The organism is Caballeronia sp. KNU42 (assembly GCF_053760385.1).
The window spans coordinates 1716678-1945035 of the sequence record NZ_CM132389.1; the positions used below are offsets into that span (position 1 = coordinate 1716678).

Genomic DNA, 228358 nt, shown 5'->3' on the forward strand with positions numbered 1-228358 from the left:
GGCAGGAAGATAACAAGTGGGGGCTCAAAGGCGGAGAAGACTTGGGCGGCGGCATGAAGGCGGTTTTTGCGCTCGAAAATGGCTTCGTGATCAACAACGGCACACTGGACCAGAACGGCCGCGAATTCGGGCGACAAGCTTATGTGGGCTTGTCGAGCGAGACGTTGGGTACGCTAACCGTCGGACGTCAAGACGATCCGACCGTCGACCTTGTGCAGCCCATCACCGCAGACGGCTATGGGTCGGCGTTTTCAACGCCAGGCGACGCGGACAACAACGATAACTCGCTGTGGGTCAACAACGCGGTGAAATATCTCAGCCCAAGCTATGCGGGCTTCCAGTATGAGTTGCTCTACGGGTTCGGTGGCGTGCCTGGCAGCGCGACATCGGGTCAGACCTATTCAGCCGCGGTCTCTTTTACCAACGGCGGCTTCAGTGCTGCTGGCGGCTACTTCTTCGCAAAAAACGATAGCAGCGGCGGGGCAGGCTCGTCCGATCCGATCGCCGATAATTCGGTGACGCCATTGAGTGGCGGGACTGCCTTTGTGGGCTCGCGCCAGATCGTGCAGGCAGGGGTGCAATACGTACTAGGCGACTTCACCGCCAACGCCCGATACAGCAACGCCCAGTTCAAGCCGTATCACGATTTCGGGGCATTCAATCGCACTGAGACGTTCAATATCGGAGCGGCATCGCTAGGCTGGCAGGCAACGCCCGCGCTATTGCTTGCGGCCGGCTACACGTATACGCGATCAAGTGGGAATGCTTCCGCCACCTATAACTCGGCGGCGGCCACGGCCCAGTACGGGCTATCCAAACGAACGAACTTTTACGCAACCGTGGGCTATACGCACGCGAGCGGTACCTCGTTTTCTACCGATGGCTCAACGCTCGTGCCCGCCGGAGGCGCGGTCGCCGACCTTGCGCCGGCCGCTGGGATATCGACTCAGGTGGCGGTGATGCTCGGCATTGTCCATAAATTCTAAGTAAGTATTTCGATTGTTTTTTCTGCGGTCGCCTAAAAACCGCGCGATTGATGCGCAGTTAACAACGGAAGCGGGTGATTCCCGGGCTAAACCTACTTGCATACCCAGTTGCTTATGTATATTGTCGACAGTTAGCAGCTTAGCGTTTACAGTGCAAGCAACAGGACGGTTGTTAAGCGGATGCGTGGTATAGGCGAAGCAAAGGAACCGAAGAGCAAACAGCTCGTGGCAGAGTCGGCTGAAATAGTAGGTGTACTAATAAAAATTAAATCGATAGAAACTTATCAATATTGACGGAGATACCATGCGACGCCTCGTGATTCCCAGTCTTGCCTTGGCCGCGTTGAGCGGAGTTTCGACTAGTTACGCTCAAAACAGCGTTACGCTTTACGGCGAAATAGATAACGCGTTTGCTTATTACAACAATGTGGGTGGCCATTCACTGTTCGCCATGCAAGGCGCGGACCTGACGGCTAACCAATGGGGGATCAAGGGTAAAGAGGATCTGGGAGGGGGGTACTCGGCAATCTTCAACCTGGAGAATGGCTTCGATATCAACACCGGCACGCTGCGCCAGGGTGGTCGTGAGTTCGGCAAGAACGCATGGGTTGGGCTCGCGTCGAAGTCCCTCGGCACGATAACCATGGGTCGTCAACTGGACCCCACGGTCGACCTGGTGCAACCTATCACGGCTGACGCATACGGTCCGGCGTTCACCACACCGGGCGATGCAGACAACAACGACAACACGTTCCGGATCGACAATTCGATCAAGTACACGAGTCCGATATATGGCGGTTTGCAATACGAATTGATGTATGCGCTGGGGGGCGTAGCGGGCAGCATCTCGTCGCAAGACACGATTTCCGGTGCCGCAGCGTACACGCGCGGACCATTAAGCGTCGCGGCAGGTTATATCTTTGCGAAGAATGACGGAGCGGCCGGGGTGGGGACGGCCGACCTGACCCATAACAATTCGGTCACGCCACTGTTTGGCAGCGTCTCATTCGTCGGCTCGCGCCAGATTGCCCACGTTGCGGCGCAGTACGTAATAGGGCCCTTTACCGCCAACATTCGTTACAGCAACGCGCAATGGAAACCTTATATCAAACTAGCGGCGTTCAATCGGACGGAAACTTTCAATACTGGCGGGACGTCGCTCCAGTACCTGGTTACGCCGGCACTCGCACTCAATGCGGGGTATGTCTATACGAGATCAACCGGTGCGTCATCGGCCACTTATCATACGATTGCTGCCAGCACTGAATACTTCTTGTCGAAGCGCACCACGCTGTACGCTATCAGCGCGTACTCGCATGCACGAGGCACGACCTTTAACGCAGCCGGCACCGGTATTGTGTCTGCGGCCGGTTCGATCGGTGACCTCGAGTCGAGTTCGAGTACGCCCAGTCAGGTCGCTGTCATTCTGGGCATTACCACCAAGTTCTGAAAGCACATGATCGTCGCGGGCCTCGGCGCTGCGCGTGGCAAGCGGTCCATAGAGAACCCGCTCACGCTTTTTGGGGGGCGATCTTTCGCCCTTATAAGCGGCGCAACGGGTTCGTCGTACTCAAGGTCGTCGCGGCAGGCCGGAGCAAAGTTGCGTCCGAGCCTCAAAGTCTTCCGCCGCACGATCGGTTTTTTTATAAATTTACTTGACACCTAAACTATCGAGGCCTAAATTAAAACTGACTCTTCAGCCTGGAGCGCACTATGCGCATCGTTTGTATTGGTGGTGGTCCCGCGGGTCTGTACTTTGGCTTGCTGATGAAGAAGCAGAATCCCGCTCACGACGTGACGGTGGTGGAGCGAAATCGTCCCTATGACACCTTCGGCTGGGGCGTGGTTTTCTCCGACCAGACGCTCGGCAACCTGCGTCGTGCGGACGAGGCGAGTGCGGCGGCCATTCTCGATGCGTTCAATCACTGGGACGACATCGACATCCACATCAACGGCCGCACGCAGCGTTCGTCCGGACACGGTTTCTGCGGCATTGGCCGCAAGCGCCTGTTGAATATCCTCCAGGAGCGAGCCGAAGCGCTCGGCGTGAAGCTGGTGTTCGAAACACAGGTCACAAGCGACGAAACCTACGACGCCGACCTCATCATCGCTTGCGATGGCGCCAACAGCGTCGTGCGCACCAAGTACTCAGCCACCTACAAGCCTGACATCGACCTGCGCGATTGCCGCTTCGTCTGGCTCGGCACGGACAAGCTCTTCGACGCCTTCACCTTCGCGTTCGAGAAGACCGAATTCGGCTGGTTCCAGGCGCATGCGTATCGCTTCGACGACCACATGTCCACGTTTATCGTAGAGGCGCCTGAGCGGGTCTGGCGTGCAGTCGGTCTGGATGAAATGAGCAAGGAGGACGGCATCGCATTTTGCGAGCGGCTCTTCGCCAAGTATCTCGACGGCCACGCGCTCAAGTCGAACGCACAGCATTTACGCGGCTCCTCGCAATGGATCCGCTTCCCGCGCATCGTGAACGAAACGTGGGTGCATAACCGCGCGAATAGCGATGGCAGCGTGACGCCTGTCGTCCTGATGGGCGATGCCGCGCACACGGCGCACTTCTCGATTGGCTCCGGCACCAAGCTCGCGCTTGAAGATGCGATCGAACTGACGAACAGCATCGCGGCGCATCCGGGCGATCTGCAGGCCGCGCTCGATCACTACACGCAAGTACGCAGTGTCGATGTCCTGCGCATCCAGAACGCCGCCCGCAACTCCACCGAGTGGTTCGAAAACGTGGACCGTTACGCGTCTTTCGAGCCTGAGCAATTCGCGTATTCGTTGCTCACGCGCTCGCAACGTATCTCCCATGAAAACCTCCGTTCACGCGACGCCGCGTATCTCGCCGAATTTGAAAACTGGATCGCGCAGCGTTCGGGACTTGATATAGACAGCAGCAAGCGTTCCGTCCCGCCGATGTTCACCCCATTCACCGTGCGAGGCGTGACGCTGAAGAACCGCGTGGTGGTGTCTCCCATGGCCCAGTACTCGGCTGTCGATGGCGTCGCGGGTGACTACCACCTGATGCATCTCGGCGCCCGCGCCGTGGGCGGTGCTGCACTCGTGATGACGGAGATGACCTGTGTCTCCCCCGAAGGCCGCATCACGCCCGGTTGCCCGGGTCTCTACAACACCACGCAACGTGACGCGTGGCGACGCATTGTCGACTTCGTGCATCGTCAGAGCGACGCAAAGATTGGCATCCAGTTGGGTCATGCGGGCCCGAAGGCATCGACGCGGGTAAGTTGGGAAGGAATAGACAAGCCGCTTGAAGAGGGCAACTGGCCGATCGTATCCGCGTCGCGGCAGCAGTACTTGAAAGGCATCAGTCAATGGTCGCGCGCAGCAACAACGGACGATCTCCTCGAGATCAAGGCGCAGTTTGTACGTTCGACCGAGCTTGCCGCGGACGCCGGTTTCGATTGGCTCGAACTGCATTGCGCGCATGGTTACCTGCTGTCCGGTTTTCTCTCGCCGCTCACGAATCAACGCGACGATGAATACGGCGGTTCGTCCGCCAACCGTCTGCGTTTTCCGATCGAAGTGTTCACCGCAATCCGCGCGGTGTGGCCCAAGGACAAGCCTATTTCCGTGCGCATCTCGGCGCACGATTGGGTTGACGGCGGCATCACGCCCGACGACGCCGTGCTGATCGCGCGTGCGTTCAAGCAAGCCGGTGCGGACATGATCGACGTATCGTCGGGACAGGTGAGCAAGGAAGAGAAGCCGGTTTATGGCCGCATGTTCCAGACGCCTTTCTCGGATCGGGTACGCAATGAAGCGGGCATTGCGACCATCGCGGTCGGCGCGATCTCGGAAGCGGACCACGTGAACAGCATCATTGCAGCGGGGCGTGCCGACCTGTGCGCTGTAGCGCGTCCGCATCTTGCGAATCCGTCGTGGACGCTCGATCAAGCCGCGAAGATTGGCTATGCCGATATCACCTGGCCGAAGCAATACTTCGCCGCGAAGTCACAGCTCGAGCGAGGCTATGAACGTGAGCGCGCGCAGCGTGCGGAGGGCGAGGCATGAACACGAGCACTTATCCGCTCGAAGGCCAGCACGCAGTGGTCACTGGTGGCGGCAGCGGTATTGGTGCCGCCATCGCGCATGCGCTGGTGACGGTGGGCGCTCAGGTCACGTTGATGGGCCGCGATGCCGCGCGGCTCGCGTATCAGGCCGATATCCTGAGCGAAACCGGAACCGTGCATGTGCAGAGCGTCGACGTTACATCCGCCGATTCTGTCGCTGCTGCGTTTGCTGCTGCGCGAGAGAACGGGTTCATCGACATCCTCGTCAATAACGCGGGGCAGGCCGAAGCCGCGCCGTTTGCGAAGACCGATCTGGCGCTGTGGAAACGGATGCTCGACGTGAATCTGACGGGCGTGTTCCTCTGCACGCAAGAGGTGTTGCCAGCAATGGTCGAGCGCCGCAGCGGGCGCATTGTCAACGTTGCGAGCACGGCGGGACAAGTAGGTTACGCCTACGTGGCCGCGTATTGCGCAGCGAAGCATGGCGTGATCGGCATGACGCGTTCGCTCGCGTTGGAAGTCGCCACGCGTGGCGTCACCGTCAACGCCGTGTGTCCCGGTTATACCGAAACCGGTCTGCTTGATCAGTCGATCGAAAAGATCGTCGCACAGACCGGACGCAGCGAGGAAGAGGCACGCGAAGCACTGCTGCGATCGAATCCGCAACGTCGCTTCGTGACACCGGATGAGGTCGCCAGTTCCGCGTTATGGCTGTGCTTGCCGGAGTCGCGATCGATCACCGGCCAGACCATTTCTATTTCAGGTGGAGAAGTAATGTGAACAAGCCCGCTGCCCGCACGGTTAAAACTACCGCGCCCGAGAAAGCCAAGGCCGCCGGCAACGTCGTCGACCTTGAGATGAGCACGGGCGTCGACAGTCACATGGGACTGCGCTTGTGGCTGCGCATGCTCACCACGACCAACATGGTGCAGGCCGAGTTGCGAAAGCGCCTGCGCGCCGAATTCGACACCACGCTGCCGCGCTTCGACCTGATGGCGCAACTCGAGCGCCATCCCGAAGGCCTGAAGATGAACGAGCTGTCGCGACGCCTGATGGTCACCGGAGGCAACGTGACGGGTCTCACGGACCAGTTGGAGAAGGAAGGTTTTGTCGTGCGCGATACCGATCCCAACGACCGCCGTTCGTTTGCCGTGCGCCTCACCGCGCATGGCCGCGAGTCGTTCGATCGCATGGCGCGTGCGCATGAACAATGGGTCGTCGAATTGTTCGGCGGATTACCGCTGGCTGACAAGGCGCGCATGCATCAGAAACTGGGCAAGTTGAAGCAGCACTTGCGCGAGCGTACGGAATAGATACGGAGACAGTCGATGAACGACAACACCACCGCGCTTTTTGCCGGCAACCGCACGACCCTTGGCGACTATCGCGCGAAGCACTTTGGATGGATGGTGGAGCAGGGCGTTGGCACGATCACCCTTGACCGGCCCGAGCGCAAGAATCCGCTGACGTTCGAATCGTATGCGGAGTTGCGCGACCTATTTCGCCAGCTCGCGTATGCCACCGATGTAAAAAGCATCGTGATCCACGGCGCCGCCGGCAACTTCTGTTCCGGTGGCGACGTGCACGACATCATCGCGCCGCTCGTCGACTTGCCCATGCCGGAGTTGCTCATGTTCACGCGCATGACGGGAGACCTCGTCAAGGCGATGCGCCATTGCCCGCAGCCGATTGTTGCAGCCGTCGATGGCATCTGCGCCGGCGCCGGAGCGATCCTGGCGATGGCGTCGGATATGAGGCTAGGCACCGTGCGAAGCAAGCTCGCGTTTCTCTTCACCCGTGTTGGACTGGCAGGTTGCGACATGGGCGCATGCGCGATCCTGCCGCGCATCATTGGTCAGGGAAGGGCGGCCGAACTGCTTTTTACCGGACGCTCCGCCAGTGGCGACGAAGGTTTCGCGTGGGGCTTCTATAACCGCCTGTGCGAGCCTGACGATGTCCTGCGCGAAGCGCAATCGCTTGCCTCTGATCTCGCGTCAGGGCCAACCTTCGCCCATGGCATCACAAAGAAGATGCTCCATCAGGAGTGGAGCATGAGCATAGACGAAGCCATTGAATCCGAAGCGCAGGCGCAGGCGATCTGCATGGCGACCAATGATTTCGGCCGCGCGTATCGCGCATTCGCCGCGAAGACGCGGCCCGTGTTCGAGGGAGATTGAGTTGGCCCATCCTCAAACAACTTCCGATGCTTTCCACGATGCCCTCGCATGGCCGTTCTTCGAAGAGCGGCATCGCGAACTCGGTGTGCGTATCGACGCGTGGGCAGCAGAACACCTGGGCGATACGCATGCGACCCATGCGAACGTCGATTCAATCTGTCGCCGTCTTGTACGTGAACTCGGCGCGGCCGGATGGTTGCGCTATGGCATAGGCGGCACGGCTTATGGCGGGCACGGCGACACCATCGATACGCGCGCCGTTTGCCTGCTGCGCGAAACGCTTGCCCGCCACAGCGGTCTTGCCGACTTCGCGCTTGCGATGCAGGGACTCGGATCGGGCGCAATTTCACTTGGCGGCAACGAAGCGCAAAAGCAGCGTTATCTGCCGCGTGTGGCGAGCGGCGAGGCCATCGCGGCGTTTGCGCTGACCGAACCCGATGCAGGCTCGGACGTCGCGGCACTCGCGCTCAGCGCGCGCGAAGATGGCGATGCTTATGTACTCAATGGCGAGAAGACCTGGATCTCGAACGGCGGCATCGCGGACTTTTACGTGGTGTTCGCCCGTACCGGCGAGGCGGCGGGGGCGCGTGGCATCAGCGCGTTTATCGTCGATGCGGACACGCCGGGATTGCGCATTGCCGAACGGCTCGATGTGATCGCGCCGCATCCGCTGGCGCGCCTTTCTTTCGAAAACGCACCCGTGCCACGTACTGCTTTACTGGGAAATCGTGGCGAAGGTTTCAAGCTTGCCATGCGTACGCTCGATATCTTTCGAACGTCGGTCGCAGCGGCATCGCTTGGCTTTGCGCGGCGAGCGATGAGCGAAGGGATCGAGCGTGCTGCGTCACGCAAGATGTTCGGGCAGACGCTGGGCGACTTCCAACTGACGCAAGCCAAACTCGCGCAAATGGCGCTCACCATCGACAGCTCCGCGTTGCTTGTTTATCGAGCCGCCTGGTTACGCGATCAGGGCAAGTCGGTCACGCGTGAAGCTGCATTGGCGAAGTGGCATGCGAGCGAGGGCGCTCAGCAAGTGATTGATGCCGCCGTGCAATTGTGGGGCGGCAGCGGCGTGCAAAGCGGTGCAGTGGTCGAGCAACTGTATCGCGAGATTCGTGCACTGCGCATCTATGAAGGCGCGACCGAAGTGCAGCAGTTGATTGTCGGGCGCGATCTGCTCAAGGCTCACGCCGCGAGGAACGCATGATGGAATCATCGCCCCGTTTTGAACGGCCGGTACGCATTCGTTTTTCGCATTGTGATCCCGCGGGTATCGTATTTTTTCCGCAGTATCTCGTGATGACCAACGCGCTGGTAGAGGACTGGTTCAACGAAGCACTCGGTATCGACTACGCCGCGATGATCGGCAAGCGTCGCGTCGGCTTGCCGATCGTGAAGCTCGATTGCACATTTTCAAAGCCGAGCCAGATGGGCGACACGCTCGTGTTGTCGCTGACGCTGGAACGTATAGGCGCTCGTTCGGTTGGCATCGTGATTGACGCGCAGTCGCAGGGCGAAACGCGCTTTCTCGCACGGCAGGTGCTCGTGACAACCTCGCTCGAATCCGGGGTGTCGATCGAGATTCCCGATGACATCCGCGTGGCGCTGACGCGCTTTAATCGCGCGGCGCTTGCACAACTAAAGGAGACTCTATCGTGAAAAATGCATTACTCCCGGCTGGCTGGGTCAAGCCACGCGGATACGCGAACGGTGTCGCCGCGCGCGGCACGCAGGTTTTCATAGCAGGACAGATTGGCTGGGACGCGCAAGGCCACTTCCATAGCAGCGACTTCGCGGCGCAAGCGCGTCAGGCTCTGTCGAACATCGTCGCCGTGCTCGATGCTGCAGGAGGGCGTCCGGAGCATCTCGTGCGCTTGACCTGGTACGTGACCGACAAGCGTGAGTACGTCGCCGCACTGAGGGACGTGGGCGGCGCGTTTCGGGAACTGATCGGCAACTACGACATTGCAATGAGCGCCGTGCAGGTGGTCGCGCTCATTGAAGACGAAGCCAAGGTGGAGATCGAAGCCACCGCCATTATTCCGGATTGACACCTGTCGTTCATCCCGTTGCTTATTTTCGTTGCTCCCGGAGCTCACCATGGAACCTTCGGCTCACGTCGATACGTTTTCCCGCGACAACCTGCCGCCGCCCGGCGAGTGGCCGCAGTTTCTGCTCGACAACCCCGACGTCTCCTATCCCGCGCGCCTGAATTGCGCGGTGGAATTGCTCGACCGGACAATCGATGACCATCAGGGGCGCGGGCAGGGTGCAAAACCCGCGATCTGGTCCGACGTCGATGGTGCGCCGCATGCGACCACGTACAGCGAATTGCGTACGCGAGTGAACCAGGTAGCACATGTGCTGACCGGGGTGATGGGACTGGTGCCGGGCAACCGCATCTTGCTGCGTGGGCCGAACACGTTGCACATGGCAATCGCATGGCTCGCGTCCTTGAAGGCGGGTCTCGTGGTGGTGCCGACCATGCCGCTTTTGCGGGCAAAAGAACTGAAGCAGATCATCGACAAGGCTCAAGTGTCGGCGGCGCTATGCGACGCGCGATTGATCGATGAACTGGCGCAATGCGGCGACCCCGCCAGCGCATACTTTTGCGAAAGCCTGCTGCAAACAAGGCTCTTTCATGACGATGGTCCCGATTCCGTCGATACGATCGCCTTGCTTCAGCCTGCCGAATACACGGCGGTGGACACCGCTGCCGACGACGTCTGCCTGATCGCATTCACCAGCGGCACGACAGGAATGCCGAAGGGTTGCATGCATTTTCATCGCGACGTAGTTGCAATGTGCGACCTGTTTCCGCGCCACATCCTCAAGCCCACCGCCGACGATATATTCTGCGGCACGCCTCCGCTAGCGTTCACCTTCGGGCTGGGCGGCTTGCTGTGTTTTCCGTTGCGTGCGGGGGCATCGACGGTATTGATCGAGAAGTTGACGCCGGAGACGCTGCTGCAAGTGGTCGAGCGTTTTCGCGCCACCATCATGTTCACGGCGCCGACGTTCTATCGGCAAATGGCGGGCATTGCTTCGCGCTTCGATTTATCGAGTCTTGGAAAGAGCGTCTCGGCCGGCGAAGCGTTGCCGGATGCCACACGCAAGCTCTGGCGGCAGGCCACGGGTTTGCAAATGATCGATGGCATTGGCAGCACCGAAATGATCCACATCTTTGTGTCGAGCGCCGAAGGACAGGCGCGCGACCGGGCGATCGGGCGCGCGGTGCCGGGCTACGTGGTGCAGGCCGTGGACGACAACATGCAGAGCGTTCCCTTTGGCGAGATCGGCATGCTCGCGGTCAAAGGGCCGACAGGGTGCCGCTATCTGAGCGATCCGCGCCAGCGTAGTTTTGTCCGTGACGGATGGAACCTTCCGGGCGATTCGGTTTGTATCGATGCCGATGGTTACGTCTTTTATCAGTCCCGTGCTGACGACATGATCATCTCGGCCGGCTATAACATTTCCGGCCCGGAAGTTGAAAGCGCGCTGCTGCTGCATGAAGCGGTTGCGGAGTGCGGGGTGGTCAGCGTGGCCGACGATGAGCGCGGGCAAATTGCCAAGGCGTTCGTTGTTCTGAGTGCGGGATTTGTCGCGAGCGACGCGCTGGTGGTCCAGCTACAAACCTTCGTGAAGGAACAGATCGCACCGTACAAGTATCCGCGCGCGATTGAATTTATCGATGCCTTGCCTCGCACCGAGACGGGCAAGCTGAAGCGGTTTGCGTTGCGGGCGTCAGCGGCGTCTTGATGTGAGGCGGGTAGGGTTTGGTGGGGCGGGGAGGGGCGTAAGTCCGAGATTTTGTCAGCAGGGGGTGAACAAAATACAGGCTGTGGTTTTTGTCCGCCCAGCTTCAGAGCATCGGCCAATCTTGCGCGCCCTCGTGCACTCGCATGGATTACGACAAGGCTTGCAGCCGCCAGGGCGAACCGTGTTCCCTGTACCAGCGGGCGCGTCCCTCCCAGGTGAACAGTCTGTCCTTGCACAGGCCATCTTCAAGCGCCTCCATGTACATGATGGTTGAGACATAGGAACGCCAAATGCGGATTTTTGACAGAGCTATAGCTCCTGCAAGATAGAGCCACACAAACACCACCACGGTCACCGGATACCACCAGACCGGTTCCCTCTCCCACCAGCCCCGCAAGGCGATGAGCGTGAGCAGAACCGCACACGCGTTACTCAGCAGCAGCCACTTCGTGACATGGGTTTTCATGTAGACCTTGCGCCACCTTTCACGCGACTGCACGCGCGACTCAAGCTGGGCAAAATGGCGTATGTATTTCGGCATATAGCTCCCTTTAATCATCCAATCCAGCCCATCACATAGTCCGCTATCGATTCCGCTGCCGACGCCACTAGCCGCAGATTACGCAGAAGAAATAGCGCCACCATCACCGCCGCAATGATGCATGTGATAACAGTGTCAGACGTGCTCCAGCCCTTCGGCGGAAGCAGCATGGTGACCATCCATACTGACGCGCACACGCCGAATTCAGGAGCCAGCATCGAGTTGTAGTCATATTCCTTCTTCCACGGCACCGCGACGCGCGCCGGTTCTTTCGCCACCACATTCAACGCGATGCCCTGCTCATGAGGCAGCGCGACGAACTGTGCCCCCTGGCCGAAATGCGCCATCTTCGCGGCCAGTGCCTGAAGCATCCATCGCACCACGGGTGCCTGCGGACCTATCGCCGGATCGATCGGATGTTCTTCCGCCTTCAGGTCTGTCTCCCTTACCGCCCCCAGGGTCGCGTGTTGTGCAAGCCCCTTGAGCCGGCTGTGCCAGAAGTGATGGATACGCCCGGTCGGCACCTGTTCGGCCTGGAGCAGCAAGGCAAGCAATGTGTCCACCTGGTCAGCCTCCCCGGTAATCTGGCGCAGCAGCCACGCTTGGCGCTTCAGCTCCGGCTGCTCGTACATCAGTGCGGGCGAACCCAGCAGCAACGCCACCGCCGCTTCCGATTCCGTTTGCACAGCGTCCGGGCCGCCCTTGTGCAGGTGCCATGCGAGCACGAGGCGGTACTTTGGGGTCCTGTCCTCCGCATACCAGCCGTGGCGTGCGGCATCTGCCTCGAACCACGTATCCGCAAACCCAACATCCCTGCTGTTATCCAGCCACCGCACAACAGGCTTGCCCGGTAGCTCAAGCTTGCTCCACATCGCCAAAACCTCGCTGGATAGTTCCGCGCTATCGCACTGCATCACAATGTCGAAGGACCCGGTCTTGGCGGCCTGCGCAAGCCTTGTTGCCAGCGGCGTCAGCAGCGCTTCCAGCAGCCCGTGCAGACGTGTTGCGTCATCCCCTGCCTCGATGTTTCCCAGCGCCATCACCTTGCCGGGGTTCTCGGGCGGGCTGCCTTCAAGTTTCAGCATGCGCTCGGCAAGGTCCGGCTCAGGCGTGAGCATCACGCTGTCGAGCACCGCCACGCCTGTACGGCTTTGCTGCTGCCAGCGGGTGATCTCTATCCAGCGCTCCTTGTTATGGGCTGCGGCGTGCGTCGCCCAGATGTCATAGGTCACCAGATACATCAAGCAGGCGAGTGCTATCCAGCAGAAAAACGGAATGGCAACTGCGTCATGGATGAACCTGTCCCAGTCGATGGAACCCTTCGGCAGGCCAGGCACAACCAAAGCAAGCGCGAAGCACTGGACAATCATATACAGCAGGAGAAAGAACCAGACGGGCAGCGGTTCCACCGCCTCCTGTTCGGACGAAAACTGCGGGTTCCATTGAAAACTCATCAGCGTATCTCACCCTCAACCTTCGTAAGTCCAGTCGCGCTGCGAGGCGATCAGCCGGGGCGGCGGTGTACACCTGCAGCGGCAAAGATCGTTTTCCAGTGCGGGCAGTTTGCCGTCGATGGCGTTCGCTTCGTCGCGCAACCCGCTTGCCTCAATGCACCCTACGGTGCCGCACACGGGACACTGCACACGCGCGCCGATGTAGCTCATACCGCGCTCACCGACGCCCGTATTCTCAATGGCGTCAAGCACGCTCCCGCCTACGGTGGTCCGATCAAGACGAAGAATGCACGCACGCTCCGTCATGTCAGGCTCCTATCCATTCCCAATCGGCGTTACCTTGCCCCTGAACCGGCGGCATCTGCTGTCCCCGACGCAGGGCGACTACGCGTGATAGGTCATACCGGTAGTCCGAAGACGCGTAACCTGGACTGGTGCCGATGCGCGCGACCCAGCGTCCGCTACGAGGGCACTCAGTGCCGGGTTTGCAGAATTGCTGAGTGCCGTCGATGACGTCGAGTGACCACTGCTTGACGGGTGTTGGTGCGCTCGCTTCCCATACCCACTGGACCGGGCCGTCAAGGTTAATGTCAACGGCAGACTCCATGGGCATGCGCACGTTTTCGGTGGTCGCAACGTCGCCCGCTTTGAGGGGCTTCAAGTTCAGGCCGCGATAGCCGCCGCTTGTGCGCACGGCTCGATACAGGCCGTCCTCGGCGAACGTCGCACCGGGATTCACCGGCCAGTACGACATGTCTGCGCGGTGTTGCGCTTCCCACTGCTCGCGCTCTTCGGGCGTTGAAGGGTAATCGTGGTCGAACGTGATACGGGTGGGATTCTTGTAGTCTGAATGAAAATCAACATAGAGCAGACTGGACTGAATTCCGGTCACCTTCATGCTCATGAATGCACCCGCATATAAATCGTAAGTCCCAGCGGAAAACTTATCGATTTTGTTCGTTTTCATCTTCACGACCGTAGCGCTGTGGGGGGCAAGATTAACCTCGCCATCAGGAAACTGTGCAGGATCGACCAGAGTCTGACCGACAAGCCCAAGGCCGAACTTTGCTCCCATTCCGCTCTTCGTATCACTGACACCCAGGCTATCCCTGCCCATTCTGGTGTCCCACCTATCCGGCGTCTTGAAGTTGATCGGGTAGTCGCCACTATTCGTGAATCTGACGGCCACCAGAAATCCGTCCTTGGCACGATCAATTGAAATGAGTGAAACATCAAGTTTCACAAGCTTTCGCCCTTCCTGAACACCTGAATTTGTAAGTGTGTCCACGAGGTCAGCAATCTTTACTACAACATCACGATTAAAATCCCTCACGTAGCTGCTTCGCATCTCTCCGCCGCACTCCGCGATGTAAAGATCGGGAAGCGTCACGTCGCTTTTGGGGTCCTTTGGAGAGCACAACAACTCTGCAAGTTGCTTTGCGGATTCCAGGTTCTGGTTTGCTAGCCTTAGCTTATATATTCCAACTCCGCTTATATTCCGATTGTTAGCTGAATCACCAATCTGAACCTGCAGAACATCCCCGGAAACCGATACTGAATTGTTCCCGTATTTATTGATGCTGCCATCCGCTGCCCCATTTGTCGTGAAGCTAAATTTCATCGTCTGATTCTCCTGGTTCACAGCCTCATCAGCATGAACATTGTTTCCAAGTGCGAAGCACAGCAGGGCCGCTCGACCCGAAAATTTGACCCATAGGCTACGCGTCATAGCCGACCCTCCACAATTTATTTGTCGCGAGCGAAAACTGGCGTCGCACATATTCAAGGTAATAAGGCTTGATGCTGGCTGTACTACGGCCCGGCTGCAGTGGCCCATTAGCACCGTCACCCATCACATTGCCACCGTAACCCCAGCCTTTGGAATCGGACGCAGTATTCGTTGAATGTCCTTGCCAGAACAGGGTTCCTGCTTTTGCATCGACCAGTGAAAAATCGATCTGCTCGTTCTTGATATATGATTCGTGAAGCCAACCGCCCTGGTTATAGTATTCATCAGGGAAGTTGAAATAATGGCCGCATTCATGGGCTTCCACATTTGCATCTGGATAGTCGAGGATTTTTTGATTATCTTGATATTTATGCCTCTCTCCCCAAGACCCTGTGTCCGCCCGAAGCACGAGCGGAAACAGCTTCAGCGTTACGTGCGGGTTGAATCCGGCAATCGGCGATCCCTTGATCGACACGCGAAGGTCAACCTTGAAATTGACCTTCACCCGGCATCCGCATGCCGCACCCTTTGAGCAACCGTCCAGGATCAGCTTGTAGCTGCCCTGATTCAGTACCGCCTCGATACGGCTGATTAACGCCCTGACATCAAAATTTGACCCGACCGCATCGCGGTGGTCCATTTTTACACCCTGTCTCACCATTCCTGGCGTCATACTCGAATGAGCGGAAAACTCGTATGGAACCGACGCCTCGTCAGCAGACACCGTTGTATCACGAACGCCTTTTAGATCGACGGGAAACAGGTCCATCGGAATCAGCATGGCGCGAACTGTGCAAGTAATCGCCTTGCCCTGTTCGCTGTATGCAAATTCGAACGTCGAATCCCGTGAGCCACCACCCCTATATTGACCTTTGGTTACCGGATCTATCCAATTGGTCCGGTCGTTCAGCATGCCCCAATACGATGTGGATTCAATATGCTCCGTTACATCTGCCTTCACGTCCGAAATTTTCCAATCACAGGGAACCGCGTTTGCCAACTTGATGGGATCGGGCGCAACGTAACTTTGCGTCTTATCGTCAGGGCTGTTCAACGTCACCTTGGCCCTCGGCACCTTCGAATCCACATTCGACGGCTGTCCATCGAACGGCGAGAAATCGCTCATCTTTCCCCCACCAGCCGCAGGAGAGGGTGCAGGCACTACCGCCCCCGTATTTACCACGGGAGCCGGTGCCAGTGCGGGCGCGAGCTGCTGAACGAAATTCGCATTCTTACGCCACACCTCGCAATCCGTCGTGAACGGTACGAACTTCGGCGCGAACGCCGCGCCGCTCAGGTCCATCTGCGCGGGACCCACCTTCTTCAACCCGTTTGTCCTGAACAGGACGCCTCCCCGCGTGCCCGCTTCGATAGCATCCGGTGTCAAGCGCAAATACGAACCGCCCACGTTCAGCACGATCTCCTTCGGAGATTTCACGTGCACCACACCCTCCACCGTCTCGACCGTCATATCCTCCTGCGACGCGAGTTGCATTGACCCGCGCTGCGCCTGCACGGCAACCGGACCCGCCGCTGCGATCAAGCTCATGCCCTTCTGCGAGAACACCGACACGAACTCGCGCGCCGCCACGGTGAAGCGCTTGAGCGTGCTGAAGTGCACGCCCTTCTTCGCCGTCGCGATGATCGACCCATCGGCGGCGAGCTGCACGCCATCGCCCGACACCACACCGACCGGCCCCGGTGCAGTAACCAGCGCACCAGGCTGCTTCAGCTGGTCCAGGGCGTCGTTGATCGCTTTCTGCGCGCCGGTATCGGCTGGCGATGCCTTGGAGGCTTCAGCGGACTGTGCCAGTGTCTGGGCAAGCGCCAGCATGTCCTTGAGCTGCGCGATGGTCTCCTGCATGTCGAGTTGATGTCCGCGAGCGCCCTGACGGTTGTAGGCCGTCACCATCGCACCCGCGCCGCCCCGGACAATCGCCTGCGTATCGGTGCGTAGCTCCGCACCGTGGCCGCGCTCGTTCTGGCTACGGTCCACGCTATGCCCGAGGTTCAGCTGGCTCTTGCTATGCTCGGTCGCGAGCTTGATGTGCTCACGGCCATGACCGTCCTCCATCTGGAGGGTGTTGTTGGAGCGGGTGTGCAGCGTGTTGCGCGTGCCCCAGGGGTAGGTTGAAGTAACCGGGTCGGTATGCTGTGCGGTATGCAGCACCTGGCTGATGAACGGAAGGTCCGGGCAACCCCACAGAAAGCCCACGGTCACGATGGTCCCCTCAACCAGACCGAAATGGAAACCGGTCTGGCCCGCACCCGCGAATGGCTTCGCGAGTCGCATCGGGCAGCTTTGCAGCCCTGGCGTACGCTTGTCCTGATCCGCATGGACGTTCACGATATAGCAGCCCTGCTCATTCAGATACGGAGCTTTGTAGTTACCGGGTGACGCGATCGTGCCGGTGATGACCCCTTCGATCCTGGGCCACGTGGATTCAAGCAGAGGCAGCCGATACTGCCGGGGGAACTGGAGTTGCAGGGTGGACGGAATCGCGGTGAATTCGGCGTGATAGGGGCTCTTCCGCGATGCGCTGCATTTCACCCGAACAGCAAGCATCCCATACTTGGCGTCGGGCAGTTCCCGATTCGAGAGCTTTAGAATGCAACCCGGCGCAAGGTCCAGTACGGTGCAAGTGCCTTCATACACCACTTGCGCGGCTAAAGCCGCTTCCTGCCGCAGCAACGCTTCTTCCTCCGCGTCACTCTGGTTCAGGTCCGGCGTGCCCCACGTATACGCCTCGCCATAGGTGGTGCGATCTTCCCTGATCGCACTGACCGCTTCAATCGGTTCGGAGAGCCGATTCTCGGTGCTGAACGTGCGCACCTTATAGCTCGCCGGCAGAGTGGTCGCGGTCATTTTGAGCGAATTGACCGACTCGGCGCCCGAGCTTTCCAGGCCGCTGTACTCGCGATAAGGCACCTCCAGGCGAAGGTCCCGGCGATAGTGCGTGAAGTCATCCCCAAACCGCACGTTCTCGCAATGCTCGCCTTCCTCGCAGACGAACCAGATGCCGGAGCGGCGGCATAGCCGCGTGATGAAGCTCAGGTCGTCCTCATTCCACTGCATCACGAAATCACGTTTGCGATACGTTCGATAGAGGTTGAACTCGAAGCTGGCCCGTATCCTGTCGAATTCGTGTTCGCCCAGGATCTGCCCGATGATTTCCGGAAAACTCTGGCTAAGGAAGAACCGGCACTTCGGCACGTTACACAGCAACGACAGGCGAGACTCCAGCACAACCTCATAGGTGCTTTCATCGCGATTGCTGCCGAGATGGCTGAAGAACGTGAGCACTCCCTGCACTCGTCGTTCGGGCTCGGGCGCGGCCATCGTGAGCAGATTGAACGGCGTCTGAATCACGAGCGTCGCGGGCCGGTTCAGGTAGTCGATGTGCGACAAGTCCGCCTGCGGATGCGTGAAACGAATGACATAACGGGAAGATTCGCCGATAGCCCGCTCGCCCTCGAATTCAATGATGTCGGCCAAGTCGGCGCTGCGAGTTTGTGGCATATCGAGGCGATAGTGCCAATGCTTGTAAACTACTTTTTGATCCAAGTCCCCTCCTGCTAGATAACAAGATTTCCACGCAGAACGGTAACGAATTTCGGAGCCGAATGAAATGGAGCAAACTCGAAAACAACGTCATATTTTGTCGTTTTTATACGTTGTCCGAATAATAAAAATTAACTGACTACGGCTTAAAAACAGGGATTACAGCGTGCACCTTGAACCGAGCATGCGGCTGATAGGCACGGCACGTCCGGTATCGTAGGCTGGATTCTCATCTCAAAAACGTGATTTTTTCTCAAGGCACTTGCTGTGTTTTCTATGAACACGCGGGGGACCGCGCAACCCGAACGGGAAACAAAACCGCACAAGGCGGGCAAGGAAGCCGACCACAAAGGGGTATAGATGGGTGATGGCTTGCGTGTGATGTCGGAGATGGTAAACAGCATGCCGGTTCAATGTGTGCATCACGCACGCGAGGGCGACATAAGACAACTCCGAAAGGCCGTACATGACCGCAAAAAAGGGGCGGCCGAAGCCGTCCTGTGAAAGACAAAACCACCTACCCCTTTGCGGGCTCGGAGATCAACGCCTCTCCAAGAGTCGCCCAGGGTATTAGGCCTCCATTTTCCGTCGTTCGAACCTCCTATGTTGATCTGAATGCTTGGCGCTGAATTCGTTGGTCTGCGAACATATTTCCGGCGAAAAATCAAATCGGTCAATTCGTCAGTTTTACATTTCGGTCGTTCGTAGCGCACTGATTAGTCTTGCCGATGACATTGCGTTACACCACGCTATTTATTTTTGATTTTTTATTGACGACTTTCCGGCTATTTTAGATTTATGATTAGTTCTCGCCGTATTTTCTTACGGCGAGTAGAAAAACGCGACCAGACGGTTTCGCGAGAATAAACCCCTTGTAAAGCGTAACGTGCAAAGGGCAGATGACTTATGCGTTCTAAATCTGTATTAACCGCAAACAATAAACTCGGCCGCTCAACGCAAGCGTCCATTTTTCGATGCGAACGCTCTTTAATGCCCGCGCCCGGCACAATCAAGCGATAAACCCGTGTGAATCCCGGCCAAGGGGATTTTATTGCCGTGCATTCTGCCTCCACGCCAGTCGACCATTTGGGAGACCCTTATTCATGTTAAAACAACTCACTCATGCTTTCTTTGCTGCCGCCGTGCTGATCGCGGCCATTGCGCCAGAGTGTCAGGCGCAATACACGACCGACTGGATTGCGAACACCTATGGAACGAATTCCACCTACGTTGGTAATGGTGCTCGTTCCATATGGGTCGCGCCCGAGGGAATTATCTATACGGCTTCACTGTGGGACGAAAATGAAGGCGGCGTCGCCATATACGGCAACCGCCAGAACATGGGTTCCATCGGAATTCATAACGAATTCCAGGGCAGCGCCATTACGGGCAATGCAACTTCAATCTTTGCAGCATTGCAATATGACAGGACTAATGGCAGTGGCTGGGTGGGGCGATATAACCGAACCACTAAAACACGCGATCTCTCCATTTCCGTCAGCGCGACAACGACCCAGAAGCGTGGTGACGTGATTACCGGACTCGCGACATCAGGCTCTCTCCTTTATGCGAGCGACTTCCCCGGAAATCGCGTCCGGGTCTTCACCACCGACGGCGTCTGGCAGAGCGATATCAACGTAGCCGCTCCAGGGGCGCTCGCGTTGGACAGCGCCGGCAATGTCTGGGTCGCGCAAGAGAGCGCCGGCACGGTTGTGGAATTCAGTCCGGCAGGCGCGGCTTTGAACACGATCCAGATGCCGGCCACGTCCCGCCCGAGCGCGCTGTATTTCGACGCAACGGCTGGACAGCTTTTGGTCGGCGACGAGGGGCCCGACATGAACATCAAGATCTACCAGACCGCCGGCGTTTCAACTGCGCCAACCCAGGTCGGCACGTTCGGCATCCAGGGCGGATATCTCGACACAACGAGTGGCGTCAAAGGCCAGGTCGGGGACAAGCGCTTCACCCGCGTGGCGGGCATTGGAAAGGACGCCGCGGGCACCCTGTATGTCCTCAACAACCCGTGGGGCGGAACCTGGGACCTGGGCCGCAACGGCAATACCGACATCCACGCCTACAGCAGCTCGGGCACCTTGCAATGGACGCTTCAGGCACTCAACTTTGAAGGCAACGGCGCACCGGACCCCGGGACAGACGGCGCAAACTTCTACGGAGGTTTCAACGTCTACACGGGCACCGCGGGCGGAACGTTCGTGGCGAACACCGTCGATCCGATCGACTATCCGTCCGATCCACGTATCAACATCAATGACACCCAGCGCGGCCAGCACTTCGCGCAAATCGCCACCGTCGGCGCGAACCGGATCATGGTGGCAGCCGGCCAGAATCCAGGGATCTTTTACTTCTTCCACTTCAACGCGGCCAATGGCTACATCGCCATACCCGACGCTTCGCTGCCTGGCGCGGCGTTCAATGCCACTGCGCTGATCACGGGAGGATTCTGTCTCGACAGCAATGGCAACGTCTGGGCCGGCCCCGACCGGACGAATCGCATCTACTACTATCCGCTGACCGGATTCGATGCCAACGGCAAGCCGAGCTGGGGAGCAGGTGTTGCGTATGCCACGCCGAGAACCATCCTGCCATTAACGCGGATCATCTACCTGCCGGAGAGCGACACCATGATCCTCGCTCAAGGCATAGTCGGGAGCACGGACTGGACGTCGATAGGAACAAGGGTCGAGGTCTATCACGGCTGGCTTGCGGGAAACCAGAGCTCGCCGAATCCGGTGATCAACCTCACCAGCGCGAATCCAAAATCGCTCACGGCCGCCGGCAATTACCTGTTCGTCGGATACGTCAACACCGTGCCCAACATCGACGCCTTCAATCTCACTACGGGCAGCTTTGACACTACATTCATCAATAGCAGTCCCGCTAGCGTGGACGTAGGCAACAATGTTGATTCGATGTACGGCCTGAGGTCATACCTGCGATCGACCGGTGAGTACGTGGTCACGAAGGACAACTACAACCAGTCCAGCATCATTGTTTATCGATGGACGCCGGGGTCATAGCGTCAGGCGGGAGTGATCGTCAAGAGCGCCGAGCGTCGATAGTTAGCCCTACGAATTTGCTTCACCCGCATTGCGACAGAAAAACCGGCGCCGCAATGTCCTGGGCGCTTGCACGACCTCGGCCACCTCGCGCCACCACCGCTGACCGCGGTGCGGCGCGGCCAGATCCAGCCGTTCTCCCATGCGTGGCGTTGCGAGCGGAATGCCATGCGCACCGGCGAGCCCCATCACGCGCTCGAACGGCTCCTGCCAGCGATGCATCGCCAGGTCGAAGGTGCCGTTGTGGATCGGCATCAGCCACTGGCCGCGCAGGTCGAGGTGGGCCTGCACGGTTTCATCGGGCTGCATGTGCACGTACGGCCATTGGGCGTCGTAGGCGCCCGTTTCGAGCAGCGTTATATCGAACGGACCGAGCCGTTCGCCAATCGTCTTGAAGCCGTCGAAGTAGCCTGTGTCGCCGCTGAAGAAGACGCGCAAATCGCCGTCGACGATGACCCACGAGGCCCACAAGGTGCTGTTGCCATCGAAGAGACTGCGGCCGGAAAAATGCTGCGAAGGTGTTGCCGTGAACGCAAGACCGTCGATCTCCACGCCCTGCCACCAGTCGAACTGACGAACCTTCGACGCGTCGATACCCCATTCGATCAGCCGGTCGCCCACGCCTAGCGGCGTCAGGAACACGCTCGTGGAATCCGCAAGCGCAAGCACCGTCTCGCGGTCCAGGTGGTCGTAGTGGTCATGGGACAGAATCACGCCGCGCAGCGGCGGCAAGTCGGCGAGCGCAATGGGCGGTGCATGAAAGCGTTTGGGGCCAAACCGCCGGAACGGCGATGCCCGTTCAGCGAAGACCGGGTCGGTCAGCCAGAACTGACCGCGCAGTTTAATCAGCATGGTTGAATGACCGAGGCGAAACAAGCTTTGGTCAGGCGCTGCGTCGAGTTGTTCGCGCGTCAGCGCATCGACGGGCAAGGGGCTTGCAGGCACGGTGCCGGCCGGTTTATGCAGCAGGATATTCCAAACTATGCTCAGGGTCTTGCCGATTCCTTCCACGGGACGAGGCTTGACATTACGGAAGCGCTCGCCGTCGTGCTGGGTTGAGGAGTCGAACGATTCGCGACCGCGTTGCGCTGCGGTCAGCCCCAAAGCACGGCGGATAGAACCGGTGAACGATGTCATGGTGTGGCGTCCCGATACGGAAAGTAGACTGTGCAGTGTAGTTTATCCTATAAAAAAGTAAACTGCCTGGTGTAAAATTTGTCGATGAACGCTACTGCCAATCTCACTGCGAACCTAGCCTCAAACCCGCTCCGCCTGACCGATCGCAAGCGCGCTGCGGTGATCGCTGCGGCTATCGAAGAATTTCTCGCGGCGGGTTTCGACGCAACCAGCATGGACCGCATCGCAGCCCGCGCGGGGGTATCGAAGCGCACGGTCTACAACCATTTTCCAAGCAAGGAAGCGCTGTTCGCCGCCATCCTGCGGCAGTTGTGGGACTCGAGTGATTCGGGAGAGGCGCCCGCTTATTCCGGCTCTGAGCCGTTGCGCGCGCAGTTGCTCCAGTTGCTGTTGAAAAAACTGAGTCTTCTGAACAACGAAGCGTTCCTGTCGCTCGCGCGCGTGGCGATCGCGGCAGGCATCCATTCGCCGGAGCGCGCACGCGACATGGTGGCCCGCATGGGCGAGCGTGAAGAGGACCTGACTGTGTGGATACGCGCTGCCGCCGCCGATGGCCGGCTCAAGACATCGGACCCTGTGTTCGCCTCGCAGCAATTGCAGGCTCTCGTCAAGGCGTTTGCTTTCTGGCCGCAGGTGACAATGGGGCAGCGGCCCCTCGGCAAGGCTGAACAAAAGCAAGTAGCTGAATCCGCCGCCGATATGTTTCTTGCACGCTACGCATAATCGGTGCACGACGCGCATGACGCGCATGACGCTTGCGGTTTCATCGGATTGAACGCAGGGCCAACGTGCCTCGTAATCTCCAGTTACAGCACCTTTGCGATAGCCCGATCGGGTTCACGCAAGTGACACCGCATTTCACTATCGTGGTGACGCTCACTCCTATTGTGGAGTGAGCCCTGTTGCAGATACCGGAGACTTCCATGAGCGATCAACACGAAGTTCATCACCATCATCACGAAGCAGCCAAGCACCTTGATTCGGCCGCCAAGCATCATCGCGAAGCAGCCAAGCACGCCGAAGCCGGCGATCACGAGAGTGCGAGCCACCATGCCCACCTGGCGCATGGTCATGGGCTGCACGCGGGCGAGCACGCTGAACATGCGGCCAAGAAAGCAGCGCACTTGCACAGCGGCCACTGATTGATTTAGTTTGACCCGGTTGTTTCGGACAACGCACAAAGTTCCAGTGTGTTGTCCGGATGCCGGCACTTTTCTTGCGATGGACGGTGCGTAAGTGGTGCAGTGATCCCGCAGCGAAGGCGGCACACGACAACGAACCGGGTTGCCGCGCCCGCTGGAAGATTCCGCTTGAACGGCGCTTACTTGATCGATTGGACCTGCGCCTGGCTCAGTTCCCACGTATGCGGCGGGAGCGGAATGAAGTGCACGGTATCGAGGTATGCCTCATTGGTCTCGGACGGCACGATCGACCAAAGCAGGAACCTGCGCAACGCCGCCGCGGTCGTGGCGTCAGGCTGTTTTGTGGAAACGACGGCGTACTCGTAATTGACGAGCGGGTAAGCGCCCGATGCCGGCGCGAACACAAGGCTCAGACGTTCGTCAGCCGGTGTGCGCGGACCGAGCGAAGCAGCGCCCGCCGTGATCGTGTCTTTGCTCGGCGTGACAAACTCGCCTGCTCCATTCTTGAGGGCGGCGGTGCCCAGATGCGCGGCCGCCAGCTTGTCAGTAAAACTGACGCCGACATAACCGATCGAGTAGGGCGTCGCCTGCAGCGCCTGCACCATGCCGGCGTTTCCCGTTGCGGTCGTACTGCCGGACACAGCAGGCCATGAGATGGACGTGCCGTATCCCTGGCTGCTTTCCCAACTGGGCGTCGAGAACGACAGGAACTGGGTGAACACGAAGGTGTCTCCAGAGCCTTCGGCGCGATGGATCGGCACGATCGGATTATGCGGCAACGCCACGCCCCGGTTGAGCGCGGCGATCTGCGGCGCATCCCAGTTGCGAATCTCGCCGCTATAGATGGCGGCGAGCACGGGCCCGTCCAGCTTGAGGTGCGTCGCGTTGAGGCCGGGCAGGTTGTAGTTGACCGTCTGCGCGGCAATCGCCAGCGGGATGTTGATGATCTGCGGGTGTTGCCGCATCTCGGCATCGGACATATAGGCGTCGGATGCGCCGATGTGAACCTTGGCCGCCAGCACCTGCTGGATACCGGCCTCGGAGCCGGTCTCGCCCACCGTAATGTGGACGCCGGGATGCGACTTCGTGTACTCGGCCACCCAGGTCGTGAAGAGCGGATACATCAAGGTCGAGCCGGTTTCGGTCAATGTAAGGTCCTGCGCATCGGCCACTGCGCTCGCCATCAGGCAGAACGCAGCCATGCACAGCGGCAGGGCGGCGAACCGGTGCGGGCGCAACCGCCGTGCCGGGTTTTTATAGAGCTTGGTCATGCAGGTCTCCGTCGCGATACTGGAACCAACTCTTGCAAATGGAAGTTCATGGCGGTGCGTGAACGCGCGCTTATTTTCCAATGTCGTCAAGGCTCACGCCGTTTGTCTCGATGCGAAACATCCACGTCACCACGGCGCCGAGAATCGATGTGGCCACGAGAATGTAGAGAAGCGGACCGGTGCCGATGCCCGTCAGCAGAATGGGGAAAAGAAATGCGGTCGCGACCGCGCCGATCTTGCCGACGGCTGCCGCGAACCCGGCGCCGGTGCCGCGAATGGCGGTCGGAAACACTTCGCCTGCCAGCAGGTAGGTCTGTGCGTTCGGACCCAGGTTGGTCATGAAATTGAAGAGCATGAAGCCGGCGAAAATCACCACGGTCTTGGTCGAGCCTTCAAAACCATCGGAGAACGAAGCAATCAGCAAGCCTGCCGCGCAGCCGATGAAGCCGACCACTTGCAGCCAGATCCGTCCGACCCGGTCCGCGAGGATGACCGCGAAAATGATGCCGACGATCAGCAGCATGGTGATGAGGGCGGAGCCTTTGGCTGCGAGTATGTCGTTCAGTATCAGGTCGCTGACGCTGCGGACATGATCGGGCTTGCTGCCGAACGCCGCTGCGAGAATGGTCGGCGTGAAGATGCCGATGCCGTACGTGCCGAGATCCTGCAGGAACCACGGTACCGAAGCCAGGATCGTGGCTCGCAGGTTGCGCCGCGCGAACAGCGCAAAAAAGCTCTGCTTGCCGCCGTGACCGGAGGCGGCCATATCCATTTCGCGCGACAACGCAATGTTCGTCGGGTACTGCGGGCTGCGCACCAGCAAGCGCTGCGCAGCGGCTTCCGCCCGGTCGACCGCGCCGCGAATATGCAGCCAGCTCGGGCTTTCGGTGATATAGAAGCGGCCGATGGTCACCGCCAGCGCCGGGATGATCGCCGTGCCGTACATCCAGCGCCATGAGTCGAGGGTGGGGATGGTCGAGAGCACGAGGAAGCCCACCGCCGTACCGCCGAGCGCGCCCAACGCCTGGAAGCCGAACGCGGCCAGCACGAGCTTGCCCCGGCTGCTGCTCGGGATGCTTTCGGAGATGATCATGTGCGCGGTCGGGTAGTCGCAGCCGAGCGCCACGCCGAGTCCGAACAGGCAGATCACGAGCGAGGTGAAGTTGGTGCAAAGAACGAGCAGCATCAGGAACGCCACGAAAATGATCATCTCCACGATGAACATCCGCTTACGCCCGAAGTAGTCGGACATGCCGCCGAGACCTACCGCGCCGACCAGGATGCCCATCAGGCTCGCGGCGCTGATGAAGCCGTTCTGTGCCGCACTGATGCCGAACTCGCGGGAGATCAGCGGGAGCGCCACGCCCGTCATGAAAACGACGAATCCTTCGAAGAACTTTCCCGCTGCGGCCAGCGCCCAGATGCGCCATTGCATCCCGGTCATGGGCACCGACGCGAGATGTGTTCCATCGGGCCACATCGGGTGCTCGTCGATGTACTGCTGGACCGATTTCACACCGTTGCTCTGTAACCTCTCGGACTCTGCCACATCATGCATAACTCGCTCCTGGGGCAATTGCGGCTATTGCGATGGCGATCAGACGCTGGAGAGCAGTTCCCCGCGAGCGTCCTCGCCGCGTCGAGCGTGCCTTCTTGCGGCGCGCGGATCTGGTTATTGCTGGCTGATGCAACACGTCTCGTTCTATTGTCGAAGCGGATCTTTCGCCGAGAATGTGCGATGCCAGATTTCCATCGTGACGGGGGCAGGTGTCGTGCGGATGACAAGAGCAGGTCGAAGGGCTGCTAAGGTTTGTAAGCTTGGGGCCCGTGAGTAGGGAAGGTCTATGTATTCGCGGCTTCGTCGTCGATGAGAGCGTGCGTGGTCCGCGTGCCGCTTTAAATACGCGCTATTTATCGGCTTAATCTATTTGTATGGATTCCCCGCAAGTCATCTTTTTGAGGGGCGTAGCGGCGCTTTCAGGTTGTAAGTTATCCAAAGCGTTTCGTTTTAACGGAGCAGCGTTGCCAGCCACGATTCCTGGCGTAGCAACGCGAGCGCGTGTTACCGGTTCCAGCAATCACCCAGCCGGGGCCGATTCATTCGCCGACGCCTGCGGATCACGATCCGCAAGGTCCTCCAGCATGGAAGCCGATGGAACAAAGAACAGGCCACCAGTGACCGCGCGGCTGTAGTCGAGAAGCCGGTCGTAGTTGCCGGGAGGGCGTCCGACAAACATGTTCTCCAGCATCTGCTCGATTGGCTCGGGCGAACTCGCATAGCCTATAAAGTAGGTTCCAAACTCGCCCGCGCCCGGGCGGCCGAATGCCATGTTGTGACGCAGGATTTTCACTTCCTGACCGTCCTTTTCGATCGTCGTCAGCGAGCTGTGCGAAGACGACGGCTTGATTCCGTCTGCAAGCTCAACATCGGATAATTTCTTGCGGCCGATAATGCGTTCCTGCGCCTCGACTGGAAGTGCGTCCCAGCCAGCCATGTCGTGCAGGTACTTCTGCACCATCACATAACTGCCGCCCGAAAATGCCGGATCCTGATCGCTGATCAGGGCGAACTCGACCGCCTCGCGGCCCCTCGGGTTTTCGGTGCCGTCGACAAAGCCCACCATGTCGCGCAGGTCGAAATAGCGGAAGCCATGGACTTCATCGACGACAGAAACCGCGTCGCCCATGCGCTCCATCAATAAAGCGGCAAGTTCAAAGCAGAGATCCATATGGTCCGCGCGGATGTGCAGCAGGAGGTCCCCGGGCGTGCCAATCGCGCGGCGTGCGCCCTCGCCAAACTCGCGGAACGCATGCAGGTTCGCGGGGCGTGGCGCGCCGAAAAGCGTATCCCAACCGTCAGAGCTGAACCCGCACACGCACGAGAGGTTGGCCGGAGGCGCGCGCGTGCCCACTGCACGAACCAGGCCGGCGACGTCAGCGCATAACGCGCGCACCGTGCTTGCGCTATCGGGACCGGCTTTGAGCGTGGCGACCATGAAGATCGCGCTGCGGGAGATGGAATCGCAAACAGCTTGAGGCTCTGGAATGTCGGTAGGCATCGGATGAATATTCTCGATTGGTCAGAGAGTCTGGCGACCGGCGGCGCGCTTTATCGATGCCAGGACTCCGTTGCGGGATGTTTTGACAAGGTTAGTCAATTCCGGGGATCGGCGCGAGCTTTCGCCGGACAAAGACAGGCATGCGATGCTTTCCCAAATGATCGAGAGGGCAATGTACGAGGTAAGATCATCCCGTTAAAATAGTGACGTTATCCAGGTATACCTCCTGACAGGTTGGACATGCCCTACGCGAACCAGAACGAGAGTGCGAGCGCGAACGACAACCGCCTCGGCAATTATCTGAAGAACAGGCGCACGAAGCTCGACCCCGCGAGCTTTGGCTTTTCCGGCAGCCGGCGGCGCACGGCGGGGCTTCGCCGGGAAGAGGTGGCGCAGCGCGCCAATATCAGTGCGGCTTGGTACACGTGGCTGGAGCAGGGGCGCGGCGGCAATCCGTCGGCCGACGTGCTGGACCGAATAGCCAAGGCACTGATGCTGACGGAGGTCGAGCGCGAACACGTGTTCCTGCTTGGCCTCGGGCATCCGCCCGAAGTCCGCTATCGCGGCGGTGACGCGATCACACCGCGGCTGCAGCGCCTGCTCGAGGCGTTGCCGTATAGCCCGGCGATTGTCAGGACGGCGACGTGGGACGTGGTTGCGTGGAACCGCGCGGCTGCGGCCGTGCTCACCGACTACGGCTCTTTGCCGCCCGAACAACGAAACATCCTGCGCATGATCTTCTGCGATCCCCGCGTCCGTGCTGCGCAGTTCGATTGGGCAAGCGTGGCCCGTTTCGTGGTGAGCGCCTTCCGGATCGATGCCGCACGCGCTGGCGCCGACGCCGAAGTGGCGCCGCTCGTCGATGAACTGTGCCGGTCAAGTCCCGAGTTCGCCGCCATGTGGCGGGACAATGAGGTGCAGACCTACGGCGACGGGGTCAAGCATCTGCGCCATCCCGTGCTCGGGCCGATCTCGCTGGAATACTCTTCCTTCGCGGTCGATGGGCGGCCGGATCTGCAGATGGTTGTCTACAACCCGGCGACACCGGCCGATCAGGAGCGGATTACGTCTCTGATCGAGGCGACACGGGCAAACGCTTCGTATCCGGCTGCTTAAGACTGAAATCATCTCTTGCCGGCCCGTTGCGCTGCAAGGTCGCGAGAAACGCCTTGAGTTCATCCGGCGGACCTATCGCGGCCCTGTGTCCTGAAGCGCCGACGACTTGCGCTCAAGCTTGGAAAGCGCACGCACGGCGCCGATGAGGGCAACTCCGTAATCGGTGCCGCGTGCTCTACCGCTTGGGGCCTTTCATAATTTCGGACTCCATCGCGGCAGTGCGCTCCTCGCTCGCCTCGATGGCATCCATCTCTTCTTCCACGGAACCCATTGCGCGCTCGGCGGCTGCTTTCGTCTCGTCTGCCGAGGCGTCGAATTCGTCGTCTTCGTCACCCGGGGGTTGTAGCATGTCCTTGAGCATCGCGCTTAGCTCCGACGTGTCCCAAGGCAGGCCGCGCTGCTTCTGCAATTTAATGTAGTGCCTCACTTCCGCATCCTGCTCCGGGGTGAGGGGCAACCCGCGAAAAGTGGTATCAGGATCAAGGTCTGTCATGGCTTTCTCCGGCGTGCGCTTGCCTCGTTAGTGTAGCGCCGTTACGGATCCGTGATGCTGCGATGCCGTGAAAGGGGTATTTCCGACGTTGACGATTCGATGTGGGACGCGCATTCACGACAGGCTTAGCCGACCCTGAGCAGGTCCTCTTTTTTTGAAAGCGGACGGTCAGCTTGGCAAGCCGCAGGCATGTAATTCAAGAATTGAAGAGTTGCCCCACGATGGACAAGAAGCCGCCACGTATCTCACTCTTGTTCTCGCGGAACCAGACCATCGCGACCGACGTTGCTGCTTTGGACTCGCCGTCCGGATCTCCTGCAGGAGCGAGGAGTACCGCGCCGGCTGGAAGCGCCGCCGCGGGAAATCCGGCGGCCTTTTCCATGAAGGTAACAAAATGGCCGGGACCCAGCTCCCTCTTCCGGTCGTTCCATGATGTCAGGTAACTTACCTTTTCCACGCCGAAATCGAGCACGAAAGCAGGGTTACGGAAGTCCTTGAAGCGGTACGTCAGCCAGTTTTCGAAGACCCGCTTGATGAGCTGGCCATGGTAGAAGTAGACGAACTCTTCATACTGCAGGTTCCACAATCGAATGAACAGCTTCTTTGCCGTTATTGCTTCGGCAGCCCACTTCGGATCGGGCGCGCCGACGAATGGTGCAAGCCGCTGACGCTCTGATAGATCGTAGAGCTCAATGAAGATCTCTCCGTAGGTTTTGTGACAGGTATTGAGCAGGTTGATTCTGGCGGCTTGCCAGTTTCTTAACCCAACCAGCATGGTGATCATCGCAGCGATGAGGGCGATAACCAACGCAGCTATTGCGAACGTATATTTCGCCCCCACCGCCACATCTCCAGCAGTTGCGGGAACCGACTCCACATCGACGTGCAATGGCTGATCCAGGTTTATCCGGCTTCCAGGCTGTAGCGACACCGAAAACGAATACGATGACGGCCCGCCAGGGGCTACGGCGGTGGCTGTCGCGGAGCCCGGCGCAACCGGCGACGAACTGGGTTGATTGGCTTGCGCGTTCGTGGTTGCTTGATTGATCGGCGCCGAGGAAGCTGCCGCATCTGGCGCGGCTGAAGCTGGAGTCTGCGCCGAGATTGGAGTAAATGGTACGGCCAGCGTGAAAGCCATCACAGCAAGGCCCGAGATTAGGCGAGCTATTCGTGTCTGCACGATCGGATCTCCCGTCTATCGGCGTGCCTTCAGCCGAGCGCCACAATTATAGGAGGACGCCGCGATGACAACGAAGGTATACAACCGCGTTTCCGTCTGGAAGCGAACGTTTCTCGAGCAGGAGCGACAGGCTCGCAGTCTTGAGGAAGGACGCGCAACCATGGAACGGGCAATCGACTTGCTCTTCGAGCTTGCGCATCTGCTGACTGATCGCACTGTGAGTCACGTGCAATTCCGCAGCAGCTTGCGTCCGCCGCATAAGCCAGTGATCGCCCACAGGCCCATACCTGTCAGCCGAATGCGGTCAATCACCGTATATCATCAAGCCCCGTACGAAAGTAACAGCCAAGGAGAAAGCTTTGGAAGAAAGTCGTCTTCGCTTATATGCCGACGCTCAGTTTGCGAGCCCCTACGCCATGTCGGTTTTCGTGGCTCTTCACGAAAAGAAATTGCCGTTTGATCTGTCGACTGTGGATCTTGGCGGTCATGCGAATCGCGAAGCAAGCTACGCTGCCAAGTCGTTGACGCAGCGCGTACCCACGCTGACGCATGGAGATTTCAGTTTGTCGGAGTCTTCGGCAATAACCGAATATCTCGACGATGCATTCCCGCAGACAATCGTATATCCACACGATTACCGTCTTCGAGCGAGAGCACGTCAGGTGCAGGCGTGGCTCCGTAGCGACCTGATGCCTATCCGACAGGAGCGCCCGACGGAGGTTGTGTTCTACGGATGTCGCGGAGCACCACTCACCCCTGCAGCAAGCATGGCGGCGCAGAAGTTGTTTTCAGCGGCTACGGCTTTGCTTTCGGCTGATACAGCGGATCTATTTGGAACGTGGTGCATCGCCGACACTGATCTGGCGTTAATGCTAAATCGCCTCATCCTGAATGGCGATCCGGTACCGGGCAAGTTGGTCGATTACGCCACGCGTCAGTGGGAGAGACCCTCCGTGCAGCGATGGATTGAATTGAACCGTCCTCCGCTTTGAACGAGGTCGGCGTTATGAACCAAAGCGAAATTTGCTGATATCTCGCGAGCTGACAAGCAAAGCTCTGCTTTGGCCGCAAACGACCACTAGACCGAGATCGCTTTGAGTTCGTCGGCAAGATAGGCAACAAATGCGCGGGCGGCCGGCCGGGCGGCCCGAGCGGCGGGATAAACAGCGTTGGCTTCGATTGGCTCGACCGCCCAGTCCGGCAACAAGGCGATGAGCCGGCCATCCGACAGCTCGGCACGGCACCCCCAGAACCCTGTTGCCAGAATCCCGAGACCGGCAACGGCCGCAGCCGTGGTCCCTTCGTTCAGGGAGATAGTCAGGCGTCCCTTTCCGTGGGCCATAGTCTTGTGTCCATCCTTCTCGAAGCTCCATCCTCGCACTCCGGCGCCCGATGGCGTCATGATGAAGGTATGTTCCGCGAGATCGTCCGGCTCGATTGGCGTTCCCCTGCTGGCCAGATAGTCCGGTGAGGCGACCAGCATGCGGGGGCAGCGCCCAAGCATCGTGGCGGTGGCATTCGAGTCCTTCAATAGTCCGAAGCGAAACGCCACATCCACGCCTTCGATGATCAGATCCTGCCGCTCGTCGGCCATTCGCAATTCAACGTGCAAAGCCGGATGTGCGCTCATGAACCGTCCTAATCTCGGGATAACCTCGCGGACCCCGAAACTGGTCGACAGGGCAATGCGTAGATGGCCTCGCAGCTCCGCGGTTCCTCGCGCAGCGTGATCCGCTTCATTCAGCGCGGAGAGTATGGCTTCAACACGGGCGAGGTAGTCGGTACCCGCTTCCGTCAGCGTGACGGCTCGCGTGCTTCTCACGAATAGCGCAGCGCCGACTTCCTCCTCAAGTTCCGAAATGCGCCGCGATGCCGACGGTTGGCTTAAGCCCAATTCCCGGCCGGCTTTAGTGAAGCTCGATGTGTAGGCAACCCGTACGAACAGCTGAAGGGTCGATAGTTTGTCATTCATTCGCGCGGAGAATAACTGAAAGTCATCCGGGCATTCTACCGCTATTAGCGTGAATGAATCACTATTCGATTCACACGAGGATGAGGCGGTAAAACCGACTAGGCATCGAAATTAATTCTTGAAGCAAGCCCGTCAGTGCAAGGCCGATTTCGGGGCAAGGCCGCTCTCACGGAAGCAGAGAAAGTCGTCCGCGCGACGACGGCCAGACCGTTGCGATATGTCGCTACACAAAGCGGTATGGCGAGTATCGCAGTTGATTTGCCAATTCGTTCTCGCTACGCAAGATTGTTTGTCCGGCACGGGTATTCGAAAGCTAGCGCAACGCGCCCACATTAAGGTCTTTCGGAGCCGCCGGTTCAATCGGCGTCAAGCCAAACAACACCATTTTTCTGGAGTTAAGCATGAGCACGTCACAAAAGGTTGTCGTCGTTACCGGCGCATCGCAAGGCATTGGTGCCGACGTCGTCAAGGCATTTCGCAAACTCGATTACCGCGTCGTTGCGACGGCACGTTCGATCAAACCATCGGAAGATCCGAACATCCTGACGGTCGCCGGTGATATTGGGGATCCCGCAACCGCTCAACGCGTCATCTCCGAAGGCGTTGCAAAGTTCGGCCGGATCGACACGCTGGTGAACAACGCCGGCATTTACATTGGCAAGCCTTTCACGGAAAACACACGGGAAGACTACGCCGCAGTGATGAATGTGAATATGGCCGGCTTCTATTACATTACGCAGCTCGCCATCGCTGAAATGGAGAAGCAGGCGGGCGGCCACGTGGTGAGTGTGACTGCGAGCGTCGTGGACCAGGCGATCAGCGGTGTGTATTCGGTACTGGCCGCGCTGACGAAGGGCGGTCTGAACGCGGCAACGAAGTCACTGGCGATTGAGTACGCCAAGAAAGGGATTCGCGTGAATGCCGTTGCGCCGGGGGTCATCAAGACGCCCATGCACCCCGCGGAATATCACGACATGCTCGATGCCTTGCATCCGCTGGGAAGCATGGGCGAGATGAGCGATATCACCAACGCGATTCTGTTCCTGGATTCGGCGCCGTTCATTACGGGAGAAATCCTGCACGTCGACGGCGGCCAAAGCGCCGGCCGCTAAGCACCGGGAGTTTCGGGCGCCGCTGACGCTCAGTAGGGCGGTTGCCAACAGATGGCCAGTTACGCACACCAGGCGATGGACAACGGGATGACCCTGGCGCAACTGGCGTTCTGCTTAGGCTGGCCCAGTGCCGCTACGGCACGCCCAATCCTGAGAGATGCCTTTGAGAAGCGGCTCAAATGAGCGCTTCGCAGCGACTCGCAAGAGCTGGATTCTGCGACGTTTACGCGGTTCCAGTAAGATCACCGCAAAGTCGAAGCATGCTTATTCGGCTAGCTTCCTGCGATCCTGCATTTGCTCTTCTCCGGTTGATGTATCCATGAAAAAGATTGGCTTTCTTTCTTTTGGCCACTGGGCCAATTCTCCGCATTCGCGGGCACGCTCGGCGGCAGATGTGCTTCTGCAATCCATCGACCTGGCGGTCGCCGCCGAAGAACTCGGCGCAGATGGAGCGTTCTTCCGCGTCCATCATTTCGCTCAACAATTGGCATCACCTTTTCCATTGCTTGCAGCGGTTGGCGCAAAAACCAGCAGGATCGAAATTGGCACGGGTGTTATCGACATGCGTTACGAGAATCCGCTCTACATGGCGGAAGACGCGGGCGCAGCCGATCTGATTGCCGGTGGACGATTGCAACTCGGCATTAGCCGAGGCTCGGGCGAACAGGTCATCGATGGATGGCGATACTTCGGCTACGCACCTGGCGAGGGCGAAACGCATGCCGATCTGGCGCGCCACCACACGGAAGTCTTTTATGAGGTGCTGCGCGGCAAAGGCTTTGCGCAGCCGAATGCAAGGCCCATGTTTGCGAATCCGCCTGGCCTGCTGCGGGTCGAACCGCATTCTGAAGGCCTTCGCGATCGCATCTGGTGGGGTTCGGGTTCCGACGCAACTGCGGTTTGGGCGGCAAAGATGGGCATGAATCTCCAGACCTCGACATTGAAGAACGACGAAACGGGCCGTCCCCTTCATGTCCAGCAAGCAGAGCAGATCCGCGCATACCGTGAGGCCTGGAAAGAGGCGGGACATACACGACAGCCGCGCGTGTCGGTCAGCCGGAGCATCTTCGCGCTCATGAACGATCAGGACCGGATGTATTTTGGGCGAGACACTCAGAGCCGGGACTCGGTCGGATTTCTGGACGACGATGTCCAAAAGATCTTCGGACGCAACTACGCCGCGGAACCTGAAGTGCTCATCGCGGAGCTGGCAAAGGACGAGGCGATCGCATCGGCCGATACCCTGCTGCTCACCGTGCCCAACCAACTGGGCGTTGAATACTGCGCGCACGTAATCGAATCGATACTCACGCATGTCGCCCCGGGGCTTGGTTGGCGCTAGAACACAACACCTTTTGAAGGGCCGGCAAATGGCTGGGAATCTTGCTCAAATGTGCTATTCGACGCGACGATGAGTGAGCTTAGCAATCAACCTATTCTGCTGGTTTTTCGGTAGGGTGTTTGGGAATGATCCCGATGATGATGATTGGCAACGCGCGGCGGATGTTTTAACGCCAGAACAAGTCGGTACGCGAGATAGCGCGTCCAACAAGCCTGTCGCGCAACACTGTTGCTAAGTATGTGGAGATTGAAGTTCAGGATGGCGAAGTATTGGTGGCGCTCGCCGGACCCTGGATTCTGATTCAATTGGGTTGGATTTCTAGTTGGAACATCCAGCAAGAAGTCCGGGTTTCAATACCGGCGCTCTTACGCGAACTAGATGAAACCATCTGCCGGTTACGCCGGCCTTGCCTTGGCAGTCGGCCACGTCTCCCAACCGCGATCTTCCACGCCGAGAACTTTTGCCACCTGTTCTCGCAATCTGTTTAAGTCGTCGGCGAAAGTTTCGCGGGTTTGACCCATCGCTAGAAAGATTTGTTGCAGAGTCACGCAGTCCCAAGAATTTCCGGTACTAAGTTCCAGGATGACTGAGCTACCGGTCCACCGAGCTCGAACCCATCGGAAAGACGAGGTATCGTAAGATTTGGATCGGACGCATCTGTCGAATACGCGGGATTCAAGTCGAATGACCTTGGGATTTGCGGCGATAACCCAAACGCGTTCCGAGCATAGAATAAATGCGAAGGAAAGGATTGTCGCAAACACGAGTGGATACGCATTCAGTGAAGCGAACCAATTTCGATGGACGCCGTTGAAGATCACGGCCAAGCAAATAGCGCACAACATGAGTTTTGGCATCACTTGTCCCCGAGTGGCCGGGAACGTGATCTGTGTGGGTGCCTTTGTCGCCGTCGGATTCATGAGGCAGGAACGTCTTTTCTAATGGTCACGAAATACTATCGGAAGGTTCAGGTACCTTCTTCACCTGCGTTGCTAAAGGTGTCGGTGACACGGTTTTATATATCGGTCGCGGGTAACGGTTGCGGTGGGGCGCCGCGGCGAGACCGCTTTGACTAAGATCATGGTTCCCCTGCAACATCTTGATCTAACGGCCGCTTTTGGGAAAACTGAAGGATAGCAACGGGTCTTCCTGCGTCGACCGCGCCAACAAGCGAAGTTGGCCCGCGCCTTCACGCGTGCATTCAAATGTCGGCTCCGCACCAGACAGCAGACCTTCTACTGATTTGCCTGAAAGACTGAGACTCATGCGTTGCGCCGATCAACTACGGTGCAACCGATCCAGACTCATGCTCGCCAGTAGCCATGTAGCCTTGCCGTTCACGGCGGTGTTGGATCGGTGAGATACCACGTGCCGACTTGAATGCGCGGCTGAAAGAGAATTCCGACCCATAGCCAACGCGCACCGCGATTTCACCAAGGCGAAGCTCGGTTTCCTCCAGCAACTGTGCAGCAATGCCCATGCGCCAACGCGTCAGATACTGATGAGGCGGCTCGCCCACCAAGGCGCAAAAATTGCGGGCGAATGCAGCACGCGATAACGTGGCTTCTTTGGCAAGTTCCGTCAGCGTCCAAGCACGTTCGGGTGATTCGTGTATCCGCGCAAGGACCCTCGTCATTTGCGGCGATCGCAAGGCCGAAAACCAATCATTATCTGCAGGGGAAGCAACATCCGCCCATTCGCGCATCAAGTAGACGAACATCGAAGAAAGCAGATTCCGCACTACGATCTGGTTGCCAAAGTTCGGTGTCTCAACTTCATTACGTAGCATGCGCAGTGTATCGCTCAGTGGGGAACGTCCGGGTTCCATCCCGGCGCGGAGCAGTACAGCCTGCGGAAGCGCCCGCAATGCGGGGAGCGCCAAATGCTGATCCAGGTTGAACTGGCCGCAGATGAGCGTGGTGGCTTTGGGATCAGGGTCAACGACACCATCGTGCCTGGCCAGAAACGTATCGAGTGCAATGGTCTTGCCTCGCTTCGAATGCACAACTTCATGCGCACTGCCACGCGGGAATAGGACCAATTCACCTGCGCGTAACTCTATGACTTCCGTGCCAGATTGACGAACGAAAGCATGACCTTCCGCCGCGAAATGGAACACCACGGCATCGCGAGATTTCACCGCGAATCCCCACGGCCCAGCCACGCGCGTCCGTACCAGCACAAGGCCATCAGCGCGGACCGCTTTCAACCACCCGTTCAATGCTTCCATGGTTTCATCATATCCGAATGAGACGAATCGACATGTATTCTGGATGAATTGCTATTGATCGTCTACATCGGAGCGACTTTAATGGAAGAGAGGCAACCTCCAAAGGCGAGACCATGAACAGAGAACAGATTCAAGCCGCAATCGATACCATTTACGCACGCGTTTTCAACAAGGGCGAGTCCGAACTGCTACCGGGCCTGGTTGCTGGTCCGTATATTCAGCACAACCCAATGTTTCCGGATGGCACCGATTTCATCTCCGGCTATATAAAGCAGGTCGGCAAGGTGCCGTGCGAGGTCAAGCGCATTGCGATCGACGGTGACCTCGCTTTCATTCACGTGCGCTATCTGGACTGGGGCGGCAAGGAAACTGCGGGCGTCGACATCTTCCGTTTCGATGCCGATGGAAAGATCGTCGAGCACTGGGATGTTTTGCAGCCGGTGCCGGAGACGGCCAACAACACGAATACGATGTTCTGAGCGCTTGGCGAAAGATGGGATCGAATGAAGAGAGTGCCCGCTTCACAACAACATCGGATGCAAGGACCTGACATGACTGAACCGCCGGGCATGGAGAGTGTGGAATTCATCGAAATCGATGGCTTGAAGATCCGCTTCCGACGCAACCGGGGTGGCACCGGAATCCCCTTGGTGCTGACGAGTCCCTGGCCGGAAAGTTTGTATGCCTATGATCGAATCTGGTCGAGCTTCGGTACCGAAGCTTCTCTTATCTCAGTCGACCTTCCAGGTTTTGGGCAATCGGAAGGCAGGCCGGAATTGATGTCACCCCGAACAATGGGGGCGTTCATTCCGAAGATGCTCACTGCGCTCGGCCTCGACCGTGTCCATGCCATTGGGCCCGACGTTGGTACCTCCGCGCTTCTCTTCGCGGCCTACGCCCGCTCCGACTTGTTCGAAAGCCTGGTAGTCGGAAGCGGTGCCACCGACGCCGCGCTCACGGCAGGGGCATTGAAGGACTTGATCGACGCTCCATCGACAGTCCCCTTCGAAGCAAATGGCGGGGAGATCGCCATCGGCGCCATCGAACAGTTGATGCGGATCAATCCGGGCCAACAGGTGCTCGACGACTATCGAGCGTCTTCGGCCGGACGGCGTTTCGCCGAGGCGATGGCTTACGTGCGTGCCTATGCTGTCGATCTTCCGACCCTGCAGGCCGTGCTTCCCAGCATTCGCACCCCCACTTTGAGCATTTGGGGAACGCATGATCCGCTCGTGCCCCCTGAAAACGCCAGGATCCTCGACCGGGCCTTGCCAAGAACGCGCTCACTGATGCTCGAAAGCGGCCATTTCGTGTGGGAGGACAACTCGAAAGAGTACGCGACAGCGATTCTGGAATGGGTTCGAGGCGGCTATAAAACTGCTTGATGCTGGTCCAGTACCGGGATGTAGTCTGTCAGTTAAAGCACCATGTCAGGGCCTTGACGCATTCCAACGCAGTGAATTCGGCTCAGCCGGAGGCGGCCAACACGTTGACCGACGCTTGAGCGGCCGCTGTACATTCGAAACACGCCGCACGGGTCGCAACATGGGGATCGGCAGCAAAGGGGAGAGTGCTGCCGATAGCCGGCTCGGCAGTTTCAGGCGGCGTATGCCGATTGCATCGGGCGGCAACCGGCCACTTTCAGCCATTCGACAACGTCGACTAGATTGCCGACAATGCGCCGTGCCTCTGCGATCACGTCTGTTGCACAGTGTAAGCCGATATATATTCGGGGCGCGCAAATGAAAAGTGCCGTGTCCGCTAAGAGCTATTTCCTTCTCTTAATAAACATACGGGCGGCGGATATTATCAACGCTATTGCTAGGCATGAACTTATGACCGAAAAAAACACCTTGATATTACCTACACGATCAAATAATTCCGGATCATTAGCGCGATTGAAAGTATTGTGATTTGTGCTAATGTAGCCTCGATTTAAATCAACATGATGAAAATATAAATTCCACCCAGAAGCCACGATTAGAAGCACCGCAATCTTTATTCGTGTCGCAATATTATTCATGGGAATTTATATCTCATAATTCTTTAAAATACTACTCTCATAAAACATCAAAAAAATGTCTTCGTTCCTCACTTAGTTTCCGAAGCGCTGCCCTCGGGACGAAAGTCGTTCACGCTCGTCGACAACGTTTTCAACCCATTCCAGATTTTAGGTTTGATAAATTTAAAATAAAATCCGGTCGCCGAGACCAAGCTCGCGCGGAGATAAATTGCGATGATCGACACAGGGGCAAGATGATTCGATCTCCCGTAGAACAGAATTGCCACGAGCGTAAGTGTGTTACCTGAAAAAACATCGAAATACGCGAATTTCGTAATTTTATTCATATGCCCCAACACGGAAACCACTCTAAATATGATTTAACGGCTGTGTTTAAAGAAACTTTACACAAATAGATCTTGGAACTGTTGGCATGCGTGGCTGCCGCGACAGCTAAGGTCGGTTATGTAGAAGGTAAACCGTCTCTTGTGGGTCGGGTGCCGTCGATCGTCACCAGGCAGTCGTCAGCCATTTTGAGACGTCCTGCACTACCTCTTAGATCGTCGGCAACCGACAGATCCGACGAAATTCCCGGCGCTTGCCGGCTAAGATACCGACGCCAAGCTTCAAGAGCCCGGCAAACGAGACGCACTTGGGTGTTGCCGGAAGCCGCACAATCGATTATAAAAGTGGAATCCCGGTCACAAGCTGGGAGAACACTTTTCACATGTCCACCTTCGGAGGATGCTATGTCACCGTTAAACGTAACGATGTTCTGACCGGCACAACAGAGCCGCCTTCTACCGATTACTCCCGCCTTACGCGTTTGCGCCCTTGCACGCAGCGTTATCCAGTTTCTCTCCCCAATACCTTTTGGCCTTCACGCTTTTCTGCCGCCAGTCTATCTCGCGGGATCTCTTCGCTCGCGCCTGATCTTGTCCCCGCTGACGAGTTAGCTCTATCGCACTACGTTCCAAGGCGTTCGGCCATACGGGTGCCAGAAAAACCACAACTCGAAGGCATCGAAAAGCGTTGGTGTTTGTATTGGGACGAAAAGCGCACATACGCGTTCGATCGCACCGCGAAGCGAGACGCCGTGTATTCGATCGACACCCCGCCGCCCACCGTGTCGGGTTCCCTCCATGTCGGCCACGTGTTCAGCTACACGCATGCTGACGTCATCGCTCGGTTCCAGCGCATGCTGGGTAAGACGGTTTTCTATCCAATGGGCTGGGACGACAACGGACTGCCAACCGAACGACGAGTGGAGAACTATTACGGCGTCGTCTGTGATCTCGATGCCGCCTATGATCCAGACTATTGCACGCCCAATGTTGTGCCGTCCCAGCGATCGTCGTTTGCTCGCGTTAGTCGGCGCAATTTCATTGAACTGTGTCATCGTCTGACGGGGCTCGATGAGATCGCCTTCCGCGATCTTTTCACCCGCTTGGGGCTTTCGGTCGATTGGAGTCTGACCTACGCGACCATTGACGAACGCGCTCAACGCGCAAGTCAGCGCGCGCTGCTGCGAAACCTGCAACGCGGCGAACTCTATCGTCAACTGGCGCCTTGTCTCTGGGACGTCACGTTCCAGACGGCCGTGGCCCAAGCTGAGCTGGAGGATCGCGAGATCGGCGGCGCCTTTCATGATCTTCGCTTTGCAGACGACGATGGCAACGGCGTGGTGGTGTCCACGACGCGGCCGGAATTGCTGCCGGCTTGTGTCGCGCTGGTCGCACACCCCGAGGACGAGCGCTTTCGCCATCTGATCGGCAGGTCGGTCCGTTGCCCATTGTTTGATATGGACGTGCCGGTCAGAACGCACCTGCTCGCCGATCCGGCGAAAGGCACCGGCCTCGCGATGACTTGTACCTTCGGCGACCTGACCGATGTGATCTGGTGGCGTGAACTCGAGCTTCCAACCCGCGCGATTATCGGTAGGGACGGTCGTTTGCTGCGTGATGTGCCGGAGTGGATTCTGTCGCAGGAAGCGCGTGCCTCGTACCTGCAGATTGCGGGATGGCCGGTTGCAGAAGCGCGTCGGCGGATAGTCGAGGCGTTGAAGGCGAGTAACCGCTTGATCGGAACGCCGCGGCCGATCAAACACACCGTTAAGTTCTTCGAGAAAGGTGACCGTCCACTCGAAATCATCGCGACGCGGCAGTGGTATCTGCGCAATGGCGGACGTGATTTGACACTTCGTGAGGACCTCTTGGAGCGTGGCAATGAGCTCCGCTGGTCTCCCAGCTTCATGGGCAGCCGCTACGCGAACTGGGTCGGCGGTTTGAATGGAGACTGGCTCATCAGCCGCCAGAGAGTTTTCGGCGTGCCGATTCCGTTGTGGTATGCGCTCGATTCGCAAGGACAGCCTGATTTCGGTGTGCCGATCTGCCCGGACGAGTCGTCATTGCCGATCGATCCTCAGTCGCACATTCCAGGCGGTTACAGTGAACATCAAAGAGGGCAAGCCGGCGGATTTATTGGTGAAGCCGACATCATGGATACGTGGGCGACGAGTTCCCTCACGCCACAGATCGCAGCCGGTTGGGAGGAAGCGGACGGATGCTTCGACCAGGTGTTTCCGATGGACCTGCGGCCGCAAGCGCACGACATCATCCGGACGTGGCTATTTTCAACGGTCGTCAGGTCGCACCTTGAATCGAAGCAGTTGCCATGCAAGCATGCAATGTTGTCAGGCTGGATCCTCGATCCCGATCGGAAAAAGATGTCAAAGTCGAAAGGCAACGTGGTGACGCCAATCGCGCTGCTCGATAAATACGGCTCTGATGGTGTTCGTTACTGGGCTGCGTTGGGGCGCCCTGGGATGGATACCGCGTTCGACGAAACGCAAATGAAGAACGGGCGGCGGCTGGCGATGAAGCTGTTGAACGTGTCGAAGTTTGCGCTCGGCTTCGCTCATCAATCCGGCGTGAACGTGACCGAAGCACTGGACCGGGCGATGATTTCGCGGCTTGCGAAAGTCGTGAACCTTGCCACGAATGCACTTGCCTCGCTCGACTACAGCAAAGCACTCGAACAGACAGAAGCCTTCTTCTGGTGGTATTGCGACGACTACGTTGAACTCGTGAAAGGTCGCGCGCACGGTACCGGGGCGGCTGCGGCGTCAGCTCATTGCGCGTTGACTGAATCTTTATCAGTGATCCAGCGCCTGTTCGCGCCGTTCTTGCCGTTCGCCGCTGAGGAGACTTGGTCGTGGTGGCAAGAAGCGTCGGTTCATCGTGCTCCGTGGCCAGATGCGTTTCTGCTCGACGTTTTCGCGGGGCCGGACGCGATCGCCGACACCACGAACGTTGTCTCCGACGTCTTGCGCGAGATTCGACGATTCAAATCAGAAGCGAAGGTGTCGATGAAAGCGGTCGTGGACCGTGTCATCGTCAGCGATTCTGTGGATCGGCTGGCGATTTTGCGGTCGGCGGAACGCGATTTGTGTGACGCGGGACAGGTCAGGCGGTTCGATACAGTCTTCGCGGAGAGTTTTGGTGTCAGTGTAACGCTCGCCTAGAAAGCACGGGTCAGGAGACGAGTTTGCGTTTCCTGACCGGGCTGCGACAAAGACGAGCATTCGCAAAATTAATCTACACGTCGCTGCCGCGCTGAAGCTCGGAGAAGGAAGCCGTCCAAGTAGTCGCGGTGGCAACCTCGCTGTGAGTGCTAGGGCAATGGCGACCGGCTTGTATCGGCCGCGACGGGCACGGACCGGCCACGAACGGCCATTCGACACAGACCACCATATCGGTAACAATCTCCGTGCAGCTTTGTTCTCGGTGCATAGTCACGGCGACCGAACTAATAGTCATTGCCCCGTAGAGCAAGTATGAACAGCTCATTGCTGAAGCCGCCGTTTGACCGAGGCGCTAGATCGTTGCCAATTGCGCAACCCCAATGCCGGGCTTTTGGTGCTTGGCATGTATTAAACCCAGGAAACTTTCGCGACATGACCTCCGTCGACGTTATGCACATCTTCGAGGCGCTTATCGCCCTAGCGCTCATCGGCTTAGGAGGCTGCGGCCTTATGCAGAACAAAATTTCTGCCAAGCTGGAGAAAAACTACCCGGCAGAAAGTGCGCGCCTTAGTGATGCTGCTGTCCGTGTAGGCGGTAGGTTCAACTACGCTTCGACTATCTGGCTCGTCACTGGTGACTATAAGTCGCTGAACGATCCACAAATTGATAGCTGGGCGCGGGTAGCAAGAGCGGCACTATTTGTTGGTGCTTTAGCTGCTGTGGTGTTCTTCATGCTGCTCGCGCATGGGCAATATCGCGCTCACTCAATGTGAGTGAATACTCGTCGCCACGCTAACCATCTATATAGGGTCGACGAGCGCCGGACTACGATCGATGACTGGCAGGGTTGAATTACGGCACGGGTATTTGCCGGCGTTCGGCCATCTTCAGACATTCGACGCCGCTGCACAAATCCCCGACAGTTGGGAGGTCACGTCAAGAAACCTTTTCGAACCGTTACAGCTCCAGTAACTTTGCGTGGTTTATGCGGAGCGGGCCGTCAGGAGACAAAATTAAAGAAAGTACTCTCGTTACCGATATAACATAGATAAATCATGTTACTAAAATTAGAATCAGGAGTAGGTTCACATGAGTCGGTCCGGACGTTATTGGAAGCGCTTCTTCGATATCGCAGCACCATCATTCGTCGCGGTCTACTTTTACCTAATGATTTCGGCATCCCATAACAGCCGCCGCGGGCTTGTACTAAGCGCGCACGACTGGAGAACAAAATTCCTCTTATGCGCAACTATCCCAGTTGCTTTATCCATAGTCTGGATCGTTGTGATGTTTTCGCGGAGGCGCCGCACGTCAACGGCGGCCAAGAATGATCGACGGTAGCTGACAGACACAAACCGGCCACAATCGATCATTCGACATAGACGGTTGAATTCGCGACAATCGCTGTGTGTTCCATGCTCAATTACAAAAAAACTTCCTGAACATGTCGAATTCTGAAAGTCTGCAAGGTTCGCCTCGAATTAGAGCCTGGTTTTCTGGTGTTCACTTCTTCGTTTGGTTTGCGTTCGTCACGAGCTTCTATATCAGCGACGAGCTTGACCGGGTTTTCAGGCTGTGGATTTTGGTGATTCCGTTGGTGGCAATCCCTGCGTTGATAGCCATAACAACATCTCTAATCGGACTTATCGCGAACATCTGGGCTCGCAGGTGGGAAAGGCTGGTTTCTGTCATCGTAGCGCCCGTATTTACAGTTGGGCTTCTTGCAGCGTCGATCCACTACCAGATAAATACCGACTGGATTCGATTTCAAGTCACGCAAGCTTATTACATGAGTCTGGCTCGCCAGTTGCCAGGGCCTTCGCCTCGGTACCATGAATGGTCCTGGGGGGACACCGGTGGCGCGGCCACTGCAAATATCTTTTATAACCTTGTCTACGATGAAACCGATAAGCCGCTTGACCGCCCTACCAAGCCAGGACAAGAGGCTGCGACATTTTCAGCGCGCTCGTACGGGAATCATTTCTTTCTGGTGACGGAACTGTTCCAATGACCCCTGTGGAGGCGCTGATGTATCCGCGCCCTTCGAAGTCTGGAACTCCTTCGGTCGACGAGGGTGTCACCTGACGACTTCTGGCCAGACGGCTTCGCCGTAAGTATTCTGCGGGCATTGCCTAGTCAACGATTGGCATTCAAAGGTCCGTTTCCGAAAGCTGTGACGGGCTGCGCCGGGTCGACTTTCGCTGGCCGCAGTCGGCCGCTCAGGTCGTGAGCACGGAAAATGCCCACAGGCGATTTTCGCTCGTCTGGCCCGATATACTTGGAATCACGTTCGAATTAGAAGGCGTGTTCCGACTTCACAATGGCGAGGCCGTTGAGTATTGTTCGACCACGATGCGCAGATGAAATATGGAGAGCAAATCGTAATGAAAAAAACCAGGCTCACGCTAATCATGTTCTCAGCGATCATCTATGCTCTCTCTATAAGCCAGCAAGCCTATTGCTTCTCTACCCACTCCGGCCCAGCTATTTGCGAGGAGGCATTAGGGGTACTTGGGTTTGGAATGTTAGGGTTTTTCCAAGCAGAGTTCGATTGGCTCGCAAACCCGCTTTTGTGGCTTGCTTGGTTCTTCCTCTTCGCAGGGAACGACATCTTCGCTCTACGCTTAGTTTTCTTGGCTACGGTCGTAGGCAATATTTTTTGGATTCAGGGGATAAGTGAGTCGGAAGGAGGCGCGATCTTCCGACCTGTTATTTCGGTCGGATTTGGGTACTGGCTCTGGTTGGCATCTATGCTTCTAACTGCCGTCAGTGCTATTTATTGTAAGGTCCGTCGCCGTTATCTAAGCATGCGACAATAGATCGTGCATAGCGTCAGTCAGTCCAACATTGCGATAACCGATCCTCGAATTCACCGCTTAACGGCGCATTTTGCGTGTGAATAGAGCCGGGCCTATGAATTAATTCGATGGATCAACGTCGAAATGCACCGACCGTGTTGAGGCTAGATGCGGTCATTTTAAACCATTCGAAATAATCATCTGACTTGCTGACAATGTAGCGTCCATTCGTCACGGATCGCGCTTGTTCAAGCGGATCAGCCTTATTATTTGAATAACAAACGCTATCGCGTAAACTATTGCAACCGTCATCAGAGCCTTGAGCGCTACTGACGAAGAACGGTTGAAGAAATATAAAATAATTAAGGTAGCTAATGCCAATAAGACACTTGTCCCAAAGCCGACAAATCTTGCTCTTGTCTTTGTTATCATCCAAGGCATTCTATATTTGACTGTCATGCCGCTCCGGTATTCGGGCCATTCTTCCGTGTACGTTCCGGTCTTTCGTCCTTGGAACGCATTTCATACATGATTGTATTAACGGCCGACAACACACTTTCTTTATCATTTTTCGCGTTGGGTCGGCAGGAAAACGTCTGAGCATCAAGTTTGATAGTCCACAGTTCGGCCCGAGTCGCACGCGTGCACCTCCACGATTCGAACGTCCGCTGCCTGGAAAGGCGGTCGTCTCTAATGGGTCGACTTCGGCCCGACACCAAGGCCGATGAACAACGGCCGACTCCGCTTAATCAGCGGCAGACGGGGCCCAGCACCCGTCAATCACCATCTTGTTCTGGCCCCGCAGCCGAAACGCCCGTCGCGCCAATACCCGCCTCGCTTTGCCGCCGCTGGTCGCTCAAAGCGCAATCAGTTCTTCACCCTTGCGCCCAGAAAAGAGGCAGCCCAGCCCCTCCGGTCGGCTATCATGCGAATCCTCTTCGAAGTAGCTCCTTATGATTTCCGTCCGTAATGTCACGCTGCGCCGTGGCGTCAATGTCGTACTCGACAACGCATCCGTCACCTTCACCCCCGGCGAAAAGATTGGCCTTGTCGGCCGCAATGGCGCCGGCAAGTCATCCTTCTTCGGCCTTCTCAACGGCACGCTGCACGAAGACAGCGGCGAGTTCTCGATTCCCGCCGCATGGAAAATGGGCCAGGTCGCGCAGGATATGCCGGAGACCGAGCAGAGCGCGACCGACTTCGTCGTCGACGGTGACACCGGACTGCTGGCCGCGCAGGCCGAAGTAGCCGCCGCTGAGGCCAGCGACGACGGCATGCGCATGGCGCACGCCTACATGGCCCTGCACGACGCTGGTGCACATGATGCCCCCGCACGCGCCCAGGCGCTGATCCTGGGCCTTGGCTTCAGTGATGCGCAGCTTGACCAGCCGGTCAACAGTTTCTCCGGCGGCTGGCGCATGCGGCTGCAGCTGGCGCGCGCGCTCATGTGCCCGTCCGACTTGCTGTTACTCGACGAACCGACCAATCACCTCGACCTCGACGCACTGGTCTGGCTGGAAGCGTGGCTCAAGCGCTATCAGGGAACTATGGTAGTGATCAGCCACGATCGCGAATTCCTCGACGGAGTGACGCAGGTGACGGTTCACGTCGACAACGCCAAGCTTGTGCGTTACGGCGGCAACTACAGCAAGTTCGAAGAGATGCGCGCTGAGCAACTGCTGTTGCAGCAGGCCTCGATGGCCAAGCAGGCGGACAAGATCGCCCACTTGCAGAAATTCATCGACCGTTTCAAGGCCACGGCCTCGAAGGCGAAGCAGGCGCAGAGCCGGGTCAAGGCGCTCGAACGCATGGAGAAGATCGCCCCCGTGCTTGCCGACGCAGAGTTCAACTTCGAGTTCAAGGAGCCGCTCAACGTCCCGAACCCGCTGCTGTCGATGCTGGACGCGAGCTTCGGCTACCCGGCGCCGGCCGACGCACCGCCGGGCACGCCGCCGACGGTCATCGTGCGGGGCATCAGCCGATCCGTGCTGGCCGGGCAGCGCATCGGCATTCTCGGCGCCAACGGCCAGGGCAAGTCCACTCTGGTGAAGACGGTGGCGCACGAGCTGGCGCCGATTGCCGGCGAAATCAGCGAAGGCAAAGGCCTGAACATCGGCTACTTCGCACAGCAGGAACTCGACGTGCTGCGCCCTCTCGACACGCCGATGGAACACATGATCCGCCTCGCCAAGAACACGCCGCCGAACATGCGAGCGCCCGGCCAGAGTGGCACCGAACAATCGCTTCGCACCTTCCTCGGCACCTTCAACTTCAGTGGTGACATGGTCCATCAGAAGGTCGGCACGATGAGCGGCGGCGAAAAAGCGCGGCTCGTGTTGTGCATGATCGTGTGGCAGCGTCCCAACCTGCTGCTGCTCGACGAGCCTACCAACCACCTCGACCTGTCCACACGCGAAGCGCTAGGCATGGCGCTCAACGAATTCGAAGGCACAGTCTTGCTGGTCAGTCACGACCGGTCCCTGCTGCGCGCGGTATGCGACGAGTTCTGGCTCGTCACCAAGGGTGGCGTCGAGCCCTTCGACGGCGATCTGGACGATTACCAGCAGTTCCTGCGCGACGAAGCCCGTCGCATGCGCGAGCAGGCTGTCGGGGAGCAGAAGGCCATCGCCTGAGTTGAGCCCCCTGGCAGTTCCGGTTTGGAAGCTGCCATCTATACACGGTCGACTTCTGCTCGACGCGGACAGATCAATGGCGGCACACTCCGCAAGCTCAATGAAAAGGGTCGCGGTGAGCTTCACCGCGAAGCAAGCGTGTCCGTTTTTAGTACCGCAGCCAAGGTCCCGGATCTGCCTCGCGTCTCACGGCACCATTTGCATGTCGCCCGAAGCTTGCGGCGGCAATTTGATCGATAGAACCTTGAACTCCCCACTGGTTGGCTCGGACCCGGCATGTGCCGTTCCCTTGGGGATAATGATCAGGTCCCCGGGGTGAATCTGGCGCTGCTCGTCTCCCAGCCAGAAAGTGCCACTTCCCGAGATCACATACTGGATTTCGTCGGAGCCCATATGCGTATGCTTCGGCACGTTGCCTGTCTGCACCGCAACGGTTCCGTTAGGTGTCACTACCAGGCCCTTCGAACGCAAGGTCCCCATGTTCGGAACCTGTGCGCCAAGATCGGCATCGGTCAGCGCCATCAGGTCTATGATTTGCGCTGTGAGCTTGCCATTTGGCATCTGGGCTTGAGCGGGCGTGCTCAGGTGAGACACAAACAGACCGGCAACAAAGGCAGCGGGAATAGCCGCAAGATAGATGTGGCGATGCATGTTCTGTTCCATTTCGGTTGAGCCGGCGATTGATGGGCAGCGCAACGGCACCCATGGGATGCTGAGTCACCGATCGATTGTCACATCACAAACCGGCGCTTCGTAACCGGGACAACACCTGAGTGCGCAGCGGTGAACAGAACGTCCAACGGAGATGGTCTCCACGGGAAGGCGAGTCTGTGGATGGCTTCTCGCGTCCTTCCGAACCTGGTTTATTGTGGCTGCGGCATCCGGTACAAAAAGCCACGCGCACAGCAGACCGCCGATGCTCATCGGCGCGATGACGCAAGCCACTGGCGAAGAGCCCATCGGGCAATGGGTTGATCATCCGGCGACATGCTTCGAAGTCTTGTTCCGAGAGCACGACGATCCGCTGGCGTCACGAAGTCTGCCTTCGTGCGCCGGGCGGATTGCAGCGAAGCTTGAATCAGCGATCGACGCGTTTTTGCAGATGCGCCGGGTAACGATCGCCCACCACGGTGATCTGCTGCAGCGCTGCTTCAATCGCGGCCAAATCACCAGCCGACAGTTCGACAGCGGCCGCGCCGACGTTCTCTTCCAGCCGGTGCAGTTTGGTCGTGCCCGGGATAGGCGCTATCCACGGCTTCTGCGCGAGAAGCCACGCAATCGCGATCTGCGCCCGCGTCGCGCCACGGCCGTCGGCAATCCGGCCGAGCACATCGACCAGTCCGGCGTTGGCCTTGCGGTTTTCCTCGGAGAAACGCGGCACGACATTGCGGAAGTCCGTCTTGTCGAACGTGGTGTTCTGGTCGATAGCGCCAGTCAGGAAGCCCTTGCCGAGCGGGCTGAACGGCACAAAGCCAATGCCTAGTTCCTCGAGTGTCGGCAGCACGGTGGTTTCCGGCTCGCGCCACCACAGCGAATACTCGCTCTGTAATGCCGCTACCGGCTGCACGGTATGAGCGCGACGGATCGACTGTGCGCTCGCCTCTGACATGCCGAAGTGCTTGACCTTGCCTTCCAGGATCAGGTCCTTGACAGTGCCTGCTACATCTTCAACCGGCACGTTCGGATCGACGCGATGCTGATAGAACAGGTCGATACGATCGGTCTTCAGACGCTTCAGCGAGGCCTCGGCGACGGCACGGATGCGTTCAGGGCGGCTGTCGAGCGGGTTCTTCGAGTCGCCGTCCTGGAAGCCGAATTTGGTGGCGATCACGACCTGATCGCGAAATGGCGCGAGTGCCTCGCCGACCAGTTCCTCGTTGATGAACGGGCCGTAGCATTCGGCGGTATCGAAGAATGTGACACCGTGCTCGAAGGCCGCCCGGATCAGTTTGATGCCATCCGACTTTTCAGCGGCCGGCCCATAGCCGAAGCTCAAGCCCATGCATCCAAGACCGATTGCCGACACTTCAAGACCGCTGTTTCCCAGTTTGCGTTTTTGCATGGTGTTTCTCCTTTCAGAATGCCGCGAGCCGCCGTTCGATAGACACGACGCGATAGGCACGAAGCTTAGGCTGTTGTGTGAGACTCAACAATCCGGCCAGACTTGCACGGGCTGTTGAGGAAAATTCATCTATGTCACGTGCAGGTCTATCGGTTGAGGCGGCGCTCGCCGGGATCGGCATTGCGTCGGTGGCGCTAAATTTACCGGCTCCGTGAGCACCCGACTAGACTGTAGAATCGGCAAACTCATATGAGCGAGATTCATGAATGGCCCGCGAAAACCTCAACGACTTGCTGGCTTTCGTCGCCGTGGCGCGCGAGCAGAGCTTTACTAGGGCGGCGGCCAGGCTTGGCGTATCGCAATCGGCGCTGAGCCATACCATCCGTGGTCTCGAGTCGAGGTTAGGGCTGCGGCTCCTGACACGGACGACGCGCAGCGTCTCGCCCACGCCTGCGGGCGAGCGACTGCTTGCGACCGTGGGGCCGCGGTTTGACGAGATCGATGAGGAACTGGCTGCGTTGAGCGAACTTCGGGATAAACCCGCGGGCACCATTCGCATCACGACGGACGAACATGCTGCGGCAACCATACTTCAGCCAAAACTGGTTGAACTGCTGCTCGACTATCCGGATATCGAGGTCGAGATCATCGTTGACTTCGGGTTGACGGATATTGTCGCGCAACGGTATGACGTTGGCGTTCGTCTCGGCGATCAGGTGGCGAAGGACATGATCGCTGTGCGCATTGCACCCGACATGCGCATGGCGGTCGTCGGTGCGCCTGCCTACTTTGCAAAACGAAAGCGGCCGAAAACGCCTCATGACCTGACAGGACATAATTGCATCAATCTGCGGCTGCCAACCTATGGTGGTCTGTACGCCTGGGAGTTTAAAAAGGCAGGGCACGAAGTGAAGGTGCGCGTGGACGGTCAGTGGATTTTCAACGGAACGAACCAGATGCTCAATGCTGCGCTTGCCGGCGGCGGCCTTGCGTACATTCCGGAAGAGCTCTCGCAACCCTATGTTGCCGATGGTCGGCTCAAGCCGGTTCTCAAGGACTGGTGCCCGGTCTTTCCGGGCTATCACCTGTATTACCCGAGCCGTCGCCAGTCCTCACGAGCGCTGGCTGTGTTAATCGAAGCGTTGCGCTATAGGGCGTCTTAGCATGACGATGTGAACGGCTGGTGGCGCATTTCAGCTAAAAGGACAGGACAATTGCCATGAACAAGATCGACCTCTCCAATGTCTATCGAGGCTACATTGCTTGCCTGAACAAGCAGGACTGGCAGCAGTTGGGACAGTTCGTTCACGACGACGTGTACTACAACGATCAGCGGATCGGCTTATCAGGTTATCGCGCAATGCTGGAGAGGGACTTCAGTGAAATTCCAGACCTCTATTTCAACATTCATCTGCTGATTTCCGACCCTCCTTGCGTTGCCAGCCGGCTAGACTTCGTGTGTACACCGAAGGGAAAATTCCTTGGCCTGCCGGTCAACGGCAAGAAAGTTTCCTTTACCGAGAATGTGTTCTATCAGTTTCAGGAGGGAAAGATCGAACACGTATGGTCGGTGATAGACAAGGCGGCGATTGAAGCTCAGCTTTAGTGGTACAAATATCGAGCAGCCCATAACGAAGTCGTGCACCGGAAAGCGATACAGGCAACACGGTTCGCAATCACAGCGTCCAGGAACAATGCGCATTCCACCACTAAAAGCGATCATCGCATTCGAGAGTGTCGCCCGGACAAAAAGCGTCAATCGGGCGGCTGATGAACTAGGGTTGACACCCTCGGCGGTCAGCCATCAGATCTCCAACCTCGAATCCGTGGTCGGAAGGCCCTTGTTCACGAGGCTTGGCCGCGGGCTCGTCATGACGCCCACCGGTCAGCAATATCTGGCGGAGGTCACCGGATCGCTCGCCGACCTGAGCCGCGCGACGGAGCGCGCATCGAGCCAGACGGGCGTCGAGATTCTTCGCATCCACTCAAGTCCAAGCTTCGGGCTGATGTGGCTCCTGCCACGGCTGGCGTCGTTCCAGGAAGCAAATGGCGACATTCAGTTGAATCTGGCGTGCTCGTACGAGGATGTGTCGTTCACCTCTGGCTACTATGACCTCGATGTACGGCATGGCTACGCGCATTGGACCGATGGGGAGATTAAAACGCTTCGCAATGAATTCATCGCGCCTCTGGCATCGCCGGAATACCTGAGAAAATTTCCGGTGCATACCCCCGACGACCTGCTCGAGCGGCGCCTGATTTTCTCGGAGACTCCACTTGTGCAGTGGAAGCAATGGTTCGGCAAGTTCGGCGTCGCCGGGTCCCGGCAGGCATTCGACTTTTCCTTCGATCGCTCATACATGTCCCTTGAGGCCGCCGCTTTGGGACACGGCATTGCGCTCGAAAGCACGATGCTCGCATCCGTCCATCTCGGCAAAGGCTCACTCGTACCTGTTTTCGATCGCAGCTTTGCGGCGGAGGTCGATGCGCATCATATGGTTTACCCAACCCAGAACGCGGATTTGCCGCGCGTGGCTAAATTCCTGGCCTGGGTCGAGCATGAGATCAGCCGTGGCGCGGCGCAGCGCTAGGGCGAGCCGCCGTCCGGCGTCATGCCAGACAGCTGAATTCCGACACCTGAAAATTTTTCAGCAATAGCTGAGCCGGACTGCATTGATCGAGATGGTTGAAGCGCTGACACTGCGTCTACCAACTAACACGATCAATGGAGACAAACATGTTGCTCGACAGCAAAGTAGTCATCGTAACCGGCGCAGCTTCGCCGCGTGGCATCGGCCGTGCGACCGCAAAATCACTTGCGGCACAGGGCGCGCGAGTGGTGATCCTGGACCTTCGCAAGGAGGACGCCGAGAGCGCCGCGCGTGACCTCGGCGAAGAACACCTTGGTCTCGCCTGCGACGTGACCGACAAGGATGCATGCTTCGCCGCAGCCAAGGCGGTCATCGAAAAATACGGGCGTGTCGATGGCTTGATCAACAACGCGGGCATTACCCAGCCGTTGAAGACAATGGACATTCAAGCGGCCAATTTCGATGCGGTCATCGACGTGAATCTGCGCGGTACGCTCTACATGTCGCAAGCGGTCATCCCGCAGATGAGGGAGCAAAAGAGCGGCAGCATTGTCTGCATGTCGTCGGTGTCCGCGCAACGCGGCGGCGGCATCTTCGGCGGTCCTCACTACAGCGCCGCCAAAGCCGGCGTGCTCGGTCTCGCTCGTGCGATGGCTCGTGAACTCGGCGCCGACAACATCCGCGTCAACTCGATCACGCCGGGGTTGATTCAAACCGATATCACCGGTGACAAGCTCACGACCGAGATGCGCGCCGACATCATCAAGGGCATTCCGCTCGGCCGGCTTGGCGATGCAGCCGACGTCGCGAACGCATGCCTGTTCCTCTCGTGCGATCTGTCGGCGTACCTCACCGGCATCACGCTCGACGTCAACGGCGGCATGTTGATTCACTAAGACGGACATCCGCCGCGATCGCGGCAGATGAGTCAATGCACCCGGCGGAAAACCCCGGGGCGATAGGGCCGCAAATAGCGCTAAAAACGCTGACTCCGGCCGACAGGAGACAACCCATGAAAGCGAAGTCCACTGCGCCGTCAGTGACGGGCGAGCTTGCGTCGTTCGTCAACTCGGCGAGCTTTGAATCAAACACGTATGCGAAAGTCGGACGGCGATTAATACCGTTCCTGATGCTGTGCTATCTGGGCGCTTATCTCGACCGCGTCAACGTGGGCTTTGCGAAACTGCAAATGCTCAATGACCTGCGATTCAGCGAAACTGTGTATGGCTTCGGCGCCGGCATTTTCTTTCTCGGCTATTTCCTCTTCGAGATACCGAGCAATCTCATGTTGCATAAAGTGGGCGCACGAAACTGGCTCGCTCGCATCATGCTGACGTGGGCGGTTATTTCTGCCAGCTTCGTCTTCGTCAAGTCGCCTACGACGTTCTATATTCTCCGCTTTCTACTGGGTGTGGCGGAGGCAGGGTTCGCGCCAGGCGTCATCCTGTATCTGACTTACTGGTTTCCTGCGGCGCGGCGCGCAAAGGCACTGTCCCTGTTCTTCATGGCGATTCCGCTTGCGGGTATTGTCGGCGGTCCGTTGTCCGGCTACATCCTGCATGCATTCCAGGGTGTAAATGGACTAGCCGGGTGGAAGTGGCTGTTCATGCTCGAAGCGCTGCCTTCGTTGCTCCTTGGCATCGCCATCCTGCTCTACCTCGACAACGGCATTGCGGCCGCCAAGTGGCTCACCGCAGAAGAGAAGGCGCTCCTTGCGCGCAACGTGGCGAACGACAACGCCCACAAGATCGCTCATGTATCCGTCCGGTCTTTCATCGGCGACCGTCGCCTGTGGTTGATGGCTGCCATCTACTTCTGCGTGGTGCTCGGTCAATACGGCCTGACGTTCTGGCTGCCGACGATCATCCGCAAGTCGGGCGTCGCGGACCCGCTGTGGGTAGGTATCTTCACGGCCATCCCGTACCTCTGCGCGATCATTGCGTTGCCGCTGGTGGGCGCAAGTGCCGACCGCCATCGTGAGCGGCGCCTGCATCTTGCGATCCCGATGCTCGTATCGGCGGCAGGCTTCGCCACGCTTCCGATGCTGGGTGGAGTCGGCGCGTCGCTGGTGTGCGTCAGTGTGGCCGCCGCCGGCATTCTCGCTTCATCGTCGCAGTTCTGGTCACTGCCGACTGCGCTCCTTGGGGGCATGTCGGCTGCGGCTGGTATCGCGGCGGTGAACTGTTTCGCCAATCTTGCGGGCTTCTTCTCGCCGGCCATTGTCGGCTGGTTGAACGACCTGACCGGCAAGTCGACGGCGGGGCTCATCTTTATCTCCGTCGCTATCGTCATTGGCGCCGGGCTTGTTTTCCTCGTGCCAGCCAAGAGTGTCAATCGCTGACACCGTCCGCTGCAAAGACTCACTTTTTAAATCAAGGAGACACCATGAACGGTCCTTCATCAGATGCGGTGACGCTCGCCGAGCGCGCCTATCGGATTCGCAGAAACGCCTTGCTGATGGGCGAAGTGCAGGGGCAGGGCTACATCGGCCAGGCACTCGACATCGCCGATGTACTCGCGGTTGCCTACTTCGGCGCGATGCGCTACCAACCCGATAACCCCGAATGGGAAGGCCGCGATCGCTTCCTCCTGTCCAACGGCCACTATGCGATAGCGCTCTACGCGGCGCTGTTCGAAGCCGGTTTCCTGCCACCGGAAGAACTGGAGACCTATGGCAGCGACGACAGCCGCTTGCCGATGTCCGGTATGGCGAGCTACACGCCCGGCATGGAGATGTCCGGCGGCTCGCTCGGCCACGGACTCACGATCGCGGTCGGCCGCTGCCTTGGACTGAAGCGCAAGGGCTCGGACGCCTTCGTCTACACGCTCTTCTCCGACGGCGAACTCGATGAAGGCGCGATCTGGGAAGGCCTGATGTCGGCGGCTCACTGGAAGCTCGACAACCTGATCGCCATGGTCGACGTCAACAACCAGCAAGCCGACGGTCCCTCGACGCAGATCATGGCGTTCGAGCCGCTCGTCGAAAAGCTTGAAGCATTTGGCTGGTTCACGCAGCGCGTGGACGGCAACGACATCGATGCCGTGAAAGCAGCCTTCGATGCCGCACGCAGTCATCCGTTGGCGCAGCCGCGAATCATCGTATGCGATACGCGCATGGGCTGCGGTGTGCCGTTCCTCGAAGAACGGGAAAAGAACCATTTCATCCGCGTCGATGCCCACGAGTGGCAACTGGCGCTTGCGGCACTCGAAGCCGGGAGGCAAGCATGAGCAATACGACCACCACCACGACCAAGCCGCGTCTGAAGACCTCGGCAATGATCGCCTCTATCGCGAGCGAAGGACAAGTCACGCGCTCCGCGCCGTTCGGTCATGCGCTGGCGCAGCTGGCTCGCGAAAAGAACAACGTGATCGGCATGACTGCGGACCTTGGCAAATACACCGACCTGCACATCTTCGGAAAGGAATTCCCCGAGCGCTACTATCAGATGGGCATGGCCGAGCAACTGCTGATGGGCGCGGCAGCGGGTCTCGCGCATGAAGGTGCCCAGCCGTTCGTGACTACATACGCCGTGTTCGCGACCCGTCGTGCATATGACTTCATGCACCAGGCCATCGCCGAAGACAACCTCGATGTGAAGATCATCTGCGCACTGCCGGGCTTAACTACCGGCTATGGCCCCAGCCACCAGGCGGCAGAAGATCTTGCGCTCATGCGCGCCATGCCGAACATGACGGTCATCGATCCATGCGACGCGCTCGATACCGAACAGATGGTGCCTGCGATCGCCGCGCATAACGGCCCGGTCTATGCGCGCCTGCTGCGCGGCAATGTTCCGGCCGTGCTCGACGAATACGACTACCAGTTCGAGCTTGGCAAGGCCAAACTGCTGCGCGACGGCGCCGAGGTGCTGATCATCTCGTCGGGCATCATGACCATGCGCGCGCTGGAGGTCGCGAAGGCGCTGCAAGCGGATAACGTTGGCGTTGGCGTGCTGCACGTGCCGACCATCAAGCCACTCGACACCGAGACCATCCTGCGCGAAGCGCGGCGCACGGGCCGCATGGTCGTGGTCGCCGAGAATCATTCGGTGATCGGCGGTCTTGGCGAAGCGGTCGCGACCACGTTGCTCACGGCTGGCGTTACGCCGATGTATCGTCAGATCGCATTGCCCGATGAGTTTCTTGCGGCCGGCGCGCTGCCGACCTTGCATGACCGGTATGGCATCTCGACCAGCGTGATGGCCGACACCATCAAAGGCTGGCTTGGCTGACTGAAGAGGATAACAAGAGGATTTGGCTGAGGGAATACAGCCGGTTGAAGACCTGAGAGGCGAACGGTGCGTTGGTTAAATTCGACGCACCGTCAGCTGTGACATGCCCTGTTCCCCGATACATCATGAGCCTGACAATCGCTTGACGGTCAGCGCGGATCAACATTCATCGCACTTATTTTTCGCGTATGCTGCTTTCGAGCGACCTTAAATGGTGGATCGACACGGGAGATCGGAAATGGCTGAGCGTCGGGAAGTTGCTGGCATCAAGCGATACGACAGTCCTGCAGGTGGATGGGGCGCGTTGAACGCCACGGCGAAAGCGGTCAGGCAGCAAATGGACGCCACTGTCGCGCCACTGACTTTGCTGCGCACGAACCAGCCCGATGGTTTCGATTGCCCCGGCTGCGCATGGCCGGACAAAGAGCACAGATCGACCTTCCAGTTCTGCGAAAACGGTGCGAAAGCCGTGACATGGGAAGCCACCAAAAAGCGAGTGACGCCCGAATTTTTTGCGGCGCACACGGTGACGTCGCTGCTCGGCTGGTCCGATCACCAGCTGGAAGACGAGGGGCGCCTGACTCACCCGATGGCATATGACCATGCCACGGATACCTATGCCCCGATCACGTGGGAGGCGGCGTTCTCACGAATTGGGCAGGTGTTGCGTTCGCTGCCGGATCCCGACATGGCTGAGTTCTACACATCGGGCCGGGCATCGAACGAAGCCGCGTTTCTCTATCAACTTTTTGCGCGCGAATTCGGTACGAACAATTTTCCCGACTGTTCGAACATGTGCCACGAGGCGACCAGCGTCGGCTTGCCTCAGTCGATCGGAATCGGGAAAGGAACGGTGTCGCTCGACGATTTCGAGCACTGCGAATTGCTCATCGCGATGGGACACAATCCCGGCACAAACCATCCGCGAATGATGGGAACGCTGCACGAAATCGCTCGCCGCGGCGTGCCGATCATCGTGTTCAATCCGTTGCGGGAACGGGCGCTAGAGAGATTCGCCGATCCCCAGAGCGCGATGGAGATGGTGACGTTCGGCTCGACCGACATTGCGTCTTCGTACTATCAGGTCAGGGTGGGCGGCGACGCCGCCGCGTTGAAGGGCATTCAGAAAGCCATCATCGCCCTCGACGACGCCGCCGGAGCAGACGGGTCGGTCATCGATCACGAATTTATCAACAAGCATACAAATGGCTACGATGCAGTCGTCGCGGATATCAAGGCGACGGAGTGGGAGGGTATCGAGGCAATGAGCGGCCTGCCACGCGATGCGCTGGAGGCGGTCGCGAAGGCATACATCAAGTCGAACGCGACCATTGTCACCTACGGCATGGGCATTACCCAGCACAACAAGGGCACGTCGAACGTCCAGCAGATTGCCAATCTGCTCTTCTTGCGCGGCAACTTCGGGAAACCGGGCGCAGGGATCTGCCCTCTGCGTGGCCATTCGAATGTTCAGGGTAATCGAACGGTTGGCATCACGGAGAAACCGTCCAAGGACATGCTCGAGCGCATGGAGCGCACTTACGGATTCGTGCCCCCGAAGGCGCATGGCCACGACGCCGTGCGTGCGATTCGAGCTATGGCGGATGGAAAATCGAAAGTGCTGATGTGTCTGGGCGGCAATTTTTCGGTGGCGCTTCCGGATTCCGGCGCCTCGTTTGCGGCAATGCGCAAACTCGATCTGGCGGTACACATCAATACGAAACTGAACCGCAACCATCTTCTGGTCGGCAAGGAGTCGATCGTGCTGCCGTGCCTGGGCCGCACCGAACTGGACGAGCAATCCGGCGGCGTGCAGTCGGTGACGGTCGAGGATTCGATGTCGATGGTTCACGCGTCACGGGGCAAGCTTCCGCCTGCGTCCGAGCACCTGCGCTCCGAGCCTGCGATCGTCGCCGGTATCGCGCAAGCGACGCTGACGAGCAGCACGGTACCGTGGCTGAAGTTGATCGACGATTACGACCTGATTCGGGACGGGATCGAATCGGTATTCCCTGATTTTGCGGCGTTCAACGAGCGTATCCGTCAGCCTGGCGGATTCCGGCTCCCGCTGCCGCCAACGGAGCGCGTGTGGCCGACAGTGTCCGGCAAGGCGGAATTCATACCGTTTGCCGGGCTGAACGAAGGGCCGGAGCACATGTCCGGCGACATCCTTACGCTCACGACGCTGCGCAGCCACGATCAATACAACACGACGATCTACGGTCTGGACGACCGCTATCGCGGTGTGTTCGGGCGTCGTGACGTCATTTTCATGAACGAAGACGACATGGCCCTGCACAATCTGGAGCATGGCGATCTGGTCGACGTGGAAACGGCGCTGGCCTACGACCGTACGTTCCGGCTTTCGGGGTTCACCGTGATCGCATACAAGATCGCCCGAGGTGCAATTGGTGCGTACTACCCCGAAGCGAACGTGCTGGTCCCGCTCGAATACATCGACGAAGAAAGCGGCACGCCTTCATATAAGTCCGTGCCGGTCCGGATTTTCCGGTCACCCCGCAGCGAGGTCACGGGATAGGATGCGGTGGCCTGCGGGGAACATGTCATAGACCGGCTAATCCTGCGGGCCTCGCTGGACGTTCAGGTTGGTATCGAAGAACTTTAGCGCGGCATTGCCGATGTATCCGTGCAGGCTGGTCCGGTCCACGCCCGGGGCATCGATACACGCTTCCGGCCACGTGTCCCTTCCGTCCTGATCGCATTCGTTGGCGAAGATTTCATGATCGACCAAGCCAGGCATCACATCCAGTTGCGCATGGGGCGCGTACTTGGCCGCGAATTCGGCATTCTCTTTCGGCGGCGCCTGCGTGTCCCTCGCGCCAACAATGATGTAAGCGGGCAGCTTCAGTTGGGCCACCCCTTCCTCGTCCATTCCGAAACCCGGCAAGTCACCCGGCGCCATCGCGAACACGGCCTTCACGCGGCTGTCGGATACGTTGAGCGCCGGTTTGGCATCGAGCGGCAGCTCCTTGCGCAGTGACGCCGGCACCAGCTCGTTGTTCTTCCAGGCGCGTTGGTAGGCGAGGTACTTGTCCGGGTTCACCTTTGCGCCGCCGATCCAGAGTGCGGTGAAGCCTCCCTGTGAATGGCCAGCCACGCCAATCCGATCCGGATCGATATGCGGTCCCCAGGCTTTATCGTTCAGGAGGAACGTGATGTCCTTGCTGATGTCGACAGGGCGTTGCCAGAGCTTGCTCCTCGTGTACATGATCGTTGCGTCGTAAGTGTTCGCGCGGTAGTGATAGAGCGTAGCCACGATATATCCGCGCGCCGCCATGAACTCGGCAAACCAGGCGTAATAGAGTCCGTTGCTGCCATGACCGTGCGAGAACATGATGAGCGGACGTTTTATATTGTCCGAGACGACCCGCGCGTTCTTGTAGAGATGGAGGTTGGTGAAGAAAACCATGCGTGCCGGCACGTCGGTTTTGCTAAGGATAGCTGGGTAAAACAGAGTGAGCGCCAGGTGCCGGTTACCCTGTGCTGTATCCACATATTCGAGCTGTTTCATCCCGACCGCATACAAAGTTTCAGGCTGTATGGTTTGCGCGGACGTCATCGCCGGCCACGTGGCCGCGCAGCAGGAGAGGAGCGCCATTGCAGGACGGATCAATCCACGTTTCATCAGCAGAGCAAGGTTCATTTTTGCGTTCTCCCGACAAGCAGGTTGACTTGCGTTGTACTTGAACTCTGCTGGTTTATCGGCGGGAACCGGCTAGTCCAGGCAGGACTGCCAGTCTGCGCCGAATTCGCGCTACTCGTAAGCCCTTGGCGGCAACGCAGGCGGCGCGAACCTCCAGTCGATTATTCCTCGTTGTTTTCACCCGAGGATTGACTGATGATCGATAACGGCGAGCCGGACTATGTCGATTTCATTCGCGATCGTTCCAACGGCTTTTTGTCTGTCAAGTTGCCCGTCAAGGGCGCTACGGAACTCCCGGTCAAAATCCACTGGCCTTCAATTGTTCGTCAAATCCTTCCAGTCAATTCGTTTTGCGGTGCTTTATCGCGGCCGAGGAGATGTCTACATTGCACCAACGCAAATCGATTGGCCGCAGAAACAGCCAGTCATTGTCCACGGTAGCCAATCTCTTCAAGGAAACGATCATGAGCAAGCTCACAGGTAAGGTGGCCGTCGTCACAGGCGCGTCCAAGGGTATTGGAGCCGCAATCGCCAAGGCGCTCGCGGCAGAAGGCGCTTCGGTAGTCGTCAACTATGCGAGCAGCAAGGCGGGCGCCGATGCGGTAGTCGCAGCAATTACAGCGGCCGATGGCCGGGCGGTTGCCGTCGGCGGCGATGTGTCGAAGGCAGCGGACGCGAAAGGCATTGTCGATGCGGCCATCGAAACGTTCGGACGGCTCGACATCCTGGTCAACAACTCCGGGGTCTACGAATTCTCGCCGATCGAAGAGATCACCGAAGAACACTTCCACAAACAGTTCAACATCAACGTACTAGGCGTGCTGCTTACCACGCAGGCGGCCGTGGGTCATCTGGGCGAGGGCGGCAGCATCATCAATGTCAGTTCGGTCGTCAGCAGCATTACGCCGCCGGCAAGTGCCGTCTACAGCGGCACGAAAGGCGCAGTCGATGCGATTACCGGCGTGCTGGCGCGCGAACTGGGCCCCCGGAAAATCCGCGTGAACTCGATTAATCCCGGCGTCGTGGTGACCGAGGGTACCCAGAGCGCGGGGATAATCGGGTCCGATCTTGACGCGTGGGCCTTAGCCCAGACTCCGCTCGGCCGGCTGGGTCAGCCGGATGACATCGCGTCGATCGCGGTGTTTCTTGCCTCGGACGACTCACGCTGGATGACGGGCGAACACGTTGTCGCGAGCGGCGGCATGCGCTGATCTTTGGACAGATGATTGTGCCTGGCGCGGACTCGATGTGGTCCCGTCGGGCATAAACCCGGTCTAGCGACGGCCGCTGCGGCCCCATACGTAGCGCACCCAGCGTTGCCATCGGCTCTTCGGCGGGGCGACGGCGCTACGTGTTGCATGCTCGTTGCGGTCGCGCTCGACGCTCTTCTGAACCTGTTCATGGATCTGGCGTAAGGTCAGGCCGCCAGGACCCTTCAGTTTGTCGGGATCGGGATTGTCTGTCATGAGAGTGGCGCGTTCTGAATGAATTGAGTTGATGTTGATACGGATGTGCCGTCGCGGCAAGCAGCGTATCCCCCGGCGCACGGTCTGGAACATTGCATACGAATGCCGAAGCACGCAAGAATCGGTGCCGCGCTTTGATGTAGTCCGTCTTCGAATCTGCAGCACTGGCACAATCGAGGGGACCTTCGATCCACCTGGAATCTCGATGCCTGATGCTGTCCCGGCTGTCCCGCCGTCATCGTCTTCGCCGCCTTCGCCTTCGCGGGCCATAGGCCCCCTGTTTGCGCTGTTTCCCTTCCTGCGCCCCTATGCCGGGCGGTGGGCGCTTGCGTTCCTGGCGCTCGTGACATCGGCGGGGGCTACGCTTGCGTTGCCGGTGGCGTTCAAATACCTCATCGATCGTGGTTTCGCCAGCGGCGACCGGGCACACATCGATCGTTATTTCCTCGCACTCTTCTTCGTTTCGCTGATACTGGCCGGCGCCACCGCGCTGCGCTTCTACCTCGTATCCTGGCTGGGCGAGCGGGTCACCGCTGACCTGCGGCGTGCGGTCTACGACCACGTGCTGGAGATGAGCCCGCAGTTCTTCGAGACTACGCAGACCGGAGAGGTGCTGTCGCGGCTCACCGCCGACACCACGCTGATCCAGACGGTGGTCGGCACCAGCCTGTCGTTGGGATTGCGCAACTTCTTCCTGCTTACTGGCGGCGTGGCGATGCTGGCGGTGACCAGTCCGGTGCTATCGGCTTACATTATCGCTACGCTGGTAGTGGTGGTCGCGCCGATCGTGATCTTTGGGCGGCGCGTGCGGCGCCTTTCGCGCGCGAGCCAGGACAAGGTAGCGAACGCGAGCGCGGTGGCGGGCGAAGTGCTCAATGCCATGCCGACCGTGCAGTCATACACGCAGGAGCCCTTTGAGGCGCGGCGTTTCGGCGGCGCGGTAGAGCTGGCTTTTGAAACCGCGCTCACGCGCATCCGGGCGCGCGCGTGGTTGACCGCCGTGGTCATCGTGCTGGTGTTCACTGCCATCGTGTTCGTGCTCTGGCTTGGGGCGCAGGCGGTGCTGGCCGGGCGAATGACTGCCGGCCAGTTGTCCCAGTTCATCCTCTATGCGGTGTTCACGGCGGGCGCTGTGGGAGCGGTCGCCGAGGTGTGGGGCGACCTGCAGCGGGCCGCCGGCGCCACCGAGCGGTTGCTGCAATTGCTGTCGGCGCGCTCGCCGGTGGTGGAGGCTGAAACGACCGTGCCGTTGCCCACGCGCGGTGAGGGCATCCGCTTCGATAACGTCAGCTTCTCGTATCCGTCCCGCCCGGGTGTCGCAGCGCTTTCCAACCTTTCACTCGATGTTCGCTCGGGTGAACATGTCGCGTTGGTCGGACCGTCCGGGGCCGGCAAGACCACCTTGTTCCAGCTGCTGCTGCGTTTTTATGATCCGCAGGCCGGCGTCATCCTGATCAACAGCGTGCCCACGCGGCAGGTGCCGCTTGTCGAGTTGCGCAGGGAGATCGGGGTAGTGCTGCAGGAATCGGTGATCTTCTCCGGCAGCGTGCTCGACAACATCCGCTATGGCGCGCCCGAAGCCACGCTCGCGCAGGTGCAGCGAGCTGCGGACATGGCTGCAGCGGCGGGCTTTATCGAAGAGCTGCCGCAAGGTTACGACACGTTCCTGGGCGAGCGCGGTGTGCGGCTGTCCGGCGGACAGCGGCAGCGCATTGCGATCGCCCGCGCGATCCTGAAGAATCCGCCTATCCTGCTGCTGGACGAAGCCACCAGCGCGCTCGATGCAGCAAGCGAGCGGCTTGTGCAAAAGGCGCTGGACAATGCCGCGCAGAACCGCACTACGCTTGTCATTGCGCATCGCCTGGCTACGGTGCAGCAAGCGGACCGCATTGTCGTAATGGAACACGGCCGCATTGTTGCGCAAGGCCGTCACGCCGAGCTTCTGCTGAGCTCGCCGCTCTATGCGCAGCTTGCTGCCCTGCAGTTCGGCGAGCAACAGGGGCAGACGGGGCAGACGGGGCAGACTGGCGCTGTGCGTGATCGTGTCGACTCTGCGTGAAGAAGCGGACCTTCGCTCTACGGCCGCTAATGGCTTCTCATGGTTCTCAGACTGAGCGTCGCCGCGCTTCGGATCGAACGGAACATCCGTGGTTCATGGCTTCGTGATCGCGTCCTGGTTCCGGAACGCCGCCTCCCCGGCGTCCGACACCTCGACCCACTTCTTGTCGGGCGCTGCGTCTGCGACGTAGCTGTCGTGCCAGTTCCACCACTTGTAGGTCGGGGTCTGAGGGTATCCCTCGGGCGAGTCCTCCCAGGCCTCCTGCCGACCCAGCGGCGTGATGTCGAGATAGTTCCAGGTGCCCCCCATCTGCTCGTCGCCGCGGTTGTTGATGAAGTAGGTGCGGAACACGCGGTCGCTGGCTGCGTCGCGATAAAACACATTCGTGCCGTGCCACTCGTCCACGCCGAAGTCGGCGTCGAAGCTGTCCGTGAGGGTGAACCACGGGATCTCCCAGCCCATCTGCGCCTTCAGCCGCGCGATGTCCGCCTGAGGCGCACGCGAGAGGAAGACGAGGGTAGTGTCACGGGCGTTCAGGTGGGCGAGGTGAGCGACCTGATCGGCCACCATGGAGCAGCCCCGGCAGGCGTGCTCGGGCCAGCCGAACACGCCCGGCTCGAAGAAGGCACGGTAGACAATCAGCTGGCGCCGGCCGTCGAACAGGTCGGGCAGACTGGCTTTGCCCGCAGGCCCCTCGAACGAATACGCCTTCTCTACAGCCATCCACGGCATGCGTCGACGCTCGGCGGCTAGCGCGTCACGGGCGCGGGTGTGGGCCTTTTCCTTCACGAGCAAATGCTCGTGGGCCTCCTCCCACGCCTGCGACGACACGACCGGTGGTGTGTGCATGGCAGGCTGCCCGTCTTCCCGTCCGTTCTCGGATGATGATGTCATGGCTTTTGCAATCTCCTGGTTAGGACAAGTTCCCGCGCCTCTTGACTGTGAAGCGCGACTCCATTCGCTGCTCATTGCTCGTTATTCGTTATTGGCTGTGAGTTAGTTTGGCACCGGAAATCGAACCTTGGGAGTAACAAGTGCGGCGGTATTCCGATCGAAATGCCGACTACAGCCGCGACGCGTGGGCTGGAAGCGGGGGATTGCCGGCGCGTTGAACCGTGCGATCGTCTGAGACGCTATCGCGTGTAGACTGCTCCGGCCGCGACTACTGCCATGAACCATGGACACTCAACTGTTGATAATTTGCGCGCTCACGTTTGTTATTCACGTGATCGCGACGCTGGCATACGCGGTTCGGATCGCGGGCGTCCGCACTCGACGGATCGCCGTATCGTTTGCGCTTTTCGGTATCATCGCGCTCGTTTCGCGCACGGCAAATTCCTTTCAAGGCCCGTTCCTCGCAAAGCGCGTTGAAGAAAACCTGGCTCACCACGTTCAGCAGGGCATGCTTGCCGATTTCCGGCTTTTCCTCCTCGCGGCAACCTTGGCCACGGTGATAGGGGCGCTCCTCATTCCCACGTTTCAGCGCTACTTCAGCCGCGCGGTGATTCACTTTCAGATACATCGATCCCTTCCTCGCCTCGCGTTGCACGCCTTTAGCCGAGGGGGCATTTCTTATATTCGCGGGGGCGCTCGTCTTCCGTCGCGGGCTAATGTCACCCAATTGGCGACGGGCGCCGGTGTGTCCTGGAAGGTCATTGCCTTGAATGTTTTCGCCATGGCGCTCTGGACCGTGGGTGTCTTTGCTTCGTTGTACGCCGGTTATCTAAAACCCGAGCTACGCGTGACCTGCGCGAATCTGTCCTCGGTGATCAACGGGTTCGCGACCATTGTCCTGACGGTCATCATCGATCCGCAAATATCGGTCATGACCGATGACATCATAGAAGGTCGAGTCACGGAGAATCGGTTCCGCCGGGCCATTACGACGTTGATCGGCGCTCGCGTCGCAGGCACTGTTTTGGCGCAGGCGATGCTGATTCCAGCGGCACTGTTGATCGTTCGCGTGGCGGAAGCTATATGAGCCGGGGGTGGTCAGTTGGAGGCGCGACTGTTGTAATGGTAAGCAGAGGTGGGCCACAAACGGCCGGTCGGCACGCGAGCTTGGATCGCTGACAATTACGTTGCCAGCATGCAGACGGAGAGGGGCCTATGCCTCCAATGCGGCTAAATTAATAAAAACAAAAGGCCAAGGATCCCCGCATTGATCGCAACCCCCGCGGTGACAAAGCAGAAGCCATCTATTGCGGCGATTTCGGCGCGCGGTGTAGTGCGGATCATTGCCCTGATCGCAGCGACAACGACGCCGGTACAGGCCCCAAGCATGCACATCCAGTAACCAGCCCAGCCCATCATTGCATTGCCCCAGACATGCGTGAGGAGAGCGAATGTTCCATAGGCAACGGCTACGCCACCAAGCAACCCAAGCGGCGGCTTGAACAGAAGCGCGACGCATAATGCGAAAACCTGGGGCATCCACCATACCGCGAGATTGCCCCAAAAATACGCATCGCCCGCGGTGCAGTGCACGTCGATAGACACCATGTAAATCAACGCAAGCCCGAGGAAACCAACACCTGACACATGTTTCATGGATTTTTGGCCGGGTACGTAGGTCTTGATACAGGCCGGCGACGGTGCACGGCATCCCCAAAAAAATTCGCATATGTTGAGCGTCCGTTTTCGCCAAATCCGAAAACCGGTCCACTAAGCGTCGGGCAGCCAACTTGTATCGTCGGTTCGTGGTGAGTGCATCGTTCGTTGACGATCGATCCGGGGTGGCCATCGGCACAGAACGTAATTCGTCGCTAGCCGTCACGTCGCAGCGCGCCGCAATTTCGCTCTTCTGAGGACGACAATGCTGAATCTCCGAAAACGCCGTGAGCAGCGAGCGTGAATGACAAAGTGATGCTGCCCATCCACAACCAATATCCGATACCAAGTGATGAAACCCGTTCTAGGCGTAGTCCTGCCTCAGACGTATCAACCCCCTGAAAAAGAAAGGCGTTGCCGACGATTAAGGCGCCAATGCAGTACCCGAAGGCAATCCGATCGGATGACTTGCTTCGCTGAAGCAACGAGCCCCACGCCAGGATAATCAACAGATTTGCAAACCAGCTTACTTGTACGCCATCAATCAAGCCTGCAAAGCCGAGCAGCAGTATTCCCCCTCCCGCCCAGCAAGTGTTGCGGCCATAGCAAAACCCGGTAAAGGGAAGCGACGCAAGGTACAAAGCGACCAATGCTCCCACCAGCTTTTTCCGCTCTTTCAACATTTCGTCTCATTCCAGGTAAGAAGGTCGCTACCTCCGGCCATTTGCCAGAACACGCCCAGCGCTTATTCACTCGACCCTTGCACGTGGCGTTCTCCTTCGCTTCAGCAATTGGCTTTCAGGAATTGGCGTAGTTCGAAAATCGCGTTAGAGAGCCTGGAGGCAGCTTGCGATGTCAAAGCAACGAAAGCAAAGGATTGAGTTTCACGGGCGCATTGGATACCCTCCACAGTATTAAAAATTGATACTTCGGGCTATGACAGAGATCGACCAGCTGCTGGCAGAAATCAAGCGCGAATTGCGCGCGCAGCATCTGACGTATCGCGATGTCGCACAACAACTGGGCATTTCGGAGCCTTCAGTGAAGCGCATATTTGCCAGTGGCGCATTTACGCTGGAACGTCTCGCACAGGTCGCTGCAATTCTCAACCTGAGCATCGTCGAATTGGCGCAGGCAGCAAATGCGGCCATTGTGCGTCCCGCACAGCTCACTGCGGCCCAGGAGCGCGAGCTTGTCTCCGAAGCAAAGCTGCTGCTGGTCGCCGTGTGTGCGATCAATCACTGGAGCATGGCTGATATCACGCGCGTATATCGACTGACCGACGCGGAGTGTGTTGATCGGTTGTTACAACTGGATCGCCTGAAGCTGATCGTGTTGCTGCCGGGTAATCGCATTCGCCTGAATGTCGACCGCAATTTCGACTGGCTGCCGAATGGTCCGATCCGCCGTTTCTTCCGCGATCACGGTGAACAAGAATTCCTTGCTGACGGCTTTCGTGGCCCGCGCGAAATGCACGTGTTCCATCAAGGCATGCTGACGCGTGCGGCGTCCGAGGAATTGCATCGGCAACTCGAGCGTCTGCGCCAGCAGTTCGCCGTGCTGCACGATGAGAGTCTCGCGCGTCCGTTGAGCGAGCGTCATGGCACGGGATTGCTGCTCGCGGTACGGGAATGGGAACCTGATATCTTCGTCGAGCTGCGCCGGAAGTGACGTCCGGCGGGCGTTCAGGCCGGGGCCTAAAAGCACGACGGAGCGTTCTCCGTTGGACCCTCGGTACAATAAAATCCGTTCTTGTTGAACCCAACAGCGCAACCGCTCAGAGACATGATCAAACACGTAACTACCGTTATTTTTATGAACACGTATTCACCTGTGGTTGGGATTGGATCGGATGTGGCGATTTTCGTGTGGTTTAGCGGTACAGCACAGCGAACTTTCGACAAGTATCGATTGCCGATGCTAAGGGGATCGTTCTGACGAACGATGCCGCGCGAATGCCTGCTTTGTGCTGGCGTGACCCTCGCTTGAGGGTAGGGTGCCGCGAACTGCGTATGGGCAAGGGCCGGCCACGAGTTGGCGTTCGCAATGACATATGGGCCGTCGGTCAAACGGCGGCAATACTCGGTTAGCTGCCATTCGTTGCGCGACCGTGCAACGAATGGCAGTGGGTCGAAAGCATGCATTGGGAGCAGTCTAAGTTTGGTTGAACCTATCCAGACTCTCGACGACGGTGCGCGCATCGGTCCGAATCGCGCACGTCGATTGTCGTCTTCCTTCGAGCCGAGCACCTCCCGGCAGCATGCACATCAACGGATGGCCGATCAGCGATACGCGCTCGATCTTCGGGTTGTCGACCACGCTGCTGCTTGGGTCGATTCCGAGTTGCTGCTTCGTTGCATGCAGCGAACGATGATCGCCGCGGATGCTGCTCAAGTTTGCCGATCTCATGCCGATAAAGAGTATGCATTTCCATTCGAAAAAACGATTTCATCAATTGGAACACTCAAATGCAGAGACGACTGCTGTCGATTCTTATCGTGAGCGCAAGCACGGGTTTCTTCGGCGGGTGCGCCGCCACGTTGCAGACCCAAGACAATGTGCCGTCGGGTGAAAGGACCTCAGTAGCTAGCATCGTCATTCCACCTGCTTCGACCCATACAGTTATTCTGCGTATGAACGGATCAAAGGTAGCCACGGCCTCGTCCGACTGGCCGCAGGTGCAGACAGAATGGCGGGAAGCCATGCAAGGTGCATCAAACCCGGAAGGACTTAACTTCATCGATGAAACCGCTGGAATAGCATCCCGGAGCGGCGCCGGCACAGTCGTGGATGTCTATGTTGACGACTACCACTTCGTCTCTCAAGGTGCACGGATCGCATTTGGAATCATGACAGGCAATGCTTTCATGCAAGCCAAGGTGACTTTCCGCGATCTGCAGACTGACCAGGTATTCGGGGAGCGCTCCTACAACACCAAGTCTTCGGCATGGCAGGGCATCTTCGCACCGACTTCCGACAGGCAGACCCGTGCCATCGTGGCTGATGTCGTGAAGCAGATTAATCCGCGTTAGCGCATCCCACAGATCTTTCCGTACGAAGTTGAAGTTCGTCACAGCCAACGCGAACTACAGCGAACAGACGAGCGACCGCCGTACTCGAATACTCGCCGATCACTTGGCGCGACGAGCGTCCGTTGCACTTTGGAAGCGGTCGCGAAGGTGTAAGCAATTCAACGGCAGTTCTGGCTCGAATCGTGACGTTCACGCCAAAAGATCGCTCGCCCTACAAAAAAACCGCGCTGATTACTCAGCGCGGTTTTTCCACAAGCCTCGAGAGAACCGCGTACTTCGCAGTTATTGCGCTTGAATCTTTCTCGGCTTCGGCGGCGTCTCCACTTTGCTGTACTGGAATTCGGGTGTGTCTTTGAGCGCCTCCTTCGTTGCACCTGCCAGATAGAAGTTGCCATTGCGGATGTCGAGCGAGGCAATGGGTACTGCGACGTCGTGCGTAGCGACGCCAAGGAAGCCGCCGGTGGAGATCACGGCCGCCGATACTGTCGTATCCGGTGAAATCACCAGATCGAGGATCGAACCGATTTTCTCGTTCTTGTCGTTGTAGACCGCTTTCCCGAGGATGCTCTTTTTAGCGCTCCATCCCTGCAGCAATGCTTGCGACTGTTGGACCGTCACGGACAACGGCTGGGTGCCGGCCACTTGTGCTTGCGCGCCCATACTTGCCGCGCCAAGCAGGGTTGCAATCGTCACGCTCTGCCAGATTTTCATATCGATTTCTCATTTCACCAGGGTGTCTGGAATGCGCAAGTTTCAGGCCTGCTCGCCAGGTTGCGTCCTTCCGTTCCGTCAAAGCACCGTAGTTGCTGAGGCATAGGTCGCTGACAGCGGTCAAAAGATCCATAGCCGAGGATGCCTGTAACACGATGTTTTCGCTCGCGGCGAGGCATATCATTGCGTTCGTCAATGCCAGTTCTGACAAAGGCGAGGTATGCGTCTTAACGGAAAGGGTGAACCGGAGCTTGAACGCAGGCGATGACCGGTGCTTCCTCCGACGTGCACCTTTAACCACCGATTGCGACCACACCATCCAATGCAAGCACAACTCAGAATTGCCAGACCTGTCAGCGATCTCCCCCGCTCAGAGAGCATGTATTGCGTGGCTCTAAACCTGATCGTGCTGGCACGATTTCAAGATCACCAGGGCTTCGATGGGGTGATGCTAGGGCGTGCTGGAATGGACTATCACTTCGAGTTCACCCAGTTTCGCGAACACCTGGTATCGCCAACTCCGACGCCCGAGGATTTGCTGGTGTTCTACGTTCCGGATCGGGAAGCCTGGCAGTCGACGTGTGAGCGCATGATCGAGAACGGATTCGTTAGCGTGACGTCGTTCAATCCTTATTGGGACATATCGGGTCGAACATTCCAGGATCTCGATGGCTACCGGATCGTTTTGCAAAATGCCCCGTGGTCCTCCTGACGAGGCGTAGTGTAGTGGGGTCCCGCTTGATGTTTTGCTACCCGCCGCTTGACTCAGGCTTCAGAACTCGAAAATAGGGAGAACATCTTGGCCGCAAAAATTCTCATGGTTCTTAGTGCGAGCATTATGTTTGCGCTCGGAGTGATCCACCTCGTCTATACGTTCTGGGGGGCAAAGCTCACGCCCCGTGACCCAGCGCTGCAAATCAGCATGAGCCAGATTTCGCCTGTCATTACGAGAGAAACAACAATGTGGCGGGCCTGGGTGGGCTTCAATGTCAGCCACAGCATGGGGGCCATGTTGTTCGGTCTGGTTTTCGGTTTTCTCGCATTGGCTCACGGCGAGCTGCTCTTTCGGTCACCGTTCCTGCTCGTTGTGGGGCTATCGATGCTTGCTGGTTTTGTTGTGCTCGGCAAGGTTTATTGGTTCAGTGCGCCTTTCATGGGCGTCAGCATTTCCTTGGCCTGCTATGTCGCCAGCATTGCGCTGTCGCGGGCCTGACAATAAGCGCCCGCTCGTCCGGGTGAGATGAAAGAGAAAGCTTAGGACAACCGCACGAAGGTGGCGGACAACCAGTAGAGAACCATCGCCGGCGCGATCGACGCTGGCAATGTCAGTACCCACGCCATCAAAAAGATTGCGTCCGGTATTCGACTGCAATCCCGAACCATTGACGGCCACGGTGCCCGTGACATCCGACGGCAGCACACGCTTCGTCGCGACCGGCAAGCCAACCATATCGGCTACACCGATGCTCAGCGTCGCGTATTCGGGTCGTCCCTAATGCCTCCGAGCATGCAATCACACTCCCCTGTAAGGGGGATGTTGCGCAGCGCTTCGCCCGGACACCATGGCTTACACACAAGACATCGAACAGCAGCGTTAGCAGCCTGCAGCAGCGATCGGCTGTCGCGCAATGGTCGGTCGAGCACGCCAATAATAATTAAGTATTCCTATAAACGATACACCTGACAACCTTCAAGGATGAGACATGACAACCGCATCGAACCACGTTGCAACGCACAAACTCGGCCCTCTAGGCGCCGAGCCTGAGTTGTCGGAGATGGGCCAGATGGTCCAGCAGACGGTCCATCGCTTTGCGGAGGAGGTCATGCGCCCCGTCGGCGTCAAACTCGATCGCATGACGCCGGAGGAGGCCATCGCGCCAGGGTCGCCTTATTGGGAGGCCCGAAAAAAATATGTCGAACTGGGGTTTGGCGTCGACGGGCTTCTCGAGCTCGAACCCGCCGAACGGGCCCAGACCATGTGCATCCTGTTCGAGGAGCTCGGCTGGGGCGACTCCGGACTCGCCATTTCGTACGGCGCCGGGTTGCTCCCGGCGCTGATGAGCACGGTGTTGGGCAACCCGTTTTGCCGGGCGCTTGCGCCAGATTCGAAGCTTGGCTGCTGGGCCATCACGGAACCCGATCACGGCTCCGACATGCTGGACGCGAACGGCATGATCCTGCACCCGCAGGGAACTTACGGCCGGCCCAACTGCATTGCCACGCTGCGCGGCGACGACGTGATCATCAATGGGCAGAAGTCGGCATGGGTGTCGAACGGCATCGTGGCGGATGTCTGCATTCTTTACTGCGCGGCTGACAGTGGCGCCGGCGTGGAGACGAAGCGCGGGGCCGTGATCATCGTGCCGATGGACGCCGAAGGCGTATCGCGTGGCAAGCCGCTCGACAAGGTAGGACAGCGCGCCCTCAACCAGGGGGAGATCTTCTTTGAGAACGTCAAGCTTTCCAAAGATCACATCCTCGCGGGCCCGGATCAATACCTCGATGCCGTCTACGCCATTCACACGTTCGCCAACGCGATCATGGGCGCGGTTTTCACCGGCGCAGCACGAGCAGCCTTCGAACACGCGCTGGCCTACGCGCATGAACGCAAGCAGGGCGGCTTGCCGATCATCCGTCATCAGTCGGTGGCGTCCCGGCTCTTCCACATGTTCAGGAAGGTGGAAGCGGCCCGTGCCCTGGCGCGCCGGGTCGTGCACTACAACTTCTCGTCGCCGAATCCATCGCTGCATGCAGCAATGACGTCCAAGATCACCGCGACCCAAACCGCATTCGAAGTTGCCAACGACGCGCTTCAGATCTTTTGCGGCAACGGACTTACGCGCGAGTATCCGATCGAAAAAATCTGGCGTGACGCGCGGGCGTCCCTGATCGAGGACGGCTGCAACGAAGTCCTCGCGATCAAGGGCGGCTACTACCTGATCGACCCCGATCTGCTTTGAATCGCGCCAACTGGCAAAACAATCCGACAAGTAACCTCAAGGAGATGACGAATGGCAACGACATACGAAGTGGTGCTCTATGGAGCGAGTGGCTACACAGGCAAGCTCACGGCGTGGAAACTCGCCGAGCGGGGGATTTCGTTCATCGCCGCGGGGCGCAACAAGGAGCGGCTGCAAGAGGAGATGTCCAAGGTGCCGGAACTTGCCGGACACGACTACCAGTGCGTCGCGGTCGAGCACGAAACGAACGCGCTAACTGAACTTTTCAAAGGCAAGAAGGCGGTCATCAACATCGTCGGGCCGTTCATGCAACTCGGCCGCCCTGTGGTCGAGGCCAGCCTTGCGGCGGGTTGCCACTATATCGACACGACGGGTGAAACCGACTGGATGTCCTTGTTGAAGCGCACGTATGGCAAGGCGTTTGCCGCAAAAGATCTGGCGCTGTGTCCCGGCAATTCCTACATGTGGACCGAAGGCAATCTGGCGGCAGAGATCGCGCTTGAGACCCCGGGCATTGACACGCTCGACGTGATCTACCTCGGGGACTCGGAAGTCAGCGTCGCGTCCACGATGTCGTTTCTGCGGATGTGTACGCAGCCGCAGTTCTTCCTGCGCAATAAAGAGCTCGTGCAATGGCCCTGGGCCACGCCGTATCAGGTTCATGTGCCCGGTGAACATGTGCTGCTGAACGCGCTGCCCTGGGGCGGCGGTGGCGAACCGATCTGGTACGAGGGCGATCCGCGTGTGCGCAATTGCCAGACGCTGGTGTCGTTCAGAAACCAGGAGCGTTTCAACGCAGTCGTCGGCTTGCTGAAGAAGTTCGAGGAAGAGTGCCGGCATCTCGATCCGGCCAAGCAGGAAGAGATCACCAACGAATGGGGCAAGGCCGTCACGCAAACCGAGCCCGCCCGCGAGAATCCCGACGTCAACCGTTGCACGCTGTCATGTCAAGGACGAGGAAACGTGAATTCCGTCAGCGTGATTCTGCGCGGCAATTCACCCTACGCGCAAACCGGCGTGCTGGGTGCGGAAGCGGTCCGTCGAATCCTGCGAGGACAGCTGCATGCGGTCGGCTTCGTCTCGCCGGCGCAGGCGTTTGGCGCACGCAATCTCCTCGCTGCTCAGGCTGAAGAAGGCTACCTGAGCTACGAAGTGAAGAGCGTTTGAACGGGTGTGGACCGGAACGCGCGACGTTGCATCGTCGCGCAGCCAATGAGCGAGGGAGAGGCGATCATGAGCAAGGAAGTGTACGTCGCGGGCATCGGCATGACGCCCTTTGGCAAACATCTCGACACCAGCGTGAAGCAGATGACGTGCAAGGCGGTGGAGGAAGCGCTCGCCGATGCCGGTTGCGACAAAGAGCAACTGCAGGGCGCGTTCTTCGGCAACTCGACGCAGGGGCACATGGACGGCCAGCACATGATCCGCGGCGAGCTTGCCTTGCGGGCAATGGGCGTGCACGGCTTGCCGGTGATCAACGTCGAGAACGCGTGCGCGAGCGCGAGTACGGCGTTTCATCTGGCGGTGAACTACGTGAAGGCGGGCGCGGCTGACATCGTGCTCGCCGTGGGCGCTGAAAAGATGTTCTCGACGGACAAGGCGCGTACGTTCAGCGCGTTCGACGGTGCGTGGGACGTGCACGATACCGAGAACGGCAAGCGCAGGTTGCTCGACATGGGCAAGGGTATTGAGCTGCCCGAAGGAAGCGTGTCGGACAAGCCGTATAGCGTGTTCATGGATATCTATGCGTCGATGGGACGCCTGCACATGCGGGAGTTCGGCACGACTCAACGGCAGATTGCCGCGGTGTCCTCCAAGAATCACGGGCACTCGGTACACAATCCGCTCGCCCAGTATCGGCGGGCCTACTCCGTGGAGGAAGTACTCGGCGCGCCTCCCATCACCTATCCGCTGACGCTGCCGATGTGCTCGCCGATCAGCGACGGCGCGGCCGCCGCGATCGTATGCAGCGAAGCGGGTCTGGAACTGCTCAAAGGCCGGCGTTCACGGGCGATTCGCGTGCTGGCTTCGGTGCTCCAGACTGGCAGCGACCGGCCTGCTGCTGCGTTCGAGCAGCACCTGGTCCGGCTTGGCTCCATCAAGGCCTATGAACAGGCTGGCGTGGCGCCGCAGGACGTTTCAGTAGCCGAAGTACACGATGCAACCGCGATCGGCGAAATCATCCAGTCTGAAGTGCTCGGGCTGTGCGAACAGGGCATGGGAGGCGTGGCCGCGGAGCGGGGCGACACCTCGATCGGCGGGCGGATTCCGATCAATCCATCGGGTGGCCTGGAATCGAAAGGGCATCCAATCGGCGCGACAGGGCTGGGGCAGCTCTTTGAACTCGTTACCCAGCTACGCGGTGAAGCAGGACCGCGCCAGGTCGCGGGCGCGCGTATCGCGCTTGCCGAGAACGGCGGCGGTCTGTGCGGCGTGGAAGAAGCCGTGGCCAGCATCACGATTCTCGGACGTTAGCGTCGACACCGTTGCGCTCGGCAGCGATTCGGCATGAACACGACATCCAATACCATCAGGAGACACAGTGCCATGAGCACCAGACCAGACACCATCCTGGCCGCGCTGATTGCCAATCGCGTCGACACCATGCCGGATCGGGACGTACTCACGATCGAGGGGGCCGGCGTGCGGCCCGACGAGGTGCGCACCTACCGGCAACTCTGGGAAAACGGCCAGCGTCTCGCTCAAGTGCTGATCGATCGGGGCCTGCGTCCCGGAGAGCACTTCGCGTTGCTGATGGCCAACCATGCCGAGTTCATCGAAGCCATGGTGGCGGCATCGATCTCCGGGACGGTATTCGTGCCGATCGATCCGCGCACCAAGGGCGACAAGCTCGCCTATATGCTCGATAACGCGCAGTGCAGGGGCGTGATCGCCGCCGACTACGCGCTCGACAATCTCGCCGCCGTGCGTGGAACCCTTACGCAACTGTCGTGGGTGATCGGGCTTGAAACGGACGAAGGCGCGAGGCCGCTCTCTGACTTTCCCGATGTCCTGTCTTACCGTGCGTCACTGCCGGAGCAGGTACCCGAGTTGCCCATCCTGACTCGCGACCCCGAAAGCGCGATGCAGCTGATCTTCACGTCCGGCACGACCGGCGATCCGAAAGGCATCGTCATGACGCATCTGCGCTACTGCGCCACGTCCGCCGTGGTGCCGGCGATGTTCGGCTATGCAGCCGGCGATCGGCCCTATTCAGGGCTGTCGCTGACCCACGCCAATGCTCAGGTCATTACGCTTGGTGCGTCGCTCGCCACCGGAATGCGGGCCGTGCTGTCGCGCCGCTTCACGAAGTCCCGGCTGTGGGACATCACGCGCAAATACCAGTGCACCACCTTCACGCTGCTCGGCGGGATGACGACGGCGATCTACAGCGAGCCGGCCAAGCGGGACGACTCGGACAACCCCGTGCGCTTCGTGATATCCGCGGGGATGCCCGCGGCGATCTGGACCGAGTTCGAGCAGCGCTTCAACGTGCGGATCGTCGAGTTCTACGGCGCGGCGGAGGGCGGACTCACGGTCAAGCCCGTCGGGGTCGGTCCAGTCGGCAGTATCGGCAAGCCGGTGCCTACGCTCAGGCATCGAATAGTCGATGACGACGGCCGCGACTGCGCACCTGGGCTGCCTGGCGAACTGCTCTTCCGGCCGGCGGACGGATCGCCGTTCAAGATCGAATATTTTGGCAATCCGGAAGCCTCAGCGAAGAAAAGCAAGGACGGCTGGCTGCATATGGGCGACGTTGTGCGCGAAGACGAGAACGGCTGGCTCTTCTTTGAATACCGGAAAGGAGGCGGGATCCGGCATAACGGTGAATTTATCAATCCAGCGCCAATCGAGAAGGTGATTGCCGAGTCGGGCGCAGTCGAGGACGTCTATGTGTACGGCGTCAAGGCGTCATCCGGTGCGCCGGGCGAGAAGGATGTGGTCGCAGCCGTAGTGCCGAAGGCTGCGTCCGGCTTCGACCCGCAGATGGTGTTCCGCCTCTGCCGCGCGAAGCTTGAAGCGAGTTCGGTGATCTCCTTCCTGCAAGTCGTGCCAGAGATTCCCAAGACCGCCTCGGAAAAGCCACTGGAGCGCTATCTCCTCGACATGTTCGAACAGCGGCGCGACAGCGTTTTCACCGAGATTTCATGACGGTTCCCGCGAGGGAATCGACCAGGTGCTTGCGCATTAAAGCGAAGTCGCGATTTTAGGTCTATTCTGCATTACCGTGGGCGTCGGGGTTCCTGCAGACCTGCAAGCGAGGGGGTGTATTCGACTACAACAAACATGTCATACCAGGTGGCCGCTGCGCCTCCTGATATGCCTGGTCAGGGAGCATTCCATGTTCCGGAAGGTCATGGTAGTGTTCGATGGTCTGCGCGAATGACAACGAGAGCTAGAGCTGGCAATTGAGTGGGAGGTCCAAGTTTGACTCGTCCCTGACAACGCTATCTATCAACGTATCAACGCAGCGGGGGCATGGACAGAAAGGAGAACGAAAGAATAGTCCGCCTGGGAGACAACATGAAATATCAATTGAGCGCGCTCGTCCTGCTCGCAGCCGGCACGGCTGCATCGGCACAGTCTAGCGTGACGATCTATGGCCGTATGGACGGCGGTATCGAGTACATCAATCACATCTCCAACGGCACGGGGGGCAACTTGAGCCGCTGGAACGCCGAAGGGGGGGACTGGGGCACGAGCATGCTCGGCTTCAAGGGGACCGAGGACCTGGGCGGCGGCACCAGCGCGCTGTTCGACCTCGAAACCGCGCTGCAGATCATGAACGGCACCACAGGCGGCGGCCTCATGTTCTCGCGCCGCGCGTACGTCGGCTTGAAGAATGACACGTGGGGCCAGTTGCAGGCAGGCCGCAATCTCTTCATCGACAGCGACGGCGTGTGGGCATACGATCCGTTCGTGCAGCAGGCGGTCTCGTCGGCCTCGCTCGTGCGCGGGCGCAACTGGCAGCAGACAAGCAACAACGTCGAATATCACAGCCCGGTCTGGCATGGCGTCGACGTGCAGGGGCAGTACGCGTTCGGCAACCAGACAAACGGCTTCAACAATGGCGCCCAAGGCCAGTTCGGCCGCTCGGACGGCATCATGCTGAGCTATCACTCGACGCTCTTCGAGCTGCGTGGCATCTACGACGAGCTGCGCGATTCGAATGGCCGCCTCTCCAACATCTTCACGGCCTCGCGCGAGTACTTCGTGGGCGCGAACGTGCCCGTGCAGAAGTTCAAGTTCCAGGCGGCGTACACGCACCTGGCAGCGCCTGATTCACCCGCGGGCGTGGCCGACAGCGCCGATTACTACTGGCTCGGCACCACGTATCAGGCTACACCGCACTGGGCCGTGACGGCGGCGGGATTCTACATTCGCGTGGGCGACGGCGGCGGCGACGTCTCGCATGATCCGGGCAGCCACGCCATGCTCTACGCGCTCGGGACGACCTACAACCTGAGCGCGCGCACGTTCCTGTACGGCACCGTCGCGTACGTGAACAACAGCAAGAACGGCACGTTTTCGGTGTTCGCGACGCCGCGCGACTCGAGCTCGCCAACGAGCCCGATAGCCGGCGAATCGCAGACCGGTGCGTACGTCGGAGTGATGCACTTGTTCTGACGTGACCAGTTTCCCCGCATTCCAGGCATGCCCGTGCTGCGGGCGCCGCGCGACAGGCGGTGCAAGCAACATCTTCCAAGGAAGGTTGAGGTCATCATGTCAAGACAATCGGCATCCCCGGGTTTCATCGGCGTCATCACACTGCTGTTCACCGCGCTAACCGGCCTGTACCTGCTGATAGGCGGCGCATGGCTGCTCTCGCTCGGCGGCTCGGCGTATTACGTCGTGACCGGCGTCGTGCTGCTCGGCGTGTCCTGGCTGCTGTACCGTCGTAATCCGGCGGCGCTCGTGCTCTACGCGCTCGTGCTCGTCGGCACGGCGATCTGGGCGTTGTGGGAGTCGGGTCCCGACTTCTGGGCGCTCGCGCCGCGCTCCGGTGTGCTCGTCATCTTCGGCGTGTGGCTGCTGCTGGTGAGCTGGCGTCTCGACGCGCCGCGCAAGCTCGGGGTGACGTCGCTCATCGGCGCGCTCGTGATCTGGGCGGTCGTGCTGGTCTACGCGGGCTTCAATGATCCGCAAACGATCAACGGCGCGCTGAGCGTTGCGGCCGGAGCGCCCGCGGCGAACTCCGAGGGTATCGATCCTGCCGACTGGCCCGCCTATGGCCGCACCCAGGAAGGCACACGCTATTCGCCGCTGCAGCAGATCACGCCGGAAAACGCGAAGAACCTGCAGGTGGCCTGGACCTTCCGCACGGGCGACATGAAAGGCCCGAACGATCCGGTAGAGCTCACCAATGAAGTCACGCCGATCAAGATCGGCGACCTGCTTTACCTGTGCTCGCCGCACCAGATCCTGTTCGCGCTCGATGCCAAGACGGGCGAGCAGAAGTGGAAGTTCGATCCGAAACTGCAAGCCGATCCGTCGTTCCAGCACGTGACTTGCCGCGGCGTGTCGTATGTCGATCTCTCGGCGAGCACCGCAACAGCCGTGGCCGCCGCGCCCGCGAGCGACGCTGCTTCGGCAGCGACGGTGGCATCGTCCGCCAACAGCGCCTGCACGCGCCGCATCTACCTGCCGGTCAACGACGGCCACCTCTACGCGCTCGACGCGCTGACGGGCCAACGTTGCGAGGGCTTCGGCAACAAGGGCGACCTCGACCTTCAACATGCCCAACCGATCACAACGCCGGGCATGTACGAGCCTACCTCGCCGTCGATCATCACCAGCAAGGTGATCGTCGTGGCGGGCGCAGTGGAGGACAACTTCTCGAACCGCGAGCCCTCGGGTGTCATCCGCGGCTTCGACGTGCGCACGGGCGAATTGCTCTGGGCGTTCGATCCGGGCGCGAAGGACCCGAATCACATTCCGGGCCCGGGCGAACACTACACGTGGAATTCGCCCAACTCGTGGGCGCCCGCCGCCTATGACGCGAAACTCGACATTGTCTATCTGCCGATGGGTGTAAAGACGCCGGATATCTGGGGCGGCGACCGCACGCCGGAGATGGAGCAATACGCCACCGGGTTGCTCGCACTCAACGCCTCGACCGGCAAGCTCGCCTGGTTCTACCAGAGCGTGCACCACGATCTGTGGGACATGGACCAGCCGTCGCAGCCCACGATCGCCGACATCACCGGCAAGGATGGCAAGACCGTGCCGGTCGTGTACGCGCCGGCCAAGACCGGCAACCTGTTCGTGCTCGACCGCCGCACCGGCGTGCCGGTCGTGCCGGCGCCCGAAACGCCCGTGCCGCAGGGCGCGGCGCCCGGTGACCACGTTGCGCCGACACAGCCGTTCTCACAGCTCACGTATCGTCCGTCGAAGAACCTGACCGACGCCGACATGTGGGGCGCGACGATGTTCGACCAGCTTGTGTGCCGCGTGATGTTCCACCAGCTGCGCTACGAGGGCACGTTCACGCCGCCGTCGCTACAGGGCACGCTCGTGTTCCCGGGCAACCTGGGCGTGTTTGAGTGGGGCGGTCTTGCCGTCGACACCGACCGCCAGATTGCGGTTGCGAACCCGATCGGCTTGCCGTTCGTCTCGCGTCTGATTCCGCGTGGCCCGGGCAACCCGTTGCAGCCGGTGCCGGGCGCCAAGGGCAGCGGCACGGAGTCAGGCATCCAGCCGCAATACGGCGTGCCGTACGGAGTGACGATCAACGCGTTCCTCTCGCCGCTGGGCTTGCCGTGCAAGCAACCGGCATGGGGTTACATCTCGGCGATTGATCTCAAGACCAATGAGATTGTGTGGAAGAAGCGCATTGGCACCGTGCGCGACAGTTCGCCGATTCCGCTGCCGTTCAAGATGGGCATGCCGATGCTGGGCGGTCCGATTGTCACTGCGGGCGGTGTCGTGTTCATTGGCGCGACGGCGGACAACTACATCCGCGCGTTCGATGTGAACAATGGCAAGCAGCTCTGGCAGGACCGCCTGCCCGCAGGGGGGCAGGCCACGCCGATGAGCTATTCGATCAACGGCCGTCAGTACGTCGTGATCGCGGCGGGCGGCCACGGCTCGTTCGGCACGAAGCTCGGCGACTATGTCATTGCCTATGCTTTGCCGCAGCAGTAGGGGGTACGCGTGCCGTCAGATCATCGGCACGCGTGCGCCTCTGGGAAAGCTCGCCCGCTCAGCGGCCTTCTTCCTGCAGCGTCAGCTTGCTCGTCACCGAGGTGACACCTTGAACCTTGCCGGCTGCAGCCTGGGCAATTTGATCCTGGTTCTCACTCTGGATGAATCCCGCCAGCGTGACCTGGCCCGTCTTGGTCATCGCGAAGACTACGATGTCTGTGTTCTCCAGACCTTTGGTTTTATTGAGCGCTAGCCTGATCCGCTTCGCGAGGGCCCGATTCGCTGCACGATCGGCTTTTTTCGACGAGGGCGCTTGATCTGATGCCGCGGCGTTGGTAGCCGAGTCTGATGCCGAAGTTTGCGCATAACTAACGGAAGAAAGCAGGGCCGTCGCTGCGAGGACAATCACCAGATTTTTCAAGTACATGTATTCACCTGTCGTTGAAAGGTTAATCGAAGTTTTTAAAAGAATGCTATAGATCTCATCTTTGGCGATTCAATCTCCTTGGGTGAGGGACTTATAGCGTTCTACCCGACTTCGATGTTAGCTGGCAAGATATCTGAGCGCTATTACATGAAACTGCATCGCGCTTCTGTTTGATGCGTGATGTCTCACTCGAATGATGTAGTTGCCGTGGGAAGGGGAGAGCGCACCAGTTTGCGGCGCCCGATGAATCTTAACGACCGGCGCTCTGGCCACCGTCAACGTGCAGGATTTCTCCCGTGATGAACGGTGCGGAATCAAGGAACAGAATCGCGTCGGCTATATCGCGCGTCTCGCCCATGCGCCCGAGCGGATGGAAAGCGCCCAGCGCTTCATGAGTTTGCGGCGCGTGCATCGGTGTCTTGATGATCCCCGGCGCCACGGCATTCACGCGAATACCTTTCCTTGCGTACTCAATCGCCAGCGACTTCGTGGCGGCGTTCAGACCACCCTTCGTCAGGGCTGCCAGTACCGAATACCCGCCGCTGATCGCATTGTCGGCGGTGCTGGAGGTCACGCTAACCACGTGGCCGCTCGAATGCCTTTCCATGTCGGCAATGGCAAGTTGCGTGACGTAAAAGAAACCCGCCATATTCACATTCGTCACCGCGGCGTAGTCTTCGGCCGTGTGTTCGGTGAAAGGCTTGCCGATGTATATGCCGGCGTTGTTCACCAGCGTATCGATCCGGCCAAATCGCGCTAGACCTTCGGAGACGACACGCCGCGCGGTAGCAGGGTCCCCAATGTCACCCGCTACCGTGAGAATGTTCGGATCTTCCGATGGCTTGATCGAACGTGAGGTAGCCACTACGCGGTAATCGAGCTTGCGAAACGCTCTGACAACCTCGGCGCCGATACCTTGCGATGCGCCGGTAACGATGACGACCTTTTGTGACGTGCTCATGCTTTACTCCGGAATTTTCTATTTGGCTTGGACGGCGATCAAGGCAAATCCAGACGCGTTGAATCGGGTTTCACATCAACCCGCGATCAACCTTTTTTAGCTTGCGCCAGCCACTGGTCGAGACTGACGCGGCCGATCCGCGCGTCGCCGAGCGGCACGAGTGAATGTTCTTCGACACGGCCGCCGTAGTACTGCGCGTCGCGATCCGTCACTACCGGCCGCGCGTCGCCTACCGATTTCAGATAACGCGTGACGATATCCGCGAAGGGCGCGCGGTCCGGTCCCGCGATGTCGACCCTGCCGTTCAGCGGCGCGGCGAGCGCGGTCTGCGCGAGGATCGCCGCGACATCGTCTACGGCGATTGGCTGAAACAGTCCTTCGCCGATACGCACCGTGCCGTCGACCGCGCTGAAATCCGCGATACCGCCAATGAACTCCATGAACTGGGTCGCGCGTACGATCGTGTACGGCACGCCCGCCGCTTCGATCACCTCTTCCTGCGCGACCTTGGCAACGAAATACGCATTCTCCGGCGTGCGGTCGCAGCCGACGATGGATAGCGCAACGTGATGGCGCACCCCTGCGGCCACTTCGGCCTTGCCGAGGTTACGCGCCGAGGTGCGGAAGAAGTCGAGCACCGCTTGCGGCTCCCAGGACGGCGCGTTGGTCGCATCCACTACGACGTCCGCGCCCGCGAGCGCGTTGCTCAGGCCCTCGCCGGTAACGGTGTTCACGCCGCTACGCGGCGACGCGGCGATCGCCTCATGACCCGCCTCGTTGAGCAGCGTGACGACCCGCGACCCGATCAGGCCGGAACCTCCAATTACGATGATCTTCATGACAGATTCTCCAGACGATAGTGAGTGAGCGCGCGGGGCGAACGGTGGCTGCTGTGTCGCGTGAAATTGTTCGACGCCGTCGCATCGCGTGAGGCTAGTGTGGAAGAATCATGTTCTATCGAAAAGTGACAAGAACAGTCGATCTGACTAGTCCAAGTTGTTCCGCTCCTCTTGCCCGCGAGACCGTCATGACCGTGCCGACGCCCGCCTTGACCATCGAAATAGATCGGCGGCAGCAGTTGCCGATCTATCTGCAGATCTGCGAGCGTTTCAAGACTGCGATCGCCGCGGGGCATCTGCGTCCCGGCGAGCGCGTACCCGCGCTGCGCAGCCTCGCCACGCAGTTGAACACGGCGCGCGGCACGGTCGAACTGGCCTATACGATCCTCGTCGACGAGGGCTACCTGCAGATGCGCGGCGCGGCGGGCACGTTCGTCTCACCGTCGCTGCCGGCATCGGTGATGCGCTCGCCGCGTGCGCCAGGGGTTCAGGAGGCGAGCGGTAGCCAGAGCACCGATGGAACTGGCGCGCGGGAGACGCCAGGCGAATCGTGTGGAGCTCAACCGGCGCTGCGCCAGTTGGCCGTCGCCGTCGCCATGAGCGGCGCGCCGCGGCCGTTGCAACCAGGGATGCCCGCGCTCGACGCGTTTCCGGCCAAGGTGTGGAACAGGCTCGTTTCTCATCGCGCCCGCAGCGGCGGACGTGAGATGTTCGCGTACCCGGATCCGGCCGGCTACCGGCCGTTGCGGGAACATATCGCCACCTATCTCGGGCTGTCGCGCGGCGTGACCTGCCGGCCGGAACAGGTGTTCGTCACTGGCGGATACCGCGCGACGCTCGAACTCGTGTTGCGCAGTCTCGCCCGTCCGAACGATCGCGTGTGGTACGAGGATCCCGGCTATCTGCTCGCGCGCGGTTTTCTGGCTGAGACTGGCGTGCAGCTCGTGCCGGTGCCAGTGGACCGCGAAGGGATCGACGTGGAGCGCGGCATGCTGGTGGATGCCCAGGCGCGCTTTGCACTGGTCACGCCGTCGCATCAGAGCCCGCTCGGGCACACGTTGTCGCTCGCAAGACGGGTGGCGCTGCTGGAGTGGGCCGAGAAAGCGTCCAGCTGGATCATCGAGGACGACTACGACAGCGAGTTCCGTTATCTGGGCCGGCCATTGCCGGCTTTGAAGAGCCTCGACCGGCGCGATCGCGTGATCTATTGCGGCACGTTCAGCAAGGTGCTGTTTCCCGGTTTGAGGCTCGCGTATGCGGTGGTGCCGGAGCGGGCCGTCGAGCGCGTCGGGCGCGTGGCGCACAGCATGAACGCCGGATCGCCGACGCTATTGCAGGCGGCCGTGGCGGATTTCATTGAACAGGGGCATTTTGCGCGGCATCTGAAGCGGATGCGTGCGTTGTACGGCGAGCGGCGCATGCTGATCGTGCACGCGCTCGAGCGGGCGTTTGGCGAAAGACTGATCGTCGATTTGCCGCCAGGCGGAATCCAGTTCGCGGTGCAGTTCACCGAAGGCCCCGATGGTCCGGTCGACGACGTCGCCGTCGCCTCGCGCGCCCACGAGGCGGGGCTCGCGGTGCTGCCGCTTTCGATCTGGTACGCGAACAGCCGCGCGCGGCGCACGCCGCGAGGCCTCGTCATGGGCTTTGCCAACATTGCCGATGCGGATGAAGCAGGCCGTCTCGCGCGGACGTTGCGCGCGTGTCTGGACATCTGATGAAGCGAGGAGTGTCGATCGTGATGCCCGCCACGGCGATCCATGCGGCGATCAGATTCTCGCGTGCACCGGCGACAAGGCACTCGCTGCAGCCCGTAGCTCGGCCAGCAGCGCATCGCCCGGCCATGAAGGGCGCACCTCGCTTCGCTCGGCTTCCCGCACGAGCTCGCATAACCGTTCGTTCACCGGCGCCGTTTGCCCGAGGCGCTGAGCGAGGCGCACGACCTCGCCGTTGATCCAGTCGATTTCCGTGGCGCGTCCCATTGCCAGGTCGTCGGACATCGACGAGCGCGCGAGCGGATCGATCGTCAGCATGGTGCGGCCCAGCCGTTCGAACAACGCATCGGGTACGCCGAGAACATGCGGTATCCAGGAGGTGGGAAGCGGCGTGACTTTGGCTGGCCGAATGCCCGCCCGCTTCAGGAGCGCGAGCGCTTCCTTCTGCGCCATGGCAAGGCAGAGCCGGTAGGCGCGTTGCGAGAGCTCTTCCTTCAAAGGCCGGTTCGCCAGCGCGTTAATGGCGTTGTTGAGATTGAGCAACAGCTTCGCCCACTGCACCGGCAACATGTCGACGTGCTGGTGCAAAGGCAGACCCGCTTGTTTGAACGCGTCGATGAAGGGCTGCATGGCCGGCGTATGCCGGATCTCCAGCTCGCCCGCTGAACCCTGGTGAAATCCGCCGGGCCCGCGTTCGACGACATTGAACGGCACCATCCCCTCCAGCACTATGTGATGCGGCAGGGCGGCGCGCAGAACGTCTGCATTGCCAATGCCGTTCTGGAAGCTCACGACGATCGTGCCCGGCCGAAGCACAGCCGCCAGTTCTGCCGCGGCCGTGGGTGTTGCAGCAGACTTCACGGTGACGAGCACGAGGTCGGCTGCGGCGGCGCTGGCGGCGTCCGTCGACACGTCGATGTGCTCCGGCGGCACATGCCAGCGGCTATCGTCGTGCCGCGAGAGCGTGATGCCTTGGCGGCGCAACTGGTCGGCCACCCGTGCGCGCCCAATGAAAGTGACGTCGTTGCCGCCCGCAAGAAGCCGTCCGCCGACATAGCAGCCAATCGAGCCGGCGCCGTAGATAAAGATCTTTGCCATACAGGTTCTCAGTGACCTACCCACACATCCGCGATGCGTTGAATCGGCAAACGCGGTCCGTGACGCTTACGCCGTTCGCCCAGCGCTAGTCAGCATAGCCAGGGTTGCGGCGGTCCAGCCGACGCAGCAGCCCGGGCCACACCAGCTTGCCGGGAGAGCCGCTCGTCACCGCGCGAATCTGCTCCTTGATGCCGGCGAGAATCGGCTGAGGGATGGGCGTGAGCTTTGCACCACCCGACTGGGCGCGTACCTGAATCATGCAGGACGCTTCAAAGAAGTACATGGCGACGAAGGCGTCTGCCGCCGTAGCGCCGACCGTCAACAGGCCGTGGTTGCGCAGCATCAGATAATTGTTGCTGCCAAGGTCCTGAACGAGGCGAGGCTTCTCGCCTTCGTTGAGCGCAATGCCCTCGTAATCGTGATAGCCGAGCGACGCCAGCACACCCAGTGACTGCTGCGAAAGCGGCAGCAACCCCGCCTCCTGCGCCGACACGGCAACGCCGTTGATCGAGTGAGTGTGCATCACGCAATGAGCGTCATCGCGGGCCGTGTGCACGGCGCTGTGGATGTTGAAGCCGGCTGGATTGACGTCGTACGGCGACTCGGAAACCTTGCGGCCATGGAGGTCGATCTTGACCAGCGACGACGCGGTGATTTCCTCGAACATCATGCCGTACGGGTTGATCAGGAAATGGTGCTCCGGGCCAGGCGCGCGCGCCGAGATGTGGGTAAACACCAGGTCATCCCATCCGAACAGCGCAGTGAGACGGTACGCGGCCGCGAGATTGACTCGCGCTTCCCATTCGGCAGGTGATACGTCGTTTTTCAGGCTGAGATCAGATGAGGCCACGTCGACACTCCTTGTTCGATAATTCAAGCGATGGAATAACCCGGGACAGCGCCCTGCGAATTCGCGCATTTGCTCGCGGCGGCGTCACGAGCCGGTCAGATGCGAGTCCCCATGATGTTCGCGAACCTGCCTAAAATCTGTCAGATACACGACAAGTCGACACGCCAATGGAATCCAGCCAGCACCGCTACCGGTCACAGCTCGAAACGACCTCATGGTTCCGGGGCCTGCCCGTCGAGTTGCAGGACTATCTGATCGGTCATGCCAACCTGCTCACACTGGAAAAGGGCCAATCCTTGTATCGGCGCGACGAACTGTCCGATGGCCTGTACGCGGTACTCGGCGGAGCACTTGCTATCGGCACCGTTGGTGCCGAGGGGAAAGAGGCGTTGCTCGCGGTGCTCGGACCGACTGCATGGATAGGGGAAATCTCGCTGTTCGATGGGCTGCCGCGTCCGAACGACGCCACTGCCGTCAGCAGGACGCTTTTGCTGCACGTGCCCGAGTCCGCGCTGCGAAGCCTGCTTGACTCGACGCCCCTCTATTGGCGCGATTTTGCGCTGCTGATGGCGCAAAGACTGCGGGTTTTATTCGAAAACTCCGAGGCGGTTGCGCTGTTGCCCGCGGCGCAGCGCGTGGCGAGCCGGCTGCTGGTGATCGCCGGCGGTTATGGCGGACTCAACGCCACGCAGAACAGGATAAGGCTGTCGCAAGACAGCCTTGCTTCAATGGTGTCGTTGTCGCGGCAAACCACTAACCAGTTGCTCAGGAACCTCGAAAATCAACGGATAGTGAGCCTGAAATCCGGGGAGATCGCCATCCTGGATTTCGATCGATTGCGTGCGGCCAGTCTTGGCGATCCTAGTCCGTAAGTTCGCATTCGATAACAAAGCAACGACACAGGTCAGCTCGATTCAGGGCTTGTGTCTCCACGCTCCAGCAAAACCTCCGTTACTCCCTCGGAAAACCGCCTGGGCTGACCTTCGATGAGCAGCCGTTCCGCGTTTGACGCATCCCGCTCTATATCGGGTAGTCCATGAGCCATGAGCGCGCGTGCGCAGCCGATCCAGTCGGGGTTCACGGGCCCTGTCGGCTCGTTGACCGAGGCCCAGGACAATGTACCGAGCACGTCGTCGCCGAAGCCTTGTATCTCACGCCAGCTGGCTCCGCTAGCGAGCAGGAAGTCCGTCAGCTGCGCGTCGCCACGAAAGACCGCGTGGTTCAGCGCTGACGCGTCCCAGTCTCCCCCACGCGCGGCTATCGGCCAGCCGAGTTCGACCATGACCTTCACCGCGGCGCTGGATCCCCATGCCGCGGCGTCGGGCAGCAACCGGAAGCGCTCCTCCGGCAGCGAGCCTGGCAATTCAGGATGCCGTGCCTGAATGCGGCGCGCCTCGATCGCGTCAGCGCGGGCGCACGCCGCCACGAAGTTGTCTTCCGCGCTTAGATTTTCCGCCACGCCATAGGTGCGCAAGAGCTCCACGACCTCCGTCAGACCGACCTGCGTCGCCAGCCGATAAGCACTGACGCCCGCAGCCGTCCGCCCCGTGGGATCGGCGCCGGCCGCAAGCAATGCGGCGATATGCCGAGGCGACCTGCTCACCGCGATCGCGCGCAGCAGCGGAGGCCCCCAGGTATTCGTGGGTCCTTCTCCAGCCGGTTCGTTGGCGTCGCCGCCATGAGCCAGCAGCAGTTCGAGCGCGGCCGGGTCGGACATGTCAAGCGCTCGCCGCAACGCATTCGTGCCGGCAACGCGCGCGCCGTACCGAAGCAACAGGCGCGAGCAGTCGGGGTTTTCCAGCGAGTGATAGAGCGATTCACCGTCATTGGGGTCTGCGCCGGCTTTCAGAAGCATTTCGGTGAGCGCCGGATCGCGGATAACGCCAGCCGCACCGTAAAGGGCGGACAGCGGACCCATTTCGTCGGGTGCTGCAAGAGATGCCGGTGGGAAGCGATTGCCAATATGTTGGTTGGGATCGGCGCCGGCCTGAAGAAGATGCTGCGCACATTCGCGTAGCCGTCCAATGAACTCCGGCAGTTGTCCCAGGTGCGAGTGGGTCACCGCGACAAGCGGCGGGAGCTTCAGCATTCCCCCCGCGCGATGGGTCCAATCCGCATCGGCTGTGATTGCCCGTGACACCACGTCGAGATGCCCCGCCGCGCAGGCAGCGTAAGCGTCCGTTGCGAGAAGGCCGGGATGTTCCTGGAGGAGCTGAACCGCGACACGTGGCCGTGCCGCGTCATAGGTGCCGGTGACATCGCCGCCATAGACCATCCCAAGCCAGCGGCGCGTGAGCCCCGCGAGATCGTGATGCGCGAAGGCGCTTGTCTCAACGTAAAGGGCGAGATCCGCCCAGGAGGAAAAGCCATACTCGCGCGCGATACAGGAATGCGCATCGTGCAGTCGAAGTTCAAGCGCTGTGACTTCACTCTCTGAGTGGTGCGCGGCGGCGGGAAGGTGATGAACGAAGCGGGCAATCGCTGTTGCGTCGCCGTTGCGGTAGAGACGCAACAACTCCTTCGCCTGCTTCTTCAGATGGTCGAGATTGGCCTTGGGGGGCAGCTTTTTCATGACGGATCCTCGTGCGCTTGATGGCCGAAGGTCCGCAATACCGCCAGCACAAAGGATGGTGTGATTTCTGACGCGCTGCTTACAGGTGGGTTCAACCCTTTCCGCGGACCCGGAAGCGGCCTGCACCGCTAATCCGGATGCTAGGCGATCACATCCGACTTCGTCAACCTGAATGCGATCGGTTTGGAGAGGGGACGGCGGCTTGACCGCGAACCCCCAGGAAAGTACTGCATTGAGCGCCTCATTAACGCGAGGCGTAAGTCGATTCCCAGCCGCCGCCAAGCGCCTTGCACAGAGTGATGAGATTCGCGGCGGCGGTCGCCTTGCTTTGTTCCAGGTTGCTCTGGCCGTCGAGCAATTGCTTCTGCACGTTCAGCACGTCGATATAGTCAACCGCCCCGGCCTTGTAGCGCTGCTGCGCGACCGACAGTGCGCGCTGGTTCAGCGCAACCACTTCGGTCAACCGATCGCGGCGGCGCTGCTCGGCATCGTAGACGACAAGTGCATCGTCCACGTCGCGCCAGGCGTCGAGCACCGTGTGTTTGTAGACGATCGCGGCCTCCTGTTGTTGCGCTTCGCGCAGGTGCAGCGTCCCCTTGAGGCGTCCGCCTTCAAAGATCGGCATGGTAATCGACGGTCCGACAACAAACTGTCCCGACGCCCAGTTCGCGAGGCTCGAGAGCTGAAGCGTCTGGAAACCCGCGCTGCCATTGAGCGAAATGCGCGGATAAAAGTCTGCTTTCGCCATGCCGATCGACGCCGTGGCCGCGTGCAACTGCGCTTCCGCTCGCCTTATATCAGGTCTGCGTTGCACGAGCTCCGACGGAAAGCCGACAGGCACCTGGGCAGGCAGCTCGGGCACGTCATGCGGCTCGTCGAGCATTGGCCTGAGCGCGCCCGGCTCCTCGGCGAGCAATACGCCAATCGCGTTGATCGTGGTCTCGCATCGCGATTCGAGCGTCGGAAGCAGGCTTTCGATCGACTCCGCCTGTGCGGATGCGTTGGCCACGTCCAGATCCGTCGTCACGCCTTCATGCACCCGTACCTGCGTGAGCTTCGTGGTATTGCGGGCAAGCTCAAGGTTTTGTTTCGCTATCCGAAGCAACGACTGTGTGTCGCGCAACTCGATATAGTCGCGCGCGAGTTCGGCGCGGGCAGACAACAACACCGCGTTCCGGTCTTCGAAAGAAGCATCCGCCAGGGCGGATGCGGCTTCTACACCGCGTCGATTCCGGCCCCAGATATCGAGTTCCCACGATGCATCGAAGCCTGCCTGATAGAGGTTGTAAGCCGGCGAACCCTTGGAGCCCGGCAACGGCGCCACACCCAGCGGCGTGGCGCCCGAAGCGGATTGCGACTGGGTTTCGGTTGGGCTGACCCCGAGCAACGACAGGATGCCGTTCGGGCTTCCACGCTCGCGGTCGTACGACGCAGCGCCGTCCAGCGTGGGATATTCCGCCGCGCCTGCCACGCGCTGTTCGGCCCGGCTTTGCCGAAGGCGTGCCGATGCCGCGGCCACATCGAGGTTCGCATCGGCCAGTTGCTGTTCGAGCGCGTTCAACGTGGGGTCGTTAAACAGCGTCCACCAATCCGGATTGAAGCCAGCTTCCACGGCTTTGCTGGGTGCTTGCGCAGCTTGGGTGCGATCAAACACTTGCGGCGGCGCGGAAGTTGTTGGCGCTTCGAAATTCGGTCCCACGGTGCAGCCCGCTATCACGAGGCACGCCAATATCTCCAACACCAACGTGCAGAAGGAAAAGTCTTTCGCGTTCATTTTGCATCTCCCCCTTCGGCCGGCTTGTCGCCATGCTGACCGACAACCACTTCTGTTTCCACAGACAGCCCCACGCTCAACGCGGCCGCCGCTTCCTGACCGCGGTCAATGGTGATCTTGACCGGTACGCGCTGGACGACCTTCGTGAAGTTGCCCGTCGCGTTGTCGGGTGCGATAGGCGCAAAGCTCACGCCGGTTGCCGGAGCGAGACTATCTACGCGTCCGCGAATCACCGTGCCAGGGAAGCTGTCGACCTTGATCCGCACGGTTTCTCCCGGCCGCATGCGGGTGATCTGGTTTTCCTGGAAGTTCGCGACGATATAGGCATCGGAAAGCGGCACGATCGCGAGAACCGGCGCACCGGGCGTCACGAATGCGCCAACCCGTGCGGAACGTCGACCAACCTTGCCGTCGATCGGCGCGTGAATTTCCGTGTAGGACAGGTTGAGCTTCGCCTGCTCGAGCGCTGCCTCGACGCGTGCGACCGCGCCGGCCGCCTTATCGCGCTGGGTGTTCAATACGCCCAGGTTCTGCTCGGTCGACGCCAGCGCGGCCTGGTCGTGCGCCTGCTGCGCGAGTAACTCGGCGAGCGTGCTGGACGCGTGCTGCTGCTCCTGAGCCGTTCCTGCCCCGGCGTCCGAGAGATTCTGGTAGCGCGCGGCGTTGGCCCGCGCGAACTGGATCGACGCATCGTCGGACTTGAGCGTCGCGCGCGCCTGCTCGACGAGCGAGGGCTGCCGCGCGATCTCGGCATCGTAGTTCGCAACCGATGCCTTTGCCGCGGTGACGTCCGCTTCCGCACTCATCAATGCAGCCTTGAAGTCACGGTCATCAATACGCAGCAGCAGTTGCCCGGCTTTGACGGACTGGTTGTCATCGACGAATACATCGGATATCTGGCCGGCAACCCGCGGCGCCACGAGGGTGAAATCGGCCTCCACATAGGCATCGTTCGTGGATTCGCTATTCGAGTGGCCCAAGAGGCCCGAGCACGCCAATGCCCCAACGCCGACTGCGACAACCAAAGCGGCAACACGAATGATCTTGAGGGGAGATTGAGTAGCGGATGACATGATTACCGTCCCTTGGTGGGAAGAGGAGCCGGGGTGCACCACGGCGGATAAATACGCACGGGCAACACCGGCACGAGGAAAAGAACAGCGATGGCAACACCTGCCATAACGCAGTAGAGATCAGCCGAGGTCAGTACGACTGCCTGCTCGTGGATCCGGTGCGCAAGTTCGCCGAGACCATGAGCCGCGTTGATGCTTTGACTCGTCACCAGCGCGTGATTACCCAGGTGATCGACAAGCATGTTCGAATGAAGACGTTCGCGATCGGTGCCCAAGCCTTCGATAAGACCCGTCGCCAAGGCCGCGGAAAATGTCTTGATCGAGTTGAACATGGCTGAAGCGAACGGACCGTCTGTCGGGGCCAGGCCCGTCGTCACGCCCATCAGGATTCCCAGGATCACCATCGGTTGCGCGATGATCTGTATGGACTGAAGCCAGTAGAAGTTGTTGCGGATCCACTCGGACGTGATGAAGCTCCCCATCAGGCAGGTGCTGGTCATGAGGCACAATCCAATCGCCATGACCCACCGGTGGTCGACCCGCCGCAGGTTCAGAAGGGCAGCCGTCAGAGGCAGCGCGATCAATAGAGGGATTGCCACCAGCAAGGACAAAGGCGCGGTCTGCAGCGGCCGGTAGCCATGAACCCTGGCGAGATACTGGCCAGGTATTGCCGCCACGCCAACCAGCAGAATGACCGCGCCCACGAGTGTCATCAGTCCGTGCGTAAAGTTTCTGCGCGACAGCAACTGCAGCTTGAAAAAGGGCAGCGGGTGAAACCACTCGTTGGCGAGGAATGTCGCCAGCAGCAGCGTCCCGCCAATAAACATCAAGCGAATGAAATCGGAATTGAGCCAGTCGAGACGGTCCCCTTGCAGAAGACCGGTCACGAGCATGGCCACAGCCGGGAAGCCTGTCAGGAAGCCGGTCCAGTTGAAGGCCTTGAGCCGTTCGAGTTTCAGCGGATCGGGCGGGAGCCCCTGCTGGATCGCCACGCAGCATGCGACGCCAAGCGGCACGATTTGCCAGAAGGCCATTTGCCAACCGACATACTCGGTCCACAAAGCGGCGAGCGGTGTACCGAGCGCCGGCCCAAAGGTTGCTGTGAGCGCGTAGCCGGCGAGCCCGTACAGCTTCACTTTGGGCGGCAGATAACGCAACGCCACGATGATCAGCATGGGGGGCAGGCATCCGCCGGCAATTCCCTGCAAGACGCGCAGCACGTAGAGCGTAAGCAGGTTCGGTGCGAAGGGGCAAAGGATGCCGAAGAGCATTGTCGCGATCACGGCGCCGATCGTGAACCGCTTGAGCGTGAACGTGATCCCGAACCATGGAGCAAACACCATCGTCGCCACGTTGGCCGCTTCGAACAAAGCGGTCAGCCAGGTTCCATCGTCATGTCCAATTGAGAACGCGCCCTGGATGTCCGCCAATGACACTGCGGTGACCTGTTCGTTGAGAATGGCCAGGAGAGACGCAAGCAACATCCCGACGAGGCCCACGGCAAGGCGAAGCGAAAGCCTGGGTTGTGCGGGCGGCGGCGCCGCAAGAGCCTTTGTCCCCGGCACTGAAACGGATGGCGGCGGCTGTGCGACGCCCGGCGTGTCCGTTTCAGTGATCAAAGGGTTGCCTGTACTCATGGAACTCCCGTTGTTATTCTGGTTAGATAGGGTATCTAAATAGTTTCAGCCGGAGCTCACACGACAAACGTCAATCGAAGTTCCTCCAGCACCTATGACGCAACGCGACCGGTCATGCCTTCGCTTGCACCTCTTTAAAGTATTGCGGTGCTTCACGGCGATCGAACATGCCGTACTCCCGGATAATGCGGATATTGCGCAGGCGTGAGCGCTCCGAGCTCGCCGCATCGCGTTCGAATGCTTCAACTGCAGCCTGGTCGCGCCACGTCACCACCGCGATCACGACCCCCGGCGTCACCAGGTGATCGAAGACGTCCCAGGACACGAGGCCAGGCGCGCTGGTATCCACCCCAAGCGCTGACGCCACCGCTGCGGCGCCTGCCTGCTTGACCCACTCCGTCGAGAACTCCCCATCATGCAGCGACACGGCTGTCCCTTGACCCGTCTCGGTGACATCCAGGCGTTGCTCACGCAACACCTGTCCGGCGGGCAGATGGGTATCGCTGACGGTCTGGCCAATGCGCAAGCGATAGTCGGAAAACACCCGGTCACGCGCAGCTTGCATGATCTTGTGGTGCGTCTCCTGGCTGCGCCAGCGGATAAGCGACTTCTCGTCACGCCAGCTCGACAGGGAAAGAAGCCAGCCGTCACGTGTGAGACTTGCATAGCGATTGTTGTCGATAAACCCGTCGATTTTCTCGAGCTCAGGACGCAGCATCTTGGCCATGCCGAGATAGGCATCGAACTGTTCAGGGATGGGATGGACTTCAAGCATTGCGGTAAACATGGGCGCCTCTCTCGTGTTGGTTGGGCTTTACAACGTGCTGTAATTGTCCGAGATAGGCCCGTTGACAGGCGTCCAAGGTGGTCGGGTATTAGGCCAAAGAGTGGATGAATCTTGCCAACCGTGGCACCAACGTCCCGATAACCATCACGGTCTGAAAGAGTCCTTTGCAAGCCGATAAGGCAAACTCTACTGATGCGAAATAATATGAAGGGCCGCTTTCTTGTCATGTCGAAAGCGTTGAGCCCTTGGAGATTTAATGTCCTCTTCGAGTGTTCCCATGGCGCGAATCGTCACCATGCGGATCACAACGCATAAAATCACGGCATATGAACGCGGGGACCCCGGGGAAACGAAATGGACAAATTGCGTGAGATGGAGATTTTTGTAGCCATCGTCGACCGAGGCAGCTTTACTGGCGCGGCCGACAAAGTTGGCATGTCGTCAGCCGCCGTCTCGCGGGCGGTCAGTTCGCTGGAAGCGCGCCTCGGCACACCGCTGCTTGCCCGGACCACCCGATCGGTTCGTCCGACCGACGCAGGCATGACCTACCTCGAAGCCTGCAGGACGGTGCTGGACGCCATCACGGATGCGGAAGCGAACATCGCGGCGGATCAGCTCAATCCCGTCGGTACGTTGACCATTTCCGCGCCGGTCCTGTTTGGCCAGCGATACGTGGCTCCCCTGGTCAACGCCTTCGCGCTGCGCTACCCGGATGTCAGCATCAATGCGGTGTATGCCGATCGGACCACGCGGCTTCTGGAAGAAGGGGTCGATATCGCCATCCGGGTCGGCCACCTTGGAGACTCCTCCACATTCGCCATTCCATTGGGTTTTGTGCGGCGTCGGACGTACGCGGCTCCGTCGTACCTCGCCGAGCATGGGGAACCCCTTCACCCCAGGGATTTGGCCAGTCACCACTGTGTGTCCTTCACGGGGGTCTCGCCGCCGCTTGAATGGGTGTTCAACGAGAACGGTGCTAGGTTGCCTGTCAGGCTTCGGCCGCGGATGATTGTCGACCTGGGTCCCGCAGCCGTTCTCGCCGCCGTCGATGGTGTGGGGATAACGCAGTTTCTGTCGTATCAGGCGGCGCCCGAAGTGGACGATGGCAGACTCCAGGCCATCCTTACCTCATTCGAGCCCGAGTCCGTGCCGGTGAGCCTGCTACATGTAGAACGCCGAAGCACGAGCGGCAAGATTCGCGCTTTCGTCGAATTCGTTACCGAGACATTACGCAAAAACGCGCACCTTCAGGGCGTGGACGCTAAAGCAATGCGAACTTCCCGATAGGCGGCCACCAGCGAAGCGAGATCGAACGCCCGGTTCAGTCCGCTTGGATTGGGCAGGACCCACGCGCGTGCGCCGCCGAACGGCTCGGCTTGCAAACCCCAAGCGATATTGCGCGTGCCGGAGATTGCCGAGAGCGCCATCTTTCCAAGGAAGGCAATGTTGCGTGGTGAGTAGTGCTCGATCTTCTGCCGGAATTCATCGCCAGCCAATGCAATCTCCGAGCGCGACAGTTCAGCGGCTTGCGCCGTGGGTCGCGGCACGACCGTCGTGAGACCGCAGCCGTATTGAAGAATCATGCGGTCTTCTTCGGGACGAATCTGTTCGGGAGTAAAGCCCGCCAGATGCATGACCCGCCAGAACCGGTTGCCTCTGCCCTCGAAGTGATGACCTGTCGCTGCCGCACGCATACCGGGATTGATTCCGCAGAATATCAGCGACAAGCCCGGTTCAAGCAGATCGGGAAGGGACGGTGGGGAAACGACGTCACTCATGGCAACCGCCTTGCACGGGACCGAAGTAAGTCCCTCAAGCCCCAACTCCAGCCGACAGACCACCCAGTCCTTGAAAAGAGACTTGCTTGCCGGCGCTGTTGGCCGCCCATGGCTGCTTGCCTGCCTCGCCGCGGAATCGTTGCCGATATTGTTTGGGTGTTACGTCCAGCCGTCGCGAGAAAGTCGTGCGCATATGCGTGGCGCTGCGGAAGCCGCATTTAAATGCCACGGTCTTTAGCGGCGCATCCGTGTCTTCGAGCAGCTTCCTCGCGCTGTCGACCCTAACCTGCTCGACAAACACGGACGGTGTCACCTTTGCATACTTCGCAAATAATCTCGAGAAGGTGCGTCGGCTCACTGCTACCGCGCCCGCGAGCTGTTCGATCGATAGTGCATCGGTTATATGCTCGGTCACATAACGATGCACTTTGCGGATAACCGGATCTTCTTCCTTCCCTGACCCAACATACGGGCTGTACTGCGACTGGCCGCCTTCCCGCTGGATATAGACCACAAGACGCTTTGCGACATGCACCGCCAACTCGTGTCCCCAGTCTTCGGCGACGAGCGACAGGCACAGATCGATGCCAGCCGTCACACCCGCCGAGGTAAAGAGGCGTCCATCACGAACGAAGATCTTGTCGGGCTGCACACGCGCCTGCGGAAATTCGCGGGCGAGGCGGGCAGCGTTCGCCCAGTGAGTGGTCACTTCCTTGCCGTCAAGCAGCCCCGCATGGGCAAGCACGAATGCCCCATTGCAAACCGAGCCGAAGCGGGTCGCGCCTTTGGCCTGATTTTGCAGCCACGTCAGAAAGTCGCTTGATAGTTGAGCGTCGGGCAACTCCGGCCCTCCTGCAACCAGTATGAGGTCCCATTGCGTATCGAGATCCGCATACCCGAACGGAACGGAAAGACCCATCCCGTTCGAACACGTCACAGTGCCGGCCCGAAGTCCCACAAGGGAGACTTTATATTTCTGATGCTCGGGAAGCATCGTGTTTGCTTCAGCGAACACGTCGAGGGGGCCCGCAACATCGAGCGCCTGCACACCATCGAACATGACAATGGCGACTTTCATACCGTGACCTTCTTGGAGTAGGTAAGCCCGTTTTGGATACGGGTGATTCGGTCGGCTTCACCCAAACGACTGGACCCAAGCGACCAACCTGTATTCACGAGCGATACGCGAGGTTACCGCAATAGCCCGAAAACGGTGATGGGCTAACCGGTAAGAGTCTTTTGCGTGCGGGTAACAAGACTGGACTGGAGCGGTGCGCGACGGACATTGACTTTCTCCACGCAGCGCAACCAAACGTATGACGTTATCGCAGCGGCGCCGTTGGCCTGAATCTCACGTTGATTGGCCCGTCATGACGGCATCCACATATTTCCTCCCCCATGTCGGCTGACTACACTTGAGTTTCCATGGATGCGGCCACGGCCGCCTCTTCAAACGTCCCGCACTTCGTTGATGCGGGGCGCTCGTAGGCAGCAATTTGAGGAGCAACGGCGCATGCATGTTGCGATGATGCTGTACGCAGGATTCCGGTTACTCGAAGTGACAGGGCCGATGGACGTTTTCCACGAAGCGAACCGTCTATGCGGTGCAAAGCTTTACGAGCAGCATCTGGTGGGGCCGTTGCCGGGACCCGTGCTGTGCTCGAACGGAGTAGCGGTGGGCACGACGCAATCCCTGCTGAATCTGGACACTTCATTCGACATTGTCGTCGTGCCAGGTTCGCCGGTCACTAGCCAGGGGCGTGAGCATCGCGAACTGGTGGACTGGCTTGGCGATGCCGGACGCAGCGTGCGAAGGCTCGCATCGGTGTCCAACGGCGCTTTTTTAATCGCGCGCTCCGGCCTTGCCGACCATCGCGCGTTGACCACGCATTGGCGCGATGCGCAACGCCTCTCCACCGAGTATCCCCTGGTCAACGTCATGCGCAATCAAAGGTACGTGAAGGATGGCAACCTGTACTCGTCGTGCGGGGTAAGCGACGGTATGCAGGTGGCCCTGGCCCTGGTCAGGGAAGACCTTGGCGAAGAGTTTGCGAGAAGCATTAAGAAGTCGTTGTTAAGGCAGCCTGGGTAAGCGCAACGCCAAGCCTGCCAGCCGCTGAATCCCGACCCGTGGCCCAGATGTAGCCAATTTTGGCGCAGGCACGACCATCAGAAGAGACTGCGCCGGTTCAATCGTTGGCAGAATGAAGGTGTCCTTTCTCACCATTCTTGCAGAAGCAAAAGCACCTCACGAGCGTGCTGGATGGAAGAGGCCCGGTGCGGAGAACCCGTCTGAGCAACTGTCCATGAGCTGATGTCGAACATACGCTGTTCCTGAGTTGGAAGGGAAATCATCCTTTGATCCTGGCCGCTGTTCTTTTCAGCGCCGATCTGCCCTTGAGCCAACCATGAGCCGATCATGACCCGAAATCCGATCATTGCTTCACCACCCGAGCTGAGCCCAACGAACCCGGGCGAAACGCTGTCGGGCGCCGACATCATCCTGCGCGTACTCGCCGAGCAAGGCGTCGACACGGTGTTTGGATACAGCGGCGGCGCGATCCTGCCGACCTACGACGCCGTGTTTCGCTATAACGAAATGAACGCGGCGCACGCCGAGCGTCAAATCAAGTTTGTCGTACCCGCCAATGAACAGGCCGCGGGGTTCATGGCCGCCGGCTATGCACGCGCCAGCGGAAAAGTCGGCGTCTTCATGGTCACATCAGGCCCGGGCGCGACCAACGCGCTTACGCCGATCGCCGACTGTTATGGCGATTCGATCCCCGTCGTCCTCATCTGCGGGCAGGTGCCGCGTGCCGCGATCGGCAGCGATGCATTCCAGGAAGCGCCCGTCTTCAACATCATGTCGGCGTGCGCGAAGCACGTCTTTCTCGTAACCGACCCCACGAAGCTCGAACAAACGCTGCGAGCCGCATTTGAAATTGCCCGCAGCGGCCGGCCGGGCCCGGTCGTCGTGGACGTGCCAAAAGATATCCAGAACTGGACCGGTCCCTATCATGGGCAAGGGACGCTGCATTTTCGCGGCTACTCCGATCGTCTGCGGATGGTGGCGAAAAGCGCGCGTCTTGACGCAGAGAAGGCCGACGCCTTCTTCAATCTTTTGCGGCAGAGCAAGCGGCCGCTGCTCTACGTTGGCGGCGGCGTGATCACGGCCCGCGCGACTGCCGAGCTGCGCGAGTTTTCCGAGCGCAACGCCATTCCGATCGTGACGACGCTCATGGGTCTTGGCGCCATCCCGGCGAAACATGAACTGTGTCTTGGCATGCTCGGCATGCATGGCGCCGCCTGCGCTAACTACGCGGTTGAAGACTGCGACTTCCTCATCGCGGTGGGCGCCCGATTCGACGACCGGGTTGCCGGTGGCCGCCCTGAATCATTCGCTCGCGGCGCTCGCCATGTCGCTCATATCGATATAGACGAGGCGGAGATCAACAAGGTCAAGCGCGTACAGTGGAGTCACGTCGGAGATGCAAAGGATGCCTTATTGTCGTTGATAGAGCACAGTCCATCGACGCAGCCACCGTCGGACTGGATCGAACACGTGATGGAGCTGAAGCGGACGTTCGGGATGAACTACGACCGAAACAGTGCTGCGATCCAGCCGCAGTGGGTTATCGAAAAGCTTAGTGAAATCACTGGCGGACGAGCAATCATTACGACGGGTGTGGGTCAGCATCAGATGTGGGCTGCGCAGTTCTTCGAATTTGTCGAACCTCGAAGCTTCCTGACCTCTGGAAGTATGGGCACGATGGGTTTTGGGCTCCCAGCGGCGATCGGCGCGCAACTGGCGCGGCCAGACGCCCTTGTGGTCGATATCGACGGTGACGGCAGCATTCGGATGAATATGGGCGAACTGGAGACGGCAAGCACATATGGCGTCCCTGTCAAGGTATTGCTGCTCAACAATCGCGGTGACGGAATGATCCGGCAGTGGCAGCGTCTCTTCTATGAAGGGCGTATGTTTACCAGCGACAAGGCGCTGCATCGCAAGGACTTTGTGATGGCGGCACAGGCGGACGGCTTTGAATTCGCCCGTCGCGTTCAGGCTATAGACGAGCTTGAGGACACGTTGAGGGAGTTCGTGGCGTTCGACGGTCCCGCCTTCCTAGAGGTGATGATCGACTACAACGCTAACGTATTCCCGATGGTGGGCCCGGGCCAAAGCTACGCGAACATGATCACGGGTCCCTTTATCCCGTCTCGAACCGTGCAGGAAGCGGAGTCTCAAGGCGCAGGACGTAAAAGTGCTGCGGATATGTTCTAGGGAAGTTGAATTCCAGCGTGGCAAAGCGTGACACGATGAAGGGGCGGCGCGATACGCATTGTGCGTTTCGTAGCCGGCCGGAGCGTGTTTGTTCAGCTCATATCGTGGTGCTTGTTGAAAATGGCTGACGAGAATTTAATCTATAAGGCGCTCGCAAACCCGTTCCGGCGGGAGATCTTGAAGTGGTTAAAGACGCCGAGCGAATTCTTTGCGCGAGGATGTATCGATCTGGGTTGCGGGGTGCCATCAAATGCAATCCACGCGCGCAGCGGGTTGTCTCAATCGACCGTGTCAGCGCACGTCGCGGCATTGATCGAGGCGGGACTGCTTGTTTCGACCCGCGTTGGTCAGTGGATGTTTCTATCGCGCAATGAAGCCGTTATCCGGGACTTTGCGGCAGGGATCAGGTTGCATCTGTAGCCGCTGTTTGATCGACCGAAGCGTCGGTCATTATCAAGCGTTATTGAATGGAGAAATGAAAATGAAATTCTCAGTGAAAAATGAAATCCGCTCAGCCGATATTCCGGCGATCGAGCTTGCAATGAAGAGCGTCGACGGCGATGCGAAGGTTAGCGTCGACGTCGACACGAAGACGGTGAGTGTGGATTCGTGGCTAATGCCCGAAGAATTTTTCGTCGCTTTCGATGACGAAAACTATGACGTGGTCATTGTGGAAGCCTAGTCAGCACTAAACCGACCTCGTCATACATGAAGTCCTGGAAATTTTGACGTGATGGCCAGAAAGCAGCGAAAAATGTCCCAGAACCATCGCAGCTAGCGCATCAGCGAAAGCCCGCAAAACATAAACTATTCTTACCGGTGGTCAAAAGATTGCCGGTCCTGGTGGGCACAGGGACCTGGTGACATGAGTTGCGGGGTCTTGCACAAGTTGACGCGGACTGGATGGCAGTGAGTCTTGCCTTCTTTCGCAGTGGGATTTTGTCTTCGTGTACCTGTGGACGCACTGGGTTGACCAGGGCAGCAATGAGTGCTGCCTTGAGTAACTTCGCGGCAGTTACCGGGCATGTGCCCGACTGAGGACAGAGTCATCATGATGATGCGAAATCGGAATACCTCCTTCCTGTTTGGAGGCAATGCTCCTTATGTCGAGGAGCAATATGAGGCATACCTTGCCGACCCGGCCACGGTGCCGCAAGAATGGCGTGACTATTTCGACGCGTTGCAGGAGGGGCCGGCGGTTGATGGCTCAGATGCAGGCGATGTCGCGCATGCGCCGGTTGTGTCTCGTTTTGTGGAGTTGGCGAAGCATGTGCGAACGGGAGGGCGCTCAGAGAACGAGGTACTGAGTTTCGCCCGCAAGCAAGTCGCCGTGCAGGCCTTGATTTCGGCCTATCGGCTGGTCGGCACCCGCAATGCTCAACTGGATCCGCTGCGCTGGACCGCGCCGGTCCCCGTGCCTGAATTGAATCCGAGCTACTACGATCTGTCCCACGCGGACATGAACACGAAGTTCAGCATGTCGGACACTTATTTCTCTGACGAAGACGCGACACTCGGCGATCTGGTGCGGGCGCTGAGAGAGACCTATTGTGGGAAGCTGGGTGCAGAGTTCTTGCATCTGACTGACCCGGATCAGCGTCGGTGGTGGCAGATGCGTCTCGAGTCTTCGCGCTCAAAAGCTAGCCTCGATACCGGTGACAAGCTGCATATCCTCGAACGGCTGACGGCTGCCGAGGGCCTTGAAAAATACCTGCATACTCGTTACGTCGGCCAGAAGCGCTTTTCGCTCGAGGGTGGTGAGTCGCTGATCGCGCTGCTTGACGAGCTGGTTGCCTATGGCGCCACGAAGGGAGTCAAGAGCTCGATTCTCGGCATGGCACACCGGGGACGCCTGAACGTCCTCGTCAATATCGTCGGTAAGCCGCCGGCTGCGTTGTTCGACGAGTTCGACGGGAAAACCGCCAATCTTCTTCCGGCGGGTGACGTCAAATATCACAAGGGCTTTACCGGCTTGCTCCCGACGGCAAGCGGCCCGGCAGAGGTGACGCTCGCGTTTAATCCATCGCACCTGGAAATTGTTAATCCGGTTGTGCAGGGCATTGCTCGCGCACGGGCCGAAGTCCTGGGACAAGGTGCGGGCGCAGTCCTGCCTGTGGAGATCCATGGGGACGCCGCGATTTCGGGGCAGGGCATTGTCATGGAGACGATGAACCTTTCGAATACCCGGGGTTACGGCACGGGCGGCACGGTGCATGTGGTTGTCAATAACCAGGTCGGTTTCACTACGTCCCACCCTGAAGATGTCCGGTCGTCGTTCTATACCACCGACATCGCCAAGATGATCGAGGCGCCGGTCCTGCACGTGAACGGTGACGACCCCGAGGCAGTTGTTGCGGCAACGCGCCTGGCAATCGATTTCCGTGCAACGTTCAAGAAGAGTGTGGTTATCGATCTGGTTTGCTTCCGCCGCCACGGTCACCAGGAACAGGACACGCCGACCATCACGCAGCCGTTGATGTATCGCTCCATTGCCGGTCACCCCGGTGTCCGCACCCTCTATGCAAAGAAGCTTGTGGACGAGCGGGTCATGACGGCGGAAGACGTGGAGAAGCTTGTCCATGACTATCGTGAACATCTTGACGCTGCGCAAAGCGAAGGTTCAAATCCGGTCGACACAAAAAGCGAAGAGGTGAGCTGGCCGCAACTGCTCGATGGAAATGCCGACCGTATCCTCTATACGGCGCCCTTGCCAGACCTTGTTCAAAAACTCGCACTAAAGATTACAAGCATTCCTGAACAGTACTCGCTGCATCCGCTCGTTGGAAAGGTCGTGAGCGCCCGTCGCGAGATGGCGGAAGGTAAGCGGCCGCTGGACTGGGGCATGGGCGAGCATCTGGCCTTCGCCTCTCTTCTCTCCGCCGGTATTGACGTGCGCTTGAGCGGGCAAGACAGTGAGCGCGGCACGTTCAGCCATCGTCATGCGGTGCTTCACGATCAGAAACGGTCGAGTCGGGGAGAGGGTACGTATGTGCCGCTGCACAACGTGTCGGAATCCCAGGGAAAATTTTCGGTGACCAACTCGGTTCTGTCGGAGGCAGCGGTTCTCGCCTTCGAGTACGGGTACTCGATTGTCCGGCAAAATTCGCTCGTCTTGTGGGAAGCGCAGTTCGGCGACTTCGCGAACGGGGCGCAGGTTGTCATCGACAATTTCCTGTCTGCAGGCGCTGCAAAGTGGGGGCAGCATAGTGGCGTCACCATGTTGCTTCCGCACGGTCAGGAGGGGGAAGGTCCTGAACACGCGTCCGCGCGTCTTGAGCGCTATCTGCAACTGTGCGCGCAGGAAAATATGCGGGTTTGTCAGCCCACTACGCCGGCTCAGATTTTCCACCTGTTGCGGATGCAGGCGGTGCTTCAGGATCGCGTTCCACTGATTGTGATGACGCCCAAGTCGCTTCTGCGCCATCCGGAGGCTGTCAGCAGTCTTGAGGATCTTGCACACGGGAGATTCAACGAGATTCTTGCCGAGTCGCCTGCGAAGGAGGCAGCGGCCAAGGTCGACCGGGTCATCCTGTGTTCAGGCAAGGTGTATTTCGAACTTCTGGAGCGTCGGCGTCAGGCCGGAAAGGACAATATCGCGTTGATCCGCGTTGAACAGTTGTATCCGTTCCCCGCGAAGCAGATCAGTTCGGAGCTTGCGCGCTATCCGAACCTGAAGAGTGTCGTCTGGTGCCAGGAAGAGTCAAAGAACCAGGGCTCGTGGAATTTCGTCATGGAACAGCTGCTGGATATTGTGAAGGCGCCTGCGGCGTTGCGCTATGTCGGACCAGAGGCCACTGCATCGACCGCACCGGGCTACAAGTCGATGCACGTTGCGCGTCAGGAAAAGTACTTGCGTGCGGCTATTGAGGAGTAAGGAGACAGCAAGGGCGAATCGGAGAGAATGTCGCTGATTCGCTTTTGTTGGCAGGTTCAATGGCGCAGCCGGCTGAGTGTGCGCGTCCCAAACTTTGGGTCAGCATGTTTTCAAGCAGCGGCTTAAGGACTTAATGATTCGACGAATGACAATATCGTGACCAGAGATGCGTAGCGGGTCGGCCGCACTCCCGTGGTGCTGCCGGTTCTGTTGTCACCAAAAAAATCGTACTGTGGCATGTACTTAGTCAGGAACGCCATGTATTGTCGATTACTCCAATCGACAGCAATTCTTGCATGGGACAGGAGTAAGCGCTAAAGCGCCAACGCCAGCCGACACGCTAATTCTGGCCGACAGCTGAAGCGCCAACTCCGGTCCACAGCGGAGTCCATTGTGGATCTCACCGGATATGAGTTGGAGTCGCTGCACGATGACGGCGACTTCTCACTATATCGCGCTCGCACACCTGGCCATCGCAGCCATCCCAGCCATCCCGTCTCGGTGCTCGCGCTGGTCGCCACCCGCATGGGCTCGCCAAGCATCACACGGCTCGAGCACGAATACGGTTTGGCGCCGTTGCTCCATTCAAGCTGGGCAGCCCAGCCCCTCGCGCTCTGCCGCCGCAGAGAGCCGCCCATGCTCGTTCTCGACGACGATGGCGGCGAGCCCCTGCACCGCTCACTCGGCCGTCCGCTGGAGCTTCCGCGCTTCTTGCGCATTGCCGTCAATCTGGCGAAGGTGGTCGGCCACGTTCATCGATGCGGTCTCGTTCACAAAGACATCAAGCCGGCAAATGTGCTCGTCGACGGCAACGGCAACGTGCGGCTCACCGGCTTCGGCATCGCCTCGCAACTGCCGCACGAACATCAGCCGCCCGCGCCGCCGGAGATCGTTGCCGGCACCTTCGCGTATATGGCGCCCGAACAGACGGGCCGCATGAACCGCTCGATCGATACGCGCAGCGATCTCTACTCGCTCGGCGTCACCCTGTACGAGATGCTCACCGGGTCGCTGCCGTTCACGGCGTCGGATGCGATGGAATGGATTCATTGCCACATCGCTCGCCGGCCGACACCGCCAGGCGAGCGCGTCGACGGTATTCCACCGACGGTCGAGGCCATCGTCCTGAAGCTGCTCGCCAAGGCCGCTGAAGACCGCTACCAGACCGCGGCGGGTGTCGAGGCTGACCTCCGGTCGTGCCTTATTGCATGGGAGGCGCAGCGCCGCATCGAGCCGTTCCCGCTGGGCAGGCACGACGCGTCCGACCGGTTGCTGATCCCTGAGAAATTGTACGGACGCGGGGCACAGATCGAAGCGCTTGTTACAGCATTCGATCGTGTCGTCGCGAACGGGGCGGTCGAACTGGTGCTGATCTCGGGCTACCCGGGCATTGGCAAGTCGTCGGTCGTCAGCGAATTGCACCGCGTGCTGGTGCCGCCACGCGGCCTGTTCGCGTCCGGCAAGTTCGACCAGTACAAACGTGACATCCCCTATGTGCCATTTGCGCAGGCCTTCCAGACGCTCGTACGTAACCTGCTGAGCAAGAGCGATGCGGAGGTCGAGACGTGGCGGCACGCGCTGATGGAGGCGCTCGGGCCCAATGGTCAGCTGATTGTGAACCTGATCCCTGAGCTGGCGCTTATCATCGGCGAGCAGCCGGGCGCGCCCGCGCTGCCGCCGCAAGATGCGCAGAATCGCTTCCAGATAGTATTTCGACGCTTTCTCAGCGTGTTTGCGCGAGCCGAGCATCCGCTCGCGCTGTTTATCGACGATCTGCAATGGGTCGATACGGCGACGCTCGACTTGCTCGCCCACCTCGTCACGCATCCGGACGTGAAGCACGTCCTGCTGGTCGGCGCCTACCGGGACAACGAGGTGGATGCGTCGCACCCATTCGCGCGTACGCTCGAGTCGATCGGCCACGCCGCAGGGCGGGTGCAGCAGATAGAGCTCGCGCCGCTCACGCCGGACAACGTCACGCAACTTGTGGCCGATTCGCTGCACTGCGACAGCGCGACGGCCGGCCCGCTCGCGCAACTGGTGCACGAGAAGACGGGCGGCAATCCATTCTTCACGATCCAGTTCCTGACGACGCTCGCCGATGAAGACCTGCTGACATTCGACCCACGCGCCGCGCTGTGGTGCTGGGATCTGCCGCGCATTCGTGCGAAGGGCTTCACCGAAAACGTCGCCGACCTGATGGCGGCGAAGCTGGGTCGCTTGCCCCCTCTGACGCGCGACGCGTTGGGGCAACTGGCGTGCCTCGGCAACGTCGCCGAAGTCACCGCGCTGGCGTGGGTTCAGGGCGGATCTGACGAGTCGATGCACGCGAACCTGTGGGAAGCCGTGCGGACGGGCCTCGTTTTTCGCGAGGCCAACGCGTATGAATTCGCACACGATCGCGTGCAGGAGGCCGCTTATGCGCTGATCCCCGCTAACGAGCGCGCGGCTGCTCATCTGCGAATCGGCAGGGCGCTGGTGTCGCGGACCCCGCCGGAAGCGCTTGAAGATGCCATCTTCGACATCGTCAACCATCTCAATCGCGGCGCGGCGCTGATCGTGACGGAGGCGGAGCGCGAGCAGGCCGTGGCGCTGAATCTCATTGCAGGCACTCGCGCGATGAGTTCGACGGCCTACGCGGCCGCTCTCAGCTATCTCGCACAGGGCGTCACACTGCTGTCACCCGATGCGTGGACGCAGCGCTACGACAGCACGTTCGAGCTCTATCTCGCGTTCTCGGAGTGCGAATACCTGGCCGGCGATTTCGCGAAAGCCGACGCGCTGGCCGACATGATGCTTGCCAGGGCGCGTTCGAATCTCGATCGCGCCAAGGTCTTCAGCTTGCGGATCGAGTTGTATCAACTCGCCGGAAGATACGACGAGAGCTTCTCGGTTGCGCTCACTGCGCTGCGCGATTTCGACATTATTTTTCCTGAGACCGATGAGGACATCCGGGCGGCTGTCAATGACGGACTGCGCGACGTTCGCGTCAATCAGGCCGAGCGTCCTGTTAGCGAACTGGTCGACGCGCCGGTCGCGACGGATCCCGTGATCCTTGCGGTCGTCAATCTTCTTCTTCAGGCGATGAACTGCGCCTTTGCCGCGCGGCCCGCGTATTACCCGCTCATCACCATGAAGGCGGTCAACCTTTCCTTGCAGCACGGCAATACCGGCAACTCCAGTTTTGCCTACGGCAATTACGCGTTGATGCTGGTCTCCCTGATAGGCGATATCCCCACCGCGGTGCAATTTTCAGAGATGTCGATCAGGCTGAACGAGCGATTTGGCAATCGGCGCCTGAATGGAAAGCTGCTTCACCTGTACGGCGCCCATGTGAATTTCTGGCGCTGCCACATTGCGGCCAATCTGCCGGTCCTTGAACGGGCGACCGCTGCGTGCCTGGAAGTGGGCGACCTCGTTTTTGCAGGCAACGTTGCATTCAACGCGGTCTGGCAGGCGATCGAGAAAGGGGCCGCTCTCGAGGACGTGCAGACGCTATCGGAAAAGTACGCCGCGCTCGCACGCGAGAGCCATAACGACGCGGTCTTCGAGTTGATCCGGGTCGAACGGCAATTCGTTATCAGTCTGCGGGGCAAGACGACCGAAACGTTGAAGCTGAACGACGATACCTTCGACGAAGCAGCCAGCTTCGATGCAATCATCAGATCAAATTTCGGCTGTGCCATTGGCGTTTATCGCATCATCAAGGTCATGCTTGCCTTCCTGGATGGCCGCTATGCCGACGCGTTGAAGGCTGCGGACCGGGCGGAGGAAGTCCTCAGTTCTGTCATGGCGCTGTCAATTGAAGCGACCTATCACTTCTTTCATGTGCTCACCCTGACTGCTCTTTATCCGGAGGCATCCGGAGAACAGCAGCAAGCCTACCGGCGCATTCTTGAAGCGAAACTCAGGAAGTTCGACATGTGGGCCGAGCATTGCCCGGAGAATTATCAGAACCGCTGCGCGCTTGTCAGAGCGGAGATCGCGCGTCTGGAGGGCCGCGATCTCGACGCCATGCGCCTGTACGAAGAGGCAGTCCACTCAGCGCATGAAAATGGCTTTCTGCACCAGGAAGGTATCGCCAACGAACTTGCGGGCCGCTTCTATCTGGGCAACGGTCTCAGAACAAGCGCCGATGCTTATTTACGCAACGCGCGTCATTGCTTTGCCTGTTGGGGCGCGGACGGCAAGGTCGCGCAACTCGACGCTCAATTTCCCCGCCTCGCCAACCAGGACGGTGGCAAGGCCATGTCGACACTCAGCTTCGATTGGCGGCAGTTCGACGCCGCGACGCTGCTCAAGGCGTCTCAGGCCCTTTCCAGCGAGATCGAATTGAACGGCCTGATCGAGCGCCTGATGACAATAGCGCTGCAGACCGCAGGCGCCGACAGGGGCCTGCTAGTCGTGCTGCAGCAGCCGGATGGTTACCGGATTGAGGCAGAGGCGCGCATCAATGGAAACGGGATCGAGTTGAACCGGGAGCCGCCGGCCAATTCAGCCGCCCCTGCCGCCGTTTTGCGTTACGTGATCCACACGCAAAAAAGCGTCATCATCGACGATGCCTTGATACCCAATATGTTTTCCCAGGACAGCTACCTGGCAAGCGGGGCGACTCGATCCCTGTTCTGCCTGCCTCTTGTCAGGCAGGGCAAACTCAGCGGCCTGCTGTATCTCGAGAACACGGCCACTTCGCATGTCTTTACCGCGCGCCGCTCCGCGCTGCTCGATTTGCTGGCTTCACAGGCGGCCATTTCGCTTGAGAATACCCGTCTCTATGCGGATCTTCAGGAGCGCGAGGCGAGGGTGCGGCGTCTGGTGGATTCCAACATCATCGGGATTCACATTTGGGATTTTGAAGGTAACGTCGTAGAAGCCAACGATGCTTTTTTGCGGATCGTGGATTACAGCCGGGAAGATCTGGTCTCCGGGCGTATCCGGTGGCCCGATCTGACTCCGCCTGACTGGCTCGAGCGCGACGAACTGGCGAAGGCCGAATTGAAGGCCACCGGCAGCGCCAAACCCTTCGAGAAGGAATACTTGCGCAAGGATGGCCGCCGGGTGCCTGTGCTGATCGGGCCGGCGGCGTTCGGCGACCGTGCGGGCCAGGGCGTGGCTTTTATTCTCGACCTGAGCGACCAGAAGCGGGCGCAACAGGAAGTGCGCGACGGCGAGCGACGCTACCTCAAGCTCCAGACGGAACTGGCGCATTCAAATCGCGTGGCGACGATGGGGCAGTTATCGGCATCGATTGCCCATGAAGTAAAGCAGCCTATTACTGCATCGATTACTTACGCCAGTGCGGCGTTGCGCTGGCTGGCGGCCCACCCGCCCAATCTCGATGAAGTGCGTCAGGCGCTCAACCGGATCGTTGCCGATAGCGGCCGGGCGAACAACATTGTTGACCGGACCCGCGCTTTCTTTAAAAAGGAACCGCAGCGAAAAGATGGGCTCGATATCAACGAAACGATTCTCGAGTTGATCGCCTTCATGCGAAGTGAAGCCGGCAAGCACGAAGTCGAGCTTGCCGTCGAACTGGTTGATGGATTGCCGCAGATCCAGGGCGACCGGGTACAACTGCAGCAAGTGATCCTCAACCTGATGATCAACGCTTTCGAAGCGATGAGCGCCACTGACGCTGGCGAGCGAACGCTTTTGATTCGAACCGGCAAGACCGGCGCCAATGAAGTCTGCGTTACTGTGCAGGATTCTGGACCCGGCCTTGACGCTGATCATCTGGAAGGTGTTTTTGAAGCATTCTTTACGACCAAACCCAACGGGCTGGGGATGGGCCTGCCGATTTGCCGCTCGATCGTGGAGAGTCACAGAGGACGCTTATGGGTGAGCTCGAACGCGCCCAGGGGCGCCACGTTTCAGTTCACGTTGCCGGGACAGGGTGGTGTGTCGCAACCGGGTCACGATTAGAGGTCGATGGGGGATGGGGTTCGTTCGCACTTGGTCGGGGGGGCGTGGTTGGGGTTGGGGCCGGGTTGCCAGGTTCTGGGGTTAGTGGTCGGGGTTGATGCCGGGTTGCCAGGTTCTAGGGTTAGCGGTCGGAGTCAATGCCGGGTTGCTGCTTTCAAGGTTAGCGGCCTGCTTAGGTTAGCTAATTTCTTTATCACTATTAGCCACTGCGCGTGGCGGCGCGTCATTTCTTTGTCCAAAGCGACAAAGAAACGAAGCAAAGAAAGCGCTTTCAAAACGCGGGCTCATAAGTTGACCTAGCGTGCAGTTTTCGAGTTTTTGGCACCCCAAAAGCACGGTGCTCGCAAGAGCGACGGATGTTTGAACCCCTCCTTCTCGCGAATCCTGACACGAACACGCTTCGCCCCGTACGCTCTCGGGCAAGCACCCTTGCCAAGAAAACCCGCACGGCCCCACGCGTATTTACCGCTTCACGTCTTCATGGGTTAGCTGCTTGGTCGGCACGATCAGCGCGGTTATTTTTGTCGGTAGGGCCTCATCTATCCGAGCGCTTTATTTCGAGGTGGGTTGGCGACGTGGTTCGTCGTGCGTACAAATTCGGTGGATGGTTGTTCGCGGATAGCGCGGGGTGCCACTTTGGCAGGTTCAGTCACTGGTGGCGAAGCGTGTGGGTATCCGTGTTCGGAGAAGGAGGGTTTCACACACCGGTGGTTCTGGCGAGCACCGTGCTTTTGGGGTGCCAAAAACGTGGAGGCTGCACGCTAAGTCAACTTATGAGCCCTCGTTTTGAAAGCGCTTTCTTTGCTTCGTTTCTTTGTCGCTTTGGACAAAGAAATGACGCGCCGCCACGCGCAGTGGCTAATAGTGATAAAGAGATTAGCAAACCTAAGCAGACCACCGACCTTGAAAGCAGCAACCCGGTAATGACTCAGACCGCTAACGCAGAAGCCTGGCAACCCGGCAATGACCAAGACCGCTAACGCAAGAACCTGGCACCCCGGCATAACCCCGACCACCAACCCCAGAAGCTAACAACCCGGCCCCAACCCAACCACCCCCCGACCGAGTGCGAACGATCCAACCCCTCACGACATTAGTGCGAGGTCTTCATCGTGGTTCTTAGGTTGCGAAACCCTGACCACATCATGAACACCCGGCCGCCCCGGCGCCCTGAAAAACTCAGCACAGAAATCGACGAACATCCTGAGCCTCGCCGGAAGCAATTCCCGGTGCGAATAGAACAGACATATTTCAACACCGCTGTCCGATGTCGTGCATTCCGGCAGGACGTGCACGAGCTGCCCCATGTCGATATCTTCGCGAACCATGGTTTCAGGCAACGTGGCAATGCCGGTCCCGGTCAGCGCCGCGGCCCGCAGCAGTACTTCGTTACCGTCCATTGACGACATAGGAGACACGCTCACCCTCCGGCCATCCTCACGCAGCTCAATAAAATCCGCGTTCTTCTTCCTCGACTCCGGGTCGATCAGCAGGAAGTGACTGGCGAGCTGCGAAGCGGTTTCCGGCGTGCCGTATTGCAACAGGTAAGTGGGCGACGCAACAAGAATGCGCGGCGACCTCGACAGCGTCCGGCGAATCACCGCCGATTGCTCCACGAGATGAGGCGGAAGAATCGCTATATCGAAGCGGCCGTCATACAGATTCGCGGCGCCATCCTGAACGGAAACCACGAGACTCACATCGGGCGCAATGGCGTGATAGCCGCGCACCAATCGGGAGAACGTTTCGCTTACCAGCATCGGGTGCACGACAAGCCGCAGCCTGCCGCCGTTGACCTCATGCTCGCGCGAGATACGACGGTTTGCTTCATCGAGCTCTTCAAGCAACCGGCAGCAAATCAGATAGTACGGTTGTGCCGCTTCTGTCAAAGAGACGGACCTTGTTGTCCTGAGCAAGACCCTCGTCTGGATGCACCCTTCGAGCTTGGCGATCGCTTTCGATATCGACCCGGTGGTCACATTCAAGGATTCGGCGGCCTTGCTGAAACTTTGATACCGCGCGGCTGCAACGAATGCGCGCAACATGTAAAGCTGATCCATCTCGCACCTCACAGGGAAATTCACGAAGGGAGTATCCAGCCGCTCAGAACTGTCAAAGATGACGAAATCTCAAGGGCCCGTCTGCGCGTGTCACCGAAGTTGCAGGCTCGCTTGCGGCTTGTACGCTGTCTGAGGCGTTGCCTAATGAGCTGAGAGTCGTGCAATGTTCGGCCGAGGATTGAAGCGTAAGCGCGAACGTCCCGCGGTTCTATCGTGCGATGTGATGTGATGCGTTGTGCCGTCGCATGTTTGTCTAATACGTTCGGATGCTTTAAACCAGGCGGCGCGTCAGGCGGCGCCCCGACGGCCCTTCGGTTAGCTTACTTGCGCAGTATTTCGTCAATCATCGCGAGCAGCCGCGCGTCGTCCACGGGCTTGGGGAAAAAACCGGCGGCGCCGCCAACGGTGGCTCGCTCGAGAAGCTCCTGCGTCGCGTAGGCAGTGATGAAAATGACGGGAACGGGTCGTCTCCAAAGCTTGATCGACTCGAGCAGCGCAAAGCCGTCCATGCCCGGCATGTGGATATCGGCGACAACAAGCTTCAGTTTCGACCGCTGCGCATCCCCTAGAAGATGATTGGCAGACGCATAGGCAATGACCTTCCAGTCTGCCGAACGAAGCAGACTGGATGCCGCCATGCGGACGGATTCGTCGTCGTCCACTACCCCGATAACAGCAGAAGAGCGCTTTGATCTCATCTCGAGCCCGTAGGCCAGCCAAAGAAGGATTCGGAAAAATCGAATCTTCCACGCAAATTACAGGCCTGCGAACGAAGCGACAATAAGACCTTCGCATGGTTTTAGCGACAGTTCGTATTAGGAGCGTTAGCCGTGATCAATCCCGCTGGAGCGGGTGGCCACGGCGCAGCGACTGCAGGCGCGTCTACCGGGCGCCCTGGTGCATGGGCTGCACCTGCTGCAACTTCCTGACGACATCAGGCACCGAGCGTGCATTTAGCTTGTGCATGGCTTGCGCGCGATGGATCTTGACCGTCACCTCGCTAAGACACAGGCGGTCTGCGATCTGCTTGTTCAACAGCCCATCGGCGACCAGGCGGATGACCTCCCGCTCGCGCGCTGTCAGCAAATCGTAGGTTTGACGGATACCGGCGACAATCTTTTCCTGATGCTTCAATTCGCTATCCCTTTTAAGGGCCGCGGCGATCGTATCGATAAGATCCTGATCCTTGAACGGCTTTGTCATGAAATCGAAAGCACCCGCCTTCATGGCCTTGACGGACATTTCGATGTCGCCGTGTCCCGTCAGGAATATGACAGGGAATCGAACACTTTCCTTAAATGGGTCCTGCTGCAGGGTCAGGCCGCTCCTGCCCCGTAGCCGAACGTCAAGAATGAGGCAACTAGGCACGTCCGGCATGTCCGTCGCTAGAAAATCGTCAGCTGATTCGAATGCCCGCACTTGAATTCCGACTGACATGAGCAGGGAGCTCAGGGAGCCTCGAATAGACTCGTCGTCGTCGACCACATAAACGATCGAGTCTGGCAATGATTCACTTCCCGCCTCAACGTTGTCGTGTGTCATCGCTCCATCTTCGGAAAGTTTATTGCGGCAAACCGACGCCGATACCTCCCGTATGGTAAGCAATGCACGCGCTTATCGCTACCTATTGCGCAACGTCATGCGTATTTGCCTTCGCGCCTTCCTGACCGGACGACTACGCAAGGACGCTGTTTCCTCCGATGAATCGAGCAAGGAACGAAGCATTCAAAGCGGAAGCATTCAAAGCGGCTTCGCTGCGGCTATCGCTGAAGCAAGAATCATGGCGCCGGCGTTCACCGGTGCAGGATTAGAGTGGCGCGGATGATAGATCCGGTCACCCCGGTTTATCTTCGCCCCGCTCATCGCGCAGACGCCGGAAACCTTTGCGTTTGCGCCCATCCATATCTGGGCGGCATAGGAACAGCTCGTCGAATCCCGCCAGGCAATCGTGATAGTCGAGGAGCTTGTCCGCTCAACGAGACTGACCACGCGATGCAGTGAAGCGCTGGTCGTGCGCGCGTCGTCGTGGCCAACGGGCGCCCCGCGTCTCGCCCTGAGCGACGTCTTATGGCAGATGTTCGGAAGCGGTGATCCGCGAGACAGGAGTCGTATCGTCTGGATCCATGGATTGGTTTGACTGGCAAGCATTGTTCAGACTCCTGATGAAAAGTGGCGTCTCATTTTCGCGGCCAACGTTCCAGGGCTCGCGCGAACACGTGTGGTGCGCAGAGCAACTGCACCGTCGCTCCTTCGATTCGGGGCGCACAGTTGCCGTGTTGCGGTAAGGTAATCAATCCCGCGCTTCTTTTCTAGTCGTCCGAGCGGATACGCGATTCATCTTATCGTCCGCCCGCGTCATACCTTGGGATAGGCATGTCCTGAATACTCAATGTGCATGCGACGAACGAGATGGCATTGATGACGCAATGCGTCCCTTCCGGCCACGCAACTGCGGACGCATCCGGACGCGATGCATCTGCCCTACATTGGTATGAGCTTCTCAACCGAAGAGCGGTTGCGTGGCATCCCTTGCATGGTGGGTCTTCCGGCAGGGGTGTCACCGGATTCAATAGCCCGTGAGCGGTGCGGCGCGCCGTTCGCGGGGACACTGCTTAAATCCGCGGATCGAAATCGAACTCGAGTCTGATGCCGCCAGGTTCGTACACCATCGTGTGCCGCTTGGGTCCTTCCCCCAGATTCTCCGGCGCGAACTCGGCCACCACGCCGGGCCATCCTGAGACACGCGCAAAGACATCGTTGAGCGCCTCTTCACTGTCTACGCGTAACGCGAGGTGGTGCAGGCCGACATTGGTCTTGCGATCGAACGCAACCAGCTTGTCCTGATTCGTCACCTGCCAGAGCGTCAGCACGACGTGACCATCGGACACAAAGGCCGCGGGGTAGGCGGGACGCTCGCCCACCAGGTTCCAGCCAAGGCACTCTATGAAGAAGTTCCGCGTGTCGTCCAGGTTGTGAACCGCCAGCCCGATATGGTCGATTCCGCTCGTCAGAGGTTTGCCATCCATTGTCATTTTCTCCGTTTATGACTAAACGATGTAACTAAACGATCTAACCAAACGAAGGCGCTGCGGACCACGGTCTGGCGAACGTCCCTGTTTCAAGCTTGCTGCTTGCGATATTCGTCAGCCGATAGACCACCGCAGCCCCCGGTTTCGACGCCTGGTTCGCGCTCCTTGATCGTAGATGACGAAACGGCCGTCGTCCAGCGCCGGCGTCCCGCCATGTGGTCCGGTGCGTGGCATCGCATCGTCGCGCTTAGTGCCCGGCGCTCTGGCCGCCGTCGACGTGCAGGATTTCACCGGTGACGAACGCGGCGGATTCCAGATACACGATCGCGTTGACGATGTCGCTCATCTCGCCCATATGACCCATCGGATGAAGCGCACCGAGTGCCGCATGGGTTTCCACCGCGTGCATCGGCGACTTGATGATGCCCGGGGAGACTGCGTTGGCGCGAATGCCGCGTTTGGCGTATTCGATCGCGAGGGACCGGGTCGCCGCGTTCAGGCCGCCCTTGGTGAGCGAGGCGAGTACCGAGGGCACGCCGTCGATCGCATGATCGACCAGGGTGGTGCTGATGCTGACGACGTGGCCGCTGGAATGCTTCTCCATCTCTGCTATGGCGAGCTGCGTGATATAGAAGAAGCCGTTCATGTTCACGCCCATGACCGTTGCATAGTCTTCCGCGGTGTAGCTGGTAAAAGGCTTCGCGACGAAGATGCCGGCGTTGTTGACGAGCGTATCGATACGGCCGAAGTGCTTCACGGCTTCGCTGATCACGCGGCGGGCGGTGTCGGGGTCGGCAATGTCGCCGGCCACGGTGACGATGTCGGGGTCCTCCGACGTCTTGATGCTGCGCGCGGTGGCGACGACGCGATAGTCGAGCTTGCGGAAAGCCTTGACGACTTCCGCGCCAATGCCCTGCGACGCGCCGGTAACGACAATGACCTTGTGTGAGGTACTCATGGTAATCCTCCAAATCAATTGAGTGGGTTCTGTTGGCGAGTGCTATCCGCGCAAAAGAAGCCTCGGCCGCTGGCGGGGCAGATGCGGCGAAATGTGTGGCGTGAATTACTTGCCCGGTTGATTGACTTCGCCGGTGTACCGGTCGAGATGAATTTCCACATCAGGCTTTTTCTGCAGCCCAAGTTCCATCAGTTTCTTGATGTCCCGCTGTGCCGCCGGACGTTGTACGGAAGTGATGAAAGCGTCCCACTGTGGCCCAATCTCGCTATCGGGCGGCAGAGTGGCGATGTTCACAAAATGCTTGATCTCCCCAATGGTTTGCTTGTCGAAGGACGCGATGCGCCGCGCCAGCGTGTCGACAAACTTATCGAGTTCGGCATCCGGAAGCGAGCGGTTCACATAGCCATATCGTTCGGCAAGTTCGCCGTTGATATCGCTGCCGCTTAGCAGGACTTCGAGCGCACGGCCTCGTCCCATCAGGCGAGGAAGACGGGCCATCGGTCCGCCGCCGGGATCGAATCCGGCACCTACTTCAAACTGGGAGAGCACGGCTTTTTCGCGGCTGGCAAAGCGCATGTCGGATGCAAGGGACAACTCACTGCCAACGCCCGTGGCCCGGCCCCGGATCGACACGATCGACACCACGGGAGCGCGGCTCAGGCGCGTCAGCATATCGGGCACGGGCGGCATACCTGTCGGACCGGGCGGCATGCGCGTGGTGGCTTCCAGAGGCGGCACGAAATCATAGTGGGTCAGGAAAAAGCCGGGTACCGCGCTGTCGAACACCACGACCTTCAGTTCGGGATCGTTCTCCATCTGGGTGATCACGCTGTTCAACTGCGGGATGGATTCAGGACCAAAGATATTGAATGGCGGATGGTCGATAGTCACGCGCCAGTATTCAGGAGTCACACGGGTGATCCTGAATTCCTGCTTTGCACCCGCTTCGGGCTGGACAGCTTGATTTGCAGTGGCGCCTGCCTGATCGTTTTGCGCAATCGCACTGCCGTTGAAAAACAGTGACCCTGCGATCAGCGCCGTCATCCATGCCGTCATCCACGCTTTCATCCACGCTTTCATCCATTCAACCAGTTTCATACTTGCCTCCTTCTTGAGGCCAAAGACATGCGCGGAACAAATAACGAAAGGCATGCCCGGTCTACACGAATCAGTGTAGGCACCCACTCGGCAGATACCAATGAGGATCGCTGCATCGGTCAATCAAGAATCAGGAAACCATATTGAGCGATGCGAAGTAATGCCGGGTGAGTCAATCGACGACTTTTGTCGTTACCTGGCGTCTCGCATCGGATTTGTTCGCGGCCGACACAAGTGTTGTTCTAACTTGGCCGTTTACCCGGAAGGCAAGCTTCCGCAGAATTCAATACAAGGACTGCGAACTGCGGTTTGCAGTCGGTCGAGGCTCTAACGATGTGAGGTTTGCCAACAGGCTGCCTCTACAGACGGCTCAATTGGACAATAGTGAAAGTGTTTGCCCAGGATATTGCGTTGCTGCCGCACTCATCGCTCCGCCTAATCGGTTCACTTAATCATACTAATTGCCAACAGGAGCTTGTATGCCTGACGATATCCTTCCCCAAACCCCATCGCGTCGGCGCTTTATCGGCGTGGCGGCGGCAGCCGTTGTTGCGGGCTCGCTGAGTCGGCTCGCTTTCGCGGACACGAATCAATCCATCGCTGAAGTCGCCCATTCGGGCGGCGGCGACAAGACCGCCATTCGTCCGCTTCACGTGCATGCGCCGGAATCTCAACTCATCGACTTGAAAAGGCGGGTCAAGGCGACCCGCTGGCCTGAGCGAGAAACGGTGACTGATGCGTCGCAAGGCGTGCAGCTTGCGACCATGCAGAAGCTCGCGGCGTATTGGGCGAGCAGCTATGACTGGCGCAAAGTGGAGGCGAGGCTGAACGCTCTGCCGCAATTCATCACCGAAATCGATGGCCTCGATATTCATTTCATCCACGTTCGCTCGAAAGACGCCAACGCGTTGCCGGTGATCGTCACGCACGGGTGGCCCGGCTCGATCATCGAGCAGTTGAAGATCATCGGTCCGTTGACCAATCCGACGGCCCATGGCAATGCGGCATCGGACGCTTTCGATATCGTGATTCCGTCCCTCCCGGGCTACGGGTTCTCGGGCAAACCGACAGCGACCGGCTGGGATCCTCAGCGAATCGCACGCGCCTGGGTGGTGCTGATGAAGCGCCTCGGATACACGCGATATGTTGCGCAAGGCGGCGATTGGGGAAATGCCGTGACGGAGCAGATGGCCCTGCTGGCGCCGCCCGACCTGCTCGGCATTCACACCAACATGCCGGCCACCGTGCCGGACAATATCGCAGAGGCACTCAAGCAGGGCGAGCCGGCGCCGGCAGGCCTTTCACCCGACGAAAAGCACGCGTTCGATCAGCTCGACTTTTTCTACAAGCATGGCCTCGGCTACGCGCAGGAGATGACCGCCCGGCCGCAGACGCTGTATGGAATTGAGGACTCACCTGTTGGCCTGGCCGCGTGGATGCTCGACCACGATGCCGCCAGCCAGGCGCTAATCGCACGCGTGTTCGACGGTCAGTCGGAGGGGCTTACGCGAGACGACGTTCTGGACAACGTGACACTCTATTGGCTTACGAACACGGGGGTTTCTTCGGCTCGTTTGTATTGGGAAAACAAGCTTAACTTCTTTGCGCCCAAGCACGTTGCAATTCCCGTTGCCGTCAGCGTCTTTCCGGATGAAATCTACGCTGCGCCGCAAAGCTGGACAGAGAAGGCGTATCCCAAGCTGATTCACTACAACCGCCTTCCTAAAGGCGGACACTTTGCGGCTTGGGAGCAGCCGCAAGCTTTCTCTGAAGAGCTTCGCGTGAGCTTCCGCACGCTGCGCTGAACGCAAAGCCACGCAAGGATGCGGGCGACGCTGTTCCGGGTCGCCCGCGGGGTCAAGGCTGCCGGGTAATTACGGTCACTCAATATCAGCAGTTCGACCACTTGCGCAAATCGCTTGAAAAGAAGAGCTTCAATATCCCGATGCCAACAGGTAATTGAGCGGCAAAGCGACTGGTGCGATCATCAATGGGCCTGAAGTTGCAACGTCGAGGTCATCGCATTGCATGTACCATCCAGGGTGGGGCGGAGTGAGCCGTGAGTCTTCACAACGTCCGTAGGTGTGCCTTCATCGCCAACACGGGGCGCTTGCCGCGTATCAACGAGGCAGATGCCCCGGGGGGCTCGAGAACTGGAAAGTCAGTTGGGTCAACCGTCACAACACCTGAGGGGATCACGATGCAACGCAGAAATTTCATACGTGCCACCGCCGGCGCCTTCGCTGCTACCGGTCTTTCGTTGTCGGTGCTGACGCCCACGGACAGTCAGGCGGCAACGAACGCGGCGAAGCGGCGATCGATTGACGCGAAGGTGCAGGGCACAATTTCGCGACTCTATTCGATCGTGAAGGGTTCGCGGGAGCTTGTCGCGAAGGCGAACGGCGTGCTGGTGTTTCCCTCCGTGCTTCAGGCCGGCTTCGTCGTTGGTGGTCAATATGGCGAAGGTGCGTTGCGGGTCGGCGGGAGGTCGGTTGGTTACTACAGTACGGTGTCCGGATCCTTTGGCTTTCAGGCAGGCGCCCAGTCGAAGGCGGTAATCTTCCTGTTCATGACACGCGATGCGCTAGCCAGCTTCCGTAACTCACAGGGCTGGTCTGCCGGAGGGGAAGGCTCGGTCGCGCTTGTGAAGGTCGGCGCGAATGGGGCGATCGACACGACCACGGCAACCGCGCCGGTCGAAGTGATCGTCCTGACCAATGCGGGTCTCATGGGTGACGTCTCGCTCTCGGGTACCAAGGTGTCGCGCCTGAATATCTGATGAGCGGGTTGATCGTCGCGGTCATAGGGACGCCTGTGGCCGCGACGTGCACGCGGGCCTCATGGCCCGCTCCGGAGTGGAACTAGGCCTGCAGGAGCTTGAGCAGCGCCCTGGCAGTCGGGCCGGATGAGGCCGGGTTCTGGCCGGTGATCAGCCGCCCGTCCGTAATGGTGAGCACAGCCCAGTTCTCCACCTTTTCGAAGTGGCCGCCCAGACGTTTAAGCTCATCCTCGACAAGGAACGGCATGACCTTGGTCAGGCCCACCGCTTCTTCCTCATCATTGGTAAAGCTGGTGACGCGCTTTCCCTTGACGAGGGGCTGTCCCTCGTAGGTCGCCTTCAGCAGTACACAAGGGCCATGACAGACGGCGGCGACCGGCTTGCCGGCATTGTAGAAATCCTCGATCAAGGAGATCGATTTCTTGTCATTGGTCAGGTCCCACATCGGACCATGGCCACCGGCATAGAAGATCGTGTCGTAATCGTCTGCCTTGATGTCGGCGAGCTTGACGCTATTGGCCAGCACCTTCTGGGTCGCGGCGTCCTTCTTGAAGCGTTCCATGGTGTCGGTCTGGTTATCCGGATCGTCGCTCTTGGGATCGATCGGTGGCTGGCCGCCCTTGGGCGAGGCCACTGTGACGTCTGAGCCGGCGTCCGTGAACGCATAGTAGGGGGCCGTGAACTCTTCAAGCCAGAAGCCGGTCGGCTTGCCGGTATCTCCAAGCACGTTGTGCGAAGTCAAAACCAACAGGATTTTCATTGCGAGTCTCCGTTCATTGAGGCGCATGCCTGAACGCGGCATCGCCGGGGGAATTCCCGAAGTGGAAGTCATTGGTCAGATCAGATTGTCACCATCCTCACCTTGCAGGGAAATTAGCCCGCGCGGGTTGGTGCACGGGAGCGCCGGTCGCCATGACGAGGACGTTGTCATCAGGGTCTTGTCACCGCCGACACGGAGCTCCTATTTGACGCCCGCGCCCGGGTCGCGCGCCATCTGTCGATGGTATGGCCGGACCATGCGATGGTATGAATGGACTCGGCCACCCGTCCTGAACGCCTCGGACGAAGCCATTGCAGGCATGGCTCTCGCATGACAGGTACGTTGCCGTGTTCCTGCTGGAATCAATATGCGAACCTCCCAACTGAATTTCGGCGTCAATGCAGACCGTCCTGCCTGGCATAGGTCGACTCCCACCCGCCGCCGAGCACTTTGCATAGCGTGATCAGGTTGGCGGCTGCGTCGGCCTTGCTTTGCTCAAGGTTGCTTTGCGCGTCGAGCAACTGTTTCTGCACATTAAGTACGTCAAGAAAGTCGACCGCGCCTGCCTTGTACCGCTTCTCCGCAATCGACAGCGCATTCTGGTTCAGGCTCACGACCTTTTTCAGACGGTCGCGGCGGCGCTGTTCAGCGTCGTAGACAACAAGCGCATCGTCCACCTCTCGCCACGCATCGAGTACGGTGCGTTTGTAGACAATCGCGGCCTCCTGCTGTTGTGCCTCGCGCAAGTGAAGCGTTCCCGTGAGGCGTCCGCCTTCGAAGATCGGCAGCGAGATTGACGGTCCCAAGACATACTGGCCCGATGCCCACGTAGCGAGATTCGACAGTTGCAGGCTCTGGAACCCGGCGCTGCCGTTCAGCGATATGCGCGGGTAGAAGTCGGCCTTCGCCATGCCAATGGACGCCGTGGCCGCGTGCAGTTGCGCCTCTGCTTTGCGGATGTCGGGGCGGCGTTGCACCAGTTCCGAGGGAAGCCCGATGGGCACCTGTTCAGGCAGTGCGGGAACATCACGAGGCTCGGCGAGCATCTCTTCCAATGCATGAGGTTCCTTCGCCAGCAGCAGGCCGATCGCATTGATCGTGGTCTCGGAGCGCGATTCGAGTGTCGGGATCAGGCTCTCGATTGTCTCAGCCAGAGCCGAGGCGTTATCCACGTCCAGATTCGTCACCACGCCTTCCTGTACCCGCTTTTCCGTGAGCTTGGTTGCGTTGCGGGCGATTTCCAGGTTCTGTCTTGCGATCTGAAGCAACGCTTGCGTGTCACGCAACTGAACGTAGTCGCGCGCGAGTTCAGCGCGGGCCGACAGTAGCACCGCATTACGGTCCTCGTATGAGGCATCGGACAAGGCGGTTGCGGCTTCGACACCGCGACGGGCGCCACCCCAGATGTCGATTTCCCAGGATGCATCGAAACCGAACTGATACAGGTTGTAAGGCGGCGAACCCTTGGAGCCCGGCAACGGCGCCACGCCAAGCCCCGTGTTGCCCGCCGCCGACTGCTGCGTTTGGAGCGGGGGGACGCCAAGCAACGAAAGGATGCCGTTCGGACTTCCGCGCTCGCGGTTGTAGGACGCGTCGCCGTTCAGCCTCGGATATTCCGCGGCGCCGGCAATCCGTTGCTCCGCCCGGCTTTGCCGCAGACGGGCCGACGCCGCCGCGACGTCGAGGTTCGCATCGGTCAGTTGTTGTTCCAGCGAGTCCAGTGTCGGGTCATTGAACAGCGTCCACCATTCGGGACTTAATTCGGATTCCACAGCTTTGCTGGGCGCTTGCGCAGCCTGAGTGCGGTTAAACACGTCAGGCGTACTTGTCTGCGGACGTTCGAAGTCCGGGCCGACCAGGCAGCCGTTAAGCGCGAGGCACAGCGACACCGCGAGCGCCGGCGTGCGGATGGAGAATTCGCTCGCGTTCATTTCGCGTCTGCTCCTGCGACCCGCGTGTCGGCGCTCTTGCCAACGGCGACCTCTGTTTCGACCGACAACCCCACGCTCAACCTCGACGCAGCCTCTTGTCCCCCGTCGATCGTGATCTTGACAGGCACGCGCTGGACGACCTTGGTGAAGTTGCCCGTTGCGTTGTCGGGCTCGATAGGCGAGAAACTCAAGCCTGTAGCAGGGGCAAGACTATCGACATGTCCTTTGATTACGACGCCCGGGAACGTGTCGACCGTGATCCGTACGGTCTGTCCCGGGCGCATGTTGGTGAGCTGGTTTTCCTGAAAGTTGGCGACCACATAAGCTTCGGCAAGCGGGACGATCGCGAGCAGTGGCGTGCCAGTTGTAACGAATGCGCCGACCCGCACCGAGCGTCGTCCGACCTTGCCGTCGACCGGCGCGGGAATCTGCGTGTAGGACAGGTTGAGCTTTGCCTGATCGAGCACCGCCTCGGCCCGTGCAAGCGCGCCGGCCGCCTTGTTGCGCTCGGTATTCAATACCGCCAGGTTCTGTTCAGTCGTGCTCAGCGCGGCCCGATCGTGGGCCTGCTGCGCGAGCAGTTGGGCAAGCGTGCTGGACGATTGCTGCTGCTCCTGAGCCGTGCCTGCCCCGGATTCCGAGAGATTCTGATACCGCGATGCGTTTTGCCGCGCAAACGCGATCGACGCCTCGTCGGACTTGAGCGTCGCGCGCGCCTGGTCTACGAGCGAAGGCTGGCGCGCGATCTCGGCCTCGTAGTTCGCAACCGACGCCTTTTCCGCAGTCACGTCCGCTTCCGCGCTCATCAATGCGGCCTTGAAGTCACGGTCATCGATGCGCACCAGCAATTGCCCGGCTTTCACCTGCCGGTTGTCCTCCACGAGCACCTCTGAAATCTGACCGGCGATACGGGGCGCCACCAGCGTGAAATCCGCCACTACGTAAGCGTCGTTGGTGGTCTCGCTAGTCGCGTGAGACAGCAGCCTTATACAAGCCCATATCGCGATCACAAGGATGACCACATACGCGACAAGACGAATTGTCTTCGGAGAGGGTCGAGTGACAGGTGACATATATATCGTCGCTTAGCGGGGAGGGGGCGGCGTAGTGCACCAGGGCGGATAAATACGCACGGGTAGCACTGGAATGACGAGCAGAAAAGCGATGGCGACGCCGGCCATCACGCGATAGAGATCCGCTGACGTCAAAACTTCGGCCTGCTCATGAATGCGGTGCGCGAGTGCGCCCAGGCCATGAGTTGCATCGATGCTTTGGCCGGCAATTAACGCCTTGTTGCCCAGCCGGTCCACCAGCATGCTCGAATGATAGTGCTCGCGCGCAGTCCCCACTCCTTCGATAAGACCGTTTGCCACGGCCGCCGCAAACGTCTTGAGCGAGTTGACCATGGCCGAAGCAAATGGACCCTCGGTCGGGGCCAGGCCCGTCGTGATGCCCATCAGGATCGCCATGATCAGCATGGGTTGCGCGACAATCTGTATTGATTGAAGCCAGTAAAAGTCCTCGCGAATCCACTCGGAGGTCACGAAACTTCCCATGAAGAACGTGACGGCCATCAGGCCAAGTCCAATGGCCATGACCCAGCGGTGGTCGATTTGCCGCAGATTCAGGAGAGCGGCAGCCGCAGGCAGCGAAAGCAACAGGGGAATTGCTACCAGTAAAGACAGCGGCGTGGTTTGCAGCGGCCGGTAACCGTGAATATGCGCGAGATATTGGCCGGGTATGGCGGCGACGCTGACCAGCAGGAAAGCCGCGCCTCCCAGTGTCATGAGCCCGTGCGCGAAGTTTCTGCGGGCGAACAGTTGCAGCTTGAAGAATGGCAGCGGATGAAACCACTCATTGATCAGGAATGCTACAAACAATAGCGTACCGCCACAAAACATCGCGGAGATAAACGTGGAATTCAGCCAGTCGAGGCGGTCCCCCTGCAGGAGGCCAATGACGAGCATGGCGATGGCGGGGTATCCCAGCAGGAGTCCGAGCCAGTTGAATGATTGAAAGCGTTCGAGTTTGAGGGGGTCCGCGGGAAGCCCCTTGTAGATCGCCACACAGCTCAATAAACCAAGCGGCACGATTTGCCAGAACGTCATTCGCCAACTGACATATTCCGTCCATAAGGCTGCAAGGGGCGTGCCCAGCGACGGCCCGAACGTCGCAGTGAGCGCATATCCGGCGAGGCCGTATAACTTGATTTTTGGGGGAAGATATCTCAGCGCCACGATGATCAGCATCGGTGGCAAACACCCGTTGGCAACGCCCTGCAGCCCACGCAACACGTAGAACGTCTGGAGGTTCGGCGCCAGGGGACAAAGCAATCCAAGCAGCATCAGGGCGAACACGGCGCCGATCGTAAACCGCTTCAGCGTGAACGTTATCCCGAACCACGGAGCGAATGCCATCGTCGCTGCGTTCGTCGCCTCGTAGATGGTGGTGACCCAGGTGCCGTCGTCACCGCCAATGGAGAGCGCGCCGCGAATGTCCGCCAGCGCCGCTGCGGTGACCTGTTCATTCAATATGGCCAGTAGCGACGCCAGCAGCATTCCGACCAGGCCGACAGCAATGCGAAGCGGGAGTTCGGGTTGCTGGGCAGTTTGCTGTACAGGCGTTTCGGTCTCGCGCGCAGGAACCTGCGCCGCCGATCCGGCCGCCTGCGGTTCTGGTGTTCCGGTCGTGGGTAGGTTGGCGGCGGTCATGATTGATCTAATTCTAGGAGACGGGTTCGCGTTCTTGCAGCCAATAGAATTCGCGTATCAGTTCATTCCATTCACAAATCTGGACAATGCCACCGTAGCTGCCGGGCACGGCGGAACCACCTGGAAATGATCCTTTTCCATTTGCTCAACAGAACGTATTTCAGCGCGGCGCAACGGCGTGAACAGCCGGGTTTCTTTCGGTATCCTTGCGGGATTCGCGGGCAATGAGTCATCGCGCGTGGCCCGAAAACGCACCGTGTCGGCTTGATAAAGGCGTGTGGGCGGCGTGCTCATTCTCCGCTCATTCTTGCGGCTCACACTGCATGCATCCGATACAGCGAACCGCTTGCATCGCATGACAGGAGAGCAAAAATGAAAGCCATCCGTTACTTGGTCGTCGCCGCCGCGCTCGGGTGCGGCTTCGTGAGCTGCGCACAGGCGCATGTGTCCATAGGCATCGGTTTTTCGGCGCCCGTGTATCCGGTCATGCCGGTCGTGCCCGTGATCGCGCCTGCCCCTGTGTATGTTGCGCCGCCGCCCGTGTACTACGCGCCGCCTCCAGTCGTGGCCGGTTACTACGGCCGTCCTTATGGATACGGCTATGGTTACGCGCGGCCCTACGGCTGCGTAAATTGCGGATACGCCTACTGGTCGCGTTGATGTGCGGGCGCGTCGATGGCTCAGTGCGTTATGCGTATTTTCATCAGCGCGGTGACGGGCGACGGTCTGCGGCGGCGGTCCGTTTGCCGGATGAAGCCGTTTATCAAAGCGGCGAGCGCTTTGGGATACTGATACATCATTGCGTGTCCCGCCGACGCCGCCACCTCTAGCCGCGCCCCTGCGATCAACCCCCCAAGCGCGAGGACTACGTCCCCCGCGCCGCGCAGGATCAGCGTGTCGGCCTGCACGGCCTTGAGTGCGACTCCCATCGACCAGCCAACGACTGTCACGTCGGGGCGGGCGTTTTCGGCGGGGAACCGGACATCGCGGGCAAGGGCGGATGCTGAGAGCAGCGCCAACGCACACGCAATCGGAACGACGACAGCCTGCAAATGCCTCATGTAACACTCCTGATGGTGTGTGAATTCAGCATCGCACGATAAAAGCACCGGGAAGACCCCCTCGTCCCGTGCAAAAAAACGCTGAAATCCTGCCGATAAGCGTAGTCGACCCGACCCGATATTCGGTACTCTTGCATGCAACGCGCTCGCACGCTCGAGCCCGCCTCGCGCTTCTGCCCACCTGGAAATGGATGGACACCTTGATCCACGAAATGACCAAGACGGTTTTGCTGATTGTCGCGGCGTTGTTCCCGATCATCAACCCGCCGGCGGCCGCGTTCATCATCCTCAGTCTCACGCCGCACGCGACGCAGGCCGAGCGCGCGGACCTGGCGCGGCGCATAGCGGTGAACAGCTTCGTGATCCTGCTGGCGTCGCTTTCGGTGGGGGCGTACTTGCTGTCGTTCCTCGGGATCTCGATTCCGGTGCTGCGCGTGGCGGGCGGGCTCATCATCGCCATGGCGGGCTGGAACCTGCTCCAATCTTCCGACGATGAATCCGACGACGAGGCCGGCGAAGAAGCGCAACGCGAGCCGGTGTCTCATCGGCATGGTTCCCTGCGATTGAAGGCGTTTTATCCGCTGACGCTGCCGGTGACCGTCGGTCCCGGGTCGATCTCGGTGGCCATCGCGCTGGGCACCGGCACGCCCCGCAGCGGCCTGGAGCCGGTTCATTTCATTGGCGTGGGCGTGGCGCTCGCGCTGCTGTGCATCACCATTTACCTGTGCGTGCGCTTCGTGGCTAACGTCCAGCAACTGCTCGGGCCGGCTGGCACGCAGATTGCCATGCGGCTTTTCGCATTTGCGATCTTCTGCATCGGCATCCAGATCCTGTGGCTCGGACTATCTGAACTGCTCAATTCATTGCATCCGCACTGAAGCACGCGGACGCTGCAAAAGGACCGTCGCGCGCCGGTGAACCTGTGTGGCGAGCGCGATCAGGATCGCGAAGACCGCGACGGTGAGGGCGGCGCTGGCAATGGCAAGCGAAATGTCGAACAGCGCGTGAAGCGTGGCGATCATGATGGTTTCCCTAATCCTGTTTTGTAGACGTGTCGTGCACGCCGTATCAATGAACAGGATTCTGATGATGCAGAATGAGGAGAAAATGAGCGGGGCCGTCGTTCGGGGTCGTTGTTTTGCGGCTGGCTCAGAAGCCGACCGTGGCGCCGAGCAGCAGCCAGGGCAGCATTTCGTCATACGTAGCAGGGCGTTCACCGGACAGCGGCAGCCCGTCTTCTTCGTTGAGGACGCGGTGGTCCATGCGCGAGGCAGCCTGCTCGCTGTTGCCGGTGCTCGAATGCTTGCTGAAGAGTTGGAACATGAGTCGTCTCCCGTGGGGGCCCGTAGCGCTTTGCCCGGGTCCTGCGCATGTTCACAGGCGAGAATGAGCAGAAAATGAGCGCGCGGACAGTCCCGCGCCGCGCTTAGGTCTTTGAGCCAGAACCGGTAATCGACGATGAACCCATCGCTTTTGCACGCTTTGCGCCGCCATTTCATGAGGCCTTCGCTGCGCAACAATCTCATCGTTGCGCTGGCTGTGCTGGTCAGCGTCGTCGCCGTTGCGCAGAGCCTCAGTACTTATCAGCTCTGCCGCACCGGCATGAGCGCGCTGCTCGACTTGCGCCTGGAGCAGGTCGCCTTGCGCATGCGCGGCGATCTCGCCGATGCAATTCCCAGCGCGCCCGCGCGCGGCTCGCAACCGGCGCGCGATATCGTGATCACCATCCGCAAGCCCGGCACCGATGTCCCGCTACGCTCCACCGAGCCGTCGCTGTCGCTGCCGGAAAGCGCCCCGGCGGGATTCTCATCGGAGATGGTTGCCGGCGAACGCTGGCGCATCTACACGCTGCGCCAGGACGAGAGCGTGATCCAGGTGGCCCAGCGTTCGTCGGTGCGCGACGAGCTCGTGCGCGAAGCCGCGCTCACCACGCTCTGGCCCACGCTGATCCTGTTACCTCTGGTGCTCTTTGCTGTCGTCGTGATCGTGCATCGCACGCTGCGGCGGCTGACGCCGCTCGGGCAGGCAGCGCAATCCATCGATGCCGCGCATCTGCAACCACTGCCCGTTACAGGCGTGCCGGGTGAGGTGCTGCCGTTCGTGGAATCGATCAACCGCATGATCGCGCGGCTTGCCCAGGTGATCGAATCCGAGCGCAAGTTCATTGCCGACGCCGCCCACGAACTGCGCACGCCGCTCACCGCGCTCCAGTTGCAGGCGGACAACCTGCAGCCGCATATCGTGGCCGGCAACCAGGAGCGGTTTCAGGAATTGCGCAGCGGGATCACGCGCAGCGGCATGCTGATCGGGCAGTTGCTGCGGCTTGCGCGCGCGGACGCGCCGCTGGGCGCCGCGATTGAGCCTGCCGATGTTTCTCCCATCGTGGTCGATGCCGTCTCCGGCGTGCTGCCAATTGCGGCGGCGCGGGGTATCGATATTGGCGCGGAGTCCATGCTGACCAACAAGGTCGCGGCTTCGGGCGCGGATGTCGCCATTGCGGTCAAGAATCTCGTGAGCAATGCGGTGCGATACACGCCGGATGGAGGCACGATCGACCTGCGCATGCGCCGCGAGGCGAACGCCCTCTGGATCGAGGTGACCGATACCGGTCCGGGCATTGCGGAGGAGTCGCTGCCGCGTGTCTTCGACCGGTTTTTTCGCGCGAACCTGGACACGCATGCGGATGTGGAGGGCACCGGCCTCGGCCTGTCCATCGTGAAAGCGATCACGGCAAAATATGGCGGCGAGGCGGTCATCCAGAACCGCCGGGACGGCCGCTCAGGGATTGTCGCGGCCGTCAGTTTTCCGCTGGCTGGCGTGTGAGAATAGTGGCAAAGGCGTCGGCAAGGAGAGAGATATGAGAGTCCTGCTGGTCGAAGACGATCTCCAGATCGGGCAAAGCCTGATGCGTGCACTGAAGGACGCGGACTACGCGGTGGACTGGGTGCGCGACGGCCTGGCCGGACGCGAGGCCATGAGCGCCGCCGAGTACACCGTCGTGCTGCTCGACATCGGCTTGCCGGGCATGTCGGGCATCGACCTGCTGCGCGCCGCGCGCGCGGGGGGCAATCCGGTCCCGGTGCTGATCCTGACCGCGGTCGATGATCTCGATACCCGCATCGAAGGCCTCGATATCGGCGCAGACGATTACCTGCTCAAGCCCTTCGAGGTCGGCGAGCTGCTCGCCCGTATTCGCGCGGTGCTGCGGCGCAAGGCGGGCTACGCCGTATCCCGCCTGGGCGATGACACCCTGAGCCTGAATCTCGACCAGCGCACGCTGACGTTCGGCGACAAGGCCGGCGCCTTGTCCGCACGCGAATTCGCGTTGATGCACGCGCTGCTCGAACATCCGGGAACGATCTTCTCGCGTGGGCAGATCGAGGACAAGCTGTACGGCTGGGGCAAGGAAGTGGAGAGCAATGCCGTCGATGTGCTGATCCATTCAGTGCGCAAGAAATTCGGCCAGGGCGTGATCCGCAATGTGCGCGGACTCGGCTGGACGGTGATGCTCGGCACGCCGCACGAGCGCAAATCCTCCGACGACTGAGCGAGGCCCATGGGAATCGTCCGCGCTTCGAAACTGCTGCTCGTGATGGCGATGGCGCTGCTCGCCTCGCTTGTCAGCTTCGGCAACCTCACCGACTACGGCAGCAACCTCGCGTTCGTGCAGCATGTATTCCTCATGGACACGACCTTTCCGGGCAACGCGAACATGTATCGCGCGATCAAATCGCCGGTGGTTCAGAACGCGGGTTACATGCTGATCATTGCGCTCGAAACGGTGACCGCGGTGTGCTGCTGGATCGGCGCTTTGAATATCTGGCGTGCGCGCCGGGCGAGCGGACCGGCGTTCACGCAAGCGAAACGGATGGCGATTGCGGGACTCACGCTCGGCTTTCTGACGTGGCAGGTCTCGTTCATGTCGATTGGCGGTGAATGGTTCGACATGTGGATGTCGACTACATGGAACGGAGAGGAAAGTGCGTTCCGCTTCTTTGCGACCTTTGCGCTCGTGTTGATTTTCGTGAGTATTCGCAATGACGATATCGCTGAGTAGACTTGCACTGGTGCAGGCAATGTTGCTGCTCGTCACGTGTTTCCCTGCGATGGCTGCTGTATTGCAGATCGATACCGGCAAGCCCGCCACGCTCACGACCGAAGCGTTGCTCGCCATGCCCGACGCCGCGACAATCCACGTCCCGGACGATGTCACCTACCATCAAGCGATGACTTACCGCGCCGTGCCTTTGCGCTCGCTGCCCGGCGTGCGAACATTGCCCGCCGATGCCGAGCTGCAGATCACCGCCACCGATGGCTTCGTCACCAACCTGCCTGCGGCGCTCGTGCGCGGCGATAGTGATCACGGTGCGACGCCGTGGCTCGCAATCGAACCGCGTGACAAGCCTTGGCCGCGGACGTCGAAGGGAACGGATATCGGTCCGTTCTATCTCGTGTGGATCAATCCGGGCGCATCGGGTGTGATGAGCGAACAGTGGCCATACCAGATCAACGCCATCCGCGTGGTGGCGTCGCGCGTGGCGAAGTGGCCGCAACTCGCCGTGGATGACAGCGTGCCGGCGAACTCGCCCATTCGCCGCGGACAAGCGCTCTTCGCAACCCAGTGCATGGTTTGTCATCGGATGAATGGCGCAGGCGACGCGTCGGTTGGCCCGGATCTGAATCTTCCGCGTAATCCCACCGAGTACTTCCAGGCGTGGGCACTCAGGGCCTATATTCGCGATCCGAAATCAATCCGGGAATGGGCTGACATGAAGATGCCGGGCTTCGGTCAAGCCAACCTTAGCGACCCCGACCTCGACGCGATCATCGCTTATCTGGGTTACATGGCGCATAGGCGCAAGTAGTTGGGAGAGGACGGCCCCATCGCACCGCTCATTCTTCTCTAATTGTTGGTCGTTACGATTCGCTTCATGGATTCGGCAGCAAGCTTTTATTGCCAGTTCAGATCAACGACTAAACCATCAGGAGAAGCATCATGTTAGTGAAGACAACGCGCATTCTCACCGCAGCCGCTGCAGCGCTCGCAGTGACAATTGGTTCAATCGGATCGGCCCAGGCCGGCACGCTTGCCGTGCCGGCGGGCAATCAATTTATCGAAGAAATGAAAGCGTTGCAGCCGCAGCTGAACCTCAGCACCACGCAACAGACGGCTTATGACGTTGCCATGGACACCATGCGTCAAAGCCATGTCACCGCGCGGATGAATGAAGATCAGCTTCAGCAACAGTTCCAGTCGGCGCAGCAAACGCCCATTCTCGATCTGCGCGCTATTCATGCAGCGAACCTGAAGGTCGAAAAAGAGGATGCGCAGGCACGCGAGCAGTCAGCCAATGCATGGATCAACTTCTACGACGGACTGAACAACAGCCAAAAGACTGCTGTCAGTTCGCTGCTCAAGCAGCAGTTCGCCGCGATTCAGAATCATCCCGGCAAACCGTACGAACCGAGGACCGGCTTGTGATTATGCTTGGCCCTTGCGACGCGCAAACTCGCTCGTGCACTGCTTCATGCAGTTCCCGACGCGCAGCGAGCGCGTCAGGTTTATTTCTCCAAAGCGGCCTGCAACAGTCGATCCGATCAACGCTTAATCAACACGATCGCGACTTAGCGCCTCCCTTGGAACAGCCGGCGGGCTCAGGTCGTTTCGAATCAAACCGCGCTTCAACCTTGCTCCTTGATCCGGTTCCGATGCGCCGCTTGCTTCGCCCTGTTACCGCAAGCCGCCATGCTGCACCAGCGCCGCGCATGTCCCCGGGTGTGATCGGCGAACAGCAGCGTGCAGGTCGGACCTTCGCACGCCTTCACGTAGGTGAAGTCCTCCTCGCAAACCAGCTTCGCCAGGATCTCTCCGATCGGCAGCAGCAGCGACTCCGGTGAACTCCAGCGCCGCGAGCGTTCGAACGTGAGGGCACCCGTCGCTTCATCTTCATGAGCGACGATTTTCCCGAAGGCTTCATCCCGTGCCAGCAGCAGATTCAGCGGCTCCAGCTCACGCAGATCCGTAGCCTCCAGCGTCCTGCCTTTGCGCTCACGGACGAACACCCTGAACCATTCACGCAGGCTGCGCGCCTGATCCGCCAGCCGATCGAGCTCGCCTGGCATTGCACGTTCGCGCATCGTGCGCAGCACTTCTGCGGGGACGAGGTTCGACTGCTCGAGCCAGGCCAGCAGGCCATCGCCATCATCGATCCAGTCGATTGGGACATCGACCGGCGTCGCTATCGAATTCAAAAAATCCAGGCCGGCCGAATCGGCTATGAACATCGCGGGAACTTGCTGGGACATTACTCACCTCAAAGCTGGACAAAATAACCTTCTCAAAGACTGTTGACAGGTTACCATATTTCAGAATAACCTTCTCACATCGATTAAGAAGGTTACTTGATCTGACGATGAGCTTGCCCCGGCGAGCTCGACGCGCAAATGGATCTACCTCTCAATATGGAGACAAAAATGTCTGAAAGCGATGTGAAAGTCGTACTTGTGCCCGGTGCCTGGGCCGATGGTTCAAGCTGGAGCAAGGTCATAAGTGAACTCCAGTCAAATTGGGTTGATACGGTTACTGTCCCTCTCCCGCTGACGACGCTGGACGACGACGTCGCGGCACTCGACCGAACCCTCGAGCGGACCGACGGGCCCGTTGTGCTGGCGGGACACGCTTACGCCGGCGCGGTTATTGGCGCCGCACGCAATCCCAGGATCAAGGCGCTCGTCTACATCGCGGCGCTGGCGCCCGACGAGGGAGAAACGGTCGCCGATGTGTTCTATCGAAACGAACCGCACCCCGCAGCGCCCAAGCTCGCTCCTGATAGTCACGGCTTGATCTGGTTGCCCGAGGAGGCGTTTGCCGCGGCCTTTGCTCAGAACGCATCGGCGCAGGAGTTGGCGGTGTTGGCCGCGGTCCAGCGCCCGATCTCGCCGGCTTGTATCAGCGTTCCAGTTGCACGCCCGCTATGGAAGGACGTGCCGAGCTGGTACCTGCTGGCGGAGCAGGATCACATGATCGTCGCCGAGACCCAGCGTTTCATGGCCGAGCGCATGAAGGCGCGGGTGAGCGTGCATGCGGTCGACCACACACCGCTCGTCACGGCGCCGGGTTCAGTTGTTGATCTGATTCTTCAGGCCGTGCGTGAAATTCGTGAAGTTCGTGAAGCGCGCGGCTGATGGACGCGAGGGCTTCGTGTCTTTGCGTGGTCGCTTTAACTGCAAGTATCAACGAGGAGAATCACCATGACTGGTATCACGTACCGTACTGCGGATGTCGATGGCTTCAAGATCTTCTATCGCGAAGCAGGGCTCGCGGGCGCGCCCAAGCTGCTGTTGCTTCACGGCTTCCCCAGCTCCAGCCACATGTTCCGGGACCTGATCCCGCTATTGGCCGATCGCTTCCACATCATCGCGCCGGATCTTCCTGGATTCGGGCGGTCTGATATGCCGCCCAGCGAGCAATTCACGTACAACTTCGACAATCTCGCCGGCGTCATCGATCGCTTTACCGAAGTGGTCGGATTCGACCGCTTCGCGGTTTACGTGTTCGACTATGGGGCGCCAACCGGTTTGCGAATTGCAGCCAGGCATCCCGAGCGCATCACGGCCATCATTTCCCAGAACGGTAACGCGTATGAGGAAGGACTGAGCGATGGGTGGAACCCCATTCGCGCGTATTGGCAGGACCCGTCTGCGGAAAATCGCCAGGCCCTTCGCGCTTTCCTGGCGCCGGAGACGACACGCTGGCAGTACACCCATGGCGTTCCTGACGAAGCCACGGTGTCGCCGGACGGTATCGCGCTGGACAGCTTCTACCTGGCGCGCCCCGGAGCCGATGAGGTCCAGCTGGACTTGTTCGGTGACTACAAGAGCAACGTTGCGCTCTATCCCGCGTTCCAGGAGTACTTCCGCAAGCACCAGCCGCGCTTGCTGGCGGTGTGGGGAAAACACGACCCGTTCTTCTTGCCGCCGGGCGCAGAGGCGTTCAAGCGCGACATCCCCAGCGCGGATATCCGCTTCTACGATACCGGCCACTTCGCTCTGGAAACGCATGCCAGCGAGATTGCTGCGGCGATCGGCGAATTCCTTTCTCGATGAATTGGACTCCTGCGGCACGCTGGGCTTTACCTGCTGCGGGGCGTTCACGACTGAACGCAGACGCGTTCATAAACTTGGGAGCATTGACATGTCGAACGCAGTCGCTGTTGTTACGGGAGCCAGTCAGGGCATTGGCTTCTCCACGGCAGTCCGTCTCGCGCGGGATTTTGAATCGATCGTACTGGTTGCGCGCAATCGGGCCAAGCTCGAGGAGACCGCTTCGGCGGTCAAGGAGGCAGGTGCCGAAGCGCTTGTCATCGACCTTGATCTGTCCGGGCAGTCGTCGGCAAAGAAGGTAGTAGAACAAACAGTTGCCAGGTTCGGCCGTATCGATGCGTTGCTTAATATCGCGGGCGCTGTGCCTCAAATCGACGTACTCGACATGACGGACGAGCAGTGGGATGCAGGCATGGCGCTCAAGTTGCACGGCGCCCGTCGCCTGACCATTGAAGCCTGGCCTGCGTTGAAGGCGTCGAAGGGTTCGGTCGTGTTGATGTCTGGCAATTCCGCGCTCTTTCCGAAAGCACCGTACGCGGCGGTCGGGACAATCAACGCGGCGATCATTGCGCTCGCGAAGGCGTTTTCCGACCGGGGGATCACTGACGGCGTCCAGGTGAACAGCGTACTGCCTGGGGCCGTGATGACGGGACGTCGGCGCTCCTATCTGGAGCACTGGGCGCCGCTGCATAACATGACGGTCGAGGAGGCAACCGCTAAGTTCCCGGGTGAGGTGGGGATTACACGCTACGGCGAGCCTGAAGACATTGCAGAACTGATGGCGTTCCTGGTTTCACCGGCGGCCCGGTGGATGACAGGCTCCGCCATTCGAATGGACGGAGGCGAGGTCAAGTCGATTTGAACAGGCGAGCGAATCGGCATTTGCCTATGTGACCGTGGACCGGGCCGCAGGCACGTTGACTGCCTTACTTCTTTGACGGTGCTGATTTACTGCCACGCCGGCGGGGCTTCGGCTCGACGCCCACGCGCGGATCGCGTGCGAGCACGAGCGCCGTGATGCGTTGCGCGATGGCTTCAAACGCCGGGTCGTCTTGCGCCACGTAAAGCCATTTACCAAGCACCGGATGTGGCTGCAATCCGGGCATGTCATCCATGAGCGCGGCGTGGCGCTCTTGCGATGTGCACACGAGCAAGCCGTTCCACGGTGCGTCGCGGTCGGCGACAACCAGACACAACAGGCCGTCGATATAGGCGGCGTCGCTGCCGAACATTCGCTTGTGAATGTAGGTTGAATCGCTCTCGAATGCTTCAAGGATCCAGGCGAGCGAGTTGCGGATTGAAGAGGGCATTGGCGTGAAGTTTTTGGCGACAGGCGTGTGGGGAGTCAATCCTCTACCGGGCGGCGATACAAGCCGTCGAAATCGTACTCGTCGAACACCATCTCGGCCGCGTTGGAAAACGGCGGCTGGTCCTGGGGCGACGGATAGCCGTCTGTAATTTTCACCGCGACGATAGTACGCGTGCCGACATCCGTGCAACGCCAAAGCCCTGTTTCAGTGTAGAACTCCATACCGATTCGAAAATCGGCATGAGCAAACGTCTCGTCGTTGCCATGGTCTTCAATTTTGTTCATCGCTTTAAGCCAGTAGTCATCCGTTTTTGGATACCGCAATCATAGGTCATCCGCGCAAAGCGATAACAGACTGCGACGCCATGACCAGCACGCCTTGAGAGGCGGGTCTGCTCGCGCCGCCTTCCCACGCCACCTCCTCAAAAATCAGGGTAAATCCTGAAGAAAACATCAGACGTCTGATGTATCTTGCATCAAGTCAACACAAAAGAACCAGTCATGCGCCTGAGTGTAGAGAGATCGATGAGCGAGAAAATACAGGAATCGCTGCGCGCCATGATTCGGGAAAAGGCACTCAAGCCAGGCGATCAGATTCCCACTGAGATCGAGCTTTGCGAGCAACTTGGCGTGGGACGTTCCAGCCTGCGCGAGGCCGTGGCGCAGATGATTTCGCACGGGCTTTTATCGCGTATTCAGGGACGGGGCACGTTCGTCAGACAAATTTCGCTAAAGCTGGAAGGTGGCCTGGATGATCTGATGTCCGTAACCGACATGATCAAGAGTGTCGGCGGGGTTCCGTCGACCAGCCGGTTGCAGATAAAACCGATCACCGCCTCGGAAAACCTGGCGCAAAAGCTGGCGTTGCAAGTAGGCGACCCGTGTGTGCGGATCGAGCGGGTCCGGTGGGCCGATGACGCCATTGCGGCGTATTGCATCGACATCGTGCCGAAGGCTTTATACGACAGAGCCGATGGTGATATGGGCGAGTCCTTGTTCGCGATGTTCGAGCGCACCGGGCTGCGTCTTTCGCATACGCATAGTTCGATTCAACCGACGATCCTGACCTCGAGGGATCTGCCTGAGTTGCGGGAAGGCGTGGGTCTGTTCCTGCTGCTGGATGAAGTGGATTTCGACGATACCGGCAAACCCATCTGCTACAGCAACGACTACTACAACAGCAGCATCTTCAAGTTCGATCTGGTTCGCAAGCGCCATTGAAGCGTCATTGAAGCGTCATTGAAGCGCGATTGAAGCATCTTTGAAGCACTACTCAGCACGCCGCACGAAGTCAAGCCCGAGAGTGTATGTGAAGGAGGAATCGATGGAATTTGAAGCGTTGAATTCTGCTCAATTGACGGCTTACCTTGGCGGCGTTCCGGTGGTGCGCGCGTTGCTCGGCGATACCAATGAACTGGACGTAGTCGAAGTCGGCGACGGCAACCTGAATTTCGTTTATTTCGTGAGCAACGCCCGGGAGCCGGAGAAAAGCGTCGTGGTCAAACAGGCGCCGCCTTTCCTGCGCCTGGTGGGCACGAGCTGGCCGCTGACGCGTCAGCGCATGGAGCATGAGGTGGCGGCGCTGCGCCGGTTCGGCGCGTTATGTCCGCAACACGTCCCTGAGGTTTATCACGCGGACAGCAAGCTGTTCCTGATGGTCATGCAACGTTTGTCCTCGCACAAGATCCTGCGGCAAGGCTTGATGGAAGGCACCGTTTATCCGAAGGTCGCCGATCATCTTTCCACCTATCTGGCGCATACGCTGTTCTTCTGTTCGGATCTGTTCCTGGCGCCGCATGTGAAGAAGGAGGCCGTCAGCGCGGCGGTCAACAGCGAGCTCTGCAAGATCACGGAAGACCTCGTTTTTACTTATCCGTTCGAGGATCATCCTTCGAACATCTATAGCCCGGCCTTGCCTCGCGCCGCGGTAGAAAGGCTTAGAACATCGGCGCCGTTGCGCATTGCCGTCGCGCAAATGAAATGGGCGTTCATGAATCATGCAGAGAGTTTGCTGCATGGCGACCTGCATACCGGATCGATCATGATCAATCAGGAAGAGACCTTCGTGATAGACCCGGAGTTCGCTTTTTACGGGCCCATGGGTTTCGATGTCGGCGCGCTCCTGGCCAATCTCTGGCTGGCGTACTTCTCTCGCGACTGGCACGGCCGCGTGGGGGGCGAGAATCCCGAACATTACCAGCAATGGCTGCTTGAGCAGGCCGCGCAGATCTGGAATGGTTTCTCGGCCAGGTTCCTCAATCTCTGGCGGGACCATGAGAGCCGCAGCAAGCAGCACTTCATTGGCGACAATCCAGACGAACCGTGCTCGGAAGCATTTCGAACCCATTTCATGCGGCGGCTGTTCGCGGACACACTCGGATTCGCGGGCTGCAAGATGATTCGCCGGATTGTGGGAATGGCGAAGGTGGCGGAGATCACGAGCATCCCGGACGAATCAGTACGCGCGCAAATTGAAGTGCGTTGTCTGCGGTTTGCGGAAACCTTGCTTGTGCAACGCCAGCACTTCGGCGGAATTGACGAGGTGCTGGCGCACGCAAGAACCGTCCGCGCGCAGCGCGAGGACTGAACGTGAGTCTGCCAGCTTCAAACCATGCCGATCAAAGCGGCGAATGCAGTAACGAAACCTCGGGTCTGGACAACATCATTCAATCTGGAGAACTCATGGATTCGCCGGCGCCTTTGGAAGCCCTTCCCGCGACGCTTGCGTGGCAGGAGGAGGGTTTGTATCTCCTGGACCAGACGCGACTGCCGCAGGCAGTCGTGGTTGAGCGAGTCGCAGGCGTTGAGGATGTTTGGCGCTGGATTCACGAGCTACGAGTGCGCGGCGCACCGGCGATCGGGGTCGCGGCGGCCTATGGTTTGTGCGTGGCGATGCAACCGTTGCGGCACCTCTCGTCCGGGGATTTCCAGTCGCAATTGGTGCAGCAAGCCAGCTTCCTGGATTCGGCACGGCCGACGGCCGTGAACCTGAGCTGGAGCCTCAAGCGCATGTTGGCTGCGGCGCACCGCTCGGAGACACAAGACTCCGGTGCTATTTACCAAATACTGGTCGAGGAGGCCAGGAAGATTCATGCCGAGGATCAGGCGCTCTGTGCGGGCATCGGTGCGCATGGCGTGTCCCTGATCACGCCCGGTTGCGGCGTGTTGACCCATTGCAATGCGGGTGCGTTGGCGACAACCGGCATGGGTACGGCGACGGCGCCAATCTACATGGCTCATCAACAGGGCATCTCCTTCCGCGTTTTCGCCGATGAAACACGCCCCTTGCTACAAGGGTCGCGTCTCACGGCCTTTGAACTGCAAAGAGCCGGTGTTGACGTGACACTGATCACCGACAGCATGGCGGCTTCCATCATGTCGCAAGGCTTGGTGGACCTCGTGATCGTGGGCACGGATCGAGTGGCGGCTAACGGTGACTTCGCCAACAAGATTGGCACGCTGAGCGTCGCCATAACAGCGCGATATTTCGGCATACCGTTCTACGTTGCATGTCCATCGTCAACGCTTGATCTGTTGACGGCGAACGGATCGGACATTGTGATTGAAGAGCGCCGGGACCATGAGGTCACACACTTGGCGGGCCAGCCCACTGCGCCCGTCGATATCAAGGTGCGCAACCCGGCCTTCGATGTCACGCCCCACGATCTGGTGACCGGCTTCATCACCGAGCGCGGGATTGTGGAGCCACCGTTCGATAAAAACTTCGCCACCCTGTTTTCATCCGGCGGAGGTGGGTTGTGAACAGGACGCCGGACGCCGAGACCACACTGCGCCGAGAGGTGATCGAGACAGCCCTTGAGATGGAGCGACTTGGGATCAATCAGGGAACTTCCGGCAACATCAGCGCGCGCTGGCGAGATGGCTTGCTGATCACGCCGAGCGGCGTTCCCTATGCTCAGTTGCGAACGCCGGACATTGTCTGGTTGCCGCTCGATGTGAGTGATGACGCGGCGGTGTTCGAGCAAAGCCGGCCTTCGACGGAATGGCGGTTTCATCGCGACATCATGCGCTCGCGGCCCGAGATCAACGCGGTGGTGCATACGCATTCGAATGCGGCTACCGCGATGGCGATTCATGGCAGGGAGATTCCCGCGCATCACTACATGGTGGCGGTTGCGGGCGGCAATTCCATACGCTGCGCGCCGTATGCGACCTTCGGTAGTCAGGCATTGTCCGAGCATGCGATCACCGCCTTGAAGGACCGTACCGCGTGTCTGCTTGCGCATCACGGCGTGATTGCCATTGGACACGATCTCGCTCGTGCGTTGTGGCTGGCCAATGAAGTGGAAGTCCTCGCGCAGCAGTATTTGTTTGCTTGCCAGCTCGGGACGCCGCCGGTCTTGTCCGATGAAGCAATCAGCGAGGTCATCGAAAAATTCAAGGGCTATGGACTGCGCAAGAAGAGTTGACGGGACGGGCGTGCTCCAATTTTGCAACGGGTCCTTTCGATTTTGGGGATGGCGTGCTGTGGGTTGCGAGGATAGCATTCGACCACGATAAGCTGTGTTTCGCTGGACTGAATATCGTTGAGTTCTGGCGCGTCATATTAGCCAGCAGCTTGCCGATCGAAGTGAAAGAAGATGCAAGGGACTCTCAACCTGCTTTTAAAACTTACACAACGGAGACGGTTATGGCGTGGAATTCAGACAGGTTTGACAGATGGTCGACGCGCGGCGCATCGGCGGGCGCGTTGGTGCTTTGCGCTGCAGCCGCGCTAAGCGGCTGCTCGAAGAGCGAGAACTCGACAACGGCCGCGACCGATGCAGGCGCCAGCGCCGCGGCAAGTGCGGCACCCGCGGCGGCACCGGCATCAGATGCGGGCGGCGGCAAGGTCAAGGTCGGTTTTTCTGTTTCCACGCTGAACAACGCGTTTTTCGTCGGCTTGAAATCCGGGGTGGAGAAGGGCGCCAAGGCGCAAGGCTTCGATCTCGTTCAGACCAATGCCAATGGCGACGCACAGCAACAGGTCAACGACGCCATCAACCTGTTGAGCCAGGGCGTAACAGCTCTGGTGCTCAACCCGATCGATTCGAAGGCGATCATCCCTGCTGTCGAGAAAGCGAACGCCATGGGCATTCCCGTGTTCACGCTGGATCGTGGCTCGGACGGCGGCAAGGTGACGTCCTTCGTGGCGTCGGACAACGTGGCGCTCGGCGCAACCGGGGCGAACTGGATCGCTGACCAGTTGAAGAAGCGCTATGGCTCTGCGAAGGGTAACGTGGTCGACCTGATTGGACTGGTCGGCACCACGGCGGCTACCGACCGTGAAAAAGGCTTCAGCGATGCAATCGCCAAGTATCCGGACATCAAGGTGGTCGCGCGCCAGGAAGGCGCGTTCGACCAGGAGAAGTCGCTTAACGCGATGACGAACATCCTGCAAAAGTACCCGCAGATCGATGCGGTATTCGGTGCGAACGACGACAACACCGTGGGCGCCGAGAAAGCGATCGACAACTCGGGGCGCTATAAGCCGCTTGGTGACAAGGACCACATCATGGTGATTGGCGCCGATGGCACGGCGCAGGCGCTTTCCGCCATTCGTGCGGGCAAGCAGGACGCGACCATTTCGCAGAACCCGATCGAAATGTCGGCGAAAGCGCTTAGCTTTATCGCGGATTACAGCGCCAAGAAGCCGGTGCCGGCGAACTATGCATGGCCGACCTTGCTGATCGACAAGAGCAATATCGACTCCGATGAGACCAAGAAATACGGCCTCTGGTCCGAGCAGGTCAGTCAATAAGCTGCTCGTGCGCGCTCCTGAAACAGGAGCGCGCTTGCATGTGAATGTGCATCAGATCCTAGTGATATTGAGTGACATACAGTGAGACCCGAACATGAACAATGAGAGGGGTTCCGAGGTAAGTGTCGCCAACGCGGGCACGCTCAGCACGGCCGCCGCTCCGCCGCTGTTGCGCATGGAAGGTATCGTCAAGAGCTTTCCCGGCGTCAAGGCGCTGCGAGGCGTCAGCCTTGAATTGCAGGCCGGCCATGTGATGGCTATCGTCGGTGAGAACGGTGCGGGGAAATCGTCGTTGATCAAGACGCTGTCGGGCGCTTACGAGCCGGACGAAGGCACGATCGAGATCAACGGGCACCCTCTTGCGCGCGGTACGCATGCGGCTATCGATGCCGGCGTGGCCGTGATTTATCAAGAGCTCTCACTGGTCAACGACATGACGGTGGCCGAGAACCTGTTCCTCGGCCGCATGCCGTCGCGCAGCGGCCTGGTGCTGCGCAAGCAGGCCAACGAGATGGCGCGCACCGCGCTCGCCCAAGTGGGCCTTGAAGGCGTTTCGCCGTCCATGCGCCTGGGCGACCTGCCCTTGAATAAACGCCAGCTTGTCGAGGTCGCAAAGGCGCTGGCGCGCGACGCACGCATTCTCGTCATGGACGAACCCACTGCTGCGCTGCAGCGTGAGGACATCGCCAATCTCTACGCCGTGGTCCGGCGTTTGCGTGAAGCCGGCATGGGCATCATCTTTATCTCGCATCATCTTGAAGAGGTGTTCGCGCTCGCAGATTCGGCCGTTGTCATGCGCGACGGCGCGACCGTTGGCGCACGTCCCATGACGCAGTGGACCGAGCAGGACCTGGTGCAGGCCATGGTCGCCCGCAACCTGGATTCGTTCTATCCATGGGAGCCGCGCGACTATGGTCCGATCGTGCTTGAGGTCCGCAATCTGGCCAGTCCGCCGGTGTTGCGTAACGCGAGTTTCAGCGTACGCGCAGGCGAGATCGTGGGAATAGCGGGTATTGCCGGGGCGGGGCGCACCGAGTTGCTCAAGGCGATCTTTGGCGCGCTGCCGTTAAGCCAAGGCGAAGTGCTGATACGCGGTCAGAAAGTGTCCATCGGATCGCCTGCGGACGGGGTTCGCAACGGGCTCGTGTACACGTCCGAGGATCGCAAGCTCGAGGGGCTCGTGCTCGACGCGAGCATCGAAGAAAACGTTGCGCTATCCAGCCTGCTTGCGCTCGCGACGGGCGGCTTCGTCAGCAACACGAAAAAGCGCAAGCTCGCGCAGGAAGCAAGCGCGCGGTTTGGTGTACGCGCATCATCGGTCCTGCAGATCACCGGCAATCTGTCGGGCGGCAATCAGCAGAAGGTGATTCTCGGCCGCGCGACGGCAACAGAGCCCGCGGTGATCATGCTCGACGAACCCACACGCGGTATCGATGTGGGCGCGAAGACCGAGATCTACGCGCATGTGGTGTCGATGGCCCGCGCAGGCGCTGCCGTCATCATGGTCAGTTCGGAGTTGCCGGAATTGCTGGGCATGTCGGACCGGGTCCTGGTCATGTACCGGGGCAGGATCGTCACCGAGATTCCTCGCGATTCTGCACATTCAGAAACGGTGATTCAGTGGGCTACAACAGGAGTAGGGGCATGACTTCCACGGCAGCGAACCAGGCGGATTCGGAGGCGCGCTCCCGCCGCATCATCCGGCAATTGCGCACGGGTCTCGGGCCATTGCTGGCAGCGTTGATCCTGATCTGCATCGGCTTGTCGATAGCATCGCCGGAATTCCTGACCACCAGCACGCTCACCAACATCATGGTGCAGGTGTCCGTGGTCGGCATTGCGGCGGTAGGTGGCACCTTCGTGATCATCACGTCGGGCATCGACCTGTCGGTCGGCTCGCTGGTCGCATTGAGCGGCATGGTCGCGGCGACCGTGATGGCCGGATCGAGCCCGGATAACGTGGCGCTCGGCGTTGCAGGACTGGGCATGGCATTGGTGGTGGGCGCTCTCGTCGGCGCGCTGAACGGCTTGTCCGTCGCGTGGCTCAGGCTGGTGCCGTTCATCGTGACGCTGGCAATGATGGCCATGGGGCGCGGGCTCACACTCGCGATCTCCGATGGCCGGACCAAGTTCGATTTCCCCGACGCGTTCACGGCGTTCGGCGCCAAGACCCTGGCCGGCTTGCCTGCACCGATGATCGTGATGCTGGTGGTGTTCGTGATCGGTCACGTGCTGCTGCGCAAGACGACCTTCGGGCACCAGGTGTTCGCGGTCGGCGGCAACAAGGAGGCGGCCCGGCTTGCGGGTATCCCCGTGAACCGGGTGATCTTCCTCACCTATACGCTCGCTGGGGCGACGGCGGCGGTAGCCGGCATCGTGCTGGCGGGGCGGCTCAACTCGGCGCTGCCATCGGCTGCAAACGGACTGGAACTGCAGGTGATTGCCGGGGTTGTGATTGGCGGCACGTCGCTCGCTGGCGGCCGTGGTTCGATTGTCGGGACTTTCATTGGCGTGGTGCTGATTGGCGTGATCAATGTCGGCTTGTCGTTGCTTGGCGTGAATCCGTTCTGGACGCAATTCATCCAAGGCGGCGTGATCTTCGCGGCTGTGCTGCTCGACGCAGTCAGCCAGCGGCGCAAGCCCTGAGTCCGAACCGCAAGAAATGACGACTGGAACCCGGCGCGGTCAGATGAAATCGTCGCGGAATCGACCGGGAAAAACCGCGCTTCAAGGAGACAAGACCCATGAAAAAGATCATCAACCAGCCCGAGAATTTCGTCGATGAGGTGATCGACGCGTTGCTGCTTGCGCACCCCGGATGGATCAGGGCTGCGACCGCAGACCGCCGCGCGCTGGTGCGTGCCGATGCGCCCAGGCAAGGCCGCGTCGGCATCGTGACCGGCGGCGGCTCCGGACATATGCCGGGTTTTCTGGGGTACGTAGGCGAGGGCTTGTGTGCAGGCGTGGCCGTTGGCAACGTGTTTTCATCGCCGTCGTCCGAGCAGATCTTCGAGGCCACCAAGGCGGTGAATGGCGGCGCGGGCGTGCTGTATGTGTATGGCAACTACGGCGGTGATGTCTTCAATTTCGACCTTGCGTCCGATATGGCCGAGCTCGAAGGCATCGACATCAAGACCGTGGTCTTGACCGACGACGTGGCGTCCGCCCCGGCTGAACGAAGCGCCGACAGGCGCGGCGTGGCCGGCATGGTGTTCGCGTTCAAGTGTGCGGGTGCGGCGGCGGAGCGGGGCGACTCGCTGGACGAAGTCGCGCGCATCGCAGGCAAGGCGAATAGCCGGAGCCGCACGATGGGCGTCGGCTTGTCGCCCACTATCCTGCCTGCTGCCGGCAAGCCCACGTTCACGCTGCCCGATGGCGAGATGGAGATTGGCATCGGCATTCATGGCGAGCCGGGGTCGCATCGCGGCAAGCTGGAAACGGCCGATGAAATTGCCGACCGTCTTACTGGCGCGATCCTTCGCGATCTGGCGTTGCCCACGGACTCGCGTGTCGCCGTCCTGGTGAATGGGCTGGGCGCGACTCCGCTGGAAGAGCTTTATGTGTTGTATCGGCGAGCGGCCGGCATGCTCGCGGACCACGGGCTGACTATCGCGCGATCGTATGTGGGCGAGTATGTGACGAGCCTGGAAATGGCAGGGGCATCGATCACGGTGATGCACGTCGATGACGAACTGGAAGCGCTGCTGGCAGCGCCCGCCCGGTCGCCGTTCTTTCGCGAATGAGCGCTCGCTGGATTAATCAGGAGAACATGCGATGAGCGTTACCTGCAAGGAACTCCGGGACCTGCTCACACTCGCTTTGAGCACGCTGCCTGCACACGCCGACGAACTGCGCGATCTCGATGCGGCGCTGGGTGACGGAGACCTGGGAATTACCGTGTCGGCCGGCTCTGCCGCGGTCATCAAGGCGCTGGATGGTTTGCCGGAAGGCGCGAGCGTGGCGGATATCCTGCTGAGCGCCGGGAAGGCGTTTTCTACCGCGAACCCGTCCACTTTCGCGGCGTTGACGGGCGGCGGTTTGCTGGCGGCATCGAAGGTAATGGCCGGGAAGATGTCCGTTGGAAAGACGGAAGCGGCTGAGATCGGGCGCGCGGTGGCTGGACGGATTGCGGAACGCGGCAAAAGCAAGGTCGGCGACAAGACCGTTCTCGACGCCCTGATTCCAAGCCTTGACGTGCTCGAGTCGTCGACCGGCACGGCCGATGAACTGCTGGCGGCAATGATCGAGACGTCTCAGGAGCAAGTCGATGCCACCGCCGGATTGCAATCGCAAAAGGGACGCGCTGCCTGGGTGCAGGAGCGCAGCGTTGGACATGCGGACCCGGGGGCGACCGCCTACCTGCGGTTCCTTATTGCGTTGCGGGCAGCGTTCAAATCGTAGTCATGGAATAGGCCGCTCCAGAGGTCTGCCAATCAACCTCTGTTCGCGGCCCGGACTGTCGCCGATCAGAATCGGTGAACGATACCGAGCCCCGCGGCAAATTGCCTGGCCGATGACGACGGCGTGCTCTGGAAGCCATCGCCAAGGGTTGCGGTTGCGTCGATGATGTTGCCCGCGCCGGACGTGCCCAGCGTCTTGCCATGCGCTACCTGGAACGCTTGCAGTGCATACAGCGTCGTGCGCTTCGAAAGGTTGTAGGCCTCGGACAGGTTGAACTGGTGATATTGAGCCGCACTGTCGATGCTGTTCGCTTTCGTCGCACGCGTATAGCTATAGCCGGCGGCCAGGTCGATCGCGGTCGCTGCGCGATAGTGAAGCACGGTGCCGAAGGTATTGAAGACGGCCTCGTCGGTGAACTTCGAATTGATGCCCGGTATGTACTGGACGTTCGAATACGACACCGATATATCGAGCGCCGGCGTGAACGCGTAGCCACCGGTAATGGCCACGCGTTGCTGTGCCGCGGCGGTCTGATACCCGTTGGTCAGGGCGGACACAGCCGTTTGCCCGCCCGAATTCGTGGTTGAGTCCGTGCCCCAGGCGCCGCCGCCCGGCGTCGAATTGTTGATGCGTTGCAGGCCTGCCGCAATCCCGAACGGTCCGTTGATGTATTGCAATGCGACGCTCCAGGTCGAGCCCGCGTTGAAGCTGCCAGCCACGCCGCCCACCGAATAGGAACCACTCATGGTCAACCCGTAGATAGTCGGCGACGTATAGACGAGCGAGTTGTTTTCGCGGAAGTCGGTGTCCAGCGAGTCGATATCCCCGGGGTGCGCGCCGAAGTAGCCGGTAAGCCACGTGGTCGGGCTATACGGCGACAGCAGCGCATAGTAGGACGAGTACTGGCGGCCGGCCGTGAACGTGCCGTAGCGGGCATTCGTAATACCGACGTACGCCTGGCGCCCGAACTCCGCGTTCGTATATTGCTGTGCGCCGTTGTCAAGATTAAAGCCCGACTCCAACTGGAAGATCGCCTTGGTCCCGCCGCCCAGGTCCTCGGTGCCCTTCAGGCCGAAACGGTCGCCGGCCCAGATGCCCGATGCGAGTTTCGTTACCGAATGTCCACCGCTCGTCGAACCGAGCGACCCCTGGTTGTTCGCATACACCAGGCCCGTATCCACAATCCCATACAGCGTGACGCTGCTCTGCGCAAAGGCCGGGCTTGCGATACATGAAGCGCCGGCGACACTTAGGATTCCAATATATTGACTGCGTTTTTTCATTGCATCTTCTCCGTTGGTATTTTTATAACACCGCTTTCAAGCGGTGTTATGAGTGACTGTCAGGTCAGGCGATGGATCGCACGCTACAGCGCTGCAATGCGCGCGCGGAAATGCTCGGTACCGGCCACGATCTTGTCGAGCACTGCGTCAAGCGCCCAGAACCGTTCGCGCACGTCGTAGTCGATCACGCGGCAACGAATCGAGCTGAAGGTGCCAATGCGCTGGTGGTACATCTTTGCGAGCGCGGGATAGCCGAGTGCTTCGGACACCGCCGTGACCACAAGAAACGTCGACAATTCCTCGGCCAGTGCCGGGTGAGCATCGCTTTCGGTACGCAGCCACTGATAAAGATCGGGATGGAAGTTGGTGAAGACGCCGTTGAAGCCGGCGGAGCCTGCTTTCATTGCGTCCCATGCGATCGCTGCATTGGCGTTGAGGATCTTCAGCGGTGAGCCTTTGGCGAGCGCGACGCGACGCTTGACCGTGTCGAGATCGCAACTCACGTCCTTGAGCATCACGAAGCGGCCGGTGTCTATACAGGCCTTGAGTTCATCGTCGGATAACAAACGGCGATACGGCGCCGGACATTCGTAGAAGCCAAGCGGCACATCAGTTGGCAGGCGGTTGAGCAGGCGATCGAGATTGGCCAGGAACGTGGCGCTGCCTTCGCGCTTCGGATCGAGATGGTTCGTCACCAGCACGATGCCTTGCGCGCCGGACTCGGCAGCGGCGGTGAGTTCCTCGACCTGCGCGTCGATATCGTCGCTGATGTGGCCGGACGCAACGACCGGCACCCGTCCCGCGACTTTATCGACGACGAAACGTGCCAGCTCAGCCCGCTCGGCCAGACTCAGGAATTGCATTTCGCTCGACTGGGCGACCGCGAACAGCGCGTCCGAGCCGTGAGCCAGATACCACTCGATCAGGCGTTCGAGCCCGGCGTAGTCGATTGCGCCGGCATCGTCGAATGGTGTCAGCATCACCGGGACAATTCCTTCTATGGTGGCGGCTGATTTGAATGCGGTATTCATGTGTTCTCTCTGTTTGTCTTCAAGGTCGGGCCCGGTCGCGCAGCAGCGCAAGCGGGCGGTCATCCAGGGCTCAGGCGGGTAGATGCAGTGTTGCGGGTTCGGGTTCGCGCTCGGGTATCGGCTCGCGAACGAGTACAAGGTATGCGATTGCGCCAATGAGTGCGATGCCGGCGCCGGTCAGCAAAGCGGGCACGAACGAGAAAGCCTGGGCGATGTATCCGGTCGCGACGGGCGCCAGCGCGCCGCCCAGGAAACCGCCGAAGTTCTGGATCGCACCCAGCGATCCCACGCGGCTGGCGGGGGCCGCCGCAGTCGCGAGCGACCACGAGCAGGCCGACGCCGCGTTCGCCAGGAAGATCACGACCGATATGCAGACGAGGGCAATCGTATTGCTTTCGGCGAGCGCTGCGGGAATGGTGAACGCGACCATGCCGAGCATCGTGATGACCACCGCGTTGCGACGGCCCGCGACCGCCGACCTGCTGCGCCGGGTAATCAGGTCGGACAGCCAACCCGCCAGCAGGGCGCCGATAAACCCGCAGAAAAACGGTACGGCCGCGGCAATGCCGCTGCGCTCCAGGCTCATGTGCCGCGCCGTGCGCAAGTACCCTGGCAGCCAGCTCAGATACACCCAGTTGAGATACACGGAGCCGAAGAAGCCGATCAGCATGCCCCACGTGGTGCCGTAGGAGAACAGTGCACGCCAGTCCGCAAACGTGAGTTTCCCCGCCGCCTTGTGGGCCGTGTCCTGATCGGCGTCCGCATCGAGGTACTGACGCTCGGCGTCCGTCATCTGCGATCTGGCGGGATCGCGGTAGACCATCAGCCAGACGATAGAGACGAGCAAACCCGCCGCGCCGGTCACGATGAAGGCCCAGTGCCAGCTCGTGGATGCGATCAGGATGGACAGGCACAGCGGCGCAAGCGCGATGCCCAGTGGCGACGCTGCATTGAAGATGCCCGTGGGTGCGCCGCGCGAGCGCAAAGGAAACCAGTTGCTGACCACGCGTGCGGCCGAAGGGAACTGCGGTGCTTCGCCGATGCCGAGCACGATGCGCGTGACCACGAAGTATCCGAACGTCGAAGCGAGTCCGCCCGCCGCCTGAGCAAACGACCAGACGATCAAGCCAATGCCCAGGAGCCAGCGCGGGCCCAGCCGGTCGACCAGCGCGCCGACGGGTAGTTGACACAGCGCGTAGCTCCACGAAAACGCTGAAAGCAAGATTCCCATCTGTCCCAGCGAAAGACCGAGATCGGCCCGAATGGATTCATTCGCAACCGCCAGGGTGCCGCGATCCAGATAGTTGATGACGCCGCTGATCATCAACAGCGACAGCGCGATGGTCTGGCTGCGCCGTATGCGCGGCGGCGTGGGTTGACCTGCCGGAATCTCGTTCATCGCTTGCGTCTCCGTTATATGTGTTGTGAGATTTCAAAAGGCTGCGAGCCAAATTTCTGGGGCGCTTACGTCTGCGCTACTTCTACGTTACCTTTGCGTGTCGGCCCAGTTCACCACTTTTTGTTCTTGCGTGCCGAGCCCTTCAATTCCGAGCTTCATCGTGTCGCCCGCCTTGAGGTAGACCTCGGGATGCATGCCGAGACCCACGCCCGGCGGCGTGCCGGTTGTAATCACATCGCCCGGTTGAAGCGCCACGAACTGACTGATATACGAAACCAGTTTCCTGATCGGGAAAATCATGTCGTTCGTGGAGGAATCCTGAACTTGCTTCCCATTCAGTTCGAGCCACAACTTCAGTTCCTGGACATCCGCAATCTCATCTTTCGTGACAAGCCATGGACCCAGTGGCCCGAAGGTAGGGAACATCTTGCCCTTCACCCATTGACCACCATGTTCAAGCTGCGATTCGCGTTCCGACACGTCATTGCATACGCAATATCCGGCCACGTAATCAAGCGCGGATTCTTCGCTGACATACAGTGCGTCCCGCCCGATAACGATCGCAAGCTCGACCTCCCAATCGCTTTTAACAGAGCCTATCGGCAGCGTGACGGGATCGAACGGACCGGAGATGCAGGAGGGCGCCTTGTTGAACAGGATCGGCTCGCTTGGGATAGGCGCGTTGGTTTCGATCGCGTGTTGTACGTAGTTCAGGCCGACCGCGATGAAATTTCCCGGACGCCGGATGCACGCGCCAATGCGCGGCGTTCCCTGCACGATCGGCAATTGATCGATGTCCATTGCCGCCACCTTGCGAAGGCCATCGCCCGCGAAAAAATCCGGGTCGATGTCTTTCACGACTTCGGACAGGTCACGGATCTGTCCTTGGTTGTCCATCAAGCCGGGTTTTTCAGAGCCTTGCGGGCCATAGCGTAGTAATTTCATCGTTACTCCAGGTTGCGATTGAATGAAAGCAAGCGGCCGCGATCACGATGTCGCGTGGCCCATGGAATGCCTTACAGGAAATCGCGGGTTTGAAAGAAATCGACAATCTTGCTGATTTGTCCGCGCATCATTTCGCGGCCTTGTATGAAGGTGCAGCCACTATCCCTGGCAAGCGACAGGAGGCCGGTCATTTCAGGCTTGACGATGGCATCGAACACAATCAGGTTGCGGGGCAGCGTGTCCGCCCGGATGGGTAACCGCGTGTCATCCAGCATGCCGACCGGAGACGCATTGATCAGAACGTCCATGCCGTCCACGGTTGGCTCGCCGATCTCGACTTGTGTCGAAGGACTGCAGCGTCTGATCTTCTCGGCTACGTCCGCGGCTCGTTGCGCGTCGGGGTCGAAGATCCTCATGCTCGCGGGGCTCTCGCGGCCTACTGCAACGGCAATTGCGCTGCCTGCGCCGCCCACGCCGATCATCATCACGCGTTTGCCCGTAAAACTCACGTCGCGGCGGCGGAAGGCTTCAACACAGCCGAGACCATCGAAGATATCGCCGAGCCATTGACCTTCGTCGGTGCGTACGAGCGCGTTGACCGCGCCGACAAACGTCGCCTGAGGACCGAGCCGGCTCGCAAATCTGCGCGCCTCGCCTTTGAAGGGAATGGTGAATACGAAGCCGTCGACATTCTGCAGCTTCAGGAGTTCGGGCATCACCCGGTCAAAATCAGCGGGCAAAACGTGCACCGGCACCATTAGCGCATTGAGCCCACGCGACACCAGCTCCGCCGTGATCATCTCCGGTGAGCGGACCTGTTCGATCGGGTGTCCGACGATGCCGAAAATGCGCGTCTTCCCGTTCACGTAACCGACTTCTCCGGTTGTTATCACGACCCATCCTTATCGCGCGTTTTAGAGGACCAACCGCTCCGGCAACCGGCTGCATCAAGGCTTCCGGGCGCGGACTGCCCGGAATCGGGTCGTCCTGAGTGCTCGGTTGCATCATGGTTTTTCGTATGAATGTAACCGCTATGCATTTTGAATGTTTTGTTCATTTAAGGATTTAACGGAGCCGTGATCGCTCATTCTTAGAGGGGTTTGGATCTGCGATACCTGAGAAATAGTTCGTGAATGCCGTTTTGCATAGCGCTTACATCGTAGAATAAATTTGGCCGTACCGTCAAATCGCTATTGCACGTTTAAGGGCAAACACTTACCTTCAGCACACCGCTTACATGCTTCCAGCTTCTTCATGCCAGATTCGAAAAATGCCAGGACCGCGCCCGCGAACAGCCACGCAGCAGGAGCCGACTCAATGCCCGTGACGGAGCAAACACCCCGTTCGCTTTCTGTCTCCGGCGACGAACCCGTATTGGCCGATGTCGCGCGGGTGGCGGGCGTGTCCACGGCGACCGTTTCGCGATACCTGAACGATCCCGAGAAAGTCACTGAGAAAACGCGTGCCCGTGTCCGGGCCGCGATAACGCAACTCGACTGGGTGCCGAACGCGGCCGCCCGGTCGCTGGTGTCGCGGCGTTCCTACACCGTCGGCGCGATTGTCCCGACGCTCGAGCACGAAAAATTCCACCAGCAGTTGCAAGCCTTCCAGGGGCGTTTGGGCGCTGAGGGACTGGCTGTCTTCGTTGCCTGCTCCTCGTATGATCCGGAGGAGGGATACCGGCTGGCGCGCGGCATGGTGGGGCGCGGGGTGGATGCCGTCGCATTGCTCGGAGACAATTATCCCGATGCGCTTTTCGACCTGCTGCGATCCAAGGGCATACCTTACGTGGTCACCTTCGGCAAGAAAGCGGACAGCGATCATCCGTGCGCGGGGTTTGATCATGCGCGCGCCTTCGAGGTCATCACGCGGCGCTTGCTGGAACTTGGGCATACGCGTTTTGGCGTGATCTTCCAGTCGACCAAGCTCAATAACCGCATAGCGGCACGTCTTGAGGGCATTCATGCCACGCTGGCGGAAAACGGCCTGGCTTTGAGACCGCCGCACGTGGCGCTGATGGACAACAACTCGAACATCGGACGCATTCCGTTTGCGCGCAGGAGCTTCCAGCAGATCATGAGTCACGCCCCGGCGCCGACGGCAATCATTTGCGGGAATGACATCCTCGCAATCGGCGCATTGCTGGAGGCTGAGGCAATGGGTATTGACGTGCCGGGCACGCTTTCAATTTGCGGCTTCGATGACATCGAGATTGCCGCTCACTCGCGGCCTTCATTGACGACGGTGCAAGTGCCCGATCGTCAGATGGGGGAGCTGGCGGCGCAATACCTGATCGACAGGCTGGCGGGGCGGGATTGCGAACCGCCTGCAATGCTCGATGTGATGTTGGTCGAGCGAGGGTCGACGGGTAGGGCGCCGGGAGGGGGTGGGTAGGTTGGGCTGGTGGGGGTACGAAATGCCTCGTCTACGGTTGAACGCTGATATCGACGCACTCCACGAGCGCGTTGACACCGACCGCCGACGATACGCTGACGATCCAGTTGGGTTGCATCGCACGATGCAGGCGCTTGCAGCTACTGAGCTTCACAAGCGCCTCGTCATAGGCTTGTGTGCCATCCTCAAGGATCGCAATGGCGTCCACGATGTTAGCGACGCCAAAGTTTTCAATGGAACATCGAGTTGTGGTCCCGAAAGTGATGGTTGTACGAACGTCATCCAGTGACAAGCCAAGCGTCAGGTCGCGGCCTTGTACCGCCATGATGTCGATGTGCCAGTGTTGAAAGTTATCGTGTGCTTTCAGTCCGTCCGTGGGGTCGGTTACTGGACGGGGAGGTGTCGTGGGCATCGGAGGCACGTCCGGTGGCGTCCAATCCATCGGCGTGGCCGTCGTGATCTCCAATCGTTCGCGAAGGCTCTGACGTCGTCCTACCAGGCTCAAAAACGCCATGCTGCCGAGCAAGCGCGCGTCCTCATTGGTGATCGGCGCTCCCGGCGCGGGTGTAGGCAGTGCGTCCACCGGCGCGCGGTCGAGAAACGGCTGGACGGTCGAGAACCGCAGCCATGAGCATTGGAAAGTGTCGCTCGCGTCGTCGTAAAATGCGATGAATGCTTTGTCGATGGTAGCCATTAATGTCTCAAGCAATTGCTGTAGTTTTCGAATGCGCGTGAACGGCACAGCGCGTAGGTTCGCAGGTCGCCGCCAAAGAGCGCTTTGCCTGCATTGCACATTTCCAGGTCCTCCTCGTATTCGGCGAAGCACTGTGCGTCGCGCTCAGAGTGCATAGCCATTGACATTGCGCCGTCGGTAGGTGCACTGGAAAAATACTGGAATGGCGCTGCGCCGTCCAACGGTGTGTGCGCGTCGCCAAGTGTTGTCGCGTCGCCCAAGTCCACGGCGTCGGTCAAACGGGTTCCTTGATTGAAGACGCCGACAATTGCAGCGGCGACCTTCAGCCGCGTGCGCATGAGGTTACTGCCCCGAAGGGTAGGCAACGCAGTCGCCATTTCGTTCGCGAAATCGTTTGTCCAGCCCTCAAGCTGGCTGTGCCAGCCATCGAAGTCAAAGGGCGCTGCGGGCAATGAGCTGTAGTAGGTGTATTCGGCCTCAAAGGGCTTGGTTTCCCATGAGCTCGGCGCAGCAAGACCGGGCGGTCGAACGAAACCATTGTCTGCGTCCGTTGATTCCTCCCGGACCACGCGGACCTCACCTTGTGTGACCTTGTCGCGCAAATATTCAAGGATGCTCACGCGACCGATGCACCGAAAGTCCGAAAATTTTGATGTCAGCCAAGTTTCGACGGCTCGAACCAGCTCAAAGTCATATTCCCAATCATATAGAGACACACCCTCGAACAACGCGGCCCCGGAATCCGGCCGGTTACCGTGAATGTCATGCCGCGAGTAAAGGGAATAAGTCGCGCCCTGGATAGCAATGAGATTTGTCGTCATCCTAATTTTTCTAGTTGCAACGACAGTAAGCTACCTCATTTTCCGAGCGGCTCATCTCAAAAATGACACCAAGGTCATTGTTGCCGTAGCGTTCGTACTCTGCTTCCGTTTCCTCGCGGTCTTGCTGAATTGATCAGTGGCACGCGAAGCATTACTTTTCGGCATGCGACATAAAACCGTCTATGACGGGCCAGACTCTTTTGATTTCGTCGCGTAATCGTGCAATCAGTGCAGGGCAGGTCGATCGTGTTTGGCTTTGATCGAGTAGCCGTACGAATCCGCAGAATTGCCCAACTCGTGCGCGAATGCGAGCAAATTGAGCGAGGCAAGTCGGGCTGAGGATCGGGTGGCGCGGCAACCAGCCCGATAAGCCCAAAAATTCAACTCACGCCCGTCCGCATCGACCGGTATTCCCGCCTGACAATATCCATCAACTCAGCAACCGACGTACTTGCAGCCTCCTTCTCGTAAGTCACGCGGCCGCGCTGCATCAGCATGACGCGATCCGCAATATCGAGCGTCTGCGCATAGTTATGCATGATCATCACAATCGACAGACCCTGCTTCTCCTTCAGCCGCAGCACAAGGTCGATGATCAAGCCCGCCTCGCGCGCACCCATCGCTGCAAGCGGTTCGTCGAGCAGCAGGATCTTCGCATTCGAATTGACCGCGCGAGCCACGGCAATCGCCTGCCGTTGCCCCCCCGACAGCTGCTCCACCGGCAGATCAACCGACGGCACGTGCACGCCGATCTCTTCAAGGCATTCCTCCGCGCGGCGACGCATGGCGCTGTTATTCAACAGACGGAACGGGCCGCGCCGGACGATCTCCCGATTCAGGAACATGTTGTGATAAATGCTTAGCGAATTCGCTAGCGCCAGATCCTGATACACGCATTCGATGCCAAGCGACCGGGCATGATCGACGGAGCGAAGCAGCGTTTCTTCGCCGCCTATAAATAGCTTGCCGCTCGTCTGCTGATGGAACCCGGTAAGGATCTTGATCAACGTCGATTTGCCCGCGCCGTTGTCGCCAAGCACGCCCAGGATCTCGCCCTTCCTGAGCGTCAGCGACACGCCGTCGAGTGCGGTCACCGCGCCAAAACGTTTGACGATATCCTCGCCCCGCAACGCGGCCGTCCCCGTTGTTCCAGCCGTCGCAGCCGCTGATGCATCGGACATCAGAAGTCTCCCTTGCGGGCGAGACGGACGACGTGGATGTTGAAGATCATCGCCGCCAGGATCGCCGCGCCGAGAATCATGTTGAAGGTGAACGCGTTGATGCCGATAAGCGTGAATCCATCGTTGAGGATCCCAAGCACGGCCGCGCCAATCAGCCCTCCAATGATGGTGCCCGAGCCGCCGGCGAGCGGCGTGCCGCCGATCACGGCAGCGGCGACAGCGAGGAACATGATCTGGTTGCCGCCCGCCTGAGGATCGATGGATGTGATCCGAAAGCCTTCCAGGATGCCGGTGAAACCGGCAAGCAGAGCGGCAATCACAAAGTTGCCGAGCTTCAGGCGCTTCACCTGAATACCCGCTTCGCTCGCACCTAGCTGATTCGCGCCCGCCGCGATGGTATGCAAGCCCCATCGGGTATGGCGGAGCAACACATGCATGACCGCGGCGATCGCTATCGTCCAGATGATTTCGCTGTAACCCCACTCGCCCATGATCGCCGAAAAACGCGTGCCCTCCGGGGGCGACACCGGCGTGCCTCGCGAGAGGGTCAGCGTCAGGCCATTCACGAAGAACAGCGTGCCGAGCGTGGTGACGAAGGAGGGGATGCGCAGGTACACCGTCACCGCGCCATTGATCACGCCGACCACGCCTGCCGCGAGCACGCCGGCCAGCAGGGCGAGCCACACGGGCGCGCCTGCCACGATAGCGAAGTGCATGATGAAAGGCGCGAACGCGAAGACCATGCCGGCGGACAAATCGATCTCCCCGCCAATCATCAGCATGATCTCGCCGAAGGCAATGATCGCCACCGGCGCGATGAACTGCGAGAGGTTTTCCAGACTCGCGCTAGTCAGCAGGAAGTCGTGGTTGGCCGTCTCGAAGTACACGCTGAGGATCAGCGCGACCGCAAGGATGCGGATCTCGCTGGATCGCTTCAGCGCGCCCGGCCATAGCCTTGCGCGCCGGTTCGGCCGGCCGCCTTCCGTCACGGGAGTGGTCACCCTTTGATCGCACCCGTGCGCGGCAGGATCTGCGGTTTCGTGCTCTTGCCTTCATACCGCGTCTCGGTGTTCAGGTACGGATCGACCGTGCCCTTGGTAACGAACTTCAGGCCGGTGTTGATATTGGCCGGTCCGACGAGTCCACCCGAGGCAAGGAAAACGAACGCTTCAAGCACGGTATAAAAACCTTGCACGTAAGGTTGCTGATCGATCGTGAAGTCGAGGAAACCGTCGTGGATCAGCTCGACCGTGCGTGGCAACAAATCGAAGCCGCCGCCATGCACGCCCTTGGACGGCAGATTGGACTCCTTCATGACCTGGGCGACGCCTTGCGTGCTGCCTGCATCGACGGCGAACATGCCTTTCAAATCCTGGTGCCCCAGGTAGAACGACTTGATCTTCGAGAGTTCTTCGTTGACGGTCGCGCCTGTCGCAATGGTCTGCGTATCGATTTTCTTGCCTGATTTCTTGATTGCATCGATTGCGCCGTCAAGGCGCGGCTGGATGTTGAGCTGGCCGGGTGTCGCAATAAAAAGTGCGACGAGGCCGCTATCCACGAGGCTGACGATACGCTCGCCCATCTGGTAGCCCGACAGATACAAGTCCTGGCCGATATACGCGAGGCGTGGATTACCGCTGCCGCTGGGGGCATCGGCGTTATACGCAAATACCGCGATCCCGGCGTCGAGCGCTTTCTGGATCGGCGTATTAAATGCCTTGGGGTCCACGATAGGAACCGCAATGGCATCGGCTTTCGCGGCAATGGCCGCGTTGACTGCATTGACCATCTCGCCCACGTCGGCGTTGGCCGAGCCGGTCCATTGGTAATCGAAACCTAGCAAGGCGGACGCATCCTCGATGCCGTATTGCGTGGGAACGAAGAAAGGGTTTGTAGTGACGTGATTGACGAATACGATCTTCCAGCGCTTGTGCGCCGGAAACGGGCCGCCTTCCGCGGCTTGCGCCGGTGTGATCACGCCGCCTAGCATCGCCAGCGCTGCAGTCAGGCCGGCGCCTTGCAGCAAACCGCGACGTACGCTTTGAACTTCACCCAGGTCTTCCCGATCTTGCGCCATGTCCATTCTCCCGTGTCGGTGTTTTTGAACAACTCGTTTCACATGTCGGCGCGGGCGGGAAAAGCGCCGGTGCCGGGCGTCGCTACGCTCCGCTTCGTGAAACTCGCATGCTCAACCGCACGCACGGCCGAATGACGACGTAACCACATCCTAGAACAGGCAATTGGCCAATTAATCGATGTATACCCTTAACTAGTCCGACTATTTTGAAAAGCGGCTAAGGGGCGGCTAAGGGGCGGCTTGTAGTGAGGCGGACCGGAGGCTGCTCAAGAAATGAAAGGTGTGCGGGAGCGTCCGGTATTTGGGAACACCGACCTTCCTGCCCAGGTTATCTTTTGTTGATTCGCCTTACAGCGCGGCTTTCAGAATGGCTGCCAGTTCAAGGCCGGGTTGCGTCATTCCCAGTGCTTGCCTGCCTGGTTTTAAATATACGTAGTAATCCGAATAGTGTCCGCGTGTTGCAGGGAACGTCAATGCAGGATCTTCGCGAGAAAATCCTTCGCGCGGTCGGACTTCGGGTTTGCGAAAAAATCCTCCTTCTTGTCGTCCTCGACAATGAGGCCCTTGTCCATGAAGATCACGCGATGCGCAACCTTTCGTGCAAAGCCCATTTCGTGAGTGACGCACATCATCGTCATGCCCTCCTGCGCGAGTTCCACCATCACGTCGAGCACTTCGTTGATCATCTCGGGGTCGAGCGCGGAGGTCGGTTCGTCGAAGAGCATCGCGATCGGGTCCATCGACAGTGCACGCGCAATCGCAACCCGCTGCTGCTGACCGCCTGACAGTTGACCCGGAAACTTGTCCGCATGCGCGCTCAGCCCAACGCGATCCAATAGCTTGAGCGCCTTCGCTGCGGCTTCGTCCTTCGACCGGCCAAGCACCTTGATCTGCGCCAGCGTCAGGTTTTCAGTGATCGACAAGTGCGGGAACAGTTCGAAGTGCTGGAACACCATGCCCACTTTCGATCGCAGTGCCGAGAGGTTGGTCCTGCGGTCACCCACCGACTGGCCGTCGATCGTGATTGCGCCTTCCTGGAATGGCTCAAGGCCATTCACCGCCTTGATCAGGGTGGACTTGCCCGAACCCGACGGGCCGCACACCACGACCACTTCGCCCTTCTTGACTTCGGCCGTGCAGCCGGTCAGCACCTGGAAAGGGCCGTACCACTTCGAAACATTGTTGATCGAGATCATCGTGAAATCCATTCCTGATTGGGCTTCGTTGAGCAAATCCATCTGGCGGCGCGGCGCGATGGCCGTGTCACCGGCGTGTCTGTGCGTGTTGCAATTGCTGCAGGCGCCGCGCATACAGCGTCAACGGGAAGCACATTGCGAAGTACAGCAGGGCGACCATTCCGTAGATCGGAAACGGGCGGAATACGGTATTGGTCATCATCGACCCAGTCTTCGTGAGTTCGATGAATCCAATGATCGACGTCAGTGCGGTGCTCTTGACGACCTGCACCAGAAAACCGACCGTCGGCGCGACCGCGATCTTCCTCGCCTGCGGCCACACGATGTAGCGCAACTGCTGGCCAAATGTCATGCCGAGACTCGCACCAGCCAGCCACTGGCCACGCGGAACCGCTTCCACGCAGCCGCGCCAGATATCGGCGAGATACGCGCTGGTATAGAGCGTCAGCGTGACGGTGGCGGCAACCCACGGCGACACTTCCACGCCCAGTAACGGCAGGCCGAAGAAGGCAAGGAACAACTGCATCACGAGCGGCGTGCCCTGGAATAGCTCGACATAGAGCGAGACCACGCGGCGCATCCATGGCAATGGCGACACGCGCATGGCTAGCAGCACGAGCCCGACCGCACCGCCGCACACGAAAGCGATCAACGACAACAACACGGTCCAGCGAGCCGCGAGCAGCAGGTTGCGCGCGATATCCCACAGCGTGAATTCGGTCATTGCGAGCGCTCCGTTGCCAACGTTTGGGTACGCCGTCCGCCGAACAGCGTCCAGCCATTTCGCCAGTTCAGCCGTCCAACCGGCGCGCTTGGCGCGTGTGGCGCGTGTGGCGAGCGTCCGGCAAAAAGGCCCCGGCCCAGCCGGTTCAGCAGTTGGCGCAAGACGATCGACAGGAACAGATAGGTCGCGGTGACGATCAGGTAGCTCTCGAACGAGCGGAAGTTGCGCGACTGGATGAAGGCGGCCGCAGACGTCAGGTCCGGCACCGAGATCTGCGAGACCACGGCCGAACCGAGCATCACGATCAGCACCTGGCTCAGGAGCGCCGGGAACACATTGGCCAGCGCCTGCGGCAGCACCACATGGCGGAACACCTGGCGTCCCTGCAAGCCCAGCGCCTGCGCTGCCTGCACCTGGCCACGCGGAATCGAGTCGATGCCGGCGCGGACGATTTCGGTCGCATAAGCGCCTAGATTAACCGTCATCGCGAGGACTGCAGCCTGCATTTCGTCGATATGAACGCCGAGACCCGGCAGCCCGAAGAACACGAAGAACAGTTGCACGAGGAACGGCGTATTGCGTATCAGCTCGACGTAGGTTGCGATCGTCGTGCGGGCCCAACGAGGGCCGGCGACGCTGATGCTTGCGCCCGCGATGCCGACTAAACCGCCGAGTACCGTCGAGACAAAAGTGAGCCAAAGAGTGACGGCGACGCCTCGCGCGAGCATGCCCGCGTAGATGCCGAAGCCGCTGAAATCGAACACATAGGTCATGACGGGTGGCTCATGGTCAGGTGAGGGCGGTTAAGTAGAATGAATGGGCTCAATGCAGCGGACGCGCCGCGATCAGCTTGCAGGCGTGCGCGGGCAACTCGGCCAACACTGGCATGCCGAGCGTGAGCCCGGGCGTTTCGCGCTGCGTGGTGGCGGCTGTCAGCGTGAAGCCGGCGCAGTCTATCGTCGCTTCCAGTGTCGCGCCGACGTCGCGGATGAACGTCACCGTACCGGCCAGATAGTTAGGATCACTGGTGGCCGTGACGTGCTTCACGCAGACATCTTCAGGACGAATCAGCAGGCGGATGTCCGCTGTGGATTCCGGCATCCATGCGCCATCAGCCACGACGATCTGCTGGCCGCCCGGCAGCTTCACGCTGCCGCGTCCGTCATGCGAGACCGCAAGGATGTTGCCGAGCCCGATGAAGTCGGCGACAAACTCGCTGACCGGGTTGCGGTAGATGTCGAGTGGCTTGCCGACCTGCGCAATGCGGCCTTTTTCCATCACGACGATCTCGTCGGCCATCGTCATTGCTTCGCGCTGGTCGTGCGTGACCATGATCGTCGTGATGCCAAGGCGCTTTTGCAGCAGGCGGATTTCGACTTGCATCGATTCGCGCAGCTTGGCGTCGAGCGCGGAGAGCGGCTCGTCGAGCAGCAAGAGTTTCGGCGACGACGCGATCGCACGGGCGATCGCCACGCGTTGACGCTGTCCTCCGGACAGTTGCGTGACCGGCCGGTTCGCCATGTGCGGCAGCTGGATCAGTTCGAGCAGTTCGGCCACGCGCTGCCCTTGTGCAAGCTTGCTCGTTTTGCGCAGCCGCAGCGGGTAGGCGATATTTTCGGCGACGCTCATGTGCGGAAACAGCGCCAGCGACTGGAACACCATGCCGAAGTCGCGCTGGTTCGCCGGCAAGTGGGTGATGTCGCGGCCCGCGAAAGTGACGCTGCCGGAGCTCGGCGTCTCGAGCCCCGCAATCATGCGCAGCAAGGTCGTCTTGCCGCAGCCGGACGGGCCGAGAAAGCAGACCAGCTTGCCGTCCGGGACGCTCAGGTCGACGTGGTCGACGGCGTACGCGGCATTGAAGCGCTTCGTCACGGCCTGGAGTGTCAGATGAGTCATGAGGGTTCCTTAGTTTCTCGAGTGTTCAGAGCGCGACACCTTCGTCGCCAATCAACTTTTCAAGCAGCCATATCAGCGCGAAGTCGATGGCGACGATAAAAACGGCGAACGAAAACACGGTCGGGTCGAGCGACGACACCGTGCGGCTGTAGAGCCACACGGGCAGCGTCATCGTGTTGATGCCGTACAGGAAGAACGTCACCGTGAACTCGTTGAACGAGATGATGAACGCGAACAGCATGCCGGCCAGGATGCCGGGGCGCATCAGCGGCAACACCACATCGAACATCGCGCGGCGCGGGCTCGCACCCATCACGCAGGCGGCTTCCTCGAACTCCGGGCCAATCGATGCCGCCGACGCCGCGCAGTTCTTCACCGTGAATGGCAGCGCGAGAATCACATGCGCAATGATCAGCCGGAACACGCCGAGCTCCACGGGCAGCACGTTGAAGACCAGCAGCAGCGACAGACCGAGCATCACCAGCGGATAGACGAGCGGCAGCGCAACGAGCTGTTCCACGGCCGACTTGCCGCGAAAGCGATAGCGGCTCAATGCATAGGCAGCGGGCACCGAGACCAGCGTGGCGATGATCATCGTCGATACCGCGACGATCAGGCTTGTCGTCAGCGCGGTACCCATGGACAGGGTGTCGCTTGCGTCAGGCGAGACGAAGCTGTGCCATGCCGCGCGATACCACTGCAAGCTGTAGCCCGGCGGCGGGAATTCCAGCGTGTCCGACGCACTGAACGACATCAGGATCATCGTCAGGATCGGCAGGGCGGCCAGGAACAGGACGATGGCCGCGAGCAGCGCCGCGGGCCTGCCAAGCCGGCCCGGCATGGTCGCAGGCAGGAGGCGCGCAGAATTGATTGGGGTGCTCATGCGGACGGCTCCTTGAGACGTTGGGTGCGGCGCACGAGGCTCTGCGAGATCGCCATGACGGCAAGCGTGGCGACCATCAGGACCACGCCGGAGGCGGAGGCCGCCGGCCAGTTCAACAGCGGCGAGACCTCGTCATGGACCAGCACGGCGAGCATTGGCACGCGCCGGCCGCCAAGCAGCAGCGGCACTGCGAACGCGCTTGCGTTGTAAGCGAACACGAGCAGTGCGCCTGAAACAAGCCCGGGCATCGCGAGCGGCAACATGACGTGACGCAGCGTCTGCCAGCGCGTTGCGCCGAGCGTTGCTGCGGCTTCCTCATACGAGAGCGACACGGCGCGCATGGCGCTCGACATCGGCAGCACAGCGAGCGGAAACGCAGTCTGGATCAGGCCGAGCAACACGCCATGCTCACGATAAAGCCATTGCATCGGACGCTGGATCACACCGCTTGCGAGCAATGCGTGATTGAGCAAGCCTGCCGGGCCGAGGATCACGAGCCAGCCATAGCCTTGCAGCAACAGGTTGACGAGCAACGGCAACAGCACGCCCGCCAAAAGCAGGCGCCGCGCCAGGCGCGACTCGGTGCGCGCCATCGCAAGCGCGACCGGAATCGCCAGCAGCACCGCGCACACCATGCTCTGGAACGCGAGCCGCAGCGTGAGCCACAGCGCCTTCAGGAAATACGAATCGGCCAGGTTCGCGTAGTTTTGCAGCGTGAACCCGTGCCACTCGTCGCCCTGCGCACCGAAGCTCATGCGCAGGACCACGAGGGCCGCCGCCGCGAGCACCGCGAGAAACGCGAGGATCGGGGCGAGCAGCAGCCACGGCCGCGCGCGGGCGAGCGCGGTTTCCGATACGGGGGCAACCGGCTGGTCCGGCGCCCCCGGTCCGGCGCGCTGCGAAGAGAGTTCGGCCATCGCGGTCATGCCGAGAAAATCTCGGTGTAGCGCTTGATCCACGCCGCCTGTACCACGGCGAGCGACTTGTCATCGTGGAGGACGGACTTCTCCGCGATCTGCTGCGGGCTCGGCACGAACCTGAGGCTCTCGGCGGGAATGATGGCCTTCGAATTCACCGGGCCGTTCAGCACGTCGGCGGCCATCTTGCCTTGCACGCCGGCATCGAGCGAATGGTTGATGAACGCGTGAATCAGGTCGAGGTCGCCAGGGTGCGATTTCGGAATCACCGTGAACATCAGTTGCGTCGCGAACCCTTCCTTCATGCCGTACGTCACGCCCATTTTGTATTCGGGTTTCCTGATCTGGTCGGGAAAGAACGCAGGCGAATAGATGCCGCCGATATCGAGCGAGCCCGTGCGAAACAGGTCGGCGACCTGGTTCGGATTCTCGCCGAGCGTCATCACGCGGTCCTTCAGTTCCGTAAGCTTCTTGAAGCCCGGATCGATGTTCTGCTGCGAACCGCCCGACATTTTTGCAGCAATGATCGCAAGATCGACCGCCTCGGCGAACTCGGGCGGCGGCAGGAACAGGCGGCCGGCGTACTTGGGATCCCACAGCGCTTCGTACGACCCGGGCGGCGTCTTGACGGTCGACGTGTTGTAGATCAGGCCGTCGGACCACAGCAGGTAGCCGACACCAAAACCATCCGCGCCGGTTCTATAGCGCGCGGCCACTTCCTTGAGATTGGGCAGCTTGTCGAGATCGGGCTTGACCAGCAGGCCGGCATCGCCGAGACCTGAGGCGCCTACGCCCGCGAGCGTAATGACGTCATAGGTCGGGCGGTCGCCCGCGGCCTTCACCTTGGCGACCATGCCGGAGGTGCCGTCCGCGCGGTCCGCAATCACCTTCGCGCCGGTCTTTGCCGTGAAGGTCGCGGCGATATTGTGCAGCGCGGCAGTCCCCGTATCGTCTGACCAGGTCAGCAGACGCAGCGTCTTGCCTGAGAAATTGTGTTCCTGTGCCCTGAGATTAAGAAACGGCGCCGGCAACGCGGACGCTGCGAGCGCTGCGCCGATGGTCTTTACGGCTTGCCGCCGTCCCGTGCTGAATTTGTTCATCGCCGACTCCGTGATGGTTAAGTGAGATGTCTGACCTATGCGCCGGGCGAACGGTCGTATCCGTGCGCTGTTGTCCCTGCATGAAAATGTTAGGATCGCAAAATAGCCATCACAATCGATATATCGTCATGTCTGCCATGATCAAAGCACATGGCTCGGCGGGTTGATGGCTGGTTTTTACAGGTCGTGGCATGCCGAACGTGCATGGCAGGTCGCTGACCAGTCATCAAACGAACTGCCTACTTCCTGTACTTCACCTTCGGCAGCACGCACAACATCTCGTACAGCAGGTTCGCGCCGACCAGCGCGGTGTTGCCGGACGCGTCGTACGGCGGTGAAATCTCCACCAGGTCGCATCCCACGATATCCAGCCCACGGCAGCCGCGGATAATTTCAAGCGCTTGCCAGATCGTCAGGCCGCCGATTTCCGGCGTGCCGGTGCCGGGCGCGAAACTCGGGTCCAGACCGTCGATGTCGAAGCTCAGGTACACCGGGCCATCGCCCAGTTTCGCGCGCACCTCGTCCATGATCGGCGCGACCGATTTGTACCAGCACTCCTCGGCCTGCACGACCCGTATGCCGTGCGACCTCGACCAGTCGAAATCCTCCGCCGTATAGCCGGTGCCGCGCAGGCCTATCTGCGCGACGCGGTTGCCGTCGATCAGGCCTTCTTCAATCGCCCGTCGAAACGGTGTGCCGTGAGCGATCTTCTCGCCGAACATCGTGTCGTTCACGTCCGCATGCGCGTCGACATGGACCACGCCAACCGCGCCGTATTTCTTCTTCATCGCGCGCAGGATGGGCAGCACGATCGTGTGGTCGCCGCCCATCGTGAGCGGCACGCAGCCATGCTCGATAATTTCGTCATACGCTTCAGTGACGATTTCCATGCTCTTCTGCAGATTGAACGTGTTGATCGCGACGTCGCCGATGTCAGCCACCTGGATGCTGTCGTACGGCGCCGCGCGGGTCGCCATGTTGTACGGGCGCAGCAGGCACGATTCGGCCCGGATCGCGCGAGGGCCGAAGCGCGCGCCCGCCCGGTTCGACGTGCCGGTATCGAGCGGCACGCCGACGAAACAGGCATCGAGCCCCTCGGCCGAGGTTGCGCTCGGCAGGCGCATCATCGTTGCGGGCCCCGCGAAGCGCGGCATCTGGTTACCGCCGAGCGGCTGGTTGAAAGCGTTGTAGGATTGGTTATCGTGGTTCATCACAAATCCTTTTGGTAGACGGGCTAGTTGGACTGACGATGCGTCAGCACCTGCTTGATTTCCTGGAAGGCGGCGAGCCCGAACGGACCCAGCTCCCGCCCGATACTGCTGCGCTTGTAGCCGCCCCACGACGTCTGCGGATAGATCAGTTGCGGTGTGTTGAGCCACACCACGCCGGCCTCAAGCGCACGGGCGACCCGCTCGCCGCGCGCCTCGTCCTCTGTGACGACCGTCGCCACCAGTCCGTACTCACTGTCATTGGCCATGTCGACGGCTTGCTCTTCAGTGTCGAACGTGCGCACGCACAGGACCGGGCCGAAGATCTCGTCACGCCATAAGGCGCTCGCCGGCGGCACTTCGGTGAAAATTGTCGGCGCGATGAAAAAGCCCTGCTCCGGTGCACGGGCTGGCCGGCCGCCACCCGTGACGAGCCGCGCTCCGTCCGCAATCCCTTGTTCGATATGGCCACGCACCCGGTCGAATTGGGCACGGCTCACGAGCGGCCCCATGCGCACGTCAGGCGCGAACGGGTCGCCGACGACGATCCGCTCCGCGCGCTCGACGAGCCTTGCCAGCAAGGAGGGAGCGAGTTTGCGCGCGACCAGCACGCGGCTCGTCGCCGAACACATCTGGCCGCTGTTGAAGAAGCCGCCCGCTTCGACAAGGTCGACCGCCAGATCGAGATCCGCATCGTCGAACACGATGATCGACGACTTGCCGCCGAGTTCGAGGCTCACGCCCTTGAGCGTATCGGTGGCCGTCTTCATCACCGTCTGGCCGACACTCGTGCTACCGGTAAACGATACTTTCGCGACCCCAGGATGAGCCACAAGCGGCGCGCCTACGTCCGCGCCGGTGCCCGTCACCGCGTTGAAAACACCCGCCGGCAAGCCTGCCGATGCGATCACCGAGACCAGTTCGAGTTCGGGCAGCGGCGTGATTTCGGAAGGTTTGAGCACGACCGTGCAGCCGGCCGCGAGCGCAGGCGCGAGTTTCCACGCCGTGGTCACCATCGGGAAATTCCACGGCACGATCAGCGCGGCCACGCCGCAGGGTTCGCGCAGAATCCGCGCGCGGTGCTCGATGTTGGGGATGCTGACTTCGGCGCCGCCTGGGTCGTCCAGTTGCTCAGCCAATTGCGCGTAATAGCTGAAGCTCGCGATCACATCGTCGACGTCCATGTGCGCTTCTGCCTGAGGCTTGCCGTTGTTAAGCGATTGCAGCATCACGAGACGGTCGCGCCGCGTTTCCACTTCCGCCGCGATTGCGCGCAGATAGCCTGCGCGCTCGGCGCCGGTCGTATGCCGCCATGTACTAAACGCGCGAGCCGCGCACGCCACCGCCAGGTCCACGTCGGCGAGGGTGCCCGCGGCCACGTCGGCCAGGCGGGTCCCGGTTGCAGGGTTCACCACGGCAATCGTGCGGCCCAGTGCGCCGTCGAGCCAGCGGCCATCTATATAGAGCTGCGTCAGGAATTGAGTGTCGTTCGGCGCGTTCATGCCGGGTCTCCCGGGACGTGGTCGAACCACTTCTGTTCGTCGATTTCAATCAACGTGGGCACGCGGCGCCCCACAGCCTGCTTGAGTTCTTCCGCCAACGCGGCAGGCGTATGGGCAGACGCGGCGCGGCAGCCAAAACCGCGTGCCAGCGCAAGGAAGTCCGGCGTATAGATGTCGACACCGATCGGTTCAATATCGCGTTCAACCATGTATTTCCTGATCTCGGCATAACCCCGGTTGTTCCACAGCAGCACGATGACCGGCACAGCCGCTTCGACGGCGCTCGCCAGTTCAGGCAGCGTGAACTGCAAGCCGCCATCGCCGATCAGGCAGATCACGGGCCGGTTGCCCGACGCGAGCCGTGCGCCGATAGCAGCCGGCAACCCGTAGCCCAGCGTGCCGTAGCCAGTCGATGAGTTGAACCACGACCTGGGGGAGGACGCTTCGAAGACGAAATTACCCGCGTACACGGGGCGCGTTGAATCGCCCACGATGATTGCATCGGGCAGGGCGCTCGATACGATATCGAAGAGCATCGCCTGCGAGCGGATCGGTGCGTCGTAACCGGCATTGACCGCAGCACGCGCAGTACCTGCGCGCGGCGCGCCCCAATCGGCATCGCGTGGCGGCAACGGGCGTGTGGCAAGCCTCTGGTCCAGCGCGGCGAGCACGAGCTTCGCATCGGCTGCAATCGCCACGTCGGGACGGAAATTGCGCATGACCTGCTGCGCGTCGATGTCGATTCGGATCAGCTTGCCGTCGATTGCAAACCCGTTGTCGAACACCACGTCGTAGTCCGTCTCGCCCAGTTCGGTGCCGACCGCGAGCACGACATCGGCCTCACGCACCAGCGCGCGCGTCGCGGCGAGCGACTGGGTCGAGCCGATCGACAGCTCATGGCCGCGCGGCAACAGGCCCTTGGCGTTGATCGTAAGCGCCACCGGCGCATGCAGGCGTTCGGCCAGTGCGCGCAATTCGGGCGCGGCCTCCACAGCACCGCCACCGGCGAGGATCAGCGGCCGGCGCGCGGCGGCGAGCAGGGCGCTGGCCTCGTCGAGGGCAGCCGGCGCGCCGGCGGGCTTCGCGGGCAGCACGACCCAGCGGGATGTCGCGTCGCGAGCAGGCGCGACGATCACGTCGAGCGGAATCTCGATGTGAACCGGCCGCGGCCTCGCGGTGGCGAACACCGCGAACGCGCGCGCCAGGACTTGCGGCAGTTCGTCAGCATCGAGCAACGTGTGGGAGAACGCGGTGAGCCCGGCGAATACGTTGCGCTGCGACGGCAGCTCATGCAGGCGTCCGGTTCCTCCGCCGAGCTGGCGCGTGGTGTTCACGCTGGAGATCACGAGCATGGGGATCGAATCGGCGTAGGCCTGCGCCATCGCGGTCGCGATATTCGTCATGCCCGGCCCGGTGATGATGAAGCACACCCCGGGTTTTCCCGTAACACGCGCATAGCCGTCCGCCATGAAGCCCGCGCCCTGCTCGTGACGAGGGGTGATGTGGCGCAGCGTCGACGTCGCCAGTCCACGATACAGCTCGACCGTATGGACACCGGGAATGCCGAACACCAGTTCAACGCCGTAGTGCTCAAGCAGTCTCACCAGCGCTTCGCCGCAGGTCTGCGTGTCGACTGGACGGGGAGCGCAGTGTCCGCTCGCGTGACCAAGGAGCGAGATATTTTCAGGCGAATTCATGAAATTCCTGCGGAGTGATCCGTTTGATCCGTTGCCGGTACATGCCTTTCTCCGGAGTGTGCGTGTTGATGCATTCTTGGTGCATGGCACGTGTACGGCAATCGATGAATTTGCATGCGCGCCATGTCTTTGGCTCATGGGCTTATTGTGGGGGGCAGTGCTTTCAGGCGATGCGAGGCGTTAAATTCGGTGTATATATGCAGCGTTGGACTCGTGCATCTATCAAACCTCTGGCCGGACAGCACAACCGGCCGCCATGACTTTTTCAAATGCAGGAAGGAAACGAGAATGCGCCGCCTGCCGCCGCTCAATGCGCTGCAAATCTTCGAAACGGTCGCGCGCCACCGCAGTTTCACGCGTGCCGCCGATCACCTTTGCCTCACGCAAGGCGCCGTGAGCCGCCAGATCCTGACGCTGGAGGAGTACTACGGTTTTCCGCTGTTCACGCGGCACTCGAAGGGGCTCGCGCTGACGAATGAAGGCGAGCAGCTATTGCCGACCGTGAAAGAGAGCTTCTCTCGGATCGAGGAGATTTCACTGCGGCTGACCCGGCAGCGTACCGACCTCGCGTTGAAGGTACCCACCTGCCTTATGCGCTGGATCCTGCCGAAGATCATGCGCTTCCAGGCGGAGTACCCAGAGATCCAGTTGCAGCTCACGACCACCTGGCAACACGACGTCGATTTCCAGGTCGAGCCGTTCGACGCCGCGATCATTTATGGCTCGTCCCCGGGCGTGGACGTTCATTCGATTGCGCTTTTCGAGGAGCAACTGACGCCGGTGTGCGCGCCTTCGTTGCTGGAGGAAAAATCGCTCGATAACGTGGCCGATCTTGCCCGGCATACCCTGCTGCATCCAACGCGCGACCATCGCGACTGGAAGATGTGGCTCGCCCATGCCGATGCACCCGAGATCAATGCCGACCTTGGGCAGAGTTTCGAAACGCTCGACCTGGCCACCAATGCGGCGGCGCAAGGCTTCGGCGTCGCGATCAGCGACTGCTCGCTCGTGAGCGAAGATGTCGCGTCAAAGCGCCTCACGAGGCCGTTCGATATCGTGCTCACGACGGGCAGCCGGTACTACTTCGTCTATCCGAATTGCCTCGCGCACCAGCCCAAGGTGAACCTGTTCCGTGAGTGGCTCGGGGCGAATGGATAGAGCTGCCGACGCGAGGTCTCAGCGGTCGGAGTGCGCAGGTCCGTTCAATCCGGACGCTAGCCGGCCCCGCGTAGAATATGACCAGGATGCCGCAGGGAAATGGACTTTCCAAGTGGGCATCGATATATTTAAGCGAATATAACGAAGCCGGAGAAATTGGGTGAGCACTGACACGCAACAGGCAGTGGGCGAAAAATTCGTTCTCGAATCGATGCATTACGCGCGCGACAAAACGTGGGAAGTCGTCGAACAGGTGGCGGCCCGGATTCAGCCCGGCATGCTCGAGTCGGAAGCGGTGACCGAGTGCAAGCAAGTCATGCAGGAGCTCGGGATGGAGCGCATCTGGCATCCCATCCTGATCCGGTTCGGAGAAAACACCTTGCGCACGTTCAAGCAACGTTCCGAGGGAGATCCGCGACTTAAAGACGACGACATTTTTTTTGTCGATCTCGGCGTCGTCTGGAAAGGACATGAAGGCGATGCGGGCGCGACCTTCGTGGTCGGTGCGGACCCGGAGATGAAAGCGTGCGCGGAGGCGACCAAGACCGTCTTCGACGAGGTCGAGCATCATTGGCGAACGACGGGCGCCGGCGGCACGGCGTTGTACGACTTCGCGGCGGAGCGTGCGTCAGCGCTTGGGTGGAAACTGAACCTCGACATCAAGGGGCATCGCGTGAGCGATTTCCCGCACGCGATCTTCAAGGCGGGCAATCTCGGCAATTTCGAGCCGCATCCGGATGCCGGGCTCTGGATTCTCGAGATTCAGCTTGCTCATCCTACAAGGCCGTTCGGCTCGTTCTATGAGGACCTGCTTGCGTGAGCCGTGCCGGTGAAACAAGGCTAATAAAAGGACGCAATGTTCATTCGGCAACTCGAGTATCTCGTCACGCTGGCGCGCGAAAAACATTTCGCGCGCGCCGCAGAGGCCTGTCACGTTTCCCAACCCGCGCTGTCGTCGGCCATCCGTACGCTCGAGGCCGAACTGGGGCTGGTCATTGTCGAGCGGACGCGGCGTTTCGTAGGCTTCACGGAGGACGGTGAACGCGTGCTTGGATGGGCGAGGCAAACGCTCGCGTCGCTGCAAAACATGCGGCAGGATGCGTCCGCCGCGCAGGTGAAGCTGATCGGGACGCTTCGTATAGGCGCGATCCCGACCGTCATGCCGGTGACCACCAGCATGCTTGCACCGTGCATGCGCGAGCATCCGCATATGCACTATGAGGTCCGCTCGCTCAGCTCCGACGCGATCCTGCGTCAACTGGACGAGCACGAACTCGATGTCGGCCTGACGTATCTTGACGACCAGGTGCAGGCGGGGTTCAGCGTGTTGCCTCTCTACGTTGAACGCTACCTGCTGTTATCGCCTCCCGGTGCGGGCGATGGGTTTGATGCGGGTACGGTCCAATGGAGCGGCGCGGGTGGATTGCCCCTTGGTCTGTTGACCGCGACCATGCAGAACCGGCAAGTGATCAATGCAGCGTTTCGACGCGAGGGCGTGCAGCCTACGGTCATTCTCGAAACCGACTCCCTTCTTTCTCTCTACGCGCACGTTCAGCATGCGGGCTTGTTCAGCGTGTTTCCGCATAGCCTTCTAAGCGTCCTGCCCGAGGGCAGCGGGGTGCGTGCGTCGCTTTTGTTGCCTGAGTTGACGCGTGGCATCGGCCTTATCGCGCGCAATCGCAATACGCTGCCGCCCCTTGTTGCCGCCATATGGAGAGCCGCCGAGCAGCTTGATCTGCAACAGGCGTTCGACGCTTTGCTGCCCGAGGCTGTGCGCGCATCAACGGGGCTAGTAACCGTTTAAGCCTGAAGATCCGCAGCCTCATGCACGCGCTTGCATGCCCTGATAAGAAGCGCTTATCACCTGATCCATCCAAACGATTGGACCCTCCGCAAGCACTTGGAGACACTCTCCCTGCGTCGACGTGCCAGCCCCACGTTTCGACCAAGGCGGCGCCGCAACATCGGCGCCGGTGCTATCCAAATCAGAGTGGAGTGAGACAGTCATGGCCAAGGTTCTATGCGTTTTATATGACGACCCCGTCGACGGTATGCCGAAGAAGTACGCCCGGGACGACGTTCCCGCCATCACGAAGTATCACGACGGACAAAGCGCCCCGACACCGAAGGCTATCGACTTCAATCCGGGTGAGTTGCTAGGCAGCGTGTCCGGCGAACTGGGCTTGCGCAAGTTCCTCGAAGCGCAAGGACATACCCTGGTTGTCACGTCCGACAAGGACGGCCCCAACTCCACGTTCGAACGTGAACTGGAAGATGCGGAGATCGTCATTTCGCAGCCGTTCTGGCCGGCGTATCTCACCGCCGAGCGGATCGCCCGGGCGCCGAAGCTCAAGCTCGCGCTGACAGCAGGCATTGGCTCGGATCACGTCGATTTGCAGGCCGCCATCGATCGCGGCATCACGGTGGCTGAAGTGACGTTTTGCAACAGCATCAGCGTGGCCGAGCATGTGGTCATGATGATCCTGTCGCAGGTCCGCAATTACCTGCCGTCACATGAATGGGTCAAGAAGGGCGGCTGGAATATCGCGGATTGCGTGTCGCGTGCGTACGATCTTGAAGGCATGAACGTGGGGACCGTGGCGGCTGGCCGGATTGGCTCGGCGGTGCTGCGCAGGCTCAAACCCTTCGACGTCAAGCTGCACTATACGGACCGGCATCGCTTGCCGGAAGCCGTCGAGCGCGAGCTTGGCGCCACCTGGCACCCCACCGTTGAATCGATGGCGCGTGTCTGCGATATCGTCACCATCAACTGTCCGTTGCACCCGGAAGCGGAGCATCTTTTCGATGAGAAGATGATCAGCAAGATGAAGCGCGGTGCGTACATCATCAATACTGCACGAGGGAAGATCGTGGATCGCGACGCGATTGTGCATGCGCTGGAATCCGGCCAGCTCGCGGGCTATGCAGGCGATGTCTGGTTCCCGCAGCCGGCTCCGAGCGATCATCCGTGGCGCACCATGCCGCATCAGGGCATGACGCCGCATACGTCAGGCACGACGCTTTCCGCTCAGGCGCGTTATGCGGCAGGCACGCGCGAGATCCTCGAGTGCTGGTTCGCGAAGGAACCCATTCGCGAGGAGTATCTGATCGTCGACGGCGGACGTCTTGCCGGCGTGGGTGCGCATTCATACAGCGCAGGCAATGCGACCTCGGGCTCGGAAGAGGCTGCCCGCTTCAAGAAGAAGGCTTAACGCCGTGGGCGCGCTGATCCGGCTCTTCGTGATCAGCGCGCGCATTTCCTAAGGCTTTAAACACTATGAATGAACAGATCGCCCGCGCGGCGCCCGCTATTCCTTTAGCGCAGGCTAAACAGGCGGCATTCGGTTTCCTGGGTGGCTTCCTGGCGATTGGCGCGATCTCCCTGCTAGGGCACCTGACGAGCAGCCCTTTGGTGATCGCGCCATTCGGTGCCTCAAGCGTCCTGCTATTCGGCGCGCCCGATAGCGCATTTGCCCAGCCGCGCAATCTTGTATTTGGACATCTGCTATCTACCGCCGTCGGACTGGCAGTCTATTGGTTTGCCGGTCCGGGTATATGGCAAATGGCGCTATCGGTAGGACTCGCTATTGCCTTGATGCAGCTCACCCGGTGCGTGCATCCTCCGGCGGGAGCGGACCCGCTGGTGATCATGCTTAGCGGCAACGCTTCAATAGGATTCTTTTTCGTTCCTGTGCTTAGCGGCGTTTGCTTGCTGCTGGTAATTGCATTGCTGTTCAATAATGTCGTGCGCGGCCGGCGATGGCCGGAGCGATGGTCATGACATCGCAGCCCGGAAGCGGCAACGTGTTGTCGCTTCCGGATAAGCGCGGATTCATGCTTATTGTTCGAACCCATTCCCCTGATTGCGCAAGATGCGTATCGAGCTGTCGAGATGCGCACGGGCGCTTTCTGCATCGCCCAGACGCATTTGCTCATACGTGCGCTGTGCTACTTCGTGCGTCACGGGCTTGAGCGGCTGGTTGCTACTCATGGCCTTGAGCTGAACCTCGGCCGCGCGCTCAAGATAATAGAGATCGTCCCAAGCTTCCGCGATGCTCGCGCCCGCCACCATCACGCCGTGATTCTTCAGGAACAGGATGTCGGCGTCGCCCATGGCGTCGGCAATACGATCGCCCTCGGATTCATCGAGCGCCAGGCCGTTGTATTCCTCATCGACGGCGGTGCGGCCATAGAACTTCAACGCCGTCTGTCCGAGCCACAAGAGCGGCGGCCCTTCGATCAGGCACAGCGCCGTTGCGTTCGGCATATGCGTGTGGAAAGCCGCTTTCACCCGCGGTTTGGACCGATGCAACCGCGCGTGGATATAAAACGCGGTGGCTTCCGGCTGGCCTTCGCCATCAATCACATGCCCTTCGAAATCGCAAACGAGCAGGCGCGATGCGGTGATCTCGCTAAATGCATAACCATACGGATTGACGAGGAACAGGTCGTCGTGTCCGGGCACGACTGCGGAGAAATGATTGCAAACCCCCTCCTCATAGCCCCGTTGCGCAGCAAGCTGAAAGCACGCGGCGAGTTCGATGCGCGCCTGCATAACGGCGTCGGAATCAAACCGTGTGATACGCGACGGGGCAGCAGCGCTGCCGAGTGAAAGCGAGTGAGCCATGATGATTGATTACCCTGAAAATTTACCAGCCGAGTCTACTGAATAGCACAGGTACTTGATCGAGCGTTGCAAGCGTGGCGTCGGGTGAGTAATCCGGCAGCACGGTACGGCCCGTACCACGATCGATCCATACGCAGCGAAAGCCGATTTCGCGCGCGGCCGCGTGATCGAGGTGCGGACTGGCGCAGATATGAACCACGTCGTCCTTCGTCACGCCAAGTGAGTCAAAAGCATAATCGAATATTTTCCGCGATGGTTTGTACGCCCCGGCCTGCTGCGCCGTAACCACTCGATCGATCAACCCATCAAGCTGCGCGATATTGCCGGCAATGATCTCGTCATCCGTATTCGACACAATACACAGACGATACCCCGCCTCCTTAAGTCGCTTCAATGCACCGGTCACCTCCGGAAACGGCGGCATGGCGGAGATGCTGTCCGTTAGCACGCGGGCGTCATCTGCGTCGCTTTCCAAGCCTAGCTCATCGAGTGCTAGCCGTAATGCATCCGCGCTCACGCTGCGAAACGATCGATGCGGCGAAGTTTGCTCAAGCGCATGTTCATGCCGATCATAAATGCCGATGAACCGGGCCGGATCGATCGCCTCCGTTTGCTTAGAGGACAGGATCTTGCGGACCGCGGCTTGCAAACCTTCATCCCACTGGATCAGGGTGCCGTAGCAATCGAAGGTAAGCCATTGCGGGCGGCGGCTGTGTTCAAGCGCGTCAAGAGCCATGATTTGTTTGCCTGGTTGAGTAGATGCCGCAAGCGTAAAAGTATTGATCGATATTTGGAAATTAAATTAAACTCTAAAGGTCAATCGAAATTAAAATAACGCGGCGGTGCCTTGTGCTAGATCTCGAGTTGTTGAACACGCTGGTTTGCGTGGTCGATGAAGGCAGCTTTACGCGTGCCGGTGAGCGCGTCCACCGGACCCAGTCGACGGTGAGCCAGCAGATCCGCAAGCTGGAGGCAGCAGTGGGCCGCACGCTCCTGCTGCGTGACCGGACCGGCAATCACGTGAGCGCTACCGAGCATGGGGAGTTGCTTGCGCACTATGCGCGACGGCTGCTGGCGTTATCAAGGGAGGCGCAGGATGCGTTGACGAGCGACGTGACGCTCGAACCGGTTCGCATTGGCGTTCCCGAGGATTTCGATGCGCGGCGCATGTCGGGCATGCTGTCGGGATTTGTGAAGATGAAACCTGGCGTAAGGCTTGAAACGGTGAGCGGCATGAGTGTCGATCTCCAGCGCAAGCTTTCTGCAGGCGAGCTCGAGATTGCGTTGCTCAAGCGCGAGCCGGGCAGCGGCGAGTGCCTGGCATCCTGGCCCGAATCGCTCGTCTGGGTAAAGGGTGAAGGTGTTGAGCTGACGGACGAACCGGTTCCGCTGGCGTTGTTTCCGCAAGGGTGTGTGTACCGGCAACGCGCGATCCGTGGCCTGGACAAAGCGCGCCGGCGCTGGCGAGTGGCGTTCGGCAGTCATAGCCTGACCGGCATCCAGGCGGCGGTTTCATCGGGGCTTGGCGTGTCGGTCTTGCCTACTACCGCCGTGCTTCCTGAGCATCGCATCTGCACGGGTCTCCCCGGCTTGCCGCCAACCGAGCTTGCGTTGGTGAGCGCGGGCGGCGCGCTCAATGCGGTGCAGCAGGCGTTGATCGAATTCCTGCGTGCAGAGATCAAGGTTTAGCATTGTTTAGCGTGCCTTCGATTGGTGATATCGTTCGCAAAACAACTACCCCAATGGTGCGAGAGCAACTATGGAGACGGTTTCCGGCCACAGGCCGACCATCATCGACGTGGCGAAGCGCGCAGGCGTTTCCAAAAGCACTGCCGCGCGTGCGTTGGCGGGCGCACCAAACATTTCTGATTCAGCGCGGGAGCAGGTGCTGCTCGCAGCGGACGCGCTCGGCTATACCCGCAATGCGCTGGCAGTCAGCATGCGTTCGGGCCGCAGCGGCATGTTGGGACTTGTGTTACCCGATATTGCCAATCCTTTCTGGGGCGAAGTCGCGCGCGGTGCGCAGGATCGGGCAGCCGATGCAGACACGTCCATTCTGATTTTCTCGTCGAACTGGTGCGCGCGAAAGGAGCTGATGCACTTGAACACGCTGATGCGCGCGCGCGTCGACGGCGCGATCCTCAATGCAGTGACAGATAGCCTCGGTGACCTCAATCGTTTCGGGCTGCCTTGCATTTTGATCGGATCGAGCGCGGAGCGGTTTCCCGACGCCTGTTCGGTCGGTTCCGACATCGAGCAGGGAGTGCGGCTCGGCATGGACTACCTGCTCTCCATGGGTCATGAACGTCCGGCCCTGATCCTCGGGCAGAAGGTACGGCTTGCTCATGCGCGCTTCCTGCGCGCGGTCCATGAACATTGCGCCGAGCACGGCATCGATCCGGCGGTGCTATCGATCGAGGACGCGGACTACACGGCCGAAGGCGGCCGCCTCGCCATGCATCGCCTGCTTGCGCGCCGCCGTGGCCACCTGTGCGTCATGGCCGCCAACGACCTCATGGCGCTCGGGGCGATGAGCGCGGTGCGGGAGGCGGGCTTGCGGTGCCCCGAGGACGTATCCATTCTGGGCTTCGACGGCATCCAGGCGGGTGCGTTCACGTGGCCCGGGCTGACGACTATCGAGAAACCCGCCCGTCAGATCGGAGCGCAAGCGGTTGAGTGGTTGCTCGACGGCCACGCCGACGCGAACAGAGGCAAGCGGGTATATCTGCCGTGCACCCTGGTCGAACGAGGATCGCTCGCAAACCTTTGCGGTGCATCCGCGCGACGAATCGCTTAGAAAGAGGACAGTAAAACGACTGAAAAGATTGCAGCCAATAATTTTTCGGCGTAGTTTGGGAACGTTCCCATAACCAGGGGACGATTCTCAAAAATACTGAAAGAAGATTGGACCATGCTTAATACTCGACCGGTTGTCGAGGCGCCACGGGGGTTGTACCGGCGCCCGATGATAATCATCGGCATGCTGTACTTCACGACTGGAGCGCTCAGCTGGCTGAACGGCCCGCTGACGGTCTTCGTCAAGCTGGCGTTTCGGCTCGACGACATACGGGCGCTCCTGATCACGGTTGTCTTCTATGTTCCGTATTTCATCCTGGCGCTGCCGTACGCGTTCTTGCTGAAGCGGATCGGGATGAAAAGAGGCATGGCCGCAGGCCTCGGCGTGATGTCGATCGGTGCGCTGATGTTCAGCCAGTTCGCCGGCATGCACAGCTACGCCGGCATACTCGGCAGCCTGCTCGCGATCGGAGCGGGCCTGTCGCTGATGCAGACCGCCTACAACCCGTACATCAGCATCCTGGGACCCATCGATAGTGCTGCCCGGCGCGTGGCCGCCATGGGCATCTGCAATAAGACAGGGGGCGTCCTGGCGCCGTTCGCATTCGGCGCGTTGATCATGGGTGGGCTTGGAGAGTTCGTCAAACGGGTCGAAGGCGCGCCAACGCCGGCCCTAGCCCAGGCACTCCTTCACGAATTCGCCTCGCGATTGTACTGGCCGTATCTCACGCTGGCGGCCGTCCTCGTTGTCATGGCCGTGTGCGTTGCACGCTCGTCGTTGCCGGACATCACGCCCTCGTCCGCCAACGCCACCAGGCGTAGCGCAGACCTTGCCCGGAGCCTCTTTTCTTTTCCCCATCTTTGGCTCGGCGTCGTGTGCATCTTTGTGTATGTCGGCGCAGAGGTGCTGGCTGGAGGGGTGATCGGGCTTTATGGTCAAAGCCTGAACCTGCCGATCGACGAGGCCAAGCATTTCACGTCCTACACGATATTCGCCATGCTCGTGGGGTATATGGTCGGCCGCTCGCTGGTTCCCCGGGTCGTGTCGCAACAGCGCTACCTGGTCATCTCGGCGCTTCTGGCTGCATTGCTCAGCGTTGCCAGCTATGTTTCGCACGGCTATGGCGCGATCGCGTGCATTGCAGCGCTCGGTTTTGCCCACGCCATGATGTGGCCGGCCGTCTTTCCGCTCGCGATCAGGGGGCTCGGCCGATTCACCGAAGCGGGCGCTGCGTTCCTGATCATGGGTATTGTTGGCGGCGCCGTGATGCCGCAACTCTTTGCACACCTGAAGAAAATATACGACTTCCAGCTGGTCTACATGGCGATAACCGTCTGCTGCTACGCGTACATCGTGTACTACGGCTGGCACGGCCATACAGTGGGCACCCGTGCGTCGATGACAAAAGTTCCTTAACTATCGCAGCGTGATGCACGTAGAAGCGGTGCACACGGCAGCGATGCAAACCAAGCGTGAGGAGATAACCTGTGAGTAGCAACCACCAGACATTGCAGGATCGCGTTCGAGGACTCCTGTATGGGATCGCCTATGGCGACGCCCTTGGATCAACCGTCGAGCAGCTTTCCGCGCAGGAAATCCGGGAGCTCTACGGCCGGGTCAGCTCACTCGATACCGAGTCGCATCGAACGGCCTGGGGCGAAAACGCCAGCAAGGGATGCACGCGCGGGAACGGCATCGTCACCGACGACACCCTCATGGTGCTTTGCCTGATGACGGTCTACAACGAAACGGGCCGGCACCTTGACGCGTGGGATATGGCAAGCGGCATGGTGCGCCAGATTGCCTGGACGCCGCGATGGGTGCCTGAACTGCAGCGGGAAGCAATGCTCATGGAGCGGCTGTTCCATCCGCAGAGGTGGATTTTCCAGCGTCATCAACTCACCTCCTGTGATCCGCGTCAGGGCGGAATAGGCAACATGGTCAATTGCGGCGCTGCGATGTATATCGCGCCTGTGGGGGTGGTGAACGCGGGAGATCCGCATGGCGCCTATGAAGAGGCGATCGCCTTTGCCAGCGGTCATCAGGAAAGCTATGGGCTGGAAGCGGCTGGGGTGTTCGCCAGTGCGATTGCCGCGGCCTTGATACCCGGAACGACCATCGAGAAGGTGATCGAGGCCGCCATCAGCGTGGCGAAGGACGGCACGCGGGCCGCCATTGCCGCGATCGCGGACGTCGCAATCCGTTTGCGTGGCGAGCGCTATGACAGGATCGTTGCGGAATTTCACTGGGTTATCTCACGCTTTTCGCCAATGGGCGACGATGTGCAACTCACCGATGGAAAGACCGGTGTGGCGATCGATGGCTATCGGCCGTCGCGGCGCCTCTCGATCGAGGAATTGCCCCTGGCGCTGGGATTCGCGCTGATCAATGACGGCGACTTCAAGCGCACGATTGAAGACGGGATCAATTCGGGACGCGACACCGGTTCAATTGGCGTGATGACCGGCGCGGTGCTGGGCGCCATGCACGGCGCCAAGGTGATCGACGCCGGTATTTGCGACAAGCTCGACCAAACGAACCGGATGAGCCTGCTAAACGCCGCAGATCGTTTCACGCAGACGGTGCGTGCCATCCACGACGCGGATCGTGCCCGCGACGCGTGGAAGAGCAGGGTGCGCGACAAACTGGCGCTGGACGCGCAACGGGTGCGATAGACGTCCCGGCGTCCTGCGACGCGAGGGAGAGGGCGTTGCGCTGAGCAGTAGAAGGTTTCTGGCCGGCATCGTTTTCGTGGCCGTAATTAGCTTTACTAAATTTAAATAAAATCAATGCACCGGGTCGTCGGGACAACGAATCTTGGGTTATTAATTTTAAGGGAGGCTTGACGTGTCCAAAGAAGCACACCAGGGGCGTGTAGTTGTGGTTGGAAGTATCAATACTGATCTTGTTGCACAGACAACGCATCTGCCGTTTCCCGGCGAGACGCTTGGCAGCGTGCGATTCTCACAAGCTGGCGGAGGCAAAGGCGCCAATCAAGCGATTGCCGCTGCTCGATTCGGGGCGCTCGTCGCGATGGTTGGCCGCGTTGGCGACGATGAAAACGGGGGCCAGCGCTTGGATGATCTCAATTCAGAGGGGATAGATTGCTCGGGTATTACCGTTACGCGCGAGCATCCAACCGGCCTTGCATTGATGACGGTGTCACAAGGAGGGCAAAACACCGTTGTCGTTGTGGACGGAAGCAACGGCGAATTGAAACCCGCTGACGTGTGGCGCCAGGAGACATTGTTCAGCGATTCGGACGTGGTTGTTTGTCAGCTTGAAACGCCGCGGGAAACCGCCTATGCGTCGTTGAAGCTCGCTCGGCACCTTGGAAAAATAACCATACTCAACCCCGCGCCCGCGATTGATCCATTGCCGCCGGAGTGGCTTTCGCTGACAGACTATCTGGTCGTCAATGAAGTCGAAGCATTGATCCTGTCAGACATCCCGTTTGAATCGGGAAGCGACATGGGACACGCCGCGAAGCAATTGCAGCGTCAAGGCGCAGGTAATGTGATCGTGACGCTCGGCGCGCGGGGCGCCTATTTGCTGGAAGAAGGGGGACATGGCCGTCTTTTTGGGGCTCCTCGCGTGGAAGCGGTCGATACGAGCGCGGCTGGTGACACATTCATCGGAGTACTTGCTGCGCAGCTGGCGTCTCGTCAAACGATCGAAAAATCAATCGAGCGCGGACAACTTGCCGCCGCGATCTCGGTTACGCGTCGCGGTGGGCAAACGTCGATTCCGACGCGTGACGAAGTGGACGACTGATTTTATCTTGGGGAAACGAAGAACTCGTTGCGCTCGCAAACGCGTTCGATCACGGAGCCAATGCCGCAAGGCCTCGCGGCGCACCGTCCTAGTGTGGTGCGTCCGACTCCAGCCTGAGCTCTGCTGCTGCCATGGCGTAAGCAACGCAGCGTTTTGCCAGGATATCGGTCGGATCCACCAGCGTGATCGTCCGTCCGCGAGCGCTTACCCATTGAGCGCCAGGAAGCAGCAATGGCAGCTCCGTACATCCAAGGATCACGACTTCCACCCCTTCGTCGGCGAGGCCTTCCAATGCCGCGCAGATGTCGTCCATACACGGTCCATTGACGAAACCCGCCTTCACTCCTTCCTTGCCATAGATCGCATTCATCACGCTTGCCTGCAATGCCGGACTTGGCAAGACCTGCCGCAATCCTTGCGCTTCCAAAGCTTGCCGGTACACCCCGCTTGCGACCGTCCCCGATGTTGCAAGGAGCCCGACGTCGCCAAGCGACGGAAACGAATCGCGCAGCATCTCGACCGTCACGGTCAACATGTTGACGATCGGGATGCCGAGATACGGCTGGATTCGATGCACAAACGCGTGCGCCGTGTTACATGGAATCGCGATGATATCGGCGTCGCCGCTCTCAAGTTTCTTGCACGTGGCGTACAACGAGAGGGTGGGGTCCGGGCCGTCGCCGATCAGGTTGTCGGTGCGATCGGGGATCTGCGGATTCTGCTCGACCAGCAGCTTGATGTGATCCTGATCCCGCTTCGCCGGCGTGTTGCTGACGATCTTCTGCATGAAGTCCACTGTCGCCGCGGGACCGACTCCGCCCACCACGCCGACCTTGAACAGCTTGGGCGGCGACTCATACTGGCCCGACACAATATAGTGGGCATACGCAAGATTCGAGTCGATCAGCGGGATCTCGACCGTGCCCAGTTCAGCGCGAAGCTCATCTGCAACGAGCGCGATCTCGGTCATGCCAGGCATGATGATCTCCGCACCTTGCGCAATGAGATCTTCGCAAGCGGCTTTCAGTAGCGCCACCGGCTGACCCGCCAGGTGGCCGGACTTGATCCCATTGTTCCCATACACGGCGCGCGTAACCAGGTCCGTGCCGCCATCGACGCGAGGATGAATGACGTCGAATTCAGGCGCTGAAAAATAGCGCTCGAAGAGGCCGTTGTTCCGCGTATAGTCCGATGCCAGCACGCCAATGCGACGCACTGAGGGGAACTTGCCTCGCACCAGGTGTCGCACGGCTTCGATCATGTCCACGATCTGCAGGGGCGAGTTGGCCTTCAACTCGTCCATGAAGGTGTGGCTCAGGAAGCAGGGCAGCACGACGGTCTCTATACCGCGTTTCTCGAATGCACGAATGAGGTCGAAGATGTAGATCTGGCGTTCCACCGTCGCGGCGCTGGTGGCGCCGGCGCCGCGAAACGGATGCTGCTCGAAGACGATGTCGAAGTGATCCGCGTCGCCGGTTGCGGGCGTCGATTTGACGAGCTTGAAAAACAGGTCGGCGCTGGCGAGCGGGCCGAGTCCGCCAATGACGCCAAAAGAGCGGCGTCCTTGCTCGTGCTTCTCCCTCATTTCGCTTCGCCTTGCAGCCGATCGAAGATCACGGCTTCTGTTCGCGTGACCCGAGCCGTCTCCCATTTCGCGATCACGGCCGTTGCAATGCTGTTACCGATGACGTTGGTCGCTGTCCGGCCCATGTCGAGTATCTGGTCGATCGCGAGGATCAGCACGACGCCGGACGGAGGCAGATGGAACATCGGCGCAACGGCGGCAACCACTACAACCGAGCCCCGCGCCACGCCGGCCATGCCCTTGCTGCTGATCATGAGCACGAGCAGCATCAGGATCTGCGCGCCTACGGGCATATCGATACCAAAGGCCTGCGCAATGAAGATGGCGGCGAAGGCCTGGTACATCATCGAGCCATCGAGATTGAATGCGTATCCCAGCGGAAGCGTAAAACCGACTATCTTCTTGTCTACGCCGAATTCTTCCAGCTTCTCCGTCAGGCGCGGGTACGCTGCTTCGCTGCTTGCGGTTGAAAACGCCAGCATGGCGGGCTCGCGTACCGCCTTGAGCAACGACCAGATGGCGTTGCCAAGGAACGCGTAACCGGCGCCGATCAGCACCACCCACAGCAGTACCAGTCCCACATAGAAGCTGCCGATCAGCTTGCCGTATGTCATCAAGACATCGAGGCCATGCAAGGTCACAGCCGATGCAATTGCGCCGAATACGCCCACGGGTGCAAGCCGCATGACATAGTCGGTGAGCTTGAGCATGGCGGGGACGAGGGCGTCGATCGCTTGTACGAGCGGCGTCACCCTCGGGTCCGGCTTGATCGCTCCGAGCACAACACCGAAGAGCACGGAGAACACCAGGATTTGCAGGATGTCGTTGCGCGCCATGGCGTCGAGAATGCTGGTCGGAAATGCGTGCGTGACAAAGTCCTTGAAGTTGAGCCCGGCGGTGTTCAGGCCGGTGCTGACGTCGGAACTTGTCTGGACCATATGAAGGCCCGAACCCGGCTGCAGGAGGTTGGCGAGACAAAGGCCAAGCGCAAGCGACATGAGCGAGGCACAGACGAACCAGCCAACTGATCGAATGCCAATGCGGCGCACGTCGCTCGTTCCATCCATTCCGGCAAGACCCGACACCAGCGTGGCGAATACCAGCGGTGCAATGATCATCTTGATGAGCCGCAGGAAGATGTCCGTGATGATGGAGAAGTAACCGGCCACTTCTTTTGCTGCGTTCGAATCAGCGGCGCTGCGGTGACAGACATAGCCGATCACGACGCCAAGCACCATGCCGATGACTATGTAGAGCGTTAACCGGTTTTTCATTTCAATCCTTCCAGAGGTGTCTCGCACGAGGATGGGCGTGGGCGGCCGTGCGATGGGTTTGACGAAAAGTGCCCTTGTTAAAGGACTTTTCTGTCTCTGGACGGATAGTAGAAGCGGACAAAAAATCCGCGATGCGGGTTCAGCATGTCGTTATGCGAGTGCCGCATAACCAGGGTAAACGCTAGGTAAATGCGCTCACGCGGACGAGCGCAGATATCGCCAAAGGGTGTCGATGAACTCGTTTCTATTCGACGCGTCGCGGTACACACGCAACTCGACTTCGAGAGTCCATTCCTTGCCGCCAGCCGGAACGAGCTCGCCGTTTTGCAACTCGGTTTGTATCGAGCTTTTCGGCAGCCACGCTATTCCTTCGCCCTCCAGCACCATCTTCTTGAGCACTTCGGCCATATCCGATTCGTAGTGCGGGCGCAGTGCCGGTTGCGTCTTGGCGCGCCGAAGCAGCAAGGCCAGGCAGCGGCCAAAATAGCTGGTCTCCGTGTACGAGATAAGCGGCAAAGGGCGGCCCACCGTGCCGGGCAAACGCAGAGAAGGCCCCGACTTTTGATTCGGCTTGCAGACTGGCATGAAGGTGTCGATGCCGACCGTCAGGTACTCGTAGCGAGTGGGATCGAGATGAAGCGGCAGGTCGGGGTGGTGATACGCAAACATCAGTTCGCAGTTGCCGTTCACCAGCATCAGGATGGAATCATGGACGTTGGTGGGAATCACGCGCGCCCTGACATCGCGAAATTGTGCGGTAAGCGCGTTGAGCCAGCTGGGAAGAAAACTGAGCGCAATGGTATGGCCCGCTGCAATCTGCAACCCCGTGCCGGGCATGCGCTGTTCCGTACGAATGATGGCCCTGGTGTCGAACAGGCGGTTGAGAATGTCGTCCGCGGTTTCCCTGAAAAGACGTCCGGCGGGCGTCAGTGTGGGCGGATAACTGCTGCGGTCGATCAGGTCCGCTCCCACCCATTGTTCGAGCGCCTGAATCCGCCGGCTGAAACCGGACTGCGTGACGTTACGAACCTCGGCGGCACGCGAGAAACTTTGGTACTGGGCGAGAGCGACAAAGTCCTCAATCCATTTAATTTCCATACCGCTTCCTTCGGGCTTCTCAAGGAGAAGCGTGGTGTGCATGCCGGATGAGTTTGCTGGCTATGTAATGAATGGCAAGGCTTGGCCAAGCGAGTTGGTCTAATCCAGACGATTGTATGCGAGGTCAATAGAACTTACCGCCGTAAGCCAATGGCTAGCGCGTCTTAAGCATGCTTGGGGCACTTTTAGGGCACTTTTAGGGCACTTAGGAGCACCATGCGTTATTGCTTGAATTTGAACCCAAAGCTGAAAATTTGTTGACAAGCGCTAAGCGATCTCTGACACTCGATAGCATGCAAAAGCTCACGTCCGTAGCGATTATTAAACGAATGAACGCCCGTTGGGGCGCTTCATCGGGGACGTGTTTGCATTGGAAATAGGTTAAGTTGCGCAAACACCAGGCCCTACCGAAAAACGGTTGGGCCTTTTTTTTATGGTGCCTCCGTCTTTCGGTTTTAATCGACGGAGAAGATGATGGTTGGATCAAGCGAGCGGTTTGTTTTTCGAGCGGCGTCCGAAACCTCGGCGTCAGCGCATGCGCTATCGCCGGAGATGGTGATTCGTTTTGTTGTGCAACCGGGCCACATCGCCTCATGGCGCGTGCGGTCGGATTCCGAGTTGCGCGTGGGAACAGCAAGGGTCTGGGTCACACGCGTTTTCTCGCCCTACGACTACTGGTTGCAAACTGGTGACGTCCTTCGCGTGTCGCGAGGCGAGCGCATCTGGTTAAGCACCGACGCAAACATAGCGGCGGAAATTTCGCTGACCAGCGCGTATGCTGTTGAACGCAGACCGCTATTCAAGTGGATCGAGCGGCTAAGAGATTTCCTCGCTGACATTTCTTTATTGCGATCTCGCTAGCCGCTTGGCGGTTGAGTGAGTTGGCGGTCCGTTTCATTCCGGCCGCCAAATAAGGGATGAGCGGAAAATGAATAGCCAAGGTCAGCCACATTAAACTTCAGGAGACATTGCATGCTTCAGGTTTGGGGACGACGCAACTCATCTAACGTTCAGAAGGTCATGTGGCTAGTCGGCGAGCTTGATTTACCGCATGAGCATATTCCAGCGGGCGGGAGCTTCGGCCTGACGCAAAGCCCCGACTTCCTGAGCATGAATCCACACGGGCGCGTGCCGGTCATCAAAGACAGCGACGGTACGATTGTGTGGGAGTCGCACAGCATCTTGCGATACCTCGCGGCGCGTTATGGCAGCCCGCGTTTCTGGAGTGACGACGCAGGTCAGCGGTCTCAGGCGGACCGCTGGATGGACTGGTCGCAGAGCACTTTGCAGCCAGCCTTCCTGACGGGGGTGTTCTGGGGCTTCTACCGGACGCCGGAGGCCTTACGCAATACGAAGAGCATTGACGAGAGCCTTGATCGCTGCGCGCAGTATTTCCAGCTCCTCGACCGGGTGCTGGCCGAGCGGCCTTTCATTGCGGGAGACAGTTTGAGCCTGGGCGATATTGCGGCAGGCTCAAACCTTTACCGCTATTTCGAACTCGATATCAAGCGGCCCAGTGTTCCCAATGTAGAAGCCTGGTATGAACGGCTTAAGCTTCGACCGGCTTTCCGCGAGCACGTAATGGTCCCGTTCGATGAGTTGTTCGGGCGGCTCTCGTTCTAGCAGTCACTTGCGCTCATGGATATGCTCGACCAGATAGTCGATCAACGCTCGTACTTTGGGCGGAAGAAAACGATTCGGCGGATAGAGCAGCCACACCGAGCCTACATAAGCGCGTGCTTCGAGGTCCCAGTCGGCGAGTACTTGTATGAGCTCGCCACTCTGCAATGCTCTGCTAGCCGTGAATTCCGGCAGGTTCGCAATGCCGAAATCCTGTTGCGCCGCTTCGAGCCGCGCGCCGGCATGATTCGCTATATATCGCCCGCTCACCTCCACGGTTTGCGTTTCGGTGCCGCGCCGAAAACGCCAGCGGTTGTCGTCGGTGGTTTCGCCCAGATAGAGACAGTCGTGCCGGGCGAGATCACGCGGGTGTTCGGGCGTGCCGCGCGCACGCAGGTACTCGGGCGACGCACACAGCACCCATCGTACCGATCCAAGCCGCCGTCCCGCGAGACCAGGAGGCGGGTGATCGGTTAGCCGGATCACAAGGTCGAGATCGTTCTCGAGCGGATCGACTTCATGATCCGCGTAAAGCAACTGGAGATCGACCTCCTCATACATGCGCAAAAAACCCGGCACGAGCGGATGAATCACCGTTTTCGCAAAGGCCGTTGGCGCGCTCAGACTGACTTTCCCCTGCGGCCGGCCGACCAGTGAACCGGCTGCATCCACGGCGCCCGACGCTGCGCTCACAATCTCGCGGCAGAAGCGAACCACCTGCTCGCCCGATTCGGTCACCTTCACCTTGCGCGTCGATCGCTCGAGCAGCCGCGTGGCCAGCGCTTGCTCAAGACGCTTGATCTGGCGGCTGACCGTCGACGGCGTGCTGCCGAGCTGGCGCGCAGCCACCGAAAAGTTGCCGGCATCGACGACACGGGCGAACACGGCCATGTCGGGCAGCAATGCAAAGAGTTCTGTTGGATTCATCGGACCGTCGCGAGTGGGGGGCAGGATTAATGCATCTGCGACATAAAGGCTTTGCACATCGACCCGATTATCGTCGCATGTGCAACGCCCGACAATACGGACTCGTCTACGGAGGTGCGGCCATGTCCAAGGAAAACCGCCTGCTATTACTGTCTGACCTGATGCTGCTCGTGGTCGCGGTGGTCTGGGGCACCAGTTATGGCGTCGCCAAGAGTGCACTCGTGTTTTATCCGGTATTGGGCCTGCTCACGCTGCGATTCGGCATAACGTTCGTCATGTTGTCGCCTGCGTTGCGCAGCTTGCGTCATGCCGACGCGCGTACATTGCGCGGCGTATTCATCGCCGGCGTGCTTCTGCTGGGCATTTTCCTGAGCGAAACCTTCGGCATATTGCTGACGCGCGCTGCTAACGCTGCGTTCCTGATCAGCCTCTGTGTGGTCATGACGCCGCTGGTCGAGTGGATGCTGCTCAAGCGCAGGCCCGCGCGGATTGAATGGGCGGCAGTGGCGCTTTCGCTTTTAGGCGCATGGCTGCTTGCCGGTGACGGCGCGGTCGTATTGAATCCAGGCGATGCGCTGATCCTGTTGGCCGCCTTACTGCGTGCGCTGAATGTCTGCGTGACGAAACGCGTGATGCGCGACTCTGCGCTGCCGCCGTTGTCAGTGACCGCCGTGCAGTCGGGTGTGGTCGCGTTCGGCAGTGCTGCCGTAGCGCTCGTGTTTGCGCCGGGGCAGTGGCAGCACGTGCCGTCGTTCGCGGGGCACGCGCCGTTTTGGGGCAGCGTGTTTTATCTGGTCTTTGCGTGCACCCTGTTCGCATTCTTTGCGCAGAACTATGCGATCAAGCGCAGCAGTCCAACTCGCGTCGCATTGCTGATGGGGAGCGAACCCGCCTTCGGCGCGCTGTTCGCCTGGTTTTGGCTGGGCGAGAAGATATCGCTTGTGGCATGGGTCGGCGGTGGTTTGATTGTCGCGGCGTCCATGCTGGCGACGGTGCGCTGGCGCAAGGCGGTAACGGTTGCAGTCCCTCGTGCTTCAGAGGTTCTGCCCTGACGCAGCCCCTCAAGCGGCGTGTTCGATCGCCTGTCTAGCCCCGGCTTTTAGCTTCGTGACCGCTTCAATTAGCGCGCGCCGGAACATCTGGTTCGAAGCAAGTTCGTGAGTGAATACATCGCGACAGCCGAGCATCGCATCGACAAGATTTTCGGGCGCGTCGTCTGCGTTGGTCGCCAGCGCAGTCAGTTTCGACGCAAGCGGATCGCTGATGGCGAAAGTCGTGCCGTCGTCGGCGCGTCCGCGCAAGAACACGAACCAAGCAGCAACGCCAAGCGCGAGTCTCGTGATTGACTGATTGCGTTCCAGGCGCGCCGCAATGGTCGCGAGAAGGCGCGGCGGAATCTTCTGACTGCCGTCCATGGCGATCTGCGCGCAGCGATGTTTCAGCGCCGGGTTCGCATAACGCTCGAGCAGTGCATCGCGATACGACATCAAGTCGAACGACGCCGGAACACTCAAGGTCGGTGCGATCTCGTGGGTCATCATCGAATGGATCAGCGAGCGCAGCGGCGCGAAGGAAATGGCTTCATCGATGGTCGCAAAGCCTGCGAGCATCGAGAGATAAGCGAGTGTCGAATGTGTGCCGTTCAGCATGCGCAGCTTGGCGAGTTCGAACGGCATCACGTCGTCCACGAGTTGCGCGCCCACGCGTTCCCACGCGGGCCGTCCGGCGGGAAAGCGGTCTTCGATCACCCATTGACGAAACGGCTCGCACGGAACCGGCGCCGCATCGCGAAGCCCAAGCGCAGCGGCCGCGGCCTCACGGTCGGCGTCGGTGGTCGAAGGGACGATACGATCCACCATCGTTGACGGGAAGGCGACTTCGCGCTCGATCCAGGTTGCGAGCGCTCCGTCGAGCGCGCGAGCGTGGGTGCAGACCACCTGGCGCAATGCTGCGCCGTTGTGCGAGAGGTTGTCGCAAGAGAGCACGGTGAACGGCGCGATGCCGGCATCGCGCCGCGTCTTCAAGGCGGTGACGAGGATCCCCGGTACCGTGCCGGGTTCGCCGGGATGCTCCAGATCATGGGCGATGCCTGGATGGTTAAGGTCGACGTCGCCCGTCTTCGTATCGCGGCAATAGCCTTTCTCGGTGACCGTCAACGAGACGATGCGTACATTCGCGTCGACGAGCAAATCGAACAGGCGCACGCGGTCGTGCGGCAGCGCGAGCACTTCACGCAGTGCGCGAATTACGGTGGTCTTCACACCCTGCGGCCCGCGTTCCACGACGCTATAGAGGCCATCCTGCGCCATCAACGCATCGCGTTTGGTCACGTCACCCTGAAGCGTGACGCCGCAGATTGCCCAGTCGCCACCCGCGGCAAGCATGGCCTCTTCCGTATAGACCGCTTCGTGCGCCCGATGAAAATTCCCGATGCCCAAATGAACAATGCCAATACGCGGATCGCGCCACCCGGGCGCCAGCAAATGAGCCTTGATTAATGGGAGCGTTTTGCGGCAAAGCACGGATTCATCGGACATTTTAAGTAGCCTGGAGCGGGAAAACCCTTGGTTGACGACTAAGTCTACTTGTATGGTAGCATCAATTCCATCGATTGCACCTCAAGGAAATCCCCATGAAAATCGTCCGCGCCGATGTCATCGTCAGTTGTCCGGGACGCAATTTCGTCACGTTGAAAGTGGTGACCGACGAAGGGGTGTACGGCATCGGCGACGCCACTCTCAATGGCCGTGAGCTTGCAGTCGCCTCGTATCTGAAGGATCACGTGTGCCCGTTGCTCGTGGGGCGCGATCCGGGGCGCATCGAAGACATCTGGCAGTTCCTCTACAAGGGCGCCTACTGGCGTCGTGGTCCGGTCACCATGACTGCCATCGCCGCCGTCGACATGGCGCTGTGGGACATCCTGGGCAAGGTCGCAAACCTGCCGTTGTACAAACTGCTCGGCGGCGCGTCGCGTGAAAGCGTGATGGTCTACGGGCATGCGACCGGTCGTGATATTCCTGAAGCCCTCGACCGCTACGCGGAGCATGTGGAGGAGGGGTATCAGGCCATCCGCATTCAATGCGGCGTGCCGAACATGCGCTCGGTGTATGGGGTATCGAAGGGTAGCGGCATGTATGAGCCAGCTACCAAGGGCGCGGTGGAAGAGCAGACATGGTCGTCGGAAAAGTATCTCGACTTCGTGCCCAAACTCTTCGAAGCGGTGCGCGACAAGTTCGGATTCGATACCCATCTGCTCCACGACGTGCATCACCGTCTCACGCCGATTGAGGCGGCACGCCTGGGTAAATCAATCGAGCCGTACCGCTTGTTCTGGATGGAAGACCCCACGCCTGCTGAGAATCAGGCCGGTTTCCGGCTCATTCGCCAGCACACCGTGACGCCGATCGCGGTGGGCGAAGTATTCAACAGCATCTGGGATTGCAAGCAGCTGATCGAAGAGCAGTTGATCGACTACATTCGCGCCACGCTCACGCATGCGGGCGGTATTACGCACCTGAAGCGCATTGCCGATTTTGCTTCGCTCTACCAAGTTCGTACGGGTTGCCACGGCCCCTCGGATCTGTCGCCGGTCTGCATGGGCGCAGCGCTCCATTTCGACTTGTGGGTGCCGAATTTCGGCGTGCAGGAGTACATGGGTTTCCCGAAGGAAGCGCTCGATGTTTTCCCGCATGCGTGGACCTTCGATCGGGGCACGATGCATCCCGGCGAGGCGCCCGGTCACGGCGTGGATATCGACGAAGAACTCGCGGCGCGCTATCCGTACGACCCGGCTTACTTGCCGGTCGCGCGCCTCGAAGACGGTACGCTCTGGAACTGGTGAACGGCGGCGTTTAAGCGCTCGGCAGAACAACAAGGAGACAGGCAATGGCAGATCAGAACAACAGCGCGATGTTACGCCGCGTCGCCTTTGCATCGACGATCGGCACCGCTGCCGAGTACTACGATTTCTTCGTCTACGGGACCGCGGCGGTGCTCGTGTTCGGTGCGAAATTTTTCCCCAGTAGCGACCCGTTGATCGGGACGCTCGCTGCGTTTGCAACGTACGCTGTGGGCTTTATCGCGCGACCGCTGGGCGGCATCGTGTTCGGGCATTTCGGCGATCGCATCGGCCGCAAGAAGGCGCTGATCGTGACCATATTGATCGTGGGCCTGGGTACCTTCCTGATTGGTCTGCTGCCTGATTATTCGCAGATCGGCATCTGGGCGCCGGCTGCACTGATCCTGATCCGTGTACTGCAAGGTTTCGGTGTTGGCGGCGAGCAAGCGGGTGCTGTGTTGCTGACCGCCGAATATGCGCCGCCGCCGAAGCGGGGTTTCTTCGCCAGCCTTGTCCAGCTCGGCGCACCCGCCGGGTTCCTGATTCCGGCAGGCATCTTCGCGATCCTCACCGCAACGCTCACGCACGCGCAACTGCTCGACTGGGGCTGGCGGCTGCCGTTCCTCGGCAGCATCGTGCTGGTCGTCGTGGGTTTGTATATCCGGTTGCGCACGGAGGAGTCACCGGTCTTCACGGAAATTCGCAAGACGCAGGCGGTCGAGTCGCGGCCGGTTGTGGAAGTCGTCCGGCAATTCGGGTCCACGATCCTGAAGGGTGTCGGCGCGAAGCTGATCGAGGCCTGTACGTTCGCGATGTACACGATGATCGTGCTGGCCTACGGCCGCGTGCACGGTATCAGTGAGAGCCTGTTGCTGCAGACGATCATCGTCGCGGTCACGCTCGAACTGATCGCGATTCCGCTTGCCGGCGCGTTGTCGGATCGGATCGGCCGCCGCGCCACGTTTATGGCAGGCAGCCTGCTGCAGGTCCTGCTGGTCGTACCGTTGTTTCATGCCCTCGACAGCGGCAGCCGGCTTGCGATCCAGACCGTGATGATTCTCGCGATTACCGTCGGTCATAGTCTTTGCTATGCGCCGCAGGCGTCGCTCTTTCCCGAACTTTTTCCAGCGCGTGTGCGTTGCAGCGGTATCGCGCTGATCTGGCAGATCGGGTCGTTGATCGGCAGCGGCGTACTCGGACTCGTCGCCGTAAAGATGCTTCAAATGACGGGCGGCAGCTCGGTCGGACTGATTGTCTACGTGATGGCGCTGGGCTTTGTGTCCACGCTGTGTATTTATCTTTTGCCCGAAACCGCACCTTTGCGTCGCGGCGGTGATCTTCACGACTGGGGGGCGCCGGCACTCGCGACGTCTCCCCGCGAAGCGCATGCATCCCCTGTTTTTGCAGCGCGCCGCTAGCCCAAGCGTTGTGCTTCGGCACGCACACTATTCAACGGAGCTTCTCATGCTTGCAGCCGTCCTTCACGAACCGAAACGCTTGTGTATCGACGAAGTCGATGCGCCTCAACCAAAGCCGGGTCAGGTTCAGATCCGTGTGCGCGCAGGCGGTATCTGCGGGTCGGACCTGTCGTATTACTTCAAGGGCAAGAGCGGTGATTTCGCGGTCCGGGAACCGTTCGTCCTCGGGCATGAAGTCGCGGGGGAAATCGCCGCGCTGGGCGAGGGCGTGAGCGGTTTGCGCGTCGGTCAGCGTGTTGCCGTGAACCCGGGACTGAACTGCGGCGAGTGCCGGTTTTGCGTGAAGGGCATGACCAATCATTGCCTGAACATGCGCTTCATGGGCAGCGCCTCGACGTTTCCTCACATGCAGGGCATGTTCCGCCAATACATTGCGGTTGCCGCGCGCCAATGCGTGGCTGTGCCTGATGCACTCGACTTCGCGCAGGCGTCGATGGCCGAGCCGCTTGCCGTTGCATTGCACGCGCTGCGGCACGCGGGATCGCTGGTCGGCGCCCAGGTGCTGGTGATTGGCTGCGGACCTATCGGCTGTATTTTGCTATCGGTTGCGCGGCGTGCAGGAGCGCATCGTCTCGTTGCGCTCGACCTCGCCGACAAAGCATTGCAAATGGCCGCCACGCTCGGCGCCGATCAGACCGTACTCGCCACGGACCAGGCACAGGTCGAAGCATGGTCCCAGTCGCGCGGCACCTTCGACGTCGTGATCGAAGCATCCGGCAGCCCCGCCGGACTCGATACGGCACTTCGTGCTGCGCGTGCAGGGGCCACCGTAATTCAGGTGGGCAACCTGCCGGCAGGGCAGTCGCCGGTCGCGGCCAATCTCGTGATGGCGAAGGAATTGCGTTATCAGGGATCGTTCCGCTTCACCGATGAATACGCGGTCGCCGCCGAAGAAATCGCCACCGGGAAGATTGATCTGAGCCCGTTGATGACGCATGTCTTTCCGCTTGCAGATGCGAACCATGCGTTCGAAGTGGCGCATGACCGCAACCAGTCGATGAAGGTGCATTTGCAGTTCGACTAAATCCCTATCACTGCATTGCCCGAGCGCCCGATCACAAAGAGGCGTATTCCAGGAGACATTCATGTTCAGAAGCCAGCGCTGGTTCGTGGTCGGTTTGCTATTTCTCGCCGGCGTGATCAACTATCTCGATCGCGCTGCGCTCTCTATTGCAGCCCCCTTGATCCAGAAGGACCTCGATTTTTCGCATGCGCAGATGGGCATCGTGTTCAGCAGCTTTTTCATCGGCTATGCACTGTTCAATTTTGTCGGCGGCGTGCTGTCGGACAAGATCGGCGCGAAGAAAGTGTTCGGTGCGTCGATGGGCATCTGGTCGATATTCTGCGGAGCGACCGCGCTGGCCAGCAGCCTCGTTTCGTTGATCGTGTTGCGGGTTTTGTTCGGCATGGGCGAGGGGCCATTCAGTTCATCGAACAGCAAGATGGTCAACAACTGGTTTCCGCGGCGCGAGGTGGCCAGCGCCATTGGTGTGATCAGTTCCGGTACGCCGCTGGGTGGCGCGCTTGCGGGACCGGTTGTTGGATACATGGCAATTCGCTTTGGGTGGCGTTGGGCGTTCGTCGCGATCATGGTGCTTGGGTTGCTGTGGCTCGTGGTGTGGACCTTGACCACGACTGAACAACCGCAGCAGGACAAGCGGATTAAGCCCGAGGAGCTTGCGTTGATTGTCGCCGGCCAGCAGCAGGCTTCGTCGATGGAGCATGCGCCCGAAGGCGAAAAGGCAGGGCTGAAGTTTTACCTGAAGCAGCCGATCATTCTTGCCACGGCGTTCGCCTTTTTTGCCTATAACTATGTGCTGTTTTTCTTTTTGTCATGGTTTCCGACGTATTTGACCGAAGCGCATCATATGTCGCTTCATGACATGAGTATCGCCACCGTGATTCCCTGGGTGCTCGGCAGTATTGGTCTTGCTGCAGGCGGTTTTATCACTGATATGATTTTGCGGATTACCGGTAAGCCGTTGCTTGCGCGGCGGATCGTTTTATCTGTTTGTCTCGGCGTGGCAGCCGTATGTGTCGGATTTGCCGGGCGGGTTGAAAGTATGGAGGGGGCGGTCGCGTTGATGTCGGTGTCGATCTTTTTTCTTTATGTGACGGGCGCTGTCTATTGGGCCGTTATTCAGGATACCGTTCGGCGCGAGAATGTTGGAGGCGTGGGCGGTTTTGTGCATCTGCTGGCGAACCTCGCCGGGGTGATCGGGCCTGCTGTGACCGGTTTTATCGTGCAGGCGACTCATGGTGCGTATGGCAGCGCGTTTGTGCTTGCTGGAGCCGTTGCTGTGTTAGGAGCGCTTTGTTCGTTGATTTGGATTCGCGAACCGCGTGGTGGGAAGGTCAAGGAGCGGGGGTTGCTGGTTTAGGGTTTTGCTCGCGCCGGTGGATGGGGGTGATGTCGGGGTGCTAGCGTTTTGCGTTTGCGGTCGGGGTCATTGCCGGGTTGCTGCTTTCGGCGTTACTGGTCTGCTTAGGTTTGCTAATCTCTTTATCACTTTTAGCCACTGCGCGTGGCGGCGCGTCATTTCTTTGTCCAAAGCGACAAAGAAACGAAGCAAAGAAAGCGCTTTCAAAACGAGGGCTCGTAAGTTGACCTAGCGTGCAGTTTCTACGTTTTTGGCACCCCAAAAGCACGGTGCTCGCAAGAGCGACGAATGTGTGAAACCCTCCTTCTCCGAACACCGATACCCACACGCTTCGCCACCAGTGACTGAACCTGCCCAAGGAACATCCCGCGCTATCCGCGGACAACCATCGGCCAATTTCACCCCCATCTCCGAGGTTTAAATTGACCTCGGCGGCGTGGTAGTATGGTAGATGACAACATGAAGCTTTTGCTTTCTCTTTGTTCTCTCTTTACTCCTCGTTCAGGTGTGCCATGGTCACGAAAAACGTCTTGCCAGCGCCACCGCGACGCGACGCGTCTTCGTCAGAAAACGTCAGTCGCAATGAGACAAAGGCTTCTTCGCGGCCACCGGCCGGGGCTGCCCGTGGCCGAGTTCGCGCAATTGAACCGCGTGTGGCGCTGCCCAATCTGCGTGCTCAGCTTCAGGTCGAATCGCACGAACCCATCGGCAAACAAATCTTTCGCGCCCTGCGCGAAGCCATTTTTTCAGGCGCACTGGTACCCGGCACGCCGTTGTCCGAAACCGAAGTCTCGGAAATGTTCCAGGTTTCCCGGCAACCGGTTCGCGAAGCATTTATCAAACTCGTGGAGTCAGGCGTCCTGCAGGTGCTGCCGCAAAGAGGAACCTTCGTTAAGAGGATTTCTCCGCGGCGCGTTCGCGAAGGAAGGTTCATCCGGGAAGCGATCGAGGCCGCAGTGGCCCGCAAGGCCGCGCTCGAAATCACGACGGAACAGCTTGCGGACCTCGCTGAAAATCTGCGTGACCAGAAGACTGCGGCAAAGGTGAACGACACCACGTCGTTCCTCGCGCTCGACGAGCGTTTTCATTTCCTGATCGCACAATCCATTGATTGCGTCGCGGCATGGGACACCATCCAGGACATCAAGGCCCAGATGGACCGCGTGCGTTATCTGAGCCTGCCGGAAGTCTCGCCGCTTGAATTGCTGATCAAGCAACACGCACGAATCGTGAGTGCGCTGAAAGCGCACGATGCGGATGGCGCCGAGGAAGCCATGCGCGCACATCTGCGAGAGATCCTGGTGTCGCTGAAACCGGTTGCCGAGCGTAATCCGGACTGGTTTGAACCGGATGAAGGCGAGCGCGTCCACCTTGCCAGCTAGCTTGACGGCACCGCGCGCGTTCCTCTGCTCCTAGACGATCTCGATCTCAACGAACACAACCTCGTGGTCGCTAGCATTGACGACGTTGTGTTCAACACCCTTCAATCCGGCATAACTCTGCCCCGCACGCAGTTCGGAAACACGATTGCCTGTTTTAGTTTCAAGCAGGAGTTCTCCGTCCGTTTGCGGAACGACAATATAGTCGTGCCCATGGACGTGCCAGCCGGTCTCGGCACCCGGTGCGAATCGCCACTCGGTCACTATCGCGCGATCGTTTGATACCTGCTGCGTGGGGATTGCCGGTGTGCGAGTCATGCGGGTTCCTCCTAGGTTGGACTGGTTCAGGGCATCAGCATGCGGCCCAACTCGATCAACCCTTTGTCGCTGCCGGGCGGGCCGATCAGCGACAACCCCAGTGGTATGCCGTCTATCTGCATCAACGGCAGCGAGAGTTGCGGGCATCCGCCAAGCCCCGCGACGCACAGCATCCTGATCGCCTGATTACGGTACGCATCCAGCGCTTCTTCCGCGTCCGTAAGCAGCGGGGCGACGTCGGGCATCGTGGGCATGAGAATAACGCGCCCGCCGTCGAGCGCGCTCAACAAGTTCGCACGGAATTGCTCGCGTACGCGTTCACTTTCCTCGTTTTGCAGTGGCGTGACCGTACGTGACCATGCGAAGCGTTCGCGCACGCCCGGACCGAGCTGGAAGTCGAAACGCTCGATCGACTCACCCTGACTTTGCCACGCCTGGAATCCCTGCGCGTAACGAAACGCCCAATAGAGCGAGTCTGTGGAGGGCGTCATGATGTCGACGCTTTCTATCGATCCAAAACATGGCTTGAGGCGGTCTAATGTCGCGAAGAAAACCTTTACAACAGCCTCCGGCAGCCCGGCCAGCACCTCGCGCGGCAAGCAGGCTTGCGGCGTTGATGGGAGCGTCGCCGTGTCTTCGCCGAGCAACACGTCGCCCACGCGTGCGAATGTCTCGATGTCGCGCGTGAACCAGCCGCAAGTGTCGAACCCCGGTGACAACGGCATGCAGCCGTCGAGCGATATGCGCGCGTGGGTTGGTCGCAAACCGATCAGGCCGCAATGGCTAGCCGGCGCGCGGACCGAGCCGCCGGTATCGGTGCCGAGCGCGAAATCGCACAGCCCATTCGATACCGCCGACGCCGACCCCGAACTCGATCCTCCAGTCACACGGTCCGGCGCGGCGCCATTGCGCGGTGCGCCGAAGTGCGCGTTCTTGCCGGTCATCGAGAACGCCAGTTCCTCCGTATAGGTCTTGCCCGCGAAAGCGGCGCCGGCCGCGAGCAAGGCGTCGACTACCGGCGCGTTGGCCGTCTTGATGCCGGACATGGCCAGCATGTGCGGGTTCCCGCAGCCGGTCGGGTAACCGGCCACATCGAAGATGTCCTTTACGCCGAACGTCAGGCCCGTGAGCGGGCCGCTTGCGGCATGGGGTGCTGGATAATCGGGGTAGGGCACGAAAGCGCGATACGAGGCGATGTCTGCTGTCATTTCGTTGTTAGTGAGTGGAGAGAGGTTCGGTCTTCGGTTGCAGCATGGCGATTTCGTCGACCCTGATGCAGCGGGCTGAATGCGCGTTACCAACCAGACGTTCTTCGGGCTGTGTCTGCAAACAGCGGTCGATCACATGCGGGCAACGCGGCGCGAACGCGCAGCCGGGCGGCAGAGCGGAAAGGTCGGGCGGCGCGCCACCGATTGTTTCCAGCCGGACGCCTTTTTTCATGGCGCCTTGCGTGCGGCCCTTGAGCAGAGCGATGGTGTAGGGATGCCGCGGTTCGGTCAGCAGCGCGAGCGCCGGCCCCTGCTCGACGATCCGGCCCGCGTACATTACCGCGATGCGATCCGCAATCTCGGTCGCAGCGCCTATGTCGTGCGTGACGAACACAATCGACAGGCCCAGTTCCTGTTGCAGGTCCCGCAGAAGCAGCAGGATCTGGATCTGCACGGTGGCGTCGAGCGCGGTGGTCGGTTCGTCGGCGAGCAGGACGCGCGGTTCGCACGACAATGCCAGCGCAATCATCGCGCGCTGGCGCATGCCGCCCGACATCTCGTGCGGATACGCATCCAGCCGACGCTCAGGGCTTGGAATGCGGACCTTTTCGAATAACGCCAGCGCTCGCTTGCGCGCTTCGGCCTTCGATACCCCCTGATGCCGGCGCACCATCTCGGCAATTTGCGCACCGAGCGTGTAGACCGGATCAAGCGCGAGCAACGGCTCCTGGAAGATCATCGATACGACCTTGCCGCGCAGGTCCGAAAGCTGCCGGCGCGTGAGCTTCAGGACGTCATGGCCTTCGACGTCGAGTCCGCCCTCCATTTGCGTCGTCTTCTCCGAATGCAGCCTCATGATCGCGCGCAGCGTGACGCTCTTGCCCGAGCCGGATTCGCCAAGCAAGGCGACCACCTCGCCGCGTCCCACTTCCAGATCGACGCCGTTGACCACGTGGATCGTCCGGCCGGGCGTGATAAAGCGGACCCTCAGGTCGCGCAGGCTGACACTGACATCCGGCTTCTTGTTCATCACGCCACCTCCTGCGCAACTGCAATCGAGATTGGAACGTAGCCGCTGTCCGGCTCATATTCAAGGCACGTTACTTGTCCGTCACCGACCGTTGAGACGACCGGTGCGCGTTTGCTGCATACATCCTGTGCCTGCGGGCAACGCGTGTGAAAGCGGCAGCCGCTTGGCGGGTCGATCGGATTGGGCGGATCGCCGAAGAGCGGGGCCGCGGTCGTGCGGCGCGTTGGATCGACGCTCGGCATGGAATTGAGCAAGGCCCGCGTATACGGATGCAGCGCATGCGCGAAGACGTCCTCCGACGTGCCGATCTCCACGATCTCGCCAAGGTACATCACCACCAGCCGGTCCGAGATGTAGCGCACGACGTTCAGGTCGTGGCTGATGAAGACATAGGTCAGTCCGAACTCCGCCTTGAGGTCCGCAAGCAGATTCAGCACCTGGGCTTCCACCGACTTGTCGAGGGCCGACACAGCTTCATCAAGGATCACGAGGCGCGGACCGAGCGCCAACGCCCGCGCAATATTCACGCGCTGGCGCTGACCGCCCGACAGTTCGTGCGGGTAACGTCCCGCGAACCGCACGGGATCGAGTCCGACGCGTGCGAGCAGGTCGCGTCCGCGCGCTATTGCGTCTTTGTGCGAAACGCCGTGGACAGTTGCGCCGAACGCGACTGAATCTTCGATCGTCATGCGTGGATTGAGCGACGAGAAGCTGTCCTGGAACACCATCTGCACCTGACGGCGAAACTCGCGCAGGGGCATGGCGCGGGAACCGACCGTCTCGCCGTCGAAGATAAGCTCACCGCTATCCTGCAGCAGCAGTTGCATCATCAGTCGCGCCATGGTGGATTTGCCACAGCCCGATTCGCCGACCACGCCAAGGGTCTCACCCTTCAATACATCGAACGAGATGTTATCGACCGCACGCACCACGTTGCGCGCGTCCTTTAGAAACGGCAGCCCTTTGTTACCGAGCGGAAAATGCCGGACCACATTCTTTACGCTCAACAACGGCTGCGCCGGCCCGCCGATGTCACGGTCGTCTGTCATGTGCGCAGCCATCACTTGATCTCCATCGCGGCGCGCAGGCCGTCGGACAGCACGTTGAAAGCAATCGAGGTCGCGAAGATAAACACGCCCGGCAGTGCCGCGAGCCAGGGCTGCACATAGATTGCCGTGCGCAAGGTATTGAGCATCAGCCCCCACTCAGGGTTCGGCGGCGTGACTCCCAGGCCGAGGAAGGACAGGCCGGAGGCGAGGATCATCGAGACGGAAATGAGGCTGGTGGAGAACACGAAGATCGGTCCGATCACGTTGCCGAGCACATGCGCGCGCACGATCGTAAAGGCGCTTGCACCTGACGCGCGGGCGGCGTCCACGAAATCGCTGCGGCGGACTTGCGTGGTCACGCTCTCGGCAATCCGTGCGATCTGCGGGATAAACACCACGGTCAGCGATACCAGCGCGTTGCCAATCCCCGTACCCAGTGCACCCGACAATGCGATGGCAAGCAGCACCGACGGAAACGCGTAGAGGACGTCGATCGTGCGCATGACGAGCGCGTTGAGCAGACCACCGGCGTAACCCGCCATGATCCCGACTGCCCCGCCAATGCCGAACGCGAGCAGGACCGGCGTTACGCCCATGAAGAGCGACAGTCGAGCGCCCAGGATCAGGCGGGACAGCATGTCGCGGCCAAGCTCGTCTGTGCCGAGCAGATAACCGGGCGTGCCGATCGGCTTCAGGCGGCTGAACATGGACGCGGCGAATGGATCGGCAGGCATCAGGAGCGGCGCGGCAACGGCCATGATCAGCAAGATGAAGATCACGCTCGCGCCGAGCATGGCCTGGGGATTGCGGACCAGGCGCCGCAGCACATTGGCTCCGTGTCCGCGCGAGCGCAACGGCGTGGGTACGGGCGTGACGTTGTCGCCGGTAGTGGTAATGGTCGTGGTCACGGCTCAGCCCCTTTCGATGCGTGGATCGAATACGGTTTGAAGGATGTCAACCAGAAGATTAAGGATAACGAAGAACAGGGCAAGCACCAGGATCGTACCTTGCAGCAGCGGCAGATCGCGCTGGAAGATCGCGGCATTGAGCAGGAACCCCGTACCCGGCCAGGAAAACACGGTCTCGATCAGGATCGATCCACCCAGCAGATAACCGAGTTGCAGGCCCATCACCGCCAGCGCGGTCGGCGCGCAATTCTTCAGCACGTGGCGGAACAAGGCGAACTCGCTCAAGCCACGCGCCCTCAATCCGACCATGAATTCCTGCGATAGCGTATCGGCCACCAGCGCGCGAACCGTGCGCGCGATGATGCCCATGGGGATGAACGACATGGTGATGGCAGGCAGGACTAGGTACTGGAAGTGCGCCCAGTCCCAATGCCAATCGGCCGAACCATCCGGCCCTGCGCCGGTGGCGGGCAGCCACATCAGCTTCACCGAGAACACGATCACGAGGACCATCCCTAGCCAGTAATGCGGCACGCTCACGCCGGTGACCGAGACGAGCGAAGCGCCGCGGTCAATCCACGAGCCGCGCATGTAGCCCGCTACGAAACCGAACAGCGCGCCGAATGCAAAGCCGATCAGCGTGGCCAGCGCAGCAATCATCATCGTATTGCCGACCGCCTTGATCACTTCGCCCGCGACCGGACGGCCCGTGGCGATCGAGGTGCCGAGGTCGCCGTGCAGCGCGCGCCAGACCCAGCTAAAGAACTGCACTGGCAGCGGACGGTTGAAACCGTAGAGCTCCATCAATCGCTTCTGCAGGTCAGCCGATGCATCGGGCGGCAGGATGGAGACCAGCGGGTCGCCCGGCGCGATATGAACCAGCATGAAGCAGAGGAACGCAACGCCCAGCATGATCGGCAACGCATAGAGCGCGCGCCGTAGAAGATAGGAAAGCATGAGGCGGGGCCCGGTTGCCGCGGCCTGGGCACAAAGTGTCGAGGCCGCGGCGGGTTCAGGTCAGTTCATCGACATGGTGGCGATGTCGATAAACCAGCTCTTCGGTTGCACCACGCCGTGCACCTTGGCCGAGATCGCGCGGGGGCCGGTATCGTGCGCGATCCAGATGAAGGGCGCGTCGTCGACAATATCGCCGTGCAACTGTGCGAGCAGCACGTCACGCTGTTTGGCGTCGAAGGTTGTTCGTGCTTGCTGGATCAACGCGTCGATCTTCGGGTTGCTGTAGTACCCCCAGTTGTTCGATACCGGTGGGAACGCTTGCGTGCTGACGAAACGGACCATGGCGAAGAACGGGTCCATTGACGCGAAGCTCACGTTGGTTGCATTGGCGCCATGTGCCGACGGGTCCTTCGCACCCAGGCGCCAGTTGGTGTACAGCGTGTTCCACTCGACCACGTCAAAGCTGACGTCGATGAAACAGGCCTTCAGGTTTTGCTGCACGAACTCGTTCATGGGCAGCGGCTGCATCTGACCCGACCCCGAAGCTGAAATCTGCACCTTGACCTTCAGCGGCTTGGCTGCTGAATAACCCGCTTCGGTCATCAGCTTGCGGGCTGCGTCCGGGTCGTACTTGATCTCGAAGGTCGGATTGCCGCGCCATGGGTCGCCCGGCTCGAAAGTGCCGGTCGCTTCGCTCATCATGCCGCCCAGCAACTGCTTGAGCGCCGTGCGGTTCACACAGAGGTTCGCTGCGTACCGTACGCGTTTGTCGAGCCACGGTGAACCCGGCAGGAACGAGAGCTGCCAGGGCCACACGTGGGGTTGCGGGTTCGAATAGATCTTGAAGCCGCGCGCCTTGATGGCGTCCATGGAATCCGGCGCGGGCGCCTCGATCCAGTCGACTTGTCCGGACAGCAGGGCAGCCGTGCGCGTGTTGGCCTCGGGCAGCGGCAGCAGTACTACGCGATCGATCTTCGGCTTACGTGCCGGGTCCCAGTACTCGGTGTTCTTGACCATCTCCAGGCGTTCGCGTGGTACGAAGCGCGCCATCTTGAACGGGCCTGTACCCGATGCATCGGCGGCGAATGCGATCCACGCCTGCTTGTCGCGCTCGGCGGGATCGGTGACTGACGCGGGGATGGCGGCGAGCTTTTTCTGCCACTGTACGGGTGAAGCCATATACAGGTTTGTCAGGTTGATCGGCAGGAACGAGTCGGGTTCAGAGGTCGTCAACTCGACGCTCAGGTCGTCGATCTTGCGTGCTGAGCGCAGCGTGGGCATGCGTGATGCGGTCACGCCGACCTGGCTTGGGTCGAAGTTCGGCGCGCTCTTGTTGAGAACCTTGTCGACGTTCCAGACGACCGCGTCGGCGTTGAATGGCGAACCGTCGTGAAACTTTACGCCGGGGCGCAGTTTGAAGATCCACTTGGTGTGATCCTTGGCGTCCACTTGCCAGGACGTGGCGAGGTCGGGGATCAGTTCGCTCGCGCCTTTCTCGTGGCTCAGGTCCCATTGCGTGAGGCCGTCGCACATGGTGATACCTGTGAAGCGATTTCCTTCATAACCCTGGTCCGGCTGGCCCAGCGTGCGAGGAATGTCGCCTGCTGTCATTGCAATCTTCAGCACTTTCTCCTGGGCTTGTGCGGCGGCAGGCAAGATCCCGCTGCATGCCAGCGCACAGGCCCACGTCAGCAAACTTGATTTGATGAAGTTCATGCAGGTACGGTCCTTTATGGCGGTTGATATTTTATGGGTGGCGCAGAGGGTGACCGGGAACGACCCGGATTCAGTTAGTTATGCCTATGTTTATGGAATGATGAAAACTATGCCGGCGCGTTCGGCGGCGCCTTGCAGATGGCGCTGCATGGCAACCATCGCGGCGGTGGCGTTGCCGCCGGTAATCGCGGCAACAATGTGTTCGTGTTCCTCGAATGCTTCGATCAGGCGCGGGGTATTGGCGAGGGGAAAGCGTTGGCTCTTGCCGATGCGGTCTTCGAAGGAGCGGGAGATTTCCGCGAGGATGTCGTTACCTGAGCAGGCGGCGATCGTTTGATGGAAAGCGAGGTCGCAGTGGGCTGCGTCAATCAGGTCATTGCGCAGCAGGGCGTCTTTGAAGCGCGCTTGCATGTCGCGGAACTGGCCTGCTACGCCGGGACCCGTGGTTCGTGCGGCGAGTGCGGCGGCGGAGGGTTCGATGACGTAGCGCAGTTGCATGGTTTGCTCGGCGCTACGGCTGACGGGCTCTGCATCGCGTTGTCCACGATGCGCGACGAACGTGCCTTTGCCGGGAATAGAGCGAACGAAGCCCAGGGTCATGAGTACGGACACGGCTTCGCGCAGGGCGCCCCGGCTTACACCAAGCTGGCCGGCGAGTGTGCGCTGTCCGGGCAGGACTTCACCTGGCGCGTATACGCCTGAAAGAATGCGTTGCTGGAGTGTTTGTGCAACGAAATTCGACATGCTCATGCGGTGCACTCCTACCGGTAGGACCGGAGTGCGTACGCGTGAACCGTGCCAGGAGAGTGTTGGCGTTTAAAAACAATGGCTTGGGGTGGTGAACGGAATTTGGGAACTAGCGTATGCACTAGTTCTTGGCGATCGATTCGGTGCATCGCACGAAATCAGGGCAGAAGGGGTGCGGCAGTACAAGCCCCTCAACGATGCGCCTTAAGCAGAAAATTCAAGAATGCTTCTGCCGCTCGGGTCAAGGGCAGGACCTCCTCGACAATGACGCAAAACCGCATCGAATAAAACGGCGACTCCGGCAGCACTGCAAACGGCATTGTCACGCTGAAGGAGGTGCGACGCACTAATGCGAAACCGCGACAGCTTTTCAGAAAGCGGAAGGACCTTGGGTGCGTTGCGGATCGCGAAAATCATGCACGCCCCGGAGGAAGTCCCTGTGGGACGCGACGCTCGCGTTCACGGGTAGGTTGACTACTGTTTTCGGCCCGGTTCTTCGACGTGGTTATGGCACTGACGCGCTGGCGCAAGCGGTTGCAACGCATCGCCAAAATTGCTTCTCTTGAGGCTGGCCATCAAAGGAGTTCTGAGTCGCAATCCACAGTTGCGCGTTGCCGGCTTTCCCCACAGAAACTTTGCAGTCCCGGACGGCGTTAGTCGCCATCGTGCCAGCACTGTCAATGCATTGTTGGTCATTCGCCGCGCAGGCCGACCTTGCCTCTGCCTCGCAAAAAGCATAGAGACTTGAGGACTCTAATAGCAGGGCCGCTGCCCCGATACATAGAAAAGTAAACCTGCGTACTTTGAAATTGTCGGAATTGAGGTATTGAATCGCTCGGACGTCGACATTGTGAAGCATCGAAAACCTCCTTTTCGAGGTAAACCCAACGGGTTGGTTAAATGAGAGATTTCCCCGCACGCTGCGTAAGCGGGTTCGCTTGAGAAAACGAAAACAAAGTACATGAGCGACGAGCCACCGTCGCATGTCAGCCCCGAGGCCGTCGGTCGGTTTTCCGGACAACGAACATTGATAGGCGCTCTACCTGGCGATAGGCGGTGCTCGAATAGATAAAGGGACATCATTCATACATCCGATGCCAAAATTCTTTCCGGATTTCCTGACAAGAACGTCAAGAATCTGAAAATCGCTAAGGAGCAGGAATTCATTCTTACGATGGAGAACACTCCCCTACCACTGGAAGTGCTCGTGCATCACAAAAAAGATCGGCCTTGTTCTTTTTCCAAGGCTGACACAAATGACTGGACATGATTGGCTTGCCAGATCCGTATCAATTGTTATAACCCGTCTTTACCGTCTCGCTCTTGCACCAGTATGTTGCTCCGCAGTTGTTCGGATCGTTTGGCGGTGATTGATTTATCGATACCATGTACAAATCTTTTCCTGGAAATACGCCGCTGATGCTGTTTCTTTCTCGAGCACGCATCGTAAAATTTCGGGTGCCTCCGGACGAGTCTCTAATACTAAAATGGCATGTGTCGTTTCCACCAGCGTCGCACCCGAACTGGACGGTTTCTTGCTGTGCAAGCGCACTCGCTGTTGCTGCAACCAAGAGGCAACTTGCTGCAATTTTTATAAAGAATTCAGACATGTTAGTTATCCTCTAATAATCTTACATACGACGGGAAACCGAAACGAAAGAACGCGAGCGAGCTCGATTGAGAAGAAGCGCAGCACCCCATCGTCTTAGCAGCGTTCCGCTGCGAAATTAACCAGCGTGCGTTCGGAAGTTTTGTTGATAAGGATGACTATTTAAGTTACCTTCAATCCCACTTCCAAATAGCGCTTCCGCAATTCCATTTTTAATATCTTGCCAGTCGCACCGTAGGGCAACCCGTCGGCGATCACGACTTATTCCGGAATCGCGTATTTGGTCACCCTGACACGATTGAACGATGCGCGAAGACTAAACATGCATGGATCAATCAATCGATACAGAAACGCTAGCGAGCCTTGACGGGACGGTTGCCATGACTGTCCTGCGGCACGCCGCGCTGCAGTGACATGTGCGAATGAACGCCCAGCCAGTGCCCGTCGGGGTGACGCGCGAGAATGATCGTTGCCCGCCCTGGCCTGTCGAAGCGACTGCCGTCAGCGTGGAAGCCGGTGCTCGTCCAGGGCGTGATCACTGTCGCCATTGCTCCGTCGGGGCTGGTTAGCACTGCCGTATTCTCCAGGTCGAAAGCAAAATCTGCCGTGCGTGGCCAGACGTTGTCCCATTGCGTCTCTGTCCAGCGTGAGCAGCCATGGACGAGTTCCTGATAAGTGCCGAACACGATAATGTCCGGATGCCAGAACGGACGGGCGGCGGCATAGTCGACTTCCCTCACGCAGGCGGCGAACCGTTGAAGCCATTCGAAGATCGACTGGCTGGTTACCGGATCGGCAATTGGCAGGGCAAATTCTTCGCTCATGACCTTCCTCATCGTTATGGAAAATGCATCGCAACCATCCTGGTCATCCGCTTTTGTTAGCGCCGCAATGGTGCTTCGTTGACTGTGATTCAGTCACGCACGCAATGCCCCGTCAGCTCAAGAAACCACGGCGACGGTTGGCCCGGAGCGGAAGCTGAGCGCGCATGCTGCCGCCTGCAGTAATGGCCCAATCGTCAGATTTTTCCGCTAGGGGTTGGCCTGTGGCCGTGGTTTGGGACGGGCAGCCGGCAACAGTTCCAGTGCCGACCAGTTCGCATTTGCCCGTGCCAACCGCGTGTCGAACTCTGACGTCCACTTATCAAATGCCGACTTGGAGCATAGTAGATACAGCCGCTCTCCGACGACCTGCCACAACTCCGGCATGCCTCCGCTTTTACGGCCCTCGGACACTGCGTAAGCGCAATGGCCGTCATAAGCAGGGGCATAGCGCGCCGGGTCCGCACGAAACTGCGCCAAATGCGCCGGGGTCGCGAAACGCCACGTAGCGCCGTTCCAATCGGTTGTGATCGTCGTCTCACCGCGGACCGCCGCGTGCTCATCCTGATATGCAACGGCATCGAAGCCAGACAGCGCCGCCCCGTCGACAAATTGCTGCCCTGCGAAGCCAGGCGACGTCAGCAAGGCCATCACCACAATCTGGCCGATGAATTGCATAGGTAGCTGCATTCGGATCATCCCTGTTTCCGCGCCATGGGTCCCATAAACGAGCTATCCCGTTGCCCAGCCCATCCAAGGCCGATGCGTTGAGTGTGTGCCCGTAGAGAAATGGTACAGAGGGGAAATGGAAGGTGGAAGAGGGGCGGCTGACGCGATGGCGGAACACTTTGCGCAGAATTTCAATTATCCTGACCGCTTCAAGGCGTGCGCCAACCAGCCGCATGTCGAGCGAGACAAATCTAATTTTCTTCCGGCTGTCATTTGGCGATTATCTCTAGGGGAACGGGACTTGGAAAATCCGTCTAGTCAAAACTTGGTCCGCGTATGGCCCTCCCTCTCGCTCGATCAAATCATCGTCCATCCGCAGTTTTCAGATGCCCGCAAGCATTACATCGACAGCTTGTTGGCGGTGTACGACGAGCCGTTCCTTGCCCGGCTTTTGATCGAATCCGGACGATTCTTCGTTCACAAGCTGATCATCCTGCTCAATGCGGCACAGGAAGATGGCCTCCCCGATACGTGGCTTACAATCGGGCGCCTCAAACAGGAAATGCAGCAATTTGGATTTGCAAGTGAGCGGCAAATCGATCACCTCGTTCAGAGGTTGATCTCGGTCGACTTTCTCGAACAGGTCCCGACTGCGCAGGACAGGAGGGTGCGGATCCTGAAGCCAACGGAAAAAATGCTTGCGCATGACCGGGCCTGGCTCGTCGCTCACTATGTGCCGTTGACCATTCTGTGCCCGCAGAACGACTACAGTCTGGCCATGCGCGGCGATCCGGTCTTCCAGATTGCGCTTAGCAAGATGTCTGTGCGAATTTTGCCCATGGTGGCGCAGTTGATGGCAACAGTCCCGGACATGCTTCTGTTTTTCGATTTTGCCGCGGGGCAACTGATACTGGCGGCGCTGTTGCAAGCAGCCCTCTCCGAGCCTGAGAGCCAGTATGTGCGCATTTCGTATTCTTCTATCGCGGAGCGCTTCGGTGTATCTCGGACCCACGTTCGCAAGCTGTTATCCGCTGCACACGTAAACGGTCTTGTCCAACTTCATATCGTTGGCGGCAATGCTGTCGAAATTTTGCCACGCCTCTGGGCGAGCTATGATCGCAGTATCGCCATTGGCATGCATCTTCATAACGAGGCCTACGCGATCGTGACAGGCAACGCAGTAGCACCGTAATATTTGGCCTGTTATTTTGAGCGGCATCGAAGTCATGCGCATGATCAAGAAAGGGCAGATGAAGTGCTCGGAAAGCCCCGATGTGCGCTGCACAGCAGTTATATTCGTTCAGTTAATAAGCAATACGTAAGATACCGTGTCGTTCGACGATCGGGCGCGCATTGGCTAGTTGCCAGTTCGGCTCGAATACCCGGACAACGAACCGGATAATCGAGCCGCTAACGAAGTGTTCAGCGCTTAGCGTTGCCTTGCGGGTGCGGTGCGAAATACCAGCGCCAGGCCAGCGAGGATCGACACCATGCCAGCCACGCCAAGAGGCGCCAAGCGGTTTCCCAGCACGAGATAGTCCATGACGGCGGTGACCACGGGCACGAGATAAAAGAGGCTCGTCACGTTGACCAGGTTACCGGCCTGCATCAGCCGGCAAAACAGCAACTGCGCGAACACCGATATCACGATGCCGAGCCACAGCAGCGGTATAAGAAAGTCCACGCTGGGGACGAACGTGACGGGCTCGAACGGTACGAACACCACGGCGAGCACGAGGCCGACAACATTCTGAAGCGGCAGGACATCGGTCGGTTGCTGTTTCAGGCGTTTTTGCAGGATGGCGCCGATCGTCATGCACGCAAGAGCGGCCGAGCCGAGGAGTACTCCCGCCAGAGGAAAGCGCTCGGCGTTGCCGGCTGCGAATACAACGAGGGACAAACCGCCCAACGCAAGCATCAGACCGCCCAAGCGTGCTGCGCTCAAGCGACGCTCGACCAGTACGAGCGTAAGGATGGGCTGTGCACCCAGAAGCGTTGCAAGAATGCCGGGCGTCAATCCGCGATCCAGCGCGAGCAGATAGCAAATCGGATAACCACCGGTCAGCAAGGCGCCGGTTATCGCGACTTGGAGACGCGTCCCGGCCGCCGGTAACCATCGTCCGCGCCATAGCGCGAGCACGGCAAGGACGCTCGACGCCAGGGCAAAGCGCAGGACGAGGAAAGCGAAGGCCGGGGCGTGATCGAGTCCCAGTCTTGAAACGATTGCACCACTGCTCCACAGCAAGACGAAGAGTGCCGTCGAACCATAGGCGGCGACGGCGGTTTTTACAAAAGCCATGAGTATTCACCTGTCGAGGGAATAAAGAACTCGGGCGAACTCGGTCAAGCCGCCAGGCACCAATGGGTGCTGCGGTCAGGCCGGAAGCCTAAGACTTGAAGGGCGTGAAATCAGCCAGGAACGCCCGTGTGCGGCGGCGCAACTACGCCAGCCGGGACGGCGTTCGGGGGAGAAGCGACAGGTGGGGAAACAGAGGAACCGTAACCCTTGGAACCGTCAAAGCACGCATGACCAGCCTTCGAGTCGGGCTCGATAGCGGCAAGGTGAATGTGCGCAAGGTTCGTCATGGGAAGCGGATTGAATGGAGTTGCGTGCCAAGGGTGCAAGACTACCGCTTAGTCGCCGGTTGCGCAATGCTTGGGCGAGGCTTGGCTGCATAGAGCTGTTCGTTGTAGTGCTTACCCGGTCGAACGCGATCCGGCGGGGCAACCCGCTTGCCCTTGTTTAGCCGCGCAAGATACACCCGCCGGATCGCTTGGCCTAAGTCTTTATCGGGGGATATTTGTTAAGACATCGCGCCCGAACGACGGATAAATTTCTGCTCGATTACATGGGTGCCCCACTGCGAACCTTCTGCTTCTTCGGTCAATTGAAAGCCTGATGATTCGTACAGATGCCGCGCCGCATCAAGGCTCTTGAAAGTCCATAGATAGGTTTCATCGAATTCCCGGTCGACGAAATCCAGTGCCTTCGAGAGCAAGCGGCGTCCGACACCTGAGCCGCGCAACGATTCGTCGACAATAAACCATCGCAAATGAGCAAGCCGATGATCACTGTTGTCCGTTTCTGCGTCTATGGCGATTGAAGCGAGCGACCGGCCGTTTTCAACGTAGAGCCAAAGCGCTTTGCCGGGAGCCGGCAAGACCATGGCGAACTCTGCCAGCTCGGTGGCGACCTTCTTTTCGAAGAAGACACCGAAGCCCGCAGCCTGGGAATAAAAGCGTGCATGCAGGCTTGCTATGTCGCCAATGCATCCCGGTTGATATCCCTCCAGGATTTTTTCATCGATCGATGCAATCGCTCGCGGTATCTTGTTGACGTTGTCCTGCGCCAGAGCATCGGCGTAAAGCGCCAGAGAACGGACCAGCGTTTGCTGGTCGGCGGGCACTAGCCGCCGAAGCGCATTGGAAACCTGATCGGTTGCAAAGCGGTCGATCTTTTGGCGCAACTTCTTGCCGGCTGCCGTCAGGAATAGCCGTGACGACCGGCCGTCGTCGCTCGCCGTTTCCCGCGTTACCAATCCCAATGATTCGAGCTTTGCCAACTGCCGGCTGGTGTTCGACTTGTCGAGCCGCAGGGTGTCGGCCAGGTCGCGCGCCTGAAGCCCAGGCGCGAGGCCAATTTCAATCACGGCGTGAACGGCCGACGGCGCGAGGTCGCTGTCGGCCAGTGTATTGCGCATGAAACCAAGCTCGCGTACCAGCTTTCGCGAAAAGTCGCGAAGCTCGAGGATAGTGTGGTCCCGCGATTTCTCAGGCAATTCGACATAGTCCATGCTTGCTCCAATAAGTTGCGCCTCGCAACCAATATACTTGCGAGGCGCAACTTATTCAAGCCCGGCCGAATCCTGATGAAACGACTACGCTTCCCCAATCGGCTCTGCGGAAATGGGCGGTGCAACAGCTCTCTCGGACGCCGCTTTCACGCGGCCGACCCAAATCGCCGCGAATGATACGAGCGCGACAGCCAGCAGACCGTTGACGCCATAACCCCGGATATAGCCATGCGCATCGAACGACAGGAACAGTCCGCCGAGCCACGCGCCGCAGCCGGCGCCGAGTGCTTGCAGTGCGCTGTTCGTGCTGAGGAATGCACCGCGGTTGGACGGTTCGGGAACGGTCGTCAGCAACGCCTGCATCGGCACCATGCGGCCGGACACGATCACCATGAACACCGGGAACAGGAGCACCATTGCGATGAACGGCAGGCTCGGCAGGTGCGTGATGAACAGGACCGGCAACAGGGACAGCATTGCCATCAGGCGGAACATCCTGCGACTGCCGTAGCGGTCGGAGAGCCTGCCGACAAGCCGTGCCGTGAAGAATGTCGCGGCGCCGCCCGCCATGTAAAGCCATGACAACTGCGCAGGGGCCACGCCGTGGTTAGCCACAAGCACAGGCGAGATGAACGGGATCACCAGCATTTGCGACACCATCACAATGAACGTAAGCGCGAATGCATTGGCGTTACGCGGCTTCGACACCAGCCGCCACAGCGTAGGCAGCACGCTGCCTAATTGAGGTTGCGTGCGGCCCAGGTGCTCGGTGAGCGAAGGCACGACCTGCATTCCAGCGAGCCAGATCACCACCGACAAACCCGCCAGCAAGATGAACGGCGTGAACCAGCCGAAGTGCGCGCCTAGCAAGACACCGGCCGGGACGCCCGCCACTGCGGCCAGCGAAAAGGCCGTCATGATCGTGCCGGTCGCGGCGCCGCGGCGGGCGGCGGGAATAACGTCGCTGACGATCGCCATGACGACCGATCCCAGCACGCCGCCGGTGATGCCCGCAAAAGCGCGTGCGATCAGCAGCATGGGAAAACTGGTGGCGCAGGCGCACGCGAGGTTCGACAGCGCGAACAGCGCATACACCGCCAACATGAGCCGGCGGCGATCGAAGCGATCGATGTATGTGGCGGCAAGCAGCCCCGAGAGGCCCGAACACCATGAGTAGGCTGAAACAGCGGTGGCGAACGCGGCCGGTGAGATCTGAAAGCTCCGCATGATCTGCGGGCCGAGCGGCATCATCACCATGAAATCCATGATGACGGTGAATTGCGTCAGTGCAAGCAGCCAGAGAAGGAGCCGCTCGCGACTCGCATCTAAACTATACATATAGCCATCCTTATTAATTTTATTCTGGCGGCCGGAGCGAAGAAGGCACGAGTCAATCGTCGATGTTCTCGTGAACCGCTTCTGCGCCGCGTTTCCAGTAGCTTGCCGCGCGAATCCGGGTTTTGTCGACACCGCGTTCCGCGCACAGGTGCTGGCGGACGGCGCGCATGATCGTGGCTTCGCCGGCGGCCCAGACGTATCCTTCACCGGTCGGCAGATACATTTCACGCAACGCCAGCAACAAGGCGCCGCCTGGGAAGTCCGATTCGCTGCGGTAGCGCCATTCTGTGTACAAGTCGGTCTGCGTCGTGAAGTCGATACGTGCCGACGGATCTTCCACTTCGATCAGCGCCGCCACGCGGGTTCCCGGCGGCAGCTCTTCCAGGCGGCGTGCGATGGCAGGGAGCGCGGTCTCATCGCCGATCAGCAGATGCCAGTCAAAACTCGTGGGGATCGTAAAGGAGCCGCGCGGGCCGCCGATTCCCAGATACTGTCCTACCTTCGCTTGCGCCGCCCACGTCGCGGCAGGTCCCGCCTCATGCAGCGCAAACTCGATGTCGAGCTCGCATGCCTCGCGATCGTATCGGCGTGGGGTGAAATCGCGTGCGATAGGCCGCGGCTGGTCGTCGGGGAACACCGGGCCATTCGGACCGGCCGTGGGCATGACCGGCTTGTCGGCTCCGGGCGCCGGAAAGAAGACCTTGATGTGGTCGTCGAAGGATGCGGATTCAAAGTCGTGGAGATCGTCGCCGCTTAACGTAATGCGCACGAGGTGGGGCGTAAGCGATTGGACGCGCCTCACTTGAGCCAGGCGGAATTTAAGTTGATGGCGGACGCGGCCGACCGCCAGATCGGGTCTGTTTTGCATGGAGTGTTCTCTTGAGAGTTGATTCATGCCGGATCGCCGGCGGTCTTCCCTTCGATCTCGGCAGTCGCACGCGCAAGGATGGCGGCAATGCGGCGTTGCTCGGCAGCGGGCGCGTCGGTTCGCATCAGCAGCGCGTGCTTGAGGGCGCGGCGGGCCTGGATGAACTCGGGCAGCCAGGCGTTGCTGTCGCCGTTAGCCTCTGCGTTTTCATCGGCTGATTCGCCTGCAAATGCGCGGCGCACCGAGTCCATCTTGCGGGCGAAATGGCTTAGCTTGGCCAGCATCAGGTCAACGCGTTCGCGGTTGGTCGCGAGGTAGTTGCGTCCGGATTCGGCTAATGCATAGCGCTTCCGATTGCCTTCCACTTCAACCGTTGCATAGCCCAGTTCTTCAAGGTAAGTCAGCGCGGGATAGACCATGCCCGGACTCGGGCTGTAAAAACCGTTAGAGCGAACTTCCAGCGCCTTGATCAGCTCGTAGCCATGACGCGGTGCTTCGGCAAGAAAGGCAAGCAGGAGCAACTGGAGATCGTCGGAGGTGAACTTGCGGCCGCGCGGCATGCCGTCGTCACCGCGGCCGCCGAATCCTCCCGGGCCGCCTGGACCGCCCGGGAAGCGGCCATCGTCGTCATGGCGGTGGTGGCGGCCGATTGCATGCCACATCGCATGCATGGAAAAACGGTCTGAAGATTCAAATCCAGCTCGGGGGCGAGCGAACTCGCGATTTCGGTGATGTCGCATCGTAGAACTCCGTGGTTATCGTAAAACAGATCTTAAGATATATATCTAAAGATACGTTGTCAATATTTTTTTGGGAGAGACGGTGGCGCGTACGGGGCAGCGGGCGGCGTCGTGCTTGAGCGGATGGCTTCGCGCCTGTGCCCCTCGCGATGGGCCTCGAGCGGCGTAGCGAAACCTGCAATGCTTACGAATCTGGCGCTAATAACCATATCGGAATTGAATAATTCTCATGGGGGCGCGGCGTCGCTACTCTGGGCGCTGATTTCGCCCGCGAGGATTTATGCAGATGGATGGTTCCGATGTTTCCGCTGGACGGCGGCGCGTTTTGCGCTTGCTGAGTGCCGCGCCGGCTGCCGCCGCGCTTGGCGGTTTCGCGTCACAGGAGGTCAGGGCGGCGGATGCTGCGCTCGGTTCCGTCACGCTGGTGCTGGGCGATCAGGCGGGCGGCACGCGCGCGCTGGCCGAGGCGGCCAAGGTGCTCGACGGCACGCCGTATGCCTTCAAGTGGGCTAATTTCCAGGGTGCAGCGCCGCTCTTTGAAGCGCAGCGCGCGGGCGCCGTCGACTTGGCGCCTGCCGGCGATTTGCCGGTTCTGGCAGCGGCTGTTGGCGACCCGACACTCAAGATTGTCGCGACGCGTGTGGGCTCCGGCGCGCAGTTGGGCATCCTCGTTCCGGCGGATTCGAAGCTGCGCAGCGTGGCGGATCTCAAGGGACGTACCGTGTTCGTTTCGTCGGCACGCGGCAGTATTTCGCAGTTCCAACTCTACGGCGCGCTGGCTGAAGCAGGCCTCTCGCGCAATGATGTGTCGGTACGGTTTGTATTGCCGGTCGATGCGTTCACCGCGTTTGAATCGGGGAGTATCGATGTATGGGCGACCTTCGATCCGTACTTCGGGACCGCCGTTCAAAAGGGCGCGCGGGTGCTGCGGGATGGCACCGGGATCAATAGCGGTCTGGGTTTTGTGACGGCGTCCGGCACCGCGGCGGCCGATCCCCTGAAGCGCCTCGCCATTGCAGATGTGCTGCAGCGGTTCCAGCGCGCGGGCGATTGGGCGCTCGCCAATCCCGACGCGTATGCGCGTGTCTATTCTTCATTAACCCGGCTTCCTTTCGATGCCGCCAAGACCATCACCGCGCGATCGGCGTTGAAACAACGCTTTGTCGCGGACACCGATATTGTCGCGTTGCAGCGGGTTGCGGATATCGCTTTCCGCGATGCGATCCTGCCTAGAAGGATCGATGTGCGCGCCATTTCGGATACGCAGATCGCCAAGGCATGATGGTGAATGTCCCTCAAGGCGATGGCCTTGAGGGACGCTTCAAGTCAATCAAGCAGGTCGGGTTCGGCTTCGACCAGGCCTTCATACAAACTCTCGAACGAAAACAACGCGCCTCCCGGTCGGCCGACCCGCTCATGCGTCAACGCCGCCACGTCATGTGGAATGAGCTGGGGCGTACCTGCAGCTTCGGCGAGCAGTTGCGTGTGGCACGCGTTATCCAGCGCGAGATACCACCATGCAGCCGCTTCGACCGTCGGACCCGCGGTCAGGATGCCGTGATTCTTCAGGATCACCGCTTTGCTCGAACCCAGCGCCTCGGCAATGCGCGCGCCTTCCTTGGTGTCGAGCACCACACCCTGGAAATCGTAAAATAGTTCGTGATCCTCATAGAAGGAACACGAGTCCTGCGTGAGCGGATCGAGCTTGCGACCCAGCGTCGACCACGCTTTTCCATACAGCGAATGCGTATGCGCCGCCGCAACAATATCCGGACGGGCTTCGTGAATGGCCGCGTGAATCGCAAACGCAGCCTGATTGACCGGCCCTTTGCCGACGACGATCTCGCCGGTGCTGTTCACCAGCAGCAAGTCGGAAACCCGCATGCGTGCGAAATGCCGCCCAAGCGGATTGACCCAGAAATGATCGGGCCATTCAGGATCGCGCGCAGTGATATGTCCGGCCAGGCCTTGATCGAAACCGTGACGGGCGAACAGGCGAAATGCGCCGGCAAGGCGCTCCAGTCGATGCCTGCGTTCGGCTGCGGGCGTTGCCGGAGCCGGGACTTCGTCGAACCAGAATTTGCGGACGGGCGTGGCGTGCAGGGTGAGGCCGGGCGCGTCGGTGAGGGTGCTCATTTTCTTGATGTCCTTTGGCGTTCAAACGGCGTTCTGACTCGCCCCGATGAGCTTGTGCCGCTAGCGGCCAAGGCCAGTCCGGCGAGTATCCCCGGTGCGAATGGTACGAACGGGTTGAGGGTTCAATCGATCGACACCGGTAAACAGTCTCAAAGGCTAGCACCCGGGCCCGCAAAGCTTAAATATCAAATGAAGATAACCATATCGATCGTGCATGGGTGGCGCCTCCTAAGCGCTTGTCGATTCAAACGAAAACGTCCCCAGCGCCGTCCGTACTTCATCAAGCGTTTGCTGCGTGACCGCCTTGGCGCGTTGCGTGCCTGCCCTGAGCACGCTAAAGACGTATCCCGGGTCCTCGGCGAATCGTTCCCGCCGTTCCCGTATAGGGGCAATCAGCGCCTGCAGTTTGTCTTCCAACCTGAGTTTGAGGGCCATGTCGCCAAGCCCTCCTGCGCGATACGCCGCCTTCAGGCGTTCCACTTCGGCGCGGTCGTCGTCGAATACGTCCAGGTACGTAAAGACCATGTTGCCCTCCACGGTTCCCGGGTCAGATGCACGCAGATGGCTCGGATCGGTGTACATGCGTTTCACGGCTTCGCGTATGGCGTCGGGCGAGGACGAAAGCGCGATCGAGTTGTTCTGCGATTTGCTCATCTTGGCTTTGCCGTCGACGCCGGGGAGGCGGCCCATTGTCGGGATCAATGCCTGGGCTTCCGGCAGCACGTCGATGCCCGATTGCCGGTTGATGCGGCGAACGATCTCGTTGGTCTGTTCGATCAGCGGAGCCTGATCCTCTCCTACCGGCACGAAGTGAGCCTTGAATCCGGTGATATCGGCGGCCTGCGCCACCGGGTAGCAGAGAAAGCCCGCTGGAATGTCGCGCCCAAAACCGCGGGCCTGGATCTCTTCCTTGATCGTGGGATTGCGTTCGAGGCGCGCGACGGTGACGAAGTTCAGATAGAGCAGCGTCAACTCGGCGAGGGCCGGCAGGGCCGACTGGACGGCGATGGTGGTCTTCTCCGGATCGATACCAACAGCCAGATAATCCAGCGCCACTTCCAGCACGTTGCGGCGCACCTTGTCCGGATCGTGAGCGTTGTCGGTCATGGCCTGGGTATCGGCGACGAGGAGGTATTGCGTGTGCGTTTCCTGAAGCTCGAGCCGGGTCTTCAGTGAGCCGACGTAATGGCCCAGATGGAGCGGGCCGGTAGGGCGGTCACCGGTCAGGACGGTGAGGCGCGGTGCGGATGACGGGGCGTCGTGCATATCGTGCGATTCGTGCATGGTCGGATTCTCTTGGAGAACCACCGCAGCACGAGCGAACCGGGAAATGAAACCATGTCGGCCGGACTGCGGCGGTCATGGTCATTAAAAAAGGCGTGACAATGCCGCTCCTTCAGGAGCGGCACCAGGTATGAGAGGTAGCGGAGTTGAGCGCGAACATGGCGTAAGAATGCCATAGAAATGCATCGACGGCGCTCGTGCCTGGCGCTTTGGCGAGTACGTCACGAATCACGGGCAATCGATGTCGGGCAGGGTCTCCATCAACTAAAGCGCCTCACGCATAATGCTCGTGCATGGGCAGCGCCGTATAAGGCGGCGTTATTTTTTACCGGGATTTCTTTTCCATGCGCATGGCGCGCGGCGAGTCCGTCATCACTGCGTCAATGCCGAGCTCGGAGGCGGCCACGTATGCGTCGGCCGAGTCAACTCCGAACGCGACGATCTTCACGTCGCCGTTGGTCTTGAAGCATTTGACGGCCGCCGGCGTCCACCACCGCGCATCCACTCTCGACACGCCGGTCCCCAGTGTGAAGTGCTCGATCACTTCAACCTGACGATGCAGTTCGATTCCCACCCAGCTTCCGGCGGGAGGCGGGTTGTCGCAGGTTCCGCCGAGCGAGAGATCGACCAGACGATTACGCGTCGCATCGCGTGTCTCGAACACCTGCGCTTCGCGGTGCGCCTTCATCAACTGGATGGCTTCGGAGTCGGTGGAATACAGGCGCACGCGGGACCACGCGTTCGCGTCGTCCAGAACCCGGGCGACGGCTTCGACCAGTGGTGCGGCGGGTGTTTGCTTCATGTCGAGCATGATCGGTACATTGCGCGGCACCGTATCCAGTGCTTCACGCAAAGTGGGGATGCGCAGAGGCTTGGCGCGGTACGGGTAGATGAGTTGTCCCGAGGCGTCCTTGCGGCTGAATGAATAACCCGCGTTAAGTTTTCGAAGGTCGTTGAGCGTGATCTCGTCAAGGCGGCCCTGTCCTTCGGTCAGCGAGCCCAGGTCCGCCGGGCGATAGAGCACGGGAACACCATCCTTCGTTACCTGGACGGTCATCCAGAGCGCGTCAGCGCCATTCTCAAGTGCCGTGCTGAACGCTTGCAGCGTGTTCTCCGGTGTGTCCCCGGTACCGCCCCGATGCGCGACGATAAACGGCGCGGCAAACGCGGACGTCAGCGGGAGCGCGGTGACTATCGCCAGTGCAAGCCCGGCGACGCCCAGGCGCGCAGGCCGGGTAGTTCGGATCGACCGGACAGACGTTGCTCTCGTCGGCTTAAAACCAGCGTTAGTTGCTCGTGTCATTATTTTGTCATCCGTAGTCCAAAGGAAGTGACTTTATATGCGGTATGAATTGCTGTATTGAGCGGGCGCAAAGATTTGCTTGCCCTGGCTCGCCCAGGAGGTGTCTGCTTCTTATTGCTTTCGCTTCAAATTTCCTAAGCGTGGTGGTCATTAGTGTGATGATTTTAATGGTCTTATGATTTATATCGGTAAATTCTTCGTTGGAGCAACGTATTGTTGAAAATGGCCGGATCAATACAAAAAAAGCGCAAAAATTACTGGGCTATCACAAACTGTTACGCGTTCCGATGCAACTACTACTGACAAAAAATGTTTCATCGATGTAACATCAAGTCGAGTCGTTGGAGTAGTTATTGATTGCGCGCAAGCACTTCTGGCAGGTTCGTTTTTATCGCGTAGTGACTCAACTAATAAGGACCGCTTAGCGCCCCACTCGGCGCAACGGACTTCCTTTGCCCGGCGCTCGGTCGATACCGGTCACGTCACCAAGGTTATTGCGAACGCGGCCTCGGGCTGCTGCATTTTGGCTTCCTCGCGGGTCTGATGATCGGCACGCAGCCGGACGGCAGCGCGGGACATCCGAAGATCTCGGCCGATATTCCCTATTGGCATTGGTATCAGGACGGTGATGACTTCGAGAACCTCATTGACACGCCTGGGACCTGCAGCGTGCTCAGCGGTCACGGGCGTAGCTTCCGTTGAATCAGTTGAATCAGTTGGAACCCGCCGGTCAGCTAACCACACAGAACTGAGCATGTCGGAGTCTGTCGGCGCTAGCGCGATCGCCTGGAAAAATCGGAAGGGAGAAGCGAAGTGAACACCTGGAACATTGCATCGGGCTTGCGGCCTGTAAGCGCGCTCGGCAGCTTGGCCGCAGGACTCGCGTTTAGCCTGCTTCCCGTATCGCCGGCACACGCGGCGCTCGGTGGCGCGCCCATGACGCCGCCCGCCGGCGCCACCGTCGGCAACGCCGTCACGCATGTAGCGACACCCGCGGTCGCGTCGGCATCGGCATCGGTTGCATCGGCGAGTTCCTATACCGTTTCCACCACGACGCTCCCCGTCGGCACGGTGGTGCACGAGTATGTCGGCGCGGACGGCGTGGTGTTCGGCGTTGCGTGGCAAGGCCCGAGAATCCCCGATCTGCCGAAGCTGCTCGACAGCTATTTTCCGCAATACGTGCAAGGTATTCAGAATCAGCGCGTCAATGGCGGCGGCCACGGCCCCGTGAGCGTAACGGGCGGCGCTTTGGTGGTCCGCTCCGGCGGTCACATGGGCTCGTTTGCCGGTCAGGCTTATCTGCCACCGGCGTTGCCCGCAGGCGTCAGCGCCAGCGATATCAAATAGAGAATGGAGACTTCTACAATGCGTCCGACTGTTTCCTTGTCTCGTTCATCCCTGCGTTCGGGCCTGCCCCGTTGGCTCGCCGCGCTAAGCCTGTCAATCTTGCTTGCGGCTTGCGGCGGTGGAAGCAGCGGCTCCGACAGCAGTTCCGTCAGCAGTTCCCTCGTCAGCGGCAGTTCCGGCAGCACGCCCAGCGCGCAGCCGGTTGCAGCCACTGCGTCGAACACGGTCCCCATCACGGTCGGCTCCGGCGCACAGAACTTCGTCAATATCCCGAATGTGACCGTTACCGTGTGCGCGCCCGGCACTAGCAACTGCCAGACCATCAACAACATTCAGGTTGATACAGGCTCCTACGGCTTGCGGCTTGCCAGCGATGCGGCAGCGCAGATTGTCGGCAGCTTGCCGATAAACGCATCGACGAACGGCCGCCAATTGGCGGAATGCACGCAATTCGCTGATGGCTTCACCTGGGGTACCGTGCGTAGCGCCGACGTGAAGATCGGTGGTGAAACAGCCAGCGGCATTCCGATACAAGTGTTGGGTGATCTGGCCGACTCGACGGTGCCGGCTGACGACTGCATTAATGGCACCAGCGAGAACACCTCGCGGCAACTTGGCGCGAACGGGATTCTCGGAGTGGGCGTTGCGCCAACCGACTGCGGCGTGACGTGTACCAACGTCGCGACCAGCAACTACTATTCGTGCACGGCTGGCAATAACTGCACGGCCATTGCAGTGGCAGTTGCCGATCAAGTCGTGAATCCGGTCACGAAGTTCGCCGTGGACAACAATGGCGTGATCGTGCAATTGCCACCGGTGGCGACTGCCGCGGCGTCTGTGACGGGAACGCTGGTGTTTGGCATCGGCACACAGGGCAATAATGCATTGACGGATGCGACATTGTTTAGCTCGACTGAATTCGGCGATCTGTCCGGCACTTACAAGGGCGCGGCGGTCACGACTATCGTCGACTCGGGTTCGAACGCCCTCTACTTTGCCGATAGCTCGTTGCCAACCTGTGCGTCGACCTTTTACTGCCCTGCGAGTTCGCAAGCACTTTCTGCCACGGTCAGCGGGCTGAGCGGCACTACGGGCACGGTGAATTTCACGGTGAACAATGCGCAGGCTCTCGCGGCCGGCGGCGCGGACTACGCGCTTAACGGACTCGCGGGAAATCTCAGTTCGTCCCCCACGCTGTTCGACTTGGGGTTGCCGTTCTTCTTCGGACGGCACGTGTACGTCGGCTTTGCGAGTGCATCAAATTCGCCGTACGTGGCGTTTTAAGCGGCTCTGTTGCACTAAGGCGTTCCGCACATGATGTGCGGAACGTCATGGATGACTGCGGCGCTGGCCCAGTGCCGATCCTTAGCGCGACAAAACCGAATTCCGTCTTGCTCGCGCGGAGACGAGATTTTGTCTGGTGCGGTAACATCGCCGCTTGAATCCGGATCTCTTAAGACTCGCCCCATGACGATGTCACTCGCACTCGACCCCAAGTTCTGCAATCTGCTGACGGACAGCCACCTCCGGGTGGTCGGTGTACCGTTGCTCGATGCGCAAGTCTTGCAGGCCGATGCCGCACGATGGTTATACGAAAACGCGCCATTTTGCGTAGTCGCGCACAACACCGACGCCGACCCGCGGTTTGTCTATGCAAACCGGGCGGCGCAGCAATGCTTCGAATATAGCTGGGACGAAATGACGGCGCTGCGCTCGCGCTTATCCGCAGAACATCCCAATCGCGAGGAGCGCGACGGTTTGCTCGAATCGGTGCGAACCAGGGGCTATGCAAGCGGATACCGTGGCCTGCGTATAGCCAAGTCGGGAAGGCGCTTCTGGATCGAGAACGTGACGGTCTGGAATCTCGTCGATCGTGAAGGAACCTATTGCGGGCAGGCGGCGACTTATCGGCAGTGGAAGGACGTTTAAGCGGGGTTCCTCCATTAGCCCTGTATTTTCTGCTTGGCCGATCCTTGACCGTTAGCACGCGCACGGGATCCGATCCACGCGATCCCTCTTCCGATAGCCGCAATGAGGGCATATCGCTGCACGGGTACGCTGATAATCCCGTTGACCGCCGAAGTTCCTACCGCCTGGATTTCCACGAAGGCGTCGTAGGGCAGCACATGGCATTCGCCTTCCTCCAGGTCGACCGCTACGGGCGACGTCAGGTTTAACAGCCAATCCAAAGCGGGATCACGGTAAGTCAATCGAAGCGCGCCATCGATGGCGACAAGCTGCGTTCCGGCGCGCCGATATCGGCCGCTAAATTGACCGGGGTAGAAACATTGCCTGATCGCTTGCATGAGGGCACCTTCTCCGTTTGTCTGGATTGTCGTCAAGCCCTCCGCGAACGGGCTTGATCACGGCTCAAGCTTAGTGATGCACCTCGCTTGGCGACAGATTCAGGGCTGTACAATCTGTTGCGCAACAGATCCGCTATTACCCATCTGTTTCCGTTCAATTTCCCGGCGTCTGTATCTGGCGCGAGCGACGGGTTAAACGCAGCATCTGCACAATGACCATGACCGTTGAAACGCCGCCGCGGGACCTGCCCATGGCGGGCGAGCCGCTGTACGAGCGCCTGGCCGAGCACTACCGCCGCGTGATTGCCTCGGGGACGCTCATGCCGGGCGATCGCATGCCGTCCGTCCGGGCGATGATGCTCAGGCATCAGGTGAGTCTCTCGACGGCGCTGCAGGTCTTCCGGCGACTCGAAGATGCAGGCTGGCTGCAAGCTAAACCACGCTCCGGATACTTCGTTCGCCGACGGACGGCGCCGGCCTTGCCCGGTGTCGATGAACCGGAGAACACATCAGCGCCAATGGAAGCGCAGTTCGTCGGCCTGCACGAATCCATTTCGAAGGTGATTGCGCAAGCGCAGCGGTTTCCCGAAGCGCTGAACCTGGGTGGAGCTACGGCCACGGCATCGCTTTATCCGACTGCGCGGCTGCAAGCGCTGACCATAAGAATCCTGCGGCATCAGCCGACGCTGCTTACGGAATCCGGAGGAGAAGCAGCCGGGGCGGTGTTTCGACAAGCCATTGCAAAACGGGCGCTTTCTGCGGGAATGATGCTTTCGCCCGATGAGGTGATTGCTACGACAGGGGGTGTGGAGGCGGTGAACCTCGCGTTACGTGCAGTCACTCAGGCAGGCGACACAGTCGCAATCGAATCCCCGGCGTTCTTTGGTTTATTGCAGATTATCGAAAGCCTCGGTTTGCGTGCGCTCGAGATTTCCACTAGCCCGACAACAGGGATGTCGCTCGAAGCGCTGGAAATGGCGCTGCTCGCGTATGGGAATATCAAGGCCGTGGTGGTCGTGCCGCATCTGCAGAATCCGTTGGGCAGCGTCATGCCTGATGAACGAAAGGCCGGGCTCGTCCGGCTTTGCGCGCGGCATAAGGTTGCGGTGATCGAGGACGAGCCGTATAGGGAACTGCTTGATGACGCTGCACAGAACAAGCCTCTCAAGGCATGGGACCGCGATGGCGGCGTGATTCATTGTGCATCGTTGAATAAAGTCCTGGCGCCAGGTTTGAGGCTAGGCTGGATGGCGTCGGGGCGATGGCACGCGCGCGTCAAGATGCTTAAGTTTGCACAGAGCCGCAACAACGAAAGCCTGCCTCAACTCGTTGCCGCCGAATTCATGGGGTCCGGAGCGTACGACCGGCATCTCTTTCAGTTGCGGGAGCGATTGCGAACGCAGCGGGACGCTACCGCCAATGCCATCGCGCGTTATTTCCCAACAGGCACACGGCTTAGCGTGCCAGTTGGCGGCGTACTGCTTTGGGTTGAGCTGCCGCCCGGTACGGATTCGGGCCGGCTTTTCGAAGAGGCGCTGACGCAGGGCATTCGCATTGCGCCCGGGACCATATTCTCCAATTCAGAGCGCTTTGCTTCGTTCATCCGTTTGAGCTGTCCGCAGCCATTCGATCAAAACCTGGACGATGCGTTGCAGCGGCTTGGAAGGCTGGCTGGCGAATCGTCTTGACTTGTGATTTGGCCGCTGTCTAAAATTCGCTCATTGTCATAAATCGGGTGAATGCCTTGGACACTTGTAGTCGTCAACCTTCGGATTGTTTGGCTGGCTGACCGGCAAGACCCCGCGCTTGAATTCCTAGCCGCCGTCTTGCCAGCAGGCAGGCGGTGCGCGTCGCAGTATTTTTCCCGTGCATCCCTACTAGCACCAATAGCACCAATAGCGCCAATCAGCCGCAGCAGTTGTCCGTGCCTGAACGGAGCCGTGCCGCCGGTACCTGTCCAGCAGAGTAGTTTGGCTAGTGTCATCTGACTGTCACACGCAGACAATACGGTGGGCCGCGCCGGCATTGCGCCGGTGTGGCCATTGAGAGTGCTTGAGCGGTCATCGTCAGGCAATGCATGCGAACATTACAAATCAAAGAATCGCTTCATGATCTACGAGTACATCCTTCCTTTGATAGCCGCTTTGTCGTGCGGCATCGCCATCGGTCTAGAGAGACAGATGCGGCAGCGAACGGCCGGCCTGCGCACCATTACGCTGGTGACCAGTGGCGCCTGCCTGTTCGTGATCCTCGGCGCCATGACCGGCAACGGAACCACGAGCGTGACGCAAATCGCGGCCTATGTGGTGTCCGGTGTGGGCTTCCTGGGTGGCGGGGTCATCATGCGCGAGCAGGGCGCAATCCAGGGGATCAATACGGCGGCCACCTTGTGGTGCTCGGCGGCCGTTGGCGTTCTTTGCGGGGCGGAACACTACGGGCCCGCCATCGCGGGGACCCTGGTGATCCTGTTCACCAACACCGTGCTGCGTGAGATCGGGCGCGCCATCAATACTGCGCCGGTGGCGTCCGCCGACCTGGTGCGCAAATACGTGCTGACGGTAGTCTGCCGCGCGGAAGATGAGGTGAATATCCGGGCGTTGATCACCAACTCGATGGTCTCTGCGCCGCTGTCGTTCCAGGGACTGAGCAGCACGGATGTCGATGGCGATTCGCAGCGAGTGGAAGTGATCGCAACGCTCGAAACGCATCCGAAGTATCAATCAAAGGTCGAGGCCGTTGCGAGCCGGCTCAGCATGGACAAGGGGGTATCGAGCGTTAGCTGGGCCGCGCTCGATACCGTGCCCGAGCCTGATTGAGGCGGCGCGTGCCCCACGCGTGTGGGGCACGGCATGGGTTTTGAAAGGATGCATCGGTAGTATCCGGGACAGCGATGCTTGTGCGTACCTATGCAAGCGCGCGATGAGCGGGTGCTCGCATCATCGATGCATCGCTTCACCCCATTAAAGGTTGCAGATGAGTACTTATGTGTTGTTGGCTTGCGGGTTCGGGACAGGACTAGCGATTGCAATCTGGGGAATATTCGACGCGCTGAAGCATTCCCGGCGTGAATCGCAAGAGCACGCCCATTCGGCGGGCGATAAACCCGGGCAGTAAACACCCCTACCCGCGGCGCAAGACGTTCATCCTGACGTGAGCCCTTGCCAGCCGCCGCCAAGCGCTTTCAATAACAACACGCTTGCATCAAGCCTACGGGCATCTATCTGGTCGGCGGTACGCTGGTTCGTCAATGCGATAGTCTGCGCGGTCACTACATCGAGGTAGCTCACCGCACCCGCCTGAAACCGGTTGGTCGTCAGCTTCAATGCAAGCCCGGCAGCGGACGTCGCGCGTTGCTGGCTTGCGGCTTCGCTCTGAAGCGACTGGAGCGCCGACAAATTGTCCTCGACCTGTTGAAACGCCACGAGCACGGTCTGCCGGTAATCAGCGACCGAGCCGTCGTACTGCGAGTTGGCGCCTTTCAGCGAGGCCTCGCGTTTGCCGCCGTCGAACAACGTGCCGACCAGTTGCGGACCGATCGACCAGAAGAGACTGGGGGCGGTGAGCCACGGCGCAAAGAACGTGCTTTCGAGTCCGGCGCTTGCCGACAGCGCGAGATCGGGAAAAAACGCGGCATGCGCCTCGCCGATCTGCGCGTTGGCCGCAAATACGCGTCGTTCGGCAGCAGCGATATCAGGGCGGCGTTCAAGAAGCTGCGAGGGCAGGCTGGGAGGAATAGAAGGTACAACGAAGGATTGTGGCTTGGCCGCAATCGAGAACGTCGATGCCGGTTCGCCGATCAACGTAGCAATCGCGTGCTGAAGCTGTGCGCGTTGAACATCGATATCCGTATCCTGTGTCCGTGTACTTTCCAGTTGTGTCGAGGCCAGCGCGACCGCCGACGCATCGATCGCCCCATTCTGCAGTTGCTGGTTCAGGATACGCAGCGCGTCGGCATAGGCGTT

Annotated in this window: 206 protein-coding genes and 2 pseudogenes (2 of these 208 only partly in view); 104 read left to right on the plus strand and 104 right to left on the minus strand. The window is 59.9% G+C overall.

Features of this window, described 5'->3' with window-relative positions; genetic code table 11:
- The 10 genes from ACSOSP_RS26850 to ACSOSP_RS26895 all read left to right on the plus strand — a co-directional run.
- Window positions 1–986 carry the 3' portion of a porin gene (locus tag ACSOSP_RS26850; protein ID WP_455311441.1) on the plus strand. It extends 160 nt beyond the left edge of the window, so only the last 986 of its 1146 coding nucleotides appear in the window; its start codon lies off the left edge, out of view; it ends in the stop codon at window positions 984–986.
- 304 nt (window positions 987–1290) lie between these two features.
- Entirely contained in the window at window positions 1291–2436 is a 1146-nt protein-coding gene (locus ACSOSP_RS26855) for a porin (protein WP_455311442.1), read from the plus strand.
- A gap of 263 nt (window positions 2437–2699) precedes the next feature.
- Complete coding sequence (locus tag ACSOSP_RS26860; RefSeq protein ID WP_455311443.1) at window positions 2700–5030, plus strand: bifunctional salicylyl-CoA 5-hydroxylase/oxidoreductase; 2331 nt, start codon at window positions 2700–2702, stop codon at window positions 5028–5030.
- Window positions 5027–5809, plus strand: a complete 783-nt coding sequence (locus ACSOSP_RS26865; protein ID WP_455311444.1) for an SDR family NAD(P)-dependent oxidoreductase — start codon at window positions 5027–5029, stop codon at window positions 5807–5809. The genes ACSOSP_RS26860 and ACSOSP_RS26865 overlap by 4 nt, the downstream gene beginning before the upstream one ends.
- Window positions 5737–6342, plus strand: coding sequence for a MarR family winged helix-turn-helix transcriptional regulator (locus ACSOSP_RS26870; protein ID WP_455311446.1), 606 nt, complete (start codon window positions 5737–5739; stop codon window positions 6340–6342). The genes ACSOSP_RS26865 and ACSOSP_RS26870 overlap by 73 nt, the downstream gene beginning before the upstream one ends.
- A 15-nt stretch (window positions 6343–6357) precedes the next feature.
- Window positions 6358–7206, plus strand: coding sequence for an enoyl-CoA hydratase family protein (locus tag ACSOSP_RS26875; protein WP_455311447.1), 849 nt, complete (start codon window positions 6358–6360; stop codon window positions 7204–7206).
- 1 nt (window position 7207) lies between these two features.
- Window positions 7208–8413, plus strand: a complete 1206-nt coding sequence (locus tag ACSOSP_RS26880) for an acyl-CoA dehydrogenase family protein (RefSeq protein ID WP_455311448.1) — start codon at window positions 7208–7210, stop codon at window positions 8411–8413.
- Window positions 8410–8865 (plus strand): acyl-CoA thioesterase, encoded by a 456-nt coding sequence (locus ACSOSP_RS26885; RefSeq protein ID WP_455311449.1) that lies wholly within the window; start codon window positions 8410–8412, stop codon window positions 8863–8865. The genes ACSOSP_RS26880 and ACSOSP_RS26885 overlap by 4 nt, the downstream gene beginning before the upstream one ends.
- Window positions 8862–9257, plus strand: coding sequence for a RidA family protein (locus tag ACSOSP_RS26890; RefSeq protein ID WP_455311451.1), 396 nt, complete (start codon window positions 8862–8864; stop codon window positions 9255–9257). The genes ACSOSP_RS26885 and ACSOSP_RS26890 overlap by 4 nt, the downstream gene beginning before the upstream one ends.
- 49 nt (window positions 9258–9306) lie before the next feature.
- Entirely contained in the window at window positions 9307–10965 is a 1659-nt protein-coding gene (locus tag ACSOSP_RS26895; protein WP_455311452.1) for an AMP-binding protein, read from the plus strand.
- Between the two features lie 148 nt (window positions 10966–11113).
- On the opposite strand, the gene ACSOSP_RS26900 is transcribed toward ACSOSP_RS26895, so the two are convergent.
- The 5 genes from ACSOSP_RS26900 to ACSOSP_RS26920 all read right to left on the minus strand — a co-directional run bounded on the left by ACSOSP_RS26900 (window position 11114) and on the right by ACSOSP_RS26920 (window position 18254).
- Window positions 11114–11506 (minus strand): hypothetical protein, encoded by a 393-nt coding sequence (locus ACSOSP_RS26900; RefSeq protein WP_455311453.1) that lies wholly within the window; start codon window positions 11504–11506, stop codon window positions 11114–11116.
- Between the two features lie 14 nt (window positions 11507–11520).
- A complete protein-coding gene (locus tag ACSOSP_RS26905; RefSeq protein ID WP_455311454.1) occupies window positions 11521–12960 on the minus strand; it encodes a hypothetical protein in 1440 nt (479 codons plus the stop codon).
- Window positions 12961–12975: 15 nt separating this feature from the next.
- Window positions 12976–13266: a PAAR domain-containing protein gene (locus ACSOSP_RS26910; RefSeq protein WP_455311455.1), complete on the minus strand. Its 291-nt coding sequence runs from the start codon at window positions 13264–13266 to the stop codon at window positions 12976–12978.
- Between the two features lies 1 nt (window position 13267).
- Window positions 13268–14581, minus strand: a complete 1314-nt coding sequence (locus ACSOSP_RS26915) for a hypothetical protein (protein ID WP_455311456.1) — start codon at window positions 14579–14581, stop codon at window positions 13268–13270.
- Between the two features lie 97 nt (window positions 14582–14678).
- The gene (locus tag ACSOSP_RS26920; protein ID WP_455311457.1) at window positions 14679–18254 is read right to left on the minus strand and encodes a type VI secretion system Vgr family protein; all 3576 of its coding nucleotides are present in this window, start codon (window positions 18252–18254) and stop codon (window positions 14679–14681) included.
- A gap of 1100 nt (window positions 18255–19354) precedes the next feature.
- Between ACSOSP_RS26920 and ACSOSP_RS26925 the strand changes: the two genes are divergently transcribed.
- Window positions 19355–21289, plus strand: a complete 1935-nt coding sequence (locus ACSOSP_RS26925; protein WP_455311458.1) for an SMP-30/gluconolactonase/LRE family protein — start codon at window positions 19355–19357, stop codon at window positions 21287–21289.
- 48 nt (window positions 21290–21337) lie between these two features.
- Here ACSOSP_RS26925 and ACSOSP_RS26930 read toward each other — a convergent pair whose 3' ends face one another.
- A complete protein-coding gene (locus tag ACSOSP_RS26930) occupies window positions 21338–22465 on the minus strand; it encodes an MBL fold metallo-hydrolase (protein WP_455311460.1) in 1128 nt (375 codons plus the stop codon).
- A gap of 84 nt (window positions 22466–22549) precedes the next feature.
- On the opposite strand from ACSOSP_RS26930, the gene ACSOSP_RS26935 reads away from it, so the two are divergent.
- Together ACSOSP_RS26935 and ACSOSP_RS26940 are read left to right on the plus strand one after the other, a co-directional pair.
- Entirely contained in the window at window positions 22550–23188 is a 639-nt protein-coding gene (locus tag ACSOSP_RS26935; protein WP_455311462.1) for a TetR/AcrR family transcriptional regulator, read from the plus strand.
- A gap of 200 nt (window positions 23189–23388) precedes the next feature.
- A complete protein-coding gene (locus tag ACSOSP_RS26940) occupies window positions 23389–23607 on the plus strand; it encodes a hypothetical protein (protein WP_075583274.1) in 219 nt (72 codons plus the stop codon).
- Window positions 23608–23786: 179 nt separating this feature from the next.
- Here ACSOSP_RS26940 and pstS read toward each other — a convergent pair whose 3' ends face one another.
- The 3 genes from pstS to ACSOSP_RS26955 form a co-directional block, all read right to left on the minus strand.
- Window positions 23787–24878: a phosphate ABC transporter substrate-binding protein PstS gene (gene pstS, locus ACSOSP_RS26945; protein ID WP_455311463.1), complete on the minus strand. Its 1092-nt coding sequence runs from the start codon at window positions 24876–24878 to the stop codon at window positions 23787–23789.
- Window positions 24879–24948: 70 nt separating this feature from the next.
- Complete coding sequence (locus ACSOSP_RS26950; RefSeq protein WP_455311464.1) at window positions 24949–26436, minus strand: MFS transporter; 1488 nt, start codon at window positions 26434–26436, stop codon at window positions 24949–24951.
- A gap of 520 nt (window positions 26437–26956) precedes the next feature.
- Window positions 26957–27937 carry a Dyp-type peroxidase gene (locus tag ACSOSP_RS26955; RefSeq protein ID WP_455311465.1) on the minus strand — a complete coding sequence of 327 codons (981 nt, stop codon included), beginning with the start codon at window positions 27935–27937 and terminating at the stop codon, window positions 26957–26959.
- A 240-nt stretch (window positions 27938–28177) separates the two neighbouring features.
- Between ACSOSP_RS26955 and ACSOSP_RS26960 the strand changes: the two genes are divergently transcribed.
- Window positions 28178–29053, plus strand: coding sequence for a helix-turn-helix transcriptional regulator (locus ACSOSP_RS26960; protein WP_455311466.1), 876 nt, complete (start codon window positions 28178–28180; stop codon window positions 29051–29053).
- Between the two features lie 175 nt (window positions 29054–29228).
- Here ACSOSP_RS26960 and ACSOSP_RS26965 read toward each other — a convergent pair whose 3' ends face one another.
- The 3 genes from ACSOSP_RS26965 to ACSOSP_RS26975 form a co-directional block, all read right to left on the minus strand.
- Window positions 29229–29546: a hypothetical protein gene (locus ACSOSP_RS26965; protein ID WP_455311467.1), complete on the minus strand. Its 318-nt coding sequence runs from the start codon at window positions 29544–29546 to the stop codon at window positions 29229–29231.
- A gap of 196 nt (window positions 29547–29742) precedes the next feature.
- Window positions 29743–30726, minus strand: coding sequence for a hypothetical protein (locus tag ACSOSP_RS26970; protein ID WP_455311468.1), 984 nt, complete (start codon window positions 30724–30726; stop codon window positions 29743–29745).
- Window positions 30727–30772: 46 nt separating this feature from the next.
- Window positions 30773–30985: a helix-turn-helix domain-containing protein gene (locus ACSOSP_RS26975; RefSeq protein WP_455313691.1), complete on the minus strand. Its 213-nt coding sequence runs from the start codon at window positions 30983–30985 to the stop codon at window positions 30773–30775.
- A gap of 100 nt (window positions 30986–31085) precedes the next feature.
- Between ACSOSP_RS26975 and yfcF the strand changes: the two genes are divergently transcribed.
- Window positions 31086–31718, plus strand: a complete 633-nt coding sequence (gene yfcF, locus ACSOSP_RS26980) for a glutathione transferase (protein WP_455311469.1) — start codon at window positions 31086–31088, stop codon at window positions 31716–31718.
- A gap of 86 nt (window positions 31719–31804) precedes the next feature.
- Here the strand turns inward: yfcF and ACSOSP_RS26985 are convergent, their stop codons facing one another.
- Complete coding sequence (locus tag ACSOSP_RS26985; RefSeq protein ID WP_455311470.1) at window positions 31805–32698, minus strand: LysR substrate-binding domain-containing protein; 894 nt, start codon at window positions 32696–32698, stop codon at window positions 31805–31807.
- A gap of 401 nt (window positions 32699–33099) precedes the next feature.
- On the opposite strand from ACSOSP_RS26985, the gene ACSOSP_RS26990 reads away from it, so the two are divergent.
- Window positions 33100–33810, plus strand: a complete 711-nt coding sequence (locus ACSOSP_RS26990) for an SDR family NAD(P)-dependent oxidoreductase (RefSeq protein ID WP_455311471.1) — start codon at window positions 33100–33102, stop codon at window positions 33808–33810.
- A gap of 319 nt (window positions 33811–34129) precedes the next feature.
- Window positions 34130–35152, plus strand: coding sequence for an LLM class flavin-dependent oxidoreductase (locus ACSOSP_RS26995; RefSeq protein ID WP_455311473.1), 1023 nt, complete (start codon window positions 34130–34132; stop codon window positions 35150–35152).
- Window positions 35153–36434: 1282 nt separating this feature from the next.
- Here the strand turns inward: ACSOSP_RS26995 and ACSOSP_RS27000 are convergent.
- Window positions 36435–37382, minus strand: coding sequence for an AraC family transcriptional regulator (locus ACSOSP_RS27000; RefSeq protein ID WP_455311475.1), 948 nt, complete (start codon window positions 37380–37382; stop codon window positions 36435–36437).
- 113 nt (window positions 37383–37495) lie between these two features.
- Here ACSOSP_RS27000 and ACSOSP_RS27005 point away from each other — a divergent pair, with 113 nt between their 5' ends.
- The 6 genes from ACSOSP_RS27005 (at window position 37496) to ACSOSP_RS27030 (ending at window position 45727) form a co-directional block, all read left to right on the plus strand.
- Complete coding sequence (locus tag ACSOSP_RS27005) at window positions 37496–37861, plus strand: nuclear transport factor 2 family protein (RefSeq protein ID WP_455311476.1); 366 nt, start codon at window positions 37496–37498, stop codon at window positions 37859–37861.
- 72 nt (window positions 37862–37933) lie between these two features.
- Window positions 37934–38767: an alpha/beta fold hydrolase gene (locus ACSOSP_RS27010; protein ID WP_455311477.1), complete on the plus strand. Its 834-nt coding sequence runs from the start codon at window positions 37934–37936 to the stop codon at window positions 38765–38767.
- A 1611-nt stretch (window positions 38768–40378) separates the two neighbouring features.
- Window positions 40379–42907 (plus strand): valine--tRNA ligase, encoded by a 2529-nt coding sequence (gene valS / locus ACSOSP_RS27015; RefSeq protein ID WP_455311478.1) that lies wholly within the window; start codon window positions 40379–40381, stop codon window positions 42905–42907.
- A 432-nt stretch (window positions 42908–43339) separates the two neighbouring features.
- A complete protein-coding gene (locus ACSOSP_RS27020) occupies window positions 43340–43681 on the plus strand; it encodes a hypothetical protein (RefSeq protein ID WP_455311480.1) in 342 nt (113 codons plus the stop codon).
- Between the two features lie 635 nt (window positions 43682–44316).
- Complete coding sequence (locus ACSOSP_RS27025) at window positions 44317–44919, plus strand: hypothetical protein (RefSeq protein WP_455311481.1); 603 nt, start codon at window positions 44317–44319, stop codon at window positions 44917–44919.
- 349 nt (window positions 44920–45268) lie between these two features.
- The gene (locus ACSOSP_RS27030; RefSeq protein WP_455311482.1) at window positions 45269–45727 is read left to right on the plus strand and encodes a hypothetical protein; all 459 of its coding nucleotides are present in this window, start codon (window positions 45269–45271) and stop codon (window positions 45725–45727) included.
- A 210-nt stretch (window positions 45728–45937) separates the two neighbouring features.
- Here ACSOSP_RS27030 and ACSOSP_RS27035 read toward each other — a convergent pair whose 3' ends face one another.
- Window positions 45938–46165, minus strand: coding sequence for a hypothetical protein (locus ACSOSP_RS27035; protein ID WP_455311484.1), 228 nt, complete (start codon window positions 46163–46165; stop codon window positions 45938–45940).
- Window positions 46166–46659: 494 nt separating this feature from the next.
- Between ACSOSP_RS27035 and ACSOSP_RS27040 the strand changes: the two genes are divergently transcribed.
- Window positions 46660–48339, plus strand: a complete 1680-nt coding sequence (locus ACSOSP_RS27040) for an ABC-F family ATP-binding cassette domain-containing protein (RefSeq protein ID WP_455311485.1) — start codon at window positions 46660–46662, stop codon at window positions 48337–48339.
- A gap of 186 nt (window positions 48340–48525) precedes the next feature.
- On the opposite strand, the gene ACSOSP_RS27045 is transcribed toward ACSOSP_RS27040, so the two are convergent.
- On the minus strand, window positions 48526–48990 hold the full coding sequence (locus ACSOSP_RS27045) for a cupin domain-containing protein (RefSeq protein ID WP_455311487.1): 465 nt from the start codon (window positions 48988–48990) through the stop codon (window positions 48526–48528).
- Between the two features lie 427 nt (window positions 48991–49417).
- Window positions 49418–50401: an aldo/keto reductase gene (locus tag ACSOSP_RS27050; protein WP_455311488.1), complete on the minus strand. Its 984-nt coding sequence runs from the start codon at window positions 50399–50401 to the stop codon at window positions 49418–49420.
- A 266-nt stretch (window positions 50402–50667) separates the two neighbouring features.
- Here ACSOSP_RS27050 and ACSOSP_RS27055 point away from each other — a divergent pair, with 266 nt between their 5' ends.
- The 8 genes from ACSOSP_RS27055 to ACSOSP_RS27090 all read left to right on the plus strand — a co-directional run bounded on the left by ACSOSP_RS27055 (window position 50668) and on the right by ACSOSP_RS27090 (window position 59763).
- Entirely contained in the window at window positions 50668–51564 is an 897-nt protein-coding gene (locus ACSOSP_RS27055) for a LysR family transcriptional regulator (protein WP_455311490.1), read from the plus strand.
- Window positions 51565–51620: 56 nt separating this feature from the next.
- Entirely contained in the window at window positions 51621–52007 is a 387-nt protein-coding gene (locus ACSOSP_RS27060) for an ester cyclase (protein WP_455311491.1), read from the plus strand.
- An 88-nt stretch (window positions 52008–52095) separates the two neighbouring features.
- Window positions 52096–52992 (plus strand): LysR substrate-binding domain-containing protein, encoded by an 897-nt coding sequence (locus tag ACSOSP_RS27065; RefSeq protein WP_455311493.1) that lies wholly within the window; start codon window positions 52096–52098, stop codon window positions 52990–52992.
- Window positions 52993–53138: 146 nt separating this feature from the next.
- Complete coding sequence (locus ACSOSP_RS27070) at window positions 53139–53888, plus strand: SDR family NAD(P)-dependent oxidoreductase (protein ID WP_455311494.1); 750 nt, start codon at window positions 53139–53141, stop codon at window positions 53886–53888.
- A 116-nt stretch (window positions 53889–54004) separates the two neighbouring features.
- The gene (locus tag ACSOSP_RS27075) at window positions 54005–55333 is read left to right on the plus strand and encodes an MFS transporter (protein ID WP_455311495.1); all 1329 of its coding nucleotides are present in this window, start codon (window positions 54005–54007) and stop codon (window positions 55331–55333) included.
- A gap of 44 nt (window positions 55334–55377) precedes the next feature.
- Window positions 55378–56220: a transketolase gene (locus ACSOSP_RS27080; protein ID WP_455311497.1), complete on the plus strand. Its 843-nt coding sequence runs from the start codon at window positions 55378–55380 to the stop codon at window positions 56218–56220.
- Window positions 56217–57224, plus strand: a complete 1008-nt coding sequence (locus ACSOSP_RS27085; protein ID WP_455311498.1) for a transketolase family protein — start codon at window positions 56217–56219, stop codon at window positions 57222–57224. The genes ACSOSP_RS27080 and ACSOSP_RS27085 overlap by 4 nt, the downstream gene beginning before the upstream one ends.
- Window positions 57225–57462: 238 nt before the next feature.
- Window positions 57463–59763 carry an FdhF/YdeP family oxidoreductase gene (locus ACSOSP_RS27090; RefSeq protein ID WP_455311499.1) on the plus strand — a complete coding sequence of 767 codons (2301 nt, stop codon included), beginning with the start codon at window positions 57463–57465 and terminating at the stop codon, window positions 59761–59763.
- A 36-nt stretch (window positions 59764–59799) separates the two neighbouring features.
- On the opposite strand, the gene ACSOSP_RS27095 is transcribed toward ACSOSP_RS27090, so the two are convergent.
- A complete protein-coding gene (locus tag ACSOSP_RS27095; RefSeq protein WP_455311500.1) occupies window positions 59800–60888 on the minus strand; it encodes an alpha/beta hydrolase family protein in 1089 nt (362 codons plus the stop codon).
- A 464-nt stretch (window positions 60889–61352) separates the two neighbouring features.
- Between ACSOSP_RS27095 and ACSOSP_RS27100 the strand changes: the two genes are divergently transcribed.
- On the plus strand, window positions 61353–62099 hold the full coding sequence (locus ACSOSP_RS27100; RefSeq protein WP_455311501.1) for a glucose 1-dehydrogenase: 747 nt from the start codon (window positions 61353–61355) through the stop codon (window positions 62097–62099).
- 63 nt (window positions 62100–62162) lie between these two features.
- Here the strand turns inward: ACSOSP_RS27100 and ACSOSP_RS27105 are convergent, their stop codons facing one another.
- A complete protein-coding gene (locus ACSOSP_RS27105) occupies window positions 62163–62354 on the minus strand; it encodes a hypothetical protein (protein WP_455311503.1) in 192 nt (63 codons plus the stop codon).
- 205 nt (window positions 62355–62559) lie between these two features.
- On the opposite strand from ACSOSP_RS27105, the gene ACSOSP_RS27110 reads away from it, so the two are divergent.
- Window positions 62560–64413, plus strand: coding sequence for an ABC transporter transmembrane domain-containing protein (locus ACSOSP_RS27110; RefSeq protein ID WP_455311504.1), 1854 nt, complete (start codon window positions 62560–62562; stop codon window positions 64411–64413).
- A 93-nt stretch (window positions 64414–64506) separates the two neighbouring features.
- Here ACSOSP_RS27110 and ACSOSP_RS27115 read toward each other — a convergent pair whose 3' ends face one another.
- Window positions 64507–65307 (minus strand): DUF899 domain-containing protein, encoded by an 801-nt coding sequence (locus tag ACSOSP_RS27115; RefSeq protein ID WP_455311505.1) that lies wholly within the window; start codon window positions 65305–65307, stop codon window positions 64507–64509.
- Window positions 65308–65590: 283 nt separating this feature from the next.
- On the opposite strand from ACSOSP_RS27115, the gene ACSOSP_RS27120 reads away from it, so the two are divergent.
- A complete protein-coding gene (locus ACSOSP_RS27120) occupies window positions 65591–66394 on the plus strand; it encodes a lipid II flippase Amj family protein (RefSeq protein ID WP_455311506.1) in 804 nt (267 codons plus the stop codon).
- Window positions 66395–66537: 143 nt separating this feature from the next.
- Here ACSOSP_RS27120 and ACSOSP_RS27125 read toward each other — a convergent pair whose 3' ends face one another.
- Complete coding sequence (locus ACSOSP_RS27125) at window positions 66538–66954, minus strand: hypothetical protein (protein WP_455311507.1); 417 nt, start codon at window positions 66952–66954, stop codon at window positions 66538–66540.
- Window positions 66955–67178: 224 nt separating this feature from the next.
- The gene (locus tag ACSOSP_RS27130; RefSeq protein ID WP_455311508.1) at window positions 67179–67646 is read right to left on the minus strand and encodes a hypothetical protein; all 468 of its coding nucleotides are present in this window, start codon (window positions 67644–67646) and stop codon (window positions 67179–67181) included.
- Window positions 67647–67899: 253 nt separating this feature from the next.
- Between ACSOSP_RS27130 and ACSOSP_RS27135 the strand changes: the two genes are divergently transcribed.
- The gene (locus ACSOSP_RS27135) at window positions 67900–68634 is read left to right on the plus strand and encodes a helix-turn-helix domain-containing protein (RefSeq protein ID WP_455311509.1); all 735 of its coding nucleotides are present in this window, start codon (window positions 67900–67902) and stop codon (window positions 68632–68634) included.
- A gap of 483 nt (window positions 68635–69117) precedes the next feature.
- On the opposite strand, the gene ACSOSP_RS27140 is transcribed toward ACSOSP_RS27135, so the two are convergent.
- Window positions 69118–69357: a hypothetical protein gene (locus ACSOSP_RS27140; protein WP_455311510.1), complete on the minus strand. Its 240-nt coding sequence runs from the start codon at window positions 69355–69357 to the stop codon at window positions 69118–69120.
- Between the two features lie 74 nt (window positions 69358–69431).
- Between ACSOSP_RS27140 and ACSOSP_RS27145 the strand changes: the two genes are divergently transcribed.
- A complete protein-coding gene (locus tag ACSOSP_RS27145; RefSeq protein ID WP_455311511.1) occupies window positions 69432–69995 on the plus strand; it encodes a hypothetical protein in 564 nt (187 codons plus the stop codon).
- Window positions 69996–70277: 282 nt separating this feature from the next.
- Here ACSOSP_RS27145 and ACSOSP_RS27150 read toward each other — a convergent pair whose 3' ends face one another.
- Entirely contained in the window at window positions 70278–70706 is a 429-nt protein-coding gene (locus ACSOSP_RS27150) for a PRC-barrel domain-containing protein (protein ID WP_455311513.1), read from the minus strand.
- A gap of 322 nt (window positions 70707–71028) precedes the next feature.
- Between ACSOSP_RS27150 and ACSOSP_RS27155 the strand changes: the two genes are divergently transcribed.
- Complete coding sequence (locus ACSOSP_RS27155) at window positions 71029–71418, plus strand: VOC family protein (protein ID WP_455311514.1); 390 nt, start codon at window positions 71029–71031, stop codon at window positions 71416–71418.
- A gap of 87 nt (window positions 71419–71505) precedes the next feature.
- Window positions 71506–71919, plus strand: a complete 414-nt coding sequence (locus tag ACSOSP_RS27160; protein WP_455311516.1) for an LIC_13387 family protein — start codon at window positions 71506–71508, stop codon at window positions 71917–71919.
- A 41-nt stretch (window positions 71920–71960) separates the two neighbouring features.
- Here ACSOSP_RS27160 and ACSOSP_RS27165 read toward each other — a convergent pair.
- A pseudogene (locus ACSOSP_RS27165) lies at window positions 71961–72183 on the minus strand (hypothetical protein); the annotation flags it as partial.
- 226 nt (window positions 72184–72409) lie between these two features.
- Between ACSOSP_RS27165 and ACSOSP_RS27170 the strand changes: the two are divergent.
- The 6 genes from ACSOSP_RS27170 to ACSOSP_RS27195 all read left to right on the plus strand — a co-directional run bounded on the left by ACSOSP_RS27170 (window position 72410) and on the right by ACSOSP_RS27195 (window position 81811).
- Window positions 72410–73666 carry an acyl-CoA dehydrogenase family protein gene (locus tag ACSOSP_RS27170; protein ID WP_455311517.1) on the plus strand — a complete coding sequence of 419 codons (1257 nt, stop codon included), beginning with the start codon at window positions 72410–72412 and terminating at the stop codon, window positions 73664–73666.
- A gap of 51 nt (window positions 73667–73717) precedes the next feature.
- Window positions 73718–74833, plus strand: coding sequence for a saccharopine dehydrogenase family protein (locus ACSOSP_RS27175; RefSeq protein ID WP_455311518.1), 1116 nt, complete (start codon window positions 73718–73720; stop codon window positions 74831–74833).
- Window positions 74834–74899: 66 nt separating this feature from the next.
- Window positions 74900–76141, plus strand: a complete 1242-nt coding sequence (locus ACSOSP_RS27180) for a thiolase family protein (RefSeq protein ID WP_455311519.1) — start codon at window positions 74900–74902, stop codon at window positions 76139–76141.
- A 72-nt stretch (window positions 76142–76213) separates the two neighbouring features.
- On the plus strand, window positions 76214–77818 hold the full coding sequence (locus ACSOSP_RS27185; protein ID WP_455311520.1) for an AMP-binding protein: 1605 nt from the start codon (window positions 76214–76216) through the stop codon (window positions 77816–77818).
- A gap of 372 nt (window positions 77819–78190) precedes the next feature.
- Window positions 78191–79294: a porin gene (locus ACSOSP_RS27190; protein WP_455311522.1), complete on the plus strand. Its 1104-nt coding sequence runs from the start codon at window positions 78191–78193 to the stop codon at window positions 79292–79294.
- 96 nt (window positions 79295–79390) lie between these two features.
- Complete coding sequence (locus ACSOSP_RS27195) at window positions 79391–81811, plus strand: glucose/quinate/shikimate family membrane-bound PQQ-dependent dehydrogenase (protein WP_455311523.1); 2421 nt, start codon at window positions 79391–79393, stop codon at window positions 81809–81811.
- 58 nt (window positions 81812–81869) lie between these two features.
- Here the strand turns inward: ACSOSP_RS27195 and ACSOSP_RS27200 are convergent, their stop codons facing one another.
- The 3 genes from ACSOSP_RS27200 to ACSOSP_RS27210 all read right to left on the minus strand — a co-directional run bounded on the left by ACSOSP_RS27200 (window position 81870) and on the right by ACSOSP_RS27210 (window position 84038).
- Entirely contained in the window at window positions 81870–82238 is a 369-nt protein-coding gene (locus ACSOSP_RS27200; RefSeq protein ID WP_455311524.1) for a BON domain-containing protein, read from the minus strand.
- 250 nt (window positions 82239–82488) lie between these two features.
- Window positions 82489–83199, minus strand: a complete 711-nt coding sequence (locus ACSOSP_RS27205; RefSeq protein ID WP_455311525.1) for an SDR family NAD(P)-dependent oxidoreductase — start codon at window positions 83197–83199, stop codon at window positions 82489–82491.
- An 86-nt stretch (window positions 83200–83285) separates the two neighbouring features.
- Entirely contained in the window at window positions 83286–84038 is a 753-nt protein-coding gene (locus ACSOSP_RS27210) for an SDR family oxidoreductase (protein WP_455311527.1), read from the minus strand.
- 188 nt (window positions 84039–84226) lie between these two features.
- Here ACSOSP_RS27210 and pdxR point away from each other — a divergent pair, with 188 nt between their 5' ends.
- Complete coding sequence (pdxR, locus tag ACSOSP_RS27215; protein ID WP_455311529.1) at window positions 84227–85756, plus strand: MocR-like pyridoxine biosynthesis transcription factor PdxR; 1530 nt, start codon at window positions 84227–84229, stop codon at window positions 85754–85756.
- Window positions 85757–85807: 51 nt separating this feature from the next.
- Here pdxR and ACSOSP_RS27220 read toward each other — a convergent pair whose 3' ends face one another.
- Both ACSOSP_RS27220 and ACSOSP_RS27225 read right to left on the minus strand, forming a co-directional pair.
- The gene (locus ACSOSP_RS27220) at window positions 85808–86851 is read right to left on the minus strand and encodes a 2-dehydropantoate 2-reductase (protein ID WP_455311530.1); all 1044 of its coding nucleotides are present in this window, start codon (window positions 86849–86851) and stop codon (window positions 85808–85810) included.
- A gap of 85 nt (window positions 86852–86936) precedes the next feature.
- Entirely contained in the window at window positions 86937–87701 is a 765-nt protein-coding gene (locus ACSOSP_RS27225) for a class II aldolase/adducin family protein (protein WP_455311532.1), read from the minus strand.
- Between the two features lie 167 nt (window positions 87702–87868).
- Between ACSOSP_RS27225 and ACSOSP_RS27230 the strand changes: the two genes are divergently transcribed.
- Window positions 87869–88573 (plus strand): Crp/Fnr family transcriptional regulator, encoded by a 705-nt coding sequence (locus ACSOSP_RS27230; RefSeq protein ID WP_455311533.1) that lies wholly within the window; start codon window positions 87869–87871, stop codon window positions 88571–88573.
- A 32-nt stretch (window positions 88574–88605) separates the two neighbouring features.
- Here ACSOSP_RS27230 and ACSOSP_RS27235 read toward each other — a convergent pair whose 3' ends face one another.
- The 5 genes from ACSOSP_RS27235 to ACSOSP_RS27255 form a co-directional block, all read right to left on the minus strand.
- Window positions 88606–90273, minus strand: a complete 1668-nt coding sequence (locus ACSOSP_RS27235) for an ankyrin repeat domain-containing protein (protein WP_455311534.1) — start codon at window positions 90271–90273, stop codon at window positions 88606–88608.
- A 244-nt stretch (window positions 90274–90517) separates the two neighbouring features.
- Complete coding sequence (locus tag ACSOSP_RS27240) at window positions 90518–92047, minus strand: efflux transporter outer membrane subunit (protein WP_455311535.1); 1530 nt, start codon at window positions 92045–92047, stop codon at window positions 90518–90520.
- On the minus strand, window positions 92044–93120 hold the full coding sequence (locus ACSOSP_RS27245; protein WP_455311537.1) for an HlyD family secretion protein: 1077 nt from the start codon (window positions 93118–93120) through the stop codon (window positions 92044–92046). The genes ACSOSP_RS27240 and ACSOSP_RS27245 overlap by 4 nt, the downstream gene beginning before the upstream one ends.
- Before the next feature lie 2 nt (window positions 93121–93122).
- Complete coding sequence (locus tag ACSOSP_RS27250) at window positions 93123–94757, minus strand: MFS transporter (protein ID WP_455311538.1); 1635 nt, start codon at window positions 94755–94757, stop codon at window positions 93123–93125.
- A 112-nt stretch (window positions 94758–94869) separates the two neighbouring features.
- Window positions 94870–95544 (minus strand): antibiotic biosynthesis monooxygenase family protein, encoded by a 675-nt coding sequence (locus ACSOSP_RS27255; protein ID WP_455311539.1) that lies wholly within the window; start codon window positions 95542–95544, stop codon window positions 94870–94872.
- A gap of 354 nt (window positions 95545–95898) precedes the next feature.
- Here ACSOSP_RS27255 and ACSOSP_RS27260 point away from each other — a divergent pair, with 354 nt between their 5' ends.
- The gene (locus tag ACSOSP_RS27260; protein WP_455311540.1) at window positions 95899–96831 is read left to right on the plus strand and encodes a LysR family transcriptional regulator; all 933 of its coding nucleotides are present in this window, start codon (window positions 95899–95901) and stop codon (window positions 96829–96831) included.
- On the opposite strand, the gene mug is transcribed toward ACSOSP_RS27260, so the two are convergent.
- Window positions 96792–97322 carry a G/U mismatch-specific DNA glycosylase gene (gene mug / locus ACSOSP_RS27265; RefSeq protein ID WP_455311541.1) on the minus strand — a complete coding sequence of 177 codons (531 nt, stop codon included), beginning with the start codon at window positions 97320–97322 and terminating at the stop codon, window positions 96792–96794. The two genes, ACSOSP_RS27260 and mug, sit on opposite strands and share 40 nt — an antisense overlap.
- A 34-nt stretch (window positions 97323–97356) precedes the next feature.
- A complete protein-coding gene (locus ACSOSP_RS27270; RefSeq protein ID WP_455311542.1) occupies window positions 97357–98400 on the minus strand; it encodes a GlxA family transcriptional regulator in 1044 nt (347 codons plus the stop codon).
- Between the two features lie 435 nt (window positions 98401–98835).
- Here ACSOSP_RS27270 and ACSOSP_RS27275 point away from each other — a divergent pair, with 435 nt between their 5' ends.
- Entirely contained in the window at window positions 98836–99414 is a 579-nt protein-coding gene (locus ACSOSP_RS27275) for an AraC family transcriptional regulator (protein WP_455311543.1), read from the plus strand.
- A gap of 128 nt (window positions 99415–99542) precedes the next feature.
- Here ACSOSP_RS27275 and ACSOSP_RS27280 read toward each other — a convergent pair whose 3' ends face one another.
- Entirely contained in the window at window positions 99543–99743 is a 201-nt protein-coding gene (locus tag ACSOSP_RS27280) for a hypothetical protein (RefSeq protein ID WP_455311544.1), read from the minus strand.
- Between ACSOSP_RS27280 and ilvB the strand changes: the two genes are divergently transcribed.
- From ilvB to ACSOSP_RS27305, 5 genes are all read left to right on the plus strand, one after another.
- Window positions 99742–101607: a biosynthetic-type acetolactate synthase large subunit gene (gene ilvB, locus ACSOSP_RS27285; RefSeq protein WP_455311545.1), complete on the plus strand. Its 1866-nt coding sequence runs from the start codon at window positions 99742–99744 to the stop codon at window positions 101605–101607. The two genes, ACSOSP_RS27280 and ilvB, sit on opposite strands and share 2 nt — an antisense overlap.
- Window positions 101608–101727: 120 nt before the next feature.
- Window positions 101728–102027, plus strand: a complete 300-nt coding sequence (locus ACSOSP_RS27290) for an ArsR/SmtB family transcription factor (protein ID WP_455311546.1) — start codon at window positions 101728–101730, stop codon at window positions 102025–102027.
- A gap of 61 nt (window positions 102028–102088) precedes the next feature.
- Window positions 102089–102289, plus strand: coding sequence for a hypothetical protein (locus ACSOSP_RS27295; RefSeq protein ID WP_031356716.1), 201 nt, complete (start codon window positions 102089–102091; stop codon window positions 102287–102289).
- A 369-nt stretch (window positions 102290–102658) separates the two neighbouring features.
- The gene (locus tag ACSOSP_RS27300; protein ID WP_455311548.1) at window positions 102659–105481 is read left to right on the plus strand and encodes a 2-oxoglutarate dehydrogenase E1 component; all 2823 of its coding nucleotides are present in this window, start codon (window positions 102659–102661) and stop codon (window positions 105479–105481) included.
- Between the two features lie 393 nt (window positions 105482–105874).
- Entirely contained in the window at window positions 105875–111403 is a 5529-nt protein-coding gene (locus ACSOSP_RS27305; protein ID WP_455311549.1) for a trifunctional serine/threonine-protein kinase/ATP-binding protein/sensor histidine kinase, read from the plus strand.
- Between the two features lie 1085 nt (window positions 111404–112488).
- On the opposite strand, the gene ACSOSP_RS27310 is transcribed toward ACSOSP_RS27305, so the two are convergent.
- From ACSOSP_RS27310 to ACSOSP_RS27320, 3 genes are all read right to left on the minus strand, one after another.
- Complete coding sequence (locus tag ACSOSP_RS27310; protein ID WP_455311550.1) at window positions 112489–113463, minus strand: LysR family transcriptional regulator; 975 nt, start codon at window positions 113461–113463, stop codon at window positions 112489–112491.
- A gap of 320 nt (window positions 113464–113783) precedes the next feature.
- On the minus strand, window positions 113784–114125 hold the full coding sequence (locus ACSOSP_RS27315) for a response regulator transcription factor (RefSeq protein WP_455311551.1): 342 nt from the start codon (window positions 114123–114125) through the stop codon (window positions 113784–113786).
- A gap of 220 nt (window positions 114126–114345) precedes the next feature.
- Window positions 114346–115005, minus strand: coding sequence for a response regulator transcription factor (locus tag ACSOSP_RS27320; RefSeq protein ID WP_455311552.1), 660 nt, complete (start codon window positions 115003–115005; stop codon window positions 114346–114348).
- Between the two features lie 22 nt (window positions 115006–115027).
- Here ACSOSP_RS27320 and ACSOSP_RS27325 point away from each other — a divergent pair, with 22 nt between their 5' ends.
- Window positions 115028–115288 carry a hypothetical protein gene (locus ACSOSP_RS27325; RefSeq protein WP_455313749.1) on the plus strand — a complete coding sequence of 87 codons (261 nt, stop codon included), beginning with the start codon at window positions 115028–115030 and terminating at the stop codon, window positions 115286–115288.
- Here ACSOSP_RS27325 and ACSOSP_RS27330 read toward each other — a convergent pair.
- The 4 genes from ACSOSP_RS27330 to ACSOSP_RS27345 all read right to left on the minus strand — a co-directional run bounded on the left by ACSOSP_RS27330 (window position 115204) and on the right by ACSOSP_RS27345 (window position 118494).
- Complete coding sequence (locus tag ACSOSP_RS27330; protein WP_455311554.1) at window positions 115204–115611, minus strand: DUF3331 domain-containing protein; 408 nt, start codon at window positions 115609–115611, stop codon at window positions 115204–115206. The two genes, ACSOSP_RS27325 and ACSOSP_RS27330, sit on opposite strands and share 85 nt — an antisense overlap.
- 464 nt (window positions 115612–116075) lie before the next feature.
- The gene (locus ACSOSP_RS27335) at window positions 116076–116489 is read right to left on the minus strand and encodes a VOC family protein (RefSeq protein ID WP_455311555.1); all 414 of its coding nucleotides are present in this window, start codon (window positions 116487–116489) and stop codon (window positions 116076–116078) included.
- Between the two features lie 250 nt (window positions 116490–116739).
- Entirely contained in the window at window positions 116740–117450 is a 711-nt protein-coding gene (locus ACSOSP_RS27340; protein ID WP_455311556.1) for an SDR family NAD(P)-dependent oxidoreductase, read from the minus strand.
- Between the two features lie 105 nt (window positions 117451–117555).
- Complete coding sequence (locus ACSOSP_RS27345) at window positions 117556–118494, minus strand: enoyl-CoA hydratase/isomerase family protein (RefSeq protein ID WP_455313692.1); 939 nt, start codon at window positions 118492–118494, stop codon at window positions 117556–117558.
- A gap of 533 nt (window positions 118495–119027) precedes the next feature.
- On the opposite strand from ACSOSP_RS27345, the gene ACSOSP_RS27350 reads away from it, so the two are divergent.
- Together ACSOSP_RS27350 and ACSOSP_RS27355 are read left to right on the plus strand one after the other, a co-directional pair.
- A complete protein-coding gene (locus tag ACSOSP_RS27350; protein WP_455311557.1) occupies window positions 119028–120353 on the plus strand; it encodes an epoxide hydrolase family protein in 1326 nt (441 codons plus the stop codon).
- 395 nt (window positions 120354–120748) lie between these two features.
- Complete coding sequence (locus tag ACSOSP_RS27355; RefSeq protein ID WP_455311558.1) at window positions 120749–121327, plus strand: BPSL1445 family SYLF domain-containing lipoprotein; 579 nt, start codon at window positions 120749–120751, stop codon at window positions 121325–121327.
- Between the two features lie 82 nt (window positions 121328–121409).
- On the opposite strand, the gene ACSOSP_RS27360 is transcribed toward ACSOSP_RS27355, so the two are convergent.
- From ACSOSP_RS27360 to ACSOSP_RS27380, 5 genes are all read right to left on the minus strand, one after another.
- On the minus strand, window positions 121410–122087 hold the full coding sequence (locus tag ACSOSP_RS27360) for a type 1 glutamine amidotransferase domain-containing protein (RefSeq protein ID WP_455311560.1): 678 nt from the start codon (window positions 122085–122087) through the stop codon (window positions 121410–121412).
- Between the two features lie 395 nt (window positions 122088–122482).
- Entirely contained in the window at window positions 122483–124018 is a 1536-nt protein-coding gene (locus tag ACSOSP_RS27365) for an efflux transporter outer membrane subunit (RefSeq protein ID WP_455311562.1), read from the minus strand.
- The gene (locus ACSOSP_RS27370) at window positions 124015–125091 is read right to left on the minus strand and encodes an HlyD family secretion protein (RefSeq protein ID WP_455311564.1); all 1077 of its coding nucleotides are present in this window, start codon (window positions 125089–125091) and stop codon (window positions 124015–124017) included. Before ACSOSP_RS27370 ends, ACSOSP_RS27365 begins: the two co-directional genes overlap by 4 nt.
- Window positions 125092–125103: 12 nt before the next feature.
- Entirely contained in the window at window positions 125104–126729 is a 1626-nt protein-coding gene (locus tag ACSOSP_RS27375) for an MFS transporter (RefSeq protein ID WP_455311565.1), read from the minus strand.
- 57 nt (window positions 126730–126786) lie between these two features.
- On the minus strand, window positions 126787–127023 hold the full coding sequence (locus tag ACSOSP_RS27380) for a hypothetical protein (protein ID WP_455311566.1): 237 nt from the start codon (window positions 127021–127023) through the stop codon (window positions 126787–126789).
- Window positions 127024–127101: 78 nt separating this feature from the next.
- On the opposite strand from ACSOSP_RS27380, the gene ACSOSP_RS27385 reads away from it, so the two are divergent.
- Window positions 127102–127389, plus strand: a complete 288-nt coding sequence (locus ACSOSP_RS27385; RefSeq protein WP_455311567.1) for a hypothetical protein — start codon at window positions 127102–127104, stop codon at window positions 127387–127389.
- A 20-nt stretch (window positions 127390–127409) separates the two neighbouring features.
- Here ACSOSP_RS27385 and ACSOSP_RS27390 read toward each other — a convergent pair whose 3' ends face one another.
- A complete protein-coding gene (locus ACSOSP_RS27390) occupies window positions 127410–127790 on the minus strand; it encodes an alpha/beta fold hydrolase (RefSeq protein WP_455311568.1) in 381 nt (126 codons plus the stop codon).
- Between the two features lie 191 nt (window positions 127791–127981).
- Here ACSOSP_RS27390 and ACSOSP_RS27395 point away from each other — a divergent pair, with 191 nt between their 5' ends.
- On the plus strand, window positions 127982–128668 hold the full coding sequence (locus ACSOSP_RS27395) for a MarC family protein (protein WP_455311569.1): 687 nt from the start codon (window positions 127982–127984) through the stop codon (window positions 128666–128668).
- Here the strand turns inward: ACSOSP_RS27395 and ACSOSP_RS27400 are convergent.
- Window positions 128651–128812: a hypothetical protein gene (locus ACSOSP_RS27400; RefSeq protein ID WP_455311570.1), complete on the minus strand. Its 162-nt coding sequence runs from the start codon at window positions 128810–128812 to the stop codon at window positions 128651–128653. The two genes, ACSOSP_RS27395 and ACSOSP_RS27400, sit on opposite strands and share 18 nt — an antisense overlap.
- A gap of 127 nt (window positions 128813–128939) precedes the next feature.
- Window positions 128940–129113, minus strand: a complete 174-nt coding sequence (locus tag ACSOSP_RS27405) for a hypothetical protein (RefSeq protein ID WP_455311571.1) — start codon at window positions 129111–129113, stop codon at window positions 128940–128942.
- Between the two features lie 135 nt (window positions 129114–129248).
- Here ACSOSP_RS27405 and ACSOSP_RS27410 point away from each other — a divergent pair, with 135 nt between their 5' ends.
- The 5 genes from ACSOSP_RS27410 to ACSOSP_RS27430 all read left to right on the plus strand — a co-directional run bounded on the left by ACSOSP_RS27410 (window position 129249) and on the right by ACSOSP_RS27430 (window position 133272).
- Window positions 129249–130613 carry an ATP-binding protein gene (locus tag ACSOSP_RS27410; RefSeq protein WP_455311573.1) on the plus strand — a complete coding sequence of 455 codons (1365 nt, stop codon included), beginning with the start codon at window positions 129249–129251 and terminating at the stop codon, window positions 130611–130613.
- 34 nt (window positions 130614–130647) lie between these two features.
- Window positions 130648–131337, plus strand: coding sequence for a response regulator transcription factor (locus tag ACSOSP_RS27415; RefSeq protein ID WP_455311574.1), 690 nt, complete (start codon window positions 130648–130650; stop codon window positions 131335–131337).
- A gap of 9 nt (window positions 131338–131346) precedes the next feature.
- Window positions 131347–131847: a DUF2165 family protein gene (locus ACSOSP_RS27420; RefSeq protein ID WP_455311575.1), complete on the plus strand. Its 501-nt coding sequence runs from the start codon at window positions 131347–131349 to the stop codon at window positions 131845–131847.
- Window positions 131828–132655 carry a c-type cytochrome gene (locus ACSOSP_RS27425; RefSeq protein ID WP_455311577.1) on the plus strand — a complete coding sequence of 276 codons (828 nt, stop codon included), beginning with the start codon at window positions 131828–131830 and terminating at the stop codon, window positions 132653–132655. The genes ACSOSP_RS27420 and ACSOSP_RS27425 overlap by 20 nt, the downstream gene beginning before the upstream one ends.
- 131 nt (window positions 132656–132786) lie before the next feature.
- The gene (locus ACSOSP_RS27430) at window positions 132787–133272 is read left to right on the plus strand and encodes a periplasmic heavy metal sensor (protein WP_455311579.1); all 486 of its coding nucleotides are present in this window, start codon (window positions 132787–132789) and stop codon (window positions 133270–133272) included.
- Window positions 133273–133472: 200 nt separating this feature from the next.
- On the opposite strand, the gene ACSOSP_RS27435 is transcribed toward ACSOSP_RS27430, so the two are convergent.
- The gene (locus ACSOSP_RS27435; protein ID WP_455311580.1) at window positions 133473–134096 is read right to left on the minus strand and encodes a CGNR zinc finger domain-containing protein; all 624 of its coding nucleotides are present in this window, start codon (window positions 134094–134096) and stop codon (window positions 133473–133475) included.
- 168 nt (window positions 134097–134264) lie between these two features.
- Here ACSOSP_RS27435 and ACSOSP_RS27440 point away from each other — a divergent pair, with 168 nt between their 5' ends.
- The 3 genes from ACSOSP_RS27440 (at window position 134265) to ACSOSP_RS27450 (ending at window position 136755) form a co-directional block, all read left to right on the plus strand.
- On the plus strand, window positions 134265–134975 hold the full coding sequence (locus tag ACSOSP_RS27440; protein WP_455311582.1) for an alpha/beta fold hydrolase: 711 nt from the start codon (window positions 134265–134267) through the stop codon (window positions 134973–134975).
- Between the two features lie 66 nt (window positions 134976–135041).
- The gene (locus ACSOSP_RS27445; RefSeq protein ID WP_455311583.1) at window positions 135042–135896 is read left to right on the plus strand and encodes an alpha/beta fold hydrolase; all 855 of its coding nucleotides are present in this window, start codon (window positions 135042–135044) and stop codon (window positions 135894–135896) included.
- Between the two features lie 88 nt (window positions 135897–135984).
- Entirely contained in the window at window positions 135985–136755 is a 771-nt protein-coding gene (locus ACSOSP_RS27450) for an SDR family oxidoreductase (protein WP_455311585.1), read from the plus strand.
- Window positions 136756–136819: 64 nt separating this feature from the next.
- Here the strand turns inward: ACSOSP_RS27450 and ACSOSP_RS27455 are convergent, their stop codons facing one another.
- Window positions 136820–137203 (minus strand): hypothetical protein, encoded by a 384-nt coding sequence (locus ACSOSP_RS27455; RefSeq protein WP_455311587.1) that lies wholly within the window; start codon window positions 137201–137203, stop codon window positions 136820–136822.
- A 35-nt stretch (window positions 137204–137238) separates the two neighbouring features.
- Window positions 137239–137487 (minus strand): hypothetical protein, encoded by a 249-nt coding sequence (locus ACSOSP_RS27460; RefSeq protein WP_455311588.1) that lies wholly within the window; start codon window positions 137485–137487, stop codon window positions 137239–137241.
- Between the two features lie 240 nt (window positions 137488–137727).
- On the opposite strand from ACSOSP_RS27460, the gene ACSOSP_RS27465 reads away from it, so the two are divergent.
- From ACSOSP_RS27465 to ACSOSP_RS27505, 9 genes are all read left to right on the plus strand, one after another.
- On the plus strand, window positions 137728–138423 hold the full coding sequence (locus tag ACSOSP_RS27465) for a GntR family transcriptional regulator (protein ID WP_235210354.1): 696 nt from the start codon (window positions 137728–137730) through the stop codon (window positions 138421–138423).
- Between the two features lie 103 nt (window positions 138424–138526).
- Window positions 138527–139789, plus strand: coding sequence for an S-methyl-5-thioribose kinase (mtnK, locus tag ACSOSP_RS27470; RefSeq protein WP_455311589.1), 1263 nt, complete (start codon window positions 138527–138529; stop codon window positions 139787–139789).
- Between the two features lie 95 nt (window positions 139790–139884).
- On the plus strand, window positions 139885–140964 hold the full coding sequence (gene mtnA / locus ACSOSP_RS27475; protein WP_455311590.1) for an S-methyl-5-thioribose-1-phosphate isomerase: 1080 nt from the start codon (window positions 139885–139887) through the stop codon (window positions 140962–140964).
- 59 nt (window positions 140965–141023) lie between these two features.
- Complete coding sequence (locus tag ACSOSP_RS27480; protein WP_455313693.1) at window positions 141024–141632, plus strand: class II aldolase/adducin family protein; 609 nt, start codon at window positions 141024–141026, stop codon at window positions 141630–141632.
- Between the two features lie 221 nt (window positions 141633–141853).
- On the plus strand, window positions 141854–142963 hold the full coding sequence (locus ACSOSP_RS27485) for a sugar ABC transporter substrate-binding protein (RefSeq protein ID WP_455311591.1): 1110 nt from the start codon (window positions 141854–141856) through the stop codon (window positions 142961–142963).
- Window positions 142964–143057: 94 nt separating this feature from the next.
- Entirely contained in the window at window positions 143058–144611 is a 1554-nt protein-coding gene (locus tag ACSOSP_RS27490) for a sugar ABC transporter ATP-binding protein (protein WP_455311592.1), read from the plus strand.
- Window positions 144608–145609 carry an ABC transporter permease gene (locus ACSOSP_RS27495; RefSeq protein WP_455311593.1) on the plus strand — a complete coding sequence of 334 codons (1002 nt, stop codon included), beginning with the start codon at window positions 144608–144610 and terminating at the stop codon, window positions 145607–145609. The genes ACSOSP_RS27490 and ACSOSP_RS27495 overlap by 4 nt, the downstream gene beginning before the upstream one ends.
- Window positions 145610–145707: 98 nt before the next feature.
- On the plus strand, window positions 145708–146706 hold the full coding sequence (locus ACSOSP_RS27500) for a dihydroxyacetone kinase subunit DhaK (protein WP_455311595.1): 999 nt from the start codon (window positions 145708–145710) through the stop codon (window positions 146704–146706).
- Window positions 146707–146737: 31 nt separating this feature from the next.
- Window positions 146738–147364 carry a DAK2 domain-containing protein gene (locus ACSOSP_RS27505; RefSeq protein WP_455311596.1) on the plus strand — a complete coding sequence of 209 codons (627 nt, stop codon included), beginning with the start codon at window positions 146738–146740 and terminating at the stop codon, window positions 147362–147364.
- 65 nt (window positions 147365–147429) lie between these two features.
- Here ACSOSP_RS27505 and ACSOSP_RS27510 read toward each other — a convergent pair whose 3' ends face one another.
- The 5 genes from ACSOSP_RS27510 to ACSOSP_RS27530 form a co-directional block, all read right to left on the minus strand.
- Complete coding sequence (locus ACSOSP_RS27510) at window positions 147430–148647, minus strand: porin (protein ID WP_455311598.1); 1218 nt, start codon at window positions 148645–148647, stop codon at window positions 147430–147432.
- Window positions 148648–148730: 83 nt separating this feature from the next.
- Window positions 148731–149678, minus strand: a complete 948-nt coding sequence (locus ACSOSP_RS27515; protein ID WP_455311599.1) for a dihydrodipicolinate synthase family protein — start codon at window positions 149676–149678, stop codon at window positions 148731–148733.
- A gap of 70 nt (window positions 149679–149748) precedes the next feature.
- Complete coding sequence (locus ACSOSP_RS27520; protein WP_455311601.1) at window positions 149749–151077, minus strand: MFS transporter; 1329 nt, start codon at window positions 151075–151077, stop codon at window positions 149749–149751.
- 87 nt (window positions 151078–151164) lie between these two features.
- The gene (locus ACSOSP_RS27525; RefSeq protein ID WP_455311602.1) at window positions 151165–152022 is read right to left on the minus strand and encodes a fumarylacetoacetate hydrolase family protein; all 858 of its coding nucleotides are present in this window, start codon (window positions 152020–152022) and stop codon (window positions 151165–151167) included.
- Window positions 152023–152093: 71 nt separating this feature from the next.
- The gene (locus ACSOSP_RS27530; RefSeq protein ID WP_455311604.1) at window positions 152094–152915 is read right to left on the minus strand and encodes a shikimate dehydrogenase family protein; all 822 of its coding nucleotides are present in this window, start codon (window positions 152913–152915) and stop codon (window positions 152094–152096) included.
- 424 nt (window positions 152916–153339) lie between these two features.
- Between ACSOSP_RS27530 and ACSOSP_RS27535 the strand changes: the two genes are divergently transcribed.
- Window positions 153340–154416 (plus strand): LacI family DNA-binding transcriptional regulator, encoded by a 1077-nt coding sequence (locus tag ACSOSP_RS27535; RefSeq protein WP_455311605.1) that lies wholly within the window; start codon window positions 153340–153342, stop codon window positions 154414–154416.
- Window positions 154417–154447: 31 nt separating this feature from the next.
- On the opposite strand, the gene ACSOSP_RS27540 is transcribed toward ACSOSP_RS27535, so the two are convergent.
- From ACSOSP_RS27540 to ACSOSP_RS27610, 15 genes are all read right to left on the minus strand, one after another.
- Window positions 154448–155110, minus strand: a complete 663-nt coding sequence (locus tag ACSOSP_RS27540; protein ID WP_455311606.1) for a hypothetical protein — start codon at window positions 155108–155110, stop codon at window positions 154448–154450.
- Window positions 155110–155838, minus strand: coding sequence for a hypothetical protein (locus tag ACSOSP_RS27545; RefSeq protein WP_455311607.1), 729 nt, complete (start codon window positions 155836–155838; stop codon window positions 155110–155112). Before ACSOSP_RS27545 ends, ACSOSP_RS27540 begins: the two co-directional genes overlap by 1 nt.
- A gap of 473 nt (window positions 155839–156311) precedes the next feature.
- On the minus strand, window positions 156312–157112 hold the full coding sequence (locus ACSOSP_RS27550) for an ATP-binding cassette domain-containing protein (RefSeq protein WP_455311608.1): 801 nt from the start codon (window positions 157110–157112) through the stop codon (window positions 156312–156314).
- Window positions 157112–158113: an ABC transporter permease gene (locus ACSOSP_RS27555; RefSeq protein ID WP_455311610.1), complete on the minus strand. Its 1002-nt coding sequence runs from the start codon at window positions 158111–158113 to the stop codon at window positions 157112–157114. The genes ACSOSP_RS27550 and ACSOSP_RS27555 overlap by 1 nt, the downstream gene beginning before the upstream one ends.
- Window positions 158110–159189 (minus strand): substrate-binding domain-containing protein, encoded by a 1080-nt coding sequence (locus ACSOSP_RS27560; RefSeq protein WP_455311611.1) that lies wholly within the window; start codon window positions 159187–159189, stop codon window positions 158110–158112. The genes ACSOSP_RS27555 and ACSOSP_RS27560 overlap by 4 nt, the downstream gene beginning before the upstream one ends.
- 470 nt (window positions 159190–159659) lie before the next feature.
- The gene (locus ACSOSP_RS27565) at window positions 159660–160385 is read right to left on the minus strand and encodes an amino acid ABC transporter ATP-binding protein (RefSeq protein WP_455311613.1); all 726 of its coding nucleotides are present in this window, start codon (window positions 160383–160385) and stop codon (window positions 159660–159662) included.
- A 67-nt stretch (window positions 160386–160452) separates the two neighbouring features.
- The gene (locus ACSOSP_RS27570; RefSeq protein ID WP_455311614.1) at window positions 160453–161109 is read right to left on the minus strand and encodes an amino acid ABC transporter permease; all 657 of its coding nucleotides are present in this window, start codon (window positions 161107–161109) and stop codon (window positions 160453–160455) included.
- Window positions 161106–161882, minus strand: a complete 777-nt coding sequence (locus ACSOSP_RS27575; protein WP_455311615.1) for an amino acid ABC transporter permease — start codon at window positions 161880–161882, stop codon at window positions 161106–161108. Before ACSOSP_RS27575 ends, ACSOSP_RS27570 begins: the two co-directional genes overlap by 4 nt.
- A gap of 49 nt (window positions 161883–161931) precedes the next feature.
- A complete protein-coding gene (locus ACSOSP_RS27580; protein ID WP_455311616.1) occupies window positions 161932–163005 on the minus strand; it encodes an ABC transporter ATP-binding protein in 1074 nt (357 codons plus the stop codon).
- A 25-nt stretch (window positions 163006–163030) separates the two neighbouring features.
- On the minus strand, window positions 163031–163888 hold the full coding sequence (locus ACSOSP_RS27585) for an ABC transporter permease (protein ID WP_455311617.1): 858 nt from the start codon (window positions 163886–163888) through the stop codon (window positions 163031–163033).
- Entirely contained in the window at window positions 163885–164814 is a 930-nt protein-coding gene (locus tag ACSOSP_RS27590; protein WP_455311618.1) for an ABC transporter permease, read from the minus strand. Before ACSOSP_RS27590 ends, ACSOSP_RS27585 begins: the two co-directional genes overlap by 4 nt.
- Window positions 164811–165905 (minus strand): ABC transporter substrate-binding protein, encoded by a 1095-nt coding sequence (locus ACSOSP_RS27595; protein ID WP_455311619.1) that lies wholly within the window; start codon window positions 165903–165905, stop codon window positions 164811–164813. The genes ACSOSP_RS27590 and ACSOSP_RS27595 overlap by 4 nt, the downstream gene beginning before the upstream one ends.
- 239 nt (window positions 165906–166144) lie before the next feature.
- Entirely contained in the window at window positions 166145–167116 is a 972-nt protein-coding gene (speB, locus tag ACSOSP_RS27600) for an agmatinase (protein WP_455311620.1), read from the minus strand.
- A gap of 23 nt (window positions 167117–167139) precedes the next feature.
- Window positions 167140–168615 carry an aldehyde dehydrogenase family protein gene (locus ACSOSP_RS27605; protein ID WP_455311621.1) on the minus strand — a complete coding sequence of 492 codons (1476 nt, stop codon included), beginning with the start codon at window positions 168613–168615 and terminating at the stop codon, window positions 167140–167142.
- Window positions 168612–170312: a 5-guanidino-2-oxopentanoate decarboxylase gene (locus ACSOSP_RS27610; protein WP_455311622.1), complete on the minus strand. Its 1701-nt coding sequence runs from the start codon at window positions 170310–170312 to the stop codon at window positions 168612–168614. Before ACSOSP_RS27610 ends, ACSOSP_RS27605 begins: the two co-directional genes overlap by 4 nt.
- A 288-nt stretch (window positions 170313–170600) precedes the next feature.
- On the opposite strand from ACSOSP_RS27610, the gene ACSOSP_RS27615 reads away from it, so the two are divergent.
- The 5 genes from ACSOSP_RS27615 (at window position 170601) to ACSOSP_RS27635 (ending at window position 175251) form a co-directional block, all read left to right on the plus strand.
- Window positions 170601–171470, plus strand: a complete 870-nt coding sequence (locus tag ACSOSP_RS27615) for a LysR substrate-binding domain-containing protein (RefSeq protein WP_455311623.1) — start codon at window positions 170601–170603, stop codon at window positions 171468–171470.
- 160 nt (window positions 171471–171630) lie between these two features.
- The gene (locus ACSOSP_RS27620) at window positions 171631–172290 is read left to right on the plus strand and encodes a M24 family metallopeptidase (protein WP_455311624.1); all 660 of its coding nucleotides are present in this window, start codon (window positions 171631–171633) and stop codon (window positions 172288–172290) included.
- Between the two features lie 36 nt (window positions 172291–172326).
- Window positions 172327–173274: a LysR family transcriptional regulator gene (locus ACSOSP_RS27625; RefSeq protein ID WP_455311625.1), complete on the plus strand. Its 948-nt coding sequence runs from the start codon at window positions 172327–172329 to the stop codon at window positions 173272–173274.
- A gap of 202 nt (window positions 173275–173476) precedes the next feature.
- Window positions 173477–174682, plus strand: coding sequence for an NAD-dependent formate dehydrogenase (locus ACSOSP_RS27630; RefSeq protein ID WP_455311626.1), 1206 nt, complete (start codon window positions 173477–173479; stop codon window positions 174680–174682).
- A gap of 65 nt (window positions 174683–174747) precedes the next feature.
- The gene (locus ACSOSP_RS27635) at window positions 174748–175251 is read left to right on the plus strand and encodes an HPP family protein (RefSeq protein ID WP_455311627.1); all 504 of its coding nucleotides are present in this window, start codon (window positions 174748–174750) and stop codon (window positions 175249–175251) included.
- Window positions 175252–175308: 57 nt separating this feature from the next.
- Here ACSOSP_RS27635 and ACSOSP_RS27640 read toward each other — a convergent pair whose 3' ends face one another.
- Both ACSOSP_RS27640 and ACSOSP_RS27645 read right to left on the minus strand, forming a co-directional pair.
- The gene (locus tag ACSOSP_RS27640) at window positions 175309–176097 is read right to left on the minus strand and encodes an aldolase (RefSeq protein WP_455311628.1); all 789 of its coding nucleotides are present in this window, start codon (window positions 176095–176097) and stop codon (window positions 175309–175311) included.
- Between the two features lie 22 nt (window positions 176098–176119).
- Window positions 176120–176833, minus strand: a complete 714-nt coding sequence (locus ACSOSP_RS27645; protein WP_455311629.1) for a haloacid dehalogenase type II — start codon at window positions 176831–176833, stop codon at window positions 176120–176122.
- 113 nt (window positions 176834–176946) lie between these two features.
- Here ACSOSP_RS27645 and ACSOSP_RS27650 point away from each other — a divergent pair, with 113 nt between their 5' ends.
- The 5 genes from ACSOSP_RS27650 (at window position 176947) to rbsK (ending at window position 182668) form a co-directional block, all read left to right on the plus strand.
- Window positions 176947–177786 (plus strand): LysR substrate-binding domain-containing protein, encoded by an 840-nt coding sequence (locus tag ACSOSP_RS27650; RefSeq protein ID WP_455311630.1) that lies wholly within the window; start codon window positions 176947–176949, stop codon window positions 177784–177786.
- A 70-nt stretch (window positions 177787–177856) separates the two neighbouring features.
- Window positions 177857–178894 (plus strand): LacI family DNA-binding transcriptional regulator, encoded by a 1038-nt coding sequence (locus ACSOSP_RS27655; protein WP_455311631.1) that lies wholly within the window; start codon window positions 177857–177859, stop codon window positions 178892–178894.
- A gap of 114 nt (window positions 178895–179008) precedes the next feature.
- Entirely contained in the window at window positions 179009–180310 is a 1302-nt protein-coding gene (locus ACSOSP_RS27660) for a sugar MFS transporter (protein WP_455311632.1), read from the plus strand.
- 71 nt (window positions 180311–180381) lie between these two features.
- Window positions 180382–181569, plus strand: coding sequence for an ADP-ribosylglycohydrolase family protein (locus ACSOSP_RS27665; RefSeq protein WP_455311633.1), 1188 nt, complete (start codon window positions 180382–180384; stop codon window positions 181567–181569).
- 172 nt (window positions 181570–181741) lie between these two features.
- A complete protein-coding gene (gene rbsK / locus ACSOSP_RS27670; protein ID WP_455311634.1) occupies window positions 181742–182668 on the plus strand; it encodes a ribokinase in 927 nt (308 codons plus the stop codon).
- A gap of 88 nt (window positions 182669–182756) precedes the next feature.
- Here the strand turns inward: rbsK and ACSOSP_RS27675 are convergent, their stop codons facing one another.
- The 3 genes from ACSOSP_RS27675 to ACSOSP_RS27685 form a co-directional block, all read right to left on the minus strand.
- A complete protein-coding gene (locus ACSOSP_RS27675; RefSeq protein WP_455311635.1) occupies window positions 182757–184253 on the minus strand; it encodes an aspartate/glutamate racemase family protein in 1497 nt (498 codons plus the stop codon).
- Entirely contained in the window at window positions 184250–185527 is a 1278-nt protein-coding gene (locus ACSOSP_RS27680; RefSeq protein ID WP_455311636.1) for a dicarboxylate/amino acid:cation symporter, read from the minus strand. The genes ACSOSP_RS27675 and ACSOSP_RS27680 overlap by 4 nt, the downstream gene beginning before the upstream one ends.
- A gap of 195 nt (window positions 185528–185722) precedes the next feature.
- On the minus strand, window positions 185723–186625 hold the full coding sequence (locus ACSOSP_RS27685; protein ID WP_455311637.1) for a LysR substrate-binding domain-containing protein: 903 nt from the start codon (window positions 186623–186625) through the stop codon (window positions 185723–185725).
- Window positions 186626–187177: 552 nt separating this feature from the next.
- On the opposite strand from ACSOSP_RS27685, the gene ACSOSP_RS27690 reads away from it, so the two are divergent.
- Both ACSOSP_RS27690 and ACSOSP_RS27695 read left to right on the plus strand, forming a co-directional pair.
- A complete protein-coding gene (locus ACSOSP_RS27690) occupies window positions 187178–187486 on the plus strand; it encodes a DUF2917 domain-containing protein (protein ID WP_455313694.1) in 309 nt (102 codons plus the stop codon).
- 111 nt (window positions 187487–187597) lie between these two features.
- Complete coding sequence (locus tag ACSOSP_RS27695; RefSeq protein ID WP_455311638.1) at window positions 187598–188248, plus strand: glutathione S-transferase family protein; 651 nt, start codon at window positions 187598–187600, stop codon at window positions 188246–188248.
- A 3-nt stretch (window positions 188249–188251) separates the two neighbouring features.
- On the opposite strand, the gene ACSOSP_RS27700 is transcribed toward ACSOSP_RS27695, so the two are convergent.
- On the minus strand, window positions 188252–189172 hold the full coding sequence (locus ACSOSP_RS27700) for a LysR family transcriptional regulator (RefSeq protein WP_455311639.1): 921 nt from the start codon (window positions 189170–189172) through the stop codon (window positions 188252–188254).
- Between the two features lie 122 nt (window positions 189173–189294).
- Between ACSOSP_RS27700 and ACSOSP_RS27705 the strand changes: the two genes are divergently transcribed.
- The gene (locus tag ACSOSP_RS27705; RefSeq protein WP_455311640.1) at window positions 189295–190224 is read left to right on the plus strand and encodes a DMT family transporter; all 930 of its coding nucleotides are present in this window, start codon (window positions 189295–189297) and stop codon (window positions 190222–190224) included.
- Window positions 190225–190233: 9 nt separating this feature from the next.
- Here the strand turns inward: ACSOSP_RS27705 and ACSOSP_RS27710 are convergent, their stop codons facing one another.
- The gene (locus tag ACSOSP_RS27710; RefSeq protein WP_455311641.1) at window positions 190234–191709 is read right to left on the minus strand and encodes a mannitol dehydrogenase family protein; all 1476 of its coding nucleotides are present in this window, start codon (window positions 191707–191709) and stop codon (window positions 190234–190236) included.
- A gap of 95 nt (window positions 191710–191804) precedes the next feature.
- On the opposite strand from ACSOSP_RS27710, the gene manD reads away from it, so the two are divergent.
- The 5 genes from manD (at window position 191805) to ACSOSP_RS27735 (ending at window position 198251) form a co-directional block, all read left to right on the plus strand.
- Window positions 191805–193013 (plus strand): D-mannonate dehydratase ManD, encoded by a 1209-nt coding sequence (gene manD, locus ACSOSP_RS27715; RefSeq protein ID WP_455311642.1) that lies wholly within the window; start codon window positions 191805–191807, stop codon window positions 193011–193013.
- A gap of 44 nt (window positions 193014–193057) precedes the next feature.
- Window positions 193058–194428 (plus strand): MFS transporter, encoded by a 1371-nt coding sequence (locus ACSOSP_RS27720; protein WP_455311643.1) that lies wholly within the window; start codon window positions 193058–193060, stop codon window positions 194426–194428.
- A 46-nt stretch (window positions 194429–194474) separates the two neighbouring features.
- Entirely contained in the window at window positions 194475–195512 is a 1038-nt protein-coding gene (locus ACSOSP_RS27725; RefSeq protein ID WP_455311644.1) for an L-idonate 5-dehydrogenase, read from the plus strand.
- A 61-nt stretch (window positions 195513–195573) separates the two neighbouring features.
- A complete protein-coding gene (locus tag ACSOSP_RS27730) occupies window positions 195574–196869 on the plus strand; it encodes an MFS transporter (RefSeq protein ID WP_455311645.1) in 1296 nt (431 codons plus the stop codon).
- 512 nt (window positions 196870–197381) lie between these two features.
- Window positions 197382–198251, plus strand: a complete 870-nt coding sequence (locus tag ACSOSP_RS27735) for a GntR family transcriptional regulator (protein WP_455311646.1) — start codon at window positions 197382–197384, stop codon at window positions 198249–198251.
- Between the two features lie 30 nt (window positions 198252–198281).
- On the opposite strand, the gene ACSOSP_RS27740 is transcribed toward ACSOSP_RS27735, so the two are convergent.
- The 11 genes from ACSOSP_RS27740 to ACSOSP_RS27790 all read right to left on the minus strand — a co-directional run bounded on the left by ACSOSP_RS27740 (window position 198282) and on the right by ACSOSP_RS27790 (window position 209289).
- Window positions 198282–198566 (minus strand): cupin domain-containing protein, encoded by a 285-nt coding sequence (locus ACSOSP_RS27740; protein ID WP_455311647.1) that lies wholly within the window; start codon window positions 198564–198566, stop codon window positions 198282–198284.
- Between the two features lie 26 nt (window positions 198567–198592).
- On the minus strand, window positions 198593–199774 hold the full coding sequence (locus ACSOSP_RS27745; RefSeq protein ID WP_455311648.1) for an amidase: 1182 nt from the start codon (window positions 199772–199774) through the stop codon (window positions 198593–198595).
- A gap of 7 nt (window positions 199775–199781) precedes the next feature.
- Entirely contained in the window at window positions 199782–200804 is a 1023-nt protein-coding gene (locus ACSOSP_RS27750) for an ABC transporter ATP-binding protein (RefSeq protein WP_455311649.1), read from the minus strand.
- Window positions 200804–201865, minus strand: a complete 1062-nt coding sequence (locus tag ACSOSP_RS27755) for an ABC transporter ATP-binding protein (protein ID WP_455311650.1) — start codon at window positions 201863–201865, stop codon at window positions 200804–200806. The genes ACSOSP_RS27750 and ACSOSP_RS27755 overlap by 1 nt, the downstream gene beginning before the upstream one ends.
- Complete coding sequence (locus ACSOSP_RS27760; protein ID WP_455313695.1) at window positions 201865–202749, minus strand: ABC transporter permease; 885 nt, start codon at window positions 202747–202749, stop codon at window positions 201865–201867. Before ACSOSP_RS27760 ends, ACSOSP_RS27755 begins: the two co-directional genes overlap by 1 nt.
- A 15-nt stretch (window positions 202750–202764) precedes the next feature.
- Window positions 202765–203718, minus strand: a complete 954-nt coding sequence (locus ACSOSP_RS27765; RefSeq protein ID WP_455311651.1) for an ABC transporter permease — start codon at window positions 203716–203718, stop codon at window positions 202765–202767.
- Between the two features lie 60 nt (window positions 203719–203778).
- Window positions 203779–205434, minus strand: a complete 1656-nt coding sequence (locus ACSOSP_RS27770) for an ABC transporter substrate-binding protein (RefSeq protein ID WP_455311652.1) — start codon at window positions 205432–205434, stop codon at window positions 203779–203781.
- A gap of 90 nt (window positions 205435–205524) precedes the next feature.
- A complete protein-coding gene (locus tag ACSOSP_RS27775; protein ID WP_455311653.1) occupies window positions 205525–206184 on the minus strand; it encodes a FadR/GntR family transcriptional regulator in 660 nt (219 codons plus the stop codon).
- 1286 nt (window positions 206185–207470) lie between these two features.
- Window positions 207471–207791 (minus strand): hypothetical protein, encoded by a 321-nt coding sequence (locus tag ACSOSP_RS27780; RefSeq protein WP_455311654.1) that lies wholly within the window; start codon window positions 207789–207791, stop codon window positions 207471–207473.
- A gap of 352 nt (window positions 207792–208143) precedes the next feature.
- The gene (locus tag ACSOSP_RS27785) at window positions 208144–208614 is read right to left on the minus strand and encodes a YybH family protein (protein WP_455311655.1); all 471 of its coding nucleotides are present in this window, start codon (window positions 208612–208614) and stop codon (window positions 208144–208146) included.
- Window positions 208615–208821: 207 nt separating this feature from the next.
- Window positions 208822–209289, minus strand: a complete 468-nt coding sequence (locus ACSOSP_RS27790; RefSeq protein WP_455311656.1) for a YHS domain-containing (seleno)protein — start codon at window positions 209287–209289, stop codon at window positions 208822–208824.
- 127 nt (window positions 209290–209416) lie between these two features.
- Between ACSOSP_RS27790 and ACSOSP_RS27795 the strand changes: the two genes are divergently transcribed.
- Both ACSOSP_RS27795 and ACSOSP_RS27800 read left to right on the plus strand, forming a co-directional pair.
- Window positions 209417–210472, plus strand: coding sequence for a hypothetical protein (locus tag ACSOSP_RS27795; protein WP_455311657.1), 1056 nt, complete (start codon window positions 209417–209419; stop codon window positions 210470–210472).
- Window positions 210473–210482: 10 nt separating this feature from the next.
- Window positions 210483–210588 (plus strand): annotated as a pseudogene (locus ACSOSP_RS27800) (IS6 family transposase); the annotation flags it as partial.
- Between the two features lie 121 nt (window positions 210589–210709).
- Here ACSOSP_RS27800 and ACSOSP_RS27805 read toward each other — a convergent pair.
- The 5 genes from ACSOSP_RS27805 to ACSOSP_RS27825 all read right to left on the minus strand — a co-directional run bounded on the left by ACSOSP_RS27805 (window position 210710) and on the right by ACSOSP_RS27825 (window position 216020).
- Window positions 210710–211579 (minus strand): DMT family transporter, encoded by an 870-nt coding sequence (locus ACSOSP_RS27805; protein WP_455311658.1) that lies wholly within the window; start codon window positions 211577–211579, stop codon window positions 210710–210712.
- Window positions 211580–212084: 505 nt separating this feature from the next.
- The gene (locus ACSOSP_RS27810) at window positions 212085–213074 is read right to left on the minus strand and encodes a bifunctional helix-turn-helix transcriptional regulator/GNAT family N-acetyltransferase (protein WP_455311659.1); all 990 of its coding nucleotides are present in this window, start codon (window positions 213072–213074) and stop codon (window positions 212085–212087) included.
- Between the two features lie 84 nt (window positions 213075–213158).
- On the minus strand, window positions 213159–214412 hold the full coding sequence (locus ACSOSP_RS27815; protein WP_455311660.1) for an MFS transporter: 1254 nt from the start codon (window positions 214410–214412) through the stop codon (window positions 213159–213161).
- A 52-nt stretch (window positions 214413–214464) separates the two neighbouring features.
- Window positions 214465–215280: a siderophore-interacting protein gene (locus tag ACSOSP_RS27820; RefSeq protein WP_455311661.1), complete on the minus strand. Its 816-nt coding sequence runs from the start codon at window positions 215278–215280 to the stop codon at window positions 214465–214467.
- Window positions 215281–215303: 23 nt separating this feature from the next.
- Window positions 215304–216020, minus strand: coding sequence for a PadR family transcriptional regulator (locus ACSOSP_RS27825; protein ID WP_455311662.1), 717 nt, complete (start codon window positions 216018–216020; stop codon window positions 215304–215306).
- Between the two features lie 286 nt (window positions 216021–216306).
- Here ACSOSP_RS27825 and ACSOSP_RS27830 point away from each other — a divergent pair, with 286 nt between their 5' ends.
- Window positions 216307–217302, plus strand: coding sequence for an ABC transporter substrate-binding protein (locus ACSOSP_RS27830; protein WP_455311663.1), 996 nt, complete (start codon window positions 216307–216309; stop codon window positions 217300–217302).
- Between the two features lie 44 nt (window positions 217303–217346).
- Here the strand turns inward: ACSOSP_RS27830 and ACSOSP_RS27835 are convergent, their stop codons facing one another.
- From ACSOSP_RS27835 to ACSOSP_RS27845, 3 genes are all read right to left on the minus strand, one after another.
- Entirely contained in the window at window positions 217347–218156 is an 810-nt protein-coding gene (locus ACSOSP_RS27835) for a class II aldolase/adducin family protein (RefSeq protein ID WP_455311664.1), read from the minus strand.
- A gap of 228 nt (window positions 218157–218384) precedes the next feature.
- On the minus strand, window positions 218385–219422 hold the full coding sequence (gene trpS / locus ACSOSP_RS27840) for a tryptophan--tRNA ligase (protein ID WP_455313696.1): 1038 nt from the start codon (window positions 219420–219422) through the stop codon (window positions 218385–218387).
- Between the two features lie 343 nt (window positions 219423–219765).
- Window positions 219766–220743, minus strand: a complete 978-nt coding sequence (locus ACSOSP_RS27845; RefSeq protein WP_455311665.1) for a glycerophosphodiester phosphodiesterase family protein — start codon at window positions 220741–220743, stop codon at window positions 219766–219768.
- Between the two features lie 543 nt (window positions 220744–221286).
- Between ACSOSP_RS27845 and ACSOSP_RS27850 the strand changes: the two genes are divergently transcribed.
- The 4 genes from ACSOSP_RS27850 (at window position 221287) to ACSOSP_RS27865 (ending at window position 224019) form a co-directional block, all read left to right on the plus strand.
- Entirely contained in the window at window positions 221287–221445 is a 159-nt protein-coding gene (locus tag ACSOSP_RS27850; protein WP_455311666.1) for a hypothetical protein, read from the plus strand.
- Window positions 221446–221556: 111 nt separating this feature from the next.
- Window positions 221557–222090 carry a DUF2844 domain-containing protein gene (locus ACSOSP_RS27855; protein WP_455311667.1) on the plus strand — a complete coding sequence of 178 codons (534 nt, stop codon included), beginning with the start codon at window positions 221557–221559 and terminating at the stop codon, window positions 222088–222090.
- Window positions 222091–222108: 18 nt separating this feature from the next.
- Window positions 222109–223374 (plus strand): DUF3443 domain-containing protein, encoded by a 1266-nt coding sequence (locus ACSOSP_RS27860; protein WP_455311668.1) that lies wholly within the window; start codon window positions 222109–222111, stop codon window positions 223372–223374.
- A gap of 183 nt (window positions 223375–223557) precedes the next feature.
- On the plus strand, window positions 223558–224019 hold the full coding sequence (locus tag ACSOSP_RS27865; protein ID WP_455311669.1) for an MEKHLA domain-containing protein: 462 nt from the start codon (window positions 223558–223560) through the stop codon (window positions 224017–224019).
- Window positions 224020–224033: 14 nt separating this feature from the next.
- On the opposite strand, the gene ACSOSP_RS27870 is transcribed toward ACSOSP_RS27865, so the two are convergent.
- Window positions 224034–224396 (minus strand): hypothetical protein, encoded by a 363-nt coding sequence (locus ACSOSP_RS27870; protein ID WP_455311670.1) that lies wholly within the window; start codon window positions 224394–224396, stop codon window positions 224034–224036.
- Window positions 224397–224608: 212 nt separating this feature from the next.
- Here ACSOSP_RS27870 and ACSOSP_RS27875 point away from each other — a divergent pair, with 212 nt between their 5' ends.
- The gene (locus ACSOSP_RS27875; protein WP_455311671.1) at window positions 224609–226084 is read left to right on the plus strand and encodes an aminotransferase-like domain-containing protein; all 1476 of its coding nucleotides are present in this window, start codon (window positions 224609–224611) and stop codon (window positions 226082–226084) included.
- Between the two features lie 420 nt (window positions 226085–226504).
- Entirely contained in the window at window positions 226505–227212 is a 708-nt protein-coding gene (locus ACSOSP_RS27880) for an MgtC/SapB family protein (protein ID WP_455311672.1), read from the plus strand.
- A 324-nt stretch (window positions 227213–227536) separates the two neighbouring features.
- Here the strand turns inward: ACSOSP_RS27880 and ACSOSP_RS27885 are convergent, their stop codons facing one another.
- Window positions 227537–228358 carry the 3' portion of an efflux transporter outer membrane subunit gene (locus ACSOSP_RS27885; protein ID WP_455311673.1) on the minus strand. The gene runs 609 nt beyond the window's last position, so the window shows 822 of its 1431 coding nt (coding positions 610–1431); its start codon lies beyond the right edge, outside the window; it ends in the stop codon at window positions 227537–227539.

Bases quoted from the DNA above. Each gene is read 5' to 3' on its own strand.
- ACSOSP_RS27095 (WP_455311500.1), bottom strand. From the start codon at position 60,888: ATGAACCTTGCTCTGCTGATGAAACGTGGATTGATCCGTCCTGCAATG.
- ACSOSP_RS26865 (WP_455311444.1), top strand. From the start codon at position 5,027: ATGAACACGAGCACTTATCCGCTCGAAGGCCAGCACGCAGTGGTCACT.
- ACSOSP_RS27775 (WP_455311653.1), bottom strand. From the start codon at position 206,184: ATGAGCATGTCGAATTTCGTTGCACAAACACTCCAGCAACGCATTCTT.
- ACSOSP_RS27520 (WP_455311601.1), bottom strand. From the start codon at position 151,077: ATGAACGAGATTCCGGCAGGTCAACCCACGCCGCCGCGCATACGGCGC.
- ACSOSP_RS27615 (WP_455311623.1), top strand. From the start codon at position 170,601: ATGCGCCGCCTGCCGCCGCTCAATGCGCTGCAAATCTTCGAAACGGTC.
- ACSOSP_RS27060 (WP_455311491.1), top strand. From the start codon at position 51,621: ATGAACAAGATCGACCTCTCCAATGTCTATCGAGGCTACATTGCTTGC.
- ACSOSP_RS27310 (WP_455311550.1), bottom strand. From the start codon at position 113,463: ATGGATCAGCTTTACATGTTGCGCGCATTCGTTGCAGCCGCGCGGTAT.
- ACSOSP_RS27080 (WP_455311497.1), top strand. From the start codon at position 55,378: ATGAACGGTCCTTCATCAGATGCGGTGACGCTCGCCGAGCGCGCCTAT.
- ACSOSP_RS27515 (WP_455311599.1), bottom strand. From the start codon at position 149,678: ATGAATACCGCATTCAAATCAGCCGCCACCATAGAAGGAATTGTCCCG.
- ACSOSP_RS27120 (WP_455311506.1), top strand. From the start codon at position 65,591: ATGGACACTCAACTGTTGATAATTTGCGCGCTCACGTTTGTTATTCAC.
- ACSOSP_RS27335 (WP_455311555.1), bottom strand. From the start codon at position 116,489: ATGGATGGCAAACCTCTGACGAGCGGAATCGACCATATCGGGCTGGCG.
- ACSOSP_RS27150 (WP_455311513.1), bottom strand. From the start codon at position 70,706: ATGAAAATCTGGCAGAGCGTGACGATTGCAACCCTGCTTGGCGCGGCA.
- ACSOSP_RS27195 (WP_455311523.1), top strand. From the start codon at position 79,391: ATGTCAAGACAATCGGCATCCCCGGGTTTCATCGGCGTCATCACACTG.
- ACSOSP_RS27550 (WP_455311608.1), bottom strand. From the start codon at position 157,112: ATGTCCGATGCATCAGCGGCTGCGACGGCTGGAACAACGGGGACGGCC.
- ACSOSP_RS27455 (WP_455311587.1), bottom strand. From the start codon at position 137,203: ATGCCCTCTTCAATCCGCAACTCGCTCGCCTGGATCCTTGAAGCATTC.
- ACSOSP_RS27560 (WP_455311611.1), bottom strand. From the start codon at position 159,189: ATGGCGCAAGATCGGGAAGACCTGGGTGAAGTTCAAAGCGTACGTCGC.
- ACSOSP_RS27435 (WP_455311580.1), bottom strand. From the start codon at position 134,096: ATGTCCCAGCAAGTTCCCGCGATGTTCATAGCCGATTCGGCCGGCCTG.
- ACSOSP_RS27355 (WP_455311558.1), top strand. From the start codon at position 120,749: ATGCAACGCAGAAATTTCATACGTGCCACCGCCGGCGCCTTCGCTGCT.
- ACSOSP_RS27105 (WP_455311503.1), bottom strand. From the start codon at position 62,354: ATGACAGACAATCCCGATCCCGACAAACTGAAGGGTCCTGGCGGCCTG.
- ACSOSP_RS27430 (WP_455311579.1), top strand. From the start codon at position 132,787: ATGTTAGTGAAGACAACGCGCATTCTCACCGCAGCCGCTGCAGCGCTC.
- ACSOSP_RS27340 (WP_455311556.1), bottom strand. From the start codon at position 117,450: ATGAGTACCTCACACAAGGTCATTGTCGTTACCGGCGCGTCGCAGGGC.
- ACSOSP_RS27690 (WP_455313694.1), top strand. From the start codon at position 187,178: ATGGTGATTCGTTTTGTTGTGCAACCGGGCCACATCGCCTCATGGCGC.
- ACSOSP_RS27320 (WP_455311552.1), bottom strand. From the start codon at position 115,005: ATGACACACGACAACGTTGAGGCGGGAAGTGAATCATTGCCAGACTCG.
- ACSOSP_RS27875 (WP_455311671.1), top strand. From the start codon at position 224,609: ATGACCATGACCGTTGAAACGCCGCCGCGGGACCTGCCCATGGCGGGC.
- ACSOSP_RS27750 (WP_455311649.1), bottom strand. From the start codon at position 200,804: ATGAACAAGAAGCCGGATGTCAGTGTCAGCCTGCGCGACCTGAGGGTC.
- ACSOSP_RS27755 (WP_455311650.1), bottom strand. From the start codon at position 201,865: ATGGCTGCGCACATGACAGACGACCGTGACATCGGCGGGCCGGCGCAG.
- ACSOSP_RS26900 (WP_455311453.1), bottom strand. From the start codon at position 11,506: ATGCCGAAATACATACGCCATTTTGCCCAGCTTGAGTCGCGCGTGCAG.
- ACSOSP_RS27780 (WP_455311654.1), bottom strand. From the start codon at position 207,791: ATGTCTGAATTCTTTATAAAAATTGCAGCAAGTTGCCTCTTGGTTGCA.
- ACSOSP_RS27050 (WP_455311488.1), bottom strand. From the start codon at position 50,401: ATGCAAAAACGCAAACTGGGAAACAGCGGTCTTGAAGTGTCGGCAATC.
- ACSOSP_RS27570 (WP_455311614.1), bottom strand. From the start codon at position 161,109: ATGACCGAATTCACGCTGTGGGATATCGCGCGCAACCTGCTGCTCGCG.
- ACSOSP_RS27795 (WP_455311657.1), top strand. From the start codon at position 209,417: ATGGAAGGTGGAAGAGGGGCGGCTGACGCGATGGCGGAACACTTTGCG.
- ACSOSP_RS27175 (WP_455311518.1), top strand. From the start codon at position 73,718: ATGGCAACGACATACGAAGTGGTGCTCTATGGAGCGAGTGGCTACACA.
- ACSOSP_RS26860 (WP_455311443.1), top strand. From the start codon at position 2,700: ATGCGCATCGTTTGTATTGGTGGTGGTCCCGCGGGTCTGTACTTTGGC.
- ACSOSP_RS26955 (WP_455311465.1), bottom strand. From the start codon at position 27,937: ATGCCTACCGACATTCCAGAGCCTCAAGCTGTTTGCGATTCCATCTCC.
- ACSOSP_RS26930 (WP_455311460.1), bottom strand. From the start codon at position 22,465: ATGACATCGTTCACCGGTTCTATCCGCCGTGCTTTGGGGCTGACCGCA.
- ACSOSP_RS27820 (WP_455311661.1), bottom strand. From the start codon at position 215,280: ATGCAAAACAGACCCGATCTGGCGGTCGGCCGCGTCCGCCATCAACTT.
- ACSOSP_RS27415 (WP_455311574.1), top strand. From the start codon at position 130,648: ATGAGAGTCCTGCTGGTCGAAGACGATCTCCAGATCGGGCAAAGCCTG.
- ACSOSP_RS26985 (WP_455311470.1), bottom strand. From the start codon at position 32,698: ATGAATGACAAACTATCGACCCTTCAGCTGTTCGTACGGGTTGCCTAC.
- ACSOSP_RS27020 (WP_455311480.1), top strand. From the start codon at position 43,340: ATGACCTCCGTCGACGTTATGCACATCTTCGAGGCGCTTATCGCCCTA.
- ACSOSP_RS27135 (WP_455311509.1), top strand. From the start codon at position 67,900: ATGACAGAGATCGACCAGCTGCTGGCAGAAATCAAGCGCGAATTGCGC.
- ACSOSP_RS27115 (WP_455311505.1), bottom strand. From the start codon at position 65,307: ATGACATCATCATCCGAGAACGGACGGGAAGACGGGCAGCCTGCCATG.
- ACSOSP_RS27420 (WP_455311575.1), top strand. From the start codon at position 131,347: ATGGGAATCGTCCGCGCTTCGAAACTGCTGCTCGTGATGGCGATGGCG.
- ACSOSP_RS27735 (WP_455311646.1), top strand. From the start codon at position 197,382: ATGGTCACGAAAAACGTCTTGCCAGCGCCACCGCGACGCGACGCGTCT.
- ACSOSP_RS27490 (WP_455311592.1), top strand. From the start codon at position 143,058: ATGAACAATGAGAGGGGTTCCGAGGTAAGTGTCGCCAACGCGGGCACG.
- ACSOSP_RS27290 (WP_455311546.1), top strand. From the start codon at position 101,728: ATGGCTGACGAGAATTTAATCTATAAGGCGCTCGCAAACCCGTTCCGG.
- ACSOSP_RS27300 (WP_455311548.1), top strand. From the start codon at position 102,659: ATGATGATGCGAAATCGGAATACCTCCTTCCTGTTTGGAGGCAATGCT.
- ACSOSP_RS27270 (WP_455311542.1), bottom strand. From the start codon at position 98,400: ATGAAAGTCGCCATTGTCATGTTCGATGGTGTGCAGGCGCTCGATGTT.
- ACSOSP_RS26995 (WP_455311473.1), top strand. From the start codon at position 34,130: ATGAAAAAGATTGGCTTTCTTTCTTTTGGCCACTGGGCCAATTCTCCG.
- ilvB (WP_455311545.1), top strand. From the start codon at position 99,742: ATGACCCGAAATCCGATCATTGCTTCACCACCCGAGCTGAGCCCAACG.
- ACSOSP_RS27695 (WP_455311638.1), top strand. From the start codon at position 187,598: ATGCTTCAGGTTTGGGGACGACGCAACTCATCTAACGTTCAGAAGGTC.
- ACSOSP_RS27350 (WP_455311557.1), top strand. From the start codon at position 119,028: ATGCCTGACGATATCCTTCCCCAAACCCCATCGCGTCGGCGCTTTATC.
- ACSOSP_RS27525 (WP_455311602.1), bottom strand. From the start codon at position 152,022: ATGAAATTACTACGCTATGGCCCGCAAGGCTCTGAAAAACCCGGCTTG.
- ACSOSP_RS27445 (WP_455311583.1), top strand. From the start codon at position 135,042: ATGACTGGTATCACGTACCGTACTGCGGATGTCGATGGCTTCAAGATC.
- ACSOSP_RS27725 (WP_455311644.1), top strand. From the start codon at position 194,475: ATGCTTGCAGCCGTCCTTCACGAACCGAAACGCTTGTGTATCGACGAA.
- ACSOSP_RS27255 (WP_455311539.1), bottom strand. From the start codon at position 95,544: ATGTTTACCGCAATGCTTGAAGTCCATCCCATCCCTGAACAGTTCGAT.
- ACSOSP_RS27635 (WP_455311627.1), top strand. From the start codon at position 174,748: ATGAATGAACAGATCGCCCGCGCGGCGCCCGCTATTCCTTTAGCGCAG.
- ACSOSP_RS27375 (WP_455311565.1), bottom strand. From the start codon at position 126,729: ATGACCGCCGCCAACCTACCCACGACCGGAACACCAGAACCGCAGGCG.
- ACSOSP_RS27580 (WP_455311616.1), bottom strand. From the start codon at position 163,005: ATGACTCATCTGACACTCCAGGCCGTGACGAAGCGCTTCAATGCCGCG.
- ACSOSP_RS27245 (WP_455311537.1), bottom strand. From the start codon at position 93,120: ATGTCATCCGCTACTCAATCTCCCCTCAAGATCATTCGTGTTGCCGCT.
- ACSOSP_RS27880 (WP_455311672.1), top strand. From the start codon at position 226,505: ATGATCTACGAGTACATCCTTCCTTTGATAGCCGCTTTGTCGTGCGGC.
- pdxR (WP_455311529.1), top strand. From the start codon at position 84,227: ATGACCGTGCCGACGCCCGCCTTGACCATCGAAATAGATCGGCGGCAG.
- ACSOSP_RS27595 (WP_455311619.1), bottom strand. From the start codon at position 165,905: ATGAACAAATTCAGCACGGGACGGCGGCAAGCCGTAAAGACCATCGGC.
- ACSOSP_RS27425 (WP_455311577.1), top strand. From the start codon at position 131,828: ATGACGATATCGCTGAGTAGACTTGCACTGGTGCAGGCAATGTTGCTG.
- mtnA (WP_455311590.1), top strand. From the start codon at position 139,885: ATGGATTCGCCGGCGCCTTTGGAAGCCCTTCCCGCGACGCTTGCGTGG.
- ACSOSP_RS27460 (WP_455311588.1), bottom strand. From the start codon at position 137,487: ATGAACAAAATTGAAGACCATGGCAACGACGAGACGTTTGCTCATGCC.
- ACSOSP_RS27075 (WP_455311495.1), top strand. From the start codon at position 54,005: ATGAAAGCGAAGTCCACTGCGCCGTCAGTGACGGGCGAGCTTGCGTCG.
- ACSOSP_RS27465 (WP_235210354.1), top strand. From the start codon at position 137,728: ATGAGCGAGAAAATACAGGAATCGCTGCGCGCCATGATTCGGGAAAAG.
- ACSOSP_RS27700 (WP_455311639.1), bottom strand. From the start codon at position 189,172: ATGAATCCAACAGAACTCTTTGCATTGCTGCCCGACATGGCCGTGTTC.
- ACSOSP_RS27390 (WP_455311568.1), bottom strand. From the start codon at position 127,790: ATGAGGCATTTGCAGGCTGTCGTCGTTCCGATTGCGTGTGCGTTGGCG.
- ACSOSP_RS27345 (WP_455313692.1), bottom strand. From the start codon at position 118,494: ATGACGGCGCTGATCGCAGGGTCACTGTTTTTCAACGGCAGTGCGATT.
- ACSOSP_RS26965 (WP_455311467.1), bottom strand. From the start codon at position 29,546: ATGACAGACCTTGATCCTGATACCACTTTTCGCGGGTTGCCCCTCACC.
- ACSOSP_RS27745 (WP_455311648.1), bottom strand. From the start codon at position 199,774: ATGACAGCAGACATCGCCTCGTATCGCGCTTTCGTGCCCTACCCCGAT.
- ACSOSP_RS27645 (WP_455311629.1), bottom strand. From the start codon at position 176,833: ATGGCTCTTGACGCGCTTGAACACAGCCGCCGCCCGCAATGGCTTACC.
- ACSOSP_RS26975 (WP_455313691.1), bottom strand. From the start codon at position 30,985: ATGCGGCGGACGCAAGCTGCTGCGGAATTGCACGTGACTCACAGTGCG.
- ACSOSP_RS27640 (WP_455311628.1), bottom strand. From the start codon at position 176,097: ATGGCTCACTCGCTTTCACTCGGCAGCGCTGCTGCCCCGTCGCGTATC.
- ACSOSP_RS27860 (WP_455311668.1), top strand. From the start codon at position 222,109: ATGCGTCCGACTGTTTCCTTGTCTCGTTCATCCCTGCGTTCGGGCCTG.
- ACSOSP_RS27770 (WP_455311652.1), bottom strand. From the start codon at position 205,434: ATGAACTTCATCAAATCAAGTTTGCTGACGTGGGCCTGTGCGCTGGCA.
- ACSOSP_RS26885 (WP_455311449.1), top strand. From the start codon at position 8,410: ATGATGGAATCATCGCCCCGTTTTGAACGGCCGGTACGCATTCGTTTT.
- ACSOSP_RS27010 (WP_455311477.1), top strand. From the start codon at position 37,934: ATGACTGAACCGCCGGGCATGGAGAGTGTGGAATTCATCGAAATCGAT.
- ACSOSP_RS27220 (WP_455311530.1), bottom strand. From the start codon at position 86,851: ATGGCAAAGATCTTTATCTACGGCGCCGGCTCGATTGGCTGCTATGTC.
- ACSOSP_RS27200 (WP_455311524.1), bottom strand. From the start codon at position 82,238: ATGTACTTGAAAAATCTGGTGATTGTCCTCGCAGCGACGGCCCTGCTT.
- ACSOSP_RS27845 (WP_455311665.1), bottom strand. From the start codon at position 220,743: ATGACACGAGCAACTAACGCTGGTTTTAAGCCGACGAGAGCAACGTCT.
- ACSOSP_RS27205 (WP_455311525.1), bottom strand. From the start codon at position 83,199: ATGAGCACGTCACAAAAGGTCGTCATCGTTACCGGCGCATCGCAAGGT.
- ACSOSP_RS27720 (WP_455311643.1), top strand. From the start codon at position 193,058: ATGGCAGATCAGAACAACAGCGCGATGTTACGCCGCGTCGCCTTTGCA.
- ACSOSP_RS26915 (WP_455311456.1), bottom strand. From the start codon at position 14,581: ATGAAATTTAGCTTCACGACAAATGGGGCAGCGGATGGCAGCATCAAT.
- ACSOSP_RS27210 (WP_455311527.1), bottom strand. From the start codon at position 84,038: ATGAAGATCATCGTAATTGGAGGTTCCGGCCTGATCGGGTCGCGGGTC.
- ACSOSP_RS27540 (WP_455311606.1), bottom strand. From the start codon at position 155,110: ATGGCTACCATCGACAAAGCATTCATCGCATTTTACGACGACGCGAGC.
- trpS (WP_455313696.1), bottom strand. From the start codon at position 219,422: ATGCACGACGCCCCGTCATCCGCACCGCGCCTCACCGTCCTGACCGGT.
- ACSOSP_RS27495 (WP_455311593.1), top strand. From the start codon at position 144,608: ATGACTTCCACGGCAGCGAACCAGGCGGATTCGGAGGCGCGCTCCCGC.
- ACSOSP_RS27575 (WP_455311615.1), bottom strand. From the start codon at position 161,882: ATGACCTATGTGTTCGATTTCAGCGGCTTCGGCATCTACGCGGGCATG.
- ACSOSP_RS27585 (WP_455311617.1), bottom strand. From the start codon at position 163,888: ATGAGCACCCCAATCAATTCTGCGCGCCTCCTGCCTGCGACCATGCCG.
- ACSOSP_RS27660 (WP_455311632.1), top strand. From the start codon at position 179,009: ATGCTTAATACTCGACCGGTTGTCGAGGCGCCACGGGGGTTGTACCGG.
- ACSOSP_RS27130 (WP_455311508.1), bottom strand. From the start codon at position 67,646: ATGTTGAAAGAGCGGAAAAAGCTGGTGGGAGCATTGGTCGCTTTGTAC.
- ACSOSP_RS27155 (WP_455311514.1), top strand. From the start codon at position 71,029: ATGCAAGCACAACTCAGAATTGCCAGACCTGTCAGCGATCTCCCCCGC.
- ACSOSP_RS27045 (WP_455311487.1), bottom strand. From the start codon at position 48,990: ATGCATCGCCACATCTATCTTGCGGCTATTCCCGCTGCCTTTGTTGCC.
- ACSOSP_RS27655 (WP_455311631.1), top strand. From the start codon at position 177,857: ATGGAGACGGTTTCCGGCCACAGGCCGACCATCATCGACGTGGCGAAG.
- ACSOSP_RS27090 (WP_455311499.1), top strand. From the start codon at position 57,463: ATGGCTGAGCGTCGGGAAGTTGCTGGCATCAAGCGATACGACAGTCCT.
- ACSOSP_RS27835 (WP_455311664.1), bottom strand. From the start codon at position 218,156: ATGAGCACCCTCACCGACGCGCCCGGCCTCACCCTGCACGCCACGCCC.
- ACSOSP_RS27240 (WP_455311535.1), bottom strand. From the start codon at position 92,047: ATGAACGCGAAAGACTTTTCCTTCTGCACGTTGGTGTTGGAGATATTG.
- ACSOSP_RS26935 (WP_455311462.1), top strand. From the start codon at position 22,550: ATGAACGCTACTGCCAATCTCACTGCGAACCTAGCCTCAAACCCGCTC.
- ACSOSP_RS26910 (WP_455311455.1), bottom strand. From the start codon at position 13,266: ATGACGGAGCGTGCGTGCATTCTTCGTCTTGATCGGACCACCGTAGGC.
- ACSOSP_RS27565 (WP_455311613.1), bottom strand. From the start codon at position 160,385: ATGATCTCGATCAACAATGTTTCGAAGTGGTACGGCCCTTTCCAGGTG.
- ACSOSP_RS27365 (WP_455311562.1), bottom strand. From the start codon at position 124,018: ATGAACGCGAGCGAATTCTCCATCCGCACGCCGGCGCTCGCGGTGTCG.
- ACSOSP_RS27825 (WP_455311662.1), bottom strand. From the start codon at position 216,020: ATGCGACATCACCGAAATCGCGAGTTCGCTCGCCCCCGAGCTGGATTT.
- ACSOSP_RS27030 (WP_455311482.1), top strand. From the start codon at position 45,269: ATGAAATATGGAGAGCAAATCGTAATGAAAAAAACCAGGCTCACGCTA.
- ACSOSP_RS27710 (WP_455311641.1), bottom strand. From the start codon at position 191,709: ATGTCCGATGAATCCGTGCTTTGCCGCAAAACGCTCCCATTAATCAAG.
- ACSOSP_RS27505 (WP_455311596.1), top strand. From the start codon at position 146,738: ATGAGCGTTACCTGCAAGGAACTCCGGGACCTGCTCACACTCGCTTTG.
- ACSOSP_RS27280 (WP_455311544.1), bottom strand. From the start codon at position 99,743: ATGATCGGCTCATGGTTGGCTCAAGGGCAGATCGGCGCTGAAAAGAAC.
- ACSOSP_RS27510 (WP_455311598.1), bottom strand. From the start codon at position 148,647: ATGAAAAAACGCAGTCAATATATTGGAATCCTAAGTGTCGCCGGCGCT.
- ACSOSP_RS26940 (WP_075583274.1), top strand. From the start codon at position 23,389: ATGAGCGATCAACACGAAGTTCATCACCATCATCACGAAGCAGCCAAG.
- ACSOSP_RS27785 (WP_455311655.1), bottom strand. From the start codon at position 208,614: ATGAGCGAAGAATTTGCCCTGCCAATTGCCGATCCGGTAACCAGCCAG.
- ACSOSP_RS27410 (WP_455311573.1), top strand. From the start codon at position 129,249: ATGAACCCATCGCTTTTGCACGCTTTGCGCCGCCATTTCATGAGGCCT.
- ACSOSP_RS27145 (WP_455311511.1), top strand. From the start codon at position 69,432: ATGCAGAGACGACTGCTGTCGATTCTTATCGTGAGCGCAAGCACGGGT.
- ACSOSP_RS27480 (WP_455313693.1), top strand. From the start codon at position 141,024: ATGGAGCGACTTGGGATCAATCAGGGAACTTCCGGCAACATCAGCGCG.
- ACSOSP_RS27040 (WP_455311485.1), top strand. From the start codon at position 46,660: ATGATTTCCGTCCGTAATGTCACGCTGCGCCGTGGCGTCAATGTCGTA.
- ACSOSP_RS27275 (WP_455311543.1), top strand. From the start codon at position 98,836: ATGCATGTTGCGATGATGCTGTACGCAGGATTCCGGTTACTCGAAGTG.
- ACSOSP_RS27400 (WP_455311570.1), bottom strand. From the start codon at position 128,812: ATGATCGCCACGCTTCACGCGCTGTTCGACATTTCGCTTGCCATTGCC.
- ACSOSP_RS27625 (WP_455311625.1), top strand. From the start codon at position 172,327: ATGTTCATTCGGCAACTCGAGTATCTCGTCACGCTGGCGCGCGAAAAA.
- ACSOSP_RS27610 (WP_455311622.1), bottom strand. From the start codon at position 170,312: ATGAATTCGCCTGAAAATATCTCGCTCCTTGGTCACGCGAGCGGACAC.
- ACSOSP_RS27810 (WP_455311659.1), bottom strand. From the start codon at position 213,074: ATGGACTATGTCGAATTGCCTGAGAAATCGCGGGACCACACTATCCTC.
- speB (WP_455311620.1), bottom strand. From the start codon at position 167,116: ATGAACCACGATAACCAATCCTACAACGCTTTCAACCAGCCGCTCGGC.
- ACSOSP_RS27230 (WP_455311533.1), top strand. From the start codon at position 87,869: ATGGAATCCAGCCAGCACCGCTACCGGTCACAGCTCGAAACGACCTCA.
- ACSOSP_RS27765 (WP_455311651.1), bottom strand. From the start codon at position 203,718: ATGCTTTCCTATCTTCTACGGCGCGCGCTCTATGCGTTGCCGATCATG.
- ACSOSP_RS27740 (WP_455311647.1), bottom strand. From the start codon at position 198,566: ATGACTCGCACACCGGCAATCCCCACGCAGCAGGTATCAAACGATCGC.
- ACSOSP_RS27100 (WP_455311501.1), top strand. From the start codon at position 61,353: ATGAGCAAGCTCACAGGTAAGGTGGCCGTCGTCACAGGCGCGTCCAAG.
- ACSOSP_RS27865 (WP_455311669.1), top strand. From the start codon at position 223,558: ATGACGATGTCACTCGCACTCGACCCCAAGTTCTGCAATCTGCTGACG.
- ACSOSP_RS27605 (WP_455311621.1), bottom strand. From the start codon at position 168,615: ATGAACGCGCCGAACGACACTCAATTCCTGACGCAGCTCTATATAGAT.
- ACSOSP_RS27870 (WP_455311670.1), bottom strand. From the start codon at position 224,396: ATGCAAGCGATCAGGCAATGTTTCTACCCCGGTCAATTTAGCGGCCGA.
- ACSOSP_RS27110 (WP_455311504.1), top strand. From the start codon at position 62,560: ATGCCTGATGCTGTCCCGGCTGTCCCGCCGTCATCGTCTTCGCCGCCT.
- ACSOSP_RS27370 (WP_455311564.1), bottom strand. From the start codon at position 125,091: ATGTCACCTGTCACTCGACCCTCTCCGAAGACAATTCGTCTTGTCGCG.
- ACSOSP_RS27070 (WP_455311494.1), top strand. From the start codon at position 53,139: ATGTTGCTCGACAGCAAAGTAGTCATCGTAACCGGCGCAGCTTCGCCG.
- ACSOSP_RS27500 (WP_455311595.1), top strand. From the start codon at position 145,708: ATGAAAAAGATCATCAACCAGCCCGAGAATTTCGTCGATGAGGTGATC.
- ACSOSP_RS26875 (WP_455311447.1), top strand. From the start codon at position 6,358: ATGAACGACAACACCACCGCGCTTTTTGCCGGCAACCGCACGACCCTT.
- ACSOSP_RS27065 (WP_455311493.1), top strand. From the start codon at position 52,096: ATGCGCATTCCACCACTAAAAGCGATCATCGCATTCGAGAGTGTCGCC.
- ACSOSP_RS27590 (WP_455311618.1), bottom strand. From the start codon at position 164,814: ATGACCGCGATGGCCGAACTCTCTTCGCAGCGCGCCGGACCGGGGGCG.
- ACSOSP_RS27385 (WP_455311567.1), top strand. From the start codon at position 127,102: ATGAAAGCCATCCGTTACTTGGTCGTCGCCGCCGCGCTCGGGTGCGGC.
- mug (WP_455311541.1), bottom strand. From the start codon at position 97,322: ATGAGTGACGTCGTTTCCCCACCGTCCCTTCCCGATCTGCTTGAACCG.
- ACSOSP_RS26950 (WP_455311464.1), bottom strand. From the start codon at position 26,436: ATGCATGATGTGGCAGAGTCCGAGAGGTTACAGAGCAACGGTGTGAAA.
- ACSOSP_RS27330 (WP_455311554.1), bottom strand. From the start codon at position 115,611: ATGCTTGCCAGTCAAACCAATCCATGGATCCAGACGATACGACTCCTG.
- manD (WP_455311642.1), top strand. From the start codon at position 191,805: ATGAAAATCGTCCGCGCCGATGTCATCGTCAGTTGTCCGGGACGCAAT.
- ACSOSP_RS26960 (WP_455311466.1), top strand. From the start codon at position 28,178: ATGCCCTACGCGAACCAGAACGAGAGTGCGAGCGCGAACGACAACCGC.
- mtnK (WP_455311589.1), top strand. From the start codon at position 138,527: ATGGAATTTGAAGCGTTGAATTCTGCTCAATTGACGGCTTACCTTGGC.
- ACSOSP_RS27235 (WP_455311534.1), bottom strand. From the start codon at position 90,273: ATGAAAAAGCTGCCCCCCAAGGCCAATCTCGACCATCTGAAGAAGCAG.
- ACSOSP_RS26905 (WP_455311454.1), bottom strand. From the start codon at position 12,960: ATGAGTTTTCAATGGAACCCGCAGTTTTCGTCCGAACAGGAGGCGGTG.
- ACSOSP_RS27850 (WP_455311666.1), top strand. From the start codon at position 221,287: ATGATCGGCACGCAGCCGGACGGCAGCGCGGGACATCCGAAGATCTCG.
- ACSOSP_RS26855 (WP_455311442.1), top strand. From the start codon at position 1,291: ATGCGACGCCTCGTGATTCCCAGTCTTGCCTTGGCCGCGTTGAGCGGA.
- ACSOSP_RS27485 (WP_455311591.1), top strand. From the start codon at position 141,854: ATGGCGTGGAATTCAGACAGGTTTGACAGATGGTCGACGCGCGGCGCA.
- ACSOSP_RS27630 (WP_455311626.1), top strand. From the start codon at position 173,477: ATGGCCAAGGTTCTATGCGTTTTATATGACGACCCCGTCGACGGTATG.
- ACSOSP_RS27805 (WP_455311658.1), bottom strand. From the start codon at position 211,579: ATGGCTTTTGTAAAAACCGCCGTCGCCGCCTATGGTTCGACGGCACTC.
- ACSOSP_RS27035 (WP_455311484.1), bottom strand. From the start codon at position 46,165: ATGACAGTCAAATATAGAATGCCTTGGATGATAACAAAGACAAGAGCA.
- ACSOSP_RS26990 (WP_455311471.1), top strand. From the start codon at position 33,100: ATGAGCACGTCACAAAAGGTTGTCGTCGTTACCGGCGCATCGCAAGGC.
- ACSOSP_RS27680 (WP_455311636.1), bottom strand. From the start codon at position 185,527: ATGAAAAACCGGTTAACGCTCTACATAGTCATCGGCATGGTGCTTGGC.
- ACSOSP_RS27405 (WP_455311571.1), bottom strand. From the start codon at position 129,113: ATGTTCCAACTCTTCAGCAAGCATTCGAGCACCGGCAACAGCGAGCAG.
- ACSOSP_RS27685 (WP_455311637.1), bottom strand. From the start codon at position 186,625: ATGGAAATTAAATGGATTGAGGACTTTGTCGCTCTCGCCCAGTACCAA.
- ACSOSP_RS27395 (WP_455311569.1), top strand. From the start codon at position 127,982: ATGGACACCTTGATCCACGAAATGACCAAGACGGTTTTGCTGATTGTC.
- ACSOSP_RS27380 (WP_455311566.1), bottom strand. From the start codon at position 127,023: ATGAGCACGCCGCCCACACGCCTTTATCAAGCCGACACGGTGCGTTTT.
- ACSOSP_RS27085 (WP_455311498.1), top strand. From the start codon at position 56,217: ATGAGCAATACGACCACCACCACGACCAAGCCGCGTCTGAAGACCTCG.
- ACSOSP_RS27055 (WP_455311490.1), top strand. From the start codon at position 50,668: ATGGCCCGCGAAAACCTCAACGACTTGCTGGCTTTCGTCGCCGTGGCG.
- ACSOSP_RS27260 (WP_455311540.1), top strand. From the start codon at position 95,899: ATGGACAAATTGCGTGAGATGGAGATTTTTGTAGCCATCGTCGACCGA.
- ACSOSP_RS27005 (WP_455311476.1), top strand. From the start codon at position 37,496: ATGAACAGAGAACAGATTCAAGCCGCAATCGATACCATTTACGCACGC.
- ACSOSP_RS27535 (WP_455311605.1), top strand. From the start codon at position 153,340: ATGCCCGTGACGGAGCAAACACCCCGTTCGCTTTCTGTCTCCGGCGAC.
- ACSOSP_RS27360 (WP_455311560.1), bottom strand. From the start codon at position 122,087: ATGAAAATCCTGTTGGTTTTGACTTCGCACAACGTGCTTGGAGATACC.
- ACSOSP_RS27185 (WP_455311520.1), top strand. From the start codon at position 76,214: ATGAGCACCAGACCAGACACCATCCTGGCCGCGCTGATTGCCAATCGC.
- ACSOSP_RS27440 (WP_455311582.1), top strand. From the start codon at position 134,265: ATGTCTGAAAGCGATGTGAAAGTCGTACTTGTGCCCGGTGCCTGGGCC.
- ACSOSP_RS27250 (WP_455311538.1), bottom strand. From the start codon at position 94,757: ATGAGTACAGGCAACCCTTTGATCACTGAAACGGACACGCCGGGCGTC.
- ACSOSP_RS27815 (WP_455311660.1), bottom strand. From the start codon at position 214,412: ATGTATAGTTTAGATGCGAGTCGCGAGCGGCTCCTTCTCTGGCTGCTT.
- ACSOSP_RS26895 (WP_455311452.1), top strand. From the start codon at position 9,307: ATGGAACCTTCGGCTCACGTCGATACGTTTTCCCGCGACAACCTGCCG.
- ACSOSP_RS26870 (WP_455311446.1), top strand. From the start codon at position 5,737: ATGGCTGTGCTTGCCGGAGTCGCGATCGATCACCGGCCAGACCATTTC.
- ACSOSP_RS27830 (WP_455311663.1), top strand. From the start codon at position 216,307: ATGGATGGTTCCGATGTTTCCGCTGGACGGCGGCGCGTTTTGCGCTTG.
- ACSOSP_RS27170 (WP_455311517.1), top strand. From the start codon at position 72,410: ATGACAACCGCATCGAACCACGTTGCAACGCACAAACTCGGCCCTCTA.
- ACSOSP_RS27705 (WP_455311640.1), top strand. From the start codon at position 189,295: ATGTCCAAGGAAAACCGCCTGCTATTACTGTCTGACCTGATGCTGCTC.
- ACSOSP_RS27730 (WP_455311645.1), top strand. From the start codon at position 195,574: ATGTTCAGAAGCCAGCGCTGGTTCGTGGTCGGTTTGCTATTTCTCGCC.
- ACSOSP_RS27295 (WP_031356716.1), top strand. From the start codon at position 102,089: ATGAAATTCTCAGTGAAAAATGAAATCCGCTCAGCCGATATTCCGGCG.
- ACSOSP_RS27190 (WP_455311522.1), top strand. From the start codon at position 78,191: ATGAAATATCAATTGAGCGCGCTCGTCCTGCTCGCAGCCGGCACGGCT.
- ACSOSP_RS27675 (WP_455311635.1), bottom strand. From the start codon at position 184,253: ATGAGGGAGAAGCACGAGCAAGGACGCCGCTCTTTTGGCGTCATTGGC.
- ACSOSP_RS27000 (WP_455311475.1), bottom strand. From the start codon at position 37,382: ATGGAAGCATTGAACGGGTGGTTGAAAGCGGTCCGCGCTGATGGCCTT.
- pstS (WP_455311463.1), bottom strand. From the start codon at position 24,878: ATGACCAAGCTCTATAAAAACCCGGCACGGCGGTTGCGCCCGCACCGG.
- ACSOSP_RS26925 (WP_455311458.1), top strand. From the start codon at position 19,355: ATGTTAAAACAACTCACTCATGCTTTCTTTGCTGCCGCCGTGCTGATC.
- ACSOSP_RS27790 (WP_455311656.1), bottom strand. From the start codon at position 209,289: ATGCAATTCATCGGCCAGATTGTGGTGATGGCCTTGCTGACGTCGCCT.
- ACSOSP_RS27180 (WP_455311519.1), top strand. From the start codon at position 74,900: ATGAGCAAGGAAGTGTACGTCGCGGGCATCGGCATGACGCCCTTTGGC.
- ACSOSP_RS27450 (WP_455311585.1), top strand. From the start codon at position 135,985: ATGTCGAACGCAGTCGCTGTTGTTACGGGAGCCAGTCAGGGCATTGGC.